The sequence below is a fragment of the Solibacillus sp. FSL K6-1554 genome (assembly GCF_038005185.1).
Classification (GTDB): Bacteria; Bacillota; Bacilli; order Bacillales_A; family Planococcaceae; genus Solibacillus; species Solibacillus silvestris.
In genome coordinates, this window is sequence record NZ_JBBOSS010000001.1 from 1,089,386 (window position 1) to 1,320,071 (window position 230,686).

A 230,686-nucleotide genomic window follows, 5' to 3' on the forward strand; every position below is an offset into this window, starting at 1 on the left:
GGTTTGCGAAAAGAGGACTGGCTCCCGAGATCAGCGCGTGAAAAAGCAAAAAAACTGGAATCGCAAATTGAGTCACTTGAGCAAAAGCTGATGCGCCATGCGACAGCAGAAGAAGTTGCAGCACATATGAATCTGCCTGTCGAAGAAGTGTACCAAACTTTCCAGGAACATTTTTTCTCTAATGTGCTGTCCATCAATGAGCAGCTGGACCAGGAAGAATCGGAAGGTAAGTCCTTTGTTATCCGGGATGACAATACGAAAACACCGGAGCAGCATAGCGTTCATGTAGAACTGTTAGGCGATTTGGCTGAAAATATTAAAAAGCTGAATGAAAAAGAACAGCTTGTCATTAGTTTATTTTACTCGGAAGAATTAACATTAACCGAAATCGGTGAAATACTGGACCTGTCCACATCTAGAATTTCGCAAATTCACTCAAAAGCATTGTTTAAATTACGTAAATTATTGTCTTCAGAAATGATTAATACGTAAGGAGGCGGCGTTATGAGTTTAAAGGGCCTGGAATTACAGATTGCGATTCCTAAAACATTTGAGGCGGGGAAGATGGCGGATCAGCGTCAACAAAATACAATTCTGCAGCAAATGCATGCAAATGAAGCATTGAACAAGGAACTGGAACGCAAACAATTATCCGTCAATGAAACAGAGCATCTGAACGCCCTCAATGATGAGGAACAGGATAAGCCTTCCCAAAACGGACAAGAGCAAACTCAAGAAAACAAGAAAAATAAGGAACAGCTAGAACAAAAAGTGCAGCACCCGTTCAAAGGGAACCTTTTTGATTTTAGTGGCTAGGAGCAGTCATCATGATCGCAGTTGTAATTACCTTATTTCTCATCCAGATGATTACGATTTTTGTAATTGTTCTTTTATATAGTAAGCTTTCTAAGTTTCAGAATATAGAAAAGCGCCAAAATGAACTGATTAATGAAATGGACAATGCGATTAGCGTATATTTAATGGAGATGAAAGAAGAAAATGACCGGTTAATCAGTGAACTGAAAAAACCGAATGTTGTCCAAAAGGCCGCATCAACCCGTAAAGAAGGAATGGCGCAGACTATTAAAGAACAACCGGTAAAAGAACAGGAAATGGAACCTCGTAAATTCGTACCGGTCAAGCAAGCTGCAAGTGCCTATCAAAAGCAAAAGACACAGCAGCAAGTTGAAGAAAAGGACAATGAGGCTTTAGAAAAAGCGGAAACACTTTCTGAAGACAATGAAATTCAAGAACAAAACCTGACATTTGAACAGCAAGTAATCAATCATTATCGCAATGGGAAATCGATTGAAGAAATTGCGAGAATGATGGGACGCGGAAAAACGGAAATTGAGCTCCTCGTAAAGTTTCATGCGTAAAGTAGTTGCACTTGAAAGTCCATTATGATATAGTTACAAGCGGTGTTAACAATACACACGTATTTTGATGTAGTAAGTGGTGCTCGTAAGTCTACGGGTAGCTTGTTGCAGATGAAAAATACGGAGGAAAAAAACCAAACATATTAGGAGGAAACACTCATGTCAGTAATTTCAATGAAACAATTACTAGAAGCTGGTGTACATTTCGGTCACCAAACTCGCCGTTGGAACCCAAAAATGAAGAAATATATCTTCGTAGAGCGTAACGGTATTTACATTATCGATTTACAAAAAACGGTTAAAAAATTAGAAGAAGCATACGATTTCATGCGTCAAGTTGGTCAAGACGGTGGTAAAGTTTTATTCGTAGGTACGAAAAAACAAGCACAAGAAGCGATCAAAGAAGAAGCTGAACGTTCAGGTAACTACTACATCAACCAACGTTGGTTAGGTGGTACTTTAACAAACTTCGGTACTATTCAAAAACGTGTAAAACGTATGAAAGATATCGAAAAAATGGAAGAAGACGGTACTTTTGCTGTACTTCCTAAAAAAGAAGTAATCCAACTTAAAAAAGAGCACGAGCGCTTAGTTAAATTCTTAGGCGGTATCCGTGATATGAAAGCTATTCCGGACGTAATGTTCGTTGTAGACCCTCGTAAAGAGCGTATCGCAGTTGCAGAAGCAATCAAATTAAACATCCCTCTAGTTGGTATCGTAGACACTAACTGTGATCCAGATGAAATTGATTACGTAATCCCTGCAAACGACGATGCTATCCGCGCGGTTAAATTATTAACTGCTAAAATGGCTGACGCTTTATTAGAAGCTAAACAAGGTGAAGAAGAAGCTCCTGCAGTAGAAGAAGCTACAGCTGAGTAATTCACTGTTAGAAAAGGTGATAAGTGGATGAACCCCTTATCACCTTTTTTTGAGAAATGAATTTGAAGATGTATGAATCGTTGAAAAATAGCGATTTATCGCTTAAAGTATGAAATAGTGTAAATAAATTTTTCATTATATTTAGGAGGAAACTCAACATGGCAAACATTACTGCACAATTAGTAAAAGAATTACGCGAAAAAACAGGCGCAGGTATGATGGACTGTAAAAAAGCTTTAGTATCTACAGAAGGTGACATCGATGCTGCAATCGATTTCCTACGTGAAAAAGGTTTAGCTGCTGCTGGCAAAAAAGCTGACCGTATCGCTGCTGAAGGTACAACTTACATTTTAGAAAACGGTAATGAAGCGATTCTTTTAGAAGTAAACGCTGAAACAGACTTCGTAGCGAAAAACGACAAGTTCCAAGTTTTAGTTGCTTCTTTAGCAGAGCAATTATTAGCTGCTAAACCAGAATCAGTAGAAGCTGCTTTAGAATTAGAAAAAGACGGCGTGAAAATCGTTGACCAAATTTCTACAGCTACAGCTACAATCGGTGAAAAAATTTCATTACGTCGTTTCGAAATCAAAACAAAAACTGATGCAGATGCATTCGGTTCTTACTTACACATGGGCGGACGCATTGGTGTATTAGTAGTTCTTGAAGGTTCTACTGACGCTGCTGCTGCAAAAGATATCGCTATGCATATCGCTGCAATCAACCCAACTTACATTTCTCGTGACGAAGTTTCTACTGACGAAGTTGAACGTGAGCGCAAAGTATTAACTGAGCAAGCGTTAAACGAAGGTAAACCAGAAAACATCGTAGCGAAAATGGTAGAAGGCCGTCTTGGTAAATATTTCGAAGACGTATGTTTATTAGACCAAGCTTTCGTTAAAAACTCAGATCAAAAAGTACGCGACTTCGTAAACTCATTAGGTGCTACTGTAACAAGCTTCACTCGTTATGGTGTTGGTGAAGGTATCGAAAAACGTGAAGATAACTTCGCTGAAGAAGTAATGAGCCAAGTTAAAGGTAACTAATTAAATTACAACTTAAATTAACATTAATTTAAGCAAACAGTAGGGAGCACCATTTGCGTGTTCCCTATTTTTAAAGAAATCTATTTTTGAATGAAGCGAAGTACGATACATAAAAAAATCGCGTCGTATTTCCTTTTAAATAAATGAGTAACGGAGGTCTACTATGGGTGTGTCAGAGTACAAACGAGTAGTTATTAAACTTAGCGGGGAAGCATTAGCTGGAGAATTAGGCTTCGGTTTCTCACCGGATGTTATTAAATCGATTGCTGGAGAAATTAAAGAAGTTATCGACTTAGGTGTAGAGGTCGCATTAGTTGTCGGCGGAGGCAACATTTGGCGCGGAAAAATCGGCGCTGAAATGGGAATGGAACGTGCCAATGCAGATTATATGGGTATGTTAGGAACAGTAATGAATGCACTGGCATTACAAGACTCGCTGGAAAATCTGGGTGTTCCTACACGTGTTCAATCATCGATCGTTATGACACAAGTGGCAGAGCCATATATTCGACGCAAAGCAGTTCGTCATTTGGAAAAAGCACGTGTCGTAATCTTTGCTGCGGGAACAGGTAACCCATACTTCTCGACAGATACGACAGCCGCTTTACGTGCCGCAGAAATTAATGCAGATGCAATTTTAATGGCGAAAAATAATGTGGATGGCGTTTATTCTGCAGATCCAAAATTAGATTCTGAAGCAGTTAAGTATGACACACTTACGTATTTAGACGTTATTCAACAAGGTTTGCAAGTAATGGATTCTACAGCTTCAACATTATGTATGGATAATGATATTAAGCTTGTCGTTTTCAACTTATCAGAACCAGGTAATATTAAACGTGCCGCATTAGGCGAAAAAATTGGAACAGTTGTTAGGAGAGATGCGTAATGACACAACAAGTATTAAATCAAGCACAAGAAAAAATGACAAAATCTATTAATGCTTTCTCACGTGAATTAGCTTCAATTCGTGCAGGTGTAGCAAATGCTTCACTATTGGATCGTATTACGGTGGACTACTATGGTTCTCCAACACCAATCAACCAAATGGCAGGTATCTCTGTACCGGAAGCACGCCTTTTAGTAATCCAGCCTTATGATAAATCAATTTTAGGCGAAATCGAAAAAGCGATTATGCGTTCAGACATCGGAATCACTCCGACAAATGACGGGAATGTTATTCGTTTAGCAGTACCGGCATTAACGGAAGAGCGCCGTAAAGAATTAGTTAAACAGGTGAAAAAAGAGTCGGAAGAAGCGAAAGTTGCTGTACGTAACGTGCGCCGCGATGCTAACGATGACCTGAAAAAATTAGAAAAGAACGGTGAAATCACAGAAGACGAACTACGCGGCTTCAACGATGACATCCAAAAGCTAACAGACAACTCAATTGTTAAAATCGAGGAGTTAGTGAAAGAAAAAGAAAAAGAAATTTTAACAGTTTAATTTTATGCATATTTTTAAAACAGGTTGATTGGAATAGAGGAGGCGACTTGATTTCGCCTTCTCATTCATCAAGTCGTTGCTTCTGCGGTGGCCGCAATGGATATCAACCTGAATGTGAATAAGATAATACTTAATTTTTAATAATATTGTTTCGCGCTGGTGGATTACATTAGCGCGAAATCTTTTTCTGGCGATGTATGAACTTTACATGGATTAAAACGTCCTGCTAATAAGGACGTTTTTTTTACAATAATAGATAAAATTTAAGATTGTTAGGGAAGTATAGCTGTAGCAAAAAAATGCGCATTAACCCATTTCCCCTAATTGAAAGTATAAATTGTAGAAAAAATACATATAGAAAGTTAATAGAAGAACAATTTATTCTTTATTCTTTTAGATACTAAAGAAGTTCATTATATAAAAAGGACAGGCTATCCCTTTTTTGATATGATAAAAAGGGAAACGGTCCGATCTGTGCAGTTGGGGGTATTAACTATGTTTAAAAAACTTTTTGGAAAAAATACAAATAAAGAACAGTCATTCAGTAGTGAAAATGTGGACTTAGTTAAGGGAGAGGAAATCCCTACCCATATTGCAATTATTATGGACGGAAATGGACGCTGGGCGAAAAAGCGTTCATTGCCAAGGGTCGCAGGTCATCATGAAGGAATGAAAACCATTCGAAAGATAACACGTTGCGCATGTGATTTAGGAGTTCAAGTATTGACGCTCTATGCATTTTCAACAGAAAACTGGAAGCGTCCTAAATCAGAAGTCGAATTTTTAATGCGTTTACCAGAGCAATTTTTAAATTCCTTTTTGCCGGAGCTAATGGAGCGAAATATTAAGGTGGAAATGATAGGCGTAATGGATTCATTGCCGGACTATACGCAATCCGCTTTAAAAAAGGCGATGGAAGCTACTGCAGGGAATACGGGACTGGTCTTAAATTTTGCGATGAATTACGGTGGGCGTGCTGAAATTGTAATGGCGATGCAACAGCTTCTGAAAGAGGTAGAAGCAGGAAGTCTTACAATTGACGAATTAAATGAACAACATATTTCCCAGTATGTAATGACGGCTCATTTACCTGAACCCGATTTATTAATTCGCACGAGTGGTGAAGTGCGCATAAGTAACTTTATGCTATGGCAGCTTGCCTATACGGAGTTTTGGTTCACTGATACGCATTGGCCTGATTTTGACGAAGCATGCTTAAAAGAGGCAATTTCCGTGTATCAAAACCGTAACCGCCGTTATGGAGGGCTGAAAGGAGAAGGAACAAGTTGAAACAACGCATCATTACCGGAGTAATTGCTGCAGCATTATTTATTCCATTCGTAATTTATGGAGGAACGCCATTTGCGATTTTAATGAGTATTATCGCAGTCATTGGTTTCTATGAATTGCTGAAAATGAAAGAAATTTCAATTGCATCTGTTCCAGGTATTATTGGTACACTTGCATTAATAGTATTGGTTGTACCAAATGAATGGTCACTGAATATCGTTGAATTTTTTCAATATGATTCAATTTTGATGATTGTGTATGGAATTACGGCACTGTTATTGATTTATATTGTACTTGTAAAAAATAAAATGACTTTTGATGAAATTGGTTTTATATTGTTAGGGGCATTTTATGTCGGCCTTGGATTCCATTATTTTATCGAAACACGTTTTATCGGTCTAGAATTTGTCGTCTTTGTATTGTTAGTCGTGTGGACAACAGATTCCGGCGCCTATTTTGTTGGGCGTAAATTAGGGAAAAATAAATTATGGCCGGAAATTTCGCCGAAGAAAACAGTGGAAGGTTTTGTTGGCGGGATTGTGATTGCCGTTATTTTCGCAATTGCTATGCAGCTCATCTATCCTTTTGCCTCAAGCTGGCTGCAATTAATCATTGTGACAATTATCGCATCAATTATAGGCCAAATGGGTGATTTGGTCGAATCGGCTATTAAACGTCATTATGATGTAAAAGATTCAGGCAATATTCTGCCAGGACACGGCGGCATATTGGACCGCTTTGACAGTTTACTGTTTGTCGTACCATTACTGCATTTTTTACATTTCTTTTCCTAGGACATAGAAGGGACGTATCATTGTGAAAAAAATTAGTTTATTAGGTGCAACAGGTTCCATCGGATGGCAAACCTTTGATATTTTACTTGCAAATCCGAATGAATTTAAGCTTGTTGCATTTTCAGCCGGACAAAATATCGAAAAGTCCCGCGAAATCATAAAAAAACTGCAACCAGAATTAGTTTCAATGCAAACAGAGGAAGCGGCAGGCACTTTACAAAAAGAGTTTCCGCATATTTCCTTTACATATGGTGAAAAAGGATTGGTCGAAGTAGCGACACATCCTGATTCGACAGTGCTTATTAATGCGGTATTAGGCAGCGTTGGACTGGAATCGACACTTGCTGCGATCCGCATGGGGAAAACAATTGCCATTGCAAACAAAGAAACACTTGTAACAGCAGGTCATCTTGTCATGGCTGAAGCAAAAAAATACAATGCTCCGATCTTACCAGTGGACAGTGAACATTCAGCTGTTTTCCAATCGATGAACGGTGAAAACAAAAAGCGTGTCGAGCGCATTATTTTAACGGCATCAGGTGGTTCATTCAGAGATCGAACAAGAGATGAGCTAGTAGGAGTAACGGTAAAAGATGCTCTGAATCATCCGAACTGGTCAATGGGAGCCAAAATTACGATTGACTCAGCAACGATGATGAATAAAGGGCTTGAAGTGATTGAGGCACATGTACTGTTTGATATGCCTTATGACAACATCGACGTATTGCTGCACCGTGAAAGCATCATTCACTCGATGGTTGAATATGAGGATACAAGTGTCATTGCACAGCTCGGAACACCGGACATGCGTGTACCGATTCAATATGCGCTTAGCTACCCGGATCGTCTGCCGCTTGCAAATGGCCAACGTTTAAATTTGGCCCAAATTGGACAGCTTCATTTTAAGGAAGTGGATTTTGACCGTTTCCGTGCTTTAAAGCTTGCTTATGATGCAGGGCGCATGGGCGGGACAATCTTAACGGCAATGAACGCGGCGAACGAAGCAGCCGTTGCATTGTTTTTACAAGAAAAAATTACTTTTTTAGAAATTGAAGAATGTATTGAGCGTATTATGAATAGTCATAACAATATCGCTTTGCCAGATTTAGCAACTATTTTACATGTAGACAGTGAAACGAGAAAAACAGTCGCAAGCATGGTAAAATAGGAAAGTGTGAAAAACGGATGTAAAGAACGAAAAGGTGGACAGCCACTTTTTGTACAAGCAATCCTTTTTTTAAAGAGCTTAATTGCTAGAAAAGATTGGGCGAAATAATATTCGGCTCAGTTCCAATGAAGGTGGGAGATTATGCAAACAGTTATAGCCTTTATTTTAATTTTTGGCTCACTCGTTTTTTTTCATGAGCTAGGTCACTTCTTATTTGCAAAACGCGCGGGTATTATGGTACGAGAATTTGCGATCGGGATGGGACCGAAGATTTTTGGGATGACGAAAGGTGAAACAGTCTATACGCTACGACTATTGCCAATTGGCGGTTATGTAAGAATGGCCGGCGAAGATACCGATACGGTAGAACTGCAGCCTGGTTACCGCGTAGCTTTAATAACGAACGAAGAAAATATTGTAGAAAAAATCATTCTCAACCAAAAAACACATTACCAAAACGTCATCTTTTTAGAAGTGGAGCGTGCAGATCTGGAACGCGAACTTTGGATTGAAGGTTATGATGAGGATGACCAGTTCATTCGCTACAATGTATCACGTACAGCAAGCATCGTTGAAAATGGTACGGAGCAGATGATTGCGCCGCTTGATCGCCAATTTAATTCAAAATCTGTTGGTGCTCGTGCAATGGCGATTTTCGCTGGTCCATTATTCAATTTTATTTTAGCGTTCTTCATCTTCCTGATTATCGGGCTTATTCAAGGGATTCCTTCTGAGGAACCGATTATTGCCGAAGTTATGGACAATTCTGTTGCGAGCAGTGCCGGATTGGTCGATGGCGATAAAGTAGTCAAGGTGAACGGACAGTCGATTTCAACTTGGGAAGAATTATCAGAACAAATTTTCGAAAACCCGAACAAAGCCGTAACATTCGAAGTCGAACGTGAAACGGGTAATGAAATAATTGAACTTACACCAAAAGCTGTAGAGCAGGAAGGTGGTCCAGATTACGGACAAATCGGTGTAATGCGTTCCATTGAAAAAAATCCGCTAAAAGCCGTCGTGTATGGTGTGGAAGAAACGTATAACATGATTATTACAATCGGAACACTTGTCGGCAAACTGATTACCGGCCAATTCTCGATTGACGCATTATCAGGCCCTGTAGGAATTTATAAAACAACAGAAACGGTTGTCACATTCGGTTTATATAATATTCTATACTTTGCGGCAATGCTGAGCGTCAACTTAGGGATTATGAACTTGTTACCACTACCAGCACTTGATGGTGGCCGTTTACTTTTCTTCGCTGTTGAAGCAGTAAGAGGAAAACCGATCGACCGTCAAAAAGAAGGTATGGTTCACTTCGTCGGTATCCTCCTCCTGATGATCTTGATGGTCGTCGTAACATGGAACGATATCCAGCGATTCTTCTTCTAAATTAATTGAGATGATTTTACTAAGTGGCAAGCTAGTTGATTGGAATGGAGGGGAGGCGAGTGTTCGTGCTGACGGTTTCACCTTTCGCACTGTTAAAACACTAGCTGACGGCTAACGCCTTTCGCTACAAACTGCGTTTCCTGCGGGAACAAGGAACAAAAGCTAAGATCGCCACGTCCTGTGGCAACGCTTTTGTGACCAACATCATGTTGGCCTCTGACCCGTAATGGAAATCAACCCCATGTTAGATGTAGAATCTCTTTTAAACAAAATACGTTTTAAAATGGCAGCTTTGAGCGTTTTGTATGAATAATACTAGCGTTCAAAGCTAAATTTGATTAGTATTATAGAAGTAGCAATTTAAATAAAAAAGGTGGCACTATTTATGAAACAGACCAAAACGTTTATCCCAACTTTAAGGGAAAATCCATCCGATGCCGATGTGAAATCGCATCGCATGCTATTGCGTGCCGGATTTATCCGTCAAAATGCGGCCGGAGTATACTCATACTTACCATTAGCGCGCAGAGTATTATCAAAAATCGAACAAATCATCCGTGAAGAAATGGAAGCAATCAATTCAATCGAGCTATTAATGCCTGCATTGCAACCAGCAGAGCTATGGCAGGAATCAGGTCGCTGGGAAGCATACGGTCCGGAGCTTATGCGTTTAAAAGACCGTCATGACCGTGACTTCGCTTTAGGTGCAACACATGAAGAAGTGATCACAACTTTAGTGCGTGATGAAATTAAATCATATAAAAAATTACCGTTAACACTTTATCAAATCCAAAGTAAATTCCGTGATGAAAAACGCCCACGCTTCGGCTTACTGCGCGGCCGCGAGTTCATTATGAAAGACGCATATTCTTTCCACTCTTCACGTGAATCACTTGATGCCACATATGATGATATGTACCGTGCCTATTCAAATATCTTCACGCGTCTTGGCTTAAACTTCCGTGCCGTAATCGCGGATGCAGGTACAATTGGCGGTAAAGGTACACACGAATTCATGGTGCTTTCTGAAATCGGGGAAGATACAATCGCTTATTCGGATACATCGGATTATGCGGCAAACATCGAAATGGCAGAGGTTGTTGTAGAATATACAGCACCGACAACACCGATGAAAGACATCGAAAAGATTGAAACACCAGATCAAAAAACAATCGAAGAAGTATCTGCATTTTTAAATGTAGAACCTTCAAATGTGATTAAATCACTAGTTTTTGATATTGATGGTGAATTGGTAGTTGTGTTAGCGCGCGGTGACCACGAAATAAATGATATTAAATTAAAAAATGCATTAGGTGCTACATCTGTTGAATTGGCAGAAGACGCAGCGATTAAAGAATTACTTGGCTGTACACCAGGTTCAATCGGTCCTGTGAAATTGCCGGTGAATGTAAAAGTAATTGCAGATAATGCAATCAAATCAATCCGTAACGGTGTTGCAGGTGCAAACGAAGATGGATTCCATTTATTAAATGTCAATCCGGAGCGCGACTTTGCGATCAGCTCTTATGAAGATATCCGTTTCATCCAACAAGGTGACCCATCTCCGGACGGTCAAGGTATCATTAAGTTTGCTGAAGGAATTGAAGTTGGACATATTTTTAAATTAGGTACAACATATTCAGAAAAACTAAATGCAACATTCCTTGATGAGCAAGGTAAAGCAAAACCTTATATTATGGGATGCTATGGTATCGGGGTTTCACGTATACTTGCTGCTGTTGCAGAACATTTCCAAGATGAAAACGGATTTGTATGGCCTGCACAATTAGCGCCATATGATTTGCAGTTAGTACCGGTCAATGCTAAAGACGAAGCACAAGTTCAATTAGCAGACGAGCTTTACGGTGTACTGAAATCATACCGCTATGAAGTGTTATATGATGACCGTGCAGAACGTGCCGGCGTTAAATTTGCGGATGCGGATTTAATCGGATTACCTGTTCGTATTACAGTAGGTAAAAAAGCTTCAGAAGGTCTTGTGGAAGTGAAATTCCGTTCAACAGGCGAATCTGCAGAATGGGCGAAAGAAGAAGTAGTCGATCGCTTAAACGAATATTTCCGCCAAAACTAGTAACGATTAAGATAGAGAGAACGGGAAAGTACAATTTTTTATGTACTTTCTTTTCTTTTTCATTGGATGTGAAGGGACCGGTGATTGGTGAGCGCTTAGTGTTTTCCATGCCTGTGCAACCCTTTGCCTCACAATGAAAGCAGCATGATGAAAGGGTGAAACAATTGTCAAAACAGGAAGGAAGACAAAAATTCCTACTATTGTTACAGCAGCTTGAATTGACTGATGATGTCTATATGTCCTTTTTTGAAAATGGAACACTCGAACGTGTAACAGTTCATAAAAAGAAGCGTGTTTGGGACTTTAAAATAAAAATAGAAAATATATTGCCTTACCAAGTGTATCAATTACTGCGGATGCGGATGGTCGAGAAATTTTCGCCCATTGCCAATGTGTTACTGACGATTGAATCATATAATCCAGTAGTCAATGAGCAGCATATTTTGGATTATTGGCAAGTAGTTATTGAGCAAATGGATGAAATGTCGCCAATGCTGCGTACCAATTTATCGAAGCAAACACCGAAATGGACAGGTCATAAGCTTGTCGTGACGTCGATGCTCGAAGTAGAGTACTTATCATTAAAATCAAAGTATACGGATAAAATTGCCGATTCATACAAGACATTCGGTTTCCCGCATATTCCGCTTGATTTCCAGCTGGTGGAAGAGTCAGATGAATTTATCGCACAGCAAGAAGCGTTTTACCAGCAGCGCAGGGAAGAGGAAGAACGGTTGTCTAAACAGGCGATGGCCGATTTTGCAACACGCGAAAAAGAGAAGGCGGCCAATCCTGGTGCTGTTACTGGAGATACACCGTTCCAGATTGGTGCACTGATCAAAAATCCGGATCCTGTTGAAATCCGCACAGTACTGGAAGAAGAACGTTCGATTGTACTGGAAGGGTTTATTTTTGCATGTGATATTAAGGAACTTCGAAGCGGTCGTTCATTGCTTGAGTTTAAAATTTCCGACTATACCGACTCACTAATGGTCAAAATGTTCTCAAACGGGGATGAGGACGTCGTGAAGATGAAGCAGATGAGTAAAGGGATGTGGGTTCGTGTACGCGGATCGATTCAGCTTGATACATTTGCACGCGATTTAGTCATGATGGTAAAAGACATCAATGAAATCAAGCATGAACCTAAAAAAGACCATGCTCCGGAAGGCGAAAAGCGTGTGGAGCTCCATCTGCATACACCGATGAGTCAAATGGACGCGATGACATCTGTCGATAAACTAGTAGCACAGGCAGCTAAATGGGGACATCCTGCGATTGCGGTTACTGACCATGCTGTCGTTCAGGCATTCCCTGAAGCTTATGCTGCTGGCAAGAAAAACGGCATTAAAGTCATTTACGGCGTTGAGGCAAACTTAGTTGATGACGGGAAACCAATTGTTTACGATCCGATAGATGTTGATCTTGAAGATGCGACGTATATCGTATTTGACGTAGAGACGACCGGCTTTTCAAACGTGTATGACACGATTATCGAACTGGCGGCCGTCAAAATAAAGAATGGACAAGTTATTGATACATTTGAACGATTCTCAAATCCGCACCGAAAATTAACAGCAAAAATTATCGAGCTGACACATATTACAGATGATATGCTCGTCAATGCACCAGAGCTGAGTGATGTCATTCGTGAATTCCATGACTTTATCGGTGATGGGGTCGTTGTTGCGCATAATGCGGCGTTTGACTTAGGCTTCTTATATGTTGCCTACAAAAATGCTGGCATAGAAGTTCGTCACCCGGGGATCGATACGGTCGAGCTTTCTCGTCTTGTAAACCCAGGGCAAAAATCGCATAACTTAAAAACTTTAACGAAAAAATACAATATTGAACTTACCCAGCATCACCGGGCAATTTATGATACCGAAGCAACAGGTGAACTATTCCTGCATTTGCTGAAACAGGCTGCCGATTTAGGCATTAAAAATCTGATTGAAATGAACGACCACGTCGGCGGTGAAGAAGGGTACAAGCAGTCACGTCCAAGTCACTGTACAGTTTTGGCTGTAGATGATGCCGGGCTGAAAAATCTGTTTAAGTTAATTTCGATTTCGCATACGGAAACATTTTACCGTGTACCACGTATTCGCCGCTCTGATTTGCAGAAACTACGACAAGGATTAATCGTCGGCTCAGGCTGCTCGAATGGTGAGCTCTTTGAAACGATGATGAATAAAACGCAGGAAGAAGCCGAGCGTATCGCAAAATTCTATGATTATTTGGAAGTTATGCCGAAACCGGTCTATTCTCCCTTAGTGGACGGCGGTACTGTCCATGATGAATGGGCATTGGAAGATATTATCCGCCGTATCGTAAAGCTTGGCAAAAAGCTGAACTTACCGGTCGTAGCAACGGGAAATGTCCACTACTTGCATGAAACCGATGCAAAGTTCCGTCAAATCTTAGTTGGATCAATGGGTGGCGCAAACCCGTTAAATCGTAATCCTTTACCGAAAGTCCATTTCCGTACAACGGATGAAATGCTGAAGGAATTCGACTTTTTAGGGCCGGATTTGGCAAAGGAAATTGTCGTGACAAATACGCAGCGAGTTGCCGATATGATCGGCCATGTAAAACCGATCAAGGATGATTTATATACGCCGAAAATTGAGGGCTCGGATGATGAAGTAACGAATTTAACTTATGAGATGGCACATAGCATTTACGGTGAAAATTTACCGGAAATTGTCCAGGCCCGTATTGATAAGGAACTGAAATCTATTTTAGGACACGGGTTCGGGGTAATTTATTTGATTTCCGCGAAGCTCGTAAAAAAATCGCTGGCTGACGGTTACTTAGTAGGTTCGCGTGGGTCGGTAGGGTCTTCCCTTGTTGCGACATTTATGGAAATTACCGAAGTAAACCCGCTGCCACCGCATTATGTTTGTCCAAACTGTAAGCATTCCGAGTTTATCGCGGACGGTTCGGTTGCATCAGGCTATGACTTACCGAACAAACAATGTCCGGAATGTGGTGCCCCGTTCAAAAAAGACGGCCAGGATATCCCGTTCGAAACGTTCCTAGGATTCAAGGGTGACAAGGTGCCCGATATCGATCTGAACTTCTCCGGCGAATATCAGCCACAAGCGCATAACTACACGAAAGTGCTATTCGGTGAGGATTATGTATTCCGTGCCGGAACGATTGGTACGGTTGCCGAAAAGACGGCATATGGTTATGTAAAAGGGTACGGAAGCGACAATGGCATCACTTACCGAAATGCGGAAGTGGACCGCCTTGTGCAAGGATGTACAGGAGTAAAACGTACAACTGGACAACACCCGGGGGGAATTATCGTAGTACCGGATTATATGGATATTTACGACTTCTCGCCAGTGCAGTTCCCGGCGGATGCTCAGGATTCGGAATGGAAAACAACCCATTTCGACTTCCACTCGATCCACGATAATATTTTAAAGCTTGATATACTTGGGCACGATGATCCGACCGTAATTCGTATGCTTCAGGATTTATCCGGAATCGATCCAAAAACAATCCCGACGGACGACCCGATTGTTATGAAGATTTTCAGTTCAACTGAATCGCTAGGTGTGACCGAAAAGCAAATTGGAACGAAAACAGGAACACTCGGAATTCCGGAGTTCGGGACAAAATTCGTACGCCAAATGCTTGAAGAAACAAAACCGTCGACATTCAGTGAACTTGTTCAGATTTCCGGACTTTCACATGGTACAGACGTATGGCTTGGAAATGCACAGGAACTAATTAAAGATGGTACTTGTGTATTAAAAGAAGTAATCGGCTGTCGTGACGATATTATGGTTTATTTAATTTATCAGGATCTGGAACCGTCGTTTGCCTTTAAAATTATGGAGTCCGTTCGTAAAGGTAAAGGGTTAACAGATGAAATGGAAGCAGAGATGCGTGCTAAAAAAGTACCGGAATGGTATATCGATTCTTGTAAAAAGATAAAATACATGTTCCCGAAAGCCCATGCCGCAGCGTATGTATTAATGGCCGTACGTATTGCGTGGTTCAAGGTGCATCATCCGATTCTTTATTATGCAGCGTACTTCACTGTGCGTGCATCAGACTTTGATTTAATTGCGATGACACAAGGTTCTGTCATGATCCGCAAAAAAATCGATGAAATCAACATGAAGGGGCTCGATGCAGCGCCGAAAGAGAAAAGTTTACTGACAGTTATGGAACTAGCACTGGAAATGTGTGAACGCGGGATGAGCTTCAAAAAGGTTGATTTATACCGTTCGCATGCGAGTGAATTCATCATCGAAGGAAACTCATTGATTCCACCTTTTGATGCCATTCCAGGTCTTGGTACTAACGTAGCGAAACAAATTGTTGAAGCACGTAAAAATGGAGAATTTTTATCAAAAGAAGATTTACAGCAGCGCGGCCGTGTATCGAAGACATTAATCGAGTATATGGATGAGCTTGGATGCTTGGAAGGAATGCCGGATGCCAACCAGCTGTCCTTATTCTAATGTACAGACAGGCTAAAAGAGAGGATTTTGTATTTTCGGATGCATATTCTCTCAGTAGTTGTTAATTCTATGTGTTAATAGGCAAAATTTGCATTAGGATGGCCTTTGTGCTATGCTAAATGTAATAATTTGTTGATAGTTCGCCAGCAAAAGAGTGGGTTTTCCCGCTCTTTTCTGTTGTTTACACAACTATTTAATTTCAACGAGCAAGTGTTCTGATCAATTGTGAGTGGAGTTAAACCTCTGGCGAATGTCGCAGATTTTATAATGAAAAAAAGAAGTCCGTCTAACGCGTCGCATCGTGCGGCAAAGACTGGCTGACCCACGTCCTGTGGGCCTCAAAAGAAATCTGGACGCCATTGCATTTAGTTGTAAATGTCCAATTTTTTCAATGAAAACTCGTCTTTTGTTTAACCAATACTATGAAGATCTAAAACAAACAAAGACGTTAGGGAGGATACGATGAGCAAAGTTACGTCGATCATTGAAGAGCTAGTGACACCGATTGTGGAAGAGCTTGATTTGGAATTAGTTGATATCGAGTTCGTAAAAGAAGGACGCGACTGGTTCCTGCGTATTTATGTTGACACACCAGAAGGCGGCATTGATATTTTACAATGTGCACAAGTGAGTGAGCGTTTAAGCGAGAAATTGGATGAAAATGATCCAATCGAGCAAAACTACTACTTAGAGGTTTCTTCACCAGGAGCAGAACGTCCGTTAAAGAAACAACAGGACTTTGAAAAAGCAATCGGCAAATATATTTATGTGAAAACTTATGAGCCAGTTAAGGATTTAAAAGAATTCTATGGTTATTTACGCGCATATACAGATGAATTTTTAGAAATGGAATTCCGTATTAAAACACGTAAAGTTACAGTACAAATTGAAAAAGAAAAAATTGCGCAAGCGCGTCTTGCTATCGATTTTTCAGATAAGCAAATTTAGGAGTGAAAACAAAAATGAGTAGTGAATTACTAGATGCCCTAACTGCCCTTGAAGAGCAGAAAGGTATTTCAAGAGATGTATTAATTGAGGCGATTGAGGCGGCTTTAGTAACGGCGTACAAACGTAACTTCAACCAAGCGCAAAACGTTCGCGTGGATCTTAACCTACAAACAGGTTCAATGGTTGTTTATTCTCGTAAAGACGTAGTAGAAGAAGTAGAAGACGATCGTCTGGAAATCGCTTTGGAAGACGCGAAGTTTATTAATGCAGCTTATGAAATTGGTGACGTCGTAGAAGAAGAAGTAACACCACGTAACTTCGGACGTATCGCGGCACAGACGGCTAAGCAAGTTGTGACGCAACGTGTTCGTGAAGCAGAGCGCGGTTTAATTTATGAAGAGTATGTAGACCGTGAAGATGACATCGTAACAGGCGTAATCGAGCGTCAAGATGCACGTAATATTTATGTGTCAATCGGTAAAGTGGAAGCGGCATTACCTGTTAACGAACAAATTCAAGGTGAAGTTTACAAGCCAACATCTCGCATCCGTGTTTACATTACAAAAGTTGAACGCACAACACGTGGTCCACAAGTAATTGTATCTCGTACTCATCCTGGATTATTGCGCCGCCTATTTGAAATGGAAGTTCCGGAAATTTATGATGGCACAGTTGAAATTAAATCAATCGCGCGTGAAGCGGGAGACCGTTCAAAAATCTCTGTATATGCACATAATGAAGAAGTAGATCCAGTAGGTTCATGTGTCGGAGCAAAAGGTGCCCGTGTGCAGACAATTGTAAACGAATTAAACGGTGAGAAAATTGATATCGTAGAATGGTCAGAAGATCCGGTTGTATTCGTTGCAAATGCACTAAGTCCTTCAAAAGTTCTGGACGTTCAAGTAAATGAAGAAGAAAAGTCAACAACAGTTGTCGTACCGGATTATCAATTATCACTAGCGATTGGTAAGCGCGGACAAAATGCTCGGTTAGCAGCAAAATTAACGGGCTGGAAAATCGACATCAAGAGTGAAACAGATGCACGCGAATTAGGAATCTATCCTTCTGAAACGAGCACATTCGTTCCGCGTGAAGATGCAGAAGAAGTAAAATTTGATTTATACGGTGATGACGAAGAATAAGCCGTCATTTGGAATGATTTTGCAAGGAGGGTAAGCAATATGGTCGTTAATAAAAAAATTCCTTTACGCAAATGTGTTGCAACAGGCGAGATGCTTCCGAAAAAATCAATGATTCGCGTCGTTCGTTCTAAAGAGGGCGAAGTGACTGTTGATATTACAGGAAAAAAATCCGGTCGTGGAGCATATGTTTCTAAAACGGAAGATGCTGTTGAAATGGCGCGTAAAAAGAATATTTTAGATCGCCAGCTTGATGCAAAAGTGCCGGATGAGGTGTATGAGGAGTTGCTAACGCTAATCCGCAGGGAGTCGATTTTATGACAAACCCTGCATTGCTACAGCTATTAGGTTTAGCAGCACGTGCACGAAAAACAATATCCGGAGAAGAGCTTGTCGTAAAGGAAATTCGCAGCGGCAAAGCTAAGCTTGTCTTTTTAGCTTCAGATGCTTCGGCAAATACGAGCAAAAAGATTCAGGATAAATGTACGTTTTATAATGTTGAGTATTATGTTTTCGGGGATCGATATGATCTTGGACATGCTACCGGGAAGGAAGCCCGTGTAGCGATTGCTATTACAGATAGCGGATTTGCTAAAAAAATGTCTAGTCTACTCAACGAAAATTAATCGGGGGTGAGCAGATGAGCAAAGTAAGAGTTCATGAATATGCGAAAAAGGTAAATAAAACAAGTAAGGAAGTTATTGAGGAGCTTGCAAAACATAATCTGCCGGTGAAAAATCACATGGCGGTAATTGATGAGCAGGCGGTCTCAAAACTAAATTCTGTCTTTAAGCAAGCAGTGGAACCAACGAAAGATTCTCCTGCAAAGACACCTGCCAAAGCTGTAAATGTAACACCGAGACGCGGTGAACAAGGGCAGAAAAAAGTGCAGCAAGGTCAAAAGCAGGATCGTCCACAATCTGCTTCGAATAACCAACAACCGAACAAAGCTTCAAACGCCCAAGGGCAAACAAAATCGCAACAAGGCGAAAAAATAAGAAATGAAAAAGGTAACCAAAATCGAAATATGACTCAAAATAACTCTAACAACCGCAAAGGCGGCACAACACAAAACACTAGTAATAATAAAGGCGGCGGTAACACGCCAAATAGAGGCGGTAACACGCCAAATAAAGGTGGTAACACACAAAATAAAGGCGGCTATCAACAACGTAGAAAACCAGGTATCAATGGTGGTAAACGTCGTACGCACCGTCCTGCACCACAACCAATGGTGCAAAAAGAATTACCTGAAAAAATTACTTTCTATGAAAGTTTATCAGTTGCAGAACTTGCAAAAAAATTACACCGTGAGCCATCGGAAATTATTAAAAAATTATTCATGCTTGGTGTAATGGCAACAATTAACCAAGAACTTGATAAGGATGCAATCGAGCTAATCTGTGCAGACTACGGGGTAGAAGTTGAAGAAGAAATCCGTATCGACAAAACAGATTTAGATACGTACTTCGATGATACAATCGTGGAAGTTGACGAAAACGCATTGGAAGAGCGTCCACCAGTTGTAACAATCATGGGACACGTTGACCATGGTAAAACTTCATTGCTTGACTCAATCCGTAAAACGAAAGTTACTGCGGGTGAAGCAGGCGGTATTACACAGCATATCGGTGCATACCAAGTAGAAGTTAACGGGAAGAAAATTTCATTCCTTGATACTCCTGGACACGCGGCATTCACAACAATGCGTGCGCGCGGTGCATCAATTACAGATATCGCAATTATCGTAGTAGCAGCGGATGACGGTGTAATGCCTCAAACAGTTGAAGCGATCAACCACGCAAAAGCTGCAGAAGTACCAATTATCGTAGCAATCAACAAAATGGATAAACCATCTGCCAATCCGGACCGTGTACAACAAGAATTAACAGAGCACGGATTAGTTCCTGAAGCATGGGGTGGAGATACAATCTTCGTACCAATTTCAGCACTAAAAGGTGAAGGTATTGACCAGCTTCTAGAAATGATTTTATTAGTTTCCGAAGTAGGCGAATTAAAAGCGAACCCAACCCGCTCAGCAATCGGTACAGTTATTGAAGCACAGCTTGATAAAGGTCGTGGAGCAGTTGCAACACTTTTAGTTCAGGATGGTACATTACGTGTTGGTGATCCAATCGTAGTCGGTCATGCATATGGTCGTGTACGTGCAATGGTCAATGATCTTGGCCGTCGTATTAAAACAGCTGGTCCTTCTATGCCGATTGAAATTACAGGCTTAAACGAAGTACCACAAGCGGGCGACCGTTTCGTAGTATTCCAAGATGAGAAAACAGCTCGTCAAGTTGGTGAATCTCGTTCAATGACAGCTATCCAAGCGTCACGTTCAGAAAAACAACGTGTAACTCTTGATAACTTATTTGAACAAATGAGCCAAGGCGAAATGAAAGAGTTAAACTTAATCGTAAAAGCAGACGTACAAGGTACAGTGGAAGCAATGGCTTCGTCATTAATGAAAATTGATGTTGAAGGTGTTAATGTTAAAATTATCCACACTGGTGCGGGTGCGATTACAGAATCGGATATTTCTCTTGCTGCTGCATCAAATGCAATCGTTATCGGATTCAACGTACGTCCGGACACAAATGCTAAACGTGCTGCTGATGAAGAAGGCGTAGATATTCGTCTGCACCGTATCATCTATAAAGTAATCGAAGAAATCGAACACGCGATGAAAGGGATGCTTGATCCTGAGTTCGAAGAGAAAATCGTTGGTCAAGCGGAAGTTCGTCAAACAATTAAAGTATCTAAAGTTGGTACGATCGCTGGTTCATACGTTATTGAAGGTAAAATCGTTCGCGATGCCGGAGTACGTGTTATCCGCGAAAACGTTGTTGTGTTCGAAGGTGAACTGGATTCACTAAAACGCTTCAAAGATGATGCAAAAGAAGTTGCAAAAGGGTATGAGTGTGGTATTACGATCAAAAACTACAACGACATTAAAGAAGGCGACATTATCGAAGCCTTCGTAATGGAAGAAATCGTTCGTAAATAATGATTGTATACGCAGAAGTTGAATTCATGATTCAGACTGCCCACTCATTAAAAGAAAAGCGCGCCGTCCTTCAGCGGATGGTGACGCGTACGAAACAAAAATTCAATGTTTCCGTTGCTGAAATTGATCATCAGGATGTATGGCAGCGTACGAAGCTTGCGCTTGTCGCAGTTGCTTCTTCCAAAGAAGCGGCTGAACGCGAGCTAATGCGGGCGATCCATTATCTGCAGTCAAATCCGCAATGGGAACAGCTGGATTTCTATCGTGAATATTTATAAAGCCCACGATTTGTGGCAAATGTACTATTAATTACGCAATTTAAATGAGGTGACATTTATGTCTCTACGTTCCAATCGAGTTGCTGAGCAAATGAAAAAAGAAATTACTGAAATCATTGCGCGCAAAATCAAAGATCCGCGTGTAGGCTTCGTTACGGTTACAGATGTAGCAGTAACAGGAGACTTACAGCAAGCAACTGTTTATATTACATCGTTAGGCAATGACCGCGAACGTGCGGAAACATTGCAAGCGTTGGAAAAAGCATCCGGTTTCATCCGTTCGGAAGTTGGTTCACGTATCCGCTTACGCCGTACGCCTGAACTGGCATTCGAATTCGATACAGCAATCGAATACGGTAACAAAATCGATGCATTACTACGTGGTTTACACGAAGAGAAATAAAACTAAGAAGTCTGCACTGCATAACTATGCGGGCAGACTTTTTTGCTTTTGAGCACTTTTTTTAACTGAAATTTTGTATACAGAAGTTTCGTTTAGGAAACATATTTTATATTAAAGTAGAGTGACGCGAAGCGAAGGGGGCGACTCCTAGGGGATTAGCGTGCGCGGAAAATCCACTTGATGTATGCCGCCGTAGAGGCATACATCAAGTTAGTTGAAGCCACGCCCCCAGGAAAGCGTCCCCCCCGTAGCGCAGCAGAACGGCCCATATGAAAAGTACCAACTTTTGAACTTAACTTATAATAATAAATTAATTAAATCTCGAAATCCTCATTTCGAATAAAGGAGCAAAACAATGAACGGTATTTTGCCATTATGGAAAGAGCGCGGCATGACTAGTCATGACTGTGTGTTTAAATTACGAAAAATATTAAAGACGAAAAAAGTAGGCCATACCGGGACACTTGATCCGGGTGTAGAAGGCGTACTGCCGATCTGTATCGGGCAGGCAACACGCATTGCCGAATATTTAACAGATGCCGGCAAAACGTATGAGGCAGTCGTATCGATTGGACGCACGACAACAACAGAAGATGCAGAAGGTGAAACGGTCGAGCAAAATACAGATTTCAAATCGTTTACACGTGAAGAAATTTTACACGCACTTCAAACATTGACAGGTGAAATCGAACAAACGCCACCGATGTTTTCCGCTGTAAAGGTGAACGGAAAACGACTGTATGAATATGCAAGAGCTGGTCAAACAGTCGAGCGCCCAACACGTAAAATTACGATTTATGAGCTGGAATTATTGGATGATGCACAAACGTTCGAAGGGGAAGAAGTGACGTTCTCTATTCGCATCAAATGTTCTAAAGGGACGTATATCCGTACATTAGCTGTTCAGATTGGTGAAGCACTAGGCTGTCCGGCACATATGCATGAATTAGTACGAACAGCATCAGGTACATTCACAAAAGACAATTGCTTCACATTGGCCGAAATCGCGGAAATGATGGAAGCCGGGGAGCAGGAGAAGTTTCTGTTGCCGGTTGAATATGCCTTATCCGACTATCCATACGTTGAAATTACGGAAGACATTGAAAAGCAAATTTTCAATGGGCAAGTTCTCCCGATGCATACTTTATTAACGGAACATGATAAAATTGTATATGGTGTAGAGGGACGAGCATTTGCGGTTTACATCGCCCATCCGACAAAGAGTGGGCAAATGAAGCCGGATAAGATGTTTCCCGAAATTAATTAGGAGGCACGAGATGAACGTTATTCATTTGAAATACCCCCATCAATTAGCACAGGAAATAGAAAAAGAGGCGTACTCATTAGCAATCGGATTTTTTGATGGGGTACATAAAGGACATCAGGCAGTTATTGAAGTGGCAAAGCAAAAAGCTGAGCAGCTAAATAGTAAAAGCGCCGTGATGACTTTTGATCCACATCCATCGATTGTATTAGGTAGACGTAATGAAAAAGTATTCTACATTACGCCACTTTCACAAAAAATAGATACTTTTAAAAAATTGAATATCGATACAGTATTTGTTGTAAACTTTACGTCAGATTTTGCGAAGCTTACACCTGAAGAATTCATTAAGTACTTTATCGTAGATTTAAATGTTCAGCATGTAACTGCAGGCTTTGATTTCTCGTTTGGCGCTTACGGCAAAGGCAATATGGAGCTGATGGACCAACTGTCAAACGGAAAGTATGGTGTGACGGTAATCGAAAAGCAGCAGGATGAAGTTGAAAAAATTAGTTCTACACGCATTCGCAAAGCATTGCAGGACGGAGATATGGAACAGGCTCGTAATCTATTAGGCCGCGCATTCGAAGTGCCGGGAATCGTCGTGCACGGAGATAAGCGCGGACGGACAATGGGCTTCCCGACAGCGAATGTCCAAGCGATGGAAGGCTGCTACATACCGGCAACAGGTGTGTATGCGGTGAAAATTTCAGTTCAAAATAAATGGTATGACGGTGTTTGTAATGTAGGCTATAAACCGACATTCAACAACCCGGATGAAAAGCAGCTGTCGATTGAAGTGCATATTTTGAATTTCAATAAAAATATTTACGGTGAAGAGGTCGTTGTAGGTTGGTATAAACGCATTCGCAGCGAACGGAAATTTAACGGCATCGAAGCGTTGATTGAGCAAATTGAATTGGACAAACAGCAAGCGATCGCCTATTTTGAGCAACTACGCTAAATAGTTGCGCATCTATAAACAATTATGGTACTATTCACTAGTACGAAATTCTCGTATGAACCTTAGCTCGGCTTTTCGCAACTCCAGCGACTGCTGTGCTATTGGGGATATCTTAATTATCAGGAGGTCATTTAAAATGGCAATTACACAAGAACGTAAAAACGAAATTATCGCTGAGTACCGTGTACACGAAACAGACACTGGTTCTCCAGAAGTACAAGTAGCTGTATTAACTGCAGAAATCAACGCATTAAACGCTCACTTAGCTACTCACAAGAAAGATTTCCACTCTCAACGTGGTCTTCTTAAAATGGTAGGTAAACGTCGTCATTTATTAAAATATTTACGTGAAAACGACGTAGCTCGTTACCGTGAATTAATTACTAAACTTGGATTACGTCGCTAATACGTCGTTAATCTGACAATAAAAAGCGGGATTTTTCCCGCTTTTTATTATGTTTGAAAATGAGTCAGCTTTCCGAATCAATGGTGCGATGTTTAACTTCTTTGAGCAGGTGTCAACACGCCTGTTGAAAGAAGTTAAACCATTGCTGGAAAGCCAAAAATATTTTATTAAATTTATCGATATTTAGATCAAAAAATTTAGCATAGAAAACGCTTTTTTGATACACTAACTATGGTACATAATATGATACGTAGAGTGTTTCAATAAGAAAGGGGTTCATTTAATGAACGAAAAAAAGGTCTTTTCGTATGAATGGGCAGGCCGTCCACTAACAGTAGAAGTAGGACAGCTGGCAAAACAAGCAAATGGTGCTGCAATGATCCGCTACGGCGAAACAGCAGTTCTAGCTACGGCAACAATGTCAAAACAACCAAAAGCATTAGATTTCTTCCCGTTAACAGTAAACTTTGAAGAACGTCTATATGCAGCAGGTAAAATCCCTGGTGGTTTCATTAAACGTGAAGGACGTCCATCAGAAGCGGCAGTATTAACTTCTCGCCTAATTGACCGTCCAATCCGTCCTATGTTCCCGGATGGTTTCCGTAACGAAGTACAATCAATTTTAATGGTTATGTCAAATGATTCAAACTGCCCTGCTGATGTAGCGGCAATGTTTGGTTCTTCATTATCATTAGCAATTTCTGATATCCCATTCGACGGACCGATTGCAGGTGTACATGTAGGATATATCGAGGGTGAATTCGTTGTGAACCCGACTGTAGAACAATCTGCCAAATCGACTGTTCACTTAACAGTAGCAGGTAACAAAGACGCGGTTAACATGGTAGAAGCAGGTGCTTTAGAAGTAACTGAAGATATTATGCTTGAAGCGATCATGTTCGGTCATGAAGAAATTAAAAAGTTAATTGCCTTCCAAGAGCAAATTGTTGCTGAAGTTGGTAAAGAAAAACTTGAAGTAACATTATATGAATTAGATGCAGACTTAACAGCAGCGATCAAAGCTGAATGTGAAGCTGATATGAATACAGCGATCCAAACAGTGGACAAGCAATTACGCCAAGAAAATATTACAGCAGTAAAAACACGTGTAATCGAAGCTTATGAAGCGCAGGAAGCTGACGAAGCTACGATGAAACAAGTGAATGCTATTTTAGATAAAATGGTAAAAGATGAAGTGCGTCGTTTAATTACAGAAGATAAAGTTCGTCCGGATGGTCGTAAGCAAGATGAAATCCGTCCACTTTCTTCTGAAGTAGATTTATTGCCACGTGCACACGGTTCAGCATTATTCACTCGTGGACAAACGCAAGCATTATCAATTTGTACTTTAGGTGCTTTAGGCGACGTTCAAATTATTGACGGCTTAGGTATTGAAGAGTCAAAACGCTGGATGCACCACTACAACTTCCCTCAATTCTCGGTTGGGGAAACAGGCCGTTACGGTAGCCCAGGCCGTCGTGAAATTGGTCACGGTGCATTAGGTGAGCGTGCGATTTTAGCGGTAATGCCAACAGAAGAGGAATTTCCGTATGCAATCCGTTGCGTATCGGAAGTATTGGAATCAAACGGTTCTACCTCTCAAGCATCAATTTGTGCATCAACAATGGCACTTATGGCTGCTGGTGTTCCAATTAAAGCACCGGTTGCAGGTATTGCAATGGGTCTTGTTAAAAAAGGCGAGCACTATACAGTATTATCAGATATCCAAGGTATGGAAGACCACCTTGGCGACATGGACTTTAAAGTGGCAGGTACAGCTAAAGGTGTAACAGCACTTCAAATGGACATTAAAATCGATGGTCTGTCTCGTGATATTTTAGAAGAAGCATTAACACAGGCGAAAATCGGCCGTATGCACATTTTAGAGCATATGATGTCAACGATTTCAGCGTCTCGCACTTCATTATCACAATACGCACCAAAAATCGTTTCAATCAAAATTAATCCTGACAAAATCCGCGATGTAATCGGACCGGGTGGTAAAGTCATCAATAAAATTATTGATGAAACAGGCGTTAAAATTGATACAGAACAAGATGGTACAATCTACATCGCTTCAGCTGATGAAGCAATGATTAACCGTGCTAAAGAAATGATCGAATCAATCGTACGCGAAGCTAAAGTAGGCGAGTACTACATGGCAACAGTAAAACGCATTGAAAAATTCGGTGCATTCTGTGAAATCTTCCCAGGTAAAGACGGCTTACTGCACATTTCGGAAATTCAGGAAGAACGTACGAAAGAAGTAGAAGACGTATTAAAACTAGGTGATGAATTACTTGTCAAATGTATCGAAATCGATAAACAAGGTCGCGTAAACTTATCACGTAAAGTAGTAATCAAAGAAGAAAAAGAGCGCGCAGAACAAGGAAAATAATTGAAACAAGCGTTTCAAACAAGATAAAAAGGGAGGTTGTACACTATTGTACAGCCTCTTTTTTAAATAACGTTAAGCTGAAGTTTGGAGATTTCCATTACTTGATGAAGTATGGTAAGAGGAGGTATGCGTAATGGAGCATACCCTTACTACAAAAATAAGCTTAAAATTGTAATATTACAGATTTTTAAATAATACTTATAGTTTATTAGCCGAAATAAAGGAGAAATTTATGGTACAAGTAATTACAGCAAAAAATGGCGTGCGCATTGTGACAGAGCAAATGCCACATGTCCGATCTTTATCGGTCGGCATTTGGGTCAACGCGGGCTCACGCTACGAAACAAAAGAAGAAAATGGCATTACCCATTTCATCGAGCATATGCTTTTCAAAGGAACGAAAAACCGTATAGCCCGTCAAATCGCGGAAGAATTCGACCGCATCGGCGGAGAGATTAATGCCTTCACATCGAAGGAACATACATGCTATTATGCGAAAGTGCTGGATCATCATGGGGAACTGGCAATCGACATTCTGGCCGATATGTTCTTTAACTCGCTGTTTGCGCAGGAAGATATCGAGAAAGAACGGCAAGTTGTTCTTGAAGAAATCTACATGAGCGAAGACGATCCGGCAGATGATGTCCATGAAAAATTATGGGGCGTCATGTTCCCAGATGATGCGCTAGGCCGTCCAATTTTAGGGACACCGGAAACATTGGCGACATTTGATGAAGAGATGATCCGTACGTATATGGCGAAACATTACGGCCCTCAAAATGTTGTTATCTCAATTGCCGGTAATATTGAAGAGAGTTTACTGGAAAAAGTGGAAGCATTATTCGGAAACTATGAAGCAAGTGCGAAATCGATTGTTTCCAAACCATCCTATCCGACATTTACACCAGGTGAAATTGAAAAATTGCGTGATACGGAACAGGCGCATATTGCGATTTCTTTCCCTGCAATTGCGGTAAAAGATCCGAAAATGTACAGCTTTATTGCGTTGAATAATATAATCGGTGGCAATATGAGCTCTCGCCTGTTCCAGGAAGTGCGAGAAGATCGCGGGTTGGCGTATTCTGTATTCAGCTACCAGTCGAGCTATGAGGATGTAGGAACATTTACGATTTACGCGTCGGCATCAAAACAAAACCTCGATTCATTAAAGCAGCAGATCGATCAGACGTTATTTGACCTCGTTGCAGGAGGGGTAACGGAAACAGAGCTTGAAAATGCGAAGGAGCAATTAAAAGGCGGCTTCGTTTTAGGGCTTGAAGGTACGGAAGACTTTATGAACCGTAACGGGGTCAATGAACTCATTCACCAAAATCACCGTTCAGTTGATGAAGTATTGGCAAAAATCGATGCCATTTCGATGGAAACGATCGATGAGTTAATTACACAAATTTTATTATCCGAACCGGCAATTGCGATTATCGGACCGGAAAATGAATAACGCAAAAGGACAGCGCGGGCTAGTAGTTAGCATGCGCTGTCCTTTTAAAATTCGGCAGCTTTAAATTTTGTGATGGCTGTTTTAAAGTAGCGGTAATAAACAATCAATCCTAAAACTGGAACAATCGGTGCCCCTATGAGCTCAATGTCCAGAATACTAAATATAAGCATGATCAGTAAATGAACAAAGGTAAAGATAAAAAAATAACCGATAATTGTCCCAATTGATATGCTTTTCGTCCCCTTTGTCGGATTGCTTAAATAGTTTTTCAGCATCGAGCCGATAGAAGCAATTCCAGCAGCAAAGACGATTGAAATTAATGAAAGTTCAATGCCTCCCATTTGATTATTTAAATATAAATAAGTTTGATAAATTCCGATTGGAACCGTGATGATCAGCATAAGCAGCAAACTGAAAATAAATAAACTTTTCACAAAAGTCTTTGGGTCAATCGGCATGACACGGAATCGGTTTATAAAATGGTTTTCAAGTAAATAGCTAACACCTAATGCGGGCGACAAAGCTAAAAAATAGAGTGTCAAAAAACCTAAATTAACTTCTTTAATGATCGCCCACTGAATTCCGATCATGATTAAAAAGAATAAAAAAACAGTGATGAATATCTTTCTTGATAAATAAAAATGCATTTTAAGCAGTGCAATCATGGGACGTCCCTCCAGTATTCACGAAAGTAAGTAATGCTTGCTGCGATGATGAGAAGTATCAGTAAACTCATAAATAAACTGAAACTCTGAAAAGTAGATAAGCTTCCTAAAAATACAAGTAGTTGAGATAATCCTAATGGAATAAGAAATATAGAGAAGTTTATCATTTGCCCAAACTTGCTGCGACGAAACAGCAGGAAAAAAGCGATAATAAAAAAGCTGATGGCGAAGCTTACTAATAGCTGTCTGACGGAAGGCAAAACAAGCTGCTTTTCCAGTAATGTTTGAATAGCGGTCGTTGCTACGATTGTATAAAGGATATAATATAGTGTGTAACGACCTAAAAAAGAGAGATCCACAATGAAAAATGTCTTTCTGGAAATCGGAAATAAACTTGTCATGACGAGCTGGTTCTCACGTTGATCCAAATAGACGGCACAAAGCGCTGTAATACTGATGGACAGTATTAAGTATGCAGCCATTTCGGCACCTTCAAATAATAAAGGAAGAGCAAAAAAAGATGCTACAAGTGGTGTAAACAAAAGCCAGGAAACCAACCCCTGTTCGTAATAATGAAGAAGCACTTTTTTCATTATTTTTGCCCCTTTACGAAAAACAACATTAAATCATCAATCGTCGGTTTTTGCAATTCAATCACTGGATTCACAAATTCACGCAAGACTAAGTACTCGATTCCAAATACATAATCCCGTTGGCCGATAATCGAATGGTTCGGTATCACTTTCGCTTCTTCATACGTTCCTTTCCAAATCCCGTAACCGTACAGCAGGTCATCTTTATTTTCACTGAACAAAATTTCGCCTTCATGGATAAATGTAATCGTATCCGCAATTTTTTCTAGATCCGTTGTTATATGCGAAGAAAAGAGAATGGCATGATCTTCCTGTTCCATAAAGTGTTGAAGCATACTTAGCACTTCATCGCGCACAATCGGGTCAAGCCCGCTCGTTGGTTCATCAAGCAGCAAAAGCTTAGGCCGGTGTCCCAGTGCCAGTGAAAGAGCGAGCTTCATTTTCGTTCCTTTTGACATCGTTTTAATCTTGTCATACTTCGGTACATCCAGCTGCTCCAGCAACCCGTCAAAATAAGGACGGTCCCAAGTAGGATACACATTCCCGTACAGGACATCGAGCTCCTTTGGTGTAAAGCTTTCCGGTACATGCAGTTCATCAAACACGACCCCGATTTGCGCCTTTAGCTCCACCTCATGTTCGATATGATCTTTTCCGAATAAAAGAATGTCGCCGTCAATCTTTTTCAGCAAATTTAACATCAGTTTGATCGTCGTTGATTTCCCGGCACCGTTTTGCCCGATAAAGCCTGCAATGGTCCCGCTTTCAACAGTGAACGAAATATTATTTAAACGAAATTTTTTGAATTGCTTCGTAACATTTTTTACTTCAATTGCATTCATCATCATTCCTCCAATAGTAAGTCGAGTAAGTCATGCAGTTCCTCTTTTGGCACATTTGCCGTTTTGGCAATGGATACCGCCTTTGTGAAATGAACTTCAATTTGTCGGATCAGCTCTTCACGCAGGAAATCCTGATTGCGCTCTGATACATAGCTCCCTTTCCCGGCAATCGTGACGATAAAGCCGTCCCGTTCCAAATCGGCATACGCCCGCTTCGTTGTCATCACACTGATTTTCAATTCTTTCGCCAACGCCCTAATAGAAGGTAGAGAATCACCGGTTAATAGTGTGCCTGTCAAAATGGCCTGTTTTAGCTGATCGGTAATTTGTTCATAAATAGGCTTTTCGCTATTATTGCTCAATTTGATTATCAATCGTTTCACCTCACGTGTTCAAACTGTGTATATACAGTATATACAGATATGGCATATTATGTCTACTGAAAAATTAAATAATTTCAGAGGGATTTTTAAATTAGGTTAATTACTACCATTATTTTTCCGACCGAGTGCTGTGTGACTCGTTTCCTGTGAGTAGGTCCTTCAAACTTAAATGATGAACCATTTCACTTCTGCCAAAGTTGATGCATATAGTAATGTAGGCTCTTACAAGAGGAGGGATGCAATGCTTTTATCGGAGCTCGCTGAAAAAGAACTGATCGAAATGGAAAACGGTGTTCGATATGGATTTTTAGCCGAGACGGAATGTATTTTTGATGCCAAAACAGGGAAGATTGTCGGATTTGAAATGCCGGCACAAATGGTGAAAATGCCCTTCCAAAAGAAAAAGGCAGGTATGGTAAAATACATTCCCTGGAGTGAAATTATTTTAATTGGGGAAGACCGGGTATTATTTCAAAAAACAACATCGACATTAAAGCATGCCTATGATGACTGAACGCTGGCTTGTGATCGGGACAGATGAGCGGATGAAGTTTTTGGCGAAGCAATTATCGACAAATGATCGCACGGTGTATTACAAAAACACGACTGTTTGGGATGAAGCGCTGAACAAAGTGGCGTTGGAGCTGCACCCGACAGAAATTGTGTTGCCGATCCACCCTTTAACGATTCAAGTGGAGGAGCTTCTAGGCATTCGACAGGCACAGTTTTTTGCGGGGAAATTGACAGATCAGTGGAAAGAAATACTTGAAAACAAGTGCTTGCATTATTATTTGGAAGATGAAACATTCATCTGGAAAAATGCCGCACTTACTGCAGAGGGCTTTTTAGCGCACCTGTATAAAGAAAAAGTAAATGTGCAGTATAAAACAATTATGATTACAGGGTTTGGACGTGTAGCAAAAATGCTTGCCCTGTTTTTAACACGTCTCAATGCAAAGGTCATCATCGCCGTTCGTTCGGAAACGCAAAAAGCCGAGGCCCTTGCATATGGCTATACTGGTATCGAATTAAATGAGAAAAATGATATGGAAGCGGATTTTCTGATTAATACGATTCCGACAAAATGGCTGACAAAGGATTTTGAATCATGGATGGTCCGTCCGATTTATGATGTCGCATCAAGCCCGGGATGTTTGAACGATATCAAATTATCTCAATATGAGCTGCTACCTGCATTACCTGGGAAATACTTTCCGCAAGCTGCAGCAAACTTGTTATACGAAACGATACTAGATTTACGAAAGGAGGAAGCAAATGCTTGAGGGAAAACGCATTGGTTTAGGAATTACCGCATCACATTGTACGTATGAAGATGTCATACCGAAAATTACCCAATTTCGTGAAGCCGGTGCAACCGTTGTACCGATTATAACGCCTTCTGTATTACACGCTGCTACACGATTTGGAACGGGTGAAGAATGGATTGCGAAAATCGAAGAATTCTCTGGGGAAAAGGTTGTCAGTTCCATTGCGGAAGCGGAGCCATTTGGGCCGAGTAATCCGTTAGACTGTATGGTAATTGCGCCGATGACAGGGAATTCCATCAGTAAATTTGCGAATGCCGCAACAGACAGTGCCGTACTGATGGCAGCAAAAGCAACACTCCGAAATGGTTCACCTGTAGTACTTGGTATTTCAACGAATGATGCGCTTGGGTTAAACGGGATGAATTTAATGAAATTAATGAATGCGAAAAACATTTTCTTCATTCCATTCGGTCAGGACGATCCAATTAAAAAACCGACGTCGCTTATAGCGGATTTCACAAAAATGCTCGATACTGTAGCATATACGCTCGCTCATAAAAAACAGATTCAACCGATATTTATACAATATTTTAAATAATCAAATTATCTCGCACAATTCTAATAATATATGATACAATATCCAACATTATATACATACCGATAATTTTAGGAGAGATGAGACATGACAAAGAAATTGAATGTTGCCGTAGTTGGGGCAACAGGAGCTGTTGGTTCAAAAATGATGGAGAAGCTGATTGAGCGCAAATTTCCAATTGCATCTATCAAGTTTTTAGCTTCTGCTCGTTCAGCGGGAAAACAAATTGAATTTAATGGTGAAAACTATACGATAGAAGAAGCGAAACCGGAAAGCTTTGAAGGGATCGATCTAGCATTATTTTCAGCAGGCGGGGCTGTATCAGAAGTATTGGCACCTGAAGCAGCAAAGCGTGGAGCGATTGTGATTGATAACACAAGCCATTTCCGTATGGATCCAGAGGTACCGCTTGTTGTACCGGAAGTAAATCGCCATGCATTAAAAACGATTCCAAAAGGGATTATCGCAAATCCAAACTGTTCGACAATTCAAATGGTTGCAGCATTACAGCCAATCCGTGAAAAGTTCGGTCTAACAAAAGTTGTCGTATCGACATATCAAGCGGTATCCGGTTCTGGTGTGGCAGCAATTGAAGAGCTGCGTGAGCAAAGTGCACAGTGGGATGCAGGTAAAAACGTTGAAGCGAAAGTTTTGCCGGTAAAATCAGATAAAAAACATTATCCAATCGCACGTAACGTCATTCCGCAAATCGATAAATTTACGGACAATGGCTTTACATATGAAGAAATGAAAATGATCAATGAAACGAAAAAAATTATGGAAGCACCTGAGCTGAAAGTCGCTGCAACATGTGTACGTGTTCCGGTTGTTTCCGGCCACTCAGAATCGGTTTATATCGAACTTGAGCAAGAAGCAACAGTACAGCAAATTTTTGACGCATTAACGGATGCGCCGGGTATAGTTCTGCAAGATGACATTCGCGAACAGCTTTACCCGATGCCAATTTTTGCGGAAAATGAAGAACCGACATATGTTGGACGTATTCGCCAAGATTTAGACAACAAAAAAGGATTCCACTTATGGATTGTGTCAGATAATTTATTAAAAGGGGCTGCACTCAACTCAATTCAAATTGCAGAAGCTATGCTAGAGGATCACTTACTATAAGGGGAGGATTATTAGTTATGGATTTCGGACGTATTGGTACAGCGATGATTACACCGTTTAAAAAAGACGGTACGATTAATTATCCTGAGTTAGAACGTATCATTGATCATTTAATTGAAAATGGTACAGATTCAATTATTGCTTGTGGAACAACTTCGGAAAACCCGACAATGTCAACTGAGGAAAAAATCGAGGTCGTGCGCTTTACAGTTGAAAAAGTGGCAGGACGCATCCCTGTTATCGCAGGTACAGGTGATAACGAAACAGCTTACTCGATTATGATGACTCATAAAGCAGAGGAAAATGGGGCAAACGGAATCATGCTCGTAACTCCATATTATAATAAGCCAAACCAGCGCGGCATGTATGCCCACTTTAAAACAATCGCAAAAGAAACGAAACTCCCTGTCATGCTATATAATGTCCCTGGTCGTACAGGTGCCAACATTTTAGCGGAAACAACGATTGCGATCAGCAAAGACGTACCGAATATTACATGCATTAAAGAAGCAAGCGGTAACCTGGATCAGATGGGCGACATCATTGAAAATGTCGATTCGGATTTCCATGTGTACTCAGGTGATGACGGGTTAACATTGCCACTTCTTGCAATCGGCGGTCGCGGTATTATTTCTGTCGCTTCACATGTTGTAGGAAAAGATATGCAGCAAATGGTTCGCGCATTTGAAGAAGGCCGTCATCAGGAGGCTGCAAAAATTCACCGTGCATTACTGCCGCTCGTTCGTGCGCTGTTTGCACAACCGAATCCATCACCAATTAAATATGCGATGACAAAACTAGGCTTTGATACGCTTGATGTACGGATGCCAATGATGGAAATGCTACCGGAAGAAAAGGCAGCATTTGATGAAATTTGGGATACGTATCAGGAAAAAGCAAAAGGTTTCCGCGCATTACAAGTAAACTAACACATACACAGTCACTCCTTCCGATGAGAAGCGGGTGACTGTTTTTTTTATTTTAGCGAAATGAGGATTATAGAGGATGAACTGAGAATTATTCATAACTAACTGAGGATAATGCGTCAATGCTTGAGGAATATCCGTCACCAGCTGAGGATTACACAGTTTAAACTGAGGATTAAAATTTCCGCGCCAAGTAAAACGGCTGCGATTTTAATTTGCCCGGCATAACGTAAAAAAAGAAAATCACTTTTTTATTTGTACTAACGTCATTCTCACCGTATAATGAACTTTAAGTGGTTGCTGTTCGGAACAATTTAGGAGGAAATAAAGTGACAAAATCAAAAAATGAACTAATCCGTGTCATTCCATTAGGTGGAGTTGGCGAAATCGGAAAATCAATGTATGTAATAGAAATCGATGAAGAGCTTTTCGTAGTAGACAGTGGGCTCATGTTCCCAGAAGACGAAATGCTTGGAATTGATATCGTCATTCCAGATATCACGTATTTAGAGGAAAATAAAGATCGCGTAAAAGGTATTTTCCTGACACATGGACATGAAGATGCAATTGGATCGATTGCGTATGTATTAAAGAAAATTAAAGCACCGGTATACGGTTCGAAGTTAACGATCGCATTGGCGAAGGAGCATTTAAAAGAATTGCCTGCACCTTACCAAGTGAAATTCTTTGAAGTATCGAGCAATAGTCGCATGAACTTCAATTCTACTTATGTGACATTCTTCCATACAACACATAGTATTCCAGATTCATTAGGTATCGTGTTCCATACTTCGGAAGGCGCTATCGTTCACACGGGTGAATTTAAATTTGACCAGTCGGCAACAGGCAAGTTCAAGCCGGATTTGGCAAAGATGGCGATGCTCGGTGAAGAAGGCGTATTCATGCTTTTATCAGAATCAATGGAAGCAGAACGTCCAGGATATACAACAAGTGAAGCAGTTATTGCAGAAGAATTGCAAAAAACGTTCCATTCGGCACCAGGTCGAATTATCGTAGCATTATATGCATCTAACTTTATTCGTATTCAGCAAGTGTTTAGACAAGCTGCCGCATCGCACCGTAAAGTCGCGGTAGTCGGAAAATCGTTAGAAAAAATGGTCGATATCGGTGTGAACCTAGGCTACTTGGAAATCGATGAATCAACACTTGTACCAGTAAACGAAATTCATAAATATCATGATGACGAAATTATTATTATGGCTACGGGCAACAAAGGTGAACCACTAGATGCATTAGATAAAATTGTGCGTAAACACCACCGTGACATTAAAATCAGAAATACAGATACAGTCCTGATTACATTTACACCATCACCAAGCATGGAAGTGCAAATGTATAACACGATGAACCAATTGGCAAAAGCGGGCGCACATGTCATGACTTCGAACAAGAAAGTCCACGTTTCAGGTCACGGCAGCGCGGAAGATTTAAAACTGATGCTGAACTTTATGAAGCCGAAATACTTTATCCCGGTTCAAGGGGAGTACCGCATGTTAATTGCGCACTCGAAACTTGCACAACAAGTAGGTCTGCAAAAATCACAAATCTTCATTGCAGATAAAGGCGATATTGTTGAATACAAAAACGGCAAAGTGCGTATGACAGGTCGTGTACAGGCAGGGAATGTACTGATCGACGGAATCGGTGTAGGCGATGTAGGGAATATTGTACTGCGCGACCGTAAACTGCTTTCTCAAGATGGTATCTTCATTGTCGTTGTGACATTGAACCGTGCACAGAAGAAAATTGCTTCAGGTCCCGAAATATTATCGCGCGGATTCGTTTACGTTCGTGAATCAGAACAGTTAATGGAAGAAGCATCTGAAATCGCACGCGAAGTGATCGAGAAATATGTCGGCAAAGAAACGTTCGAATGGACAAACATTAAGCAAGAAATTCGCGACACACTAAATCAATATTTATTCCAAAAAACAAAACGTCGTCCAATGATTATTCCAATCATTATGGAGTACTAATTTGAAGGGGAGACATATCATTGCTCCCTTATCTAATAATCAAAAAGGGTTTTCTTACATTAAGCGTGAGAAAGCCCTTTTTCTAACTAAATTTCCGGAGTCGAGATGTTCTTTATAGAGTTGAAATTAGCGAGAGCTGGATAAAGACAGTAAAACCTGAAGATTACGTGAAAAAAACTGATTTTTCGGTACATAGCGGTAAAACTATTTTAATTCAGCACAAACTAAGTTATCGCTTACGCTTAAATAACACATCAACATAATTCGGAAGCCTATATTGCAACTTTGGCGTCTAACAATATGGAACAATTTTTAAGTAGGTGAACAACGATTGGATAAAAAGAAAAGTAGTAAGTCAAAAGCAAAAGCAAAGCCGACGCTAAAGCCAAAAACAAAAGAAGAGATGCATCCGCTCGCATATGAAATTATCGGATTGCTGCTCATCGCATTAGCCATTATCGAATTTCTGGAGTTCGGACTTGTTGGACGAATGCTCCATTCAATTGCCATGTTTTTCTTCGGCAATTTACATTTTATCATTCCGTTATTATGCTTCTTAATCGCAGGGATGTTAATGGTTAAACGCCGGGGTGTCGCATTCAATACCCGTGTCGTATACGGTGTGCTGTTTGTCGGGGCAAGCTTGACAATTTTCAGTCATAGTTTGTTATTCGAACAAATGCATGCAACGAATACATTGTTGTCCAATTCCGTATTAAAGGAAACTTGGAGAATTCTCATCAGTACGGACGGAATCGTAAACCGCAGCAATGCGCTCGGCGGGGGGATGATCGGTGGATTATTATTCAGCCTGTTCCACGTTTTATTTGATGCTTCGGGAGCTAAAATTGCCGCATTTGTATTATTGGCAATCGGAATTATTTTAATTACCGGAAAAGCGCTCGTGCCAATATTAGTGGAGAAAGCCCCGAAACTTAAGGGAAAGTTCAAAAGGACGAAACGCAGCACAAGAAGTAAGCCGCAACCTGAAACGAAAGAGAAGCAGCGTCGTTCTAAAACCGAACCGATTATTGAAGAGGAAGCGGCTGATTTGGAAGACCTGATTATTACAACGCCAGCACCACATCATGAACCGATCATTTCAAATTTTGTGGAGCAGGTAAAACAGGAAAAGCAAAAGGGTAGCGAAATTGAGGTAGAAGAAAAAATAAGTGAGCCGATCATGGCTGTAACTTCCGAAACGGACCAAACTTACATTTTACCGTCCATGCAGCAACTGAATCCACCACCAGAACATGATCAAAGCGGTGAATATTCGGTCATTCAAATGAATGCAAAAAAACTGGAACAAACGTTTTTAAGCTTCGGTGTAAAAGCGAAAGTGACACAGGTTCATTTAGGTCCTGCAGTTACAAAATATGAAGTCATGCCGGACACAGGTGTAAAAGTGAGTAAAATTGTCAGCCTTCAAGATGATTTGGCACTTGCCCTAGCAGCAAAAGATATTCGTATTGAAGCTCCAATTCCAGGTAAGTCGGCTGTCGGGATTGAAGTACCGAACAGTGAAGTAGCTGTCGTAACATTACGTGAAGTGCTTGAAGCAAATGAGCAGGTGAAAGTCGGGGCCAAGTTGCTGGTAAGTTTGGGACGCGATGTAACAGGCCAGGCGATTGCGGCTGAGCTTAACAAAATGCCCCACTTATTGGTCGCTGGTTCAACCGGCAGCGGTAAAAGTGTATGTATCAATGGCATTATTGTGTCACTATTAATGCGCGCAAAACCAAGTGAAGTGAAAATGATGATGATCGATCCGAAAATGGTGGAGCTAAGTGTATATAATGGTATTCCGCATTTACTGGCACCGGTTGTAACAGATCCGCGTAAAGCGGCACAGGCTTTACAAAAAGTTGTGTCGGAAATGGAACGACGCTACGATCTATTTTCACATTCCGGTACAAGGAATATTGAAGGATATAACGAATATATCGATATAAGCAATGAAGAGGCAATGGAGAAACAACCGAAGCTTCCCTACATTGTCGTAATTGTCGACGAGTTGGCGGACTTAATGATGGTTGCGTCAAGTGAAGTGGAGGATGCGATTACACGGCTTGCCCAAATGGCGCGTGCAGCAGGGATTCACCTCATTATCGCGACACAAAGACCGTCTGTTGATGTTATTACCGGCATCATCAAAGCAAATATTCCTTCCCGTATTGCATTTGCCGTGTCATCTGCAGTCGATTCCCGCACCATTTTGGATATGGGTGGGGCAGAGCGACTACTTGGCCGCGGCGATATGCTGTATTTACCGGCAGGAGCATCCAAACCAGTCCGTGTGCAAGGTGCATTTGTAAGTGATCATGAAGTGGAACGAATTATTAACAGTGTCATTGAACAGCAAAAAGCACAATATGAGGAGGCGATGATTCCGACAGATGAACCGATTGTTGATGTGATGGATGAAACGGATGACTTGTATGACGATGCAGTTCAGCTCGTACTGGAAATGCAAACAGCTTCCGTATCTTTACTGCAGCGCCGATTTAGAATCGGGTATTCACGTGCAGCCCGAATTGTCGATCAAATGGAACAACGCGGTGTCGTCGGACCACCTGAAGGCAGTAAACCGCGTCAAGTTCTAGGGAATCGATTTAACTAGAAAACCTTGACATTATCGGACTTTTCGGAATATATTCTTTTCTATAAGTTTTGAAATAAATTCGCTAATTTTTCACATTAACGTAACACATTTAAAGAAATATGTTTTCTTTTTTCGTTTAAAGTGTTATATTATTCACGAATTAGTAGGAATGTTGTACATCAGATGTCTGATCTCTATGTTATGGTGGTGATACTAATTGACAATTAAAGCAGATCATCGTCATTTATACTTACAAGTTATTGATCGTTTGAAGTCAGATATAGATAAAGGGACCTATCGTGAGAACGAAAAATTACCCTCAGAATTCGAACTTTCAAAGACATTAGGTGTAAGTCGTGCAACGCTTCGTGAAGCACTGCGACTGTTGGAAGAAGAAAACATTATTGTCCGTCGTCATGGTGTTGGTACATTCGTCAATCCAAAGCCGGTCTTTACGTCAGGTATTGAACATTTATCGAGTGTATCATCTATGATTGAAAATGCTGGTATGAATCCAGGCACAATCTTCATCAGTGCGAAGGAAGAAAAAGCCACGGAAGATGATGTGGAACGTTTCCAAGCTGACATTGATGACAATGTTATCACGATTGAACGTGTAAGAACGGCAGACAATGAACCGGTCGTCTACTGTGTGGACAAAGTACCGGCAAATTTACTGCCAAAAGAATTTATAAGTAATCAAAACGTTTCTATTTTCTCGGCTTTAGAGCAAACCGGATCCATCCGTGTCGCATATGCAGTGACATATATCGATCCTGTAGGCTTCCACGATGAAGTATCACCGATATTGAAATGTGGGCCGGAAACAGCATTGCTTGTATTAAAGCAACTTCACTATGATGAAAATGATCGTGTTGTTCTTTATTCAAAAAATTATTTCAGAGCTGACAAATTCAGCTTCCATGTAGTACGTAAACGGGTGTAGAACAATAATTTCTATTATTTAATTCCTGCTAATATCAATTACCTTTGAGGGGGACTCATTAATGAAAAAGCGTAAATTTGGTTTATTAATTTCTTCTGTAGTAGCAACTGGTGCAATTTTGGCAGCATGCGGAACTGACGATGAGGGCACTGATTCAAAAGACACTTCTAAAAACGATTCTACTTCTGGTTCTGAAACAAGCACAGACGCTGGTTCTGGCGATTTCTCAATCGCAATGGTAACAGACGTTGGTGGTGTAGACGACAAATCATTCAACCAATCAGCTTGGGAAGGTGTTCAACAGTTCGGTGCTGACAACGGTCTTTCTAAAGGTGAAGGTGGTTTCGACTACTTACAATCTCAATCAGATGCTGACTACAACACAAACTTAAACAACTTATTACGTCGTGACTTCGATTTAGTATTCGGTGTTGGTTTCATGATGGGTGATGCAATTGAAGAAATCGCTAATGACAATCCAGATGCACAGTTGGCATTAATCGATGCTGAAGTTGAAGCTGACAACGTAGCAAACATCCTGTTCAAAGAACAAGAAGGTGCTTTCTTAGCTGGTGTTGTTGCTGCTTCAATGTCTGAATCAGGCAAAATCGGTTTCGTAGGCGGCGTTGATATTCCAGTAATTAACCGCTTCCACGCTGGTTTCATCGAAGGTGCAAAAGCTGTTAACCCGGATATCGAAATTCAAGTAAACTACACAGGTGTGTTCGATGATGCATCTAAAGGTAAAATTGCTGCGAACTCAATGTACTCTTCTGGCGTAGACATTATTTTCCATGCTGCTGGTGGTACTGGTAACGGTGTATTCTCAGAAGCAAAAGAGCGTAAAGCAAAAGACAAAGATGCTAACGTATGGGTAATCGGTGTTGACGCTGACCAATATGCAGAAGGTCAAGTGGATGACTCTACAAACATCACTTTAACTTCTATGTTAAAAGGTGTTAACAACGCAGTAGTGGATATCGCTACAAAAGCGAAAAACGGTGAGTTCCCAGGCGGTGAAACAACTGTTTACGGTTTAGCTGAAGACGGTGTTGGCTTAGCAGATTCTCGTGGTGCAATTCCTCAAGAAGTATTAGATAAAGTAGAAGAATATAAAGAGAAGATTGCTTCTGGCGAAATTAAAGTTTCAGAAGAAAAACCGAAAGATAAATAATAATTCTTAATGGTAATCATCATAGGGGAATTATTCCCTATGATGATTTTCTAATGTGAACGCGCGTTTTAAAAATTCAGTAAATTTAGTATTGATAGAAATGTAAGCGTTATATTTTCATAGAATGGTAAGAAAAAGACCTATTTAGTGTTGAATTCGTCTGAAAATTGATAGATGAAAGATTTTACCAAAAATCTTTCATGTGTTAATTTTATAAAAATAATTTTAAAAGATAAATAGCCTAAGGGAGTGAGTCTATTGGAATACGTGATTGAAATGCTAGGAATCCGTAAAGAGTTCGGTAATTTCGTAGCAAACAACAATATCACCCTCCAGTTAAAAAAAGGCGAAATTCATGCACTACTAGGAGAAAACGGTGCAGGTAAATCGACTTTAATGAATGTACTTTTCGGTCTATATCAACCAGAAGCCGGAGAAATTAAAGTACGCGGAGAATCAGTAAAAATTACAGATCCAAACAAAGCAAATGATTTAGGAATCGGAATGGTCCACCAGCACTTTATGCTTGTGGAGAACTTTACGGTTACGGAAAATATCATTTTAGGTAGCGAACCTACGAAACTAGGAGCTATCAACATTAAAGATGCCGCAAAAGACATCGCTGCATTATCGAAGAAATACAATCTGGATGTGGATCCATATGCGAAAATTGAAGATATTTCTGTCGGAATGCAACAACGTGTAGAAATTTTGAAAACGTTATACCGTGGTGCGGAAATCCTTATTTTTGACGAGCCCACTGCATCATTAACACCGCAAGAGATTACGGAATTAATGGCGATTTTAAAACTTCTGATCAAAGAAGGCAAATCGATCATTATCATTACGCATAAGCTAAAAGAAATTATGGAAGTATCTGACCGTGTAACGATTATCCGTAAAGGTGAAGGGGTTGGAACAGTCGTAACGAACGAAACAAACCCGGATCAGCTTGCGGAATTAATGGTAGGCCGACAAGTAGAATTCAAAACAGAAAAAGGGGAAGCAAACCCTACTGAAGAAATCTTCAAAATCGAAAATCTTGTTGTAACGGATTACCGGGATGTCGAAAAAGTAAAAGGATTGAATTTATCGATTCGTCGTGGTGAAATCGTTGGTATTGCAGGGATTGACGGAAATGGTCAATCAGAATTAATCGAAGCAATTACAGGGCTTCGTAAAATTAAGAGCGGTAATGTTACTTTAGGCGGCAAAGATATTACAGGTTTAAAACCGCGTGAAATTACGGAAACAGGGGTAGGACATATTCCTCAGGACCGTCACAAACACGGGCTTGTCCTGGATTTCCCTATTGGGCACAATATCGCACTACAAACTTACTATAAATCGCCAATTTCAAAAGGCACAATCATGGATTATAAGAAAATTAACGAAAAAGCACGTAAAATTATTGAAGAGTATGATGTTCGTACAGGTCAAGGCGAAATGACGCCTGCACGTGCACTTTCAGGCGGTAACCAGCAAAAAGCAATTATCGGCCGTGAAGTTGACCGTGATCCGGATCTGCTGATTGCAGCACTTCCTACTCGTGGATTGGACGTTGGGGCAATTGAATTTATCCACTCTCGTTTAATCGAGCAACGTGATAAAGGAAAAGCCGTATTATTAATTTCGTTTGAATTAGATGAAGTAATGAATGTTTCTGACCGCATTGCCGTTATTTATGACGGAACAATCGTCGATACGGTTTATCCGAAAGAAACATCTGAACAAGAGCTGGGCTTATTAATGGCCGGTGAAAAACGTAAAGCAAAGGCAGTTAAGGAGGGGAACGAATAATGTCAAATCGAGTTGTGAATCTGCTCGTTCCACTCATCTCGGTAGTTTTAGGATTACTCGTTGGCGGAATCATTATGGTTGTCAGCGGCTATGATGCAATCGATGGGTATACTGCCCTATGGAATGGTATTTTCGGAGATTCTTATTCTATCGGTAATACAATTCGCCAAATTACACCGTATATTTTAGCAGGTCTTGCGGTAGCATTCGCCTTCCGTACAGGATTATTCAACATCGGTGTTGAAGGTCAGCTATTAATGGGCTGGCTTGCAGCGGCATATGTCGGATATGCAATTGAAGGATTACCACGTATTATCCACTTGCCATTAGCATTACTAGCGGCTGCGGCAGCTGGTGCATTCTGGGCATTTATCGTCGGTTTCCTGAAAGCAAAACTTCAAGTACACGAAGTAATTGCGTCGATTATGTTAAACTACACAGCATTATATTTAACAAATGCTGCGATTAAATCATTATCAGACGGCGGTTTCAAAACGCCGACAGTATTAGAGTCCGCTACATTACGTAATCAGTGGTTACGTGACATTACAGATAATTCAAGTCTTCACTTAGGGATTATCGTTGCGCTGATCATGGTTGTTGTTATGTGGTTCATTTTAGAAAAAACAACGCGCGGTTATGAGTTAAAAGCAGTAGGGTTCAATAAAAACGCTGCAGAATATGCAGGTATGAACGTAAACCGCAACATCATTTTAGCGATGACAATTTCCGGTGTATTCGCCGGTCTTGGCGGTGCGATGGAAGCATTGGGAACATACCAGAACGCATCGATTAAAGCAGCAGCTTCAGGTATCGGATTCGACGGGATTGCCGTAGCATTACTTGGTGCAAACAATCCAATCGGTGTATTCTTCGGAGCTTCATTATTCGGTTCCCTGAAATACGGTTCTTTAAACATGCCGAATGAAGCTGGAATTCCGGAAGAAATCGTATCAATCATTATCGCAGTAATTATTTTATTCGTAGCATCAGGCTATATTTTACGTGTTGGTTTACAGAAATTAGGAAAGAAAAAGGAGGGCAAGTAACATGAGCTTTTTAGAAGTGTTATACTTTATCGTCCCTTCTGCCCTTTTATACGCAACACCGCTTATTTTAACAGGTATCGGGGCTCTATTCTCGGAGCGTGCAGGGGTAATCGGTCTTGGTGTTGAAGGGTTAATGATTGTCGGTGCATTTACAGGTATTTATATAAACCTTGAATACTATGCTGATTTTGGGAAAAACGTCATTTGGCTGGCTTTATTGGCAGCGTTGTTGGCAGGGGCAATTTTCTCGTTGATTATTGCCGTTGCAGCCGTAACATTCCGTGCAGACCAAACTGTTACAGGTGTTGCCCTGAACATGCTTGCTGCAGCGATTACAGTATTCTTGGTAAAATTAATTTACGGTAAAGGTCAAACAGACATGGTTTCAGCGCCATTACAACGTTTTGAAATACCGTATTTATCCGATATACCGTTTTTAGGACCGCTTTTGTTCCAAAATGTATACTCTACAACAATTATCGCATTGGTTGTTGCGGTAGGAGCATGGTTTGTTCTTTACAAAATGCCATTCGGTTTACGTATTCGATCAGTAGGAGAACATCCAATGGCAGCGGATACGATGGGGATTAACGTAGCAAAAATGCGTTATATCGGCGTTATGATTTCCGGTGCATTAGCAGGTGTTGGTGGTGCTTCATTGGCTATGACATCATCTGGTGATTTCTCTGGCTCTACAGTAGCAGGACAAGGTTTCATCGCTATTGCCGCAATGATCTTCGGTAAATGGCATCCACTTGGTACACTAGGTGCTGCACTATTCTTCGGATTAGCACAAACATTAAGTATCGGTGGCGGGAACATCCCGTACATTCAGCAGATCCCACCAGTAATCCTGCAAGTCCTGCCATACGTACTGACAATCCTGGCATTAGCAGGTTTCGTAGGAAAAGCAGTAGCACCAAAAGCATCAGGCGTTCCATACATTAAAGGAAAACGCTAATTATAAAACCGTCTGTACAAAGTGGATTTGTACAGGCGGTTTTTTTATGTTGAATAAGTGTGGGCACTGAATTTAATAGCCAAATTGCTGGAGAAAGTAGAACTGATTGAAGAGAAAGTGGAAAGTTTTGCGGCTGAAGTGGAAACTTTTCATGTAAAAGTAGAACGGATTTCTAAAAACTAGAAAAACCGAATTTTATTAGCCCAGTTGCTGTAGAAAGTAGAATGTTTTGAATAGAAAGTAGAAGGTTCTGCGATTAAAGTGGAAACTATTTCTGCAAAAGTAGGACAGTTCGCCTGAAAAGTAGAAAGCTGAAATTTATTAGCCAAGTCACGTGGGAAAGTAGAAGGTAATGAAGAAATAGTAGAAAGGCCTGCGACTAAAGTGGAAGCTATTTATAGAAAAGTAGAACTGCGCACTCGAAAAGAAGAAAGCCAGGGTTTTATTAGCTAAGTTGCATAAGAAAGTGGAACATCCTAAAAAGAAAGTAGAATTTTTTACAGCGAAAGTGAAAGCTATTCATATAAAGTGGAAATGCCCCTCTGGAAAATAGAAAACGCGAATTTAATTAGCCAAGTTGAATTGAACCGCGAACTTATTGAAGAGAAAGGCAATAAAATTCAACAAACCTTTACCCAAATTAAATAAGAAGCCCTGTTCACATACAAAACCATAGTTGTGCGGAGTGGAGGGTCCGACTCCTAGGGGATTAAGCGTGCGCGGAAAATCCACTTGATGTATGCCGCCGTAGAGGCATACATCAAGTTAGTTGGAGCCACGCCCCCAGGAAAGCGTGCCCTGCAACGCAGTACAACGGACTCCATTAAGAAACGCAGAAAGCGTCTAGAAATTGTATTAAAAAAAGAAATATTTTTAATTTTTAACCGTTGATATTTTTCATTCATAAATGTCACGAATTAGGGAACACTTAGTACGGATAATAACTTTGCACAAATCAAGGCAACACATGTATAGTAGAGAAGAAGCATTTATATTTATATTCACGAGGTAGTCAGGAGGAGTTTTTTTGTTTTTAACAACCGAAATTGCGAAAGGTGTTTCGCTTCATATACGACAAACCGCCCAATTCAAAACGGTGAACTTTTCGATCAAATGGAGAGCACCATTAAATGAAGAAACAGCGGCACAGCGTACAGTATTATCGAATGTCCTGCAGCACAGCAACGAAAAATTTCCAACATCGGCAAGTTACCGCAGCTATTTAGATGACCTTTTTGGCACAGTATTGTATTTTGACACAGCAAAGCGCGGTCAAGAGCATACTGTACTATTAAATGTCGAAACAGTAAACGACCAGTATTTATCGCATGGCAATGTATTAAATGAAGTAATCGATCTGATTCATGAAGCGATCTTCAAACCGAACTTCGAAAACGGTGTATTTAAAGAATCAATTGTCAACCGCGAAAAAGAGATGGTCATCCAACGTATCCAATCCATTTTCGATGACAAATCGCGCTATGCACAAAAACGTTTAACGGAAATTATCCGTCCAAACAGCGCAGCATCATTTTCTGCAAACGGAAACATCGAAGCCGTAAAAGAAATTACACCACAATCATTAACAAAAACATATGAAGATATGCTAGCAAATGATGTCATTGATATTTACGTTGTCGGCGATATTAATATCGAAGAAATGACGCAGCAGCTAAAAGCAGCATTCCCGTTTGCTGACCGCGATGCACATCAGACAACAAAAGAAGATACAACTCCTGCAAACATTGAACCGTACACAAAAGAAACGCAGGAAATGAAACAAGGGAAACTGCATATCGGCTACTCGACACCTGTACGATTTGGCGATAAAGATTTCCCAATCATGCAAATTTTCAACGGTATCTTTGGCGGATATGCTCATTCAAAATTATTTATGAATGTCCGTGAAAAAGAAAGTTTAGCTTATTATGCATCAAGTTCTTACGCTTCTCAATACGGATTATTGTTTGTCGTGTCAGGTATTGAGCCGGCAAATGAAGAAAAGGCACGCCAACTAATTGCAGATCAGTTAAAAGTGATGCAAAACGGAGAAATTACCGATTTAGAATTGGCGCAAACGAAGGCGATGCTTATTAACCAGTTAAAAGAAGCATTGGATTCACCTCGTGGCCAAATCGAAATTTTTGACCAATACAAAGCATTAGACGAACCGTTTAATTTGGATACGTGGACTGCACGCTGGCAATCTGTGTCAAAAGAAGACGTGCAAAAAGTGGCACAGGATATTAAATTAGAAGCAACGTATTTCTTATGCGGTAAGGGGGAGTAATCCATGGAAACAATTGAATTCCAGCAACTAGATGAAACATTATATTACAAGCAGCTAAACAATGGATTAGACGTATACATTTTGCCGAAAAAAGGCTTTTCAAAAACATTTGTGACATTCACAACAAAGTATGGTTCGATTGACCGTACATTCGTACCGATTGGAGAAACAGAACCGGTTACTGTTCCGGACGGGATTGCCCACTTTTTAGAGCATAAAATGTTCGAAAAAGAAGACGGGGATGTATTCCAAAAGTTCAGTGAAGTCGGTGCGCAGGCGAATGCGTTTACATCATTTACCCGCACAGCATATCTGTTCTCTGCAACAGACCATATTTATAAAAGTACAGAAACATTATTGAATTTCGTACAGGAGCCGTACTTCACAGAAGAAACGGTGAATAAAGAAAAAGGCATTATCGGACAGGAAATTACGATGTACGATGACCAGCCGGATTGGCGTTTATATTTTGGCGCGATCGAAAACATGTATCATAACCACCCGGTGAAAATTGATATTGCCGGCACGATCGAGTCAATTGACGGAATTACGGCCGAGCATTTATATACGTGCTACAACACGTTTTACCATCCATCAAATATGCTGTTGTTCGTAATCGGTGCTGTAGATCCTGTTAAAATGATGGCATTTATTGAAGACAACCAAAACAAAAAGACGTTCCAGAAGCCGACAGATTTAAAACGTTTGTTTGATGAAGAACCAACAAATGTGGCAGAAAAAGAGCGCGTGCTTCATATGGATGTCCAAAAACCTAAAGTGTATGTTGGTTTAAAGGCGAAGCAGGTTGATTTAAGCGGCGAAGAAATGCTGAAGCATGAGCTTGCTGTTCAGATCGGCGTTGAATGTTTATTCGGCCGCGCTTCATCGTTCTATACAGATGTATATGAAAACGGCTTAATTGACGAATCATACGGCTATGATTTCTCATTGGAAAATGGCTACGGTTTTGCACTGATCGGCTCTGATTCGGAGCAGCCGGAGCAGCTTGCCAAATTGATTAAAGAGAAGCTTGCACAATCAGAACAGGAGAACTTATTCACTTCTGAAGATGTAGAACGTATTAAACGTAAAAAAATCGGTTTCTTCCTGCGCGCATTGAATTCGATTGAATTTATCGCCAACCAGTTTACACGTTATAAATTTAACGACATGAACTTATTTGATGTGGTACCAGTGCTGGAGACGATTACAGTCGAAGATATCGTCAATGCATTTAAGACGATTCAAGGTGAAGAGCAACAAACGGTGTTTACTATCATGCCGGTTAGCGGGCGCGATCAAAAATGAAGAAGTTTGCATTAGTTTGCGGTGCTTCCGGTGCGATTGGGCAAGCGATTTGCCAGCAGTTAGCACAGGATGGCTGGTCACTCTATCTGCATTATCACACAGGGCATACTGTCATTGACAGTATGCTTCAAACGTTTACCGAAAACTTTCCGAATCAGGAGTTTATACCAGTAAAAGCAGATTTCAGCAGTGACACCGGGGCGGAGCAAATCGCCGCCCAAATTTATTCTTTACAGGCGATCGTTTATGCGAACGGCCATGCATATTATGATTTGCTGGAAAACACACCAGCCGCGGAAATGACCAAACTTTGGCACGTCCATGTACAAAATCCGATGCGAACAACCGCACTGCTCGCGGGCAAATTACGAGCGAACAAAGTCAGCTATGTGCTTGTCATCGGTTCAATCTGGGGTGATGTCGGAGCAGCGGGCGAAGTAGCCTACTCAGCTGTAAAAGGCGCTCAGCACAGTTTCGTAAAAGCATACTCGCAGGAAGCGGCGTTTAGCGGCATTCGTGTTAATGTGATTGCACCTGGAATTATTAATACGAAGATGAATGCAAAGTTTGATGCCGAGGAGCGCGAAATGATCGAAAGTCAAATTCCTTTACAATCTTTTGGTGAAGCGCTCGATATCGCGAATATGGCGGCTTTTTATTTAAGCGGACGTGCAGATTACGTGACAGGGCAAATAATTCGAGTTAATGGCGGTTGGTACATATAATTTCCTGATATCCGCACATACTAATTGTGCGAGAGGAGGGAAAGCAAATGGGACTTTTACAAAACTGGGAACAATGGACAAGCTTCTTAGGTAAACAAGTATCTGATGCAAAAGAAAGCGGCATGCCTAATAAAATGATTGAGAAGGCCGCAGTTCAGATTGGTGAATATCTTGCGAAAAACGTTGACCCACAAAACGAGCAAGAGCGTGTGTTATCAGACTTATGGTCTGTTGCCGAAAAGGACGAAAAGCAAGCAATTGCAAGCTGTATTATGAAGCTCGTTCAAAATAAGCCACAACACTAATCGGCTATACGAAAAAATGTCACTCACTGCATAAGTGAGCGGCATTTTTTTCGGTTTACATATTTGCATGATTTACTAATCGAACCAATCTCCAACTATAAATGCATGATTGTCCAACATTGTTACTTCCAGAACGTGTTTTTTTAAAAATTATTTGAAGAAAACTAACAAAAACGTGGCTTTCTAACTTTTCAATAGGTAGAAAATCCGCTATGATGGAACTTGTAAGAAATAAATACGTTTCTATTATGAGGGGACAGATACAAAATGGGCGAATGGTATTTTGAATATGAAATTCAAGTGAATCGACCAGGTTTATTAGGAGATATTGCATCGCTGTTAGGAATGCTTCGCGTTAATATTGTCTCGATTAACGGTGTGGATGAGGAGCATCGCGGAATGCTGTTATCTACAGAAAACGAAGAATCTATCCAGCGTTTTATTTCAATCGTCTCAACAATGGAAAATATTAATGTAACAAGATTTCGTGAGCCAAAGCTGCGTGATCGGTTGGCTGTTCGGCATGGGCATTATATACCGAAAGATGCGGATGAAAAAAATACATTCCGGTTCGTACGTGACGAATTAGGAATTTTAGTTGATTTTATGGCCGAATTATTTAAAAAGGAAGGGCATAAATTAATTGGGATCCGTGGAATGCCGCGTGTAGGAAAAACAGAGTCAATCGTTGCCGCAAGTGTGTGCGCGAATAAAAAATGGATTTTCATTTCTTCTACTATGATTAAACAAACCGTCCGGAATACGTTAATGGGCGATGAGTTTAATGGGAATAATATTTTTATAATGGACGGTGCCGTCACACGTCGCTCGACGGATGAACGCCACCAGCAGTTAGTTCGGGAAATCATGGGTATGCCGACGATTAAAGTCATTGAGCATCCAGATCTGTTCGTACAGCATTCATCATATAAAATAGAAGATTTTGACTATATTATCGAATTGCGCCATGAGCCGGATGAAGAAATAACATATGAAATTATTGAAAAGAATAATATGTTATCAAGTACAGACCATTTTGGCGGATTTGATTTTTAGTAAATATGAGGGTACATAGTATGTGCTCCCATTATTTGAATATATTAAAAGTAGGTGTTTTTTTTGACGGAACTAGGAGCTCGCTTGAAAGAAGCGAGATTAGCTAGAGGTTATAGTTTAGATGATTTACAAAACATCACAAAAATCCAAAAACGTTATTTAATAGGAATCGAAGAAGGCAACTATACTATTATGCCTGGTTCTTTCTATGTACGTGCCTTCATTAAGCAATATGCAGAGGCAGTTGGATTAGATGCGGATGAAGTATTGACTGAGTATCGAAAAGATATTCCGGAAATGCAAAAAGAAGAGGTCGCGCAATCATTCACACAAAGTCCGAGTCGCCGCAATATGAAAGCGACATCGAGCAATAAAATGAATGAAGCAATGCCGAAGTTGATCGTCGCATTGTTTGCGATTGTCATTATTGTCGTGATTACAACTCTATACATCCAAAAAACGGGCAGTACCCCGGATGGAGCAGAAGAGGATATTGAACCGATTGAATACGAACAAAATCCTAATTCAACACCAACAAAACCTGTTGAAGACAGCGAAGAAAACACAGATGCAGACACAGAAGAAAACAATGAGCCTGAAGAACCTGTCACAGAAGAGCCTGAAGCAGCTCAAACAATCAGTGAAGGTGTTGTACAAGGTGAAGATACAACGTTTGAAGTATCGGGAACAGACAGCCTGAATATCCGTGTTGAAGTAGCAGGTGATACATGGGTTGGTATTCGTAATGAAAACCGCCAAGAGCAAGTAAATGCACGTGTCTACAAAGCTGGAGAAGTAGTAGAACATGATTCAACGGCAAACGGTTATGCACGTATTCGCTTAGGAAACTCAAAAGTGGCAAAAGTTTACGTAAATGATGTAGAATTAGCTTACGCACAAGATATGGTTTCTCAAAACGTGATTTTAAAGTTAGTGAATGAAGGACAAGGAGAGTAGTCATCTTAAAAGATGGCTCTTTTCTTTAGACGAAAGGTGTTAGCAAATGAACATACCAAATAAGATTACAGTCTCGCGCATTTTATTGATCCCATTATTTATGATTGTAATGATGTTTGATTTCGGTTGGGGGAATATGACGCTGTTTGGCGCGGAAATGCAAGTGAACTATTTTGTCGGGGCACTTATTTTTATTTTCGCTTCAGCAACGGACTGGGTAGATGGCTACTATGCCCGCAAATATAATTTAGTGACGAACTTAGGGAAATTTTTGGATCCGCTTGCAGATAAGCTGCTCGTTTCCGCTGCCTTTATTTTATTGGTGGAAATCGACTTGGCACCTGCGTGGATTGTCATTATCATTATTTCGCGTGAGTTCGCGGTAACGGGACTTCGACTGATTTTAGCAGGACAAGGGGAAGTCGTAGCGGCAAACCAGCTTGGTAAAATTAAAACTTGGGCCCAAATCGTGGCGATTTCTGCATTAATTTTACACAATACGATTTTTACATTAGTTGGCATACCTTTTGATATGATTATGCTTTATGTAGCATTGTTCTTTACAGTATGGTCTGGATGGGATTATTTCTATATAAACCGTCGTGCATTATTGGATTCAAAATAAATAAAATTTCTAAAACTAGGTTAGAATTTCTTTTAGGATAGGTAATAGTAATAAGTATCCATAAAAGACATAACAGTTGCCCGTGCATTTTGGACGGCGCTGTTTTTCTAATCTAGTTTTCTTTATTTTTACAGCAGTTGACAAAACAACTGCTGTAAAAAAGCCTCTGGCAGATGTCACAGATTTTTTAAAGGAATGGAAGTCAGCCAAAAAACGTCGCGTCGTGCGACAATGGCTGACTGACCCACATCCTGTGTGCCTGCAATTACGCCAAGGCAAAATTGATCTATAGGGGGTTTTAGGAATGAATGCAGAAATTATAGCGGTAGGATCGGAATTATTATTAGGACAAATCGCCAACACGAATGCGAAATTTATTTCGAGCCAGCTTTCGGAACTTGGCATTAATGTTTATTATCATACAGTTGTAGGAGATAACGAGGCGCGGCTACTAGAGGCGATTAAAATTGCGGAACAGCGCGCGGATGTAATTATTTTCTCAGGCGGTTTAGGTCCGACAAAGGATGATCTGACGAAGGAAGCGATTGCGAAGCATTTGAATCGTACGTTAGTGTTTGATGAAACGGCGCTGTTTGCGATTGAGGAATTTTTTTCGAAGCAAAGACGACCGATGACGGAAAACAACCGGAAACAGGCGCTAGTACTGGATGGCTGCGATGTCTTGTTGAACCAGCATGGGATGGCACCGGGTATGTTTTTGGAGGAAAATGACCGTATTTATATTTTACTGCCGGGTCCGCCAAAAGAACTTGAGCCGATGTTCCAATATGAAACGAAGCCAAAACTTGCGGCACTTTTACATGACGGCGGGGTAATTTTATCGCATGTACTACGTTTTTACGGGATCGGTGAAGCAGATCTGGAAACCCGTATACAGGGTATTTTGGAGGAACAGACAAATCCTACAGTTGCCCCGCTTGCTTCAGATGGTGAAGTAACATTGCGCATTACGGCAAAAGCGCAAAACGAACAACAGGCATTCCGTCTGATCGAGTTAAAGAAACGTGAAATTCTCGATATCGTCGGAGAATACTATTATGGCGTAAATGATGAATCATTAGGATTTAAACTTGTGCAAATGCTTCTTGAAAATGAACTGACAGTTTCCGCTGCCGAAAGTTTAACGGCCGGTCTGTTCCAGTCGGAGCTGGCAGAAATTCCGGGTGTTGGATCTGCATTAATCGGCGGTGTTGTGACGTATACGAAAGAAGCGAAAATTAAGCACCTCGGTGTTTCTGGTGAATTGCTTGATGAATACGGCATCGTCAGCAGTGAATGTGCAGCGGCAATGGCAACACAAGTCCGTGAAAAGTTCGGTACAGATATCGGCGTTGGGCTGACGGGCGTAGCAGGACCGGGTGATCATGACGGACAGCCTGCAGGATCAATCTGGGTTGGCATTAAGATCGGTGACACAGAACCGCTCACGTACCGACTGCAATTAACTGGTTCAAGAAATACGAACCGAATCCGCGCAGTGAAGTTTACGTTCAGCTATTTAATGAGAGAATTAGCGAATCAAGGTTACAAAAAGCTGATTTAGTTGTCGTTTTCTTTTGATAAAGACGATTTGATCAGTGATTTAAAGCCATTTAGAAACATTCAAAGAAAAAGCGAAAATATGTTCGCTTTTTTCTTGAATGTTATCTCATTAGCAAGTATAATAGAGACATAAGTTAAATAAAGCTTTTTCTTAAGGAGGAAATAGTTTGAGCGATCGTAAAGCAGCATTAGATATGGCGTTAAAACAAATAGAAAAACAATTCGGTAAAGGTTCTGTCATGAAACTGGGTGAAAACTCAAACCGTCATATGGAGACAACTTCATCAGGCTCTATCGCAATTGATGCAGCATTAGGTATAGGCGGCTACCCGCGCGGACGTATTGTAGAAGTTTACGGACCGGAATCATCTGGTAAAACAACAGTTACATTACATGCCATCGCGGAAATTCAGGCAAACGGCGGTACAGCAGCATTTATCGATGCTGAACACGCACTTGACCCGGTATATGCACAAAAATTAGGCGTTAATATTGACGAATTATTATTATCACAGCCGGATACAGGTGAACAAGCACTTGAAATCGCGGAAGCATTAGTACGTTCTGGCGCGATTGATATTATCGTAATCGACTCTGTAGCAGCATTAGTGCCAAAAGCCGAGATCGAGGGCGAAATGGGTGACTCGCACATGGGTCTCCAAGCGCGTTTAATGTCACAGGCATTACGTAAATTATCAGGTGTTATTAACAAATCGAATACGCTTGCTATTTTCATCAACCAAGTTCGTGAAAAAATCGGTGTTATGTTCGGTAACCCGGAAACAACAACAGGTGGACGTGCCCTTAAATTCTACTCTTCTATCCGTTTAGAAGTACGTCGCGGTGAAGCGATTAAGCAAGGTACAGAAATTATCGGGAACAAAACGAAAATTAAAGTCGTAAAAAATAAAGTAGCACCACCATTCCGTACAGCGGAAGTGGATATTATGTACGGCGAAGGGATTTCAAAAGAAGGCGAAATCGTCGACATCGGTGCAGAACTGGACATCATCCAAAAGAGCGGTTCTTGGTATTCATACAACAGCGAACGAATCGGCCAAGGTCGTGAAAATGTAAAACAATTCTTCAAAGAAAACCCTGCAATCAAAGAAGAAGTGACAGAAAAAATCCGTCAACACTTCGGTATCGGCGAACTAGGCTACACAATCGGCGCCAACGATACAACTGCAGAAGAAGAACTGGACGAACTAGAACTATTCGAAGACGAAAAAGATAAAGAATAATGTTACAGACCCAAGCGAAGAAGTTTGCTTGGGTTTTTGTTTTGTGGGGGAAGGGCGGTTTTATAGCTAAGGTGGGGCGGTTTTGGTTGAAGTACCTGTTAGGTCAGTGGAGCGTTGGAGTTTATTAGAACAAATATAGGTTTTATTAGACGATCTTTGAGTGTTATTAGAAAATGGGACTGACGTAGCTGACTTTGATTGTTTTTTTCTAGGTAAAACCGGTGGGAAAAATAAAGCGGGGACTTTTATTAGAACAAATGTTTGCTATATTAGAAAATTTCCACCTCATATTAGAAGATTCGAAGAGGATATTTGAAAATCGGTTCGACATATTTGAAGAAGTGCAGAATATATTAGAAAATCCCAAGTTTATTAGAACAAATAAAAATATATTAGAACATTTAGAACTATATTAGAACTTCCCGTCGCCTGGCAGCCCGTAAATCGCGTTAATCGGATTCTTTATAGAAAAGATTGGTAACCTGCCATCCCAATCCGGACTAATTTCTGGAAGTCCCTTAATGGACCATAAAAATATAAAAAACCCCTTAAACCATGGCTATTCTTGACATACCTAATTTTGAACTATACAATTAAAATGTATAATTTCTAAATTTTGAAATGAATAGGCGGTATGTTTGAATAATTCAGATATATTATGCCGACTAAAAGAACATCAGACATATATAGGCATAGGAGGGAAACGATATGGAAATGATACTCCCTGCTTTGCTAGGATTCGCTGTCGGTGTCGCTGTTATCTATTTCTACATGAAAAACGTGAATGATTCAAAAGTGACTGGTGCAAAGCATGTTGCCGAGCAAATCGTGGAAGACGCGAAACGTGAAGCGGATGCACTGAAAAAAGAAGCACTGCTTGAAGCAAAGGATGAAACTCACAAATTTCGTACTGAAGCGGAAAATGACATTCGTGACCGTCGTGGAGAACTTCAGAAACAAGAGAACCGTTTATTGCAAAGAGAAGAAAACCTTGACCGCAAAGATGATACTCTGAACAAAAGAGAGATAAGCTTAGAGCGTAAGGAAGAAGCTCTGGCTAGCAGACAACAGCATATTGAACAGATGGAAAGCAAAGTAGAACAACTTGTTGCAAGTCAAAAAACTGAGCTTGAGCGCATTGCAGCTCTGACGCGCGAAGAAGCGAAAGAGGTTATCTTGAAGGAAGTTGAAAACGAACTTTCTACAGATATCGCTGTAATGACAAAGGAATCAGAATTGCGTGCAAAAGAAGAATCAGACAAAAAGGCTCGAGAAATTTTATCACTTGCATTACAACGCTTTGCAGCTGACCATGTTGCAGAAACAACAGTGTCCGTTGTAAATCTGCCGAATGATGAGATGAAAGGCCGCATTATCGGTCGTGAAGGCCGTAACATCCGTACATTAGAAACGCTTACAGGTATTGATCTGATTATTGATGATACACCTGAAGCAGTTATTTTATCCGGCTTTGATCCGATTCGCCGTGAAACAGCTCGTCTTGCATTAGAAAAACTAGTTCAAGATGGTCGTATTCACCCGGCACGTATCGAAGAAATGGTTGAAAAGTCTCGCCGTGAAGTGGACGAACAAATCCGCGAAACAGGTGAGCAAACAACATTTGAAGTAGGTATTCATAACCTGCATCCGGATTTAATGAAGATCCTAGGTCGTATGAAATACCGTACAAGCTATGGTCAAAATGTATTAAAACACTCAATCGAAGTAGCCCACTTAGCAGGATTACTTGCTGCTGAACTAGGCGAAGATGTGACATTAGCGCGTCGTGCAGGTTTACTGCATGATATCGGTAAAGCGATTGACCATGAAGTCGAAGGAAGCCACGTAGAAATCGGTGTGGAACTGGCAACGAAGTATAAAGAACATCCAGTTGTTATTAACTCGATTGCATCCCACCACGGTGACACAGAAGCAACTTCAGTTATAGCCGTACTTGTAGCAGCAGCCGATGCATTATCAGCAGCCCGCCCAGGTGCCCGCAGTGAAACATTGGAAAACTATATTCGCCGCCTTGAGAAGCTGGAAGAAATTTCAGAAAGCTATGACGGCGTTGAAAAATCATTCGCAATCCAAGCAGGTCGTGAAGTACGTATCATCGTACAGCCTGAAAAAATCGATGATCTGGCATCACATCGTTTAGCGCGAGATATCCGTAAACGTATTGAAGAAGAACTCGATTATCCAGGTCACATCAAAGTGACCGTTATTCGTGAAACACGCTCTGTGGAGTATGCGAAATAATTAAAGTTTTTTATCTTTTTTAAAAATCCCCGTTTCATAGAAACTAATCTATGAAACGGGGATTTTTATTATATAAAATTTTATATTTCTCATTCAGCCTTTAAGGAAATTTGAAATTAAAAATAATTATTTAGGGCATTATAAAAGAGTTTTAGAGTTTTAATAGCATTTTTTTGTTCATATATTATAATATTGAGTTTTGCGTATTTATAAGGCTTCGTAGGAATTCTTTTCAAAATTAAGGGAGAGAGAGGGAAAAGACAATGATTGATATCCATAGCCATATATTATTTGGAGTTGATGATGGGCCAAAAGAATTGCAGCATACACTTGAAATGTTGCAAAAAGCTGTGGATGAAGGAATAACAGCAATAATTGCAACATCACATAGTTTCCATCCTCTGTACCATATATCTCCCGAAACGGTGTATGAACAGATTGCTATTATACAGCAACAGGTAAATAAATATAATATTCCTTTAAAAATATATGCTGGACAAGAAGTACGCTTAGTCGGAGAGCTTTCTACACTATTAGAGGAAAGGAAAGTATTAACCCTTGCAAATTCCAAATATATACTTATTGAATTACCGTCCCATACTATCCCATTCTATACAAAGGAAATTATCATTAAGCTTAAATTAAAAGGAATTATCCCAATTATAGCGCATCCAGAGCGTAATAAAGTAATTGCAGAACGCCCTAGTAAGCTAGAGGAGTTAGTAAGGGAAGGGGCAATGACACAAATTACTGCTGGAAGTCTTACGGGGCAATTTGGAAAAAATGTTCAAAAATTTTCGTTGGATTTAGTGAAAGCCAACTTAGTCCATACTTATGGTTCTGATGTCCATAACCTTACTACAAGACCATTCCTCTTTAATGAAGGATTATCTTTTTTAGAGAAAAAGAAACAACTAGATGCAGTTGAGCTATTTTTAGAAAACAATGCTCGGATAATTGAAAATAAAGATTTTATATTATATGAACCAGAGGAAGTACAATTTAAAAAATCCTGGTTAATATTTTAAATTGAAAAACTTTACAGCTTTTGGTAAAAATAATGAAGTGAAAATTATTCAAGAGAAGGTGAAAATTTGATTGAAGTTCGAAAGCATTCTGAGAAATGGAGAATAGCAAAGTTACCACAATATTTACAGAAAGAGCTTGAAGAAATTATTAAAGACGAACGATTAGTAGAAGATCATTTCTAACAGAATGTAAAGTTCGGTACGGGTGGCATGCACAGTGTACTTGGTGTTGGCACGAATCGCAGGAACATCTATACAGTACGGCGTGCAGCTGCAGATCTTGCACAATATGTATGTGAAGGCGGCAAAGAAGCGAAGACAAGAGGTGTTGTCATTGCGTATGATACACGTCATTTTTCGAAAGAGTTCGCTGTTGAAACGGCTAAAGTTTTAGGGGCTTATGGTGTGCATAGTTATGTGTTCAGTGAATCCTGTCCGACTCCTGAGTTATCTTTTGCAGTAAGGTATTTATACGCCTACGCGGGTGTTGCCATTACGGCAAGCCATAATCCGAAACAGTATAACGGCTTTAAAGTATATGGTACAGACGGAGCACAGCTTGTACCTGCAGGAGCAAATAGGATCGTTTCTTATATGGATAAAATTGAATATATTTTTGCGATTGAAACAGTTGAATTTGAACAGTACGGTCATATATTTTAGAAAAAATTGACCAGGCTTATCAGCCCAGTCTGTTTAGTTAAAAGAACAGCCTGTGAAAAGCGAGTTTTATATAGATATGTAAAGGTATTTAGAATAAAAATATTCTAAATACCTTTTACATTTAATAGAAGAAAAACTTGAATAGTAGGTATATATTAGATGTTTCGAGACTATACTATTAGAAAGATATTTATAGAATCTATTTTAATGCACCAAAATAGTTGGATATCATCAAACCGTCATTCGGCCTATCTAATACAATTTTAACAATCATATTTCACCTTTAAAACACTACCATTGCCACTCTATTATTCACAGCTAAAACTTCACTAATTTACTTAATTACAACCAGTTAAAATGTGAAAAAATAATAGAAGGAGCTGTGATTCGTTTATGCAAATCCCATTACATGCAAAGCGCTATGCATTCACACAAGTCGTAAAGCTATCCCCAATTGCCGCAAGTAAGTTATTATATTGGAACAAATTCAAAACCCGTTTAAACCTGGAAAACCCAAAAACCTTCAATGAAAAATTAATGTGGCTCAAACTATTTGAGGATGTTGAATTTAAAAGAAGATTTACTGATAAGGTGAAGGCACGCGAATATATGATCACAGTCGGCTACAACTATTTACTGCCGCCGCTGATCGGTATTTTTGATGAAATAGAGGATATTATTTTCGAACAATTGCCGAGAAAATTTGTATTGAAATGTTCGCACGGCGAGGGCATGACAATTGTTTGCGAGAATAAACGAGAAATGGATTACCGAGAAACAAGGCAGCATTTAGCGGAAATGATGGCAATGGATTATTCGCTGAAATATGCGGAGCCTCACTATTCATCAATCATTCCTAGAATTATTATCGAACGTTTAATCGAATCATCGACTGGCGCTGATGTACAAGAGTACAACATTCATTGTTTCCATGGGGTACCGAAGATTATTGAATCCACTATCGACCGCTTTACACCGAAAGAGCAAACATTAATGTTAACACCGGATTGGTTCAATACGAATTATTTAAAGAAAAAGCATCCGTTTGACGTAGCAAAAGCAAGACCTGCACAGTTGGACGACCTGCTCGCTATTGCAAAAAAGCTGAGCAAGCCGTTTACGTATGTACGGATCGATTTAAAGGTAGTGGATGAGAAAGTTTACTTTAACAACTTTACGTTTACACCGGACGCTTGTTTAAATAACCAAATTCAAGAAGATGACAGTTTGAAACTTGGTCAATGGCTTGATTTGGATATTGAGAAGTCAAGGCATCCGGTTACTGTAGCCCGTTCCAAATATTAATCATCTTAACTAATTAGGAGGATTCCCATGATACCGATTGTGTCTATTATTGTGGCAACACACCATGTTGAATATTCGATAAGAGAATGTCTGAAAAGTCTGCAGCAGCAAACATTGCAAGCGATTGAAGTGCTAATTATGAATAATGGTTCTTCTAAAGGAACGGCTCTTATTTGTGAAGAATTTGTCAGTGAAGATGAGCGTTTCAGTTTATTTAACGCGCAAAACCTTAAGTTAAGTGAAGCGCGCAATTATGGAATGCAGGAAGCTGCCGGAAAATATATTGCCTTTGTGGATGGGCATGATTTTGTGGAAAGTACAATGTATGAAAAGCTTGTACAGCGTGCAGAGCAGAAGCATGCGGATCTCGTACTGTGCGGGTATACGAAATACTGGCCGGAAACGGAGCGCAAAAAACAGGTGAAAGTGAATGAAGCGTTATTAACAAAACCGAACCCTGTTAACTATTACCTTACAAAACACAATGAAGCGTATATTGTGCCTTGGAACAAACTGTTTTTACGTTCCATTATTATGGGGGAACAATTATATTTTGATAATCATCCATTTTTTGAAGATGTTGGGTTTATCGCACAGTACTTATCATTTGCGAAAAAGATTGCCATTGTAAACGAAGCGCAGTATAACTTTGTGCAATATGAGGACATGCTGATGAAAAATTATAGTCCGTCTATTGCCCATTCACATGCGCAAACGTATGCGCAATTGAAACAGTTTTTTGATAAAAGGCAATACCGCAATGTGATTGAAGGTTTAAATTTACGTTTATATATTCACCGTTATCATCATGTATTGTTAACGACGTCCAACTCACGACAGGTGAAATCGCTGGAACGTCAAATAATTCGGGAAAGCAAGAATTTCTCCCAGCTTCCATGGAATCTTCGCTTTATGAAACCGTTAGTGAAAATGAGGGTGTATCCGACATTTTTCCGGTTGGTTCATAGGGTAAAGGCTTAGAGAAAGTGGGAAAACTCGTTACATTACAAGTAAAATTCGAAGCCGATAAGGGGGAATATTTGTGATATTAGTCGTTGGTGGAGCAGGCTATGTTGGAAGCCATGTCGTAAATTTATTACTGGAAAAAGGGCCGGTCGTTGTGTATGATAATTTATCCACAGGACACCGCGGATCAGTTGATGAGCGGGCTATTTTTATTGAAGGCGATTTATCAGATCAGAAACGTCTAACACAAATATTCACGTTGTTTCCCGTTCAATCTGTCATCCATTTCGCAGCATCGGACTCAGTCAAGGAAGCAATGGGGAATCCTGAATATTACTATGAAAATAATGTCGGCGGCACATTGGCGTTATTGAAAGTTATGAGGGCATGCCGAGTGAAAAATATTGTGTTATCTTCAGCTGTTACAGAGGAAAATAAGCTACTAGAGCAAAAGTGCATGATTGAACAGATGCTGGAAGTTTATACAAAAGCTTATGATATGAATGGCATTGTTCTTCGTTATTGTAAGAGTACGAATGTACAAGCTTCGGGTAGTGGAAGTCCTGAAGATGCGGTTTCTGAAGGGACAGGCAACCGTGGTTTCAATAATGTGACTGATGTAGCGAATGCCCATGTTTTGGTGCTTGAAGCGTTGGAGCGGGGCGAGTTGGCTTATAAAATGTATGATTTATCTACTGTTAGCTCGGAAAATTTGCAGCAGGAATTGGACTGGCAGGCGGAACGGAATGTACATGAAATGATTGAAGATGCATGGAATTGGCATGAAAACTCAAAATGTTAGCGTATTACTCTGTTACAATTCTATTTGTAGCAGTTTTTTTGCGTCTAGTATAAAAACAGTGGTAAAATAATTAGATGTTGAAGAACAGAAAGAGTGGTTTTTAAAAATGAAAGTATTATTTATTGGCGATATCGTCGGTTCAATTGGTCGCGATGCGGTAGAACAGTATTTGCCTCGATTGAAGAAAAAATATAATTTAGATGTAGTGATTGCAAACGGTGAAAACGCTGCAGCAGGGCGCGGCATTACACGTGCGATCTACAATGATTTACTGCAAATGGGTGTCGATGTTATTACGATGGGGAACCATACGTGGGATAACAAAGACATTTTTGATTTTATCGATGACGCGGATTACTTAGTGCGTCCGGCAAACTTTTCAAAAGATGCACCAGGCCGCGGTATGACACAAGTATCGAAAAACGGTGTAACAATTTCAGTCATCAATCTGCACGGTCGCGTATTTTTACCGCCACATGAAGATCCGTTTGCGATGGCAGTCGAAATGGTTGAAGAAGCGAAAAAAACATCGCCAATCGTATTTGTTGATTTCCACGCTGAAGCAACAAGTGAAAAAATCGCATTAAGCTGGCATCTGGACGGCAAAGCATCTGTCGTTGTCGGAACGCATACACATGTCCAAACAGCGGACAACCGCATTTATCCGGGGGGCACAGCATACATTACAGATGTTGGTATGACAGGTCCATATGATGAAGTGTTAGGTATGGGAAAAGACAATGTCATTTATAAGTTTTTAACAAATATGCCGGCACGCTATGAAGTACCGAAAAAAGGCCGTGCTGTGTTAAGTGCATTTTTTGTAGAAATTGATGATAAAACAGGGAAAGCAATTCGCCAGGAACGTGTATTGATTAATGAGGATAATCCGTTTCAAGTGTAATTAAAAAGTAAACTAAGAACACCTATTACTGATGGGGGCAGCGGCCTTGTTTTCAGTGATAGGTGTTTTTTGTTGTAGCTTCTATGCATTAATTTTATGTTAAAAGAATAATTAATAATAAAGATGGAAATTATAATTGTGGAAAATATCATAAGTTTGAAAGGGATTTAATAACTATGAATCTAGAAAGTAATAGTTATGTTGCTTACTTACAGATTTATATCCAACAGAAAAATGATTTCAAAAGAAGTTAATATAATCTGAGGGAGAAATTAGTATGAAGAATGTATGGAAGTGGTTAATTAGTATTGTATTAGTTTTATGTGGTGGGAGTCTTATTTTACTTGTGAAAGTATATGGGGATATCAAAAGTACGGCAGACGAAATTTATACACCGATTGGTGAGCGGGTACCTGATATTCGTACGGAGCCAGTTGATATTACAGTAAAAAAAGAGCCGATTTCCGCTCTTATATTAGGTGTAGATGAACGGGACAGTGATGGGGGTCGCTCTGATACGATGATTGTTTTGACGGTTAATCCAAGTTTGGAAACGACAAAAATGATTAGTATACCGCGTGATACCTATACAGAGATAATCGGAAAAGGTTTCAAAGATAAGATAAATCATGCCTATTCTTTTGGTGGTATGGAAATGGCGGTTAAAACAGTGGAAAACTTATTAAATATTCCTATTGACTATGTAGTGAAAGTTAATATGGAAAGTTTTGTCGATATTATTGATATTATTGGTGGAATTACAGTCTTAAATACGTTTGCTTTTAATTATGATGGAGAAAATTTCCCCACAGGGGAATTGGAAATGGATGGAGATAAATCATTGAAATATGTTCGAATGCGTTATGATGATCCATCCGGTGATTTTGGAAGGCAAAATCGTCAAAAGCAAGTAATTCAAGGTGTTATACAAGAGAGCTTGTCGCTAAATACTGTATGGAACTATAAATCAATTTTCAAAGCAATTGAAAAAAATATTGAACTGAACGTTGTATTTGAAGATTTTCTTCGCATACGTAAAAATTACGGGGACAGCTTGAAACAAATCGAACAGCTTTATATAACTAACGGGTCATCCATGATGAAAAATCAAATTTATTATTATTTGCCGAATGAAAGTGAACTTCAGGATATTCAGCAAAATTTACAAGAACATATGGAGATTTAACAGACAAGGTGGAAATAAATAAATGCTAAAATCACTTACTTGGATCACAGTTTTTTTATGGATGATCCTTATTTTTTACTTTTCTCAGCAGCCAGTCAATATTTCGAATGGCTTAAGTACGACTATTACAGAACAACTTATTGAAACAGTACAAACGATTGTCCCGTTAGAAGAAGTACACGTCGATACTGTTAATCATATTGTAAGGAAAAATGCACACTTCATTATTTATTTCTTTCTTGGAATTTTTATCTTGGGGGCACTTAGAAAAAACGGAATAAATAGAATTCGTAGTATATGGTTAGCTCTCTTTGTTTGTATCATTTATGCAGTTTCCGATGAATTTCATCAGTTGTTTGTCCCAGGAAGGGGAGCACAGGTGAAGGATGTACTGATCGATTGTGCAGGTGCAGCTTTCGGGATAGGGACTGCAACTATAATAAGTTCAATTAGAAAAAGGGAAAAAGTCCCTTCAAAACCACTGGTTTAAAAATAGGAATAAATACACAGTAAATGTAAATATAATTGAAGCGGAGAGTAGAAACTTGTCGAATACGAGGTTCTATTCTCTTTTTTTAGGAATAAATGAATAGTTTCTATTTCTCATGAATATGCTAAATAGACTAAATGACTGGATAAGAGAAAAATGTATTTAATGTTTAATTTAATCTTAGTTTGCCCAGTCAAACTAATTAAGGGAGGAATGTCATGGAAATATTAGTTAGTGGTGGGGCGGGATATATTGGTTCGCATACTTGTATAGCACTAATTGAGGCTGGTTACTCAGTAGTTGTCGTGGATAATCTCACCAATAGTAAAAGAGATTCCATCGAAACTATCAAAACAATTACAAGTCATGATATCCCTTTTTACGAGATTGACGTAACAAATAAACAGGCAGTTGAGCATATTTTCATAAATCACAAAATCCAAGGGGTGATCCATTGTGCTGGATTAAAAGCGGTAGGTGAATCTGTTGAGAAACCACTAACCTATTACGAGAATAATATAGTTAGCACACTTGTCTTAGCAAATTGTTGTTTAAAATTTGGTGTTAATCAGTTTGTATTTAGTTCATCGGCTACGGTGTACGGAGAAAATGAAGTGCCTTTTGTTGAGACAATGGATGTATCGCCTACTACGAACCCTTATGGAGAAACAAAGGCAATTTGTGAAAGAATCCTAAATGATATTGTTAGAGCAAATTCATTGTTTTCGGTTTCTATATTGCGTTATTTCAATCCGGTAGGTGCTCATGAAAGTGGATTGATCGGTGAAGCTCCGAATGGAACACCAAATAATTTAATGCCATATATCACACAAGTGGCAAAAGGAAGAAATCAATTTTTAAGTATATTCGGGAATGATTATCCGACATGGGATGGTACAGGTGTCCGTGACTATATTCATGTGATGGATTTGGCTGAAGGGCACGTTGCTGCATTAAGCCGTATAAGAAAAGGCATTCAAATTTATAATTTAGGTACAGGTCAAGGAACAAGTGTTTTGGAGCTCGTAAAAGCATTTGAATTAGCGAATGGAGTTTCCATACCTTTTAAAATTGTAGACCGAAGACCGGGGGATATTGCTGCTTGTTATGCGGATGTACAAAAAGCGAATAGGGAACTCGAATGGATCGCAAGAAGAGACGTGAAAAAGATGTGTGAAGATGCCTGGAAATTTGAACAAAATTATAATCACCAAGTAGTTTAAAGATTTGAAAAATTTGTCTAGGACCATATTTCATTCACAACTTTATATGGTTAGTTGGGGGAGGATTGGATTAGTAGTGAATTATACTGCTAGATACACAATTTTTTCTATTCTAGATTCATTAATTGTAGTATCAGCCATTTTTATTAGTTATTTTTTACTGCATCCAACATTGAATATTTATTCGGATACAGTAATCGTTTTTAGTTCTATAACTTTGCTAATTAGCCATCATATAATGGCCTACTTTTTTCAACTTTATAATCGTCTTTGGAGTTTAGCATCCGTAAGGGAATTGTTAACAATTGGCTATGCAGTTACGACATCTGTTTGTACAGCAAGTGCCATGCAACTATTAATAAAGCAGGATATCTATTTTCGAGTAATGGTCGTTACATGGCTATTACTTATTCTTTTAATTGGCGGTTCGCGTTTTTTACTTAGAATTGCCCATGACTGGACTTCATTTAAACCAAATGATGATGTAAAGCGAGTATTAATTATCGGTGCAGGCGAAGCAGGTACAATGCTTCTGCGTAGCCTTAAAAGAAATCCATCACAATATCTAGTTGTTGCATTTGTAGACGACGATCGAAATAAGCAACATTTAAAAATTGTAGATGTAAATGTATGCGGCACTACAAAGGATATTCCGCAAATTGTAGAAGATAAAGGAATTGAAGAAATCATTTTAGCTATTCCCTCTTTAAGTAAAAAAGAGATGCAAAAAATTTATACACGCTGCGGAGAAACGAAAGCAACAATAAAAATCATGCCAAAAATTGAAGATGTGATGACGGGCAAAGTTTCAGTGAAAAATATGCAGGAAATCAAAATAGAAGACCTACTTGGACGTGAAGAAGTAAAACTAGATATGTTAGCTCTCTCAAAAACTTTAACGAATAAAACAATCCTCATAACAGGTGCTGGCGGATCGATTGGTTCCGAAATCTGCCGACAAACAGCACAATTCTACCCTAAACAAATTATTTTACTCGGTCATGGAGAAAACTCCATCTATAAAATCCATATGGAATTATCAGAGAAAAATGAATACACAAATATTGAATTTGTTCCTATTATTGCTGATGTGCAGGATAGAGAACGAATTTTTGAAGTAGTTCAACACTTTCAACCTGATGTTATTTATCACGCTGCTGCGCATAAACATGTTCCAATGATGGAAAGTAATCCTCGTGAAGCAGTGAAAAATAATATCTTCGGGACAAAAAATATAGCAGATGCGGCACATGCATCTGGTGTTTCCAACTTTGTCATGATTTCAACTGATAAAGCGGTTAATCCGCCTAATGTTATGGGGGCAACTAAGAGAATCGCTGAAATTATTATCCAAAATCTAGCCACCTATAGTGATACAAACTTTGCAGCCGTGCGTTTTGGGAATGTTCTTGGCTCGCGCGGAAGTGTTATTCCCCGGTTTAAATCACAAATTGCTGCAGGCGGACCTGTCACGGTCACGCATCCTGAAATGACTCGTTATTTTATGACAATTCCGGAAGCATCAAAACTCGTACTGCAAGCCGGTGCACTTGCTCAAGGAGGAGAAATATTTGTCCTTGACATGGGAGAGCCAATAAAAATTGTCGATCTCGCAAAAAATTTGATTCGCTTATCTGGATTTTTAGAAGATGAAATTGATATTGAATTCACTGGAATTCGACCCGGTGAAAAAATGTACGAAGAGTTATTAAATGATGAGGAAATCCAGGAGGAGAATATCTATCCGAAAATTCATGTGGGTAAAGCGATTTGCATAGAAGAGCAGTTATTAATGACTATTCTAATTGAATTAGAAGAATGCAATTTATTAGAACTAAAACATAAGCTGCTAGATGTCGCTAATGGGAAATGGGTTATTAGCAAGTTTTCACCTAAAACGATTGCTTGAATATTAAATGGGAGTTAGATGCAATGACTAGAAAAATATTTCTTTCATCGCCACATATGAGTGTTGAAGGATATGAAATGCAGTATGTAAAAGAAGCTTTTGATACGAATTGGATATCGCCGCTCGGAGAAAATATAAATTGCTTTGAAAAAGAGCTGGCAAAAAAAGTGGGGAGTAAATCTGCCGTTGCACTTTCTTCTGGAACAGCAGCTATTCATATGGCATTAAAAGCCGCTAAAGTCGAAGCTGGAGATATCGTTTTTTGTTCCACGCTTACGTTTGCAGCTACAGCGAATCCTATTATTTATCAAAATGCCGTGCCTGTTTTTATTGATAGTGACTATGAATCATGGAATATGTGTCCAAAAGCATTAGAGAAAGCTTTTGTTAAATACCCACATGTAAAAGCTGTTATTGTCGTTCACCTTTATGGATTATCGGCAAAAATGGATGAAATTGTTCAATTATGTAGCACATATAATGTAGCACTGATTGAAGATGCTGCAGAGTCCCTGGGAACTTATTATAAGGGTCAGCATTGCGGAACTATTGGGGATTATGGCGTTTATTCTTTTAATGGTAACAAAATCATTACGACTTCGGGTGGTGGAATGCTTGTTTCGAATAATGAAAATGATATCGAAAAGGTACGATTCTGGGCTACTCAGTCACGTGATCCCGTAAGACACTATCAACATAGTGAATTAGGCTTCAACTATCGAATGAGTAATGTTGTCGCTGGTATAGGAAGAGGGCAATTAAAAATTTTGCACGAACGGGTGGAAAAGAAGCGAGAGATTTTCAGCTATTATAAGCGAGAGCTAGAAGGACTTAATGGCATTGAGTTCATGCCAAGTAATGAATGGAATGAACCCAACTATTGGTTAAGTAGTATTATTTTGTGCGGAACGGTTAGACCACATCATATTATTGAAGCTCTTGAAAAAGAAAATATTGAATCAAGACCAATCTGGAAGCCAATGCATATGCAACCATTCTTTGAGAAATATGATTTTATTGGTACAGATGTGTCGGAAATCCTATTTGAAAATGGATTATGTTTACCTTCGGATACGAAGATGTCGATTGAAGATTTACAACGGGTTGTAAATATTATTAAAAAGGATGTTTTGATGGAATCCCATGCGAGATTATAACTATTATATTTATAAAAAATATATTAAAAGACCAATGGATTTTACGCTTGCGTTAGTAGCACTTATTTTATTAAGTCCAGTTTTTCTAATTGTTTCATTATTAGTACGTATTAACCTGGGAACTCCTGTGATATTTAAACAGAAGAGGCCTGGAAAAGACGAACAGATTTTTACTATCTATAAGTTTAGAACGATGACTGATGAAAGGAATAAAAACGGGAAACTGTTACCGAATAGTATTAGGCTAACGAAATTTGGGCGTTTCCTGCGATCTACGTCTCTTGATGAGCTTCCAGAATTAATAAATATACTAAAAGGCGATATGTCATTCATTGGACCGCGGCCTTTAGCTATAGAGTATTTACCTTTTTATACGGAACAGGAAAGAATGCGACATTCAGTAAGACCTGGATTATCAGGTTTGGCCCAGATTAATGGTAGAAATACGGTTTATTGGGAGGAACGTTTTCTTTACGATTTAGAATATGTGGAAAATATTACTTTTTTGAGGGATATTAAAATAATTTTAAAAACGATGATAAAGGTTATAAAGAGAGTGGATATTGGAGAAAGCGGCGTGGATACACCAATAGACTTTGATCAGTATAGAAGAGAGAAATTCGAAGTCAGAGATATTTAAATGTTTAAACGGTATAAATTACTTGGTTGGGGGTAGAACGGTGTTATCAATTGTCACATTCAATGATACTGAAAAATGGAATGAGATAGTGAAAAACTTTAAAGCATACGATGTTTATTATCTTTCCAATTATTTAAAGGCTTTTAAAGTGCATGGGGACGGTGAACCGATACTATTTTATTATGAGGATGAAAATATCCGTGCAATTAATGCAGTTATGAAAAGAGATGTAGCTGACGATAAAAGATTTCATGAGAAAATATCTCCAAATACCTTTTATGATTTATCTACACCTTATGGTTATGGCGGTTTTTTAATAGAAGGGAATAGTACGAAAGGTAGTATGAAAGCGTTGAACGAAGAATACATCGCTTTATGTAAGAAAGAGGGCATTATAAGTGAAATTGTTCGATTCCATCCGATCTTGAAGAACAGTAAAAATGTAAGTCGAATGTATGAGATAGATAATCTTGGAAAAACTATTACACTTTCTTTATCTTCCTTAGATGAAATTTGGGATAACCTCAATACGAATAAGAAGAGATGGATAAAGAAGGCTAAAAAATCTGGAGTAGAAATTTACTGGGGAAGAAGTCCTGAATTATTAAGTGATTTTAGGCGTATGTATAATCGAACAATGGAAAAGAATAACGCAAAAAATTACTATTTTTTCAATGAGGAATTTTATAAAAGTGTTCTAAATGATCTGCCATATAATTCATTGATTTTTTATGCGCTATTTGAAAACAGGATAATAGGAATGGTGCTAATTACATTTGCAAACGGACAAATTCACCATCATTTATCTGCTTCTGATTTAGATTTTCTACATCTCGGACCTACCAATATTTTAATGTATGAGATTGCATGTTGGGGAAATGAAAATGGCTTTAAAACTTTTCACTTAGGCGGGGGAGTGGGGAGTAAGGAAGATAGTCTTTATAAATTCAAACAAGGATTTAATAAGAATTCTGATTGTATTTTCTCAATCGGTAAGAAGATATTTGATCTTGAAAAATATAATAAATTAATGAAGATAAGAAAGAAAGCAGACTATTTTATTGAAACGGAAGTGTTTTTCCCGAGCTATAGGAGTTAGATAATTAAGCAAGTAATTCAATTATCATAAGTGGGGCTATATGAATGAAAATCTTATTTCTATCCATTAGTAGTTTAAATAATATAGAAGTAAAAGGTATTTATACTGACCTAATTAGGCAGTTTAGAGATAATGACCATCAAGTGTACGTTATCAGTCCGACAGAAAAACGTTTGAAAAAACCAACCCAATATAAAGTTGTAAGTGGTGTTCACTTACTTAAAGTAAAGATAGGAAATATAACACAAAATAACCTTATCGAAAAGGGTATTTCCACTTTACGGATTGAAGGACAATTCTTAAAAGCCATTAAGTTATATTTCAAAAATATTAAATTTGATTTAATTCTTTACTCAACCCCACCTATAACTTTTGAAAAAGTCATAAGTTATATAAAAAAAAGAGATCAAGCAAAATCTTATTTATTACTAAAAGATATTTTTCCGCAAAATGCTGTAGATTTAAATATGTTTAGTAATAAAAGTTTAATTTATAAGTATTTTAGGATGAAAGAAAAACGGTTGTATAAAATTTCAGATTTAATCGGATGCATGTCTCAGGCAAATCTCGAATTTTTATACAAACAAAATAAAGAAATTTCAGGAAAACATCTCGAAATTTGCCCCAATAGTATTAATCCTATATCAATTGAAATTGACGAAACTCAAATACAAAGTATACGAAAAAGGTATAACATTCCTTTTGATAAAACCGTTTTCATTTATGGAGGAAATCTTGGGAAACCTCAGGGAATAGACTTCCTCATAGAATGTTTGCATGCAAACAAAATGAATCAACATGTTTATTTTGTAATAGCCGGATCTGGTACCGAATTTAATAAGATTAAAGCCTATTTTGATAAAGAACCCCCTTCTAATGCACAGCTAATTAAAGAACTGCCGCAAGAGGATTATGACCAATTGGTACTGTCCTGTGATGTTGGACTAATTTTTCTAGATCATCGTTTTACAATCCCTAATTTCCCATCTAGATTACTTTCTTATATGCATGCATCTATGCCTGTTTTAGCAGCTACGGATACTAGTACTGATATAGGGCAAGTAATCGAACAAGGGAAATTTGGTTTGTGGAGCGAGAGTAATAATGTTGAACAATTTAACAAACAGATAAATCAGTTTGTTAATTCGAACTTAAGAGAAAAAATGGGTAAAAATTCCAGGTTGTATTTAGAACAAAATTACACTTCAAAACATACCTACGAAATTATTATGAACCATTTTAAATAAATAGAAAGAGGTTAATGGATGTTTAAAAATAAAATTTTGTTAATCACAGGTGGAACGGGCTCTTTCGGAAATGCAGTTATGAAAAGGTTGCTAAATACGGATATAAAAGAAATCCGCATATTTTCCCGTGATGAAAAGAAACAAAATGATATGAGGCTAAAATATAATAATGAAAAATTAAAATATTATCTTGGGGATGTTCGAAATACTGATAGCTTAAAAAATGCGATGCATAATGTCGATTATATTTTCCATGCGGCCGCATTAAAGCAAGTTCCATCTTGTGAATTTTTTCCACTGGAAGCTGTAAAAACCAATATTTTAGGTACGGAAAATGTATTAACTACAGCTATTGAATATGGTGTGAAAAAAGTCATTTGTCTATCGACGGACAAAGCAGCCTACCCTATCAATGCAATGGGAATTTCAAAAGCAATGATGGAGAAAGTTTTTATCGCAAAATCAAAAACAGTTCCTGAAAATGGCACAGTAATTTGTGGGACGAGATATGGAAATGTAATGGCTTCCCGAGGGTCGGTCATTCCATTATTTATAGAGCAAATTAAGCGTGGTCAACCTCTAACAATAACAGATTCAAATATGACGAGATTTCTAATGAGTTTAGAAGAAGCAGTGGAATTGGTGTTGTTTGCTTTTGAACATGGTCAAACAGGGGACATTATGGTTCAGAAATCACCTGCGAGTACGATTGGAAATCTTGCTCAAGCATTAAAAGAATTATTTGAAGTCAATAACGAAATAAAAATTATTGGAACTCGACACGGAGAAAAGCGTTATGAAACGCTGCTTACAAAAGAAGAATATGTAGTGGCACAGGACTTAGGGGGATTTTATAAAGTGCCTGCCGATCAAAGAGAACTTAACTATAATAAATATTTTGTAGAGGGACTTCCGGAGCTATCTAATGTTATGGAATATAATTCTGATAATACAAAACAATTATATGTAGAAGAAATAAAAGAAACTTTACTGCAATTAGAGTATATTCAAGCGGAATTAAAAAAGTGGAATAAAGATATTCATATCTTAAATTAAAGGTGGATTGGATAAATGAACATCCTAGTTACAGGAGCGAAAGGGTTTATAGGAAAAAATCTAATTGTAGAATTAAGAAACCAAGGATTCAATCAAATCTTTGAGTATACAAGAGAGAGCGATCCTGCGCTTCTAGAAAAATATACAAAAGAATGTGACTTTGTATTTCATTTAGCTGGAGTAAACAGACCTGAAAATGAAATTGATTTTATAGATGGAAATTATCGTTTTACATCTCAATTAGTAAATTTTCTAAAAAAAAATGACAAGAAAGTGCCGGTTATCGCAACATCCTCTATCCAAGCTGAATCAGAAAATCCTTACGGGAGAAGCAAAAGGCTAATGGAAGATGTATTGTTTCAATATCATCAGAAAATGGGAGCCCCAGTGTATATATATAGATTACCAAACATATTTGGTAAATGGAGTAAACCAAATTACAACAGTGTAGTAGCTACTTTTTGTTATAACATTGCAAGAGATTTAGCGATTCAAATACACAATCCAAATACAGCATTAACACTTTGTTATATCGATGATGTGTTAGAAGAATTATTACGAGCATTGAACGGTATGCCAACAATACAAGGAAAGTATTGTATTGTTCCTGTGACATATACTACTTCACTTGGTGAAATAGCAAATTTAATCGATAGTTTTAAAAGTAGCCGAGCGGATTTAAGTATTGCAAATATGGAAGATGCTCTTACGAAAAAGCTTTATAGTACTTATTTAAGTTTTTTACCTACAGATCAATTTTTATATGATTTAAAGATGAATCTAGATAACCGTGGCTCTTTTACTGAATTTATTCGAACATCTAATGGCGGTCAAGTCTCAGTTAATATATCTAAGCCAGGTATTACAAAAGGAAATCATTGGCATCATACAAAAAACGAGAAGTTTTTAGTTGTTAGCGGTAAAGGCTTAATACGTTTTAGAAAATTAGACTCTGATGACATTATTGAATACAAAGTAAATGGTGAAAAGCTGCAGGTTGTTGATATTCCTACTGGATATACACACTCTATTGTAAACGTAGGAGATACAGACCTTGTGACAGTGATGTGGGTAAATGAATGCTTTGATCCTATAAAGCCAGATACGTACTATTTGGAGGTATAAATCTTGAAGAAATTAAAAGTGATGACAGTAGTAGGAACTAGACCTGAAATCATTCGTTTGTCTGCTGTAATCAATAAGTTAGAGCAGTCTAATGTAATTGAACATACACTGGTTCATACTGGCCAAAATTATGATTATGAACTGAATGAAGTATTCTTTAAAGATTTTAATTTAAAAAAGCCGGATTATTTTCTTGGAGCTGCAAATGGAGCTGCAATCGAAACGATTGGCAATATTTTAATTCGAATAGACCCAGTCTTAGAGATGATTCAACCGGATGCCTTTTTAGTATTAGGGGATACGAATAGTTGCTTATGTGCGCTAGCTGCGAAAAAAAGACGTATCCCCATCTTTCATATGGAAGCGGGAAACCGATGTTTTGATCAACGAGTACCTGAAGAAACAAATCGAAAAATAGTGGATCATATTTCAGACGTTAACTTAACTTATAGCGCTATTGCAAGGGAGTATTTGTTGAGAGAAGGATTACCGGCAGACCGTATTATTAAAACAGGAAGCCCTATGTTCGAGGTCTTAGATTCTCGAAAGTTGGATATTGAAAGATCAGATATCTTAGAGAAGTTAGTTCTTGAGGAAGGTAAGTATTTTGTTGTGTCTGCACACCGTGAAGAAAATATTAACTCTGAGGAAAACTTCCTTAATCTAGTAGAAAGTTTGAATGCAGTTGCGGACAAATACAAGGTACCTGTAATCGTAAGTACACATCCAAGGACGCAGAAAATGATTGAGAATAAAGGGATAGAGTTTAATACATTGATTAAAGTAATGAAGCCTCTAGGATTTAATGATTATGTAAAAATGCAGATAAAATCGAAGGCCGTTCTTAGCGACAGTGGAACAATTAGTGAAGAGGCATCAATACTAGGATTTAAAGCACTCAATATTAGACAAGCGCACGAAAGGCCAGAAGCGATGGAAGAAGCGGCAGTAATGATGGTAGGGCTTAAAAAGGAAAAAATATTGCAAGGGCTGGCAGTATTGGAAACCCAAAAAATCGATACTTTAAGACTGGTGGATGATTATCAAATGCCTAATGTGTCAGAAAAAGTGTTAAGAATTATTTTATCATATACACATTATGTGAATCGTGTTGTCTGGGGAATTAATTGATGACAAAAATTGATGACAAGTTAAGGATTCTATTAATTTCCCCCCTACCACCTCCTGCTGGTGGAATTGCCACATGGACAAAGTTGTTTATTAATTCTAGTCAATCAAAGAGGCATGTTGTAGATGTCGTCAATACATCAATTATTGGAGAAAGAGGTAATGTTTTTTGGAAGAAAAATCTACTAAATGAGCTAAAAAGAAATATTTTAATCTTTTATGAAGCCAAAAGTAAAATCAAAAAAAAATACCATATAGCTCATATCAATTCTTCATGTTCAACGTTTGGTATGATAAGAGATTACCTATGTGTAAGGACTGCAAGAAAATCAAAACTAAAAGTAGTTGTCCATTTTCATTGTGATACTAACTACATGGTAAAAGGGAAATTTCCGGAGTTTATATTTAGTAAGATATGCAATGATGCTAACCAAATTTTTTGTTTAAATCAAACATCTGAGCACCATATTAAAAGTATATCTAATAAAATTGCTATAAAAGTTCCTAATTTTATTGATACAAATCATATAGACAGTACTACACATGAAATTTCACCTAAAATAAAAGACATTATTTTTGTTGGGCATGTAATTAAATCAAAAGGATGTATGGAGATTATTTCAGTTGCAAATAAACTGCCTCATATAAATTTTAAATTAATTGGTAAGGTAAGTGAAGAATTTAGAGCCATTAAGAAACCTGAAAATATACAATATTACGGTGAAGTTTCAAAAGAAGAAGTAATAAATCAAATGTTATTGTCGGACTTATTTTTATTTCCGACCTATACAGAGGGGTTTCCTAATGCAATTCTTGAAGCAATGGCTATTGGTTTACCTATTATTTCAACACCAGTAGGAGCTATACCAGAAATAATTGAAGATAAGGGAGGTAAGATTGTTGAAGTCGGAAATATTGAAGGATTGCTAAAAGCTATCGAGGAATTACAAGAACCGGTAGTTAGGGAGGGAATGTCAACCTGGAATAGAGAAAAAGTAAAAAAATATTACAAATTGGATTTAGTAATAGAGAAAATGTATAAAGAATATTCTATTATTTAGCAACATATTAAATAAGGGGTTGTTTCATTTTGAATATCCTCGTTATCACTTATTCTAGAATTCCTGAAGGAGATGCAGAAGCAGTTAGGTTACTAACTTTAGGAGAAGCACTAAGAGGAAGTGGAAATGATGTATTTTTTATTGGGATGGGGTTTAGTAAATATAAAAAAGAAATGAATTATAAAGGGTTTAAATACAATTCCTTGAGAAAAGAATCAAAACATATAACACAAAAAGTTTATTATTATTTGAACTACAATAAGAGACTAAAGCGTTTTTTAAAGGTGTATTTACTTCATAATAAAGTTGATGCAATTTTAATTGCTGACTTACCAATTGTCAGTGTTAGCTGGTTAAAGAGTTTTTGTATGAAAAATAATATTCAATTTTTAGCGGATAGTGTGGAGTGGTATTCCCCAGAACAGTTCAAATATGGAAATCTGTCTCTAGATATGCTGTTAAAAAATATGGAGAATAAATATTTTTTAGATAAAAATGTAAAAATTATATCGATTAGTAAATATTTAAATAACTATTTTCGAAGTAAGGGATGTAATACGATCAGAATTCCTGTAATTTTAGATGTGAAAAATATACCATATGAAAAAATTGTTAAAGATAATAAATTGGCAATTTTATATGCAGGCTCACCAGGTAAAAAAGATTACCTCAATGAAATGTTAAGAGGCTTATTGTTACTTGAAGATGAGGATTTAAAACGGCTTCGATTTACTGTTGCTGGGGTGAGTTATGAACAAATAAAAAATTGGTTTACTCATGAAGAATTTATAAGATTAAACAACTATGTAGAATTTTTAGGAAGAGTGGATAGAACGGTCGTATTAAATAAACTTGCAGAAATAGATTTTACAGTGTTATTGAGAGCAGCAGAATTAAGATACGCAAAAGCTGGGTTTCCAACGAAAGTTGTAGAAAGTTTAGCTACAGCAACTCCAGTGATTTTAAATTTATCATCTGATTTAGGAGACTATATTAATGATATGCAAGAGGGATTGATTGTAAAAGAATGTTCAGCAGAGGAATTTGCTAAAACACTTAAACGTGCATTACTTTTAAAACAGGATCAAAAAGAACTAATGAGGCACAAAGCTAGGCTTTGCGCGGAGGAAAATTTTGATTATAGGTTGTATCAAGAACATCTCTCTAAACTATTATTCTAGAAACCTTTATCAAACATCTTATTCTAAAAATTATAGGAATTAATGGAAGGGGATTAGAAATAATGAAGAAAAAATTGTTATTTGTATACCCCGAGCTTATGTTAGGAGGAAGTACGACTAGCCTGATTTCCTTATTAAAAAGTATAAATTATGACAAATATGAAGTGGATTTAATATTGTATAAAAATAGAGGAGAATATTTTAATGATTTACCGGAACAAGTAAATATTTTACATGAGGCATCTATTTTTATAGATTCAATTTCCTCAAAACTAAAAAAAATAAGTAAATTTTTTTTTAGTGGAACATTTTTAAAGGGGTTTTACTTTGAACTGGTTTACAAAAAGGAAATTGGAATAAATAGTCAAATTATGTCTCTCTTTCACTCAAATAATTCAAATAAAGTAGAAAAAAATTATGATGTTGCTATTGGTTATTTGGAACTTTGGGCAGATTATTATGTATTGCAAAAAGTTAATGCACAAAAAAAAATAATTTGGATTCATATAGACTATTTAAATACTAGATTCATTCCATTAATAGATTATAAAAGATTTAAAAATGCAGATATTATCGTATGCGTTTCTGAAAGTTGTTTACTAAATTTTAATAAGGTATTTCCTCAACTATCGGATAAATCAATTGTATTAGAAAATTTATTATTACCTCAATATGTAGAAAATATGGCAGAAAAGAGAGAAGATATTGATGTCAATTTAATGAAATATGATGGTTTGAAATTAATAACGGTGTGTAGATTATCAATACACACAAAAGGATTAGATCGATCGATAATAGCAGCCAAAAAGTTGAAAGTGGAAGGGTATAATTTTAGGTGGTTTATTATTGGCGACGGTGAAGATTTTGAGTTAATGAGAGATATGATAAGAAAAAGTAATTTAATTAACGAAATCATATTAATGGGTGAAATAAAAAACCCTTATCCTTATATAAAGCAATGTGATGTGTACGTCATGGCATCAAGACGTGAAGGAAAACCAATGGCTGTAACAGAAGCACAAATTTTAGGTTTACCAATTATTGTTACTAATTATTCCTCTGCAAAAGAACAAGTGATAAATGGTAAAGATGGGATTATTGTAGATAATGTTGACGATGCAATATATTCAGGAATTAAAGAGATTTTGGATAATCCTATATTAATTAAAAAGTTTAAAGAAAACTTATTAAAAAGAGAATTAAAAAATGAGGAATTGATAGAAAAATTTAATTCAATTTTAGAATAAACAGAGGTATATATGGAGAAATCAACGGTTTTAGACAAAAATGGTATAAAAGTGGTTAATGTTTTATTATGCATAATTTATTTAGCACCATTATTGTTATTGATCAATCCAACATTAACTAAGGTAAGTTCTATGATTATTATCACATTAAGCTTACTTATTTGGAATAATGAAAGATTTTATTATATTTTACCTATATTTATTTTTTTCAATTATGATTTGTTATTACCAGGAGATATTTTAACATATCGAGTGTACTCCCTATTACTATTTACTAAAATTTTATTTTCAAACCGAATGAAAATTGAAAAAGCAATATTTTTACCGTTTTCAATAATTGTCTTATATTGTATTTCGGTTATGGCTTACTATGATCTTTTACTTAGTGCGTTGGTTATTTTTGATTTATTTTTAATTATTTTATATATATCTATATTCCTCAGAAAAAACATACCCGCTTTTTTTACTTATTATACCTTCGGGGCTGTTATTTCCTGTGTATATGGATGGTTTATGCAAGGTCTTAATATTAAAACATTTATCAATATAAATAACCAATGGGTCGAAGTTACAAGGTTTATAGGAAGTTTTCCAGACCCTAATTATTTCGGGTTTTTTCTGAATATTGGGATTTTTTCTGTTGTAATATTAGGACTCATTAAAAACAAGATAATAAAAATAAGTGTACTAATATTTTTATATTTAAGTTTAATTTCAACTTTAAGTATTACTGGATATTTATGTAACATTTTAATGTTATCTCTTTATTTAATCTTAAGTAAAAAAATGAAAGTTAGATATATTGTAACAGTAATAACATTAGGATTCATTTTTTTTGTAAATATTAATTTTTTTGAAAATGCGGAATTTTCAGTAATTAGCGATATGGCAAAAAGAATTAACAGTCAGTTATCGATAGGCTCAAGTAATAATTTATCTTCTTTCACAACAGGCAGGTCAAGTATTTGGAGGGAGCATCTAGAATACTTTTCACAGCAACCGATTTTAAACATTCTATTTGGTGGAAACTTTGTAACAGATTTTGGAAGGGAATCAAAGTTTAATTATGTATCGCATCAAGCATACATTGATATGCTATTAAATTTTGGTATTGTTGGATTCTCATTTTTGATAATTTTTTTGATTTTTATAACCTTAAAGTATTTAAGAATTTATTTTGAAACAAATAATAATGACTATCTACTTCTAGTAGTAATTAAATTTATTTGGGTGTTTTATGCTTTTGGTTTGAGTATGTTCCCTTCTTGGACATTTAATTTATTTTTCTTTATCTAGCTATAAACAACGCAGTACATTTTCAAATTAAAAACTAAATATTTAGGGAAGATTAACATCAATATTTATAAAAAATTGAGTACTGAGATAAAGTAAGGGCGGTAAAGGGAGGAATAAACTTGCCCAAAAAAATTACTAGATTTAGCATAATTTATTCTTTAATCTGGAAACTGCTGGAGCGCGGAGGAACGCAAGGTATACAGCTAATTGTAATGATTGTATTAACTAGACTTTTGCTTCCTGAGGAATTCGGTTTAATAACAATAGTAGTCATTTTTATTAGTATTGCTGCCTTACTAATTGACAGTGGATTTAACGAAGCACTTATACAGAAGAAAAATGCAGATGAAAAGGACTTTTCTTCTGTTTTTTATTTGAATTTGATTGTTGCTTTTATTATTTATGGCATTCTTTTTTTTGTAGCTCCATTGATAGCAAACTTTTTTGATGCACCCCAACTAGCATTAATTCTAAGAATTCTTTCTTTAACATTAATTTTCGGTGCATTTAATTCAATGCAATATGCGATTATAGCTAGAACAATGCAATTTAAAAAGTTATTCGTAAGTAGTTTGTTGGCTGTGTTCATTTCGGGGATTATTGGACTAACACTAGCTTTTAATAATTACGGTGTATGGGCTTTGGTAGGACAACAATTAACAAGCCAATTTTTAGTCACCAGTGTTCTGTGGTTTACAGTGAAATGGCGTCCTCAGTTAATATTTTCTTTTCAAAGTATTACCCAGTTGTTTTCATATGGTTGGAAACTTGTTGTGTCAACTTTAATTTACAATTTCTATACTCAGTTACAAAGCTTGATCATTGCTAAAATGTTTAGTTCAGCAATGTTAGGATTTTATAGTAGGGGAATGCAGTTTCCCAACATTATAGTTACCAATATTAATGGTTCCATTCAATCAGTCATGTTTCCAGTACTAGCTTCCGAACAAGATAATAGAATTAGAATTAAAGAGATGGTGCGAAGATCGATTGTCACTAGCTCTTTTGTAATATTTCCAATGATGGTAGGGTTAGCTGTTATCGCAGAACCGTTAGTAGATATCCTGTTTACGGAAAAATGGTTACCAGCAGTACCTTTCTTACAAATATTTTGTGGTTATTATGCATTATGGACAATCGATGCTACCAATTTACATGTAATAAAAGCATTGGGACATAGTAAAATATTTCTTAAATTAGAAATTATTAAATTCTTAATGGGATTAATAATTTTAATTTGGAGTATCCAATTTGGTATACAAGCGGTAGCTTTTGGCGTATTAGTTAATAGAATTTTAAGTACGATTTTAGATGCCTATCCTAGTAAATATTTAATAAATTATAGTTTTATTGAGCAGCTTAAGGATACAATTCCTTCTCTATTATTATCAATAGTAATGGGGTTAATAACATATAGCGTTAAATTATTTGTGTTATCACATATGTTAACAATTATAATTCAAATAATTGTGGGAGTAATTTTATATGTAGGTTTAGCAATGATATTTAGAGTAGAATGTTTTACTTATTTAATTTCTAATATAAAAGAATTAATTCGAAGTAAAAAAAGAATTGTTATTGATTAAAGAGAGGTGTTTTAAAATGAAGAAAATTTTAATGCTTGGTGGTGCTTCTTTCCAAGTACCAGCAATAAAAAAAGCTAGAGAAATGGGTTATTATGTAATTGTTTGTGATTATGTAGAAGAAAGTCCTGGATATGAGTACGCACATGAGTACTATAACATTAGTACTACCGATAAGGAGAGGGTTTTATCTTTAGCAAAATCTTTAAAAATAGACGGAATTGTTTGTTATGCTGCAGAGTCAGGGCTACTAACAGTAGCTTATGTTGCAGAACAATTAAAGTTAACATCACATCCGTATAAATCTGTAGAAATTTTAACAAATAAAGATTTGTTTAGAACTTTTCAAAAGGAAAATAAATTTAATGTTCCAAGAGCTGAAGGTTTTAACTCGTTAGAGGAAGCTAAAGCTTATTTTAAACATTTTAATATGCCGGTCATGATAAAACCAGTTGACTCTTCAGGTAGTAAAGGGGTTTCCAAAATTGCATCAATTGACCAGCTTGAAGAAAAAGTAGAATTAGCTTTAAGCTTTTCAAATTCTAAAAGATTTATTATAGAAGAATATATAGAAAATTATGGTCCACATATTGGTGGAGATGGGTTTTCTGTAGATGGGAAACTTGTATTTCGCTGTTTCTCAAATGAATATTTCTCAACAAATTGTATAAACCCTTTTGTTCCAGTTTTGACAACTTGGCCTTATAGTAAGTCGAAACATATACAGGAAAAAATTCATAATGAGATTCAAAGGGTACTTGATTTATTAAATATGAAAACAGGGTCTTATAATTTTGATATTCGTATTGATAAAAATGAAGACGTCTACCTTATTGAAATTACGCCTAGAAATGGTGGCGATTGGAATCCTGAAGCGATACGTTATGCGACTGGTATTGATTTATTGGAATATACGATTAAAGCAGCTTTAGGAGAAGATTGCAGTGATTTAAAAATGGTTGAACCAACTGGTTATTGGGCAACTTATGTCTTAAATAGTGATAAAAGTGGAACATTTAAAGGTCTGAAAATACAAGAAGAATTTTTAGAAAAGAATGTAGTGGACTATGAATTATTAGTTAAATCAAATAATACGATATCAGCACTTTCAGGATCTCACGAGAAATTAGGATTAATGCTATTAACATTTAAAAAAAAGCAAGATATGATTAAAAAAATCGATAATATTAATAATTTAATTAAAATAAATGTCAATAAATTAATCATATCATTAAGTTTACCCTTTTTATTATTGCATGAAAAAATGGCTATTCTCATATAGATAATATGAAACTTGAGTAAAAAAATACAATTAGAATGAGGTTAATTCTATGAAAAAATTGTTAATACTTAGTGGAGAACCATATCATATACCATTTATAAAAAAAGCAGTAGAAATGGGATATTACACAATTACATGCGACTATTTCGAAAATAACCCCGGCCATAAATTTGCCCATGAATATCACAATGTGAGTTATATGGACAAGGAAAGGGTGCTAGAGTTAGCAAAAGAACTTAAAATAGATGGGATCACCTGTTTTTCAGCGGATGAAGCAATGACAACAGTTTCTTATGTTGCTGACCATTTAGGGTTACCATCTTATCCATCGAAGTCTATAGAAATTATTAATAATAAACATTTATTTAGGGAGTTTTTGAAGAATAATAATTTTCATGTCCCTAAAGCAAAAAGCTTTACATCTTATGAAGAAGCAAAATATGAAATAGACCATTTTAATTTACCGGTTATGATAAAACCAGTCGATTCATCAGGAAGCAGAGGAATATCAAAAATAAATAGGATTGAGGAACTTGAAGAAAAGATAGAATATGCATTAAATTTTTCGAAAACAAAGCGTTTTATAATAGAAGAGTATATCGATAAGAAGGGATATCAAGTTGGAGGCGATGGTTTCTCAGTGAATGGTGAACTAGTATTTCGTTCCTTCACAAATAATCATCTTGATGCTTCACATTTAAATCCTTTTATACCTTTAGGAGGAAGTTGGCCAAGCATATTACCGGCACATATTCAAAATAATATTCATATAGAAATTCAAAGGTTGATAAATTTACTTGGAATGGAAACAGGCCCATATAATTTCGATATTCGATTAGATAAAAATGATCATGTATATTTCATTGAAATGGGTGCAAGAACTGGTGGAAATTTAATCCCTCGAATTACAAAATATGCCACTGGAGTAGATTTAATTGAATATACTATTAAAGCAGCCTTAGGTGAAGATTGTCGTGATTTAAAAATGACTGAACCAAAAGGGTTTTGGTCTTGCTATATTATTAATAGTCAGAAGAGTGGGATATTTAAAAGTATTGAAATAGATAGTGATTTTGAGAAGAACAATATAGTTGAATATGCATTGCACTTTAAAAGCGGAGATCAGATTAGTGCCTTTACCGGAACAGATAAGAAATTAGGTGAAATGGTAATTAAGTATTCGTCCGAAGAAGAAATGCTAGAAAAAATGGACAATATAAATAAATACATTAAAGTTTGTTTAAATAATTCATTAGTTTATTGATAAATTTAGGTTTTCTAAAACAGGCAAAAATATATGGGATAATGTTTATTAGATTATCTAATCATATTACTTTAAATTAAAATAGCTATGTTTCAAGGAGGCAATAGATTTGGAAGAAACACTCAGTCTACAGGATATTGCAAAAATACTAAAGAAACGATTATGGCTAGTCATTTTTTTTACCTTTATCAGCATTGGCATCAGTGCAGGTATTAGCTTTTATGCATTAACCCCAATCTATCAGGCACAAACGCAAATATTAGTAAATCAAAACAATAGTTCTGAGAGCGTATACTCTTGGCAGACAACTGAAACCGATTTACGTTTAATCAATACGTATAATGTCATTATTACAAGCCCAGTCATTCTAACTCCAGTAATCGAAGCACTCAATCTAAATTTAACTCCAGCACAATTAACTCAGCAAATCTCCATCACTAACGAAAATGACTCAAAAGTTGTAACGATCAACGTTGAGAATTCCAACCCATCAAAAGCAGTCGAAATCTCAAATAAAGTGGCAGAAGTGTTTAAAGAAAAAATTCCGCAACTGATGAGTGTCGATAATATTTCCATTTTATCTGTAGCTAAACTAAATGATAACCCAAGTCCAGTAAAACCGAATAAGATGCTAAATATTACGATTGCGGGTATTATTGGTCTCATGTTGGGGGTAGGTTTAGCGTTCCTACTTGAACTTTTAGATACTTCGATAAAGAGTGAGCAAGATGTGGAAGATTATTTAGGTTTGCCGGTCATTGGAATAGTTGACTTAATTAAGGAAGAAAAGCAAAACAGATTTTCATTTAATCCCCGAAAAGCGAGGAGAAGTTAAATGATGAAGTGGCGTCTGAAAAAAAAGAAAAGTGTTTTGCAAAATTTACAAATTGGACGGAAGCTTGTGACGATTTCCGAGACGAAATCTCATATTATCGAACAGTTTCGCACTTTGCGCACAAATATTAAGTTTTCTATGCCAGATGAGCCGTTAAAGACCATTTTAGTTACCTCTTCTACACCAGGGGAAGGAAAATCAACGAACGCGGCGAATCTAGGTGTTGTGTTTGCACAGGAAGACAAAAGAGTGCTGATAATTGATGCGGATATGCGGAAGCCGACATTGCATCACACATTTAAAACGTTCAATAAGGTAGGGCTATCGAATATTCTTGCAAGGAGATCGGCGCTACATGAGGCGGTGCAGGAGACATTTATCGTTGGACTCGATGTCATTACCAGTGGTCCGATTCCGCCAAACCCTGCTGAATTACTTTCGTCCCAAGGGTTGGATGCATTACTTCAACATGTGAAGAATGACTATGACATCATCATAATAGATTCACCGCCATTATTATCAGTGACGGATGCGCAAATACTGGCGAATAAATGTGATGGTACGATTCTCATTTTAAATACGGGGGTTGTCGATAAACGGGCTGTTAAAAAAGCAAAAGCGTTACTGGCAGCTTCACACACAAAGATTTTGGGTGTTGTGTTGAATAATTATAAAACACCTAGCCATTTCAATTATTACGAGGAATATAGTTTCGTTGAGTAAATTCTTTAGAAAATTACGATTATTCGAATTCTAATTAATCATTGAAGCGCATACAATGACGTACAGGCAATAAAAATTGCCTAAAAAAAAGATAAAGCAGTACTAGATGAGGAGGAAATAGCTGTGGATTCATTAAAAGTATCATCTCGTTCTAATCCTAATTCTGTTGCAGGAGCACTCGTTGCGGTTATACGAGAGCAAGGGTTTGCTGAAATGCAGGCGGTAGGTGCAGGTGCGTTAAACCAGGCAATTAAAGCAGTAGCAATCGCTCGAGGGTTTGTAGCCCCAAGCGGCACAGATTTAATTTGTGCTCCGGCTTTCGCGGACATCATCATTGCAGGAGAAGATCGTACGGCATTAAAACTACTCGTTGAAAAAAGAAGTCGTTAATTCATGAAGAGCCATACACCCGCTTAGCATCCAATTTGCTAAGCGGGTGTTTTTTGGTTTGCAGGGTATATTTAAATAGAAGGGATTTAAATTGGCGGGAGTTTTAGTCGTCAATTTAGGCTAGTTATTCGTCACTTTTGACGTTTTATCGTCAACAGAAATTTTTTAATTCGCCCCTTTATAAGGATGGGAATTTTAATCGTCACTTTTATCACGATAATCGTCAAAACCAATTATTTAATCGTCAGTTTCTGTTGCTTATTCGTCAATTTGCAGTAGATAATCGTCAATCATGAGTGGATATTCGCCACTTCCATTTTTGATGAGAAATGAAACGCTCACTTCATAAAATTGAAATCCTAATCTCATTTTTTCCTGAACGCAACCCTTTTACATAATCAATCGTCCTCCAATAAAAGATTTCCCAGATAAATTTTAGGGAATAGAAATCTAAATTTACATCAAAACAATTTGTGTACAGAACTTTCCGTCAAAGGTCTGATTTTTTGACTCGATATGACATTTGCAATAGTAGAGACTAACACTTCATGTTAAACTAATGTAGGAAAAATAACTTCTTTCAGTAGAAGTCATTTTATATTTACAAGAGGCAGGATAAAAGCAAGTGTTTACTTTTTAAGTGAAATGCTAATTCACTGAAAGAAGTTAAGCACCGGCGGATATCACGAATTCGGAAAGGAGTTTTTTGTGCTAGCGTGCTAGCACAAAACCGAATTCGGATGCAATTACGCATTAGCGTAATTGATTTCTACAAGGCTGTGCAATCGGCAGCTGCTCGATAAAGCATCTTATACGCTTTATTTATAAATACAGAACTTAAGGAGATGTTGATATGTTACATCAGCTTTCATGGAAAGTCGGTGGGCAGCAAGGTGAAGGGATTGAGAGTACAGGTGAAATCTTCTCAATGGCAATGAATCGTCTAGGGTATTTCCTATACGGTTACCGTCATTTCTCTTCTCGTATTAAAGGTGGCCATACGAATAATAAAATTACGGTTCGTCCGACAGAAGTACGCGCAATTGCGGACGACTTAGATATACTAGTGGCGTTTGACCAGGAAACGATCGACGTGAACTATAAAGAATTAACACCATCAAGTATCATTTTAGCGGATGCGAAATTTGATCCGAAAAATCCGGAAGACTGTGTCACGCCATTATACGCGGTGCCATTTACGGAAATTGCGGCTGAGCTTGGTACGTCTCTTATGAAAAACATGGTTGCGATTGGTGCAACGGCAGCACTTTTAAACTTGGATGAATCAGTTTTCCAAAGTGTTGTTAATGAAATTTTCGGACGTAAAGGTGAAGAAGTCGTTGCGAAAAACATTGAAGCGATCGAACGCGGACGTCAGGCGATTTCAGAGCAAATCGGTAACAGTACAGGTACATGGGAAATTGCACCTGCTGACGGAAAACGCCGTATGTTCATGATCGGTAACGATGCAGCGGCATTAGGTGCATTGGCAGCAGGCTCTCGTTTCATGGCGGCTTACCCGATTACACCGGCATCTGAAATTATGGAATACATGATTAAGAAGCTTCCATTAGTAGGTGGAGCGGTTATTCAAACAGAAGATGAGATTGCTGCAGCAACAATGGCAATCGGTGCAAACTACGGTGGTGTGCGTGCATTCACGGCATCAGCTGGTCCTGGTCTTTCATTGATGATGGAAGCAATTGGTCTTTCAGGTATGACGGAACAGCCGCTTGTAATTTTTGATACACAGCGTGGTGGTCCATCAACAGGTTTACCGACAAAACAGGAGCAATCGGATTTAATGGCGATGCTTTACGGTACACATGGTGAAATCCCGAAAGTAGTCATTGCGCCTTCTACAATGGAAGAAGCGTTTTACGATACAATTCAGGCATTTAACATTGCCGAAGAATTGCAAATACCGGTAATCGTGATGACAGACTTGCAGCTAGCTTTAGGGAAGCAGTCGGTTGATCCATTTGATTACAGCAAAATTGAAATTCGCCGCGGTAAAATTGTCGAAGCGGTTGAAGATGAAGAAACGAAAGATTACTTCAAGCGTTATGAAAATACAGAAGACGGCGTTTCACCACGTGTACTGCCAGGTACAAAAGGCGGTATTCATCACGTAACGGGTGTTGAGCATGATGAAACAGGTAAGCCATCTGAAGCAACGGGCAACCGTCGCACGCAAATGGATAAGCGTATGCGTAAATTACAGCATGTCCGTTTTGAAAATCCGGTATATGTGAATGCGCCTCATGAAGATGCGGACGTATTACTTGTAGGTTTCAACTCAACGCGCGGTGCATTAGAAGAAGTACAGGAAAAGCTGAATTCTGAAGGCGTAAAAGTAAACCACGCACATATTAAGCTGATCCATCCGTTCCCTGCAGAAGAGATGAGTGCATTAATGGATAAAGCGAAAAAAGTGATTGTCGTGGAAAACAATGCGACAGGTCAGCTTGCAAATGTGATGAAAATGAATATCGGTGGTCACGCGAAGACAAAATCGATTTTAAAATACGATGGTACACCATTCTTACCACGTGAATTAACAAACTTAGTGAAGGAGGAAATTTAATCATGGCAACATTTAAAGATTTCCGAAATTCCGTAAAACCTAACTGGTGTCCAGGCTGTGGTGACTTCTCCGTACAAGCGGCGATTCAGCGTGCAGCAGCAAACGTAGGCTATGAACCAAGCGAATTAGCAGTTATTTCAGGAATCGGCTGTTCTGGTCGTATTTCAGGCTATATTAACTCATACGGCTTCCACGGCATTCACGGTCGTGCATTGCCGATCGCGCAAGGCCTTAAAATGGCGAACAAAGACCTGAAAGTTATCGCTTCTGGCGGTGACGGTGACGGTTTCGCAATCGGTATGGGTCATACAATCCATGCAATCCGTCGTAACATCGACATTACGTATGTAGTAATGGACAACCAAATTTACGGATTAACAAAAGGGCAAACATCTCCACGTTCTGCTGCTGGTTTCATTACGAAATCAACACCAGGCGGAGCAATCGAGCCATCATTAAAACCATTGGAAGTTGCGTTAACAGCAGGTGCGACATTTGTGGCACAAGGCTTCTCAACGGATATTAAAGAACTGACAGCAATGATCGAAGCTGGTCTGAACCATAAAGGCTTTTCATTCATTAACGTATTCTCACCATGTGTAACGTACAACAAAGTGAACACATACGACTGGTTCAAAGAGAATTTAACGAAACTTGCTGACATCGAAGGCTATGATTCCTCTAACCGCGAAATGGCCATGCAAACAGTAATGCGCCATGAAGGTCTAGTAACAGGCATTATTTATCAGGATACTGAAACAACTTCGTATCAGGAAAAAATCAAAGGTTACTCAGAGCTGCCGTTAACAGATATCGATATTAGCTTATCAGAAGAACAATTTGATCAGCTGACTAAGGAATTTATGTAAATAATTTGGAACTATACAGGCTGGAGATTTTCCAGCTTGTATAGTTTTTTTGTTTTGGGGGGAATTATAGATTTGGGCATTTTATTGGAACAATGGAGCGGTATATTAAAAAAGAGTAGCGATTGACGGTAGATGCACCAGTGAAGTGGCAGGCTTTGGCTTTTATTAGAACAATGGAGTGGTTTATTGGACAATAATAATAGTTTATTAGAAAAAGTTGGTGTCTTATTAGAAAATCGAACAACAAAATTTGAATAAAGCATCTTTAGAGCTATTTTTGAATTCAGATGCGATAGGGAATGAGTTGGCTTGGGTTTTTATTAGAACGTTGTAGTGGTTTATTAGAAAAAGTCACCGTGATATTAGCAAATCAGGAGATGATATTTGAACATTCCGAACACTTATTAGAACAACAGGGGACTATATTAGAAAATCCACATTTTATTAGAACAAATAAAAATATATTGGAAGATTTCTTAATATATTAGAACATCTCCAGCCGCCAGCCTTTCTTAATTAAAAAAAGAACTAGACTTTGCTCGACAAAATGAAATATAGCGGGGATACTAATTGGTTCAAATTTCGGCTCAATCGCTGACTTGTCCGTTATGACGGCAGCTATTATAATTCACATAACAGATTATCCGACTCTAAATACCATTTTTCCAATGAATTTCATTAATTCTTCTAAGGTAACAGAAATGAAAACCTTCATACTTTTACAACAATTTTACATTTTTACATATATCCGTTTACATAGTCCCTTTATACTAAATCAAAATACTTAGATAAATGAGGTAATGTAACGTGCGCTTTCGCAATGCGATTAAATTTAAAGACCGGCTTGCCGTATTAATGATCATTTGTATTTGCTCGAATATCATTTTAACAGTATTTAGTATGGATTACTTGCGGAAAATGGAAAGAGAAGCACAGGCTTTATATGAAGAAAAGCTCATGACCTTACATATGATGCAGGACATCGAACAACAGTATCTCCAAACGAATGAAATCCTGGCACAATCCACAGAGCAATTAACAGCAGCTGCTTTCGATTCCAAAATGGAATTTTATATGAAGCAGCTGGCAAGCGATCCATCAGCGGCACTATTTGAGGAAATAGATGCATACATAATCGAGCGGGCATCTGCGCAATTAACCAATCATGAAAACGATATAAAATTCGGCTACAGTCTCCTATTATCGATTTCCATCATATTAATGGCGCTTATCCTGTTTTTCGGCATACAGGCAATTCGCTCGATCAATAAGCCGACACGGGAGCTAAAGCAGCTATTCAAACTTGTGCAGCACGGGGATTTAACGAAATACGCGACATACTCGGCGCGTGATGAGCTTGGGGAAACAACAAAATATTATAACTTAATGATCGCGGACATGAAGGAACTCTTAAAAACAGTGCGGAAAAATACAGAATCGGCGACAGAAGCGAATAACGAACTTCAAACAAATGCAGAGCAAATTACGACAGGGGCAGTCCGGATTGCGGCAAGCTCTGATGACATGAGAGGTTCACTGCAATATGCCACAGCCCGCTTATCGGATAATGCGGCATCTGTACAGCAAGTGGCAGCCGGAATTGATGAAATAACTGAGCGTATGCACCATGTGGATCACTATATAAAAGAAACAATTGCACAAGCAGTGGACGGGGAAGCAATCGTCGGGCAAAATATAGTACAAATGCAGGATGTGGAACAGGCGATGCAAACAGCGAGTAATACAATTATCGAGCTGAATGAACAGACACAGCATGTTTCAAGAGCGGTCACGATGATCCACTCAATTGCCGATCAGACGAATTTGCTTGCACTGAATGCCTCGATCGAAGCGGCAAGAGCAGGGGAACATGGTCAAGGTTTCGCTGTAGTAGCTCAGGAAGTACGTAAATTGGCGGAACAATCGCAGGAGTTTACAAAATCCATTGCAACTATTGTTACTAAAATTCAGCAAGGAACGTTGGAAGCGACGACCAATATGGAAAATGCGATGCGCAGTGTTGATACGGGCGTCACTACAACGCAGCTCAGCGCGGCCAAGTTCAGAGAAATTACAATGCAAGTACAACAAATCAGTCCGCAAATGGAGCACGTTTCTACTATTATGAATGAAATTTCCGACCATACCCATGATGTGGCGCATAGTTCCATTGAATTAAGCAACCGCTCCGAGGAAAATCTTGTGTCAATGCACCTCATTCAGGAACAGATTGACATGCAGAAAAAATCAACGGCAGAAATTTATGAAGAGATCCAAAGCATCGCAAAAAATATGCGGTCCTTAACACATGCAGTAAAACGATTTCAAATTTAAACAAAATGCTTTTGACGAGTTTTGTCGAAAGCATTTTAATTTTTGTTATATTACTGTAATATTTATAAGTAATTTACAGAAAAAGATAAAAATACGATAAAATTTGTAATTATTTTCTGAAAACTGATGAAATTTATCATGAAAACTGGTATCTTTAATCAAGAAGTCATATTAATGAATGATATGTAAATTTATTCCATAATACAATACACCTATAGTCATTAATTAAATATTAAGAATATTTTTAAGAATGTAGCTTTTAATAAATTATTGACTGTAGTAGAATAGTGGTATAAAAATATGTGTTTTATTTATTAATACGAAATTATATAGAGAGAATAGTTAGTAGAAAATACTTGTTTGGCAGCATTTCATTTCAAAGCAGACTTCATTTTTCTGAATGTTTGTAAAAAAGGCAGTGTTTATGTTCAACGTGGCAAATATTTAATAATTGCTGTGATCAATTAGATTTGTCATTAGATAAATATATTAATTAAGGGGATGTATTTTTTATGAACAGTCAAATTCAACTAATTGCACCAAAGTGGTTTGTCCAGGATGAGCTACATATTATCGAAACGATCGTAAGCAAAACGTCAGCGGATACAGGTATTGTCATTGCAGGTGAAAACTTCGATGCAACAAAGCGATGCCATCCAACAGTTCGACTTTATATGATCCAACTATTTAATGACCAATATGAAATAACAAAAGAATTGGATGCCTTCCAATTTGACACTGCAGAAGAAGCGCAGCAATTTTGTGCAAAACTGCCTGAAATGACGGCTATTGATTTGGTTATGCTAATGAATAAGGAAGAGCCTGTATTTTCTATTTAATAGATTAATCCAGCTTTGTTGAATGAATCTTCATTTAACAAAGCTTTTTTTTGTTGTTCTTTTTCCGAGGGTCCGTATTTGTATTTTAGTGGAGAAAGGCTACAATAAAGGAGAACAACTAGAATAAGGAAGTGATTTAAATGGCTAGAGGTGTATATATTCACATTCCTTTTTGTCATCAAATTTGTAACTACTGCGATTTTAATAAAGTATTTTTTAAAAATCAGCCTGTAGATGAATATATTGAAGCGCTTGGACGGGAAATGGAAATGACGGTAGCGCAAATGCCGGAAGCGTTCACGAATATTGAAACGATTTTCCTTGGCGGCGGTACCCCAACGGCATTATCCGCACAGCAAATTGAAAAATTATTGGGACTGATTACGAAACATATTCCGATGTTATCCGTAAAAGAATTTAGTAGTGAAGCCAATCCGGATGAGCTGACAATCGATAAATTACAGGCACTTTATAATGGAGGTGTCAACCGATTAAGTATGGGTGTTCAATCATTCGACCAGTCACTGCTTGAGAAAATCGGACGTACCCATTCTAATGAACATGTATATGAAACAATCCAAAACGCAAAAAATGTTGGATTTGAAAATATAAGCATTGATTTAATGTATGGTCTGCCTGGACAGACGATGGAACAATGGCAGGAAACGCTTGAAAAGGCATTGGCACTGAAGCTGCCGCATTATTCGGCGTACTCGCTGATTGTAGAGCCTAAAACGATCTTTTATATCCAGTATGCTAAAGGAAAGCTGCACTTGCCGACAGAAGATCTGGAAACGGACATGTATAGTGTTTTGATGGATACGATGGAAGCGCACGGATTAAAGCAATATGAAATCAGTAATTTTGCGAATGAAGGCTATGCATCCACACATAATAAAATCTATTGGGATAATGACGAATACGCAGGATTTGGCGCTGGTGCTCACGGTTATTTGGAAGGAATACGTTATTCGAATGTTGCACCGATCAAAAAATATATTGAAATGGTGATGGCAGGGGAGCGCCCTTTATTGCATGAGCATGGAGTGACAGCTGATGAGAAGCTGGAAGAGCAGATGTTTTTAGGATTAAGAAAATCTGCTGGTGTGACACATGAAGAATTTGAAATGAAATTCGCTCAGCCAATGCTTTCTATATATAAGGAAATAATCGACCAATTAAAGGAAGAGCAACTGATTGAACTGGACTCTGAAGGGATTCGTTTAACTAGAAAAGGCCGTTTTATCGGCAATGAAGTATTTCAGCGGTTTTTAGTAGGGGAATAATCTTTTTACAGCCGATGCTTGAAAAAAGTTAAAAAAAACGGACGAATTCATTGACATCAATTTAGAGATTTGCTAATTTATAAATATATTAGCACTCCTCTTAATCGAGTGCTAACAGAGGTGAGAAAGATGTTAACAAATCGGCAGTTACAACTATTGCAAGTAATCATAGACGAATTTGTGATGTCAGCACAACCTGTTGGTTCGCGTCAACTATCCAAAAAAGAAGGAATTACGTATAGTGCTGCTACAATACGTAATGAAATGGCAGATTTGGAGGAGTTAGGGTTTTTAGAAAAAACGCATACTTCTTCAGGCAGGGTACCTTCTGAAAAAGGGTATCGCTTTTATGTCGACCATTTACTTCAGCCTCAAATCATTTCGAGTGGCGAAGTAGCGCAAATCCAGTCGCTCTTTAAAAAGCAGATTGTTGAAGCAGAACAAATTATAAAAGAATCCGCAAATATATTATCGGAGTTAACGACATACACGACGATTTTACTCGGTCCGGATGTGCAAAAACATCGTGTCAAGAAATTCCAGATTGTACCGTTAACAGAACAGACAGCGGTGGCTATTATCATCACAGATAACGGTCATGTAGAAAATCGCACATTAACGTTACCACCGGGTTTTAACCCGCATGATATTGAAAAGATGGTTAATATTTTGAATGACCGCCTAGTCGGTGTACCGCTATATGAGCTGCCGGTAAAGCTTCAGACTGAGGCGATATCGGTATTGAAGTCTCATATTCATGCATCCGATTCGATTGTCCGGTCCTTGTTATCCATTACTTCAAACCATCACGAAAATAAAGTTTATTACGGTGGTAAGTCCAACATGTTGAATCAGCCGGAGTTCCATGATTTAGAGAAAATGCGAATGCTGATGGATCTGATCGACAAGGAAAGCCAAGTTCAAACTTTATTCAATGAACAGAAACATGGTATTCAAATCCGAATAGGTTCAGAAAACAATCATTTAGCAATGGAAAACTGCAGTGTCATCACCGCTTCCTTCCTTGTCGGGGAAGAACAGCAGGGGGCGATCGCAATTATCGGTCCGACGCGCATGGATTACCGACGTGTTGTTACATTATTGGATGTTATGACAAACAGTCTGTCCAGAGCGTTTTTCGATAAAAAGCAGTAATGCTGTTGATTCAGCGGTCGTAGCGTAATATATTACCGCTGAATTTATAAATGATTGATACTCGAGGAGGAAAAGAAGTGTCAGAAACAAAAAACAATGAAGAATTGCAGCAAGAAGAAACTACGGAAGAAGTAGTGGAAACAGCTGAAACTACTGAAACAGAAGAAATCGCAGTAGATGAAAAAGATCAGAAAATCGCTGAACTGGAAGCAAAACTTGCTGAAGAGGATGCACGTTATCTGCGTTTGCGTGCAGACTACGATAACTTGGCGCGTCGCACGCGTTTAGATCGTGAAGCAGCGGAGAAATACCGTGCACAAAGCCTGCTGACAGAACTTTTACCAGTGTTGGACAATTTAGACCGTGCACTGCAAATAGAAGTGACGACAGAAGAAGCGGCATCATTGTACAAAGGTGTACAAATGGTATATGACCAGTTACTTGCTGCAACCGAAAAAGAAGGTCTTTCGATCATTCCGGCAGAGGGCGAAAGCTTTGATCCGAACTTCCACCAAGCTGTAATGCAGGAGCAGGACAGTGAAAAGGAAACAGGCATCATTTTACGCGAACTGCAAAAAGGGTATCAGTTAAAGGACCGTGTACTGCGTCCGTCAATGGTATCTGTAAACGAGTAATTTAGTGCTTTTCGGTGCTATTTATATATTTAACTTTGATGTTTTCATATCAAACACATTTTGTTTTTTACTATTAGGAGGAAATTAAATTATGAGTAAAATTATCGGTATTGACTTAGGAACAACAAACTCTTGTGTATCTGTATTAGAAGGCGGAGAACCAAAAGTAATTCCAAACCCAGAAGGTAACCGTACATCTCCATCTGTAGTAGCATTCAAAAATGGAGAAAAACAAGTTGGTGAAGTAGCAAAACGCCAAGCTGTAACAAACCCGAACACAATTATTTCAATCAAATCAAAAATGGGTACGAATGATAAAGTAAAAGTGGATGATACAGAGTACACACCACAAGAAGTATCTGCAATGATTTTACAATACTTAAAAGGCTATGCTGAAGACTACTTAGGCGAAAAAGTAACAAAAGCTGTTATTACAGTTCCTGCTTACTTCAACGATGCTCAACGTCAAGCAACAAAAGACGCTGGTAAAATCGCTGGTTTAGAAGTAGAACGTATCATAAACGAACCAACAGCAGCTGCTTTAGCTTACGGTTTAGATCAGCAAGATGTTGACCAAAAAATCTTAGTATTCGACTTAGGTGGCGGTACATTCGACGTATCGATCCTTGAATTAGCTGACGGCGTATTCGAAGTATTAGCAACAGCAGGTGACAACAAACTTGGTGGTGACGATTTCGACGACAAAATCATTGCTTATTTAGTAGAAGAGTTCAAAAAAGAAAACTCAGTCGACTTATCAAAAGACAAAATGGCAATGCAACGTTTAAAAGATGCAGCTGAAAAAGCGAAAAAAGACTTATCAGGTGTAACTTCTACTCAAATTTCATTACCATTCATCACAGCAGGTGCTGATGGCCCGCTTCACTTAGAAATGTCATTATCACGTGCGAAATTCGATGATTTAACAAAAGACTTGGTAGAACGTACAATCGTTCCTACACGTCAAGCATTATCAGATGCAGGTCTTTCTGCTTCTGAATTAGATAAAGTAATCTTAGTTGGTGGTTCTACTCGTATTCCAGCAGTAGTGGAAGCAATCAAAAAAGCTACTGGTCATGAGCCACACAAAGGCGTAAACCCAGATGAAGTAGTAGCAATGGGTGCTGCTGTACAAGGTGGCGTATTAGCTGGTGACGTACAAGGCGTATTATTATTAGACGTAACACCACTATCATTAGGTATCGAAACAATGGGCGGCGTTATGACGAAATTAATCGATCGTAACACAACAATCCCAACATCTAAATCTCAAGTGTTCTCAACAGCTGCAGACAACCAACCAGCAGTAGACATTCACGTATTACAAGGTGAGCGTTCAATGGCTGCAGACAACAAAACACTTGGTCGCTTCCAATTATCTGATATTCCACCAGCACCACGTGGAATTCCACAAATCGAAGTAACATTCGATATTGATGCGAACGGTATCGTATCAGTTAAAGCGAAAGACTTAGGTACACAAAAAGAACAAACAATCGTGATCCAATCTGATTCCGGTTTATCAGAAGAAGAAATCGAGCGTATGGTGAAAGATGCTGAAGCAAACGCTGAAGCTGATGCGAAACGTAAAGAAGAAGCAGATCTTCGCAACGAAGCAGACCAATTAGTATTCCAAGTGGATAAAACAATCACAGACTTAGGTGAGCAAATCACAGAAGACGAAAAGAAATCTGTTGAAGATGCACGCGACGAGTTAAAAGCAGCTTTAGAAAAAGGCGAGCTTGAAGGCATTAAAGCTTCTAAAGAAAAATTAGAAGGCGTACTACAACCATTAGTAATGAAAGTATACGAGCAAGCAGCGGCAGCAGCACAAGGCGGCGCTGAAGGCTTTGAAGGCGCAGCAGACGCTGGTCAAAAAGACGACGGTATCGTAGACGCTGACTTTGAAGAAGTTAAAGACGACAAAGACAATAAATAATTCTTTCTGATTTCCACATAAAAGCCAAAGACCGCTTGCGGCTTTGGCTTTTAAGTTTGTCATAAGCCCCATTTTTATACGGGAGAGTGGGCGAAGCAAGGTGAAGTGAAGCGACGATTTTAATCCGTTTTAGGAAGTATTGCCCGTGGTTCGCGGGAGTTCGAGTTTTATTAGAAGATTTAGGTGAGAAAGTAGAACTTATTGAAGCGAAAGTAGAAAGTTTAGGGGCTGAAGGGGAAGTTTTTCAATGAAAAGTAGAACAATTCACCTGGAATTTAGAAGTTTGAATTTTATTAGAAGATTCACTTGAGAAAGTAGAACTTATGGAAGCGAAAGTAGAAAGTTCAGGGGCTAAAGTAGAAGTTCTTCAATGAAAAGAGAACTTCGAATTTTATTTAGAAGATTCAGGTGAAAAAGTAGAACTTACTAAAGCGAAAATAGAAAGTTCAGCGACTAAAGTGGAAGCTATTCAGGGAAAAGTAGAAGTGCTCGCCTATTATGTAGAACTTATTGAAAAGTTGTTAATAAATTTTAACAACTCTTGACTCAAATTAAATAAGAATTCTACCCCATATCAAATCTTAGTTGTGCGAAGTGGAGGGGCCCACTCCTAGGGGATTAGCGTGCGCGGAAAATCCACTTGATGTATGCCGCCGTAGAGGCATGCATCAAGTTAGTTGGAGCCACGCCCCCAGGAAAGCGTGCCCCGCAACGCAGCACAACGTGCTATGTGATTACAACGGAATATTAATTGCATTCATTATGCAAAGCAAAAGCTATACATCATTTTTTCAACATGTTAAAATAGACGTTATGTAAAAAGAGCGGAGAGTGAACAATGAGTAAGCGCGATTACTATGAAGTACTTGGCCTGAGCAAAGGTGCAAGCAAAGATGAAATAAAAAAAGCGTATCGTAAATTATCAAAACAGTATCACCCGGATTTAAACAAAGAAGAGGGTGCAGACGAAAAGTTCAAAGAAGTCGCCGAAGCATATGAAGTGCTGTCAGACGACCAAAAACGCGCACGCTATGACCAGTTCGGCCATGAAGATCCAAATGCAGGCTTTGGTGGCGGCGGATTCGGAGGCGGCGCTGGCTTCGGCGGATTCGAAGACATTTTCAGCTCGTTCTTCGGAGGCGGCCGACGCCAAGATCCGAACGCCCCACGTAAAGGCGACGATCTTCAGTTCCGTATGAACATCTCTTTCGAAGAAGCAGTATTTGGAAAAGAAACAGAAATCGAAATTCCGAAAGAAGAAACATGTGATACATGTCACGGTTCCGGTGCAAAACCAGGTACGCAGCCACAAACATGTACACAATGTAATGGTGCGGGTCAAATTAACCAAGCGGTCGACACACCGTTTGGCCGTATGGTAAACAAACGTTCTTGTCCATCATGTCGTGGTCAAGGTAAAATCATTGTGGAAAAATGTACACCATGTCGCGGTACTGGTACGATTACGAAAAAGAAAAAAATCAAAATCACAATCCCTGCAGGTGTTGATGATGGTCAACAATTACGCGTAGCAGGTCAAGGTGAAGCAGGATTCAACAATGGTCCGGCCGGCGATTTATACATTATTTTCAATGTTCGCAAGCATGAGTATTTCGAACGTGACGGCGATGATATTTTATATGAATTAAAACTAACAATCCCGCAAGCTGCATTAGGTGATGAAATTGAAGTACCGACAATTCACGGTAAAGTGAAGCTGAAAATCCCTGCAGGTACACAATCCGGTGCACAATTCCGCCTGAAAGATAAAGGCGTAAAAAATGTACACGGCTATGGCATGGGGAACCAGTATGTTATCGTAAACGTTGTCACACCGACGAAATTAACGGAAAAACAAAAACAATTGTTACGTGAATTCGCAGAAATTAGTGGAGACATTCCGGAAGAACACGGAAGCTCGCTGTTCGACAAAATCAAGAAAAAAATTAAAGGCGACTAAGGAGTGTATTGCAAGTGAAATGGACAGAACTTTCGATTTTAACAACGCATGAAGCTGTTGATGCAGTGACGAACATTTTACACGAAGCTGGTGCAAGCGGTGTAGTAATTGAAGATTCAAAGGAATTAGACAAAGAGAGAATCGATAAATTTGGTGAAATTTACGCACTGAATCCAGAAGATTTTCCGAAAACAGGTGTCATTGTAAAAGCATACTTATCGGCTTCAAGTTTTTTAGCGGAAACAATCGAAGAAATTAAGCTTGCAATCGCAAACCTTGTAAACTTTGATATTAATATTGGTGAAAATGTATTAACTTTATGTGAAGTTGATGAAGAAGATTGGTCAACGGCGTGGAAACAATACTACCATCCGGTAAAAATTTCGGAACGCTTTACAATTGTGCCGACTTGGGAAGACTACAAACCGGTATCAACGGATGAGCTGATCATTGAGCTGGATCCGGGAATGGCGTTCGGAACAGGGACACACCCTACAACGGTCATGTGTTTACAGGCACTTGAAAAAGTTGTACAGCATGACCACACAGTAGTCGATGTTGGTACGGGATCTGGCGTACTGTCAATTGGTGCTGCCATGCTTGGCGCGAAAAGCGTTCATGCACTGGACTTAGATGAAGTGGCAGTTAATGCAGCACGTGAAAACGTTGAATTGAATAAAATGAGTGATATTGTAGAAGTATTCCACGGCAATTTATTGGACACAGTAAAAGAACCGGCTGATATTGTTGTAGCGAATATTTTAGCAGAAATCATTATGTCATTTACGGACGATGCATTTTCAATTGTAAAACCAGGCGGCATCTACGTGACATCGGGCATTATCGGAGCGAAGAAAGATGATGTCAAAGCAGCTCTTGAAAAAGCTGGATTTGTCATTGAAGAAGTATTAATGATGGAAGATTGGGTAGCGATTATTTCACGTCGTCCTTAATTAAATCGTTTAATCGAAAATCGAACATTTTGCTAACGTGCAAAATGTTCGATTTTTACGTTATCAACTAGGAGTGAAGACAATGCAAAGGTATTTTGTAGATACTGTGGAAAAAGATATGGACCACTTTATGATTTCCGGGGAAAACGCGCGCCATATTTCAAAAGTAATGCGTATGACGGCAGGAGAAGAAATCATTGTTGTACATGACAATGTAGCGTATGTTTGTGAAATTATCGAGCTGGACCAGGATGTACGTGTGAAAAAAACAGGTACGACAATCCCTTCGCCGGAAATGCCGGTACAAGTCGATATTGCTTGCGGCTTGCCTAAAGGCGATAAACTGGAACTGATTGCGCAAAAAGCGACAGAACTTGGTATGCACGCGTTAATTCCGTTTGCTGCGGAACGTTCGATTGTAAAATGGGATGATAAAAAAGCAAAGAAAAACCAGGAACGTCTTCAAAAAATTTCTCAGGAAGCAGCGGAACAATCGCATCGTACATATGTCCCGGATGTTGTACAGCCAATCAGTTTTAAGCAGCTTGTACAAACATTCTCAAACTATGATGCTGTCTATATTGCTGATGAAGAGGATGCGAAGTTGGCAAACCGTACGACATTTAAACAAAAACTGCAATCGTTAAATAAGGAAAATACGCCGCGCATTTTATGTATTTTCGGTCCTGAAGGCGGTATTTCCCGTCATGAATCGGCAGTATTCCTTGAAGCCGGTGCACAGACAATGTCACTGGGGCCTCGTATTTTACGAGCAGAGACGGCACCGTTGTATGCGTTATCTGCAATTTCGTATGAATTTGAATAGTGAATGAATTAAAATAACAGACCTAAACAAAGCAAAGAGCCTTAATTTCTCACACAAAGAGAAATTAAGGCTTTTTGTTTTGTCTACCGGACCCCCTTATTTATAAACTATCTCAAATTAAATGTATTTCTCCCTTGTATAACAAAAAACAAATATGTATAATGTTTGTATAACATGTAACAGTGTCTCTGGACAAATTTTTATTGTAAACAGCTACAATATGGAAATTTATTAATATTAATCGTGAAATGAATAAAGAATATTACTAAACATTATACAAATTATTCTGTACGAGGAAATCGTTGTACAATATCGAATCGAAACAGGGAGGAACTATAGATGAAAAAAATTGCAGTGGTAGGGGCAGGACCTGGTGGATTAGCGGTTGCCATGTTATTGGCGCATAAAGGTTATGAAGTGACGGTATATGAAAAGCAGGCTTATGTAGGTGGGCGAACAAGCGAGATTAAGCTTGGTGAGTATAAATTTGATATGGGACCAACATTTTTAAATATGTTGTACATTGCAGAGGAAATTTTTGAGTTAACAGGTCGCGATATTCACGACTATGTGGATTTGATCGATTTAAATCCGATGTATCAATTAATCTACCATAATAAAAAGATTAATATGACGCGTGATGCAGATGAGATGATTCGCCAAATCGATGAGCTGTTCCCTGGAAATGTGGGAAGTTATGAGCGTTATATGGAACAGACGCAAAAGAAACTTGAAGTGCTTGCTCCTGTATTGCAGGCACCGATGAACAAGCTGACAGACCTGTTCAATCCGAAAGTGATGAAAGCTTTCAAAGAATTGGAAGTAGGGAATTCTCTTGTTGATACGCTTTCAAAGTTTTATAACGAAGAGGAATTACAGCTCGCTTTTACATTCCAGGCAAAATATCTGGGGATGTCACCATGGGAAAGTCCCGGCGCATTTTCAATTCTTTCATATATTGAACACGCTTACGGCGTTTACCACATTAAAGGTGGTATCAATAAGCTGACAGAAGCGATGGCGAAAGTTGTCCTGGAATCAGGCGGGAAAATTTTATTAAATAACGGTGTGAAAAAGTTAAGAACAACAGGCAAAAAAGTAACGGGTCTACTGCTGGAAGATGGTCAGGAAATTGAAGCAGATGAAGTAATCATTAACGGAGATTTCGCACATGCGATGACGAATCTTGTGGAACCCGGTCTATTAAAAAAATATACTCAAGAAAAGCTCGAGAAAAAACAATACTCTTGTTCAACGTTCATGCTGTATTTAGGTGTCAATAAACGATTTGATTTACCGCACCATACAATCTGGTTTGCAAAAGATTACCGGAAAAATGTAGAGGAAATTACAAAAACGAAATTGATATCTGAGGATCCTTCGATTTACATTCAAAATGCCGTCGTTACGGATGAAACGGTTGCACCAAAAGGGAAATCGACATTATACATTTTAGTTCCGGTACCGAATAATATGAGCGGTATCGACTGGTCGGAAAAGGCAGGTCCTTTCCGGGATATGATTTTAAATATGGTAGCGGATAAACTGGGTGTTAAGGATATGTGGGAATATATCGAAGAGGAGCGCATGATTACACCAGCCGACTGGGAACGCGATATTCATGTATATAAAGGGGCAACGTTCAATTTAGGGCACCAATTATCGCAAATGCTTGTATTCCGCCCGCGCAATAAATTTGAAGAGCTCGATTATTGCTGGTTAGTCGGTGGTGGTACACATCCGGGCAGTGGCTTGCCAATTATTCTGGAATCGGCACGAATTACAGCAAACGGCATTTTACAGCAGGATAAACAGACGTTACTCCCGGTTAAACCACTGCCGAAAGTGGAACTGTATAGAAAGAAACAATCTCAATTAAAGCATCAGCCTGCAGCCATTCAAACAAATGTCTGATTAGGGATTTCAATGTAATGAAACCTTTAATTGAATGGAAACGTATAATAACTATTCAATTAAAGGAGGCAATACAATGTTCAAAAAATTAGCATCAGATGCATTAGGGTTATCAGATATCGGGGTAGTGATTTCAAGACAGGACTTTGACAAAACAGATGCAGATGATTTTATTTTTAATGAAGTGGATGAACAAATCTATTTTCTGATCAAAACAAAGGCAGATGAGTATTGCTTCACCAACTATGCATTAATCCATGTAGACGGGGCAAATGCCATCAGTAAAAAACGTATGCTACGCCGCTATGACTACGAACATTTTGCGATTGAAGAAGTACTGCTGGAAACTGCCGGAACAATTGATTTGGATGTGGAAATTAAATTTGTGATCGGAAATATGCCGTTAAGTATTGATATTCATAAAAAACACTTAACGGAAATTAAAGATCTATACAAAGCGCTTCATGCGATTTCCCTTGAACAGAAGGCGAATACATTCAGCATGGATGCGGCAAAACAAAGCTTGAATTTAGCTGCCTCTGCAATCGGCCGCGCCGGTAATGAGGGTGTTTCACCAGCTGATGCATTTAAGGAAATCACAGCATTTTCACATAGCTGGCTGCTGGAGCAAAAGAAAGCGTTTGTTAAAAAAGATTTCGGCGATGTTTTCGAGAAATATATAAATAACTAATAGATTGAAGATGACACTCATATCTGAAATAGGTTATGAGTGTTTTTCTTTTCAATTATTTTCCGTTTTTGGACCGTGTTTAAGGGGAAGAGAAACAATAAAGTAATTCTCTCCCTTTTTAATTATAAATGATGATAGGTGGCGCTGATGAAAAAAATATTACTCGTACTAGGATTGCTGCTGATGATTACAGTTCCGTTAGGGATTTATTTCATCAATGATAAATCCGTTTCGGAAAGTGATGATGCAAATGAGGATTCTTCAACATCGAAGCAAATAGTTACAACATCCGTTGAACCGGTCTATGAGCAGAATATTGCCTATAATGCCCGGGTGCTAAGCAATCGATATGAAGTGATGCAAAACGGTAAATGGCAGGAAATGACCATAAAAGGGGTAAATATCGGGATGGCTAAGCCCGGTCTTTTCCCGGGTGAAGCAGGAATTACAAAAAAAGATTATACAAGATGGCTCAAATCAATTGGTGATATGCACGCGAATGCAATCCGTGTTTATACAATCCATCCACCGGCATTTTATGAAGCGTTGCTGGAGTACAATGAGTCGCATGAACAGCCGATTTACTTGTTCCATGGGGTTTGGCTGGAAGAAGAGCCGGTAATTGAGCAATTGGATGTATATGGTGAACCGACAGAAAAGTTTCAAAAGGAAATAAAAGATATTATCGATATATTACACGGCAATGCAGAAATTGAACATCAGCCGGGACATGCTTTTGGGAATTATACTGCCAATGTCGCTCCATATGTTATTGGCTGGATGATGGGCATCGAGTGGTATCCGGATGCAGTTAATTCAGTTAATGAGAAAAATAAAGGCAAGGCACAATATGACGGCAAGTACTTTTCGACAAAAGATGCTGCTCCATTTGAAATCTGGCTAGCAGAGCAGATGGAATATGCCGCCCAGTACGAAATGGACGAATACAAATGGATGCGGCCGTTCAGCTTTACGAACTGGGTAACGACCGATTTATTGGACCACCCGTACGAACCGAGTGAAGAGGAAGATATGGCGACCGTCAATCCGAATGTCATTTATGAGAAAAACGAGCTGCAGCATGTTGGTCAATTTGCAAACTACCATGTCTATCCGTATTATCCGGATTTTTTGAATTTTACGCCTGAGTATTTACAATATAAGGACCATCGCGGTGAACCGAATAGCTATGCAGCATATTTGAATGATTTGAAAAAAGCGCACCGTCTGCCGATATTAATCTCCGAATTCGGAATACCGGCTTCCCGTGGATTGACTCATAAAAATCCGTTTGGCTGGAATCAGGGCTTTGTGACCGAGCGCCAGCAAGGGGAATATTTAGTCAGTCTCTATGAAGATATTCTGCAAGAAGGCATGCTTGGCGGTTTAGTGTTCTCCTGGCAGGATGAATGGTTTAAGCGGACATGGAATACGATGGATCTCGATAATCCGGATCAACGGCCATTTTGGTCTAATGCACAAACAAATGAACAGCAGTTCGGACTGCTCAGTTTTGATACATTGAAAATAAAAGTGGATGGGGATATATCGGACTGGTCAGGGAAAAAGCCGATGTATAAAACGAAACAGATGGCCATGTATATGGATTCCGATGAACGCTATTTGTATATACGGATGGATGTGGAAAATACGGAATTCTCAAATGCCGATTTTCCGTTAATTTATTTCCATACAGTGAAAGGGCAAGGGAATTCAACATATAAGGACTACCCGTTATTGAACAAAGCTGATTTTGTACTGACGATTAAAGATGAGGAAAATAGCAGAATTGAAGTCGATGCCTACTATGATGTGTTCCAGAAACTGTACGGCGACCGATTAAAGCTCGTCCCGTTTGAAGGGATGACCGAAAAAAACAGCGGGCAATTTAACCCTATTGAGTATGCAATAAATAAACAGCTCACGATTCCGATTCTCGAAAAAACCTATCCATTCGAAAAATACGAGACAGGGAAGCTGCGAAAAGGAAACGGTAACCCGGAAAGCCCGGATTATGATTCACTAGCCGATTATGAAATCAACAAAGCGGAGGGGATTGTCGAAATTCGTATTCCTTGGCTATTGCTGAATTTTACGGATCCGAGCCGTCTGGAAGTTTGGTCGGATTTATATGAAAATGAAGAAATGACAAAGGAAATAATAGAAGGAATTGAAGTCGGTGCATTGCTCGTCGAAAATAATACCGTGAAAAACCGTATACCGGATAAAAAATCCGACCTAAAAACCTATACTTGGGAAAGCTGGACAATACCCGAGTATAAGGAACGTTTAAAGCAATCGTATTATATTTTGCAGGAAAAATTTTCAGAGATCCGTTAAGCTAAAGCAAAGATCCACTGTTTTCCGAGCGATTGAAGTGGATTACAGTGGGTTGAGGCAGATGTATGAACAGGGGTGAAATAAAAATGAAAGAAACGGAGAATCAGTTTAGTAATAGCGTAGAGAATCTTCAAAATTTGAAGCATCTTTATGATTTGCAGTTAACTTATATCCGAAAAAAGGGGATTCATTTTACGTTTGTTTTCGTGAAATATTCAGATGAAATGTCTGTAAGCTATGAAGAATTCTATCAGTTGGTAAAAGAAAATTTACGTAAGTCGGATTTTGCTTTTTCGCATCAGTCAAAACAATACATCATTCTTGTTCTATCGATCAGTAAAGCAATGGAATCCAAATCATTTCTAGGTCGGCTTCAAACTGCTATGTCAACTTTCAAAATGCCGCTTGTTGCCGTTATTGCAGAAATTGCGAATTCTTTGCATCCGCTTGAAGAAATACTGGAAGTTGGCGAGGAAGAGGTGATGAGCCTTGATTTTTCAGATTCACAAATAGTGGTGATTCCGCAGTTTATGGAAAAAGAGCGAATCAAGATGAAAGTCAGCATCATCGAAAATGATCATATTACACAATCTATTTTTTCGAATCTGTTTCACAATCTGGAAACAGCTGAACAAGATTTGGAGGTCCGGGTGTTTAATGACGGACTTGAATTTATAGAATCCGACTGGTACCGAAGTGAGCATCATCATATTATCGTGCTGAATGATATTTTACCTAGAAAAAATGGCTTTGAGGTTTTGCATTATTTGCGCGGTTTGCCTAATGAACAAAAATATTTAATTTTATTTATTTCATCACGTAATTCCGAGGAGGCACAGCTTTATAGTTTTGAAAATGGTGCTGATGCTTACTTTGTCCGTCCCTTTAATTTGAAAATTTTTGAAATACGTATTAAAAATCATTTGAGAAGGTCGCGATAATATGATAGATCGTCAATTTTTAGTCGGGACGGTCATTGCCGGCACTATCATGCTGATCGTTATTTTATGTATATTTATATATTTAGTCTATAAAGGGACGAAAAGAAATCGAATCAATGAAAAGATGAATGCGTATTTCGAACAATATAAAACGCAATGGTATAACTATCTTGTATATAACGAACCGCTGGATCACCGGCCGGAAAATCAAATTACGATGAAGGCGGTTGATCATCTATTTGTTTCCTATTTGACAACGCTTAATAATGCTTCTATTCACAGCAAAGTTTCCGAATACGCTGCATCGAATATGCAGAATTATTATATCGAGCAAATAAAAAGTCGTGATCGATCGGTCCGTTTGAATGTATTGCAGCGTACATTACTGCTGGAGCTGGAATTTTTAGTGCCCCTCATTGAGCGGCGTTTAAAAAGAAAACAAGATTATGAGATGGAAGAGTATTTGTTAATGCTGCGGGTAGTCGCGAAATATAATCAGAATTTATTTTATGCCCATGTTTATAAGCCAAGATTACCTTTGGATGATTATGAATATAAACTTTTGTTATCGACAATTGATGAAGGCTATATCGACTATTTCACAAGCCATTTTGATTCTTTGCCAATCGGATTGAAACTTGCCCTTCTTGATTTTCTGAGTTTAAGCACAAATGTAAGTAATGATTTTCTTTCTTTCTATGAGCGTTTGTTAACATCGGAAGATCAGGAGTTAAGAATTCGAGTTCTAAAAGCGATTGCATCATTCGGGATGGTTTCTGATTTCCAACTGTATGAGCGCTTTGTCGATTCCGCCAGCTGGGAAGAGAGGCTGATGATGGCGAAAATTTTGCGGTTAGTAAAAGAAGAGGTATCTTATCAAAATCTTCAGCGGTTAATAGCTGATTCAAATTGGCAAGTACGAAAACAGGCGGCATTATCTTTACTGAATATGCCAAACGGACGAGTAATTTTACAGCAAATAATCGACAGTGAAAACGATTTGTATGCAGCAGATATGGCAAGGGAAGTCATGAAGTTAGGATGATGATAAATGAATCTAGATAACATACTTTATTGGTTTAACGAAGTGTTCAGTTCATTAATTTTTATATACATGTTATTTGTTATATTGGTTTATTCATTAATGCTGGTCTTTGCTTTCTTACAGTTGAGGAAAGACAGGAATCTGGATAAGAATTTGGAAGGAAAGGTAAATTTAAATGCGGTTTATTCGAAGCCTGTTTCAATTATTGTTCCGGCTTATAATGAGGAAATCGGTATTATCAGTACGGTTCAATCATTATTGACACTTGAATACCCGCAATATGAAATCGTGATTGTAAACGATGGTTCAAAAGATTCGACATTGCAGACAGTGATTGATGTCTTTCAGATGGAGCCTGTTTTCCGGACTGTACAGAATCAGCTGCCGTCAGCGGAAATTAGAGGCATTTACCAGTCGAAGCTCCATTACAATATTGTTTTAGTAGACAAGGAAAATGGAGGGAAGGCCGATGCGTTAAACGCAGGCATAAATGTATCAAGATTTCCTTATTTTTGCTCGATTGACGGTGATTCAATTTTATCCACTAAATCATTGCTGCAGGTGATGAAGCCGATTGTCTCTTCCAACGGGAAAGTCATTGCTGCAGGTGGAAGTGTGCGTATAGCAAACGGTTCGGAAATCGAGTACGGCAGTGTTTTGAAATCGGTTGTCCCGAATAATCCGATTGTCGTCATGCAGATTATTGAATATTTACGTGCTTTTTATATGGGAAGAATTGCGCTGAGCCGTTTTAATTTATTATTAATTATTTCCGGTGCGTTTAGTGTCTTTTCGAAAGAATATACAATAAAAGTCGGTGGCTACAATAAGAATACGATCGGCGAAGATATGGAACTGGTCGTCCGGCTGCACAACTATTTATTGAAGAATAAAATAAAAAAATCGATTGAATTTATTCCCGATCCGGTATGCTGGACAGAGGCCCCGGATAATCTAAAGGATTTAAAAACACAGCGGAGACGATGGCATCAGGGGCTGTTAAGCAGTCTTATGCTGAACCGTGGGATGCTGCTCAATCCGAAATACAAACAAATCGGTCTCATATCTGTTCCGTATTTTGTATTTATTGAATTAATCGGCCCGATTATTGAACTATTGGGATATATATATGTCATTTTATCATTTGTAATTGGGAACATCTATTTGGAATCGGCTCTTACTTTATTTGTCCTGTTTTTAATTTACAGTACCGTCATTTCGATGTTTTCTATTTTGCTGGAAGCATGGAGTATGGGCACTTATCCACGTATCCGGGATTCGGTAAAACTATTATTGTATTCATTATCGGAAGTGTTCTGGTTCCGTCCGCTAATGGTTGTTTTCCGTCTTCAAGGATTCTGGTACTTTATTCGGGGTAAAAACGATTGGGGAAGCTTAACACGTTCTGGATTGCAAAAGAAAACAAATGATACTTTATAATATAGACTAAGTTGATAGGCGGAACTACTCCGTCTATTTTGTCTGTCTTCTTCTTTATTTTCGAAAGAACCGGAATTTGTCCGTACATAAATTTTCCAAAACAAATTCATAAAGACTCCCCATTAATAACCAAAAATTGGGTCAAATTCCATATATAAATGAAGTATTGGAGACAGGAGAAAAAATTGGTTGTATAAAGATAACGGAAAAAGGTGATATATTAGTAAATAACATGGAAAACAGATTGAGAGGGTCACGATAATAATGGAGATTGAAGAAATTTTAAAAGGGATCTTAATTATCTGTAGTGCAATGCTTTTTATTTTATTATGTATTTATTTTTATGCAATTTATCGTAAGAACAGAAAGAAACACTCTTTTAATAAAATTAATAACTATATCCAGCAAAATGAAAGGGACTGGTATAATTATTTAGTTTTAAACAAGCCTCTTCGGAATCATTCTACTACAAAGAATGAGCTGGCGGCAATTGATGCTATTTTTGTTTCGTATGTTACAACGATGATTAAAGAAGAAATCCTGGAGAGAGCTTCAACATATGCTGCATTAAATATGAAAAACTATTATGTGAAGCAATTGAATAGCCGTGATGAAACTGTCCGTCTACATGTTTTACAGCGCACATTGATTTTGGAGCTGGAATTTTTAGTACCGTTAATCGAACGCCGGCTAAAAGATAATCGTATCGGCTCGGTCGAAGAATATTTATTAATGTTACAAGTTGCAGCGAAATATAATAGAAATTTATTTTTGGCGCATATGTATAAGCCTAGATTGACTTTTTATGATAGTGAGTACCATCTGTTGCTATCGAATATTGAGAATAGTTATTGTGACTACTTTAAAGATCATTTTGAAGAATTGCCAATTCAGCTGAAATTAGCGTTTCTGGAGTTTTCGTGCCTGAACATGAACATGAATCCTTCATACCTTGCATTATTTGAACAGTTATTGGCGTCCGAGTGTCCGGGAATCCGTCTTCGAGCACTAAGAGCCATCTCGTCGTATGGCAAAATTTCGCATGTGAAGCATTATGAAGTCTTTGTTCATTCAGCCCTTTGGGAGGAGCGTCTATTGCTTGCCGAAATTTTACGTTTTGTCAAAGAGGATGATTCATACACTTATCTGAAAATGTTAATGCTTGATTCAAATAGCCAGGTTCGAAAACAGGCGGCTTTATCACTGATGGATTTACCGGATGGACAGGTAATACTGCAGCAGGTTTCCGACAGTGAAGAACATATCTCTCCGGCTACATCTGTGGAAGAAAGCCGGTAGTTTAACAAGTAGTTAAAAAAATAGGCTTTGTATAGCGTTTTATGCTATTATAAAACACGTTGATATTTTTCTTCATTTAGAGAATGAAGAGCATGCTACCGGTCGACTAAAAAGAGGCAATTCGCCGGAGTAAAATAGATAAGTGCTAACCTTGAAAGGATGATATAAATTATGAGTTACGAACGTACGAAAACCGTATCTCTACATACATTAGGGTGTAAAGTAAACCACTATGAAACAGAAGCAATTTGGCAGCTATTTAAAGAGCAGGGATATGAGCGTACTGAGTTCGATCATCAGGCGGACGTTTATGTTATTAATACATGTACAGTAACAAACACTGGCGATAAAAAATCACGCCAAGTGATTCGCCGTGCTATCCGTCAAAATCCGGATGCGGTTATTTGTGTTACTGGCTGTTATGCACAAACTTCACCTGCTGAAATTATGGCAATTCCAGGGGTCGATATCGTTGTTGGTACTCAGGACCGCGAGAAAATGCTTGGATATATCGATCAATACCGTAACGAGCGCCAGCCGATCAATGCGGTACGTAATATTATGAAAAACCGTGTGTATGAGGAATTAGATGTACCGGCATTTACTGACCGTACTCGTGCCTCACTGAAAATTCAGGAAGGCTGCAATAACTTCTGTACGTTCTGTATCATTCCTTGGGCGCGCGGCTTAATGCGTTCACGTGATCCGGAAGAAGTTATTCGCCAGGCTCAACAGCTTGTGGATGCGGGTTATTTGGAAATTGTCCTAACAGGTATTCACACAGGCGGATACGGACAAGACTTCAAAGACTATAACTTAGCACAGCTGTTGCGTGACTTGGAAGCGCAAGTAAAAGGCTTGAAACGTTTACGTATTTCTTCAATTGAAGCATCTCAATTAACAGATGAAGTAATTGATGTACTGCAAAACTCTGAAATTGTTGTAAACCACTTACACATTCCGATTCAATCGGGTTCAGATACAGTTTTAAAACGTATGCGTCGTAAATATACGATGGAATTTTTCGCAGAGCGTCTGGAAAAGCTGAAAATTGCTTTACCTGACTTAGCGGTTACTTCTGACGTAATCGTAGGATTCCCGGGTGAAACAGAAGAAGAGTTCATGGAAACATTCAACTTTATCCGCGATCATAAATTCTCTGAGCTACATGTGTTCCCGTACTCTCAACGTACAGGTACACCTGCAGCAAGAATGGAAGATCAAGTTGATGAAGAAATCAAAAACGAACGCGTTCACCGTTTGATTGCACTGAATGACCAGCTTGCAAAAGAATATGCTTCTCGTTTTGAAGGGGAAGTGCTGGAAGTCATTCCGGAAGAGCGCTTTAAAGATAGCGACAATGAAAACCTATATGTCGGCTATACAACGAACTACTTAAAAGTAATTTTTGAAGGCACAGAAGAAATGGTCGGCCAGCTTGTAAAAGTTAAAGTCACTAAAGCAGGCTACCCGTACAACGAAGGACAATTCGTTCGCGTATTGGAAGGCCAGGCAATATAAATATTGTGCTTGCGTAGTTAAATTTATGAAAAAAGAGAAATTGCAATGTGCAATTTCTCTTTTTTGTTTTGTACGACTTTACTTGATATAAAAGGGTAATTAGTTGTTCGGAGTGAAGGCGGCGACTCCTGGGGACAAGCACGATGCCTGAGACTACAGGCTCAGGCCGTGCCCCTGGAAAGCGTCCGCCGTAACGTAGAACAACGTGTAAGAAGCAGATATAAAAATAGCCTATCTTTTTTACTTCAAATAAAATAGGGTAGAGAAAATAGTGTGCGCAAGTTTTTATGATCGGGCGAAACGTTATGTATTTTTTTACAGCATATTAATTTACAAATAGTTAGTCCTAAACTAATGGAAGTTTAAGTATATTATGTAGAGGACAAGCCAACACTATTATTTGGAACATTATGTTTACCCCGATTACAAGCAAAGAAGGTGAGCAATTTATATGAAGAAAATATGGATGGTTGCTGCAATTCTATTTATTTTATATGGTTGCACGGAGAAAAAAGAAGAACCAACAGTAGAAAGTGAATCGGCTATGGTAGAAGTCAATATCCCTACGGAAGTAGCCCAGCATTACGGCTCGTTTAATATCGAGTTCAAAGCATCGGACGTTTATAAAACTATTCAGCCAAATGGTGCCGTTTCTTTAGAGATAAATAAGCAACAGTTAACTGAAATTGCGCAACAAACGGAACAATTCCTGGAGCAGTACAAAGAAACGAGTGAGCAAAGTACAGAAGATGGAATTACACATATCGATGCTAATGAAGACTTTTCAAATTGGAAAATTGTATTATCGGATGATGCACTTTTAGACGAAGAAGCATTTGATTTGGCACAAGAGCATTTAATTAAAAATATTTTAACCTACCAGTTAGTCCACCGTAATATTCCTGAGTTAAATATTCAGTATGTCACAGATACCGGTGAACCTTTGGACAGAAAAATTATTCGTACAGAATTTGCCTATTCAGACGAATAATTTAAGTTGTCTGATAATTTGCGTCAATTAAAATACATGCTAAACTATAGATGTACGGACAACTAATGTTTAGTAAAAGGAGTAATGAGAAATGACTCAAAATTATGCAGTAATGATTGATCATACTTTATTAAAAGCTGAATCTACAAAAGATCAAGTAGAAAAAATTTGTGCAGAAGCAAAGCAATATGGATTTGCTTCAGTATGTGTAAATCCTACATGGGTTAAATTCAGTGCAGAGCAATTAGCTGGGTCAGACGTAAAAGTTTGTACAGTTATCGGCTTCCCGTTAGGTGCTACAACATCTGCAGTAAAAGCATTTGAAACAAAAGATGCGATTGCAAACGGTGCTGGCGAAATCGATATGGTTATTAATATTGGTGCTCTAAAAGACGGAAATTACGATTTAGTTCGTGATGACATCAAAGCAGTAGTAGACGCTGCAAATGGTACATTAGTGAAAGTAATTATAGAAACTTGCCTATTAACGGATGAAGAAAAAGTAAAAGCTTGCGAACTTTCTGTTGAAGCAGGTGCCGATTTCGTTAAAACATCTACTGGTTTTTCAACAGGTGGAGCGACAGCTGAAGATATCGCATTAATGCGTAAAACAGTCGGTCCGGATCTTGGTGTGAAAGCATCCGGCGGTGTTCGTAGCCTTGAAGATATGCAACGTATGATTGAGAATGGTGCTACTCGAATTGGCGCTTCTTCTGGTGTTGCTATTATGAATGGTCTAAAATCAGATTCTAATTACTAATTCGATAGTTTTTGTTGACTCTTTTTTAATCATACGCTATACTACTTTAGTACACATTAACTAACAGTTAATGCATGTATGACGTGTGTTCGGAGGGAGGGAAAGAGAGATGTCAAAAACTGTCGTTCGCAAAAACGAATCGCTTGAAGATGCTCTTCGTCGCTTCAAACGTACTGTATCAAAATCAGGTACAATTCAGGAAGTTAGAAAGCGCGAGTTCTACGAAAAACCTAGCGTTAAACGTAAAAAGAAATCAGAAGCTGCACGTAAACGTAAGTGGTAATTTTCCCTGTAAAAACCCTACGTTCATAACACGCAATTTTCAGATTTAACTGAGCAGACAAATGATATACCCCGCAGTTATTTATATAACTGCGGGGTATTTGCATTTGTTTTTATTCTTCAAATCAACCATAATAGAGAAGAGAAAGAAAGCGTTTTCGAGAAACTTTTAATAATTAGCGATCAGTACCGTATAATTGGTATATGTTAGCAAATAATATAGGAGGAAGTTTTTTTTAGGTATTTAAAAAAATTTGAAACTTTTCTTCATCTCATCCGTAGAATTAACTGTACATAACTTAGCTAAAGGGGTGATAAAATTGAGACGAACGAAAGGGATTAGTTGGATTTTTCTGATGGTCATGTCATTCGTATTAATGTTTCCTTCTTTAACAGCATTTGCAGATGGTAAAGTGTATGAAATATCCATCAATAATGAAATTGAAAAAGGTTTGGTGGAGCATTTAAAGCGTGGATTCGATGAAGCAAAAAGTAATAACGCAGAAGCAATTATTCTGAATATGCATACACCCGGCGGATTTGTTGCTGCGGCTTCGGAAATCGGCAGGCTGATGGATGCAATCGATATACCGATTATTGCATTCGTCAATTCGGATGCGCTGTCTGCTGGTGCGTATATTGCTTTACATGCTGATAAAATTTATATGACACCAAACGCAACAATGGGTGCAGCGGCGGTCATCGATTCTTCCGGTAACACAGCAGGAGAAAAGGCGGAAAGCGACTGGCTTGCCAAAATGACTTCGGCTGCCGAAAACTCCGGCAGGGATCCTATATATGCGCAGGCAATGGTCAGAAACGACTACGATTTGCCTGAACTAAGAGCCCCTAAAGGAAAGCTCCTCACTTTAACTGCAGAAGATGCGGAAAAAGTTAAGTACTCAGAAGGCACTGTTGCTTCGATAACGGAACTGCTTGAAATCACCAACCTTGATGGCAGCGAAGTAGTAAAAGTTGAGCTAACATTTGCTGAAAAACTGGCACGCTTTATTACAAATCCGATTATCGTTCCTATTTTACTGTCGATTGCAAGTATCGGATTAGTTGTTGAGCTGTATTCACCAGGCTTTGGTGTTGCAGGGACAATGGGGCTTGCTTCATTAGGTATGTTCTTCTTTGGACATACGATTGCAGGTTTTGCCGGATATGAAACAGTCATCATTTTTGTAATCGGACTTATTTTACTCATTGCCGAGCTATTTGTACCAGGTGGTATAGTTGGTATTATCGGTGGCGCATTAATGATAGGAAGTTTGCTTTTTGCAGGGGAAAGCTTTGTTCATATGGCTTATTCGATTTTAATCGCAATGATAATTGCAGGTATAGGAATGGTGATACTTATGAAATTCTTCGGGAAAAAGTTGCATATGTTCAACCGTCTCGTGCTGAGAGATGCAACGACGACGGAAGAAGGTTATGTTTCAAACAAAAACCGAATTGAATTAATAGGCAAAACAGGGCAGGCTATTACGCCGTTGCGACCATCAGGAACCGTTGTTGTTGACCAGGAACGTCTTGATGTTGTAACACAAGGCGGTTATATTGATGCTGGTAAAACAGTTGAAGTAGTGAAAGTAGAAGGCTCTCGTATTGTCGTAAGAGAATTTATTGGAAGAGGTGGAGAATAAGTATGAATATGTTGGCAGATGCAGGAACAATAACATTAATTGTCGGATTAGTCATTGCATTTATTATCCTGGCAGTATTTTTCACATTTGTTCCGGTTGCACTATGGATTAGTGCACTAGCAGCAGGTGTAAGAGTAAGTATTTTCACATTAGTCGGAATGCGTTTACGTCGAGTAATTCCGTCACGTATCGTGAATCCGTTAATTAAGGCTCATAAAGCCGGTTTAGAAGTAACAATTAACCAATTGGAATCACACTATTTAGCAGGTGGTAACGTAGACCGCGTTGTTAACGCATTAATCGCGGCACACCGAGCGAATATTGAATTAACATTTGAACGTGCAGCAGCAATCGATTTAGCTGGCCGTGACGTATTAGAAGCGGTACAAATGTCGGTTAACCCTAAAGTTATTGAAACACCATTTATTGCCGGTGTTGCGATGAACGGGATTGAAGTGAAAGCAAAAGCGCGTATTACAGTACGTGCAAACCTCGACCGCTTAGTCGGTGGTGCTGGTGAGGAGACAATCGTTGCCCGTGTTGGTGAAGGTATCGTATCGACACTAGGTTCTAGTGAATCACATTCAAAAGTACTGGAAAACCCGGATTTAATTTCTCAAACGGTTTTATCTAAAGGTTTAGACTCTGGTACAGCATTCGAAATTCTATCGATCGATATTGCGGACGTTGATATCGGTAAAAACATCGGTGCCGAGCTTCAAATCGAGCAAGCACAGGCAGATAAAAACATCGCTCAGGCTAAAGCCGAAGAGCGTCGTGCAATGGCCGTAGCAAGCGAGCAAGAGATGATTGCAAAAGTTCAGGAAATGAAAGCGAAAGTAGTAGAAGCAGAGGCGGAAGTTCCAATGGCTCTTGCAGAAGCGCTACGTTCTGGCAACTTCGGTATTATGGATTACATGAACTACAAAAATATTCAGGCGGACACATCAATGCGTGATTCGATCTCAAAAGTTTCGAATGACGACAACAAAGATCCGAAAAACAAATAATCGAGGAAAGGAGTGAGCACTAAATGGAAGGAATTATCATTATGGTGATTGTCTTTATTGTCAGTTCTTTATTGGGTAAAGGTAAAGAACAACAGCAAAAAAAAGAATCAAAACAGATGCCGCCATTTAGCAGTCAACCTGCTCCTCGAAAACAGGAAGTTCAACGTCGAACAGAGCAAAAACGTCCAAAATCATTGGAGGATTTTGCGAATGAAGTATTCGGCCAGCTGAATGAAAAAGCAAAACCAGTAAGTCAAAGAATAGAACGAGAGCTCCCTAAACAAGTAGAAAAACCTGTTGAAGTTGCTCGCTCAATCGTGGAACCAGTAACTGACAAGATCAATAATCCTCGTTCATTAAAGGAGCGTCCAATTGTTGCAATGGCCAAAAAAGAAGCAGAAGCCTTCCAAGTTGTGCCATCGAACAAACGTGATTTAATGCAGGCCATTATTATGACAGAAGTTCTGGGCCCACCTAAAGCAAGAAAAAAATAATACGAGACTACCTATTTCAACGTAATGTGGGAATAGGTAGTTTTTTTACATAGTATAGAAAACCAGTAACTAAATTTATGTGGAAACGGGTATATCTATTATGAGAGGGGGATACAGACATGAAAAAAAGATGGATGTTATTGTTAATTCTTATTTTAGTATTGGCCGCATGCGGTAAGGAAGAGAAAGAAACACTTTTGGAGACGGATGGAACGTCTACTGTATATGAGAGTGAGGAGTCATTGACACATAGTATGGAAGGTGTCACTTTAAAGCTCGACTATACGGTCAATAAGGTTTCCGCTGAGCCGGGAGAATTAATTCTTGAAATTAAAGGAACTATAGAAAATGAGTACAGTCAAATTGTCTACTATACGCCGGATTTTACAATTCAAACATTAGAGCAGGATGAAATAGAGCAGCTGTCGTCTTCTGTTGAGAACGAGCAAATTATGGTGAATCCTCAAATGGAAACGACTTTTAACGTGACTTATTTGATTCCTCAGCACATATACGATGAAAATAAATCACTGAATATGCGGGTTCCAGCTGCATTTAAAGAGCCGGAAAGCGAAAGTTCCGGTGATGCGTTAGGTGACTTTGCAAACTGGGAAATTCCGATTAAGTAAAACCAATCATGCTTTTATGGGTAGTTTTACTACCCGTTAATGCGGGATAAAATTATCTATACATGCCTTCTTTTTTCCAAGCATATAGTGACGTAAAAAGGAGGCTTTTATTGAAAAATTTATTTCCTAAAAACAATAAATTGCAAATCACCTCTTTTATGGATATCCGCTATGATGGTTCCTATACGATAGGTGATGTAACCCCGACTGAATATAACTGTACAACTAAAGATTTTACGATGTATGTTCATGCAGGGGAAGTGGAAGTCCAGCATTTATTCGAAGAAGGTTTTTTAATTCAATGTAAAAATCTGCAGAAGCTTACGATTGAGCGGAATGCAAAATGAGTAAATCCTATAAAAAGCTTATAACAATTAAACTAAAGCAATCTAAAGAAGCTAGTGCTTTTATTATGCTGATGAAAGAGCATAAAATCCGGATTTTCAACTTGAATTTTAAACAGAGCGAAATAACTTTCCAAGTAGCGCATAGTAACTTGTCTTTACTGCGCAGACTAAGAAAAAAAGCGAAAGTTAAAATTACAGTCCGTTACAGCGAGCCGGAGAGAATTCTGCAAAAAGATATGGTTACGGCGATTGGCATCATCATGTTAATCATCCTGCCGATCATACTGTCACGGTTTGTATGGCAAGTTGAAGTTGATGCCGCCACAATCGAGCTGGAAGATGAAGTGGCACACTATCTGCAAAAGGAAATGGGTGTGGAGTTTCCTGTACCGAAAAAAACGTTTTTATCCGATAATGAAATCAGACAGACGATGATGAAGGAGTTTCGGGAGTTTTCATGGGTACATATTATGAAAAATGGAAGTAAGATTACGATTAATCCGCAATTGGCGCCAAAGTTTGAGCCGGTACCAAAAGTAAATAAGAACCAGCATTTAGTGGCGAACAACAGTGGTGTCGTAACTCATTTCCAAATTGAGCGCGGAGTTCGTCAAGTGGAACAAAATATGACGGTATACAAGGGAGATATTCTCGTTTCAGGTGTTTTGCAGCATGGGGATAAAGAAATCATTGTTGGTGCAGAAGGCGAAGTGTTTGTTGATTACTGGCTTGAAACATCATTTTCTGTTCCTAAAACAATCGAAATTGAAGTATTGGATGATCATGGCTGGAAGTATGACGTGAACTGGGAGAAAATCGGGACAGCAATAGAACAGATGTCTATTGAACCGTTAAAGACTTTTGTAACGTATAAGCCTTATCGAATGTTTCATAAAAAGAAGGAAAAGATAAGTGAAAAGGATGTAGAAACGACTATCTTGCCATTATTGCACGAAAAGATGATTTCTTCATTACCACTTGAAACCGCCATAAAAGCAGAAAAACTTTTGCACGTCCACAGTGATGATGATACAGTTAAAGGGAAAGTCTTGTATTTAATTAATGAAAATATCGCACAACCACATCCAATTCACCAAGGAGAATGAGTATGTCAGAAAAATATGTTGAGCTTCAAATCGACAATCCAAATGAAGCTGTAATGCTTTTAGGAATGTCAGATGCAAATATAACATTGATTGAAGAAACTTATAGCGTACAAATTATTACGCGTGGGGAAGTCATACAAATTGCAGGCGATGATTTAGAAAAGAAAAATCAAGCATATGCAGTTTTAGAAGCGTTATTGAAAGTTATACGAAAAAATATTAATATCGATCAGCGTGATGTGTCAACAGCCATTGAAATGGCCAGCAAAGGCACAATTGAATATTATGCGGAGTTATATAATGAAGAAATTGCGCGTAATACAAAAGGCAAGCCAATCCGTGCAAAAACGATTGGGCAACGTGAATACATCCGGGCAATCCGTCATAAAGACCTGATTTTTGGAATTGGACCTGCCGGAACCGGTAAAACGTATTTAGCGGTTGTGATGGCTACACAGGCATTAAAAAATGGTCATGTAAAACGGATTATTTTAACACGTCCTGCCGTTGAAGCAGGAGAGTCATTAGGGTTTTTACCGGGGGACTTAAAGGAAAAGGTCGATCCGTATTTACGTCCGCTCTATGATGCACTTCATGATATTTATGGACAGGAGCAGACGCAGCGTCTAATAGAGCGCGGGACGATTGAAATCGCACCTTTAGCGTATATGCGTGGCCGTACATTGGATGATGCATTCGTCATTTTAGACGAAGCTCAAAATACAACGCATCAGCAAATGAAGATGTTCTTAACGCGTTTAGGTTTTGGCTCAAAAATGGTCATTACAGGCGATAAAACACAAATTGATTTACCTAAAAACACGGAGTCCGGTCTGATTATTGCAGAGCGTACATTACGTTATGTAAAAGATATTCATTTCCAAATACTTGAGCAAGGTGACGTAGTCCGTCACCCATTAGTAGCGAGAGTCATTCAGGCTTACACAGAGCAGGAATTATAAAAAATGGAACTTTCAACTTTTATTTAAAGGTTGAAAGTTTTTTATTGGGAAAAATAGCATGAAACTTATTGGAAAAAACTCCGTATATAAACTAAGAGGAGGAATTATTCCACCCATTAGTAGGTGGAAAGACATTTATTTGAAAAACATACGTACTTTTCGTAACACCCAACATATAAATTTGATAAAATGAACATAGAAACAAAGGGAGGTGCATGATCATAAAAAGATTTAACAAGCTCATCCAATTAATCAGCTTTCGCGCACTGTTATTCATCGTCCTTGCGGCTACTGCACTCCTGCAGTTTTTCCTGATGATTGATAATGTTCGGGGCGTTACATATGATATCCAACTAACTGAATTATCACCGGAAACCATTCGTTCATCTAAAACAGTGGAAGATACGGTAAAGACAGAAATAGAAAGGGAAAATGCGGAGAAAGCCGTAGACCCTGTATACATATATAAAGATGAAGTGCCAAGTCAGCGTGCAACTTTTGTGACAACCATTTTTGATATTGCATTGGAAGTGAAGAAGGATATTGCAGAGGCGGAGGAGGAAATATCCCAAGCCGAACAAATAAAAATGCTGCGTACCGGATTAAAAGATATATTTGATAACCATCAAAATCTGATTTTATCGGATGCACAGTTGCTGAATGTATTAAGTGCATCACAAGCAAATCTTGAATCTGCACGTGATGCATTGGCGACATTGGTTGAAGTGAACTTAAATTATCCGCTTCGTAAGGATAGCTTGCTGCCGTACCGTAATGAACTGGAAAGCAAGATCCGTCAGCAGCCTTCGATATCTGAAGGCTTAATGAGTGTTGCGATCGTTATTGGTCGTGCAGCTATTGTGGAAACAGAAGTACTGGATGAAGAAAAAACGGCCATTGCCAAACAGCAGGCAAAGGAAGCAGTTGAGCCAACACGTATTTTGCAAGGACAGATCATTGTCCAGGAAGGCGAAGTAATTACACGCGAAATTTATCGTCAGCTTGAACTATTAGGGATGCTGGACAGTGAAGAATCGATTAAACCGATTGCCGGATTAATTATTTTGATTTTACTGCAAATGTCTTTCCTGTTTGTTCTGTTTGATCGCACGGAAAAAGACATTGCTTCAAAGCGCAATGAACTGCTCGTGACGATTATTGTATATGTGATTGCGTTAATCATGATGAAACTGATCGCACTGATTTCAACGAATTTTGATCTGATGATTGCCTTTATATTCCCATCGGCATTAGTGACAATGCTAGTCCGCGTGTTAGCCAATGACCGCACCGCAAGTATTGTGACAATCATTACTGCTGCGTCTGCAGGCATCATCTTCCATGAAGGATTATCGGGTATTTTGCAGATGGATACAGCGCTTTACATTTTATTTGGCGGATTTGCGTCGATTATTTTTATGCGCAGCCTTGAAAAACGGACAGACATTTTGCAGGCGGTAGGTATCGTAACACTTGTTAACATCGTATTTATTGCATTTTATATACTGATGGGACAGTCAGGATACGGAATGAAGGAAGTTGCGTTTTATGTTGCTGCAGCGATTATTTCAGGATTGTTATCCGGTGCTTTAATGATGGGTCTCCTTCCGTATTTCGAATCGGCTTTCGGACTTTTATCGGTCGTACGTCTGATCGAATTATCGAATCCAAATCACCCGTTGTTAAAGAAAATTTTGACGGAAACACCCGGTACGTATCACCATAGTATAATGGTTGCCAATCTGGCTGAAGCAGCATGTGAAGCAATTGGGGCTGATGGCTTGCTAGCAAGAGTCGGTTGCTATTATCATGATGTTGGGAAAACGCGAAGACCTTTATTTTTCATTGAAAACCAAATGGGGACAAATCCTCATGATACGATGGCACCCGAGAGTAGTGCAGAAATTATTATTGCACATACTACAGATGGGGCAGAGCTGTTGCGCAAGCATAAAATGCCTCAGGAAATCATCGATATTTGTCTACAGCATCATGGGACAAGCACATTGAAATTCTTTTTGTTTAAGGCTAAGGAAGAAGGGAAAGAATTGGACGAAAGTGTATTCCGATATCCGGGTCCAAAGCCACAGACGAAAGAGGCCGCAATCATTAGTATTGCGGACAGTGTTGAAGCAGCAGTACGTTCAATGCAGCACCCAAATGCAGAGAAAATACAGAAGCTTGTGCAAACGATTATTCAGGATCGTGTACAGGATGACCAGTTTGATGAATGCGATATTTCATTAAAAGAATTGAAAAAGATAGAAGACGTATTATGTGAAACATTAAATGGAACGTTCCACTCGCGTATTGAATATCCAAAGGAATAGTAGGAGGGAACAACATGTTATTAATTGATTTTTTAGATGAAACAAATGAAGTACAAGAATCCCACTTGGAGTTAGTGGAAAAACTGCTTCAGCATGCAGCGGAACAGGAAGGAATCGAGGATGGCTCGGAAGTCTCGGTGACATTTGTGACGAATGAAGCGATCCATGAAATTAACCGTGAATACCGCGATAAAGACCAGCCTACTGATGTCATTTCTTTTGCATTGGAGGAAATGGGTGAAGGGGAACTGCAAATTATCGGTGAAGGGATTCCCCGTATTTTAGGTGATATTATTATCTCGACAGACCGTACTCGTGAACAGGCAGCTGAATATGGCCATACGTTTGAACGTGAGCTTGGCTTCTTGGCTGTCCATGGCTTTTTGCACCTGCTTGGCTATGATCATATGACACGGGAAGATGAAAAAGTTATGTTCGGGAAGCAAGATACGATTTTACAGTCATACGGCCTAGGTCGTGATACGAATGAACGTCCGTAAATTTTTTCGTTCTTTTCGTTATGCAATGGAAGGACTAGTTACGGCTGTACAGGAACAAAACTTCAGATTTCACTTAGTGAGTGCAGTAATTGTCCTGATGGCTGGTTTACTGACGGGGCTATCGATCGTTGAATGGTGTATCATCACTTTAGTCATAGCTTTTGTCATCGGAACTGAGTTGATCAATACGGCAATCGAGCGTGTAGTGGACTTGGCATCACCGGAAATTCATCCGCTCGCCAAGCAGGCAAAGGATGTTGCGGCAGGTGCTGTACTTGTTTTTGCGCTCGCAAGTGTTATAATCGGACTACTCATATTTTTACCAAAATGGTTTTAAAAATAATATTTTGGGGGAACCAAAGATGAACATGGAACAATTAATGGAACAATCTAAAATTGCACGTGAATTTGCTTATGTACCTTACTCGAAATTTAAAGTAGGTGCGGCATTATTAGCAGAAGACGGTACAGTGTACAATGGCTGCAATATCGAGAATGCAGGTTACAGCATGACAAACTGCGCGGAACGTACGGCGTTTTTCAAAGCAGTGTCAGAAGGCAATATGAAATTTAAAGCGCTGGCGATCGTAGCAGACACACCGGGTCCATGTTCCCCATGCGGAGCTTGTCGACAAGTAATGAGTGAATTTTGTGCTCCGGATATGCCTGTCTACTTAACAAATATGAATGGTGACGTTCAACAAACAACAGTAGGTGAGCTAATCCCGGGTGCATTTAATACGGAGGATATGAAAAATGCAGGAAAATAAAGGATACAAATCGGGCTTTGTCTCGATTGTAGGTCGTCCTAATGTGGGCAAATCAACATTTTTAAACAGAGTAATCGGCCAGAAAATTGCGATTATGTCTGACAAACCACAAACGACACGTAATAAAGTACAAGGTGTTTTAACCCAACAAAACTCTCAAACGATTTTCATCGATACACCGGGGATTCATAAGCCTAAACATAAATTAGGCGAATTTATGCTGAAAACTTCACGTAATGCTTTACGCGAAGTGGATGTGATCATGTTTATGGTTAATGCTGAACAAGCAATCGGAAAAGGTGACGAATTCATCATCGAGTTGTTACAAGGCAATAAAACACCGGTTTTTTTAATCATCAATAAAATTGATTTAGTACATCCGGATGAACTGGTAAAAATCATTGATTCGTATAAAGATAAGTTCGACTTTGCTGAAATTATTCCAATTTCAGCATTACAGGGCAACAACGTGGAAAACTTATTATCGACAATCGAAAAGTATTTACCTGAAGGCCCGCAATATTACCCGGCAGACCAAGTAACGGACCACCCGGAACGCTTCATTATTTCTGAGCTGATTCGTGAAAAGGTATTGCACTTAACACGCGAAGAAATTCCACATTCAATTGCGGTTGTCATTGAGCGCATTAAGCCACATGAAGAAAAGGAAAATATGATTCATGTACAGGCGACAATCATGGTAGAACGCGATTCACAAAAAGGAATTGTCATCGGCAAACGCGGTGCTCTTTTAAAAGAAGTCGGCTCACGTGCCCGCCAGGATATTGAAATGCTACTAGGCTCAAAAGTATACTTAGAGCTTTGGGTAAAAGTTCAAAAAGATTGGCGTAACAAGCAAACGCATTTACGCGATTTCGGATTTAGAGAAGACGAGTATTAATAGATAGCAGCAGAACACACCGATTTTCTTTAAGGGAAATTCGGTGTGTTTTTTTATCTTATCGCATGACACATATTACTTGTTTAAATGCATTGGCAATTGCAGGCAATAAAATTGTTACAGAAAATTTTTGGGAGAAATCGCAACAATCTGATTCTGTTAAAATTGCTCAATTACTTTTAAATCTTAAAGAAATTGATTGGTTATCAACGGGAGATTTGAAGTATTTACAAGGGGCAGCAGGTTCAAAAGTTTTAGCAAATGATATTTTAAATTGTTTGAAACTAAGTTAGTAGAAGAGGCTAAATATTAGCCACTTCTTTTGTCGTAATATATTTATGATAAGTTAACAGCTATAGGCTTTTTAAACAATAGCGCCCTTCTACGCAAAAAAGGGCTTTCCTTCTTCAAGGAAAGCGCCAGATTGTGGAATAAGGGGCTGCCATATTCGAGTGGCTTACGACCATACGTAAAAAAAGTTGTTCGCTAATACGATTTTGAAAACGAAGTTGGGCTATAATTAATGCTACCAAACTAACTTGCGTATAGACATGTTCTCTACTCAAAATATGATTCGTAATTGAAAAGGTGAAAAAATGAAATTTAATTATAAAATTACAGATGCTGGTTGGGCTAGATGCGAACTGGAATCGTCAAATCAACAATTTTCATTTGAGGCTAGTTGTATTTCTGATGCATTGAAAGAATTTTTAGAAGCTATCTTGCGGTTGAATCCAGATATTGATCCAGAGTTTTATGAAGATGAAACAGAATGTAGTTGGCATCAAGAGCCCGGTTTAATTGAGTGGGAATTCAATCTTTCCGATATAAAAAGCGCTGAAGAAAATCTATTTGTTACAGTGAAACAATATGAAGATGATAGTAGAAGACATCGACCATTCATTGATGTGAAATTTTCATGTAATTACGATAAATTCGTGTCATCGATAGTAACGAGTTTAGAATCTCTTATCACAGAGTTTGGTCTAGTCGGTTATTCGGAAATGTGGGATGGTGCCGATTTCCCAATAGCTTATTACTTAAAGTTAAAACAATACACTATAAATAAATCGGTTTTTCCAACCGTTACAGAAACGACTGACGATTGCTTAAAAACAACAACAAGCCTGGATTATGAATTAAATTTAATTGCGAAAAAGCTAAATATGTAACTATTATACAAAGCGGTAAATTTTGGGAGCTACAAAACTTTGGCTATTAATTAATAAAATCTTATACAGTTCTCATACAAAAAGCGTTCCCAAATCAAAGTTTTGGAATTTACCAAAAAGCGGGAAACGTTAATTTAATAACGTTTCTCGCTTTACTTTTGGAAGAATGTACTCTGCGACTAACTTAATTGCCAGATTTTAATAGTGTTCTTTCTTATTTAGTACATTATCACCTCCGAATTTTAGGACAATATCAGGCTCTGTATAATAATAATAGTCATTACTTCATTTTCAGCTTTAGAGGGAGGTTATTATGAGCTCAGAAGTTAAAAAAATTCAAAAAGACCTTACAAGGGAAGAAAAAAGTATGGTTCTTGCTGAAATAAAAAAAGTATTGAACAGTGGCTTCAGAATATTAGGCTTTGATGGTGGAATGGCGTTTCCACATTACCCATGTTATTTATATTTTAGTGATTCTGATAAAGAATTGAGACGGTATTCTATTGGTATATTTTCTATTTGGCTTGGCTATTGGAATACAGGATGCAGTTTCCGTTTTACTAAACAAAGTGAGTTATATAAGTATATTAAAGCTTTAGTTGAATACCAGGAAGAAATTGAAAAAGATTTCCCTGTATTATTTAATTATATTGTTTCCTTTCTAATAGAGCTTACCGAAAATTATGGTTATGCGGAGGAAACACGTATGAAACTATATATTATTAATATTGTTAAAGAAGATTTTCTCAGTAAAAAATCATATTATAGAGAAAAATATAGAAATAGAATAAATTTTATTGAATTCCTTAAAGAGCTTAAAGTTGAGGATTATGATAAACCATATGAATAAAAACTTAGGTATTTCTTATTAAATGTAAAAAAATAAATATACCTTGAAAATCCTTACTTTTAGAATAATAAGAAGCATCGCTTTTTATAAATTTTGCTTCTTAAAAATCAAGAAATACCTTAGGCACGAATGTTGTTAAAATCAACTTTTTATGCCTTTTCTTTTGAACATTGGTTATACAACATTTTATAAAGATGATACGTAAACTGCCGATGAAACGGTGTTTCTACTTGCTTGGCTTGTTCTTTGATTTGCATAAAAAATTGTATAGCCAATCTCTTATCTTTATATATCTGCATCTTTTCTAACACTCTTCAGAAAAATAGGTTAGTTCAACAATATGGCCCTTAACGGAAAAACGCGATCTTCTTATTGAAGAATCGCTCCCGATTGTGGAATAAGGGTTCGTCATATCCGTGTGTTTTCATACCTTACATACAAAGAAGTACCCAAATACGATTTTGGTTACGGGAATAGACTGTAATTATGTTACCAAACGTCGGTTTGGGAAGGTTATACTTCATTTAACGTAGCAGGTTTGTTGAAAATAGGTAATTGCCTTTACTTGAGAGGATTGGGGGGGAACTAGTGGAGTTTAGTATTTTGATATATATAATGGTCATTTTAAGTCATTTAATATTTGTCAGCTTAATATTGGCTGTTTTTACTTCTGTCTTTGTGAAAAGTAGAAAGAATGGATATGTATTTTTAATAATCTATATATTACTAAGTATGTATTCGCTAACCACTGTATTTAAGAATTCAATATTATTGGGAAGTTATATGTTAATTATATACATTTGCTTGGGTGTAGTAACTTACTTTGTTATTAAAAAGAAACTTTCGTATAGACGAACTTGCGGCGATATTGAAAATCGCTGCCGTTTCGTGTAAGGACGTACCGTGTTCAGTCATATAGTTAAGTACGTCTAGTTTAAACGTTTTTGTATAATTTGTATATTGTCTGACGAACGCTTCTACACCATTCTTTTGATATTGGTTCGTCAACGTGAGTAAATGGCGATGTGAAATACCAAAATCCGCAGCGACTGTTCTGGAGCTTTCCTTGCCATTTAGATAGCGTTCAACCGCGGCTAATTTATCTTCTGCGCTCATTTTTCCCATAGAAAAACCGCACCTCCTTGTTAGTATGTGTCTAACAAATGGGGTGCAGTTCAACACCGCTTTGGGAACTATACCTTACATTTCAATTCAGTTATTTGGAAAAAATATGAAACCTAATTAATTTCTTTTCGTAGATTTAATTACGGGGAGGAATAAAAATGATTAAAAAAGTATGGTGGACGCTTACAGTTTTTGGATTGTCGTATTTGGCGGTCTAGCTACATTTATTTATACTAGAGAAGTAGATGCTGCTGGTGTAGTTCAAACACCTGAATTAAAATGGTTTTCTCTAGCATTGTTAGGTGGTTTATTTATTTTCATTGTTATATGCCATCTTATATTTTTATTTATTATCAATAAAAGAGCATCTGTATAACCATACACATAAAGTAAAAATAATGTTCCCAAATAAAAGTTTTGGGACACATTAAAAAGCCACGAATGTTGTTAAATCAACGTTCGTGGCTTTTTATGAGAACTATTTTTTATACAGATTTTTATACAAAAGGTGCAAACGTTGATGCAGCAGCATTTATACTTGCTGGACTTGTTCTTTAATTTGCATAAAAATTTGTATACTATATTTCATATCGTTGTAAATCTGCATCTTTTCTGACGCTACCCCATGGAAAATGTTATTCAATAATATGGCCCGATTGCGGAATAAGAAAACTGCATTCCATACAGCTTTTTTAAGTGCTGCAAATAAAACAGGTCCTGGGGATACAACAATTCGTAATGGCATTCGGGGTGCAAAAGTAATTGACGGATGTTATTTCTATCTATACTATATTTGCACCAATCCATAAAAACGAAACAATTAGAATAACATTTAAACTAGTAAAAAGCAAACCCAATATTGGTAAAGTCTTTTTTTCATTTAAAGTACGGAAACAGAAAACAGCCAACACAATAGAACAAATTGTGCCAAGACCAATAAATGCTAGAATCACTGGCGTAAGTGTTTCAGAATTTGCTCTAGCTATTGGATCTAATAGAAACATAGCTGCTGTTACTAATACACTTGTTATTAAAAATAAATAACTTTTCCAAGAGTGTTTTTTAGCTGACATTGTGAATTGTAACCTCCAATCCCAATTAATTAACACTTTTTATTTTACCATTAATTTTACAAGAGTTCGATAACAAACTAATTTCGGAGACGCTTCAGACATTCGGAATCCAGCGATCACTAAGCATGAAGGGATGTCCGTACGATAACGCCGTGGCTGAAGATATTATGACGAATATGGAGTTTCCTTTTTAGATGCGTTGTTCCACATTATCGGTGAAAAGTTCTACATTTGGCCGGAAACTTTCTACTTTGCCCTCGAAACATTCTACATACTCTGATGAATTAGCGAATAAAATGAATAGGTTATACATTTCAGCAGTTTTGTTCCACATTTCATTAGAAGTTTTCTACATTCGGCCGGAAACATTCTACTTTCCTCTCAACATTTTCTACATTCACCCACAACTTGGCGAATAAATTCCCCACCCCAGGACGACAATGATTTTGTTCTTGATTATAGGCAATGTTCTGCTACCATTTAGTAAGGGAATATTTAACAGAAGTTAGAAGGTGAACGCATTGAATAATTTAAATAAATTTTTATTGGCGCTTTGGGGGATTTCACTCGCTTTATTATTTATTGTCGTTGCGACAGTCGATCAGGACAAAACGATTATTGTCGCAGAAGGACAAATGAATATCGAAGAGCCCATCCCGTCGCCAACAATAAATATAGAGTATGATATAAAAGACAAAAACGAGCCAATTAGTGAACGTGAGCAACAAGCACCAAAAGAATCGATTCGTCTTGCAATGGCGGGGGATATTTTACTGCACTTAAGACTTGCGAAATATAATGATTTTACTTCATCTTTTTCAGCAGTAACACAGATGATGCAAAGCTATGATTTTCTGATCGCCAATCAGGAATCGCCTCCTGTCGGAAATGAATATCCACTAAGCGGCTATCCATTATTTTCGAGTCCGCCCCATATTATTCGGGATATTCAACATGCGGGAGTCGATTTAGTCACAATCGCCAATAATCATATTATCGATCAAGGGGAAAATGGAATGCGTACCGTCTTTAACAATCTTGAAGACTACCATATGCCTTATGTAGGGGCTTATAAAAATGAAGATGACAGGTCTACCCAACGTATTATGGAAATCGGATCGATAAAAATTGGACTGCTTGCCTACACATATGGGACAAATGGACTTTATTTGCCACAGGAATCGCCATTTCTCATAAATTATATTGATGAAGCGAAAATAAAAGCGGATGTCGAGGAATTAAAACAATCGGTCGATGTTGTAGCAGTATCGATGCATTGGGGATCGGAATATGTGTATGAAGCAAATGACAATCAAAAACATTATGCAGATATATTAAATGAAGCGGGAGCCGATATCATTTTCGGGACCCATCCGCATGTCCTGCAACCGTATGACAAGCTCATCAATGAACAGGGACAGGAGACGCATATTTTTTATTCGCTCGGTAATTTCTTTTCAACAATTATAACGATCCCGAACACAATGATCGGCGGAATCGCGAGCCTTGAAATTACTAAGGAAGGCGACTGGATTACTATAGATGAACCTGAGCTTTATGCCACTTCTGTATTACTGGATGCAGATGGAATTTATCGGGTTTATCCATTAAAAGATGTGGAACAGCGCTCTGTCAAAAATTTGCAGTGGGTAAAGCAAATCATGGGCCAACATGTAACCGTTTATTAAACTTTTCTAGCAATTGTGCGGTATAATAGAGATACGAAAGAAATAAAAGGATGTGCAACAGATGCTACATAAATGGGAAGGCATCGTTTTAAAGGCGCGTGCTTATGGTGAATCCAATAAAATCGTGACTCTGATGACACGTGAAGCCGGTAAAGTTGCGTGTATGGCACGTGGAGCGAAAAAACCTACGAGTCGTTTGGCAGGTGTAACGCAAACATTTATGCATGGCTCGTTTTTAGTCCAGCGAACATCAGGCATGGGGACATTGCAGCAAGGGGAACATTTCAATTCGATGCGCCACATCCAAACAGATATTGTGGCAACAGCTTATGCAAGCTACATCGTGGAAATTGTCGATCGCCTCGTTGAAGAAGGCAGACCGGAACCTTATGCTTTTGATATATTAATTCAGGCATTGAATGCAATTGAAGAAGGGTATGATCCGGAAGCGATTACATTGTTTGTCGATTGGAAAATGCTCCCGTTTGCAGGGATTCAGCCGATTTTGCATGCATGTGCAGGGTGTGGAGCTGTTGATGGAGAATTTGCGTTTTCATTTACACAAGGCGGATTTATATGTCATCGGTGCTTCCATTTAGACCCGTATATTATCAGGTTGTCACCAACACAGCTCAAGTTGATTCGCATGTTTTATACGGTGCCGATTGAGCAAGTCGGCAAGCTGGAGTTAAAACCGCAGACAAAACAATTTATCAAAAAAATTGTCACGACAATCTATGAAGAACAAACGGGAATTCGTCTGAAATCACGTAACTTCATCGAACAACTGGAGCGTACACCATTATTGCAGCGTGAAAAGAAGGAAGAGGAATAAAATTATTGCTATTCCATATTAAGACGGCAAAGTCTAGATTAAAAGAGTTGATTGAAATGAAGGGGGGCGACTCCAGCGGAAACAGCCAGACGTCTGAGACTACAAGTTCAGACCGGGCCCGCGGAAAGCGTCCGACCCGAAATGGAAATCAACTCCTGTTTAAGCACCGGGAAAATTATTGCCTAGGAAATAAAGCGAGTCGAAAGCGTAGAATCGCGCAGACTTGCTTTCTTTTGTTAAGGAGGGAAACACAATGCGCCAATTTGAAAATGAGCAGTTAACCGTATTTCAAAGTGTGTTATATCAAACGACATCAGCGGTAATCAAAACAAAGCAGGCATTAATCGTAACCGATCCTAACTGGCTGCCGAACGAAATTGCAGAAATAAAAACCTATATCGAGTCGATTATTGAAGATCGGAAATTGTATCTTATTTATACACATAGTGATTATGATCATATTATTGCAGCAGGCGCATTTCCGCATGCGACAACAATTGCAAGTGAAGCTTTTGTCAAGCGGGCGAATAAAGAAGAGGTATTGGAACAAATCCGTCAGTTTGATGCTCAGTACTATGTTGATAGAGATTATTCTATTATCTATCCTCACATAGACATCGTGATTAAAGAAGATGGCCAAACACTTGAGCTGCCGGATATAACATGTAGCTTTTACTTTTCACCAGGGCATACGGCAGATGGGTTATTTACAGTTGTGGATTCGTTCGGTATTTTTTTGGCGGGGGATTATTTATCGGATGTCGAGTTTCCTTTTATAGAAGATTATGAAGCCTATTTAGCAACAATCCAAAAGGCGAAAAAAATTATATCGGATAAAAAAGTTGAAGTTATTGTGCCAGGACATGGGACAACGACAAATAACCGAAGTGAAATTCAAAAACGAATTGATGCATCGTTATTATATTTAAATAATTTATCAAGCGGTAATGTGGATGAATCGGAATTACAGAAACTTTATCCGTTTTATAAGGGATTAAAAGAAATGCACGAACTCAATAAAAAAATATTCAACAAAAATAGCCACAGGATTTAAGAGATAGAACTTAAATTCTTTGGCTATTTTTTTGTGCATCTAACGGTTATCCTGTTCATTCATCCGCTCCAGCACTCGTCGCTTGCGGTACAGCATCATGCCTGCCTCGGCAATATCTTCAATCATTGACTTATTGATAAAGGCACCGAAAATCATACCTGCTACAGGAATCATTTGAAAGAGCTTTTTCATACCAAAATTGTCCCGGTACGTAAAGAAGACTTCCTGCCAGCCTTGTAACTGAGAAACCATATTTTCTGCCGCGTTAGGTTTTTCATAATGCTGTGCCAGCTCATTTAATATCGCTTCTTTGCCGACAACATCAGAAGAAGCAAATTGCAGACACTTTACGATGAAAATACGCTCGGCTTTTTCATTTGGATCATAACCATGGATCATCGCAATTTCCTGTAATGTTTTTAACGCAATCCCTAGAATGACAGGAATATCGAGCGCCAATGTAAACACACCACCAAAGCCGGCGGATGCTCCTTGTACGGTTGCAATATTTGCACGGTTTTTTTGTAGCTTTTCACTCAGTTCCACCATATCTTCAATTGGCATTTGTCCAATATCCTCCAATGTGGAAACCGAATGGAGCGTATGTTTTTGAATATGACGCATCATCGATTTTTCGCTTACTAAATATTTTCCGCCGGTTTGAACATAACTCACCAGTTCGTCGATTAAAACGGATATTTTCTCTTGAATGAATTTCGGTGTTAATTTATCGAGTATTTTAAATGGGATGCGGCCAATCCTTTCCCAAAACCATAAACCGCTTTGATCTTTCTCCCATTGTTGGATTGTTAATAAGTGATTTTCCAGCTGCTGTTGTGTTTCCATGAGTCGCCCTCCTGATGGACATGTTACTTATTTTACGTTCCTAAATAAAAAAGGTTTCAGCGAGTCATTCGAATTGTGTCAGCAATGGGATGATATCTTCTTTTAACCGCTCATAAAACTCTAATTCAAGTTTTAAGTGTTCATGATGGTGCATTTGTTCAAAAAGAGTAAACATCGCTTCGATTTTTTCTTTAGAAAAGCGGAAGTGGTGATTAAAGTGGTTGCGTTTATTATGGTCGCTTAAATGCATATAGCTCCGGATTATTGTAAATAATTGATGGTATTTTTTGTTTGCCAGTTCATACGCTTCTCGACTTAACCGACCAAGTGCATTGCTCGGATCGTCAAATTTTCTGTAAAATGACTGTGCTTCACGATAAGTTTCAAGTTTCATATTCGCCGTGTAGAGGATGTGATGCTGTGCGCGGTGTTCCGGGCATTCAAAGTGGAGTATAGCTTTAACGAGATGTGAAATTTTATCGAATGTGTCTAAAGTTGTGGCGGTGCTGTCCTTTAACTGAAAAAACATGTAATCCCCTCCATCTATTCTTTATTAGATTATATCGTTTTTTTACATTAATTATCTAAATAATCAAAATATTAATAAGGTGAAATTCTTTATATATCACAAAATAGATTGATAAATGATAGGTTCTCGATAATGCGCATTTTTTCTGCAATAAGCAATGATATTGTACAAAAGTTTTGACAATTCGGAAAAAAGTATTTTATAATATCGTTATTAGAAAGTCATTACACAATATGCGTAATTGGAGGTAAAGTTATGAATCTACCGAATGTACAATTTACAGAAGAACAAAAGCAGTTTAGACAGGAAGTGCGAAGTTTTTTAAAGCAACATATTGAAAACGGGACATTTGAAACACGCTGTGACTCATGGCTTAGCGGCTCTGACCCTTCTTTTTCAAAACTAGTGGCAGAGCAGGGATGGATCGGAATGACCTGGCCGAAGCAATATGGTGGCAGTGAGCGCAGTACAATTGACCGCTATATTTTAACGGAAGAGTTTTTGGCATTTGGCGCGCCGGTAGCTGCACACTGGTTTGCAGATCGCCAGACAGGACCATTGCTGCTGCGCTTTGGTACAGACTACCAGAAGGAATTTTTCTTGCCGAAAATTGTGAAAGGTGAATGCTTTTTCGCGATCGGTTTAAGTGAACCGAACAGTGGATCAGATTTGGCATCCGTTGCAACACGCGCGGAAAAAGTGGAGGGCGGCTGGATTGTGAATGGTGCAAAAACTTGGTCCAGTAATGCCCATGATGCACATTACATGGTAACGCTCATACGTACAGAACCATTAGGTGAGAAAAAGCATGAAGGTCTTTCGCAATTTATAATCGATTTAAAAGGTGAAGGTGTGACGATTGCGCCAATTCGTTATTTAACAGGAGAACCGCATTTTAACGATATCTACTTGGATAATGTATTTGTTCCGGATGAGATGGTAGTAGGGACACTAGGTAACGGGTGGAAGCAAGGTTTGGCAGAGCTGGCATTTGAACGCAGTGGGCCTGAGCGAATTTTAAGTACATTCCCGCTTTTAAACGAGGTAATTGAACAACTGAAGATTAAGAGAGATCTAGTGGGTCTGGAAGAAGCGACGAAGCTTGTTGCTGAACTGTGGTCATTACGCAACTTATCAATTGGGGTTGCAAAAGTATTGGAAGAAGGCGGCGAAGTTGCAGTACCGGCAGCACTTGTAAAAAGTATCGGCACGAAGTTTGAACAGAAAATTCCTGAAATCATCCGCCTGATGCTTGATGTGTATCCAAACTTGCATAGCGACAATAGGGTCGAGCGATATTTGGCTGAATCTATTTTACATGCACCAGGCTTTACAATTCGTGGCGGAACATCAGAAGTTCTGTATGGAATTTTAGCGAAGGGAGTTATTGCACAATGAGCGAAATTAAAGAAATGGTCTTAGAAGTAGTTGAAAAGATTTTTAAAGATAAAGTCGAAAAAGAAACGGTTGATCTTTTGGAGGAGAATAAGTGGGCCGAAGATGTTTGGCAGCTGTTGCTAGATAATGAACTCCATCAGGTAGTGGTAAGTGAAGAAGATGGAGGAGCAGGTGGGGATATTGAAGATTTATTGGCACTGTATGAACTTTTAGGAAAATATGCTGTACCTGTTCCGTTTATTGAGCATACGTTAGCCCATTTTTTATTGCAGCAAGTGGACCTAAAAGGATTTGAGCAGTTAACTACCTACAGCATTACAATCCCGCTGCAGTTAAAGGACAATGCTTTATCCGGTACATTAAAGCATGTCGGGTGGGCCCAGTATGCTGAAAAAATTGTGGCGGTTGCACAGGAAGAGGCACAGCAGTTTATTATTGTTGCCGACTTACAAGATGCCCTTCTGAAAAACAGCACAAATTTGGCAGCCGAACCACGTTCAGAAGTCGTATTCGAAAATATGAAAGCGCTTCAAAAAGTGCCGATTTCAGCAAAGAAGTATGAGCAATTTAAAAAGTTAGTTACAGCGGCATCTGTCAGCAAAATGAGCGGAGCACTAACAACCGCATTCCAGCTGAGTGTTCAGTTTAGTAAAGAACGCGAACAATTCGGCCGTCCAATTCACCGGTTCCAGCTTGTGCAGCAGCATTTAGCGAATATGGCAGGAGAACAGACGCTTATGACAGTGGCAGTCAATAATATTCAAACATTATTGGCAGCTGGGCGAGAAGAAAGAGAAGTGGCGTATGCACGCTTGCGAATGGATGATGCGAGTCGTGTGGTGGCAACTTCTGCGCACCAAGTTCATGCAGCGATCGGTGTGACACATGAACATCGCCTCCACCAGTATACGCGCCGCTTATGGGCTTGGCGAGATGAAGAATTTACGGCACGCTACTGGAAAAAACAGTTGGCACAGCAACTGCTGAAAACAAAAATAGACTTGTGGGAAAGCATTACAGATGAAGTAGAAACGCATGTACATGCATAAGGAGGAAAACAATGTCGGATTTATTATTTGAAGTGAAGGACCATATTGCAACAATAACACTGAATCGCCCGGAAAGTTTAAATGCATTTAGCGAAGAAATGATCCTTTTGTGGATAAAAGCGCTGGAAGAAGTGCGTGACAATGATGACATTCGAGCTGTCATTTTGAAAGGAAACGGCAAAGCATTTTGCGCAGGCGGAGATATAAAAGCAATGGTGGCGGGCCAGGGCTTTTACCATAGTGAGGAAGATATTACTTCAACAGCGTTGGCCCGGAAAAATTCTTTATGGAAAAAGGTGCAGCGCGTACCTTTATTACTTGAGGAAATCGATAAACCGGTCATTGCGCAGATGCATGGCTTTGCAATGGGTGCAGGACTTGATATGGCATTGATGTGTGATATCCGTATTGCTGCACAGTCTGCGAAGTTCTCTGAAAGCTATATTAATGTAGGAATTGTTCCTGGTGATGGCGGTGCTTACTTTTTACCTCGCCTCGTCGGTATCGACAAAGCACTTGACATGTTATGGACAGCGCGTGTTTTAACGGCAGAGGAAGCAAAGGAAGCACGTCTCGTAACATTTGTTGTGAATGATGAGGACTTGGAAAGCTTTACACAAAGTTATGCGGAGAAACTGGCAAATGGTCCAATTGAAACGATCAAAATTATTAAGCGTGCTGTTTATCAAAGCCAATCAATGAGTCTTCGTTCTTCACTTGACTATATTTCGTCAAAAATGGGCTTAGTAACAGAATTACCAGCATACGAAGAAGGAGTCAAAGCAATAGTAGAAAAACGAAAAGCCGTTTTCAAATAATACAGTGCACATGGGGGGACGCGGATGAAGAAAAAATTTCTCGCAATAGTATCAATGGCTGCTATGTTGCTAGTAGGTTGCCAAAGTAATGCTGAGCGTTATGGGGAGCCGCTTATTTTTACAACAGGTACAACAACAGGTGTTTTCTATTCACTTGGAGCAGGTATCTCAACGATGTGGACAAATGAACTGGAAAAGCGTGTTGCTTCTCAAGCATCAAATGGGAGTATTGAAAACTTGAATTTAATGCGTAAAGGTGAGGCGAATATTTCATTTACGACGGTGAATATTGCCTATGAAGCATACAACGGTGTAGGAAGCTTTGAAGGAAAACAATATGAAGACGTTCGCATATTAGGGAACTTATATCCTAATATCAGTCATATTATTGTGAAAAACGATGAGAAATACAATTCAATTGAAGATTTAAAAGGAACAAGCTTCGTATTCGGAGCTGCGGGAAGTGCGACTGAGGTAGAATCCCGTCTCGTCCTTGAAGCACATGGTATTGGAGAAAAGGATATTAAAGCAAACTATGTTGGCTTTACAGAAGCGACAGATTTAATGCGAAATGGTCAGGTGGAAGGTGTCAATATATATACAGGTGTACCGGCAGCTGCTGCGACAGAGCTGATCTCAACAGTAGATTCAAAAGTTTTAAGCTTTTCTGACAGCGCCATTGACCATTTAGTAGAGGAATACCCTTGGAACTTTGCTTATACGATCGAGCCAAACACATATGATAAACAGCCGGAAGCGATACAAACTGTCGGTCAGTACAGCACGATCGTAATTGAAGAAAGTGTGAATGAAGAAACCGTTTATCAGTTGACGAAAGAGCTGTGGGAAAACTTGAACTCACTGCAAAAATCATTCAGCATTGCGAAGCAGTTCAGTCCGAAAAGCGCGGTTGCGGGAACGGCAGATATACCGCTACATCCGGGTGCAGAGCGCTATTATCGTGAAATTGGTGTAATCGATTAAAAGTAAAGGACAAGGAGGGGACGGTATGACAGAAAAAGTACTTGAAAAAGATGAAATTCAACAATTAATGGACCTTGAAGATAAAAATATCAATTCCCGTAATTATGTTGGTATATTTGGAAAAATCGTGATTGGTGTTGCAATCATCTGGTCCATCTTCCAAATATATATGAGCAGTATCGGTGTGATGGAAGCGACAAAATTTCGTGCGTGGCATTTAGGGTTTTTGCTTTTATTTAGTTTTATTTATTATCCTGCTACAAAGAAAAGTGTTGGGACGAGAAAGTTGCCTACATGGTTTGACAGCATCTGTATTACATTATCAATTTTCGTGACACTTTATTTCGTTATTATTTACGATATTTTAGTTCGAGACCGTGCAGGAGAAAATACGATTCTTGATTTATGGGTCGGCGGGATAGCGATCGTATTATTATTTGAGGCTGCACGTCGCGTTGTCGGTAATGCGCTGACATTAATTGCACTGTTTTTCCTTGCCTACAATTTCTTTGGAGCCTATATACCTGGAATTTTAGGGCATTACGGATTTAGCCTTGAGCGGATCATCAACATTATGTTCTGGGGCGGGCAAGGAATTTTCGGAACGGCTCTTGGTGTTTCGGCAACATATATTTTTATTTTCGTACTGTTTGGTGCTTTTTTAAAAAACAGCGGATTTTCGGATTTTATCAATGACTTGGCACTGACAATTGCGGGCCGTACAGCAGGCGGACCTGCTAAAGTTGCAGTGTTTGCAAGTGCGTTGATGGCCACAATCAGCGGGAGTGCAGTAAGTAATGTTGTAACAACTGGTACAGTGACAATCCCGATGATGAAAAAGGCCGGCTATTCGAAAAAATTTGCCGGGGCTGTTGAGGCGGTAGCTTCGACAGGTGGCTTAATTGCACCACCGGTAATGGGTGCCGCAGCCTTTATTATGGCGGAGTATTTAGGTGTTGCGTATTCGGTTGTTATGCTGGCGGCAGTTGTACCAGCAATACTTTACTATTTAACATTGTTTATGATTGTGCACTTTGAAGCGAAAAAAATGGGGTTATCGGGTATTTCAAAAGAGAATATTCCGGTAGCGATGCAAGTTCTTAAAAACGGGGGGCACTTATTAATCCCTTTATTTATTTTATTATTTATGCTGTTTGCAGGCTATTCGCCGTTATATGCGGCAATCTTCGCGCTATTTTCAATCGTGCCGACAGCAGCCATTCGCAAACATACACGTATGAATCTGAAAGCGGTTATCGATTCTGTTGTTGAAGGGGTCAAAGGAGCGATTAGTGTAGGAATTGCCTGTGCAATCGTAGGGATTGTTATTGCGACGATCACGCTAACAAGTATCGGTTTGATCATCGGAAACAACGTATTAAGTTTTGCTGGAGACAGTGTCATGCTGGCAGCTATTTTAACAGCGGTAATCAGTATTATTTTAGGAATGGGGATTCCGGCAACAGCTGCCTATATTATTGTTGCCACAATTTCTGTACCGATTTTAACACAATTAGGTGTACCGGCGATTGCAGCACATATGTTCGCCTTCTACTTTGCTGCTTTATCAAGTATTACTCCACCTGTAGCATTGGCACCATATGCCGCAGCAGGTATCGCTGGGGAATCGCCGAATAAAGTATCATTTGAATCGGTTCGTCTCGGGTTGATCGGATTTATTGTCCCGTTCTTCTTTATTTTTAACCCGGCGCTGCTGCTAACAGGCGGTACAATCGGAGAATACATTTTTGCGGCCATTACGGCTTGTATCGGTGGTGTATCGATTGCTGCCGGAATTAAAGGCTATTTATTCCGACACACGTATTTCATCGAGCGCCTCGTCTTTTTTGGCGCTGGGATTGCGTTAATGGATACTACGTTAATTTATAACTTAATCGCGTTAGCAGTCATTGCCGTTGCTGTTGCGACACAAATCATTTTGAAGCAGCCGGAACGGAAAATTGCACCATCGTTAATAAAAGAGTAGAAGAATTGAGGTGATGGGGATGCGCCCATTGGATAATGTTAAAATATTGGATTTATCGCGTGTGTATGCTGCTCCGGCAGGAACGATGATTTTAGCGGATTTAGGTGCTGAAGTCATTCGGGTCGAGCATCCGGCTGGTTCGGATAGTATGCGTGGTTGGGGACCATTTATAAATGGGGAAAGCACGTATTATATTTGTGCGAATCGCAATAAAAAATCAATCACATTAAATTTAAAAGACCAGTCCGATAAAGAAGTACTGCTTGATTTAGTAAAAGAAGCGGATGTCATTATCGATAATTTTAAAGCGGGCGATATGAAGAAGATGGGGCTCGATTATGAGCAGCTTAAGCAAATTAATCCGCGAATTATTCAATGCTCGGTGACCGGATTTGGTCAGACCGGGCCGCTCGCTGCAGAGCCGGGATTTGATCCGGTTATTCAGGCAATGAGCGGATTAATGGATGTAACGGGACATCCTGATGGAGAAGCGACAAAAGTAGGGGTGCCAATTGCAGATATTTTAACATCCCACTATGTTGTAATTGGGATACTGTCGGCATTAAGAATGCGTGACATGACGGGCAAAGGTCAATTTATTGATCTGGCACTGCTAGATGTACAAATGAGTTCACTCGCTAATGTTGCAAGCGCATATTTGAATACCGGTTTCAAGTCGAACCGTCTTGGCAACCAGCATAATAACGTAGCGCCATATCAGGTGTTTGAATGTTCGGATGGCCCGCTCATGTTTTGTGTCGGCACTGAAGATCAGTTCAAAAAGTTTTGCCAGATGATTAATCGCGAGGGCTGGGTGACAGATGAGCGATTTAAAACAAATTCATTGCGCAAACAAAATGAAGACGTACTAGCAGCATATATTTCCGATATTACCAAAACGAAAACCCGTGATGAATGGCTTGAGCTTTTGCAGCAGTATAAAATTCCTGGCGGACGTGTCAACACAATAGAGGAGGCGTTTCAGCAGCCGCAAGTTGTCGCCCGGAATCTAGTAGGCGAAATCGAACATCCGTCATACGGGACAGTGAAATTTGTGAAAAACCCTTTACAACATTCGGAGCTTAATATTTCCTATGAATACGGGGCACCGCAGTTAGGGGAACATACGGATGATTTGTTGAAAATTAATAAAAATTAGGAATTGTTGGGCCAAAATTGGTGATTCCTATTGATTGATATCTATTGTTGGTGAAAAAGTTAGGTGAAAAGTTTTATGACTTTTAACATAGCCCCTTCTTTTTTATATGAATGAGTTTTGCTACTATTAGGAAAAGGGGGGCTTTTGGGTGGAACAACAAAAATTTGAAAAAATGTATTTAATGCAAACAGTTCAAAAAACAATTGTAATATTGCGTGCCTTTACGAAAGAACAGCCAAAGCTTTCTTTAACTGAATTAAATAAAAAGACAGGAATCGGGCTATCTAGCTTGCAACGCTTTGTTGCCACACTAGTGTATGAAGGTTTTTTAATCCGGGATGATCGGACGAAGCAGTATCAGCTTGGCCTATCGTTAATCCACTTAGGGAAGCTAGTTGAGGAAGAATCAAGCATCATTACGATTGCACAGCCCATTCTTCAGCAGCTGAATAAAGCGACGAAAGAAAGTATTTCGATGAGCATTATTGACGGTAATGAGCGCCGCTGTATTATGAATATCGAGAGTTCATATGCTTTATCGGCACGTAATCATGTTGGGGATACTTCACCGCTCTATGCCGGAGCCTCTGCTAAATCATTGCTGGCCTTTTTACCGCAGGAAGAAATTGATCAGTATTTGGATGAGGTGGCGATGGAGCACGTAACGGAAAATACGGTTGTCGATCGCGAGCAGTTGTTGGAGCAGCTACAGGTAATTCGAAAACAGCAATATGTTTTTACACGTGCAGAACGTATTATCGGTGCCTGCTCATTCAGTACGGCGATAATTTCTAACGGGCGGCCGGTTGCATCGATTGCAATTATTATTCCGGAAGCGCGCTTTGATGAAGAGCAGTTTGATGAATTACGTGAACTCATTTTACATGCAAAATTCGATATTGAAAAACAGCTGAATAAATAAAACAATCCAACCGGGTGTAGAACGGTTGGATTGTTTTTTGTTAAATTAAAAAACACTTTCTGCTCAAAACGAACAGAAAGTGTTTTATAAAATTAGAATTGTAAATGTTTTTCGATATAAGCTTTTACTTCAGCGATCGGCATACGGATTTGTTCCATTGAATCGCGGTGACGAACTGTTACTTGACCGTCTTCTTTTGAATCGAAATCGTACGTAATACAGAATGGTGTACCGATTTCATCTTGGCGGCGGTAACGTTTACCGATCGATTGTGACTCATCGTAATCAACCGGGAATGCTTTACGCAAGTCAGCCCAAACGTCGCCAGCTTCTTCAGATAACTTTTTAGAAAGTGGCAATACTGCTGCTTTAAATGGAGCTAGAGCAGGGTGGAAGCGTAATACTGTACGCGTATCATCGCCCTCTAATTGCTCTTCTTCATATGCATCACATAAGAATGCCAATGTTACACGGTCTGCACCTAATGATGGCTCGATGCAGTATGGTACATAGCGCTCATTTGAAACAGGATCGATGTAAGTGAAATCTTCACCTGAATGTTCCATATGCTGCTTTAAGTCGTAATCTGTACGGTCTGCGATACCCCATAATTCGCCCCAACCGAATGGGAAGCGGAATTCGATATCTGTTGTCGCATTTGAATAGTGTGAAAGCTCATCATCTTCATGGTCACGTAAACGCATTGAATCTTCTTTCATACCTAATGCAAGAAGCCAGTTTTTACAGAACTCTTTCCAGTATGAGTGCCATTCAAGATCTTCACCCGGTTTACAGAAGAATTCAAGTTCCATTTGTTCGAATTCACGAGTACGGAATGTGAAGTTACCTGGTGTGATCTCATTTCGGAAAGATTTACCGATTTGTGCGATACCGAATGGTGTTTTTTTACGCATTGAACGCTGAACGTTTTTAAAGTTTACGAAAATACCTTGTGCTGTTTCAGGACGCAGGTAGATTTCGTTTGAAGAAGATTCAGTTACACCTTGGTGCGTTTTGAACATTAAGTTGAATTGGCGGATATCTGTGAAGTCGATTTTTCCGCAGTCAGGACAAGCTACTTCAAGCTCTTCCATTTTTTCTTTCATTTGATCGAAAGTCATACCGTCAACGATAATTTCTTTGCCTGTTTTTGTTAAAGAAGCATCTTCAATCAATTTATCTGCACGGTGACGCGCTTTACATGCTTTACAGTCGATCATCGGGTCGTTGAAGTTACCTACGTGACCAGATGCAACCCATGCTTTAGGATTCATCAAAATTGCAGCATCCAAGCCTACGTTATGTTCTGATTCCTGAACGAATTTTAGCCACCAAGCTTTTTTTACGTTGTTTTTAAGTTCTACACCAAGTGGACCGTAATCCCAAGTGTTTGCTAAACCACCATAAATATCAGATCCAGGAAATACGAATCCGCGGTGTTTTGCTAATGATACAATTGTCTCCATTGATTTTTCTGCCATGAAAAAAACCTCCTATAAATATTTAATCAATTATGCCTCGGCATAATTGCGTCCAGATTTTTAGACCCACAGGATGTGGGGCAGTAAGCCGTTGTCACAGAATGTGACGTATTTAGGCTGACTTTTTTTCATCTAAAAAATCTGTGACATCTGCCAGAGCTTATTTTTATTCAGCGGGTGTATAAACACCCGCTGAATAAAAATAAAAGCACCCGTCTCCGGGCACAAAAGCTCTGCCCGGGGACGAGTGCATCAAGACGATGTACCCGCGGTTCCACCCCGCTTGTTTTTAAATAAATAAAAACCTCTTTTATAAAAATAGCTCAGGGGTGCCGTTTCTCAATTCAATGTAGGCTTGCACTATCCCTACTCGCTTATGTTAGAATTGATACTTATAAATCCCTTCATCGCTTACATATTAATAATCATAAACAACAAGTGAGTTGTTCGGTAATATTGTAGCATGGGTTTGTTTTCTTCGCAATATAGAAGGAAATAGTATATAATAATTAATGAAAAAGTATAACATTATTTGAAGCGGGTGAGTCCAATCGAACTCAATAAACGTCAAGATGTAATCTTGCAAATTGTAAAAGAAAATGGCCCTATTACGGGCGAACATATCGCAGAGCGCCTTGGATTAACGCGCGCTACTTTGAGACCTGATCTAGCTATACTAACGATGGCTGGATTTTTAGATGCGCGTCCACGTGTGGGCTACTTCTATGCAGGAAAAAAAACAACGGCAGCCTTTACGGAATCAATGCTGAATTTAAAAGTGAAAGATTTCCAGTCAATCCCGGTAGTTGTTCCCGATGATATGACGGTGTATGATGCGATTATCCATATGTTTTCCGAGGATGTCGGAACACTATTCGTTATTGATAAAGATGAAATATTACAAGGTGTGCTGTCTCGAAAAGATTTACTGCGTTCCAGTATCGGAACACAGGATTTAAATAAAATGCCTGTGCATATAATAATGACGAGAATGCCGAACATCGCCTATTGTGTTAATTCGGATTCATTAATCGTGGCGGCTAAAAAGTTAATTGAACGAGAGATCGATTCCATGCCGGTTGTTGAAGAAACAGAGCGGGGATTAGTCATTACCGGGCGGTTAACGAAGACGAATATTACACGTGCGTTTATTTCGTTAGCAGAAACGCATGATTTATAGGTGATCTCATGAAAAAATTGACTATATTTGTTGTGTCAGATTCGGTCGGTGAAACTGGAGAAGCTGCTGTGAAAGCAGTAGTAAGCCAGTTTCGGCCAAATTTCGAAAAAGTAAGGATTCGAAAGTTTCCTCATATTGCGAATGTTGATGTACTGGAAAAAATTGTCCAAATTGCGATTGCAAATGAGGCAACCATTGTTTTTACGCTAGTTGAAAAGCAGATGAGACAGGCACTTCAGAAAATTGCAAGTGAATATAAAGTGCATGCAATCGACTTATTGGGGTCGATGCTTGATTTGATCGAAACTTCTTTTGATGAAATGCCATTGCAAAAGCCTGGACTTGTACATCAATTGGATGATGATTATTTTAAAAAGATCGAAGCGATTGAATTTGCTGTTAAATATGATGACGGCCAGGACCCGCGCGGCATTTTGCTGGCGGATATTGTGTTGGTCGGTGTATCAAGAACATCCAAAACTCCTTTATCGCAATATTTGGCGCATAAACGATATAAAGTGGCAAACGTGCCGCTTGTTCCGGAAGTGGAACCCCCTATAGAATTAATGCAAATCGATCCGAAAAAATGTTTTGGGTTAGTCATTACACCGGAAAAGCTCAATAATATCCGGAAAGAGCGCTTAATAACTTTAGGATTAACGGAAAATGCATTTTATGCGCAACATAGTAGAATTGAGCAGGAAATTAGCTATTTTTATAGTATTGTTGATAAAATAGGTTGTCGAACGATTGATGTGACGAATCGTGCTGTCGAAGAAACAGCGCACAAAATAATTGATATGCTAGAGCTTGATTGTTGATAGCAACTGAAGCCGCCTCTCCAAAAAGGAAGAGGAGGTTTTTTTGGTGGAATAATATTCGCGTTTTTTTAGAAACTAAGTGAACTATACTTTTGTTTCAGAAAACCTTTTGTATTTTGCTGAATTTCGACATTTATAGTTATATTCTGATTATTTTTTTGAAATTATATAGCAAGTATAGTCTTTTTGTTTTATAATAATAAAATTGTGGTAAAAATATTTATTATAGGGTAATTACAAATTTATTAAAGAATTTTGTCGTATTATAGAGGAAATTTGTAATTTATCTCGAATACTGTAGATGGTGATAATATGGCTGGAAAAATACCCGAACATGTGATTGAACAAATTCGTTCGCAGTCCGATATAGTCGATGTCATTAGCGATTATATGCAGTTAACGAAAAGAGGGCGCAACTATTTTGGATTATGTCCATTCCATGGTGAGCAAACACCCTCTTTTTCCGTATCCAGCGATAAACAGATATTTCACTGTTTTGGCTGTGGGGCAGGAGGAAACGCCATTACCTTTGTAATGGATATGGAACATCTGTCGTTTCCGGATGCACTCATTAAACTAAGTCAACGTGCGGGAATCCCGCTTGAAATGGAATTGTCGACCGATCAATCGATGTCGAATTCGCCCATTTCAAAAAAAGAGCAGCAAATGCGAGAGGCTCATACGTTTGCAGTGGAGTTTTATCATCATATTTTAATGAATACAGAAGATGGCGAACCTGCATTAAATTATTTGCTTGAAAGAGGATTTACACGTGAGCAAATCGAAACACATCAGATAGGATGGGCGTTACCGAACTGGGACACGCTGTCCATCTTACTGGAGCGCAAAGGATATGATCCGGAAGAAATGGCCGAAAGCGGTCTGATCATTCGTAAAGAAAGTGATGATAGCTACTTTGACCGTTTCCGGGGACGGATTATGTTTCCGATTCGAGATGAAAATGGAAAAACGATTGCATTTTCAGGCAGGATTTTGAATTCCGATGGCGAAGATGCTAAGTACTTAAATAGTCCTGAAACGCCGATCTTCCATAAAAGTCAAGTACTTTTTAATTTGGATAAGGCGCGGGCATCCATTCGTAAATCAAGACAAGTAATTTTAATGGAAGGCTTTATTGATGTTTTAGCAGCAAACCAGGCGGGCATATACAATGCTGTAGCAACGATGGGTACGTCTCTTACGCCCCAGCATATTACAAAGCTCAAACGCTTAGTTCAGCAAATTACGATTTGCTATGATGGTGATAATGCTGGTTTTGAGGCTGCCAAGCGCGCTGCACAAATGCTTCATCAAGAACAGATTAAAGTTGAGGTCGCTGTTTTACCAGATAAACTTGATCCGGACGAATATATTCGTACACACGGACAAGAGGCATTTAAAAATCAAATAATAGAAAAGCCGCACGCGTATATTGCATTTATGATGATGCATGCGAAACGCGGCAAAAATTTTCAATTTGAAAATGACACACTTCAATACATTCAAGAAGTTCTGGAAACATTAAAAAATAATACTTCTCCAACTGAACGTGATTTATACATTCGCCAATTGGCAAATGAAACGAATATTTCCCATGAGGCAATCAGCACCCAATTAAGAAAAATGGTCGCGGATAATGTAAAAGAGCAGAAACGCGATCAAAAAATGGTGGAAGAACCAACTGTCCTACTCCAAAGGGAGCGTAAAAAAGACGCAACAGACCGTGCCGAAAGTATACTTTTAGCACATATGTTGCATGATGTAAATATTGTGAATAAAGTTCTCAGAGAGGGAAATAACGAACCTTTCATCCATGAGGAATATTTATCCGTATTTGTACGTTTAATTGGTTTTTATGAAGAATATGAAATGGCTGATTTCCATCGATTCGTCGAAGTGTTGGATGATCATGATTTACGAAAAATCGTGATGGATGCTGCGTTACTTGAGCGTGACCCTGATAATGGTGAAGCGGAAATAATTGATTGTTTAAAGCAAATCGAAAAACGCCGATTAGAACTAAAGATTGAACAATTAAAGCACGATCAAAAAGAAGCAGAAAAAATGCATGAGCATAGACGAGCACTTGAGATTGCCCAACAAATAATTAACTTAAATAGAAAGATAAAAATGGGCGTTTAACGCGATTTGTTTTTAGAAGGAGGAAGGTTTATGGCGGACAAGTCAAAACATTCAAAAGATACGGTAGTGAACGGGGTTTCATTAGAGCAGGTAAAAAAGCAACTTTTAGCTAAAGCAAAACAGGTTGGCGAAATGTCAATGAAGGAAATCTCTGATACATTAGCATTTTTTGAACTGGAGAACGAAGAGATTTTCAACTTTGCCGATGAAATCGAAAAAAATGATGTAACAGTTGAAGGAAAAGAAGAATTTGAAGAAGAAGCACTTTCTAAGCAAGAATCAAGTGAAGAAGCTTTCGACTTAAATGATTTAAGTGTTCCTCCTGGCGTTAAAATTAATGACCCGGTACGTATGTATTTAAAAGAAATCGGACGTGTGGATTTACTTTCCGCAGATCAGGAAATTCGTTTAGCGGAACGTATTGAACAAGGTGACGAAGAAGCACGTAAACGTCTGGCAGAAGCTAATTTACGTCTTGTAGTTTCGATTGCTAAACGCTATGTAGGTCGTGGAATGTTGTTCTTGGATCTTATTCAAGAAGGAAATATGGGTCTGATTAAAGCAGTTGAAAAATTTGACCACCGTAAAGGGTTCAAGTTCTCGACTTATGCAACTTGGTGGATTCGTCAAGCGATTACACGTGCGATTGCAGACCAGGCCCGCACAATCCGTATTCCAGTACACATGGTAGAAACAATCAACAAACTAATCCGTGTACAACGTCAGCTTCTTCAGGATTTAGGCCGTGAACCATCTCCGGAGGAAATTGGAGAAGAGATGGATTTAACACCTGAAAAAGTTCGTGAAATTTTAAAAATTGCACAAGAGCCTGTATCATTGGAAACTCCAATTGGGGAAGAAGATGATTCACATTTAGGTGATTTCATCGAAGACTCAGAAGCACAATCTCCTTCTGATCATGCAGCATATGAGTTATTGAAGGAACAGTTGGAAGACGTGCTGGATACATTAACAGACCGTGAAGAAAACGTATTGCGTTTACGTTTTGGTTTAGATGACGGCCGTACGCGAACTTTGGAAGAAGTAGGTAAAGTGTTTGGTGTTACACGTGAACGTATTCGTCAAATCGAGGCGAAAGCATTACGTAAACTGCGTCATCCATCTCGCTCAAAACGCTTAAAAGATTTCTTAGAATAAGCTAAACAGGAAAAAGATGAAGGAGTATTTTACTCTTCATCTTTTTTTGTGTAAATATAGCAGGTAATTACTATTTTCCAAGAATAATGGTATTGCTTTTTACCGATGTTGTTTATTCGTGAATTATTTACAATATGATGTAGCATATAAATACAGATTTGGAGCGAAACGATGTCAAATCCAAAAAAACAAATTATTATGAATGAAATCACGTTCTGGAAACAAAATAAAATGTTACCAGAACATTATTGCGATTTTTTGATGTCCCTTTATTCGGAAGGAAATCATCAAGAAGAGATTGAAGGAAAGTCAAAAAATGCCGTCATAAATGTCGAAAAACGAAAAAACCGCAATCTATCGATGTTCTTTCCAATCAGTGCATTTGTTATGTTGTTGCTACTGTTTACAATGCAGTTCGAATGGGTTGTCATTGCTGTTGCCGCAGTTTTTGCAACAGGCTGTCTGATCGGGGCTATCTATTTTGCAAAAAGAAACCATCTGATGGCAGTGATGCTGCAGCTGGCGACCGCTTTAGCGATTTTAGGTGTAACATTGAAAGTGAGTACAACATATTTTGCCGGCAATAATGAAATGCTTTATATCATCCTTATTGTGAACTGTTTATTCTGGCTGTTAAGCGGTGTCATGCTGAAAATTATTTATTTTACGATCTCAGGCGTTCTTGGGTTAATTGCCATTATTAGTGCATGGATTTATTTCCTGTAGGAAGATCAAAATAATACATAAACTTATACTATTCTTTTAAGCTATGCAGAAGAAATGAAACTTTTCTGCATGGCTTTTTTGTATTGATTTACAAAATACTCTGCAAAATACATATATTTTCTGTAAAAATACATATTTTTAGATTACAATAGAATTGAAATGAAATAGGCTGAGAGGATGAATGGTATGCATTTTGATTTAACAACTGAGCAAGCGATGTTACAAAAGATGATACGTGAGTTTTCGGATGAAGTAGTGGCACCAGGAGCAATCGAGCGTGATAAAACGAAAGCCTTCCCAGTAGAAATTTTTAAAGAACTATCCAATATGGGCATTATGGGTCTGCCATTTCCAGAACAATATGGCGGGGCGGGTGCAGATACAATCAGCTTTGCGATTGTTACCGAAGAGTTGAGCCGTACATGTGCTTCGACAGGAATTACATATTCGGCACATATTTCATTAGGCGGTGCACCATTGCATTTATTCGGTACAGAAGCGCAGAAGGAAAAATACTTAACGCCGATCTGTACAGGTGAATCATTCGGCGCATTCGGTTTAACAGAGCCTAATGCCGGTTCTGATGCAGGTGGGACAGAAACTACCGCTGTGTTGGATAATGGAGAATTTGTCATTAACGGGTCGAAAGTTTTTATTACAAATGCAAGTTATGCCAAACATTTAGCGTTAACAGCTATTACAAATCGAGATGGAAACAAAAAAGAAATCAGCGCCATAATTGTACCGACTGATGCAAAAGGGTTTACGATTAAGTCGGAATACGAAAAAATGGGCTTAAATGCTTCGAATACAACGGAATTGATTTTAGAAAATGTCCGCGTTCCGGAAGAGAATTTACTAGGAGTCCGGGGGAATGGCTTTAAACAATTTTTAACGACGCTTGACGGAGGCCGGATCGGTATTGCGGCAATGGCAGTTGGAATTGCACAAGGCGCATTAAATAAAGCTGTTCAATATGCAAAAGAACGTAAGCAATTCGGAAAGGCACTGGCAGATTTTCAGGCAACGCAGTTTAAATTGGCTGATATGGAGGTAAAAATACAATTAGCGCGGACATTTGTGTATAAAGCGGCATGGTTGAAGGATCAGGGGCGTCCATTCGGCAAAGAGGCTGCTATCGCCAAATACTACGCTTCCGAGATGGCAATGGAAGTTTGCGATGAAGCCATTCAAATTCATGGCGGCTACGGCTATATGAAAGAATATGAAGTGGAACGCTTTTTACGGGATGCAAAACTGTTGGAAATTGGGGAAGGTACGTCTGAAGTACAGAAAATGGTAATTGCAAGACATATATTATGATAGAAATAGCAAATTGGTAAAATTGTTACAAAGCTAGTAAAACTTGTCCGTAAACTCTTTCGGTTTTCCATAGAATCAAGTACAATTAATATTGTTTACTAGGCTAATGTCTAGCATGAAATAGAATATTTAATGAGGGAGGGGAACGCAATGAGAAACAATCCACTTATTCCTTACGTACTTATCATGGCATTCGGTATCGGACTAATTTTCTTCATGTCATTTGAGGGTGCAGCTGATAAAAACAGTGCGGACGGCGAACATTCAGGGGAAACTGCTGAATTAAATGGTGAAGATATTGCTCAAAAGAACTGTATTTCGTGCCACGGTGGTGATTTAACTGGTGGTGGAGGTCCTTCAATCGTTGGATTAGATGCTGAGCATATTAAAGACTTCGCATTAAATGGTTCGGATAACGGCATGATGCCGCCAGTTCTTAAAAACGAAGCGGAAGCAGATGCGGTAGCTGAGTATATTTCAGGTTTATAATGAATAATCAAGTGCAGAAATGGAGTAATCCTGTTCTGCACTTTTTTGTATTCTGGAAAGAGACGTTTTTGTGAAAGTTCTATATAATAGGGGTAGTTTGTGATATAGAAAAGAGGATATATAAATATGAACGCACAAAAACTTTCAAAACGACTGGAAACGGTCGCTTCATTTGTACCGACAGGAGCAATTGTAGCGGATATCGGAAGTGACCATGCCTACCTGCCATGTTATTTAGTGCATAAAGGTATTGCTGCACGTGCAGTAGCGGGTGAGGTTGTAAAAGGACCTTATGAATCAGCTGTAAAACAGGTTCGCACTGAAGGCTTAACAGATAAAATTACAGTACGCATGGCAGATGGTCTGGCGGCTGTTGAAGAAGCGGATGAAATTACAGCCGTTACAATTGCAGGGATGGGCGGACCATTGATCGTGTCCATTTTAGAAAAGCATCCACAAGCTTTAAAATCGGTAACCCGTTTAATTTTACAGCCGAATATTCATGCAAAGGCCATCCGTGAATGGGCCATGGAAAATGGCTGGGCAATCCAGGATGAGGTCATTTTAGAAGAGGATGGGAAAATTTATGAGGTCCTTGTATTACAGCGCGGTGAAATGAAATTAAACGAAGCGCAAACTTTGCTTGGACCGAAGCTGATGGAAACAAAAGTACCTGTTTTCATTGAAAAGTGGTCACGTGAAATCGCGAATTGGCAACGTGTTCAACAAGCAATTTCAGAAGCGGAAAAAACACCTGATAATCAGGAAAAATATGAACAACTTACACATTACATTAAAATGGTACAGGAGGCGATTGCGTGAAATCCGTAAATGGCAACGAGATTATCCAAGTATTTGAATCATGGTCACCTAAAAAATATGCATGCATGCCGAATGATCCGATCGGCTTGGCCATTGGTACGTTAAATAAGCCTGTCACAAAAGTGCTTGTAACACTTGACGTGACAAATGAAGTCGTAGATGAAGCGATCTACAACGGCTGTGAGCTTATTATTGCCCATCATCCGCCGATCTTTATGAAGCTCTCAAACTTGCGTACAGATAATCCGAAAGGGGCACTGTATGAAAAGTGTCTGAAAAATGATATCGCAGTATATGCAGCGCACACGAATCTCGATGTAGCGCCGGGCGGGGTCAATGATTTACTGGCAGATGCTTTGCAACTGGAAAACCGCAAAATTCTGGAAGTGTCGTTCGAAGAAAAAATGATGAAGCTAGCCGTATTCGTTCCTGTGGATGATGCAGATGCTTTGCGTGATGTGCTGGCTAAAGCCGGAGCCGGTCGTTTAGGCCATTATGAGGCATGCAGCTATACACTGGAAGGTAAAGGCCGTTTTCGTGCAACAGAAGGAGCAGATCCGGCTGTAGGAGAGATCGGTGAGCTTCACATCGAGGAAGAGGAAAAAGTGGAAGTCGTGTTCCCGCAATCGATGAAAAATAAAATATTAAAGGCGATGCTAAACAATCACCCGTACGAAGAGCCTGCATATGATCTGTTTACGATGGATGTTGATACGAATGCACAAGGACTTGGTCGAATCGGTAAGTTAAAACAACCAATGACATTACGGGAATTTGCCCAATTCGTGAAGGTTCAGTTGGACGTGCCTTGTCTGCGTGCTGTTGGACCTTTGGACCGTGTTGTCCAGAAGGTTGCAGTTGTTGGAGGAGACGGCAATAAATATATTCGTGCTGCAAAATTTGCGGGGGCTGATGTATTTGTAACAGGAGATATTGGCTTCCATATGGCGCAGGATGCAGAAGTGGAAGGCTTAAGCATTATCGATCCAGGTCACCATGTCGAAAAGGTCATGATTAAAGGTGTGGCAGAAAAAATGGCTTCTTTATGTGCGGATCAAAAATTGCCTGTTGAATTTATCCAATCCAAAATCAATACAGAACCGTTTCAGTTTATTTAATCAGGAACAACAAAAAATCTCAATTTTCTCCGGTAGAAGAAAATTGAGATTTTTTAGGTTCGCTTATTTGGCGTTAGTAAGGCATAATTTTTTCAACTGGTTTTGGAGCTTTAATTTTCGGTAAAATTTTGTCCAAAGTTACGGAGCGTACAATTTCATGTGTTGCAGGATCATTTTTGTCGAACTTCTCCAAGAATGAAATGACTTCCTTAACGATTGGTGTCGGTGTTGAAGCGCCTGCTGTTACTGCTACTGTTTCAACGTTTTCCAGCCATTCAATTTGCAGCTCTGAAATATCCGAAATGCGGTAAGATGGTGTTCCGGCAATCTCTACTGATACTTGTGTTAAACGGTTCGAGTTGTTCGATTTTGGATCGCCTACAACGATTAATAAATCGGAAGCACCGGCCTGTTCAGCTACTGCTTCTTGACGGACTTGTGTCGCCAGGCAAATTTCTTTATGCACTTCGACATGAGGGAATTTTTCTTTTAAACTATCCATCAGAAAAGCGACATCCCATTGGCTCATTGTTGTTTGGTTTGTTACGAGAATTTTTTCATTTTCAAAAGCAAGATTATCGATATCGTTCATCGATTGAACTAGGTGAACATGGTCTGGTGCAACACCGATTGCGCCTTCCGGTTCAGGATGTCCCTTTTTACCGATATAAATAATATCGTAGCCTTCTGCTGTTTTTTCGCGGATTAAGTCATGTGTCACCGTAACGTCCGGGCAAGTCGCGTCAATTGATACGAGTCCTTTACGTTTCGCGATTTCACGGATTTCAGGTGATACACCGTGTGCCGTGAAAATAACTGTGCCTTGCTCTACCTGTTCAATTATTTCTTTACGGTTGTCGCCATCAAGCGTAATGATGCCATCTTGTTCAAATGCATCTGTAACATGTTTATTGTGTACAATCATACCTAAAATGTAGATTGGTCTTGGTAATGTAGGATCAAGTGCGGCATTGCGTGCAATGACCATAGCGTCTACTACCCCATAGCAGTATCCACGCGGATTAATTTTAACAACTTTCATTTATACGTAACTCCTTTCAAAGCCCTGTAATTTCATTATATAGGACGTGTATGCTTTATTCAAAGTTCGCTTACTGAAATCTCTAGTAAATTCGATGGAAATGTCGCGAGATCGCGAAGTATTCGCATAAGTACAGAATTTTGTGAACGTTTGCTATAATAGCAGAAATAAATAAAACGTAAAGTGGGGAAATGGGATGGCGTTTTCTTTTTTTAGGAGGAATAAATCAGTAACTTTAAAAAATCAGGTGGAGTTTTGCATGACGAATTTATCGCTCGGCGCAGCAGATGTATATGATGTGCTGCTGGAGCGGGAAGATATTGAATTAACGGAATCCGGCTGTACTTCAAACTGTGAAATTTGCGAATGTCATCTATTTGCGATTGTAAATGGTGAACTGATCAAAGCAGAAGATGCCGAAACACTCTTACAAAATGTGGTGAATGAGCTGAAAGAAAATTCAGTTTTGTTTTAAACTACATAGCCGGGGAAAAAATATTACATAAATAGTTTTATGTGAACGGAACAATCGAAAACTTTTCACTAAAACTTTATAACAATATTTCAATAGAGGAGTGTTTCTTTCATGACAAACGTTGAAAATAAACAAGTTGGCGGTACACCCGCACAAACTCAGCCATCACAACCTGGAATCGAAAGCAAAATGAACCCATTACCAACACAGCCTTATGAATATTCGGGAAGCGATAAGTTAAAAGGCAAAGTGGCAATTATTACGGGCGGTGATTCAGGAATTGGCCGAGCGGTTGCCATTGCCTACGCAAAAGAAGGTGCAAATCTTGTTATAAACTATTTGGAAAAAGAGCAATCCGATGCAGAAGAAACGAAACAACTGGTTGAAAAAGAAGGCGTTCAGGCGATTCTTGTTGAAGGGGATATCGGTGATTATGAAACAAGTAAAAAACTTGTAAAGACAGCACTTGACCATTTCCAGCAAATTAATATTGTCGTAAATAATGCAGCGGTACAATATCCTGTCGATTCATTTTTAGATATTACGGTCGAACAATGGGACAAAACATTCCGTACAAATTTGGATGGTATTTTTTATTTATGCAAAGAAGCTGTTCCGCATTTGGGGCAGGGAGATTCTATTATATGTACGACATCGGTCAATGCCTACCGAGGCCATTCGATTTTAATTGATTATACATCGACAAAAGGTGCGATTGTAGGCTTTGTCAGAAGTTTAGCACAAAATATAGCTGATCGAGGAATCCGCGTAAATATGGTCGCACCAGGACCGATTTGGACACCATTAATTCCTTCTACATTCGATGCGGATCAAGTAGCGGAATTCGGTACTGAAACACCATTAAAACGCCCAGGACAGCCGAGTGAGCTTGCTGGAGCATATGTGCTGCTGGCATCCCAAGACGGAACATATATTACCGGCCAATGTATCCATGTAAATGGCGGCGGCACTATGTGTTCATAAGCATGATCCAAGGAGTATATTGATTCAGTAAGTATACACGGTTAAAAATAGAAAGCTACTCCATTACGCATATGAGAGGACTCGTAATAGAAACGAATCTGCACTCATTTGCTTGGGGGTAGCTTTTATTTTGTTATTCAAATGGAGGCTGAAATATTTTCGGTAATGATGGTTTTGTCGTAATTTTCTCCTCAACTGGCTCCTGTTCTCGCCGGTTGCCTCGTGGATTTCCTCTTTCTCTCACTCTTTCTCTCTCTCTTGGCCGTTCCTGCGGCATTGAAACAGTAGAAGACTCCAGCGGGTCGGAAGTTTCTTTAAATCCTTTATATAAACGCCATAAAGCGGGCAGATTTTTAAACATTGGGGCTGCCTGCTGAATATATGGTGTGAACTTTTGGGCATTACTAAATAAAGAGTTTGCTCCTGATAAAAACCCTTCGAGCTTCGGTGCACCTGCTGCACCTTGCACAGCTGCCTGAGGTGAAATTGGCATTTGGTTCATAAATTGACCAGCTCCAGGAATAGCTCCTATTCCAGGAATCGGACCTCCTCCTGGACTCGGGCCTCGCATCATGTATGGTGCATACATTGGAAAACGTGGTGCAACCGGCATTTGATTCATCATTCCTTGAGGTGGAAAGTAATAAGGTGGGCGCATAATAAACTCCTTTCTAAAAATGGACATGATATTTCAATTTTCTTTCATAAATTCGTCCCAACAGTTTGACGTTGAAACTATTTACCGTTATGATATGCAGATGGTCACTTAAATGTACGAATTATGGTACAATAGGAAAGATGTAAGGAGGTACGTGAATGTCAAAATATACTGATTATCAATTCAAGCCATTTTTGCAGGACGCCATTGCAAAGCTTGGATTTACAGAGCCGACACCCATTCAAAAAGAAATGATTCCACTCGTATTAAAAGGTAAGAGTGCAATCGGACAAGCTCATACAGGAACAGGAAAAACACATAGTTTTTTATTGCCGATCGTAGAGCGTATTGTAGAAGAAAAACAAGAAGTACAGGCGGTTATCACGTCGCCGACACGAGAACTGGCACAACAAATTTTTGATGCGTTAAACCAGCTTGTTGAAGGAACGGAAATTTCAACAAAATTATTTATCGGCGGTACGGACAAACAACGTACAATCGACCGATTAAAAACACAGCCTCAAATCGTTGTAGGTACACCGGGTCGTATTAAAGATTTGGTGAAAGAAAATGCATTGCTTGTTCACACTGCGCCGATTTTAGTTGTCGATGAAGCAGATCTGGCATTTGACATGGGCTTCATTGAAGATATTGACGGCTTTGCGTCGCATATGCCTGAAAAGCTTGAAATGTTCGTGTTCTCAGCGACAATTCCAGAAAAATTAAAACCATTCTTAAAGAAATACATGGATTCACCGATCCATATTCATATGAATGATAAACGTCCGGTGGCGGAAGGCATTGACTTTGTATTAGTACCTGTACGTTCGAAGGCACGTAATACACGTTTACTTGAAGTAATTAAGGGAATCAATCCATTCCTTGCTGTTATTTTCTGTAACACACGTAAAAATGCAGAATCGGTAGCGAGCTTTTTAGCAGAACAAGGTATCCGTGCAGGACAAATCCACGGAGATTTAAGTCCGCGTGACCGTAAAAAAATGATGAAGCAAGTACGTGATCTTGAGTTCCAATATATCGTAGCAACAGATTTAGCTGCACGTGGTATTGATATTCAAGGGATTTCGCATGTTATCAACTATGAAATTCCGGAAGATCTTGAGTTCTTCATTCACCGTGTTGGTCGTACAGCACGTGCCGGCTCAAAAGGAACAGCGATTACGTTATTCCAGCCGGAAGATGAGGATGCAGTAGTACGCATCGAAAAAATGGGGATTCCATTTGTACAAAAAGATATTAAAAATGGCGAATGGTCTGACTTAAAAGACCGTCACCAGCGTGCAAGCCGTAAAGGTGAGCGTAAAGAAGATGAAATCGATGCAAAAGCCAAAGCCCTAGTACGTAAGCCGAAGAAAGTTAAACCAGGCTATAAACGTAATATGAAGTGGGAAATGGAAAAAGTGAAAAAACGCGAACGCCGTATTAAAGCGCGCCGCAACAATAACTAATTACACAAGGGGCTGCTTAGAATGATTTTTCTATGCAGCCTGTTTATTCGTTAAATGGAGGAAAGTAGAATGTTATTAGGTTCACATGTTTCGATGAGCGGAAAAAAAATGCTGCTAGGTGCCAGCGAAGAAGCATTAAGCTATGGTGCCAATACTTTTATGATCTATACAGGCGCACCTCAAAATACGCGCAGAAAGCCGATTGAAGAGCTGAATATTATGAAGGGCCTGCTCCATATGAAAGAGAACGGACTATCCAACATTGTTGTCCATGCACCGTATATTATCAATTTAGGGAATACGACAAAACCGGAAACTTTTGAGCTTGGCGTAAACTTTTTGCAGGAAGAAATTAAACGTACTGCTGCATTGGAGGCGACACAAATCGTACTGCATCCTGGTGCGCATGTCGGTGCAGGTGTTGATGCGGGTATTGAACGGATTGTAGAAGGTTTAAATGAAGTGCTGACACAGGACTACCCAGTACAGATCGCATTGGAAACGATGGCGGGCAAAGGCACTGAAATCGGTCGTACATTTGAAGAATTGGCACGTATTATCGATGGTGTGACAAACAATGAGCGCCTGTCGATTTGTATGGACACATGCCATATTCATGACGCCGGCTACGACGTTACAGGTGACTTTGACGGAGTGTTAAATGAATTTGATAAAGTCATCGGGTTGGATCGTTTAAAAGTACTGCACATTAATGATTCGAAAAATGTGCGCGGTGCTGGAAAAGACCGTCATGAAAATATCGGTTTTGGTGAAATCGGTTTTGAGGCAATGCACTATATTGTTCATCATCCACAGTTAATGCATTTACCGAAAATACTGGAAACACCATTTGTCGGTCCGGATGCAAAAAACAAAAAAGCGCCATATTTACATGAAATTGCGATGCTTCGCAATAGTGAATTCCAGCCAGCTCTAATTGATGCAATGCGCGAATAATAAGAATAAGAAAAACATACTTGGCACAAATTTGATGCAAAGTATGTTTTTTTGCGTTTTTTATGACATAATTTGTTATAATGAGTTAACTGTAAATTAGCAATATTCAAAAGGAGGTATCAGTTGATGAAAAAAATATTTCAGCTCGTCATTTTGTTAGCGTTATTCTTTTCATTGCCTATTCAAAGTTTCGCATCGATCAATGGTGCGGTTACAACACATTTAGGGAAAAGTAATGCAGCAGTGACGATTCGTGACGCAGAGAGCGGGAAAATCGTCTATTCCCAAAACGGGGACAAACTGATGCGACCGGCTTCCAATATGAAATTAGTTTCCGGTGCTGCAGCATTGTCGATTTTAGGCGAGGACTATCGTTTTAAAACAAATTTATATATCGATGGAATTATTGTCAACGATACATTAAATGGAAATGTTTACATAAAAGGCAGTGGCGATCCGACATTAAAAAAAGATGACTTTTTAGAGTTTGCAAAAGAATTGAAGCGCATTGGCATTCGTACAATCAATGGTCATTTAATCGGTGATGATACAGCATTTTCCGGCAGTACATTGCCACCGGGTGTTCTAAAGTCGGATGAGACGTATTACTTCGGTGCGCGTACTGCTGCGATTACGATGTCACAAAACAATGACTTTGATGCGAGTACGGTCATTATTACTGCAAAGCCTGGTAAAGTTGGAGCAAAACCGACCTATTCGATTGAACCGAATTTAAGCGGTATGGTCATTTCCAACCAAGCAAAAACAGTTAGTAAAGGAAGTCGTAATACAATAACAATCGAGCGTGCCTACAATACAAACCGTATTATCATTTCCGGAAACCTGCCACAAGGGAGCAGTAAGAAGGAATGGGTAACATTGCAGGACCCGTCGAAAAACACAATGCAGGCAATTAAGCAGACGCTGCAAGGGACAGGTTTAAAATTTGTGAAGAGTTCGAAAGTGGAATTAGGAAAAGTTCCGCAAAAGGCAACATTGCTTTACACGAATGAATCACGCACGTTGGCAGCCATTTTTCCGGCATTTATGAAGCTGAGCAACAACAGTATTGCCGATATTCTTGTAAAGGCAATGGGTAAGCAGCAGCTAGGTGAAGGCAGTACGAACAAAGGTGCCACGTTACTGAAAAAATACAGTGCTTCATTGGATATTCCTGTGAACAACTGGCGTTTTGCAGATGGTTCTGGATTGTCCAATTCAAACCGTGTAACGTCAAACGGACTTTCGCAGCTATTGTACAAAGTTCAAAAAGAATCTTATTTCGGTACATTTTTTGATTCGTTGCCAGTCGCCGGCAATAAAGATCGCATGGTCGGCGGTACATTAAAAAGCCGTTTAACAAACAGTGCTTTGCAAAATAGAATTTATGCAAAAACAGGCTATATCCCGAATGTATATACATTATCAGGTTATATGAAAGGCCAAAGCGGAAAACAATATATCTTCTCGATCCTACTGGAAAATAAATCAAGTGGAAATGTATATATTGACCGTACAATGGCAGCGCTTGTAAAAAACTTATAGAGGGGCAAGACAGATGGAGAAATTACTTTTAACAGGATTTGAACCGTTTTTATCAAATCCGATCAACCCTACAATGGAAGTGGTACAGGCACTGAACGGAAAATCAATCGGTCAGTATGAAATTGTTGGCCATGTATTGTCTGTCGATTTTGCAAAAGCACCGGAACAGTTTTTGGCACTGGTCGAAGAAGTGAAGCCGACGATTATTGTTTCATTAGGCTTAGCGGCGGGCATTACGAAAATTTCTCCGGAACGTGTTGCATTGAATGTAAAAGATGGGGAAAAGGACAATGCAGGGAATGCATTTGAGGATGCACCGATCAAAGGAGATGGGGATGTTGCGTATTTGTCGACATTGCCGATACGTAAAATTGTCAACCGTTTAAATTCTGCAGGTTATCCGACAGCAATATCCAATTCTGCCGGAACATATTTATGTAATAATATAATGTATGAAGGTTTGTACTACGCTGCAAAGAATGAAGCAATCCGAGCTGCAGGATTTATTCATATACCTGCATCATTCGAGCTGGCGATCGAGCACGGCCGGATTCCGGGCTGGTCAATGCGTGATTTAACAGCGGCCATTGAACTGGCACTCGATGTATGTGTAGGTAAGAATGCTGGATAAGGCATTTAAATTAATCGGAAAATAATAAGACAAAAAAATCAGCCGTGTTGCGGCTGATTTTTGTTTTTAAAAGATTGGAAAGTAATTTACGGAGCAGGTAGCATTACAAAAAAATGTGTTCTGAAAAACCGTCTAAATTACAAACCGACTAACTTCATTAATTTTTTATAACGTCTATCCCCAAGCAGCTTCTGAATTTTTTTTAAAACTTCTTTTGGAACGCCGGTAAGAGCCCAGCTGATATTGGCATGCTTCAGAATTTTTTGCAGCTTCTGAACTTCTTCTATGCTCAATTCAAGTCCCTGCTGTTTGGCGAAATCCTGCAGTTGCCTGTCATTCATTCCTTTTAAGTTATCAAGCCATTGTAGCATTTGAATTATCTTCATCCTTTCAAGTTTATCCCGCATTAACGGGTAATAATTTATCTGCCTCGAAAGCGTAGCGGCAGAGCCAAGACTCCCGCCTCTAAACCTAATCAGATCGAAAAGGATAGGTGGGAGGTCAACTACCCGTAAAAGCCCGATTGGTTAAACTAACTTTCAGTGGGGGATGAAAAAAATCCCCACTGATTGAAGTTCAACCTTAATCCCTTTACATAAACAAAAAACTGCATTATACTAACTTGATGTAAATCGTAATGATTTTGAATTAGAAAGAAGCGAACGAAATGAAAAAACCATTGATAGAATTGAAGGATGTTTCCTTTCAATATGAATACACACAAGCATTGAAAAATATTTCACTACGTGTCAATGAAGGCGATTTTTTAGCATTAATTGGGCAAAACGGCTCCGGTAAATCGACACTTTTGAAATTGATTTTAGGACTGTTAAAGCCTATGTCAGGGGAAATTAAATTATTTGGCGAACAAGCAAGCCATTTTAAACACCGCGAATGGATTGGCTATGTTTCTCAAAAATCCAATGCCTTTAACTCGGGGTTTCCTGCAACGGTCGAAGAAGTCGTGAAGAGTGGTTTATCGCAAAAGGTAGGGCTGTTTAAACGCTATCCAAAAGATGCGGATATTTTAGTGAAAAGTGCTTTAAAAGATGTCGGCATGGATAAATTTCTAAAACGGAATATTGGACAGCTTTCCGGCGGGCAGCAGCAGCGTGTGTTCATTGCACGTGCTTTAGTATCCGATCCGAAGCTTCTTATTTTGGATGAACCGACAGTCGGAATTGACCGAGAAAATGTGCAGGCATTCTATGATATGCTCGCACATTTAAATAAGCATCACAATATGACGATGATTTTAGTTACACATGATGTGGACACGGTTTCGGATCGTGTCAGTCATGTAGCGTGCTTAAATCAGTCGATTCATTTCCACGGGTACAAAAATGATTTTGATACGATTTCGGAAGAACAGATTGCTAGCTGGAACGGCCACTCTGTTCGAAAGATTCACTAAGAGGAGCAGGCCGTTATGATAGAAGCAATATTAAACTATGAATTTTTGCAAAATGCCTTTTTCTCAGGGCTTGTTATTGGAGTAATTGCACCATTGCTTGGTGTATTTATCGTAGTAAGACGTTTATCGCTAATTGCGGATGCACTGTCGCATGTAACACTGGCGGGGATTGCCGGGAGCCTGTACTTGAGCCAATCGTTTGCAGCGCTGGCTTTGCTGAACCCGATTTATTTAGGGATTATCGCATCTGTAAGTGGTTCGATCTTAATTGAACGATTACGCCGACTATATAAACATTATGAAGAACTTGCGATACCAATTATTATGTCGGGCGGAATCGGTGTGAGTGCCATTTTAATATCACTTGCAAGCGGATTTAATACCGATTTAATGAGCTATTTATTTGGCTCTGTATCGGCTGTATCACGTCAGGATCTATATGTTGTGCTGGCAATTGCAGTCGTAGTTGTATTATTTTTAGTTTTATTTTTTAAAGAGCTTTTCGTATTGTCATTCGATGAGGAATATGCGAAAGCGAGCGGTTTACCTGCGAAATGGATTCATTTATTGTTCATGATCGTTGTCGCACTCGTTATCGCAGCAAGTATGCGTATTGTCGGGATTTTGCTTGTTTCAAGCTTAATGACATTGCCGGTAGCTGCAGCGATGCGTTTAGCTCGCGGTTTTAAAGAGGCGATTATTTTAGCGATTGTATTTGGAGAGCTGGCAGTAGTAATCGGACTCATTTCTGCATTTTACCTGAACTTGGCACCGGGTGGAACAATTGTTGTCACATCTATTTTGATCTTGCTATTAGTAATTTTAATCAAAAAGCTTGTTTTGAAATTCACAATTAAATCGGAAGGGGAAGAGATACTGTGAATGCAGCGCGCGCGTGGGAAATATTAAAGGATAATGGCTATAAAAAGACGGATAAACGAGAGTTGATTTTGGGTATGTTTGCAGCTACAGACAAATATTTGACTGCCCGTGATTTGTTATCAGTATTGAAAAAAGATTTCCCTGGGATGAGTTTCGATACAATTTACCGTAACCTCGCTACTTTCGTGGAGCTTGATATTCTAGAAGAAACAGAATTAAACGGTGAGCGTAACTTCCGTATGCATTGTGAGTCGGATCATCATCACCACCATTTTATTTGCCGTGATTGCGGGAATGTAAAGGAACTGTCTGTTTGCCCGATGGAAATGCTCGGTGAAAAGCTGCCGGGTTATGCTGTAGAAGCACACAAATTTGAGATTTATGGCAAATGTCCGGATTGTTTGTAAATTTCCATTGCATATTTCTGTTAATATGCTAAAGTGATTAAGACAAATTGAATAAATTTGCAGGAAAAAGATGCATTATGCATAAATGGGAATTCGGTGTAAATCCGAAGCTATTTCCGTAACTGTAAGCGTTGATGAAAATAAGTGTGAGACCACTGCTAATATAGCGGGAAGGTACTTATGAGTAAAGTGAAACGCAGAGCCAGGAGACCAATCTTTTTCTTATCGTAACATCCCTCTTCGGAATTAAAGAGAATGTACGGCAGTCACTGATCGAATGAGCATCCTTTTGCAGCACTCTTTTTTGATTTTTGAAGCCATCCATTTTCTTGGGTGGCTTTTTTTCGTACACTCGTAATTTCGTGAGGCACTACTTGAAGTGAGGAGAATTTTATGAAAAAGGATATCCGTTTTTCCTGTTATCCGTTTATGAGGGAAAAATCATGCTGCGTCGACTATGAAATCCGCACCGATTCTTTAACAACGCGAATCGGTACAGTCTTTCCGACGTTAGTTGATGATGCTTCCGGTCAGCTCGTTTTGGAAGATTTGAGGAGAATCCAACCGTTAGCTTATCATGTCAATGGTTCGGTAAGAGGTAAATTAGCCATTACATTTGAGGATTTGCAATGGCTAAGCGATCGATACGATTTTTATGTAAGTGAAGTTGGAGAAGCGATTCAGCAGTTTGTACTGCCACAAGGAATCGAAAGTGCAGCAAGACTGCATATTTGCCGCAGTGAGGCGAAAAAGTCTTACAGGGCATTACATAAAGTGAGCGAGGAAAGAGAAGTGGATGAAATTTTGTTTGATTTTCTCGGGCTGCTTGCCAATGTGTTTTTTGTCATGGCGGTCTATATGAATCAGCAGCATCAACAAGAGGAAATTCCATTTATCTCAAAATCTTATCCGACGAAAAAGAAAAAAGGGGTTACAACAAATGAAATTTAAGAACAAATGGATCGTTGCTTTAGCGGCAACATTCTTATTAGCAGCATGCGGATCAAATGATGAAAAGTCTGAAAATGATGTGAAAAAAGAAGAGCAGGCCGGTTCGAAAAGTGAAGGTGTACCGTATACAGTTGTTGATGATCGTGGTGTTGAAGTAACATTCGATGAAGTACCGGAAACGATTATTTCCCTGCAGCCTAGCAATACAGAAATTTTGTTTGAGCTGGGTGTCGGTGAACAAATTATCGGGGCAACAGAATATGATACATATCCGGAAGCCGCACAAAAAATTGAACGTGTGTCGACTTCTACTGTCATCGATGCAGAGCGAATTCTGGAATTGGATCCGGATGTCGTAGTTGCCTATACAATTGGGGAGGAAGCACAAATTGCCCAATTGGAAGATGCAGGTTTGAAAGTATTTGTAATTGCTTCGGCTGCGACATTTGATGATGTTTATACGGATATTATCCAACTGTCCGAAGTAATGGATGTAAAAGAAAAAGGCGAAGAAATTGTAGCCGACATTAAAGCACAAATCAAAACAGTACAAGAAAAAACAGCGACAATTGATACGAAGAAAAAAGCATATTATGAAGTTTCGCCAGCTCCGGATCTTTGGACTACCGGCAGCAGTACGTTCCAGCAGGAAATAATGGATCACGCCAATGTTGAAAATATTTTTGCTGATCAGACGAGCTGGATTAGTGTGACGGAAGAAGATGTCATTACTCGTAATCCTGAAATTATTATTACACCGGCAACCTATATGGAAAATGCAGTTGACGAGATTCTAGGACGCACAGGTTGGGATAAAATACAGGCAGTTTCAGAAAAGGCAGTTTATCTGGTCGATGGAGATATTATGTCCCGTCCTGGACCGCGTATTGGTGAAGCCGTTGAAATTATGGCACAATCAGTATACCCGGAACTATTTAAATAAGTATAGAATAGAAGGACATGCCTAAGTTTAGGCATGTCTTTTTCAATTAACTTCATTCAGCGGATATCGCTGAATGAAATTAATTGGCTTCCGGCGGATGTCACGACTTCGGCGATGAATTCTTTGCGCTTCAGCGCAAAGCCGAATACGGACGCAATTACGCCTCGGCGTAATTGATAAATATAAGGGGGGATACGATTGATTTTTATAACCGGTGGTGTGCGCAGCGGCAAAAGTGCTTTTGCAGAAAAATTTGCTAGGCAGTTAGGTGAAGAAAAGACGCTCTACTATGTCGCGACAGGTGTATCCTTTGATGAGGAAATGGAAAAACGAATTATCCGCCATCAGCAAGACCGCGAAAATCAGAACGCCCATTGGAACACAGTGGAAATGCAAGCACAGATTCCTGTTACGATCGAGCAGCTTTCAAATAATGATGTTGTGCTTTTTGAATGTGTGACAACATGGCTTTCGAATGTACTGTATACATATGAACAAAAAAATGAAAATAGCGAGTACATCGATAATTGTATCGAATCACTGCAAAAGCAATTGCTAACATGGCGGAAGCAAGGTGCTACAATAATAGTTGTATCAAATGAAGTGCTGGATGAACTGCCATCACAGTATGATGAGGTAAATTTGTATCGCAAATTATTAGGTGAGCTTCATCAATGGATTGTCCAAAATAGTGATGAAGCATATGAAGTACAATTTCAGCTTGTACAGCGTTGGAAGTAAGGAGGAACCAAGTTGAAAAATAGTTTGAGCGGTTTTTTGTTAGCTTGGCAATTTTTTTCGGCAGTGCCGATAAAAAAACAGCTGGATATGAATGCCAAGTCTGTTACATGGATGTATGGATTTTTACCGATTGTCGGTTTACTTATCGGGTCCATCATTAGTAGTGGTGTATTTATACTATCTCGCTATAGTGAGGTTACAGAGTTGCTGTTGGCGATTTTGATTGTGATCGGATTAATCGTTCTGACAGGTGGACTGCATTTAGACGGCTGGATCGATATGAGCGATGCGTTCTTTTCCTATGGAGAAAAGGAGAAACGGCTGGAGATATTAGATGATCCGCGAACAGGCGCATTTGGGGTACTTAGTGTTTTTGGTTTACTTGTATTAAAAATCGGCGTTATTTATGAAATGTTGACGTATGGGCAATTGGCGATTGTGCCCTATTTAATCTTTATTCCTTTTATAGCGCGAATGGGGATGCTGCTCTATTTTGTAACGATGCAGCCGGCAAAAGAAAAGGGACTCGCTGCTTATTTTAAAGGGATTGTCATTCGAAATAAGCTTGTTTTTTTAATCGTTTTTCAAAGTATTCTAGCATTTGTAAGCTGGTTTTACATTGGTGCATTCAGCTTATTTATTTTAGTTGTCGTGATGCTGGTAGCCGTTGTTTTTTACCGGAATTGGTCAAGGAAACATTTCGGCGGTGTTACAGGCGATTTGCTCGGTGCGCTCGGTGAAGGATTGGAGGTTGTCCTATGGCTCACGATATTACTGTGCATTTAATCAGGCACGAAAAAACGAAAGCAAATACAGAACGGAAATATATTGGCTGGACAGATGAACCGATCCTGAAAAAAGTGGAAGCCAAGATCGATCTACAGCCAGGTATCGTTTATGGGAGCGATTTACGGAGATGCCGTGAAACTTCACAATGTTATTTTCCGAATGCCGAATTTATCGCTACCCGAAATTTGCGTGAGCTGCATTTTGGGGACTTTGAAATGTGTACATATGAACAATTGCAGCATAAAGGAATATACCGGGCTTGGATTGATGACCCGACTAATCATCCGATCCCAAACGGGGAAACCTTTTTCCAGTTCAAGCAGCGTGTATTGAAAGGCTTTCGTGAAATTGTAAATGAAAAGAAAGAATATACGCTGATCGTACACGGAGGAGTGATTCGTTTATTACTTGCCGTTTACGGGGGGAAAGCGCAATCCTTTCAGCAAACAGTGGCCAATCATCGAACGATTTACACACTTGGCTGGAATACGATAGAGGAACTCATAGGAGGTGCGAGATGTACGTTATACTCGGAGGCGCACATAACGGTAAACGAAAATATGCAGAAAAAGTGATCGCGCAGTTACCGGAAAAAGAACTGATTATTTATGAAGGATACTTACCACAACCGGAAGAAATAAAAGAAAACGAGCGTTACATAATAAGCAATTTTGAACAGATGATTTTACCGTATCTTCATGAATCCGAAGAAAAGGTGGCACAGCAAATTTTCGGACAGATTATGCAAATTGCTGAACAGGCAGAACTGATCTGTATTTGTACAGATACGAGCCGCGGTGTTGTCCCGCTTGAAAAAGAAGCACGGCAATTAAGAGACACTTGCGGTAGGCTATACCAGAAGCTTTGCAATGAAGCACAGACGGTCATTCGTGTATGGTACGGCATACCACAAATTTTAAAAGGAGATTCTCATGAACAAAACTAAATTACGTTTAATTATTTTAACAGCATTAATTGCGGCTATTTGTGTGATTGGCAGTTTTATTAAAGTGCCGGTAGGGGTCGTGGCAACAGCTGCACTCGATTCTGCTCCTGCTTTAATTAGTGCAATCTTTCTACCGCCAGTTTTTGCAGGCGCGGCAGGAGCACTCGGGCATGTCGCGACAGGATTCACATCCGGTTTCCCGCTAGGCATTTTACATCTTTTAATTGCGGCGGAAATGTTTGTGATTGTTGCGGTCTTTGCAGCTATGCATCAAAAAGGCCTTCAAATTTTAAAATGGATATTTGTCATTATCGCAAATGGTATTATTGCACCGATTCCATTTTATTTTCTTATTTCTCCGGCATTTTACATCGGCTCGATTGCCTCATTAACAATTGCGACAGCTGTAAACTGCCTGATCGCAATACTTGTCATGCCTGTATTGAAAACAGTCGTACAGCGGGTAGGGGTTAATGTATGAGAAACTCGATAGAAGTGAACGGGTTAGTCGTTTCGATTGATAATTCGGGTTGTATCGGCACAAAAGAGCATGATATTGTACAGGTACCCAATGAAGTGACCGCCTATTTTACAGCACGTACTGCTATTTTAGAGCAGCTTTGCGCGGGTGCCATCCCGGTTCAATTATTAATGGCCAATTTCTCGGGCGATGAAGTATGGTCAGAGTATGAACAAGGGTTTAAAAGAGCATTTTCGGAAATGGGGCTGGAAATGCCTCCTTTAATGGGCTCGAGTGAAACGAATTTCCAGTCGCTTCAGTCGGCGGTCTCTCTTACGATGCTTGGAAAAAAACAATTCGAACGGAATACGGATCGTTGTGAGTTTTATGTTATCGGCGAACCGCTTGTCGGAAATGATGTGATAGAAAATCCACATAAAATTGCACATTTAAATGAGGTGTATGAAGGACTGATCAATGGCTTCATCCAAGCAATATGGCCAACAGGTTCTAAGGGAGTCGGGGCAGAAATTACACGTTTTACCGGAGAGTGTTATACAGCCGATGTCAATTTAACCGATTCTGCAGGTCCGTCATGTGCGGTTATGGCTGCTGTGAAAAAGGAACATGAAGAAACGTTCTTACATAGTATAACAGCACCTGTTAGAAAACTTATAAAAGCAAAAGAGTGATTGGGTAGAAATTTGCTCGAAAACTAATAAAACTGCTAGAATAAAATATTTTTTGACGGAAATTAAAAAATACTAAATTTTCTAAAAATAACATGGTATGATATAGTGTATCAACTTAAAATTAGTTAAGGAGCATGAGATTATGACAACATACCAAATTACAACTGAGTTATCAACAAATAGAAAAGAAAAAACACCTGCAGAACAGCTTGGTTTTGGTAAGATTTTTACTGACCATATGTTTGTTATGGATTATGAAGATGGAAAAGGATGGCATAATGCGACAATTACACCATATGCTCCGATTACATTAAGTCCTGCTGCGATGGTATTCCACTATGGACAAGCGGTATTTGAAGGTTTAAAAGCATATATGACAGAAGATGGGGAAGTCCAGTTATTTCGCCCGGACCGAAACTTCCAACGTTTAAATACTTCTAATGCACGTCTTTGCATTCCACCGATTGACGAGGATTTTGCATTAGAAGCATTAAAAGAGTTAATTCGAGTAGACCGTGAGTGGGTTCCGACATCACCAGGTACTTCTCTTTATATTCGACCATTTATTATTGCAACAGAGAGCTATTTAGGTGTAAATCCTGCGAAAAGCTATAAATTTATGATTATTATGTCACCGGTTGGCTCTTATTATAAAGAAGGCATTAATCCAGTCAAAATTTTAGTCGAACAGCAATACGTGCGTGCCGTAGTTGGCGGTACAGGTGAAGCGAAAACTGCCGGCAACTATGCTTCGAGCTTAAAAGGGTCAGAAATTGCTGCACAACAAGGCTATTCTCAAACATTATGGCTGGACGGGAAAGAAAATAAATACGTAGAAGAAGTCGGCAGTATGAACATCTTCTTTAAAATTTCAGGAAAAGTAATTACGCCTGCATTAAACGGCAGTATTTTACCAGGGATTACACGCGATTCGATGATTGAAGTATTAAAATCAAAAAATATCCCGATTGAAGAGCGAGCAATTGCCTTTGAAGAAGTTGTGGAAGCTGCTAAAAACGGCACATTGGAAGAGGCGTTCGGTACAGGAACTGCCGCTGTAATTTCGCCGGTAGGGGAGCTGAAATGGCTGGATGATGTCATTTCTGTCAACAATGGCCAAATCGGTGAAGTAACACAAATGCTTTACGATACATTAACAGGCATCCAGTACGGTAAAGTTGCCGATACATTTGGCTGGACGGTTAAAATTTAATAAAAAGAAAATACAGCATTTTCCGTTATGGAAGAATGCTGTATTTTTTATTGAACAACTTATTTTTCAAGTACTTCTTCAACTCGTGAGAAGTCTTCGCGAGGAATTATTGCCGATTTTTCAAACGCATTTTTTCCGACATATGTTTCGATTAGTTCTTTTACATCAATACCGGAAGATGCTTTTAATGTTTCCTGTAAGCCAGCCATTAAATCCGTCGCATAGCCCGTTACTTTACCAGCACCGCCGTTCGTACCGCCCCCTGTATCAACAACTGTAATCTTGTCGATATTCGAAAGTGGACTAGCAACTTGTTTTGCGTATTCCGGTAACATTTTAACAATCATATCAAGGACAGCTGCCTGACCGTACTGTTCAAACGCTTCCGCAATTTTCTCTTTCGCTTCCGCTTCCGCAAGACCACGTAGACGGATAATTTCTGCTTCAGCCGTACCTTGTGCACGCTCTGCATCTGCTTTCGCAAGACCATCTAAACGAATGCGCTCTGCTTCAGCTTGTGCCTGTGCTTCAATACGGTATTTCTCCGCATCTGCCTGCGCAAGCTCTTTACGTTTTTGTGCTTCGGCATTTTGTTCGATCGCATAACGATCAGCATCTGCCTTTTTCTTCACTTCTGAATCGTATTGCTTTTCACGACGCAGAATTTCTTTTTCTTCTAATTCGATTTGCTTTTGACGCTCAATAATTCGTACTTGCATTTCCTGTTCCGTTACTTCCTGTTTAGCACGTGCAGATTCTAATTCGTACGCCTGATCGGCACGGGCTTTTGCAATGTCCTGCTCGCGGCGGTATTCTGCCACTTTTAACTGATTATTTTTCTCGGCTTCTGCAATCTCAGTAGCACGCTCTAATTCGGCCTGTTGCGCTTCCTGAGCTGCTTGAGCACGTTTAATACGTGTTTCTTTATCTGCTTCCGCTGTTGCGATATCAGCATCACGCTTCACTTGAGCGATTCGCGGTTTACCAAGTGAATCCAGGTAACCATTTTTATCGCGCACATCTTTAATCGTAAATGATACAATGATCAAGCCCATTTTCGCTAAATCCTGAGATGCGACACGTTGCACTTCCTGCGAGAATTTATCACGGTTTTTATAGATTTCTTCTACCGTCATCGAACCTAAGATCGAACGTAAGTGACCTTCCAGTACTTCGCGTGCTTCACTTTCGCGTTCCTGTTTATCTTTTCCTAAAAATTGCTCGGCCGCTGTTGCAATTTCCGAAATTGAGCCACCGATTTTAATGATTGCTGTTCCATCTGCCATTACAGGAACACCCTGCTCTGTATAAACTTCCGGAGTCGTTACTTCTAATTTACTTGAAAGTAGACTTAATGGTTTTGCCTGCTGGAAAACCGGGAATACAAATGTACCACCACCGCGAATAATTTTAATACGATTTCCTGAATCATCGGTATGTACATTTTTGCTGCCTAAATAACTACCTGTTACGATTAATGCTTCATCCGGACCAGCTGTGCGATATTTCATAATATAGACGGCTACAAGAGCGACAATTAGAAATACAACTACCCCAACTGCTATTAAAATTCCTGATATACCTGCCAAACCTGACATAAAAATTCCTCCCTGTTTCTAAAAATGAATTTCTTCTTTCTCATAAATCGCGACCATTGCTGTACCATCACGCATCTCAATAATTAAAACCTGTGTGTCATACGGTATCTCTACTTGATGATAACTTGCTGCACGCTTTGATATAATGCCGTTTGCCGTTTCAATCACCATTTCCCCAAAACCATCAAGAGGAACGGGCACAATCACTTTTCCTGTCTGACCTTCAAGCGATTCATCTGTATAGGCAAGGGACACTTCCGCTGAACGTAAAGGAACGAGCAGGAAAAAATAGAGAAGCGCTGTCAATAAACTTGCAATTAAAAGAGCAATGATGAATATGATGAAACTTGTTAATCCTGTAAACTGTTCCAACAAGTAACCCGCAGCCGAAGTGAATGTAATAAACGATAGGATTACAGCCGGGTCAAAAAATGGCGTTCCATCGATGGACACATCTGCAATATCTGCAAAAAATAAGTAAAGAATAGTGCAACACCCAATAACGATTAAGATGAATAAATAAATGGTTTCAATGGAATAACCAAACAAGTTGCCACCTCCTTCATGCTATTTATATAAATTTACGGATGAATTGGGAAAAAGTTTCAATTTTTTCGCAAAATAAAAAATGTATGCCAATTTAAGTGATTGACATACATAATGCGCAGATAATTTACTTCATTTGGAAATCATTTTTAATCTGAATCGTTAGCGGACTGGTTTGTTCTATGTAATTCATCATTAAATCAGGAATGAATTTATCCGCTTCTTGAATAGGCTGTTTTTGAAACATCGGCAACTGGTGCGCCCCTGTAGCACGGTAACTATTGACGGCAACTTCAAAAATCTCATTATCCTGAATGGGATTTCCTTCAAAAGTCAGCTTTGTGACGCGTTGACCAGTTTGTTGGCGTAAATCAATTTTGTAATCAATGCCGCCCCACAGATCGTAAATATACGGCTGAGGCTCCGGATAGTACACAGCCATACTAAAATCGATTTCCCCTTGGTCATTTAGCGCAAAGACAGCTGCACTTTGTTCAATCGCCCGGCGGATTTCAGCGCCTGTCATTTGGATGACGAGCAGTCGGTTTGCCCGGGGGAGATTATGTAAAACATCTTCACGGGTTATTCTCTGAGGAAAGCCCCCTTGTGAATGGTAGGGCAGTTCAATAACAGAAATTTGGGCACCGGTGTAATGAAGCTGCATATCATGTAGCATTTGTGTATATGCGGTCATTTTTGTGCGGGGCGTAAAAAAGTCTGCATAGGTCAGCGCTTTATCCGCTGTTCCGATCGGTTGCTTTTTCCAGTCATCAAATCCGGGGAAGGACTGCATTTTTAAGGTAGGATCAACTTGGACGATAGCTGGTTCAAAAGAAAACGTATCATCTTCCACAGTGACATCAATTTGTGCAAAGCAATGTGCATTTCCCCCAGGTTGCACAACAGCGACACCATTTTGCACTGTGGCAATTTCCAGATGCTGATGTCCGGTAATAAATAGATCAATGCCTTCTATTTCATGAAGCATACGATAGCCTTCGTTTTCACCTTGTTCCAGATCAATAAGGTGGCCGCTATGAAGATCGCGTTCAAAACCGCCATGATAGCTTAAAATGACAAGCTGTGCTTTTTCAACATCGCGAATATGCTTTACGGTGTTTTTCGCACTTTCAAATGCGTTTTCGAAATGCAGATGCTTTGTCGATCCACATTCATCCCATTTTTTTGTGAAATGAGTTGTGATCCCTATGACAGCAATACGTAGCCCGTTTATTTCCTTAATAACATACGGTTGGGCAAACCCCGGGATATTTGCGGCAATCCAAGGAAAACTGCATGCATCACGGATCGATTGTATTTTTTCGGGAGAATAGTTAAATTCATGATTCCCGAAAACTGCGACATCATAGCCAAGTTTGTTCGCAAGTTCGATTTGCGGGTGCTGTTTTTCGACAATATAATCATAATAATAGCTTAAATGACTGCCCTGCAAAAAATCGCCATTATCGATTAACAACGCGGGCTGTCTAGCAGCAATCATTTGCGCAAGCTGTGAAAAACGTTCTGTATGTCCATGAATATCGCTCGTCGCAATAATAGTAAATTTCATTGAGATAACTTCCTTAATATTTCATTTTCCTTATTATAGCGTGAATTATTGCGCAACAGTTCTGAAAGTGCTTAAATAAATATATAAGCAGTTAACGCTAAATTATAGGAGTTGGTAATCATGATTACAGTAACAAACCGTATCCAAGTAAAAAAAGGTTTTGCCGAAAAAATGGCCCCACAATTTGTACAACCAGGTCCATTACAGGAATTTGAAGGTTTCCAAAAAGTGGAAGTATTAGTTTCAACGCAATTTGAAGAATATGATGAAATGAGCGTTGTTATGTACTGGGATTCAAAAGAAAACTTTGCTGTATGGCGTGAAAGTGATGCATTCAAACAATCTCATAAACGTCCAACTGAAGGTGAAGGCGGCGGCCACCACCAAGGTGAGTCACCAATGCTAGGTTCACAAATCGTGATTGCCGAAGTAGCAGGCACAATCTCAAAATAGTTCAAAGGGGTGTCCTAATGTTTTCGTTAGGACACCTTTATACTATACATACTTTTGAATGAAATACATATTATCGATGCATTCACAAATAGTGAATGAAAAACAGAAGGGTGTTTTAAATGTCGAACATGGAGCAGTATTTTTATGACGGGCAGTTTTTGAAATGCTATGAAGAAGCGAAACGCCAATCACAAAGCGGCGAAAATGAACAGGCAACTCAATTTTTAAAAGTCTTCGAAAAATACGAGTATGAAAAATTTCCGAAACCGACCGTACAGATTTCGCAAAGTGTCGAACGTGCGAATGAAAGCTATCCTGAAAATGATGAGCTTGAGCAATTGCGGGCAATCAAGGATGAACAGCAGTTTTCAGCAAAAGTCAAACAGCTTGAAGATGATGCACGAACAGCCGAGGCGGAACGGAAAGCGCAGTCGTTTTATGTACAGGGGCATCTTTTTTTAATGGCGCACCATTATGATGAAAGTGTGCACTGCTTTATGGAAGCGGTGAAGCATCATCCGAACAAGGCGTTGTATTACGGGATAGCTGGACAGACGATGAACCGTTTTAACTGGTCGCCGTTTGATGTGATGGTCTATATTGAGCGGGCAATCGAACTGGACCCGGAAAATGCAAGATGGTACTGGAATAAGGCGCTCGTGTTAACACAGCTTTATAAAGATTTGAATGCCGAACCGTTTTTGGAAAATGCTTTGATTGCCATTGAAAAGGCAATTGAGACATGCCGCGAAGATCAAACATCGCTGCGTTCAGGCATCGACACAACATTGGAAAATTTGAAAGAATATCTTTTCAATTAAACAAGGACCGGCAGATGGAGGAAAAAGCATGAAGTTTTTATCTTGGAAAGGTATTTCGATCTACTTAACAATCATTCTATTTTTACTCATTTTTATTCAGATTCTGGACTGGAATAAAGGGAATGATAAAGAGGCCCAATATGCAGTAGAACTGGAAAAAGCGTATATAGATCTGGTCGATTTTCAGACGTATATTTTGAACGATGAAGTGCAGATCGATGACAAAAGGCATGTGTTGACGATGTATGAAAAAAACTTTCAATATCAGCTAAGCATGTTCATTGATATTTTCGGTAATAAAAAAGTGGATGATTTAAACCTATTTGATTCCTATAAACAAATCGATGAGGCATTATTATCATTTTATGAAGCGGAAAATGCGGAACAGCAGGGACAGGCACATGCACAGTTGATCGATGCGAAACATTCACTGTTTACTATATTGAATGATTTGAAATAATATGGTCTGGGGCTCACGAACGCTTTGCAAGGAAGCGGGGCGTGGGCTTTTTTAAAGCTGAAGTATTCATTAACACTACGGACGCTAATAAACCCTGCTCTTCACAAACAAAAGTCGAAAGTTCTAATATCCGTGTTGGAAGTTCTAATAAAACCAAAAAAGTTCTAATATATGGGGGATCTTCAAATATATGATGCGGTTTTTCTAATAAGTGTATCCGATTTTCTAATATCGCTGTCAGAAGTTCTAATATATCACTCTGATTATCTAATAAACCGAAAAAAGTTCTAATATAACAATGCCGGTGCATTCCATAGCTACCCTGAAAGCCTATAAAGACTGGTTCTTCGGTCAAAAACGCCCGATTTTCTAATATCGCTGTCAGAAGTTCTAATATATCACTCCGATTATCTAATAAACCGGAAAAAGTTCTAATATAACAATGCCGGTGCATTCCATAGCTCCCCTGAAAGCCTATAAATACCGGTTCTTCGGCCAAAAACACCTGATTTTCTAATAAAGCCATCAGAAGTTCTGTCACACCGATCATCTAATAAATCGAAAAAAGTTCTAATAAATCAACGAAAGGCGTACGCCATACCCCCTTAAAGCCTCTGCCCACCCATAAAAAAACCGCCCCAAAAGTTATCACCTAACCTTCAGGGCAGCTTCAGCCATTCGCTACTATTTCTTCTTTTTATCCTTCACAAACGCAAACACGATTAATCCTAACTGAATCACAACGATTGCGATAAAAATGTAAAAGTTTTTCGAAGAACTTGCTAAATTTAGTTCATCTGCCAAAATTCCTGCAATCGACTGCAATTGTGCACTTAATAAAATAATGAGCGCACCAATAAATAACATAATCTTAGGATTGATACTAAAGCCCAGCAGCACGATAATGAACAACGCTGAGAAAATCAGCAATAGGGTGAACAGGGGATCCAGTAATGTGAGTGTCCCGTCTTTTGCGAAGTTTTCGTACGTAAATGTCATGAATAATTCTCCTTACTTTACTAAGCCATTTTGAAATGCATAGACGACAGCCTGTGTGCGGTCCTGCACTTCGAGTTTACTTAAAATGTTGCTGACATGGGTTTTGACCGTTTTTAATGCGATAAACAGTTCTTCCGCGATTTCCTGATTGGCAAGGCCGCGAGCCATACATAATAGGACTTCCATTTCCCGGTCTGTTAAATGGTTATGCAGGGCAGGGGCGGTACCGCGCATACGTGCCATTACCCGAGTCGTTGCTTCCGGCTCAAGAACCGTTTCTCCGTCCATCGTTTTCCGGATTGCGTCGGCAATTTGTTTGGCGTTGCTCGTTTTCAGTATATAGCTGACAGCACCTGCTTCAAGGGCAGGGTATAATTTATCGTCATCGATAAAACTTGTGACAATCATTACTTTTGCTTGCGGCCATTGTGCCAGAATTTCTGCAGTCGCTTCAGCACCCGTTTTAATCGGCATCACATTATCCATCAGCACAATATCCGGTTTCAGTGCCAACACTTTATCAATCGCTTCCTCGCCGTTTGTCGCTTCACCGATGACTTCGATATCGGGTTGTGCCGATAAATAGGCAGCAACACCGATTCGAACCATTTCGTGATCATCTACTATGACAACTTTAATCATTCATTTGTTCCTCCTTTTTGAGCGGAACTTTCACTTCGACTATTGTTCCTTCATCCGGTACAGAGACAATCTTATACGTACAGCCAATTTCGACAGCGCGTTCGGCAATATTGCGCAGCCCGTACGAAGTCGTTTTATCTCCCTCCAAATTAAAGCCAAGGCCATTATCCTGAATGCGCAAAATCGCAAGCTGATCACGTGCGATTAATAACAGCTCGACTTCTGTTGCTTTTGCATGCCGTAAAGTATTTGATAAAGCTTCTTGGGCAATACGGAATAAATGATCTTCCTCCGCTTTTGATAATCCGATTTCTTCAATCTGGTAATCAATATTGAAATACACTTTTTCCTGTAATTCTACAATTAGATCTTCTAAACCTTCTGCCAAGCTTTTATTATGCAAAGCGACAGGTCGCAAGTGAAGGAGAAGGGCGCGCATTTCGAGCTGTGCCTGCTGGACGATTTTTTCCACCTGTTTGAGCTGCTTTTGTGCAAGATCATCTTGACGCTGTTCTGTAAGCGCGGAGAGAAGCATGGATGCCGCAAACAGCTGTTGGGAAACAGAATCATGCAGTTCCCGCGCAAGACGCTGGCGTTCTGCAAGGAGCCGCTCCTGGACGATGGCGTCATTTGTTTCCACTTTTTCATTGGAAAGTCGCTGTAAAGATGTCCGCTGTGTTTCAATTAATTCGTTCGTTTCGCGCAAGGCCTTTTTTAACGAACCATTTGCTTTCTTGAATTTTTGTGCAAAATCAGGCTCAGCTACTTTTTTCACGATGCGGGTCATCTGATTTTCTTTTATTTTTAAAGAAATCGATATCCATAAAGAAATAAAGAAGCTGGTCGTTGTTGCGGTAATGGCGATCACAGCGACAATCGGTATTGAATACTCACCGCTTTCCCATAAAAAACGCCAAGTCTCTTCCTGCGGCTGACCGAGCAGGAAAACAAAAATATTCAGAGCAAATGTCGCAAAAACCATCATCAATATAAAAAAACGTATTATAAATGCAATCATCCGCGCTGCACCTCCACATCACCAATCCACGATGTCACATAAAGGACAAGGACACGTTTTGCATCCATTTCTCCATCCTCAAAATGGAGCTGTTCATTAATACACTGCTTTGGGGCATAGTGCAGGCATGCTGCTTCACCATATAAAGTGGAATAATGAAGCTGAATCGTCACTTCATAAGGTACGATAATCCGTACTTTTCCAAGAGATTGATGGATCACTATAATTGATTTTCCGTTTGGTAAAATGGTTTCGGTCGTATCGATTGTAATATCGCCGATAAAGCGTTGAATATGAATATCCTTCCAATGATAGCTTTCTGTCGGGGCACCCGTTGTTCCGATCAATATATTTTGGTTGGATGTATTGACAAGCTGACTTTTGATTTCCATCACTTGCTCTTTTTTCGTTAAGTATTGGTATAAAATAAAGATAAGCACACCAATGATTAAAAGCCGCAATGTCCAAATATTAATTATGGCAAAGAATAATAGAACGAGTCCCGTCCATAATAAGTAACGTTTCTTCTTTTTAAAGCTGAAAAAGAGAAATAGTGCACCTAAAATCAGTATAAACACGGTGCCATTATTGAATAGAGTTAATTCGATTAATACGACAAGTGCCATACTCATCGCGATAATTGCAAGCTGATCAGACGTGATTTTCGGCATAGTGCCTCCCCCCTATAACGTACAAAATGGAGAAAGCACGATGCCTTCTCCTTTAACGCATTATATCATTATTTTTGCTGTTCTATGAGCTTTTGTTCTTTTTCAAGCTGTGCCAATCGAGCTTCAAAAGTAGTTATTTCATATTTACGCTCAATATTTTGTGATAATTCATCAATATAAGTTGATAGTTCATCGAAATTACCGGCATTGTCAGATGTAAGTACTTTATCCATCTGGTGGTTGGCACGCACAACATTTTCCTTGCCCATCAGCTCAAGTTGGCGCACTTTCATGTCTTTAATTTTATGTTTCATCGTTTCGAATTTGCGTTCCAGTGCAAAGTATTCAGTATTGGCCGCATCAATGCTTGCAAGAAGGGCATGCTTTCTGGCAGTGTAAGCTGTGACTTCTTCCTGTGCAAACGCAATCAGTTCAGCCTCTTCTGTCGAAAGTGCCAATTGAAGCTGTTTTTCACGCTTCTCAAGCATTTCGATTGTTTGGGAAAGCTGCAGTTCCAGTTCTTTTTTAAGCTGTGCCTGACGTGCAAGTAATTTACCTGTTTCTTCCGTTTGTTTTTCTGCTTCACGAATATAGTGGTTCAGCATTTTAATCGGGTTTTTGTCCACCTTTTTGTCAAACATATCATGTAAATCTGCCTGTATTGAATACTTAAATTTTGTAAATAAATTTTTCATTGTCCATCGCTCCTATTTATTTAAATTTGCCCATTCACGTTCAAAGTTTGTAAATGGATCTTCTTCCTCTTTTTTACCTGGTAAAAATTCAATCTTTTCGTTTTTACGTGCTTTATAAAGATAAAACAATACGCCGATCGCAGCTAAACCGATAAAGCCTGGAATGTTTGATAATGCACTTACTAAACCGGCTAAAGCGACAACGAGGCTCATTACTTTTCCGAAAGTTGATTTACTTTCTGTGTAATAGTGCAGACCCGCTGCTAAAAGTGCTCCTGAGATTAATAAGCCGGCTACCGGTGCGAGCAGGCAAAGTGCGATGATCGCTGTGATAAAAGCCGCTGAATATAAGAAAAACTTTTTCATTATGTGTTCCTCCTTGTAGTTGATATGTTCATGTTACCGTGGATTTAAAAATCCGATAACGACCTGTTACTGTATTTTCATCTAGGTCTCGAGGCTGAGATGGACTCAGACGGCTATTTGCATGACTTAACTTCTGTCAGGAGAAGTTAAAATATATAGAAACGTAATAACTTTTATTGTATAATGCTTGTTGGAGAGTTTTTCTCGGTACATAAGTAGTGGAGGAGGTTGGACAAAATGGCTTTATGGTTAGGTATTACACTTATCGTCGTAGCTTTAATCGGGGGCGTGGCAATTGGGTTCTACGCAGCTCGTCAATATATGATGAAGTATCTAAAAGAAAACCCGCCAATTAATGAACAAATGATTCGCGTGATGATGGCACAAATGGGACGTAAACCGTCTGAAAAACAAGTGCGTCAAATGATGGCACAAATGAACAAGTTCCAAGATAAATAATAAAAAGTTGGACTACCTTTCGCATTCTATTGAGTGATGAAGGTAGTTTTTATTTCTTCTAAAACAAAATTCAGAATATTTTGTTGAAAAGAAAAATAATCTAGTCTATCCTTATATAGATTGTAAGTATTGGAGGGACAAATAAATGGCAACAGAAAAAACGAATGTAGAGAGCTTTGATTTAGACCATACGATAGTGGTTGCACCGTATGTACGGTTAGCAGGCACAAAAGAAGGGGCAAAGGGCGATGTCGTGACAAAATATGATATCCGGTTCAAGCAGCCGAATAAAGAACATATGGAAATGCCGGCACTTCATTCACTGGAGCATTTAATGGCAGACCGTATCCGCAATCATAGTGACGCAGTTGTTGATATCTCGCCAATGGGCTGTCAAACAGGCTTTTATGTCTCCTTTATGAACTATGATGACTACGAAGGTGTGTTGTCGATTTTGGAAAAGACTGTTCAGGATGTGTTGGCGGCGACTGCTGTACCTGCCTGCAATGAAGTACAATGCGGTTGGGCGGCAAGCCATAGTTTAGAAGGTGCACAGCAGTTGGCCAAAGAATTTTTAGCAAAACGCGATGAATGGCATATCGTTTTTAATAATGAATAGGTAATGTGAAGTGCCCTCAGATAATTTTTATTAAAAGTCAAGTTTTAATTATTTATACGTGTTTTAACAACAATAGAATATAATGTTACACATTATGAATATTCAAGACGGAATCCAACAGGGTTTCGTCTTTTTATTTTATTAGCACTTAGTAAATGGTGAAATTTTGTAGTTAGATAGAGAGTTTATTTTATTGTGGTTTTATAAGAAGATTGTTCATTTTATAAATTTCGATTATCATGAATTCCTTCTTATTCGACAATCGGACCATTTAATGGAATAACACCTTAAAAGGAATTCAGATATTTATGTTAAGATTTATGAAAGATTGTAAAAAATGCACTTAAGCTAACGGGGAAGGTTATTAAAGCAGAAAGGGGAATAACGATGGAAATAGTTAATTTCTTCTATAATAAATCACTTTACGAAAAAGCAGAGGTAACTTTTTTTATACACAAAGCATTAATTGAAGAGCTACTACCTGAATCTGATGTGCAGCATGTTGGTAGTACAGCTATTCCAAATAGTATTACAAAAGGAGATTTAGATATTCAAGTAAGAGTTAAAGCCAACATTTTTCCTAAAGCCGTTAAAGAACTTGCAAAGTTATATGAATTAAATGAGGGTAGTGTGAAAACTGAAACCTTTAGAGCCTTTAAGGATGATTCGACTGTACCTCCAGTGGGTGTTCAATTAACAGTCATAAATTCGGAATTTGATTTCTTTTGGAAGTTTCGCGATGTCTTACTAATGAATGCAAATTACCGAAAGGAATATGATAATTTAAAAAGGAAATACAAGGGAATGGAAATGGAAGATTACAGAGAAGCCAAGAATAAGTTCTTCGAAAAAATGATGGCTACTCTAGAATATAAAAATATTTAAAAAGGGGTTTTATGCTTTCTTGAACTAAAAAGGGCTATCCTTTAATAAGGTTAAATAAAAATGATTTTCTGTTAAGTGAAAATAAAGTTATTCCATTAAAGGGCCAGATTGTGGAATAACTACTTTGAAGAGAATATGTTACTTAAAGCGTATAATAAGGTAAGTTGAATTAGAGAGAAATCTTTGTTCTAATACTAATTAGATTTTATGTAGGTGGAAATCTTGAAAAGAAATGAATTAAAACACTTTTTATTAGGTGGTTATACAATTGGTTTTATTGTGGGATGGTTGGTAGTTCTTATATCTGTTATTAATCCCACTTTTAATTTAAGCTTTTCCTTTAAAAGTATCTTCTGTATTCTAGTGGTTTTACCCATATTATATTGGACGTATCGTTACTCAGGGATGGTTTTCAATGATCAAACAATGAAAGTAAAGTTGATATATTCTTTTGTATTATTTTTAGGTTTTTGTTTTGGAATATTCTTTACAGAATTGCTTTTAAATTAATAATAAAACTCAAAATTCAGATTATTGTAAATCAGTTTAAGTAGACGTCAATTCCACAATTAGGTGCAGTCCTGTAAGAAGGTAGGAGAAAATTTTGTCTAAAATGAATAGAAAAGTGTTCAAATTCAATCAAGAAGATATTTTAGAAATATTAACTGAGCATATTGCTGAAGAAAATGGTTTTGATACCTGGCAGTCAAAGGCCATATTGTTAGGTTTGCCAGATAAAGATATAAGGCTAATTGCTATTATAGGTGAAGATGACGACGATGATATAAGTGACATTGATTTGCACGAAATAGACATGAATATGGATTACAATGGTTCACATTCAGAAATAGATGAGGGATTTTATTTTAATCCTAATGATAAAAAATAAATAATTGTCTTATTAAACAATCGGGCGCGTTTATGGAGTAACGAAATGATCAAACTTTATTTCAAAGCTACATTTTGATCGGTATAATGAAAAATATAAATAGAAAAGGGGCTGTCCAACTTAGACGCCCCTTTTCTATTTTTATTTTTCAATCTTCATATAAATTAACCATCATTACACTATGATTATAGCTTCTTGTAATTCATCAATATGACTGTAATAGTTCGGGGAATAAATAGTGTATGATATGCATAGTTAAACGTCGTGATTTACCTTTATATGGATAAATGTGCATATACATGGATGGGTTAAAGTTCGCTTCAATAATTCCATAAGCATTTTTATTAGCAGCAGGAATTTCGGTATTTTCAATAATCAAATCAATACCGCAAATTTTAACTCCAAGCGCAGCTACCGCATCCACTGCTACTTTTTTATAATCATCAGGAATTTGATCTGTCACATCAATCGAATCTCCTCCTGTACTAATATTCGAGTTTTCACGCAAATAGATAATTTCATCATTCTTTGGAATTGAATCCATTCGGTATCCTTGAGCTTTTAGCATAAGGTTCTCCAATTCACCTAATTGTATGGTTTCTAAAGGGGTTCTATGGTCTTTACCTCTTAATATGTCACGATTCTTTTGCATAACTAACTCTTCGATTGTATGTTTACCGTCACCTTTAATATTCGCAGGAACTCTTAATAAAACAGCCTGAACTTGATCATTTAATACAAAAAATCGATATTCTGTTCCATTCAGAAACTCTTCTACTAATATGGAAGAGTCTTCTTGGAATGCCAGTGTAATAGCCTTTTGATAATATTCGTAATTGGCACCTTCTTTGAAAATCGATATTCCTAATCCATAGTTTGTTGTTTTTGGCTTCACAACAAAAGGTTTAGTGGAAAAGAGATCATAGGCACGTAAAGCCTGTTCAATCGTATGAAACTCCTCACCTTTTGGCACACGGAATCCATGTTGTTGAAGAATTTTTTTTGTTACTGTTTTATTTTCCATAATTAAAGTGGATATATAAGTATCTTTACTTGTCATATTACCATTTTTCACATATTCAACATGATCTTTTAATTTCAGCTTCAAAAATTGATCTTGTCGATCCAAAATTTCCACTTGGATTCCTTGTTGAATTGCATCAAACATTAAAATCTGAGTAGACAATTCCATGTCAGTAAATCCTGTTAATTGATAGGGCTTATCCCATGATTTTTTGTAATTTTCTTTAGCAATCAACTTTGCCACTTGACCTTGACTATTTTTTTCACTTTCTTTATAAAGTCTTCCAGCTAAAGTCTTGCTTGGGTCCATTATCATTTCCCTCAGATGAGAAAATAGCGTTTTGTAAGTTTCCAAATTTAAAATTGCTGCTAAACTTTCCATTTCATCAATCATATTTTTAGCTTCTATTTCAAATTGTGTATGCTCTAATGGGTGCTCAAGAGCCACTATATCATTGTGAATATTCCCCATTTTTACCCATTCATCGCAATCTTTCTCTTCATCTTTCCATAGTAAATAAATTAAGAAAAGATGGAGAAATTCTGCTTGTTCATAGCTAATTCCATACGCTTCAAATGGATTTAAATCTATATTTCGCAATTCAATATAACTAATGCCGTGATTTTCTAGGTCGGAAACATGATGACCACCTCTTAAACGGACAGGTGAATAAAATTCTCTCTCTGTTGAAAGAAGTCCCTTTTCTACCATCAAGGAAAGATCTGATACATATCTCTGTATACTACTATATGAAACTTGAACATCGTCTGAATTTGTATAACCATATTTACTACTTCTAATACTTCTTACTACACCTTTCAACGAATCTTCTTTAAAAAAATTCTTTTCACTACTAGGAGAAGCTCCATAAAAGTAAGTGACTAACCATCGATAGTGTAAATAGTTTCTTGTAGCTTTTAGATAAATCTCTGTTTTAAAATGCTGATAATCTTTAATCTCTGATTGTGCGTTAAATAGGGAGTGGATTAACTCATCTCCAAATTCAAAGTTAAAATGTACACCGCAAAGCATTTGTTTACGACGACCATAAGAATTTGATAAATATTGACGATATCGAACCTTTTCTTCTCTTTTTAATTTCGCAATTACAATTTCTTCTTCTTTCTCTGGTAGCTGTGGTGGCATACTTAAAGGCCAAAGCATTTCATTCTCACCCATAGAACGATAAGCAACATCATGAATCGCTGCCAAGTAATCAAATAGTTCCTCTAGTGTTTCGGTAACAGGTGTGATTATTTCCAACTGTAATTCTGAAAAATCTCGCTGAATATACGGATGATCATCTCGCATTGAAATACTCTTAGGATGATCTGTCTTAGCTAAATTCCCTAACAAATCAACACGTTTACTTTCTTTTTCAATCCCATATCGAGCTTTTAATAAGTATGGTTTAACACGTTCATCGACTAACATTTTTTTATAATCCACTTTAACGATACCCCCATCATTTTTTAGTTAATAACTATAGAAATATAACAAGATGTAGCCATCGAAAAATATCCACATTTAATTATAATGTGGATATTTTTCAAAAAAGGTTATCTTAAATACTTCATATGAAAGGCGAAATGTTCCTCTAAGAAAGTAGTAATGAAGAAATAGCTATGATCATAGCCCTCCATTTTCTTGTAATTTACTATTTTATTATTTTCCTGAGCAATCTTTAGGAATAACGTTTCGTCTAATTGTTCTGAATAAAACTCATCTTGAGTTCCTTGCGTAATGAGAATAGGTGGCGTACCGATTTCTTTGATTAGTTCTGAAGCATCCCATGGTTTCCAAATAGCTTGATCTTCACCTAAATATGCTGAGAAGGCTTTAATTCCCCATGGGACTTGGCTTGGACTTAATATTGGTGAAAAAGCAGAAATCGCTTTGAATCTTTCTGTATTTTTTAACCCAATTACTAAAGCACCATGACCGCCCATAGAGTGTCCCATAATACTTTCTTCACCAGAAAAATGAGGAACTAAAGATATCGCTATTTGTGTTAATTCATCTACAATATATGAATACATCTTATAGTGCTTTGACCATGGTTCTTGTGTAGCATTAACATAGAAGCCGGCACCTTGACCGAGGTCATAGCCTGCATCATTTGCTATATGCTCTCCACGTGGTGAAGTATCTGGAATCATAACAGCAACTTGATATTTTTCAGCCAATCTTTGGAACCCACTTTTTTGACTAAAATTATCATCTGTACATGTTAAGCCAGATAACCACCAAATAAGAGGGATTTTTTTCTCTTCTTTATTGGATGGTAAGAATATACTAAATGTCATATCACATTGTAAGGTTTTTGAATAATGGCGGTACTTATATTGTTCTCCGCCGAAAGAGCGATGTTTTTCAATAAGTTTAAAACTCACTTTTCTCACTCTCCATATGTTAACATTGTACGGATAGACTCACCCTTATGAAGCAACTCAAATGCCTCATTGATGTCTGTAAAGTTTAAATGGTGTGTGATAAATGAATCGATATCGATTTTACCGTTCATATAATCTTCAACCATTCCTGGAAGTTGTGTTCTTCCTTTTACGCCACCAAAGGCAGAACCACGCCATACTCGACCTGTTACTAATTGGAATGGGCGAGTATGAATTTCTTTACCAGCGCCAGCTACACCGATAATAACACTTTCGCCCCAACCTTTATGACATGCTTCCAAAGCTGATTTCATTACTTCTACATTACCAATGCATTCGAAACTGTAATCTACGCCTCCATCCGTCATTTCAACAATGACTTCTTGAATTGGTTTATCAAATTTAGAAGGATTTACAAAATCAGTTGCGCCCATTTTTTTCGCTAATTCAAATTTATCCTCATTTAAGTCTACAGCAATAATTCGGCTTGCTTTTGCTTGAACCAATCCTTGAATAGCAGCTAAGCCAATGGCACCTAAACCAAAGACGGCTGTCACAGCTCCTTCTTCTACTTTTGCAGTGTTGTGTACGGCACCAATCCCTGTAGTCACGCCACAACCAAATAGTCCAACTTTATCAAGTGGCGCTTCTTTGTCAATTTTCGCCAAAGAGATTTCGGGAACGACTGTATATTCACTAAATGTACTTGTGCCCATGTAATGATAAATAGGCTCTCCATTATAAGAAAAGCGAGTTGTCCCATCAGGCATTAAACCTTTACCTTGCGTTTCTCGTACGGCACTACATAAGTTTGTTTTGCCAGAACGACAGAATTTACATTCTCCACATTCAGCCGTGTATAGTGGAATAACATGATCTCCCGGTTTTACTAAAGTCACTTCATCTCCTACAGCAACGACCACGCCAGCACCTTCATGACCTAGTACGGCAGGAAATACGCCCTCTGGATCATTACCTGATAAGGTAAAAGCATCTGTATGACAGACAGAAGTATACAGAATTTTTACTAATACCTCTTTCGCTTTTGGCTCTTCTACATCGATTTCTACAATTTGAAGTGGTTCTCCTGGATTAAATGCAACAGCAGCTCTACTTTTCAAATGAATCCCTTCTTTCTGTTTTTCTATTTCTTACATTCCTCATAATTACATACCACCACATACAATACAATACTGACTTTTTTGTCACTATAGACATAAATTTATATCGAACACCATTTAGAAAGATGGGGCAATTTATATCTATAAAATGGGGTGAAAAATACCTCATTCAGAAATATTCATTTTCTGAATGAGGTACTTCTAATATTTACTATGGTCTAATCTCTGTATGTCCCTTTTAATTTAGCTGTTTGGATTGAAAGCACATCCATTAACTCAGGTGACAAAGAATCATAGGTAGGTAAACCTATATTGTGTAAAGCATTTCTAACATCATTCATTTTTGAAGCTGGTGTTCCTGTCTCAATTACAGAAGAAACAAATGCTGCAAATTGAGGCACCGACCAGCCATTTTCATTAGATAATTCTGTGTGTACAAAATCTAATCCATAAAATGCATGGTCTTCATTTTCAATTCTTCCAAATAAATGGGTACCGCAATCTTTACAAGCATGGCGTTGAATTACTGCTGATTCATCAATCACTTTTAATTTATCCTCATTGCTTAGTACCTTAACATTATCTTTACCTACAACGGCAACAAGTGAGAAAATAGCTCCCTCTGGTTTCCAGCATTTAGAACAACCACATGCATGGTTATGCATTGTTTGGGCTGTCACCGCTACTTCTACAGGGTTATTTTCACATAAGCATTTTAATGTTCCACCAGAAAAATTTGAGTCTTCTTGATAGTGATATTCGTTATCTAATCTTGGATGAAGTGAAACTTTTGTCATAAAATAATATACCTTCTTTCTGTTTTTAATTGTTTACACCACTAAGATTACTCTCTATAATAAATATTACAATACTGACGTATTTGTCATTATAAACTTTTTTACAGAAGGGACCACAAATTTTATGGTTATTCATTATAAAGATAAGGAATTTTTCACTGGGAAAGATTTAGCTCTATCCGTAATAGGAGGTCGGTGGAAAATATCTATTATATGGTGTTTGTTGAATCAATCCCCATTGAGATTAAGTGAAATACAAAAAAAGCTTCCTGATGTGAATCAACGCATGTTAATTAGACAATTAAGAGAATTAGAAGACGATAAAATAATTACCAGATGTATTTATCCAGTAGTCCCTCCAAAGGTTGATTATAAACTTAGTGAAATTGGACATCGTTTAGAACACGTAGTAACTGCCATATGTGATTGGGGAGATAGTTTTAGTGAGTTTGTAGACAACACAACTGATAAGGAACCGGAGGAATGAAGCTAATGGTAATCTAAATCAGTTCTAATATGAGATATTTTGGACATATAAGAACAAGCATTTTAAATGCTAAATTTTGTACCTTTTGTTATCAATGTATCGAAACATATAAATGAGCGAAACCACAAAATGCTGTTATATAGCATTTTGTGGTTTTTGAATTAAAAAATATTCTCTAGTATATCGGTTCATTCTGAATGCATGTTAAAATGTGGTCTTTAAATAAAGATTGATAATTTATAATTAAGTTCGATCATTTATAAAAAAGTTTGATAAAAAACCTGTATGGAATGCAGTTTTCAACAATCGGGCCATATTATTGAATAACATTCATAATATGTAATATTCCGCGTTTCACAAGGTATAAACCGTCACAGCGGCAGTAGTGTACCGCCATCCATATAAGACATATAAGGAAGACCATTGTTGAGGCAACAGTTCTCCCTGTTTTCTCACTTGATATAAACAATATGTAATATATTTCCGAAAAATCGTTATTCAACTTAAATTGTTTTAAATCCTGCTATATCTTTGTTATTCATATCAATTTTAACTCCAGGGCTAGTAGATTCATGTTTTGGACAAAAAAGAGCATCCAAAGCTACAGTTAGCTTTTGACACTTCCTTATTATAACAATCTATTAAGATGAAGAAGGCCTAATCTATTATGAATTGCCTTTGTTCCTCTAAGGTCTTATGCTCCTCTACGTATTATGTATATTTTAAAATTAAATGGCTAATAATGTGTATAAATATGGAATATTTAAGTGCGACTAGAGATTAGAGGGGTAGGATGTACGTGTTTTGGAAAAAAAAACAAATTGAAAGTAAGCTTGTTGCTCAATCAATAACTGAATCAGAATTATCGATAGAAGCTCTGAAAAAAAGCCTCGTTCAAATGGATGATGCAGAATTTGTGGAATTTGACATTTCCGATATTCGAAAAATTCATCTTGTTTATATACGAACTCTCATTGATCAAGAAAAATTAAATGAAAGCATTATAAAACCTTTAACTAATTGTTCCAAACCGTCTATTCAAGATTGCATTGTGAATTCCTCAATTATTCACATTCCTATTTTTATAGAGGCAATAAAACAGTTGTTTTCAGGGTCCATTTTGTTATTTGATTCTTCGCAAAACCTTTGGTTAGCTGTGCCATTAAAAAATCCTCTTGGACGTGCCATTGAAACTTCCGAAACTGAAACCATCCTGTTCGGAGCAAAGGACAGCTTTAGTGAACAAGTGGAACAAAATATTACGCTTATTCGAAGACGACTCCCCATACATGAACTGAAAGCAGAGAAGTTTATTGTCGGTTCTATGAGTGAGACAAGTGTTGTTTTAATGTACATAGAGGGGCTGACTAATCCAGATTTTGTTTCAACAGTCAAAGAGAAGATTTCTGAAATTAATTTTGATCTCTTCTTTGACTCCTCTCAAGTTGCGGCATTCATGGAGGAACATCAAAACAGTATTTTTCCTCAGTTTCAGCAAACTGACCGGCCTGATGTAGTTGCTTATTCTCTGGGATTAGGAAAAATCACCCTTCTGGTAGATAATACACCATTTGCTCTTGTTGCACCCATTACTTTTTTCCATTTGTTCCAATCACCCGAGGACTATATTAATCGATGGGTAGTTGCCAGTTTTTTGCGCATCATCCGATATGTCAGTTTTGTTCTGTCAATCACATTGATTCCTTTCTATGTGGCATTGACAACTCATCACTATCAAATGATTCCTTTACAAACCCTTCTGGTCTTGGTCGACTCAAGGAGCAAGCTTCCTTTCACTCCTTTTTGGGAAGCATTTATCATGTTAATTTTTATTGAAATCATAAGAGAAGCAAGTTTAAGGATGCCTACAAAAACAGGTCAAACACTTGGGGTTATTGGTGGTATTGTAGTTGGTCAAGCGGCTGTTGAGGCTGGATTCGCTAGCAACGTATTAATTGTCATGGTTGGGATCTCGACGATAGCTTCCTTTCTTATTCCCAATTACCTTATGACAAAAGCAAATTCATTAATGCAATTGATGCTTCTTGTTTTTTCTTCTTTATTTGGGTTAATTGGGATTGCACTAGGAATTATTGCTATTTTAGCCCATCTTAATAGCTTGTCATCAATCAAGCAACCCTATTTTTCACCAGTTTCCCCTTTCTTTAGAAAGGATTGGATTGACTTATTCATTCGAGGACCATTAGTCAAAATGTTGGAACGTCCAGAGCATCTTAAACCTCTAAAACTGAAGAGATATAAAACTAGGAGATGACTTGATGGAAACCCACCAATTATTTGAAAAGAATGTAACCTATAATGGGCTCTATGCCATGTTGTTGGTAAATCGCCTCCAAATGCTATACTTTTTTCTTATTATGCCAAATATCTTGATCAATCCATATATGATTTGGGTGCTTATAGCTGTCGGGATATTATCCCAACTAAACCTTCTTCTTTTATCTAAGTGGCTTTCATCCCGATTATCTAGCAATGGATATAATGGATTTGTCCAATTGTTTGGAAAAAAACTGGTACGGTTTCTCTCTTTCATCGGATTGTTCTTTATTCTACTTAAACTTTCCGTCATAACCTTAGGATTCAGCGAAATTGTTCAAACATTTATGCTTCCATCAACAGATACAAATTTTCTTGTCTTTTTTATTTTGTTGTTCTGTTTTTATGTCGCAGCTAAGGGCATTGAACATACCATTCGTTTTGTGTTAATTTCTTTTTTCAGTACATTTTGGATGATTACATTTTTCGTTTTTTTCTTCTTTCCTCCAATAGCTCAACTCAGTGATTTGTATCCACTTATTCCAATGGAGTGGAAAGTAGAAAATTGGAAGGCTTTTTTTTTAATTTTGTCTTCCTATTCTGGTCCGGAATTTCTGGTATTTTTGGGACCATGGCTTAAAACAAACAATAAAACCTTTCGCTATTTGTCATACGGTAACGCTCTCACCGTTGTAGAGTATGTATTCCTATTTATAGCATCCCTACTTTATTTCGGTTCTAATTATTTAAGTAAAAGTCAATATCCAATTATTAATATGGCCCGTTATTTTCAAAACCCAGTGTTTGAACGAATTGATATGATCATGCTTTCCTTTGAATTATTTAACTTAGTTTTTGCGGTTTCTCTATTTCTACTATTGTTTTATGGAGCATCTAAAATAGCTTTTGGTAAAATGAGCAAGCCGTCCAGTGGAAAAGGTTTATTATTCAGTGTATTCCTTATTTTTATCGGCATGGTTCTTTTGAATGAATTATTTTGGAAACCCTGGGAGAAGCAGAACTTTTTACTTAATCTTCAAATTATAGCTGGAAGCCTAAGCTATTTTCTTGTTCCACTTGTTATTGTTTTAGTAATGAAAAAAAAGGGGGGTTAAAAAACATGTGTCTATATAAAAAGATATTTAAAAGATCGACACTCCTTTTTATGACAATTTGGTTAGCTGGCTGTGCCCCTTTTACCGAAAATAACCTTATTGAAGAGATTTCTCCCATTACTTTTTTGTCAATTAGTAAGGGGGATAATGGGAAATTAAAAGTTAGTACAATTTTGCCTTCTCTAAGTAAAAAAAATAAGAATGTTATGTCGCAAGAAGTCAGCTTATTAAAGGAGGGAGTACAGAAGTACAACTTAAACTTCTACCAGGAAGTTAAATCCGGACAAATGCGGATGCTGTTAATTAGTGATGAACTTGCAAAAGAGGGGATTATGTCCATTATAAATGTAATATTGACTGATCCGGATATTCCTTTGAGAATTTATTTAGTTATCGTAAAAGGAAATTTCGAAAAATACTTAGAAAGTCAATTGGACAAAGATGAAAACTTTGATTACTCGTTTTATCGAATGCTGAAGCATTATGAGGAAAAAAGTCAAGGAGAATTAACTGTCATTAATCTTCATCAATTTAAGCATTTGCTCTATTCTCCTTATTCAGATCCTTTCTTGCCTGTATTCAAAATACAAGAGGATGGGGTCAACTATGAAGGTACAGCCTTGTTTCAAGATGACAAGCTAGTTGAAACTATTTCATCTTTTGATGATCGTATCTTCCAGTTGATAAACAACAATCACTACTTAGACATTTTACCGATTTCAGAATTTGAAGTTGTACTGGGTCATGTTAGATCTAAAATAATAGTAGATATCGATAGCAGCTACTCTACAATGACCTATACCTTGAATATAGACACTAGGATTGAGGAATACCGGGGAGAGAAACAATTATTTGACCCAAAGGAGTTAGAAAATATGAAAGAAGATATCGAAACCCATCTTGAAAAACAAACACATGAACTATTTAAAAACATGCAAGAATTGAGAGTGGATCCATTACAGCTTGGCGTAAAAACAAAAAGACCATTCTCAAAACCAATGGAAGAAAAAAAATGGATTGAATTGTTTGAGGAGATGGACATTAAAGTAAAATACAATATAAATATTGATCCTTTGACGGATGCAAATTCATAAAGGTAAAACCTTTAATTTTTCCTATTGAATAACTTATAACGTAAACAAAATGCCCTAGAATCTAACGATTTTAGGGCATTTTATTTACAATCTATCACTTTTTGTAATTTGAATAAAGTTTTAATTTCTTGTTTTGAATACTTAAATAACTGGTCGTATGTGAAAAAGCTCGCATAATTTACCAAGTTATTAATAATGTATATCGGAAAGTCCTCGCTAAGCAGTTAAATTGATATTTGAGATGTTAGAAGACACTGTCATTATTCTCGATAAGTATAAACCGAGGAAAAATAATTTCCAATAACTAACTTGAGTAAGGACGATACAAAATTTGTGTATATCTTTTATTTAAGCAATCGGGCGCGATTCTTCCATAAGAAGATCGCGTTTTTCTGTTATAGGGCCAGATTATTGAATAACACTTGATCGATAAGAAATATGTTCTACAAGTTTTTATGCAAATTTATGAATAAGCTCTGCTAGGATGAATGCAGCTATTTCAACTGTTTATGCTACCTGTATAAAAATTTGTATAAATAAAGTTACTCTAAAAAGAGACTAACGCTGTTACATCAAAGTTAGTCTTTTTATTTGTACTCCAAAACTTTGATTTGGGAACGTTATTATATTGTAACTCCAAGCAACTCAAGATTTATTTAAATTATAATTCATTTTAATTTTTGAAAGCAATCGATGAAAGAAATAAAGTTCCCCAAACGTCGTTTGGTAGCATTAATTATTGCCCAACCCTAAGCTGATTTGTTTAGTTCCTTTAAAACCGTTTCCTAGGCCTGTCTAAAGCATAAAATTTGATTTTGGGTATAAAGGAAATTAATATATAGAAATATCGGAAAGTATCGATATTCTTTCGTTCGATTAATTTATACGCATTCCAAGCAAAATAGATACTAATAAAATCAGAAAGAGGCGGGCAGCGTTGAATCGTGAATCAAATCTGATAAATGACGAACAGGCAGTTGAAATATTCAAGGCTCTGTCAAATCAAATAAGAGTAAATATTCTGCTAATGTTGAAAGAACCTGATAATAATTTTTCTCCGCAGGCCCATGTCATCAAAGAAAAGGGCTTTGATGGCGGGGTTTGTGTTAGTGATATTCACAGCAAAGTAGGATTATCACAGTCCACTACCTCCCAGTATTTATCTATCCTATTGCAAAGCGGACTGGTGGAAATGAAACGAATCGGACAATGGACTTATTATCGACGGAATGAGGAAACGATTAAACAGTTTGAAAAGTATATAAGCTTAAAAATATAACCTTTAAGGAGGACCAAGAGTGAGTTTTCAACATCATCATGCCTATAATAGCATGTACCAGAAAGACAAAATGACACTCGGATTTGTCCTTCCGACTGCCAGGATGTCTAAAAATCCAATTATGGAAAATCAGCTGGAGCTGGCCAGTAAAATTGAGGAATATGGCTTTGCTTCATTATGGCTCCGTGATATTACAATACAGAATTTGAATGTTGATGATAACGGCCAAATGTACGATTTATGGATTTATTTAACGTATCTTGCAGCCTATACGAAGCACATTGCGTTAGTGACAGGAAGTGTAGTTCTCCCTTTGCGCCACCCCGTCAGGGTAGCCAAGGAAGCTGCATCAATCGATCGATTATTTCCAGGTCGATTGATTATGGGAGTGGCATCAGGGGACAGGGAAAAAGATTTTACAGCTTTAGGGATATCTAAGCAAGAAAGTGGTCAACTATTTAAGGGAAATTTCGAAATTCTCGAACGTCTGTTAAAGGAGGATCAACCGACAATCCACACCCCCGCTGGACTGATCGATGGCACAGATATGAGGTTATTCCCAAAGCCTGTATCTTCGATTCCGACCATGGTGACCGGATTTAGCAATCAATCTATAAATTGGATAGCCGGGAATGGTGATGGGTGGCTTCAATACCCAAGAAGCATTATTCAACAGGCACAGCTTATCCAGGATTATCGTGCTTTAACTGAAGTTCATGCTCCGGGAGAGTTTAAACCCTTCTCTCAAAGCTTGTTTATCAATTTATTGGAAAATCCCGATGAAATGCCAGTCTCCATACCCTTAGGCTATTCCGTGGGAAGAAACCGTTTAATTGATCTGCTTCATCAATTTCACGAGATTGGTGTCAACCATTTGGCGTTTGTTCTTTATTTTTCCAAGCGCCCTCCAGAGGAAGTAATCCAGGAACTTGGAGAATTTGTTTTACCCCACTTTCCAACCCATAAAGGTGCTGGCCAGCTTTAATTAAATTGTATAAAAGGAGGATGAATGATGACAAAGAAAATAGAACTTTCAGTACTAGATTCCTCCCCCTATTGTCGGGGGGATCAGCCGAACTTTCCCTTTAAAACACGCTTAATCTAGCAAAGAAAACAGAGCAGTGGGGATATAAACGGTTTTGGCTTGCTGAACATCATAATTGGGCAGGAATGGCGAGCTCAATTTTTGCTCAAGCTGCATTAAATTAAACAGTGTCTAGTCTAATAAAGGATGTATTTTCTGCAGATATTAAATCAGTTAAATCAATGTGATTTAGATTTAGGCAATAAAAGAAGACAAAGAATACAACCTGTAAATTCATTTATAGGATTGAAACGAAATTTTAAAGGAAGAAGATGAGCATATGCCTGAAAATGATACAAAACAAATTACGGAAATTCCATTCTCGGTCCTGGATCTGTCTCCAATTACAGATGGAAGTACGCCGGCAGACTCTTTTCGCAATACTTTGGAGCTAGCCCAGCTCGCTGAAAAGCTGGGGTATAACCGATATTGGCTCGCTGAGCATCATAATATGCCGTTTATTGCCAGCTCTGCAACATCGGTAGTCATTTCCCATGTTGCAGCAGGTACATCAAAAATCCGGGTAGGTTCAGGCGGTATTATGCTGCCGAATCATGCACCTCTTGTTATTGCTGAGCAATTTGGGACTCTGGAAACATTATTTCCAGGACGTATTGATCTTGGCTTGGGCCGTGCACCAGGCACTGATCAGCTTACTGCACGTGCATTAAGACGGGACTTGAGAAGTTCAGGAGAAGATTTCCCTGAGCAGCTGGCTGAGCTCCGGAATTACTTTGCCCCTTCCCTGGCACAAGGACATAATCATGTTAAAGCAATTCCGGGTGAGGGATTGAACATACCTATTTGGCTGTTAGGTTCGAGCGGATACAGTGCCCAGCTGGCGGGAGAGCTTGGACTGCCGTTTGCATTTGCGAGCCATTTCTCGCCGCATAACACACTGCCGGCTATCCAGCTGTACCGCCGTTCGTTTAAGCCTTCTAAAATTCTGGATAAGCCGCATGCAATGGTAGGACTAAACATCATTGCGGCCGATACAGATCAGGAAGCTGAGCGGCTCGCTACAACTTTGCAACAGCAGTTCTTGAATTTGATGCGCGGGAAGGAAGTCCCATTGCAGCCGCCAGTGGATAATATTAATAGTTTAGCGAGAGACTATGAAATAGCTGCCCTTGAGAATCAATTAGGAACTTCGATTGTCGGCAGTCCTTTAACCGTAAAAGAAAAGCTGGAAAAATTTCTGGATGAAAGTCAAGCCGATGAAATCATGGCAATCGCCCAGGTTTACGATCATAAGGCACGCCTCCATTCCTATGAAATATTGGCAGAAATTACTCAGCTAAAATAGGTCAAAACTGGCCGATCCTTATGGCAAGCTTTTAAGGTATTCTGTAATTTTTTTGTATAGAATATAAAAAAGTTCTTGTCAAAGAAATTTTGTAGTCTATGTAAACCATTTGCAAAACCCTTTAACAAACTTGATGTAAACAAAAGGAGAAAAAAAGATGAATCCAAAATGATCAAAGAGAACTGGCTATTTCTGATAAAATGTGGGAGTACTATACTGGCATCCCTGGCTGGCTTCCTATTATATATGGAGTTTACTTTTCTAATCCCATCTCTGCTTCCTTGAATTGTTCTACAAAAAATGGGAATCGTGATGATAATTGTCCTTGCTCAGCAAGTATAAAAATATAGTTTATACTAAAAAAGGCGGAACATTTTAAAGGGAAACCATCTTAGTGGTTTCCCTTCTTTATTGAGTATTAGAGTAAAATCTGATGCCACCCTTATGCAACAATTGGGCGCTTTTCTTGAATGAACTGCACCCCAAATGTTAGACACAAATCTATCATTTGGAGGTGCTTTTTATATGACAAGGATTACTTTTGAACAAAAACTGGATACGATTTATCGTGTTGAAAAAGGTGATGAAGGTATTACTTCAATTGCTAAATCACTTAATTTTACTAATACTGAATTGATACATTTCTGGATTGGAAAATATCATCTTCATGGACCAGAATCCTTAAAAAAGAGCTATACACGTTATTCTGTTGAAGATAAACTATATATACTCAATTATATGAACGAGAATAGGTTGTCTGATATAGAGACTGCAGTTCATTTTAATTTACCTACTCCAGGTACAATAAGAAAGTGGCGAATTAGTCTTCAAAACGTAAGTGTAGATACCCTAGTTCTTAAGGAAAAGGGGCATAAAAAGTTACTATACGGATACTGTTTTAACCGTATCATAGATTTGTATAATGATTTTAATGCTGATAAAAATCGACTGATTGTGTTAGGACTCTTGTTAGTTAAATTTACAAAACGAAAGGTGTCTTGTGTCTTTATCACGAATCTTACACTTCATTTCATGCATCAAATAATCTTCAACCACAACACGTATTTTCTCTTCTGAATCATTCCATTGCACTCTGTTTCCTTGATAGTTACTTTCTTTCTCCAACCATTTAAAAAACGGAAGGAAACAATTCAAATATGATATTGCAGAGCTTTTATCAATTCTCCCTAAACAATCATGATAATAATCCGTCAAAGGAATAAATGGCTGGTTATCTTTAAAGACAAGTAACTGATATTTACTCTCAATATGCTTCGGACAATACTCAAACCAATACAATTATTCTCCCCCCTTATATAAGAATGTATGTTCCTACATTAATATCTTTCTTAGTCATTGTAAAGTGTTTAACCTTTTAACAAATGTACATGAAAAAGTTAATAAAAATAAAAAGCACATTACTAAAATTGCTATAATAATGTGCATTTTTATTTAATGTGTAACATTTTAAAAGAAACACTACTGAATAAGATTTAATGTACCATTACTTGTACTTAATCTTACAGAGTATGGGGGCTTTTTTGTTTGGGCGGGGGATGAATAAGGGGAATTAGTTCCCGTCCCTCAACTAAGTGAGGTTGGGACAGAAGTAGAAATTTCATTAAATAAGGAGAAAATCCTTATTAAGAAACGGATACTTTATAAAATTGATTGGAATGGAGGGCGAGTGTTCGTGCTGACGGTTTCACCTTTCGCACTGTGAAAACATTAGCTGACGGCTACGCCTTTCGCTACAAGCAAGCTTCCTGCGGGAATAGCACGACGCCTGAGACTACAGGCTCAGGCCGTGCCCGCGGAAAGCGTCCCGGAATGGAAATCAATTTTTAAGCATAGCAAAAACTTGCCACTTTTCTATTGGAGAAAAGTGGCAAGTTTGAATTATGTCCCAAATTCTTATTACCTTTATAGTAAAGAATCCGTTATATTGCGGTATGCCGGTACATAGTCGTGCAAGAACTTGGCAACCGTTTGCTCATAATCACCTGGGTTATCATTGAATGATTTCGCATGCTCTCCTTTTTCAAACAGTTTCAGCATTTTAGGTTCAGGTTTTTGTTCGTACAGTTCTTCGGTCATAGAGGAAGGAATGAAATCATCCGGTGTACTGTGAATAAAGAGGACAGGTTTTTGAATGTGTTTCACTGCATCAATCGGCATCACTTCTTTAACAGAATAGCCATCGCGAATCCGCATGAAAAAGTCGGCAAAAGGGAGTGTATATTTCGAATCAATTGGTACAACACTTTCAAAAATCCGCTTTAATAGTTCTGGGAAGTTTGAAAAAGCACAGTCGGAAACATAGAAATCTGCATTATCGGCCAGCGTACCTGCATAGAGCAGGGTTGTAGCCGCACCCATTGATTCTCCGTGAATACCTAGCAGGGCGTCTTCACCGGTAATAGTTCGGATTGTCTCAACTGCTGCCTGTAAATCGTATTTTTCATAATGGCCGTAACTTGTTGTTTTCCCTTGTGATTCTCCGTGACGGCGATGATCGTACACAAATGCATTAAAACCAAGACGTTCAAACATACGGGCATAGCGCATCGAGTTGATTTTATTTTCTGTGACACCATGACAGATAATCACTGTATTTTTCGTTTCCAGAGGTTTTAAATAGATGCCGCTTATTGTATAGCCATTTGGGGAATCAATCGTTAAAATTTCTTTTGGACAGCCTTCAAACCATGCTTCGTCAAAGCGTTTTGCCGCTATTTCACGTTCACGGATGAAAGCATCGTCCTTTTTCTTTATATACATAATGTGATTTGTCATCACGACACCAGTGATCGTTGTAGCAGCTGCCAGCAGCGTTGTTACAATACTGCCAGATAAAAACAGTGTACGTTTTTTCATGAAAATCACTCCTTAATTAATTTAATATTTGATGAATTATTGTGATAAATCAACTAATATGTATCTATTTACTATTGGAAACTTTTGTGTGAAAAATACGAAATATTTGATAAAATCTTTGTAAGCTCATTTGCTCACAAAGGGACCATTCACAATAAAGGGGGATATATTCATGACAGAAGTTGTAATAGTAAGTGCAGTACGTACGCCAATTGGTGCTTTTCAGGGGGCATTAAAAGATATTTCAGCTCCGACTTTAGGGAGTATCGTAATAAAAGAAGCGTTAAATCGGGTTCAATTAGATCCGACGACAGTTGATGAGGTGATTATGGGGAATGTTCTCGCAGCAGGTTTAGGTCAAAACCCGGCAAGACAGGCAAGTATTCAGGCTGGTCTTCCATACACCGTTCCAGCGATGACAATTAATAAAGTATGTGGTTCAGGCTTAAAGGCCGTTCATTTAGCAGCACAAGCAATCATTGCCGGGGATGCAGATGTTGTTGTCGCTGGAGGCTTTGAAAATATGAGTCAAGCACCATATATTATGCGAAATGCAAGAGAAGGTTTCCGCATGGGCGATCAAAAAATTGTCGATACATTAATTCAGGATGGCTTATGGTGTGCATTTAATGATTATCATATGGGGATCACTGCTGAAAACCTGTGTGATCAATATAACATTTCGCGTCAGGAACAGGATGAATTTGCAGCACGATCACAGGCTCGTGCATCTGAGGCGATTTCTGCAAATAAATTTGCTGAAGAAATTGTACCGGTAGAAATTCCTCAACGTAAAGGGGATCCGATTCTATTTACACAAGATGAATATGTGAAACATGGAACAACAGCAGAAAAATTAAGCGGATTACGACCTGCTTTCAAGAAAGAAGGTTCGGTTACTGCAGGGAACGCTTCAGGTATTAACGACGGAGCTGCAGCGGTTGTTGTTATGTCAAAGCAGCGGGCTTTTGAATTAGGCCTTACACCACTGGCTACAATCGTCGCAAATGCGAGCGCTGGGGTTGATCCTTCTGTGATGGGGATCGGACCGGTAACAGCGGTCAAAAAAGTCTTGGCGAAAGCGAATGTAACATTGGATGAAATGGATTTAATTGAAGCGAATGAAGCGTTTGCAGCACAGGCGATTGCAGTTGATCGCGAATTGGCGTTCAATCATGATAAACTAAATGTAAATGGCGGGGCAATTGCTCTTGGTCACCCAATTGGGGCAAGCGGAACACGTATTTTAGTTACTTTGTTACATGAAATGCAAAAACAAGATGCAAAATTAGGTCTTGCAACTTTATGTATTGGTGGGGGACAGGGTGTTGCAACAATTGTACAACGCTAAAATTAATTGTAGGTGAAAATAATGGCAAAAAAGAAACAGCAAAGAACGACGAATGAATTCGAGCTTCCAAAGGATAAGGCGGTAACATTGGCCGATCAGCTAGGCGGCGATGTATTGGCCAAGCTAAAGGCAGCGAAGCAGGAAATGGTGGCAGACGAAAAGGCGAAAGAGGAAGAACGTCTGGCAAAAGCAGCATTCGAACGCAAACAACGCGAAAAAAATATGAGCTTTGAAGAACTGTTAAATCAATACGGTGATAAAGGTTCAAAATTTTAACGGTTATCCGAAACGGCCCGATAGAAGCTTAATATATTTGTAAGATGTTGAGAAAGAACAAAGATTTTATTAGATAAGGAGATAATCCTTATTAAGAAACGGATATTTTATAAAATTGATTGGAATGGAGGGCGAGTGTAGCTGACGGCTACGCCTTTCGCTACAAGCAAAGCTTCCTGCGGGAATAGCGTGACGCCTGAGACTAGGAACAAAAGCTAAGAACGCCACCTCCTGTGGCAACGCTTTTGTGACCAACATCCTGTTGGCCTCACGCCCGCGGAAAGCGTCCCGGAATGGAAATCAATTTTTAAGCACAGCAAAAAGCCATTTTTCTCCCGGAGAAAAATGGCTTTTGTTTATGTCCTACCTACTTTTTTAAATACAACAAGAATAAGTTTTGCCAACACTAACAATGTCAGTGCGCCACATGCATCGAGTACGACATCTTCAACGAGGCCGCTGCGACCCGGAATCGTACTTTGGCGGTATTCATCGAGACTTGCGATCAGTATGGTAGTAATAAAGGCAAGCAATACTGCAAAGCGCCATTTCAGTTTCCGATACAAAATATAGACTATAACCGCTAATAAACCGTAGCCGAAAAAATGCGTTGCTTTCCGAATAAGAAATTCAAGGAATTGAAAGTAGCCGCGAGTTTCGACTGATATAATTTTTCCCCAATAAGGAATTTCAAATTGACTTAACCATGCTTCAAATGGCTTGTCTTTTAAAAGGTCTTTTAACGCCGGAATAATCGTTTGCTGTTCATAGCTCATATTGGACATGACAATGACCACCATTACCCCGACAATGACGAGAGCGATCCATTTTTTCATCTATGCTCAGTGTAACGGTCGGTTTTCGTCCATTTGTCGATCTCCGAAATATTTTGCAGCAATTGCGCTTTTTCATAGGCATCCAGATTTTGTTTCAGTTGTGTAAGTGTACGCGCACCGATGACTGTTGAAGCAACCGTTGGATACTGTAAATTGAAAGCGAGGGCTGCTGCATGAACATCGCCGAATTGCTGTTCGATTTTCTGCAATACATCGTTTGCATCCGCTTCATCGTAACTCATAAAGGGCTTTAAGCGTGTGCGCCATTCATTTGTCAGCAAGCCTTTTGCAATTGATCCGCGTGTTACGACAGAAGCGCCAGTCTGTTGAATCGAATCGAAGAATTCACTTGCACGTTCATCAAAAATATTAAACTGCATCATATTGCTGATTGCATCACTGTTTTGCAGAAATGGCATGAACACATTCGGCCGGATGGAGGAAATGCCATATTCGCGAATAAGTCCTTCTTTTTTCAGGCTTTCAAATGTGTCGGTAATTTCTTCCCAGTTATCTTCAGTCGTTCCTCCATGTAGCTGGTAAAGGTCCAGGTAATCGGTCTGTAGACGCTGCAGACTGTCACGTAAAGCTTTATTAATATAATTTGCGGACGTATCCCAGCCCCATCCTTCCTTTCCTTCTTCCCAACGATTTCCGACTTTTGATGCCAGGTAAATATTGTGGCGGTGTTGTTTCAGTGCAGTGCCAACAACTTTTTCATTTTCTCCTTTATTATACAGGTCTGCGGTATCAAAATAATTAATGCCTGCATCAATTGCAGCATGAATGACCTCTTCTGCTTCTGCTGGATTTGGAGGTAATGACATACAGCCTAGACTAATTTCAGAAATATGAAGATTGCTTGTACCTAATTGTCGTTTTTTCATCTTAATTTCCTCCCTGGTTCAATATTTTAGAAAAGCTCTTACTAATGGTACAATGAATAGAAGCAAGAGAACAAGTGGAGGCATGGTCATGAAAAAATTTGAAGAAAAAACAATTCAATCCCAACCCATTTATTCCGGGAAGGTTATTTCATTAAAAGTAGACGATGTATCGCTTCCGAACGGTGAAACAGGGAAGCGCGAAATTATTAATCATCCAGGTGCAGTTGCAGTAATTGCCATCACAGAAAACAATAAAATTTTACTTGTGGAGCAATACCGTAAAGCTCTTGAACGTTCCATTATAGAGATTCCTGCCGGTAAGCTGGAAAAAGGGGAGGAGCCTATTGTAACGGCTCGCCGTGAGCTGGAGGAAGAAACGGGGTATACGTCTGATCATTTCGAATTTGTTCAGGCTTTCGCAACTTCACCGGGATTTGCGGATGAAATTATTCATATTTACGTAGCCGAAAAGTTAAAAAAATTAGACATTCCGGTTGATTTGGATGAAGATGAATTTGTAGAGTTAATGGAAGTATCGCTGGAAGAAGCTGAAGCGATGGTTGCGGACGGCCGTATTTACGATGCCAAAACGGCTTTTGCGATTTTATGGTTGAAGTTAAAAATGAATATTTAAATCAATAATTGTTTACGCATAAGGACAATTTATGTGCATAAGTTGTATGGACAAGGAGGCGTCCAAATGCGTAAATATCTATATATTCAATATACTTCGATGATTGTCGTATGTTTCATTTGTGGTGTGGTATGTTATCAGTTATTCGATATTGGACAAGTGCAGCAAATTATTAAATATAGTGATCGTAGACTGCTCCAAATGGAAAAACCTGAATTGCTTTGGAGTGTAGTTCCTTTCATAGTTGCCTTAAGTATTGTATTATTCTTTTCGACACATAAATATTTGCCGCGTATCGGCCTTATTTTTATTGCGATTAAAGTAACATTTTTAGGCTTTAGCTCGGTCTATTTACTCGTACAGCATGAATCTATTAAACTCTATGCATTTTGGTGGTTTCCGTTTCAGTTAATATATTGTGTATTGTTAATTATGCTTTACCAAATAACAACTAAAACTACGAATAGACGAGCATTGAAAACGGTGATGCCATGGAAAAAGGTAATTTTCCTTATAGTGGTGATGATAATTGTTTTTGCAGTCGAATATTTAGCAATTACTTATTTATTTAAATAATCATTATCTTGTAATGAGATTTACTCATTTGGTATAATGAAAAGAGTTTAGGAGGGCGTCACATATGGAGAGCCGTATTGATCGAATTAAAAAGCAACTGCATAGTGCGAGCTATAAGCTGACGCCACAGCGAGAAGCAACAGTAGCGGTTTTATTGGAGCATGAGGAAGATCATTTAAGTGCTGAGGATGTTTACTTATTAGTAAAAGAAAAGGCACCAGAGATTGGACTAGCTACTGTATACCGTACACTGGAGCTTTTAACAGAGCTGAAAATTGTCGATAAAATTAATTTTGGTGATGGTGTATCCCGTTATGATTTACGTCAAGAGGGCGCGAAGCATTTCCATCATCATTTAGTTTGTATCGAATGTGGCGCAGTAGATGAAATTCAAGAAGATTTACTAGAAGATGTAGAAGAAATTGTGGAGAAACGTTGGAACTTTATTATCAAAGATCACCGTCTGACATTCCATGGCATCTGCTGGCGTTGTCATGACAATAATGACAACTCTGGAGACAGCGATGCATAATCTATAATCAAAAAAAGAGCAGTGTATATAGCTGTTCTTTTTTTGTGTGTAAAAATAGAATTGAAGAATTCTATGTTCACTGGCTCGTTCGTGGAATAGACAAGAGAAATCCAATTAGTTCTCAGCAGACAGTAAAAAAACTCCATTTCCCTCATTTAAGGAAAATGGAGTTTTTAATATTTTTATTTATTTCCCAGGATGATGGGCAACAATCAGGACCTTACCGGCATCCAGATCATTCTTTGCTGATGCATGTTCACTTTCGCCTACACCAATATCAGCAAGCTGGTGGTGCAGATCTTCAGGAGTACTTTGGAAGAAGTTTTTGATCGATGCCAGGAATCCTTTGTCATCTTCCGTTGTTTCAGGCGTTTTGCTTGCATCCACATTGAAAAAGTCTGCAATGTCTTCTGCACGCTTGTTGCTGTTTGCGAAAACATGAATATGATCGCGATCATAGCCCTCGGTAATAAATGATTCGATTACTGATTTTGCTTGCACACCGTTTTCTACTGATTTGATAATTGCCATATATATACACTCTCCTTTTGTATGAATACTTATTGTATTCCCGAAGCTCTTACAATTAAAACGTTACGAGATTCATACTGTCGTATTAAACTTTCAGGAGAATGTGCATACAGATGAAAATTATCTTGGATACAGGTTACTGTTCAATAAGATCATGCACTTTTTTGATCTCTAAAAATTGTAGCTGATGGCCATCAATTTCATGGATCTTAAATGCATAGTTTTCAAATATAAATGTATCTTCAATATTCAGGTCAGGCATGTTTGTGAAGTACCAGCCGCCGATTGTATCAACATTCGCGTCTTCGATGTCCAGAAAGAGCAATTTAGAAATATCTTCAAGCAATACTTTCGAGTAGACTAAATAATGGTCTTCACCGATTTTCCGAATATCTGAAACTTCATCATCGTCAAACTCATCACGGATTTCACCAACAAGTTCTTCCAATATATCTTCAACGGTAATCATGCCGCTCGTACCACCGTATTCATCGAGCAAAATGGCAATGTGAATACGTTTTTTCTGCATAATCTGAAGTAAACTTTGAATAGGCGTTGTTTCAATTGTATGGATAACTGGATTGATGAAGTCTTCAAGCTTAAATGTTACCGGGTCAATCCTGTTATTCATACCAAGTGTTAAAAAATCTTTAATATTTAAAAAACCTAATATATTATCGCGGTCCCCATTGTAAACCGGGTAGCGGGTATAGCGTTCCTCTGAAACTTGTGTTAACACTTCCTCGAACGTTGCAGTTACATCGAAACCGATAATATCTGTTCGGGGAACCATAATTTCACGTGCGATTTTATCGTCGAATTCAAACACATTGTTTACATATTTTAATTCATTGACATTAATTTCGCCGGATTTGTAGCTCTCCGATAGAAGCAGGCGCAATTCCTCTTCAGTATGTGAGAGTTCATGTTCGCTCGCTGGTCGCATACCGAACAATTTTAATAATAAACGTGCAGAACCATTTAATAGCCAGATTAAAGGGAACATAAGCTTATAGAATAATTGAATAGGCTTTGCGAATGCCAGTGTAATAGCTTCTGCTCTTTGAATAGCAATCGTTTTAGGTGCAAGTTCACCTACTACTACGTGGAAGAATGTCGCTAAAAAGAATGCGCCACCTAATGTAAACCAATGAATATATTCTGTGCCAATTCCGATCGATTCGAACAGTGGGTGAAGTATAAACTCAAATGTGGATTCACCGACCATACCGATTCCTAGTGCTGTTACCGTAATACCTAATTGACAGGCCGATAAATATTCATCAAGGTGGGTTGTTACATTTTTAGCTGAAATGGAACCGGCTTTACCTTCAGCTACAAGTTGGTCAATACGGGATTGACGTACTTTTACGATCGCAAATTCCGTTGCAACGAAAAAGGCAGTAAAAGCGATTAAAACCGAGAAAATAATTAAGTTAATGATTGTGGTCAAACGAGCGTCCTACTCACGAAGTAGAACGTTCACCTCCTAGTTATTTAAAATTAATAATAGTGATTGCATGAGTGCAACACTTTCAGGCGACACTTTTTTTCGAAGCTTCTGCCGCTCTTTGTCATCTAAATGCTCCATTAATACCGTTACATCATGTTCAAGCTTACGCATTTGCAATCGAATATCCTGAATATCAATTTCTTCGGGTTCTTCTTTAGAAGGGCCAAGTAAGCTGTGAATCTCTTCAAGGCACTTGCCAAGCTTCTTCTGCTCTTCAATCCAGTGTATACGCTCAATCATCTCTTTATCATAATAGCGATAATTGGATGCCGAACGTTCAACTTTTAGAAGGCCCAAATTCGTATAATAATCAATAGTTCGTTTTGTTACACCTGTTGCTGCAGCAAGCTCTCCGATTTTTAGTTTGTCGATCCCAAATTATCACCTCTATCTGTCACGTTTTACTTTCAAGAATACCGCAAATAGTACATTTTGTAAATGGAAGCTATTACATATGAACAGTGTGTTTTATTGAAAAAATGGATCATCGAAGGATAAAACATCACTTCAATTGTACGAAAATGGTAATATAGATGTATAGAATGCAAGAGGGGCGATTTTTATGCAAGCTTTAAAAGATTCAATAGAAGATTATCTACATTTTATTAAAGTGGAACGGCAGCTTTCTGATAATACACTACAATCCTATAAGCGTGATTTAGTCGCATATGCCCGTCACATCCATTATGAACAGCAGATTATGGAATTTGATAACGTTATGCGCGAACATATTTTGCTTTATTTGGACAGCTTACGTTCTGTAGGGAAGTCATCGAAGACGATTTCAAGACAAATTTCATCGATTCGTTCCTTTCATCAGTTTTTATTGAGGGAAAAGGTGACAAATCAAGATCCTACCGTTCATTTGGAAATGCCTAAAAAAGAACTGTCCTTACCAAAAGTATTATCAATAGAAGAAATTGATGCACTTTTGACAGCACCGTCCGTTGAAAAACCACAGGGCACGCGGGATATAGCGATTTTGGAAATGATGTATGGTTCCGGTATGCGTATAAGCGAACTGATTGACCTGAACTTGGAGGATGTTCATTTGACGATGGGCTTTGTCCGTGTGTTTGGTAAAGGCGGTAAAGAGCGGATTATTCCACTCGGTCGAAGTGCGATTCAGGCATGTATCAATTATTTGGAACAGGCGCGGCCTCAGCTTTTAGGTGATGCATTAAAAAATGATGCGTTTTTCATTACACAGAGAGGGAAAAGATTTACAAGACAAGGCTGCTGGAAGATCATTAAAGAGCATGCAGCTACAGCAGGTATTTCCAAAGAGATTACACCGCATGTTCTGCGTCATTCCTTTGCGACACATCTGATAGAAAACGGGGCAGATCTACGTGCAGTACAGGAGCTTTTAGGACACGCAGATATATCGACGACCCAGATTTATACACATGTAAGCAAAACTCGTTTATCGGAAGTATATAAACAATTCCATCCGCGTGCTTAAAAACCGCATAAACGCGTAAGACTAATGGGAAGCTTACTTTTTTCTATTAAAAATAATTCTTTCTGAAATCGGATGTCTGACCTTTACTTTATTTAGACGTTTTATGTAAAATAGAATGAAAGAAGAGGAGTTGAAAGCATTATGCAACCGTTTAAAAAAATACATGTAATTGTAATGGACTCTGTTGGTATCGGTGAAGCACCGGATGCCGATAAATTTGGCGATGCTGGCTCAAATACATTAGGACATATCGCAGAAAAAATGAATGGCTTAAATATGCCGAATATGGAGAAATTGGGTTTATCGAATATTCGTGAACTTAAAGGGATTAATAAAACTGAAGAACCGGCTGCATTTTACGGCATGATGCAAGAAGCATCTGTTGGTAAAGATACAATGACGGGTCACTGGGAGATTATGGGGCTTAACATCGATACGCCGTTTAAAGTATATCCTGAAGGCTTTCCTGAAGAACTGATTTCTAAGTTGGAAGCTGCAACTGGCCGCAAAGTGCTTTGTAATTTACCGTACAGTGGAACCGCTGTCATTGACGATTACGGTCCGGAACATATGGAAACAGGTGCAATTATTGTGTATACATCGGCAGACCCGGTTATGCAAATTGCAGCACATGAAGAAATTATTCCAGTAGAAGAACTTTATAAAATTTGTGAAATTGCACGTGAACTAACGTTGGACGCTGAATTTTTAGTAGGTCGTGTCATTGCCCGTCCGTTCGTTGGCCAACCAGGCAATTTTACGCGTACATCAAACCGTCATGACTATGCATTAACGCCATTTGGACGCACAACAATGGCTGAAATGAAGGACTCGAATCTTGATGTCATTGCAATCGGTAAAATCTCGGACATCTTTAATGGTGACGGGGTAACAGAAGCGATCCGTACGAAAGACAACACGGACGGTATGGATAAGATGGCGGAAGTTGTTCGTCGTGATTTCCATGGCATTAGCTTCTTGAACCTAGTGGACTTCGATGCGAATTTTGGACACCGACGTGATCCAATTGGCTATGGTCAAGCATTGGAAGAATTTGACCGTCGTTTACCGGAAGTTCTGGATGCTTTGTCAGCAGATGATTTGCTGATTATTACGGCAGATCACGGGAACGACCCGACATTCCCTGGTACAGACCATACACGTGAATACGTACCATTAATTGTTTACTCACCGCGCTTTACAGCTGGGGCAGAATTAGAGTTACGTGAAACATTTGCGGATATTGCAGCAACAATTGCAGATAATTTTAATATTGCGGCACCGCAGTTCGGAAAAAGCTTTTTAGCAGAGCTGAAATAAGGAGGATTTTCCACATGAGAATGGTAGATATTATTGAAAAAAAACGTAACGGCGAAGAGTTGACAACTGCTGAAATTCGCTTCTTTGTAGAAGGATATACGGATGGCACGATTCCTGATTATCAGGCAAGTGCGTTATGTATGGCTATTTACTTTCAGGATATGACAGATCGCGAACGCGCGGATTTAACAATGGCAATGGTTGAGTCTGGTGATCAAATAGACCTTTCTTCAATTGCTGGTGTAAAAGTAGACAAGCATTCAACAGGCGGAGTTGGCGATACAACGACATTACCATTAACTGCAATGGTAGCAGCTGTCGGTGTTCCGGTAGCAAAAATGAGTGGTCGCGGTTTAGGTCATACAGGAGGTACGATCGATAAGCTTGAGGCGATTGAAGGTTTCCACGTTGAGTTATCAAGTGAAGAGTTTTCAAAACAGGTTAATGATATCGGAATGGCTGTTATTGGTCAATCAGGCAACTTAACACCAGCAGATAAAAAGCTTTATGCGCTACGTGACGTTACAGGAACAGTTTCAAGCATTCCGCTAATTGCCGGTTCAATCATGTCGAAGAAAATTGCTGCAGGTGCAGATGCGATTGTCCTCGATGTTAAAACTGGTGACGGCGCATTTATGAAAACAGTTGAAGATTCAATTAAATTGGCTGAAGCGATGGTGAAAATCGGAAACAGCGTTGGTCGTAAAACAATGGCGATTATTTCTGATATGAGTCAACCTTTAGGATATGCAATCGGAAATGCCCTTGAAGTTCAGGAAGCAATCGATACATTAAAAGGTAAAGGTCCAGCTGATTTAAATGAACTTTGCTATACATTAGGCTCTCAAATGGTTGTTGTTGGCGGAAAAGCAAAAACAATCGAAGAAGCTCGAAAAATGTTGGAAGAAGTTGTTGCAAGCGGAGCAGCATTGGAAGTACTGAAAAAATTCATCACTGCTCAAGGTGGGGATGCTTCAGTCGTTGATGACCCATCTCGTTTACCTCAGGCTAAATTCAAATTTGATGTGCCGGCGAAACAGGCGGGCTATATTTCAAAAATTGAAGCGGATGATATCGGAACAGCTGCAATGCTTCTTGGCGCAGGTCGAGCTACGAAAGAATCTGAAATTGACTTAGCGGTAGGACTTGTCCTACATAAAAAAGTAGGCGATGAAGTCAAAGAAGGCGAATCGCTTATGACAATTCATGCTAATACAGAAAATGTCGACGCAGTATTGGAAAAGATTTATGCACATATATTCATTTCTGCAGAAAAAGTCGAAGCTCCAAAATTAATCGAAGCAATTATTACACAATAACAAAAATTTTGAGTCTTTCACAGTCCGGGATGGATTGTGGAAGACTTTTTTGTCCTTTAAATATTCTACAAATATGTTAAACTAAGAGTTGTATTACTGCTTAAGGTAATAAAAATTCTGTTTTATGAATATTTATAAGAAGAAGGGATACTATGAGAGTTAAGTGGTATGGAAGGTTTGAAGGCTATTCATTTGCCCATTTCAAAAAGGATCTGTTATCTGGAACGATTGTCGGGATTATTGCTGTACCGTTAGCGATGAGTTTTGCTATAGCTTCTGGGGTCAAACCGGAATATGGAATTTACACAGCAATTATCGCAGGGATTTTAATTTCCTTACTAGGGGGTTCAAAATTTCAGATCGGCGGTCCGACAGGTGCGTTCGTTCCGATTTTGCTTGGGATTGTACTCGTTTACGGGTATGAAAACTTGCTCATCGCAGGTTTGATGGCAGGGATTATGCTGTTGCTGATGGGGATTTTTAAGTTGGGTTCACTGATTAAATTTATCCCGAGACCGGTTACTGTCGGTTTTACTGCCGGAATTGCCGTCATTATTTTTACTGGACAAATCGGAAATTTTTTAGGATTAACGAATATGGAGCAGCATGAGAAGTTCCATATGAACGTTTATGAAATCGCTTCCAATATTGATACCGTTAATTTTTATAGTTTACTTGTTGCAATGATAAGTTTCGCATTGATACTTATGGCACCGAAAGTTTTACCGAAAGTACCGGGTGCTCTTATAGGAATTATTGTGTCATCCGTTGTGACGGTTCTTTTTTTACAGGGGCATGTTGCAACAATTGGCTCCACGTATGGTGCAATACCGAATACACTGCCACAATTCCACATACCGGAAGTTACATTTGAACGTATTTACATGCTTATCGGACCAGCATTTGTTATTGCAATGCTCGGTGGGATTGAATCACTGTTATCAGCGGTTGTTGCAGATGGGATGACGAACAGCAAACATAACAGTAACCGGGAATTGATCGGGCAGGGGGTTGCCAATATTGTTACACCGTTTTTTGGAGGGATACCTGCTACCGGGGCGATTGCCCGAACAGCTACGAATATTAAATCCGGTGCCGTGTCGCCATTGTCAGGGGTAATCCATGGGATCTTCGTTTTAATCACACTATTGTTGCTCGCACCATTAGCGGTACATATTCCACTTGCGAGTTTAGCGCCTGTCCTCATGATGGTCGCCTGGAATATGAGCGAACGACACCATTTTGTACACATATTGAAATTAAAATCCGGTGATTCGCTTGTACTATGTATTACCTTTTTATTGACAGTATTTATGAGTTTAACGGTTGCCGTAATGGCCGGACTTATTTTGGCGGTGATTCTTTTTGCGAAAAGTATGAGCGATAGCCTTACTGTTTCCAAAGTGCTGCCGAACTTGAAGAACGACAATGGAAAGGTGCATCCTCACATCGTAGCGGATTTACATGAGTGTCCACAAATCAGTATATATACAATAGAAGGTCCTCTTTTCTTTGGCGCTGCCGAAAAGTTTGAACAGACGATGCTGAAGACGATACAGGAAAATCCGAAAGTATTTATCCTCCGTATGCGAAAAGTGCCGTATATCGATTCGACAGGGGAAGAATATTTCCGCAATATCCTTCAAAATATAAAGGCATCTGGCGGAATCGTTTTCTTAACAAATGTTCAGCCAGGATTAGAGCAAATGCTTAAACGAAGCGGATTGTATAATTTAATGGAAGAAGAACATTTTTATCATACGACAAATGAGGCGATTTCAGCAGCATTCCAGTATATCCAGCTAAATAAATGTATTGGATGCACTCATTATGAGTTAGAGGAATGCCGGTTGCTGTCTAATGGAGTGCCCCTGCCAGAGCAGGAATTGCTTGTACAGAAGAAATTGACCGAAGCAACAATATAGCGTGTATAAAATAATGAAAAAGCACAAATAATAAGAGACTGAATGGAAAGCTAAAAACTTTCTGTTCAGTCTCTTTTTTCATGTTTGAAATGATTAAAAATAGAACGCGCTACCTATACTGAATTTAGTTGTCGCAGGAGCACTACTTTTAACGAATGAGCACTAGTTTTGTCAGTTAGATAGGATAATTTCTGAACTTGCCGAATTTGCATGCAAGAAGGAGGCGATGTAGGTGAACTTTAATTTAACGATGTATCCAAATGATGTATTGATTGTCCAACTATTTGGCGAACTGGATCATCATGAAACAGAAAAAGTGAGAACACATATATCGAAAGCTATTTTACAAGGAAATGTAAAATTACTCGTTTGGAATTTAGAGCATTTGCATTTTATGGACAGTTCCGGAATTGGTTTAGTGCTTGGGAGAATGCGAGAACTCCGAGCTGTCGATGGACAAACAATTTTGTTAAATCCGTCAAAAACGATGCAGAAAATATTCCAGTATTCCGGTTTAGGAAATCTTATACAATTTGCATCTGAACAGCAAGTTATTTCACACAGCGAGGGGGATTGTCAATGGATAACGAAATGACGCTAACTTTTTTGGCGCGCAGTGAAAATGAAGGGTTGGCACGTATTGCCGTTACAAGCTTTATGGCACAACTCGATCCGACAATTGAAGAGCTATCGGAATGTAAAACAATCGTATCAGAAGCTGTATCGAATGCCATCATCCATGGTTATGCCGATAATCCGCATGGCATTATTACGGTTTATGCGGTTCGTTACGGTTCGGAAGTAAGTGTGACAATTAAAGATGAAGGTTGCGGAATTGAAGATATTGAACAGGCACGTGAGCCATTATTTACAACAAAGCCGGATCTAGAGCGTTCCGGAATGGGCTTTACAATTATGGAAAGTTTTTCGGATTTCCTACAAGTAGAATCCGTACTAGGAAAAGGTACAGTCGTAACATTCACAAAACAAATTTTGCCAATAGGGACACTCGTGACATAACGAAATAAGGGGATGGGGAACATCGAGCAGTCATCTGAAACGTTATTAACGCAAGCTTATATGCGTGAACTAATCGCAAAATCACAACAAGGCGATCAAGTTGCGAGAAAAACGATGATTGAAGGAAATACTAGACTTGTTTGGTCTATCGTTCAACGCTTTGCATCAAGGGGTGTTGAACTGGAAGATTTGTTTCAAATTGGCTGTATTGGCTTAATGAAATCGGTTGATAAATTCGACTTGTCCTATGAAGTGAAATTTTCCACATATGCAGTGCCAATGATTATTGGGGAGATTCAACGTTTTTTAAGAGATGACGGTATGGTAAAGGTTAGTCGTTCTATCCGAGAGTTGAATTATAAAATTCGCCATGCGACAGATGACTATTTAAAAACGAATGAAAAACCTCCATCTGTTGCACAATTGGCTGAAATATTGCAAGTGTCCCAAGAAGATATTTTATTGGCAACTGATGCGATGCGTGATCCGGCGAGTTTGCATGATCAGCTATTTGAAAATGATGGAGATTCCATAACGTTAATGGATCAGATGCGGGACGATAAGTCTGAGCTTGCATTTGATTATGTTCCATTGAAAGACATGTTGAAGAGACTTGGAAAACGGGAACAGTCAATCATTTATTTCCGCTATTACCTGGATTTAACGCAAACGGAAATTGCTGATCGTCTCGGTATTTCACAAGTACAAGTATCACGATTGGAAAAGAAAATACTAGCTCAGTTGAAATCATGGATGGATCAGTCTACATTAAGCAGATAAGTTAAGTGACCCGCAATTACTCCATGGTGTATTAGACTAAAAATGAATAAGCGGTGAAAAAATGACAAATCAGCTTTTTACATCAATGAAAATTGCAGAAGGATTTTTTAATTCACAATTTGAACCAGATAAAAATTTTGATTTATGTATTAAAGAAATTATGATCAAAAATTTGCCGACATTAACGGTATATGTGAGCGGGCTCGTAAATGGAGACAGTTTGACAGATATTCTTTCGGAATTACAGCGTGACAATGAGGAAGAAGAAATTCTGGATGAACAGGACTATTTTCACGCCCACTTCAATTATTATGGGGTAGATTTAGCGAAATCGATTGATGACTTTATGCTCGGCGTATTAAGTGGCCGGGTTGGCTTTGTAACGAAGAGCGGTTATTGTTATTTGGCGGAATTCCGGAATTATCCTGGTCGGAATCCGGAAGAGCCGGATAATGAAAAGGTTATTCGTGGTTCGCGCGATGGTTTTGCCGAAAATATTATTTTGAACACGGCATTAGTTCGTCGACGAATTCGAAGTGAAAAGCTGCGTTTTCAAATGCACCATGTAACGACCTATAGTCAAACAGATGTCGTTCTTTCCTATATGAGTGATTTAGTCAATGATAAGCATCTTAGCTGGCTTGTTGAACGACTTCAGCAAATTAGGCATGATGGGTTAACGATGAGTGACAAATCGCTGGAGGAATGGCTGTTTAAACAGAAATATCACCCGTTGCCTTTTGTGCGTTATACGGAGCGACCCGATATTGTAGCCGCGCATATTTTAGAAGGACATATTGCAATTATGGTCGATACATCACCTTCCGTCATGCTCGTCCCTGTAACAATGTTCCATTTGCTTCAGCATGCGGAAGAATATCGACAGGCACCGCTAGTCGGGACGATGATGCGGTTCCTTCGTTTTGGAGCGGTCATTTTAAGCTTTCTATTACTTCCTTTCTGGTATTTACTCGTTTTACATCCGGAACTACTCCCCGATAAGTTAGCGTTTATCGGGATAAATGAAAAAGGTGAAATTCCTATATTTCTGCAAATATTGATTGCCGATATAGGAATTGAATATTTGCGGATCGCTGCGATTCATACACCGACACCGTTATCGACTGCAATGGGTTTAATCGCCGGTATTATCATCGGACAAATTGCAATCGACGTTGGATTATTTTCGAGTGAAATTGTATTGTATACAGCAATCACCGCAATTTTTACGTTTGCTATTCCGAACTACGAATTGAGTATTTCGGTGAAGGTATTCCGTTTGATGTTATTAAGTGCGACGGCGTTATTTGGTATCAATGGATTCTTTATTGGCGGATTCCTGATTTTTACGTACTTATGCTCATTAAAGCCGATGAATGTTCCGTATTTATGGCCTCTTGTTCCGTTTTTCCCAAAGGCGTTCGCACGTGTCATTATTCGGACACCAATGTCGGAGGATGCGCCAAGACCATTTATAGTGAACGCAAAAAAGCGAAAACGTGTATAAACATGAATTGCATCACTTTGACACCTATGTTAAAGTTCTCATATAATATTTTGTGATTTTTGAGAATATTAGCGAGGATTAGCTAAAGTCAGGGGAGAATACGATGCATTTATATGGAACACAGCAAATTAATGAACTCGGTCATTTAACAATTGGCGGGGTAGATACAATTGAGTTAGCAAAACAATACGGAACACCGTTATTCGTTTATGATACAGCACTGATTCGTAAACGTTCACGCGGCTTCATCGATACATTTGAGCAATTAGGTGTAAAAGCACAAGTTGCCTATGCTTCAAAAGCATTCGCCTGTGTTGCTGCATATCAATTGGCCGCGCAGGAAAACCTGTCGCTGGATGTTGTATCGGGCGGAGAACTCTATACAGCGATTAAAGCTGGTTTCCCGGCAGATCGCATTCATTTCCATGGCAATAATAAATCGATTGCTGAACTTGAATTGGCGTTTGAAACGGGGATCGGTTGTATTGTAGTCGATAACTTTTACGAAATTTCGTTAATTAAAGAAATCGCACAGCAGAAAAATCAAAAAATGAAAATTTTATTACGTGTGACACCAGGTGTTGAAGCACATACACATGATTTTATTACTACAGGTCAAGCTGATTCTAAATTTGGCTTTGACTTAAATAATGGACAAGCTGATGAGGCATTTAAGCAAGTAGTAAACGATGAACATATCGAACTATTAGGTTTACATTGCCACATCGGCTCTCAAATTTTTGAAACAGAAGGCTTTAGTTTGGCAGCGGGCAAAGTAATGCAAAAAATGGGTGCATGGAAAGAACAGCATGGATTTGTTGCACAAGTACTGAATCTTGGCGGTGGCTTCGGAATCCGTTATACAGAAGAAGATAAGCCTTTAGAACCGCATGAATACGTGGCGGATATGATTCGCACAGTTCAGGATGAAAGTAAAAAGCTGAATTTAGCGATGCCGGAAATTTGGATTGAGCCAGGTCGTTCTTTAGTTGGAGATGCAGGTACATCACTGTACACAATCGGTTCTCAGAAAACGGTTCCAAATGTGCGTGACTATATTGCTGTCGATGGCGGAATGAGCGATAATATTCGACCAGCACTTTACGATGCGAAATATGAAGCGATTATTGCCAATAAAGCAAATGACCCAAAAACAAGTACATACACTGTTGCAGGTAAGCTATGTGAGTCAGGAGATAAGTTAATTATTGATGCGTCTTTACAAAATGCACATACCGGGGATATTTTAGCGATGTTCTGTACTGGAGCATACGGTTATTCCATGGCATCAAACTATAACCGTGTTCCAAGACCGGCAGTTGTATTCGTTGAAAACGGAGAGCACCAATTAGCAATTAAACGTGAAAGCTATGAAGACTTAGTGGTAAATGATTTGCCGTTAACATTAACAAAGGGTGAATAGTCGTTGAAATTATCCAAGCAAGCTAAATGGGGTTTCGGTCTATTAATTGGAATTGTGATTTGGTCGCTCTTGTTCATCTACATTATTAGTCCGCTAATTTACAAATTTTCAAACTGAACGTTGGAAAATTGTGTTATTGCATTTCAGTCAATCTTTTGATAGGATTTGCAATGGTAGAATTGAGGGAATGTAAAATGTTAGTTCGATATAAAAAAGCACTTGAAAAAATTGCAATGGGATTAATTTCGTTAATGCCACAAGAAAAAGATATTAAACGCTTAATGGAAACCATTCAACAATATGAACAAAACGAAAATTGGACACTCTTCTTATGGAAAGATGGCGAAGAATATGTAGGGGCTATAGGAATTGCAGAGGAAAATGATGCTGCAATCGTTCAACATATTACAGTCATCCCATCGTATCGCGGGGAAGGTGTTGCATTAAAAATGTTACACGAACTGCGGAATATGGGGTATGAGCATATTCAAGCGAATGAAGATACAAGTGCATTTGTCCAAAAGTGTATACCTATATTAAAAGAAGTCGACTAATTTACTGTCGACTTCTTTTTTTTAATTCTCTTGCTTCAAGTATTTCTGTACGGTCCCGAAGCATATGTTTATTGAAAATAAAGTGTGAATCCATCAGAGGAATCGTCATTATTCTTTGCTGTACCAATTCTTGCAGCTGCCGATCTGTAATAGGGAGTTTGAAACGTTTAAATGGTTCATTTTCCTGTATTTTTCGGTGCTGATTTTTCATTATCAGGAGCAGTTGTTTTAAATCAATAAACTCGAAAAATTCACTATTGCGATTGAGCTCAAAATTAAGAATGGCTTTCTCTATTATGCGTGCAGCGCCAGTTACGTTTGACCGTCGCCAATGGTACATACCTGTCGCAAGCTGGACATAGCCTACTAGCGGATGAAGCTTTTCTTTTGGTGCAATTTCCTTCCAATATTCTTCTAAAACTTCATGGCATTCAAAATAGTCATTATTGCCGTTGAAATAGGCGCAATAATCGATAAATAGTGGATGAAACAAAGGATGCATTGTTGTCCCCTTTCCTCTATACTAATTAAATAGGTTCTGCTATATTTTGTTGAATTTTGACGAATAAAGTAACTAGCAAAACGTAAAATTAATCATAGCGCGAATTAGATGCTAATGATAATTTCCGATTAACGATAGGTGGTATTTTATGTCTTACGAAGTGAAACTAGACGCCTTTAGTGGGCCACTAGATTTATTATTGCATTTAATTCATCGTTTGGAAATTGATATATATGATATTCCAATGGCGGAATTAACGGAACAGTATATTGATCACATCCATGCGATGCAAACATTGGAACTGAATGAAGCGAGCGAATATTTAGTAATGGCCGCAACATTATTGGCGATTAAAAGCCGTATGCTCATTCCGATTAATGAAAATGAAATCGATGCAGAGGAGCTCGAAATTGATGAGGTCGATCCACGGGAAGAGCTTGTTGCACGTTTAATCGAATATAAAAAATATAAAGAAGCAGCTGTCCAACTTCAGGAATTGGAAACAGAACGTGGGCAAGTGTTCACGAAAGCGCCAGCGGACTTGTCGGAATTTATGCCGGAAGAACAATTAGCGCTTTTTGATCAAAATGTAAATGTTTACGATATGTTAAGTGCGTTTCAAAAACTAATGCGTCGTAAACAATTGAAAAAACCGTTGTCAACGCGCATCGCAAGACAGGAAATATCAGTGAAGGAACAAATGCGTTCCGTTGTAAACATTTTAAAAAATGCAGGCGGAAGAGTGATGTTCTCGCAATTGTTTGAAGCAGAGGATAAGCCAATGCTTGTTTTGACTTTTTTAACATTACTGGAATTAATGAAGCGCCAAGTCATTTTTGTCGAACAACAAAATAACTTCGATGATTTATCCGTATTATTGACAAAGGAGGAGATCAATGATGAATACGAACAACTTACTGAGCCGAATTGAAGCACTGTTATTCGTAGCTGGTGATGAAGGTATGACCGTTAAACAACTGGCACAATATATAGAAGTAGAGCCAATGGATATTGAAGCAGGATTAAGCGAACTCCTGTCTCATTACAATGAGGAGGAAATGCGGGGGATTACATTAAAACAACTTGCCGGTACATATCAGTTAACAACAAAACCGGAAGTAACCGACACGTTAAAAAAATTAATTGAAAACCCGACAAATCAAGTATTAACCGCTGCTTCATTAGAGGTTCTGGCAATTATAGCGTATAAGCAGCCGATTACGCGCGCGGAAGTGGAAGATCTGCGCGGGGTGAAAAGCGAACGTCCGATTGCAACACTTGTTTCAAGGGCGCTTGTACAGGAAGTTGGCAGAGCGGAAGGAACAGGACGGGCAATCTTATATGGGACGACAAAAGAATTTCTGAATTATTTTGGGTTAAAAAACATTAAAGAATTGCCGCCGTTACCGGAAGAAGTCGATCAGGAAGATGATCAGCCGACAGATTTATTTTTAACGAAGTTCCAGGAAACATTTAACCAAAATTAAAGGAGTGGCCTGTTGAAAAAGTGGTTTGTTTCTATTGTTGTAATGTTCGTATTTTTGAGTGGTTCGTCACAAATTCAGGCGGCGTCTAATAGCTATGTTGTTATCGACGCGGAAAATGGGCGGACATTAATGGGCGTGAATGAACATGCACGCCTTCCGATCGCCAGCCTCACAAAAATCTGGACTGCCCTAGTTGTTTTGGAAAATAGTGAGCTTACCGATGAAGTGGTTATTTCGAAGGAAGCCTCACTTGTGGAAGGCTCATCGATTTATTTACTGGAAAACGAGACATATACGATTGATTACTTGCTTCATGGTTTAATGATGCAATCAGGGAATGATGCCGCTACTGCGCTGGCAGAGCATATTGGCGGATCTGTAGAAGGTTTTGTTCAGCTTATGAACGAAAAGGCCGAGCTTTATCAATTGCATGAAACAACTTTTACAAATCCTACAGGGCTGCACAATGAGGCCCATCTATCCTCTGCCTACGATACGGCAAAAATGCTGCAAATTGCGATGATGAATCCACAGTTCAGAAAAATTGCATCTACTCAAAATTTTTCGGATGGCAGGCAGTGGAAAAATAAACATCGACTTATGCATGAAAAGATAGGCGCCATTGCAGGAAAAACAGGCTACACAAAAGTGGCTGGACGAACATTGGCAACTTTCTTTGAACGGGAACAAAAATCATTTGTTGTCGTCACTATTAATGAAGGAAATGATTGGAATATCCACCGTAACTTGGCGGATTTTATCGACAATAATTTTGAGCAACAAACGATTGTGAAAAAAGGGAAGTATAATGCGAATGGATTGGCCATCGAGTTAGATGAACCGTTCCAAATGCTGCTTCATAAGAAAGAACGGCCGAATTTTGAGCATATTGTTAAAGTTTCACGGCTGAAAGGGTCAAATCGAGGGGTTTGGCTTTTATACGCAGATGAAATGCTCGTATCATCAAAACTTGTTACAGTAAAATAATCCGAAAAGTGAAATATCTTTAACTTCAAGATTGAAGTTAAGCCTCCGGCGGATGTCATGGATTCGAAAAGGAGTTTTAAAAAAGGAAGCAAGCTTAAAAGCGTCGCATCTTGCGACAACAGCTGACTGAATCACATCCTGTGAGCCTCAAAGCCCCGTCCGGACGCGATTACACCAAGGCATAATTGATTAAGTTCTGAAAGTATGACATAATTTTTATTCGTTAAGGATTTATTTTCGCTCGTAATTGTGGATTGCAGCAATGATATTTAAAATTTAACAGAGCAGTAAACGAAAAGTGCAAAGGCGAATGCTGAAGAAGTATGCGTCTTTGCAGTTTATCAATCAATGAGGTGAACTTATGGAAAGATTACAAAAAGTGATTGCCTATGCAGGCGTTGCATCACGACGTAAAGCAGAGCAATTAATCGTAGAAGGTAAAGTAAAAGTAAATGGAGTCGTAGTAAAAGAGCTTGGAACAAAAGTATCCAACTCGGACACGATTGAAGTAGAAGGCGTAAAACTTGAAAAAGAAGATAAAGTATATTTCTTACTATATAAACCACGTGCCTATATTTCGGCAGTTACTGATGATAAAGGGCGAAAAACGGTTACAGACATTTTTAAAAAGCATGTTCATCAGCGTATTTTCCCGGTAGGGCGTTTAGATTATGATACGACAGGGTTATTGCTTTTAACGAATGACGGCGAGTTTTCAAACTTAATGACGCATCCGAAATTCAAAATCGACAAAACGTATATTGCGCGTGTTAAAGGAATTCCTACAAAGCAAGGTTTAATGAAACTGCAAAGCGGGATTAAGCTGGAGGACGGTAAAACGGCTCCTGCAAAAGTAAGCATGACTAGCTTTGATGAGAAGGCCGGTAAAGCAATTTGTGAGATTACGATCCATGAAGGGCGAAATCGCCAAGTCCGCCGTATGTTTGAAGCAATCGGTACACCTGTCGTGAAATTAAAACGCGAGCGCTTTGCATTTTTGGATTTAACAGGTCTTAGTCCAGGAGAATATCGTCAGCTGACTAAACATGAAGTAAAACTACTTCGTGTATTAGCGGAGACAGGTAAAGTTGATTATAACAATTAATTGTTTATGATATTCATAAGCCCTTCTGAAAGAAAAGAATTTAAATTTTGTAATAATTTGCTATAATAGGCAACAGTACTTGCTGAAGTGGAAGGGGGTTTTTTATTTGGAAAAAAAGAAACAACGTTCTGTGACTCGCGGCATCATTTTAACCATTTTAGCAATCGCAATCGGATATACAGTTTACGCTGCCGTAACGAAAGATAAAATAAATATTGTACAAGCCGGGGCACAGGCGCCTGATTTTGAAGTAGTAGATTTACAAGGGGAAAAACATAGATTGAAAGACTACGAGGGAAAGGGTGTCGTACTGAATTTCTGGGGTACATGGTGTGAGCCATGTGAACGAGAATTCCCTGCAATGACGCGTCAATATGCGGAATTTAAGGGCCAGGATGTTCAAATTATTGCCGTTAACTTCGCACAGTCTGAATTTGAAGTGAAAAAATATGTGGCGAATATGGGGATGACGTTCCCGGTTGCGATCGATAAAACGAAAAGTGTTTTCACTGCCTATAATATTGGACCCCTGCCTACATCAATTTTCATTAAACCCGACGGTACAATAGACCGTATTATTACTGGAGAAATGACCGAGAAGGAAATTGTGCAATATATGGAGTCAATCAAGCCGGAATAGGAGTTTTTACGCAATGAATAAACTACTTTGTGAATGCGGGCATGAAAATCCTGAAGGTACAACGCTCTGCCAAAAATGCGGTTCTCCATTATCCGCAGAAGAAAAAAGCAAAAAAATTGCAGATATGCGGTACGAAGGGACAGCCATACGTTCAAAAACTTATAACAAGTCAATTATTGATAAGATTTGGAATTTTTTCTCAAGTGTGAAAGTCGGAATTACGCTCATTATTATCAATTTAATAGCAGCATCAATTGGTACAATCCTGCCTCAGGAGTTTTACATAAGCGTAGCGACTGACGCTGAGAAGGAAAAGTACTATTCGGATGTTTATGGATGGTTCGGTGAAATATACTACGCGTTAGGTTTATCGGATCTTTATTCATCCTTATGGTTCCAATTACTTGTATTAATGTTAGGCGTGTCCATTATTATTGCAAGTATAGATAGAGGTATTCCATTACATAAATCTTTAAAAAACCAACGAGTTAAACGACATTCAAACTTTATGAAGCGTCAGCGAATTATTGGTGAGGGGAAACCAACTGAAACGCCCGATCAAACGCTTCAGCTCGTTGAACAATCTTTAAAAAATTTGAAATACAATGTTCGACGTGAAGACGATTCCATTTTAGCAGAACGCGGGCGTTTTTCGCGCTATGGTGCATACGTAAACCATGTTGGATTAATTGTCTTTATAATTGGGGTCATGCTCCATTTAGTGCCTGGCATGTACGTTGATGAATCGATGTGGCTTCGTGAAGGGGAGACGCGTGCCGTACCGGGGATGGACGGGTATTTCCTGAAGAATGATAAATTTATTTTGGAGACTTACGATAATGTTCCGCAAGGCGAGCAGATCAAACAAGGGGTCAATGTAGTCGCAAAAAATTACCAGACAGACGTGACATTGTATAAACAGCAGGAAAATAGCGTACCAGGACAGGCGGAAAACCTGGAAAAAGTGAAGCAATACGGAATTCAGGTGAACCATCCGCTCAAGCATGAGGGCTATGCATTTTATCAGATGGATTTCCGATTAAATGAGATTAAAACAATGGTTTTTGATTTAATCAATAAGGAAACAGAACAATCGCTAGGCCAATTAAGCATTGATTTAACGAACCCGCAGGAAGTATATACGCTCGAAAATGGCGCACAGGTCGAATTAATGGGTTTTTATCCGGACTTTTCAGGTTTTGAAGATGGAGTACCGCAAACTGCTACCCAAACACCGAATAATCCGGCATTTATTTTTAAAATGACTACCCCTGAAACACCAGATGGGGAGACAAGCTTTGTTGCGATCCAGCAAACACTGGAGCCAGAAGGTGACAATATTTATAAAATGAAGTTTTCGAATGTGGAAACGCGACATATGTCGGGTTTAACGATCCGTTATGACCGGACAATCCCTATTTTAATTGTAGGGGGCATTATCTTTATGATTGGCGTTGTAATCGGTTCCTATTGGAATCATCGCCGTATATGGATTGAACAGTTGGCTGATGGAACAATACGCATGGCAGCACATACGAATAAAAACTGGTTTAGTATGAAAAAAGATTTAGATGCATTAACGAAGCATGCTCATTTACCACAATACGTAGATCAACAGGAAATAGAAAACAACGAACATGTTGAAACAGAAAAGGATGGTAAAACCTTATGAGTTTAATCGATTTAAGCGGTTATTTACTGTATGCGGCATTTATTAGTTATTTGGTAGGGACATTTTTATTTGCAGGCGCAATTAAAGTGAAAAATGACACAGCAGCAGCTCGGGCAGATAAATACGGTAAAATTGCCCTTGTTGTTACAATTATCGGTTTTGTTGCGCAGTTAGGTTATTTTATTACACGTTGGATTTATACAGGACATGCACCGGTTAGTAATATGTTTGAATTTACGACAGCATTCGGTATGTTCATCGTTCTATCGTTTATCGTTATTTACTTTACGTATAAAGTTGCAGCATTAGGGGTTATTGCTTTACCAATTGCATTATTGATTATTGCATATGCCTCTATGTTCCCGACAGAGGTAAGTCCATTAGTACCGTCACTGCAAAGTCATTGGCTGACGATCCATGTTACTACTGCAGCGTTAGGGCAATCGATTTTTGGGATTAGTGCGGTAGCAGGACTTATTTATTTGCTGAGAAATGTGAATATGGACGAGCGCTCAAAAGAAAGTTTTTGGCTGGAAGCAGTCATGTTCTGCTGTGTATTAGTTGTAGGATTCGTTGCGGCAACGGTTACATTTAATGCAATGGATTATGAAGCGAAGTATGAATACGTTGATACATTGGATCAGGTCAGTACTTCAACGTATTTGATGCCGGCTATTTTCGGTATGAATGAGTATGTGGAGCTGTCTGAAGACCGTATGACACCGATATTTGAGTTACCGGCATTGATCGATGCACGGAAACTCACAACTGTTTTTTGGTCTGCTCTATTCGGTACAATTATTTATATACTCATTCGACTAATCTTTAGAAGAAAGATAGCGAAAATGTTTCAGCCATTAGTTAAACGGGTGAACTCGACGCTGATGGACGAAATTGCCTACCGTTCGATCTTAATTGCTTTTCCGATTTTTACATTAGGCGCGCTTATTTTTGCGATGATCTGGGCACAGGAAGCATGGGGACGATTTTGGGGCTGGGATCCGAAAGAAGTATGGGCTCTTATTACATGGCTGTTCTATGCAGCATTTTTACACCTGCGTCTGTCAAAAGGCTGGGAAGGAAAAAAGAGTGCTTGGCTAACGGTAATTGGTTTTCTAATCATCTTATTCAATTTAGTCGTTGTAAATCTTGTTATTGCAGGATTACACTCTTATGCATAATGTGACAATAACTGCTTTTCAACCTATCGTTAAAGCAATTATAATAGTTTCCAATTCTATACAAAATAATTAATAAACAGTCATAAAGTTCGAAAAGTTCAATCACAATGATTGGGCTTTTCTTTTCAATCGTTCACTAAAAAGGTACAATAGAGAAGAGAAATAGAGTTTTGAAAGGGGCAACACCAGTGTCTGAAAATATTTCTGTGTTGATAGTGGATGACGAGGATCGAATTCGTCGTTTGTTAAAAATGTATTTAGAGCGTGAGGGCTATTTAGTAGAAGAAGCGGAAAATGGAGAACAAGCACTTTCGATGGCACTTGAAAAAGATTATCATTGTATTTTGTTGGATATTATGATGCCTGAAAAAGATGGTTTGGAAGTTTGTGCTGAACTGCGCGAAAAGAAAACAACGCCTATTATATTGTTGACGGCAAAAGGTGAAGAAGCAAACCGTGTACAAGGATTTGAGCTTGGTGCGGATGATTATATTGTGAAACCATTTAGTCCGCGAGAAGTCGTGTTGCGTGTAAAAGCAATATTACGACGTTCAGCAGTATTTTCACCTGTTTCAAATTCTTCATCATCTAAAGATCTAGTTGTGTTCCCGCATTTAACAATTGATCATGATGCACATCGAGTGACAGCAGATGGAACGGAAGTAAATTTAACACCGAAAGAATACGAATTATTATACTTTTTGGCGAAATCACCCGATAAAGTTTTCGACCGTGAGCAATTATTAAAAGAAGTTTGGCATTATGATTTCTTTGGTGATCTGCGCACAGTTGATACACATGTAAAGCGCCTGCGTGAAAAATTGAACCGTGTCTCTGAAAATGCAGCGAAAATGATTGTAACGGTTTGGGGAGTAGGCTATAAATTCGAGGTCGTAAATGATTAGAATAGCAACAAGTATTGTCGGGAAGCTATGGGGAACCATTTTGCTTCTCGTTTCATTTGTCCTGTTTATTTTCACCATTTTCATGTTGGAGTTTCTTGAAAACTATCATAACGAGCAGTCCGAGGCTTCATTAAGGCAAACAGCCGCAGCTATTGCGAGCATTATCGATGAGGAAGAAATCGATGATAAGCAGTTTGCGATTATTTCGGAATTATTAACGGAAACAACAAATGTACTTATCGCCAAAAATTCAGATGAAATATTGTATGCAAGACAAGAAGGAATCAATAAAGAAGAAATTCAGCAAAAAATCATAAGCAGTAAAGCATTTGAAGAAGTATATGCATCATCAGAGCCGATAGTAGAGGAACTGAAGCTGCCTTCAAATCGGGAAGAAGATGCGAGTGACACCAATTATATTGTATTAGGTTTCCCACTGAAAAGTGTTGAAGACTTACATGGGGCCGTTTTTATATACAAAAATCCCGATGCGTTACACCAGACAAGTAATGAAACAACGAAAATTGTTGTTATAGCTGCAGCCATCGCATTTATATTGACGACAATTTTTGCATTTTTCCTATCTTCTAAAATAACGCTTCCATTGCGTAAAATGAGAGAGCATGCATTCGAATTGGCAAAGGGACGTTTCGATTCTAAAATTGAAACGAAGCAAAATGATGAAATTGGTCAGCTTGCCGTTGCGTTTAACCAGATGGGTCGCCAATTGAAGCATCATTTGGAAGTGATCAACCAGGAAAAAGAACAATTATCGAGTATTTTAACATCGATGACCGATTCCGTTATTACATTTAATCGTGATAAAACGATTTTAGTGAGCAATCCTCCTGCAGAGCGGCTACTGCAAAAATGGTTCGTCGAAAAAGGATTGGACAGCTCCAAGCCGATACCTGATGAACTTTACCAAATGCTTGATCATGTTTTGAATTTTGAAGATCAGTTGGACGAAGAGTTTGAAATGGGCAAATCCTATTACAGTATAACGATTAGTCCGCTGTACAGCAGGGACTCCATTCGTGGGGCAGTCGCTGTTATACGAGATAAAACCGAGGAAACAAAACTGGAAAAGCTGAAATCAGATTTTATCGCCAATGTTTCACATGAACTTCGGACACCAATCGCGATGCTACAAGGCTATTCAGAGGCGATTATTGATGGGGTTGTGACAACAGAGGAAGAACGTATAGATATGATCCGTGTAATATATGATGAATCACAGCGTATGAGTCGTCTTGTAACAGATTTACTTGACTTGGCGCGGATGGAATCGGGACATATGACCCTGTATAAGGAAGAAGTACCATTAGTTACAGTTATTGAAAGAATGACACATAAGTTTGACCAAACAGCGAAAGAAAAGCATGTGCAACTGCAGATTGAAACAGACTTTTCGGACGAAACGCTTATTTCGATTGATGAGGACCGCATCGAGCAAGTGTTAACGAACTTAATTGATAATGCGATTCGCCATACACCAGCCGATGGATCCGTGACTGTTTCAATGATAAATGAGCAAAATTACGCAAAAATTCAAGTGAGCGATACAGGGCAAGGCATTCCTCAAGATGATTTGCCATATGTATTCGAACGGTTCTACAAAGCTGATAAAGCACGTACTCGCTCAAAAGGCGGAACGGGTTTAGGTCTGGCCATTACGAAAAATATTGTGGAAGCACATAACGGAAGAATTTCTGTTGATAGTGTCGAACAGCAAGGTACAACCTTTACATTTTACTTGCCATTACCTTAAAAAAATGGGGTAATGGAATAATGAGTATGAAAAAGTTTATCATTTTGAATCGCTCAAAGTGATAAACTTTTCTTTTTAATTGACTAGTTCGTTTATAAACGGATGATTATTGTAACTTTTTTGTTTCGAAAACGACAAATTACGTGAATGGAGGTGGGATGGGTGCAGCAATCCATTTTCCATCGATTATACGATACGTATCATCAGGATGTTTTTAATTTTTTGTTCTACTTAGTAAAAGACCGTACCACAGCTGAGGATCTTGCCCATGAAGTGTATGTTCGTGTATTAAAATCATACGACCGTTTCGAAGGGAAAAGCTCTGAAAAGACCTGGCTGTTTTCAATAGCAAAAAATGTAGCGATCGATCATTTTAGAAAAAAACAAGTACGTGATAAGCATGCATTTACAGCATTTGATTGGGAGACAGAGCAACTCGTAAGCCCAATCCCTTCACCTGAACAATTTACCGAATTAAATGATCAGCTCCATCAATTATTGGTTGCATTGGAAGAATGTTCAGGAGATCAGAAAATGGTTATTATTATGCGTTTTATTCAAGAACTGTCCATCCAGGAAACAGCTGAAATTTTAGGGTGGACGCCCGGCAAAGTTAAAACGACACAGCACCGTGCTTTAAAGAATCTGCGGCTGCTATTGGAAGAGCAAGAAGGAAGGGAGGCGAATCCATTATGAAAAAGGAGCATTGGGATGAAAAAGAGATTGAACTTTTTCTGAAAAAAGCACCGAAAGTAACCGATCATCGTTCAAAAGATGAGGTATTTAATCGATTAAAGGATGATGGAGCATTTAATGAAGATCCGCCTCATATACAGCAAAACAATCAAAAAGGCATCCGTTGGACACCGTTATTCGTTTCG

222 protein-coding genes, 1 pseudogene and 1 riboswitch (2 of these 224 cut by a window edge) are annotated in these 230,686 nt (G+C 38.7%); of the genes and pseudogenes, 189 read left to right on the forward strand and 34 right to left on the reverse strand.

The annotated features are described in order from the left end of the window. The 25 genes from MHB58_RS05220 to MHB58_RS05340 form a co-directional block, all read left to right on the forward strand. Nucleotides 1-492, forward strand: the 3' portion of a protein-coding gene (locus MHB58_RS05220) for a FliA/WhiG family RNA polymerase sigma factor (RefSeq protein WP_008403257.1). The gene continues 279 nt to the left of window position 1, outside the view; only the last 492 of its 771 coding nucleotides appear in the window; the start codon falls outside the window, past its left edge; the stop codon is at nucleotides 490-492. Between the two features lie 12 nt (nucleotides 493-504). Further along, on the forward strand, nucleotides 505-816 hold the full coding sequence (locus tag MHB58_RS05225; protein WP_014824470.1) for a hypothetical protein: 312 nt from the start codon (nucleotides 505-507) through the stop codon (nucleotides 814-816). 11 nt (nucleotides 817-827) lie between these two features. After that, nucleotides 828-1,379 (forward strand): hypothetical protein, encoded by a 552-nt coding sequence (locus MHB58_RS05230; RefSeq protein ID WP_014824469.1) that lies wholly within the window; start codon nucleotides 828-830, stop codon nucleotides 1,377-1,379. A 159-nt stretch (nucleotides 1,380-1,538) separates the two neighbouring features. Next, nucleotides 1,539-2,261, forward strand: coding sequence for a 30S ribosomal protein S2 (gene rpsB / locus MHB58_RS05235; RefSeq protein ID WP_008403254.1), 723 nt, complete (start codon nucleotides 1,539-1,541; stop codon nucleotides 2,259-2,261). 158 nt (nucleotides 2,262-2,419) lie between these two features. After that, a complete protein-coding gene (gene tsf / locus MHB58_RS05240; RefSeq protein WP_008403253.1) occupies nucleotides 2,420-3,304 on the forward strand; it encodes a translation elongation factor Ts in 885 nt (294 codons plus the stop codon). A 163-nt stretch (nucleotides 3,305-3,467) separates the two neighbouring features. Then, nucleotides 3,468-4,193, forward strand: a complete 726-nt coding sequence (pyrH, locus tag MHB58_RS05245; RefSeq protein WP_008403251.1) for a UMP kinase — start codon at nucleotides 3,468-3,470, stop codon at nucleotides 4,191-4,193. After that, nucleotides 4,193-4,750, forward strand: coding sequence for a ribosome recycling factor (frr, locus tag MHB58_RS05250; protein WP_008403249.1), 558 nt, complete (start codon nucleotides 4,193-4,195; stop codon nucleotides 4,748-4,750). Before pyrH ends, frr begins: the two co-directional genes overlap by 1 nt. A 495-nt stretch (nucleotides 4,751-5,245) precedes the next feature. Then, complete coding sequence (locus tag MHB58_RS05255; RefSeq protein ID WP_008403248.1) at nucleotides 5,246-6,040, forward strand: isoprenyl transferase; 795 nt, start codon at nucleotides 5,246-5,248, stop codon at nucleotides 6,038-6,040. Then, complete coding sequence (locus tag MHB58_RS05260) at nucleotides 6,037-6,834, forward strand: phosphatidate cytidylyltransferase (RefSeq protein WP_340734806.1); 798 nt, start codon at nucleotides 6,037-6,039, stop codon at nucleotides 6,832-6,834. The genes MHB58_RS05255 and MHB58_RS05260 overlap by 4 nt, the downstream gene beginning before the upstream one ends. 22 nt (nucleotides 6,835-6,856) lie before the next feature. After that, on the forward strand, nucleotides 6,857-8,002 hold the full coding sequence (dxr, locus tag MHB58_RS05265; protein ID WP_340734807.1) for a 1-deoxy-D-xylulose-5-phosphate reductoisomerase: 1,146 nt from the start codon (nucleotides 6,857-6,859) through the stop codon (nucleotides 8,000-8,002). Nucleotides 8,003-8,143: 141 nt separating this feature from the next. Next, the gene (gene rseP / locus MHB58_RS05270; protein WP_008403244.1) at nucleotides 8,144-9,400 is read left to right on the forward strand and encodes an RIP metalloprotease RseP; all 1,257 of its coding nucleotides are present in this window, start codon (nucleotides 8,144-8,146) and stop codon (nucleotides 9,398-9,400) included. 385 nt (nucleotides 9,401-9,785) lie between these two features. Further along, a complete protein-coding gene (locus MHB58_RS05275; protein WP_065216406.1) occupies nucleotides 9,786-11,492 on the forward strand; it encodes a proline--tRNA ligase in 1,707 nt (568 codons plus the stop codon). 164 nt (nucleotides 11,493-11,656) lie between these two features. Next, nucleotides 11,657-15,979, forward strand: coding sequence for a PolC-type DNA polymerase III (locus tag MHB58_RS05280; RefSeq protein ID WP_041865778.1), 4,323 nt, complete (start codon nucleotides 11,657-11,659; stop codon nucleotides 15,977-15,979). A gap of 462 nt (nucleotides 15,980-16,441) precedes the next feature. Continuing rightward, nucleotides 16,442-16,927: a ribosome maturation factor RimP gene (gene rimP, locus MHB58_RS05285; protein WP_008403239.1), complete on the forward strand. Its 486-nt coding sequence runs from the start codon at nucleotides 16,442-16,444 to the stop codon at nucleotides 16,925-16,927. 14 nt (nucleotides 16,928-16,941) lie between these two features. Next, nucleotides 16,942-18,069, forward strand: a complete 1,128-nt coding sequence (gene nusA, locus MHB58_RS05290) for a transcription termination factor NusA (RefSeq protein ID WP_008403238.1) — start codon at nucleotides 16,942-16,944, stop codon at nucleotides 18,067-18,069. A 39-nt stretch (nucleotides 18,070-18,108) separates the two neighbouring features. Further along, nucleotides 18,109-18,387, forward strand: coding sequence for an RNase P modulator RnpM (gene rnpM / locus MHB58_RS05295; protein WP_008403237.1), 279 nt, complete (start codon nucleotides 18,109-18,111; stop codon nucleotides 18,385-18,387). Continuing rightward, nucleotides 18,384-18,692, forward strand: a complete 309-nt coding sequence (locus MHB58_RS05300; RefSeq protein WP_014824466.1) for a YlxQ family RNA-binding protein — start codon at nucleotides 18,384-18,386, stop codon at nucleotides 18,690-18,692. Before rnpM ends, MHB58_RS05300 begins: the two co-directional genes overlap by 4 nt. Before the next feature lie 14 nt (nucleotides 18,693-18,706). After that, nucleotides 18,707-21,079 (forward strand): translation initiation factor IF-2, encoded by a 2,373-nt coding sequence (gene infB, locus MHB58_RS05305; RefSeq protein ID WP_008403235.1) that lies wholly within the window; start codon nucleotides 18,707-18,709, stop codon nucleotides 21,077-21,079. Beyond that, nucleotides 21,079-21,357 (forward strand): DUF503 domain-containing protein, encoded by a 279-nt coding sequence (locus MHB58_RS05310; RefSeq protein WP_008403234.1) that lies wholly within the window; start codon nucleotides 21,079-21,081, stop codon nucleotides 21,355-21,357. The genes infB and MHB58_RS05310 overlap by 1 nt, the downstream gene beginning before the upstream one ends. A 58-nt stretch (nucleotides 21,358-21,415) precedes the next feature. Next, on the forward strand, nucleotides 21,416-21,760 hold the full coding sequence (gene rbfA / locus MHB58_RS05315; RefSeq protein WP_008403233.1) for a 30S ribosome-binding factor RbfA: 345 nt from the start codon (nucleotides 21,416-21,418) through the stop codon (nucleotides 21,758-21,760). 355 nt (nucleotides 21,761-22,115) lie between these two features. After that, nucleotides 22,116-23,027 (forward strand): tRNA pseudouridine(55) synthase TruB, encoded by a 912-nt coding sequence (gene truB, locus MHB58_RS05320; RefSeq protein ID WP_014824465.1) that lies wholly within the window; start codon nucleotides 22,116-22,118, stop codon nucleotides 23,025-23,027. Between the two features lie 10 nt (nucleotides 23,028-23,037). Next, nucleotides 23,038-23,988 carry a riboflavin biosynthesis protein RibF gene (gene ribF / locus MHB58_RS05325; RefSeq protein ID WP_014824464.1) on the forward strand — a complete coding sequence of 317 codons (951 nt, stop codon included), beginning with the start codon at nucleotides 23,038-23,040 and terminating at the stop codon, nucleotides 23,986-23,988. 136 nt (nucleotides 23,989-24,124) lie between these two features. Beyond that, the gene (gene rpsO / locus MHB58_RS05330; protein ID WP_008403229.1) at nucleotides 24,125-24,394 is read left to right on the forward strand and encodes a 30S ribosomal protein S15; all 270 of its coding nucleotides are present in this window, start codon (nucleotides 24,125-24,127) and stop codon (nucleotides 24,392-24,394) included. 283 nt (nucleotides 24,395-24,677) lie between these two features. Further along, a complete protein-coding gene (gene pnp / locus MHB58_RS05335; protein WP_014824463.1) occupies nucleotides 24,678-26,792 on the forward strand; it encodes a polyribonucleotide nucleotidyltransferase in 2,115 nt (704 codons plus the stop codon). 232 nt (nucleotides 26,793-27,024) lie between these two features. Further along, nucleotides 27,025-28,251 (forward strand): M16 family metallopeptidase, encoded by a 1,227-nt coding sequence (locus MHB58_RS05340; protein ID WP_014824462.1) that lies wholly within the window; start codon nucleotides 27,025-27,027, stop codon nucleotides 28,249-28,251. A gap of 44 nt (nucleotides 28,252-28,295) precedes the next feature. On the opposite strand, the gene MHB58_RS05345 is transcribed toward MHB58_RS05340, so the two are convergent. The 4 genes from MHB58_RS05345 to MHB58_RS05360 are packed head-to-tail and all read right to left on the reverse strand — an operon-like array spanning nucleotide 28,296 to nucleotide 30,725. Then, complete coding sequence (locus tag MHB58_RS05345) at nucleotides 28,296-28,916, reverse strand: hypothetical protein (protein ID WP_014824461.1); 621 nt, start codon at nucleotides 28,914-28,916, stop codon at nucleotides 28,296-28,298. Then, entirely contained in the window at nucleotides 28,913-29,509 is a 597-nt protein-coding gene (locus MHB58_RS05350; RefSeq protein WP_014824460.1) for a hypothetical protein, read from the reverse strand. Before MHB58_RS05350 ends, MHB58_RS05345 begins: the two co-directional genes overlap by 4 nt. Further along, entirely contained in the window at nucleotides 29,509-30,351 is an 843-nt protein-coding gene (locus MHB58_RS05355) for an ABC transporter ATP-binding protein (protein ID WP_014824459.1), read from the reverse strand. The genes MHB58_RS05350 and MHB58_RS05355 overlap by 1 nt, the downstream gene beginning before the upstream one ends. A gap of 2 nt (nucleotides 30,352-30,353) precedes the next feature. Further along, the gene (locus MHB58_RS05360; protein ID WP_008403222.1) at nucleotides 30,354-30,725 is read right to left on the reverse strand and encodes a GntR family transcriptional regulator; all 372 of its coding nucleotides are present in this window, start codon (nucleotides 30,723-30,725) and stop codon (nucleotides 30,354-30,356) included. Between the two features lie 250 nt (nucleotides 30,726-30,975). Here MHB58_RS05360 and MHB58_RS05365 point away from each other — a divergent pair, with 250 nt between their 5' ends. The 86 genes and pseudogenes from MHB58_RS05365 (at nucleotide 30,976) to MHB58_RS05790 (ending at nucleotide 127,635) form a co-directional block, all read left to right on the forward strand. After that, complete coding sequence (locus MHB58_RS05365) at nucleotides 30,976-31,248, forward strand: YlmC/YmxH family sporulation protein (RefSeq protein ID WP_008403221.1); 273 nt, start codon at nucleotides 30,976-30,978, stop codon at nucleotides 31,246-31,248. Then, complete coding sequence (locus MHB58_RS05370; RefSeq protein WP_014824458.1) at nucleotides 31,241-32,017, forward strand: NAD(P)-dependent oxidoreductase; 777 nt, start codon at nucleotides 31,241-31,243, stop codon at nucleotides 32,015-32,017. Before MHB58_RS05365 ends, MHB58_RS05370 begins: the two co-directional genes overlap by 8 nt. Further along, nucleotides 32,010-32,600 carry a dipicolinate synthase subunit B gene (locus MHB58_RS05375; RefSeq protein WP_008403219.1) on the forward strand — a complete coding sequence of 197 codons (591 nt, stop codon included), beginning with the start codon at nucleotides 32,010-32,012 and terminating at the stop codon, nucleotides 32,598-32,600. Before MHB58_RS05370 ends, MHB58_RS05375 begins: the two co-directional genes overlap by 8 nt. A gap of 84 nt (nucleotides 32,601-32,684) precedes the next feature. After that, entirely contained in the window at nucleotides 32,685-33,725 is a 1,041-nt protein-coding gene (locus tag MHB58_RS05380) for an aspartate-semialdehyde dehydrogenase (protein WP_008403218.1), read from the forward strand. A gap of 17 nt (nucleotides 33,726-33,742) precedes the next feature. Beyond that, a complete protein-coding gene (dapA, locus tag MHB58_RS05385) occupies nucleotides 33,743-34,654 on the forward strand; it encodes a 4-hydroxy-tetrahydrodipicolinate synthase (protein WP_014824457.1) in 912 nt (303 codons plus the stop codon). A 326-nt stretch (nucleotides 34,655-34,980) separates the two neighbouring features. Then, nucleotides 34,981-36,648: a ribonuclease J gene (locus tag MHB58_RS05390; RefSeq protein WP_008403216.1), complete on the forward strand. Its 1,668-nt coding sequence runs from the start codon at nucleotides 34,981-34,983 to the stop codon at nucleotides 36,646-36,648. 331 nt (nucleotides 36,649-36,979) lie between these two features. Further along, complete coding sequence (locus tag MHB58_RS05395) at nucleotides 36,980-39,271, forward strand: FtsK/SpoIIIE family DNA translocase (protein ID WP_340734808.1); 2,292 nt, start codon at nucleotides 36,980-36,982, stop codon at nucleotides 39,269-39,271. 199 nt (nucleotides 39,272-39,470) lie between these two features. Further along, nucleotides 39,471-40,199, forward strand: coding sequence for a GntR family transcriptional regulator (locus tag MHB58_RS05400; RefSeq protein ID WP_014824455.1), 729 nt, complete (start codon nucleotides 39,471-39,473; stop codon nucleotides 40,197-40,199). A gap of 61 nt (nucleotides 40,200-40,260) precedes the next feature. Then, nucleotides 40,261-41,373 carry a BMP family lipoprotein gene (locus tag MHB58_RS05405; RefSeq protein WP_008403211.1) on the forward strand — a complete coding sequence of 371 codons (1,113 nt, stop codon included), beginning with the start codon at nucleotides 40,261-40,263 and terminating at the stop codon, nucleotides 41,371-41,373. 258 nt (nucleotides 41,374-41,631) lie between these two features. Further along, the gene (locus tag MHB58_RS05410; RefSeq protein ID WP_340734809.1) at nucleotides 41,632-43,173 is read left to right on the forward strand and encodes an ABC transporter ATP-binding protein; all 1,542 of its coding nucleotides are present in this window, start codon (nucleotides 41,632-41,634) and stop codon (nucleotides 43,171-43,173) included. Next, nucleotides 43,173-44,222, forward strand: a complete 1,050-nt coding sequence (locus MHB58_RS05415) for an ABC transporter permease (protein WP_340734810.1) — start codon at nucleotides 43,173-43,175, stop codon at nucleotides 44,220-44,222. The genes MHB58_RS05410 and MHB58_RS05415 overlap by 1 nt, the downstream gene beginning before the upstream one ends. 1 nt (nucleotide 44,223) lies before the next feature. Continuing rightward, nucleotides 44,224-45,183 carry an ABC transporter permease gene (locus MHB58_RS05420; RefSeq protein WP_340734811.1) on the forward strand — a complete coding sequence of 320 codons (960 nt, stop codon included), beginning with the start codon at nucleotides 44,224-44,226 and terminating at the stop codon, nucleotides 45,181-45,183. A gap of 1,027 nt (nucleotides 45,184-46,210) precedes the next feature. Further along, the gene (yfmF, locus tag MHB58_RS05425) at nucleotides 46,211-47,473 is read left to right on the forward strand and encodes an EF-P 5-aminopentanol modification-associated protein YfmF (RefSeq protein WP_340734812.1); all 1,263 of its coding nucleotides are present in this window, start codon (nucleotides 46,211-46,213) and stop codon (nucleotides 47,471-47,473) included. Between the two features lie 3 nt (nucleotides 47,474-47,476). Further along, nucleotides 47,477-48,781 carry an EF-P 5-aminopentanol modification-associated protein YfmH gene (gene yfmH / locus MHB58_RS05430; RefSeq protein WP_340734813.1) on the forward strand — a complete coding sequence of 435 codons (1,305 nt, stop codon included), beginning with the start codon at nucleotides 47,477-47,479 and terminating at the stop codon, nucleotides 48,779-48,781. Further along, nucleotides 48,778-49,506, forward strand: a complete 729-nt coding sequence (gene ymfI / locus MHB58_RS05435) for an elongation factor P 5-aminopentanone reductase (RefSeq protein ID WP_340734814.1) — start codon at nucleotides 48,778-48,780, stop codon at nucleotides 49,504-49,506. Before yfmH ends, ymfI begins: the two co-directional genes overlap by 4 nt. A gap of 47 nt (nucleotides 49,507-49,553) precedes the next feature. Next, a complete protein-coding gene (locus tag MHB58_RS05440; RefSeq protein ID WP_008403201.1) occupies nucleotides 49,554-49,811 on the forward strand; it encodes a DUF3243 domain-containing protein in 258 nt (85 codons plus the stop codon). Between the two features lie 267 nt (nucleotides 49,812-50,078). After that, complete coding sequence (locus MHB58_RS05445; RefSeq protein WP_008403200.1) at nucleotides 50,079-50,867, forward strand: DUF3388 domain-containing protein; 789 nt, start codon at nucleotides 50,079-50,081, stop codon at nucleotides 50,865-50,867. Nucleotides 50,868-50,921: 54 nt separating this feature from the next. After that, nucleotides 50,922-51,824 (forward strand): helix-turn-helix domain-containing protein, encoded by a 903-nt coding sequence (locus tag MHB58_RS05450; protein ID WP_340734815.1) that lies wholly within the window; start codon nucleotides 50,922-50,924, stop codon nucleotides 51,822-51,824. 46 nt (nucleotides 51,825-51,870) lie between these two features. Then, nucleotides 51,871-52,449: a CDP-diacylglycerol--glycerol-3-phosphate 3-phosphatidyltransferase gene (gene pgsA, locus MHB58_RS05455; RefSeq protein ID WP_340734816.1), complete on the forward strand. Its 579-nt coding sequence runs from the start codon at nucleotides 51,871-51,873 to the stop codon at nucleotides 52,447-52,449. Nucleotides 52,450-52,753: 304 nt separating this feature from the next. Continuing rightward, nucleotides 52,754-54,013, forward strand: coding sequence for a competence/damage-inducible protein A (locus tag MHB58_RS05460; protein ID WP_340734817.1), 1,260 nt, complete (start codon nucleotides 52,754-52,756; stop codon nucleotides 54,011-54,013). Between the two features lie 166 nt (nucleotides 54,014-54,179). After that, the gene (gene recA / locus MHB58_RS05465) at nucleotides 54,180-55,256 is read left to right on the forward strand and encodes a recombinase RecA (protein WP_065216392.1); all 1,077 of its coding nucleotides are present in this window, start codon (nucleotides 54,180-54,182) and stop codon (nucleotides 55,254-55,256) included. A 708-nt stretch (nucleotides 55,257-55,964) separates the two neighbouring features. Then, the gene (gene rny, locus MHB58_RS05470) at nucleotides 55,965-57,518 is read left to right on the forward strand and encodes a ribonuclease Y (protein WP_014824446.1); all 1,554 of its coding nucleotides are present in this window, start codon (nucleotides 55,965-55,967) and stop codon (nucleotides 57,516-57,518) included. Between the two features lie 263 nt (nucleotides 57,519-57,781). Then, complete coding sequence (locus MHB58_RS05475; RefSeq protein WP_340734818.1) at nucleotides 57,782-58,546, forward strand: tyrosine-protein phosphatase; 765 nt, start codon at nucleotides 57,782-57,784, stop codon at nucleotides 58,544-58,546. A gap of 201 nt (nucleotides 58,547-58,747) precedes the next feature. Next, nucleotides 58,748-59,209, forward strand: a pseudogene (locus MHB58_RS05480) (phospho-sugar mutase); the annotation flags it as partial. Between the two features lie 393 nt (nucleotides 59,210-59,602). Next, nucleotides 59,603-60,514 (forward strand): ATP-grasp fold amidoligase family protein, encoded by a 912-nt coding sequence (locus tag MHB58_RS05485; protein ID WP_340734819.1) that lies wholly within the window; start codon nucleotides 59,603-59,605, stop codon nucleotides 60,512-60,514. 27 nt (nucleotides 60,515-60,541) lie between these two features. Further along, the gene (locus MHB58_RS05490; protein WP_340734820.1) at nucleotides 60,542-61,495 is read left to right on the forward strand and encodes a glycosyltransferase family 2 protein; all 954 of its coding nucleotides are present in this window, start codon (nucleotides 60,542-60,544) and stop codon (nucleotides 61,493-61,495) included. A 61-nt stretch (nucleotides 61,496-61,556) separates the two neighbouring features. After that, nucleotides 61,557-62,282: an NAD-dependent epimerase/dehydratase family protein gene (locus tag MHB58_RS05495; protein ID WP_340734821.1), complete on the forward strand. Its 726-nt coding sequence runs from the start codon at nucleotides 61,557-61,559 to the stop codon at nucleotides 62,280-62,282. Nucleotides 62,283-62,388: 106 nt separating this feature from the next. Continuing rightward, complete coding sequence (locus MHB58_RS05500; protein ID WP_008403186.1) at nucleotides 62,389-63,186, forward strand: TIGR00282 family metallophosphoesterase; 798 nt, start codon at nucleotides 62,389-62,391, stop codon at nucleotides 63,184-63,186. A 277-nt stretch (nucleotides 63,187-63,463) separates the two neighbouring features. Then, nucleotides 63,464-64,372 (forward strand): LCP family glycopolymer transferase, encoded by a 909-nt coding sequence (locus MHB58_RS05505; RefSeq protein ID WP_340734822.1) that lies wholly within the window; start codon nucleotides 63,464-63,466, stop codon nucleotides 64,370-64,372. A gap of 22 nt (nucleotides 64,373-64,394) precedes the next feature. After that, nucleotides 64,395-64,862 (forward strand): VanZ family protein, encoded by a 468-nt coding sequence (locus MHB58_RS05510; RefSeq protein WP_340734823.1) that lies wholly within the window; start codon nucleotides 64,395-64,397, stop codon nucleotides 64,860-64,862. A 218-nt stretch (nucleotides 64,863-65,080) separates the two neighbouring features. Then, nucleotides 65,081-66,085 (forward strand): UDP-glucose 4-epimerase GalE, encoded by a 1,005-nt coding sequence (gene galE, locus MHB58_RS05515; protein WP_340734824.1) that lies wholly within the window; start codon nucleotides 65,081-65,083, stop codon nucleotides 66,083-66,085. Nucleotides 66,086-66,161: 76 nt separating this feature from the next. Beyond that, nucleotides 66,162-67,994 carry a polysaccharide biosynthesis protein gene (locus tag MHB58_RS05520; RefSeq protein ID WP_340735891.1) on the forward strand — a complete coding sequence of 611 codons (1,833 nt, stop codon included), beginning with the start codon at nucleotides 66,162-66,164 and terminating at the stop codon, nucleotides 67,992-67,994. Between the two features lie 23 nt (nucleotides 67,995-68,017). Then, entirely contained in the window at nucleotides 68,018-69,151 is a 1,134-nt protein-coding gene (locus MHB58_RS05525; protein WP_340734825.1) for a DegT/DnrJ/EryC1/StrS family aminotransferase, read from the forward strand. Then, nucleotides 69,138-69,791, forward strand: coding sequence for a sugar transferase (locus tag MHB58_RS05530; RefSeq protein WP_340734826.1), 654 nt, complete (start codon nucleotides 69,138-69,140; stop codon nucleotides 69,789-69,791). The genes MHB58_RS05525 and MHB58_RS05530 overlap by 14 nt, the downstream gene beginning before the upstream one ends. A gap of 40 nt (nucleotides 69,792-69,831) precedes the next feature. Next, a complete protein-coding gene (locus MHB58_RS05535) occupies nucleotides 69,832-70,890 on the forward strand; it encodes a GNAT family N-acetyltransferase (protein ID WP_340734827.1) in 1,059 nt (352 codons plus the stop codon). 44 nt (nucleotides 70,891-70,934) lie between these two features. After that, the gene (locus MHB58_RS05540; protein ID WP_340734828.1) at nucleotides 70,935-72,137 is read left to right on the forward strand and encodes a glycosyltransferase family 4 protein; all 1,203 of its coding nucleotides are present in this window, start codon (nucleotides 70,935-70,937) and stop codon (nucleotides 72,135-72,137) included. A gap of 18 nt (nucleotides 72,138-72,155) precedes the next feature. Further along, complete coding sequence (locus MHB58_RS05545) at nucleotides 72,156-73,193, forward strand: polysaccharide biosynthesis protein (RefSeq protein ID WP_340734829.1); 1,038 nt, start codon at nucleotides 72,156-72,158, stop codon at nucleotides 73,191-73,193. Nucleotides 73,194-73,208: 15 nt separating this feature from the next. Further along, complete coding sequence (locus MHB58_RS05550; protein WP_340734830.1) at nucleotides 73,209-74,318, forward strand: capsular polysaccharide biosynthesis protein CapF; 1,110 nt, start codon at nucleotides 73,209-73,211, stop codon at nucleotides 74,316-74,318. A 3-nt stretch (nucleotides 74,319-74,321) separates the two neighbouring features. Next, the gene (gene wecB / locus MHB58_RS05555) at nucleotides 74,322-75,449 is read left to right on the forward strand and encodes a non-hydrolyzing UDP-N-acetylglucosamine 2-epimerase (protein WP_340734831.1); all 1,128 of its coding nucleotides are present in this window, start codon (nucleotides 74,322-74,324) and stop codon (nucleotides 75,447-75,449) included. Next, nucleotides 75,449-76,507, forward strand: a complete 1,059-nt coding sequence (locus MHB58_RS05560) for a glycosyltransferase family 4 protein (protein ID WP_340734832.1) — start codon at nucleotides 75,449-75,451, stop codon at nucleotides 76,505-76,507. Before wecB ends, MHB58_RS05560 begins: the two co-directional genes overlap by 1 nt. A 29-nt stretch (nucleotides 76,508-76,536) precedes the next feature. Continuing rightward, nucleotides 76,537-77,688 (forward strand): glycosyltransferase, encoded by a 1,152-nt coding sequence (locus MHB58_RS05565; RefSeq protein WP_340734833.1) that lies wholly within the window; start codon nucleotides 76,537-76,539, stop codon nucleotides 77,686-77,688. A 62-nt stretch (nucleotides 77,689-77,750) separates the two neighbouring features. Continuing rightward, nucleotides 77,751-78,935 (forward strand): glycosyltransferase, encoded by a 1,185-nt coding sequence (locus tag MHB58_RS05570; protein WP_340734834.1) that lies wholly within the window; start codon nucleotides 77,751-77,753, stop codon nucleotides 78,933-78,935. Between the two features lie 12 nt (nucleotides 78,936-78,947). After that, nucleotides 78,948-80,231: an O-antigen ligase family protein gene (locus MHB58_RS05575; protein WP_340734835.1), complete on the forward strand. Its 1,284-nt coding sequence runs from the start codon at nucleotides 78,948-78,950 to the stop codon at nucleotides 80,229-80,231. A gap of 119 nt (nucleotides 80,232-80,350) precedes the next feature. Continuing rightward, nucleotides 80,351-81,817, forward strand: coding sequence for a lipopolysaccharide biosynthesis protein (locus MHB58_RS05580; protein ID WP_340734836.1), 1,467 nt, complete (start codon nucleotides 80,351-80,353; stop codon nucleotides 81,815-81,817). Nucleotides 81,818-81,833: 16 nt separating this feature from the next. After that, complete coding sequence (locus MHB58_RS05585) at nucleotides 81,834-83,096, forward strand: ATP-grasp domain-containing protein (protein ID WP_340734837.1); 1,263 nt, start codon at nucleotides 81,834-81,836, stop codon at nucleotides 83,094-83,096. 49 nt (nucleotides 83,097-83,145) lie between these two features. Next, nucleotides 83,146-84,360 carry an ATP-grasp domain-containing protein gene (locus MHB58_RS05590; protein WP_340734838.1) on the forward strand — a complete coding sequence of 405 codons (1,215 nt, stop codon included), beginning with the start codon at nucleotides 83,146-83,148 and terminating at the stop codon, nucleotides 84,358-84,360. Nucleotides 84,361-84,469: 109 nt separating this feature from the next. Further along, the gene (locus MHB58_RS05595) at nucleotides 84,470-85,195 is read left to right on the forward strand and encodes a YveK family protein (RefSeq protein ID WP_340734839.1); all 726 of its coding nucleotides are present in this window, start codon (nucleotides 84,470-84,472) and stop codon (nucleotides 85,193-85,195) included. Next, nucleotides 85,196-85,918, forward strand: coding sequence for a CpsD/CapB family tyrosine-protein kinase (locus MHB58_RS05600; RefSeq protein ID WP_445683145.1), 723 nt, complete (start codon nucleotides 85,196-85,198; stop codon nucleotides 85,916-85,918). It begins immediately after the preceding gene. Between the two features lie 123 nt (nucleotides 85,919-86,041). Continuing rightward, nucleotides 86,042-86,308: a stage V sporulation protein S gene (locus MHB58_RS05605; protein WP_008403166.1), complete on the forward strand. Its 267-nt coding sequence runs from the start codon at nucleotides 86,042-86,044 to the stop codon at nucleotides 86,306-86,308. 853 nt (nucleotides 86,309-87,161) lie between these two features. Then, nucleotides 87,162-88,895 carry a 2-oxoacid:acceptor oxidoreductase subunit alpha gene (locus tag MHB58_RS05610; protein ID WP_340734840.1) on the forward strand — a complete coding sequence of 578 codons (1,734 nt, stop codon included), beginning with the start codon at nucleotides 87,162-87,164 and terminating at the stop codon, nucleotides 88,893-88,895. A 2-nt stretch (nucleotides 88,896-88,897) separates the two neighbouring features. Continuing rightward, on the forward strand, nucleotides 88,898-89,764 hold the full coding sequence (locus MHB58_RS05615; RefSeq protein WP_008403164.1) for a 2-oxoacid:ferredoxin oxidoreductase subunit beta: 867 nt from the start codon (nucleotides 88,898-88,900) through the stop codon (nucleotides 89,762-89,764). An 807-nt stretch (nucleotides 89,765-90,571) separates the two neighbouring features. Beyond that, nucleotides 90,572-92,098 (forward strand): methyl-accepting chemotaxis protein, encoded by a 1,527-nt coding sequence (locus MHB58_RS05620; protein ID WP_340734841.1) that lies wholly within the window; start codon nucleotides 90,572-90,574, stop codon nucleotides 92,096-92,098. Nucleotides 92,099-92,610: 512 nt separating this feature from the next. Then, nucleotides 92,611-92,937, forward strand: a complete 327-nt coding sequence (locus MHB58_RS05625; protein WP_008403162.1) for a hypothetical protein — start codon at nucleotides 92,611-92,613, stop codon at nucleotides 92,935-92,937. A gap of 140 nt (nucleotides 92,938-93,077) precedes the next feature. Next, entirely contained in the window at nucleotides 93,078-94,223 is a 1,146-nt protein-coding gene (hemW, locus tag MHB58_RS05630) for a radical SAM family heme chaperone HemW (protein WP_340734842.1), read from the forward strand. 129 nt (nucleotides 94,224-94,352) lie between these two features. After that, entirely contained in the window at nucleotides 94,353-95,378 is a 1,026-nt protein-coding gene (hrcA, locus tag MHB58_RS05635; protein WP_008403160.1) for a heat-inducible transcriptional repressor HrcA, read from the forward strand. Nucleotides 95,379-95,455: 77 nt separating this feature from the next. Next, on the forward strand, nucleotides 95,456-96,013 hold the full coding sequence (gene grpE / locus MHB58_RS05640; RefSeq protein ID WP_014824436.1) for a nucleotide exchange factor GrpE: 558 nt from the start codon (nucleotides 95,456-95,458) through the stop codon (nucleotides 96,011-96,013). 91 nt (nucleotides 96,014-96,104) lie between these two features. Further along, the gene (gene dnaK, locus MHB58_RS05645) at nucleotides 96,105-97,952 is read left to right on the forward strand and encodes a molecular chaperone DnaK (protein ID WP_014824435.1); all 1,848 of its coding nucleotides are present in this window, start codon (nucleotides 96,105-96,107) and stop codon (nucleotides 97,950-97,952) included. Nucleotides 97,953-98,790: 838 nt separating this feature from the next. After that, on the forward strand, nucleotides 98,791-99,912 hold the full coding sequence (dnaJ, locus tag MHB58_RS05650; RefSeq protein WP_008403156.1) for a molecular chaperone DnaJ: 1,122 nt from the start codon (nucleotides 98,791-98,793) through the stop codon (nucleotides 99,910-99,912). Between the two features lie 14 nt (nucleotides 99,913-99,926). Beyond that, entirely contained in the window at nucleotides 99,927-100,865 is a 939-nt protein-coding gene (gene prmA / locus MHB58_RS05655; protein ID WP_008403155.1) for a 50S ribosomal protein L11 methyltransferase, read from the forward strand. An 82-nt stretch (nucleotides 100,866-100,947) separates the two neighbouring features. Then, complete coding sequence (locus tag MHB58_RS05660) at nucleotides 100,948-101,691, forward strand: 16S rRNA (uracil(1498)-N(3))-methyltransferase (protein ID WP_340734843.1); 744 nt, start codon at nucleotides 100,948-100,950, stop codon at nucleotides 101,689-101,691. 339 nt (nucleotides 101,692-102,030) lie between these two features. Beyond that, nucleotides 102,031-103,605 carry a phytoene desaturase family protein gene (locus tag MHB58_RS05665; protein WP_340734844.1) on the forward strand — a complete coding sequence of 525 codons (1,575 nt, stop codon included), beginning with the start codon at nucleotides 102,031-102,033 and terminating at the stop codon, nucleotides 103,603-103,605. 76 nt (nucleotides 103,606-103,681) lie between these two features. Further along, nucleotides 103,682-104,296: a PH domain-containing protein gene (locus tag MHB58_RS05670; RefSeq protein ID WP_014824432.1), complete on the forward strand. Its 615-nt coding sequence runs from the start codon at nucleotides 103,682-103,684 to the stop codon at nucleotides 104,294-104,296. Between the two features lie 147 nt (nucleotides 104,297-104,443). Next, nucleotides 104,444-106,636: a hypothetical protein gene (locus tag MHB58_RS05675; protein ID WP_340734845.1), complete on the forward strand. Its 2,193-nt coding sequence runs from the start codon at nucleotides 104,444-104,446 to the stop codon at nucleotides 106,634-106,636. Between the two features lie 86 nt (nucleotides 106,637-106,722). Beyond that, on the forward strand, nucleotides 106,723-107,577 hold the full coding sequence (locus tag MHB58_RS05680) for a response regulator transcription factor (RefSeq protein WP_014824430.1): 855 nt from the start codon (nucleotides 106,723-106,725) through the stop codon (nucleotides 107,575-107,577). Nucleotide 107,578: 1 nt separating this feature from the next. After that, a complete protein-coding gene (locus tag MHB58_RS05685) occupies nucleotides 107,579-108,622 on the forward strand; it encodes a HEAT repeat domain-containing protein (RefSeq protein ID WP_014824429.1) in 1,044 nt (347 codons plus the stop codon). 6 nt (nucleotides 108,623-108,628) lie between these two features. Further along, nucleotides 108,629-110,062, forward strand: a complete 1,434-nt coding sequence (locus tag MHB58_RS05690) for a glycosyltransferase family 2 protein (protein WP_340734846.1) — start codon at nucleotides 108,629-108,631, stop codon at nucleotides 110,060-110,062. Between the two features lie 264 nt (nucleotides 110,063-110,326). Continuing rightward, nucleotides 110,327-111,361, forward strand: coding sequence for a HEAT repeat domain-containing protein (locus tag MHB58_RS05695; RefSeq protein WP_340734847.1), 1,035 nt, complete (start codon nucleotides 110,327-110,329; stop codon nucleotides 111,359-111,361). 171 nt (nucleotides 111,362-111,532) lie between these two features. Next, entirely contained in the window at nucleotides 111,533-112,882 is a 1,350-nt protein-coding gene (gene mtaB, locus MHB58_RS05700; protein ID WP_065217034.1) for a tRNA (N(6)-L-threonylcarbamoyladenosine(37)-C(2))-methylthiotransferase MtaB, read from the forward strand. Nucleotides 112,883-113,333: 451 nt separating this feature from the next. Continuing rightward, nucleotides 113,334-113,873 carry an adenylate cyclase gene (locus MHB58_RS05705; protein WP_065217033.1) on the forward strand — a complete coding sequence of 180 codons (540 nt, stop codon included), beginning with the start codon at nucleotides 113,334-113,336 and terminating at the stop codon, nucleotides 113,871-113,873. A 91-nt stretch (nucleotides 113,874-113,964) separates the two neighbouring features. Next, on the forward strand, nucleotides 113,965-114,633 hold the full coding sequence (gene deoC, locus MHB58_RS05710) for a deoxyribose-phosphate aldolase (RefSeq protein ID WP_008403142.1): 669 nt from the start codon (nucleotides 113,965-113,967) through the stop codon (nucleotides 114,631-114,633). Nucleotides 114,634-114,742: 109 nt separating this feature from the next. Further along, complete coding sequence (gene rpsU / locus MHB58_RS05715) at nucleotides 114,743-114,916, forward strand: 30S ribosomal protein S21 (protein WP_004227078.1); 174 nt, start codon at nucleotides 114,743-114,745, stop codon at nucleotides 114,914-114,916. 319 nt (nucleotides 114,917-115,235) lie between these two features. Then, entirely contained in the window at nucleotides 115,236-116,564 is a 1,329-nt protein-coding gene (locus MHB58_RS05720) for an NfeD family protein (RefSeq protein ID WP_065217032.1), read from the forward strand. 2 nt (nucleotides 116,565-116,566) lie between these two features. Further along, entirely contained in the window at nucleotides 116,567-117,574 is a 1,008-nt protein-coding gene (floA, locus tag MHB58_RS05725) for a flotillin-like protein FloA (RefSeq protein ID WP_065217031.1), read from the forward strand. A 23-nt stretch (nucleotides 117,575-117,597) separates the two neighbouring features. Further along, on the forward strand, nucleotides 117,598-118,068 hold the full coding sequence (locus tag MHB58_RS05730; RefSeq protein WP_065217030.1) for a hypothetical protein: 471 nt from the start codon (nucleotides 117,598-117,600) through the stop codon (nucleotides 118,066-118,068). 119 nt (nucleotides 118,069-118,187) lie between these two features. Further along, complete coding sequence (locus tag MHB58_RS05735; RefSeq protein ID WP_065217029.1) at nucleotides 118,188-118,697, forward strand: hypothetical protein; 510 nt, start codon at nucleotides 118,188-118,190, stop codon at nucleotides 118,695-118,697. Between the two features lie 110 nt (nucleotides 118,698-118,807). Then, a complete protein-coding gene (locus tag MHB58_RS05740; protein WP_008403137.1) occupies nucleotides 118,808-119,044 on the forward strand; it encodes a hypothetical protein in 237 nt (78 codons plus the stop codon). Then, a complete protein-coding gene (locus tag MHB58_RS05745) occupies nucleotides 119,041-120,150 on the forward strand; it encodes a sporulation protein YqfD (protein WP_065217028.1) in 1,110 nt (369 codons plus the stop codon). The genes MHB58_RS05740 and MHB58_RS05745 overlap by 4 nt, the downstream gene beginning before the upstream one ends. Before the next feature lie 2 nt (nucleotides 120,151-120,152). Further along, a complete protein-coding gene (locus tag MHB58_RS05750) occupies nucleotides 120,153-121,112 on the forward strand; it encodes a PhoH family protein (protein ID WP_340734848.1) in 960 nt (319 codons plus the stop codon). A gap of 215 nt (nucleotides 121,113-121,327) precedes the next feature. Beyond that, the gene (locus MHB58_RS05755; RefSeq protein WP_014824419.1) at nucleotides 121,328-123,442 is read left to right on the forward strand and encodes an HD family phosphohydrolase; all 2,115 of its coding nucleotides are present in this window, start codon (nucleotides 121,328-121,330) and stop codon (nucleotides 123,440-123,442) included. A gap of 14 nt (nucleotides 123,443-123,456) precedes the next feature. Further along, a complete protein-coding gene (ybeY, locus tag MHB58_RS05760; protein ID WP_014824418.1) occupies nucleotides 123,457-123,942 on the forward strand; it encodes an rRNA maturation RNase YbeY in 486 nt (161 codons plus the stop codon). Then, on the forward strand, nucleotides 123,929-124,279 hold the full coding sequence (locus MHB58_RS05765) for a diacylglycerol kinase family protein (protein WP_008403131.1): 351 nt from the start codon (nucleotides 123,929-123,931) through the stop codon (nucleotides 124,277-124,279). The genes ybeY and MHB58_RS05765 overlap by 14 nt, the downstream gene beginning before the upstream one ends. 25 nt (nucleotides 124,280-124,304) lie before the next feature. Further along, nucleotides 124,305-124,712: a cytidine deaminase gene (locus MHB58_RS05770; RefSeq protein WP_008403130.1), complete on the forward strand. Its 408-nt coding sequence runs from the start codon at nucleotides 124,305-124,307 to the stop codon at nucleotides 124,710-124,712. Further along, nucleotides 124,699-125,613, forward strand: a complete 915-nt coding sequence (gene era / locus MHB58_RS05775; RefSeq protein ID WP_008403129.1) for a GTPase Era — start codon at nucleotides 124,699-124,701, stop codon at nucleotides 125,611-125,613. Before MHB58_RS05770 ends, era begins: the two co-directional genes overlap by 14 nt. Before the next feature lie 92 nt (nucleotides 125,614-125,705). Further along, nucleotides 125,706-125,906 (forward strand): hypothetical protein, encoded by a 201-nt coding sequence (locus tag MHB58_RS05780; protein ID WP_197494741.1) that lies wholly within the window; start codon nucleotides 125,706-125,708, stop codon nucleotides 125,904-125,906. A 303-nt stretch (nucleotides 125,907-126,209) separates the two neighbouring features. Next, complete coding sequence (locus MHB58_RS05785) at nucleotides 126,210-126,785, forward strand: hypothetical protein (protein ID WP_014824417.1); 576 nt, start codon at nucleotides 126,210-126,212, stop codon at nucleotides 126,783-126,785. 313 nt (nucleotides 126,786-127,098) lie between these two features. Further along, complete coding sequence (locus MHB58_RS05790) at nucleotides 127,099-127,635, forward strand: hypothetical protein (protein ID WP_014824416.1); 537 nt, start codon at nucleotides 127,099-127,101, stop codon at nucleotides 127,633-127,635. Nucleotides 127,636-128,421: 786 nt separating this feature from the next. Here the strand turns inward: MHB58_RS05790 and MHB58_RS05795 are convergent. Beyond that, on the reverse strand, nucleotides 128,422-128,760 hold the full coding sequence (locus MHB58_RS05795; RefSeq protein ID WP_014824415.1) for an IS3 family transposase: 339 nt from the start codon (nucleotides 128,758-128,760) through the stop codon (nucleotides 128,422-128,424). 172 nt (nucleotides 128,761-128,932) lie between these two features. On the opposite strand from MHB58_RS05795, the gene MHB58_RS05800 reads away from it, so the two are divergent. Next, nucleotides 128,933-129,136 (forward strand): DUF3923 family protein, encoded by a 204-nt coding sequence (locus MHB58_RS05800; protein WP_340734849.1) that lies wholly within the window; start codon nucleotides 128,933-128,935, stop codon nucleotides 129,134-129,136. A gap of 406 nt (nucleotides 129,137-129,542) precedes the next feature. Here MHB58_RS05800 and MHB58_RS05805 read toward each other — a convergent pair whose 3' ends face one another. After that, nucleotides 129,543-129,833: a hypothetical protein gene (locus MHB58_RS05805; RefSeq protein WP_014824413.1), complete on the reverse strand. Its 291-nt coding sequence runs from the start codon at nucleotides 129,831-129,833 to the stop codon at nucleotides 129,543-129,545. 512 nt (nucleotides 129,834-130,345) lie between these two features. Here MHB58_RS05805 and MHB58_RS05810 point away from each other — a divergent pair. The 3 genes from MHB58_RS05810 (at nucleotide 130,346) to MHB58_RS05820 (ending at nucleotide 133,410) form a co-directional block, all read left to right on the forward strand. Beyond that, entirely contained in the window at nucleotides 130,346-131,521 is a 1,176-nt protein-coding gene (locus tag MHB58_RS05810) for a CapA family protein (RefSeq protein ID WP_340734850.1), read from the forward strand. Nucleotides 131,522-131,582: 61 nt separating this feature from the next. Beyond that, the gene (recO, locus tag MHB58_RS05815; RefSeq protein ID WP_008403126.1) at nucleotides 131,583-132,356 is read left to right on the forward strand and encodes a DNA repair protein RecO; all 774 of its coding nucleotides are present in this window, start codon (nucleotides 131,583-131,585) and stop codon (nucleotides 132,354-132,356) included. Between the two features lie 253 nt (nucleotides 132,357-132,609). Continuing rightward, nucleotides 132,610-133,410, forward strand: a complete 801-nt coding sequence (locus tag MHB58_RS05820; protein ID WP_014824411.1) for an MBL fold metallo-hydrolase — start codon at nucleotides 132,610-132,612, stop codon at nucleotides 133,408-133,410. 39 nt (nucleotides 133,411-133,449) lie between these two features. Here the strand turns inward: MHB58_RS05820 and MHB58_RS05825 are convergent, their stop codons facing one another. Beyond that, nucleotides 133,450-134,256, reverse strand: a complete 807-nt coding sequence (locus MHB58_RS05825) for an EcsC family protein (RefSeq protein ID WP_014824410.1) — start codon at nucleotides 134,254-134,256, stop codon at nucleotides 133,450-133,452. A gap of 64 nt (nucleotides 134,257-134,320) precedes the next feature. Continuing rightward, the gene (locus MHB58_RS05830; protein WP_340734851.1) at nucleotides 134,321-134,785 is read right to left on the reverse strand and encodes a hypothetical protein; all 465 of its coding nucleotides are present in this window, start codon (nucleotides 134,783-134,785) and stop codon (nucleotides 134,321-134,323) included. Between the two features lie 255 nt (nucleotides 134,786-135,040). Between MHB58_RS05830 and MHB58_RS05835 the strand changes: the two genes are divergently transcribed. The 7 genes from MHB58_RS05835 to MHB58_RS05865 all read left to right on the forward strand — a co-directional run bounded on the left by MHB58_RS05835 (nucleotide 135,041) and on the right by MHB58_RS05865 (nucleotide 143,102). Beyond that, nucleotides 135,041-136,183 (forward strand): acyl-CoA dehydrogenase family protein, encoded by a 1,143-nt coding sequence (locus MHB58_RS05835; protein WP_014824408.1) that lies wholly within the window; start codon nucleotides 135,041-135,043, stop codon nucleotides 136,181-136,183. Continuing rightward, the gene (locus tag MHB58_RS05840; protein WP_340734852.1) at nucleotides 136,180-137,232 is read left to right on the forward strand and encodes an acyl-CoA dehydrogenase family protein; all 1,053 of its coding nucleotides are present in this window, start codon (nucleotides 136,180-136,182) and stop codon (nucleotides 137,230-137,232) included. The genes MHB58_RS05835 and MHB58_RS05840 overlap by 4 nt, the downstream gene beginning before the upstream one ends. Nucleotides 137,233-137,243: 11 nt before the next feature. Then, the gene (locus tag MHB58_RS05845) at nucleotides 137,244-138,050 is read left to right on the forward strand and encodes an enoyl-CoA hydratase/isomerase family protein (protein WP_340734853.1); all 807 of its coding nucleotides are present in this window, start codon (nucleotides 137,244-137,246) and stop codon (nucleotides 138,048-138,050) included. Nucleotides 138,051-138,074: 24 nt separating this feature from the next. Then, a complete protein-coding gene (locus MHB58_RS05850) occupies nucleotides 138,075-139,034 on the forward strand; it encodes a TAXI family TRAP transporter solute-binding subunit (RefSeq protein ID WP_340734854.1) in 960 nt (319 codons plus the stop codon). Nucleotides 139,035-139,059: 25 nt separating this feature from the next. Beyond that, nucleotides 139,060-141,021, forward strand: coding sequence for a TRAP transporter permease (locus MHB58_RS05855; protein WP_008403116.1), 1,962 nt, complete (start codon nucleotides 139,060-139,062; stop codon nucleotides 141,019-141,021). 19 nt (nucleotides 141,022-141,040) lie between these two features. Continuing rightward, nucleotides 141,041-142,180, forward strand: a complete 1,140-nt coding sequence (locus MHB58_RS05860) for a CaiB/BaiF CoA transferase family protein (protein ID WP_065217050.1) — start codon at nucleotides 141,041-141,043, stop codon at nucleotides 142,178-142,180. A 148-nt stretch (nucleotides 142,181-142,328) separates the two neighbouring features. Further along, nucleotides 142,329-143,102, forward strand: coding sequence for an IclR family transcriptional regulator (locus tag MHB58_RS05865; RefSeq protein ID WP_340734855.1), 774 nt, complete (start codon nucleotides 142,329-142,331; stop codon nucleotides 143,100-143,102). Between the two features lie 92 nt (nucleotides 143,103-143,194). Here MHB58_RS05865 and MHB58_RS05870 read toward each other — a convergent pair whose 3' ends face one another. Further along, entirely contained in the window at nucleotides 143,195-144,583 is a 1,389-nt protein-coding gene (locus MHB58_RS05870) for a glycine--tRNA ligase (RefSeq protein WP_008403113.1), read from the reverse strand. 541 nt (nucleotides 144,584-145,124) lie between these two features. Between MHB58_RS05870 and MHB58_RS05875 the strand changes: the two genes are divergently transcribed. The 9 genes from MHB58_RS05875 (at nucleotide 145,125) to MHB58_RS05915 (ending at nucleotide 154,362) form a co-directional block, all read left to right on the forward strand. After that, entirely contained in the window at nucleotides 145,125-145,763 is a 639-nt protein-coding gene (locus MHB58_RS05875; protein ID WP_008403112.1) for a helix-turn-helix transcriptional regulator, read from the forward strand. A gap of 8 nt (nucleotides 145,764-145,771) precedes the next feature. After that, nucleotides 145,772-146,584, forward strand: coding sequence for a pyruvate, water dikinase regulatory protein (locus MHB58_RS05880; protein WP_008403111.1), 813 nt, complete (start codon nucleotides 145,772-145,774; stop codon nucleotides 146,582-146,584). A 312-nt stretch (nucleotides 146,585-146,896) separates the two neighbouring features. Continuing rightward, a complete protein-coding gene (dnaG, locus tag MHB58_RS05885) occupies nucleotides 146,897-148,726 on the forward strand; it encodes a DNA primase (RefSeq protein ID WP_340734856.1) in 1,830 nt (609 codons plus the stop codon). Nucleotides 148,727-148,756: 30 nt separating this feature from the next. Then, the gene (gene rpoD / locus MHB58_RS05890) at nucleotides 148,757-149,884 is read left to right on the forward strand and encodes an RNA polymerase sigma factor RpoD (RefSeq protein ID WP_008403109.1); all 1,128 of its coding nucleotides are present in this window, start codon (nucleotides 148,757-148,759) and stop codon (nucleotides 149,882-149,884) included. Nucleotides 149,885-150,055: 171 nt separating this feature from the next. Beyond that, entirely contained in the window at nucleotides 150,056-150,610 is a 555-nt protein-coding gene (locus MHB58_RS05895) for a hypothetical protein (RefSeq protein WP_065217016.1), read from the forward strand. Nucleotides 150,611-150,796: 186 nt separating this feature from the next. Then, nucleotides 150,797-151,933, forward strand: a complete 1,137-nt coding sequence (locus tag MHB58_RS05900; RefSeq protein ID WP_008403107.1) for an acyl-CoA dehydrogenase family protein — start codon at nucleotides 150,797-150,799, stop codon at nucleotides 151,931-151,933. A 150-nt stretch (nucleotides 151,934-152,083) separates the two neighbouring features. Continuing rightward, nucleotides 152,084-152,422: a c-type cytochrome gene (locus MHB58_RS05905; RefSeq protein ID WP_008403106.1), complete on the forward strand. Its 339-nt coding sequence runs from the start codon at nucleotides 152,084-152,086 to the stop codon at nucleotides 152,420-152,422. Nucleotides 152,423-152,548: 126 nt separating this feature from the next. After that, nucleotides 152,549-153,244 (forward strand): tRNA (adenine(22)-N(1))-methyltransferase, encoded by a 696-nt coding sequence (locus MHB58_RS05910; RefSeq protein ID WP_008403104.1) that lies wholly within the window; start codon nucleotides 152,549-152,551, stop codon nucleotides 153,242-153,244. Further along, the gene (locus MHB58_RS05915) at nucleotides 153,241-154,362 is read left to right on the forward strand and encodes a Nif3-like dinuclear metal center hexameric protein (RefSeq protein ID WP_065217015.1); all 1,122 of its coding nucleotides are present in this window, start codon (nucleotides 153,241-153,243) and stop codon (nucleotides 154,360-154,362) included. Before MHB58_RS05910 ends, MHB58_RS05915 begins: the two co-directional genes overlap by 4 nt. 73 nt (nucleotides 154,363-154,435) lie before the next feature. Here the strand turns inward: MHB58_RS05915 and MHB58_RS05920 are convergent, their stop codons facing one another. After that, nucleotides 154,436-155,404 carry a 4-hydroxy-3-methylbut-2-enyl diphosphate reductase gene (locus tag MHB58_RS05920; RefSeq protein WP_014824396.1) on the reverse strand — a complete coding sequence of 323 codons (969 nt, stop codon included), beginning with the start codon at nucleotides 155,402-155,404 and terminating at the stop codon, nucleotides 154,436-154,438. A gap of 196 nt (nucleotides 155,405-155,600) precedes the next feature. On the opposite strand from MHB58_RS05920, the gene MHB58_RS05925 reads away from it, so the two are divergent. Together MHB58_RS05925 and MHB58_RS05930 are read left to right on the forward strand one after the other, a co-directional pair. Continuing rightward, a complete protein-coding gene (locus MHB58_RS05925; RefSeq protein WP_082990876.1) occupies nucleotides 155,601-155,879 on the forward strand; it encodes a DUF1450 domain-containing protein in 279 nt (92 codons plus the stop codon). Between the two features lie 111 nt (nucleotides 155,880-155,990). Further along, a complete protein-coding gene (locus tag MHB58_RS05930; RefSeq protein ID WP_014824394.1) occupies nucleotides 155,991-156,863 on the forward strand; it encodes an SDR family oxidoreductase in 873 nt (290 codons plus the stop codon). A 133-nt stretch (nucleotides 156,864-156,996) separates the two neighbouring features. Here the strand turns inward: MHB58_RS05930 and vrrA are convergent, their stop codons facing one another. Beyond that, nucleotides 156,997-157,521 carry a VrrA/YqfQ family protein gene (vrrA, locus tag MHB58_RS05935; protein WP_065217013.1) on the reverse strand — a complete coding sequence of 175 codons (525 nt, stop codon included), beginning with the start codon at nucleotides 157,519-157,521 and terminating at the stop codon, nucleotides 156,997-156,999. A gap of 158 nt (nucleotides 157,522-157,679) precedes the next feature. Between vrrA and MHB58_RS05940 the strand changes: the two genes are divergently transcribed. From MHB58_RS05940 to MHB58_RS05955, 4 genes are all read left to right on the forward strand, one after another. Next, the gene (locus MHB58_RS05940) at nucleotides 157,680-158,990 is read left to right on the forward strand and encodes a DEAD/DEAH box helicase (protein WP_008408017.1); all 1,311 of its coding nucleotides are present in this window, start codon (nucleotides 157,680-157,682) and stop codon (nucleotides 158,988-158,990) included. 69 nt (nucleotides 158,991-159,059) lie between these two features. Next, nucleotides 159,060-159,947 (forward strand): deoxyribonuclease IV, encoded by an 888-nt coding sequence (locus tag MHB58_RS05945; RefSeq protein ID WP_008408018.1) that lies wholly within the window; start codon nucleotides 159,060-159,062, stop codon nucleotides 159,945-159,947. A gap of 126 nt (nucleotides 159,948-160,073) precedes the next feature. Next, on the forward strand, nucleotides 160,074-161,492 hold the full coding sequence (dacB, locus tag MHB58_RS05950) for a D-alanyl-D-alanine carboxypeptidase/D-alanyl-D-alanine endopeptidase (protein ID WP_065217012.1): 1,419 nt from the start codon (nucleotides 160,074-160,076) through the stop codon (nucleotides 161,490-161,492). A gap of 13 nt (nucleotides 161,493-161,505) precedes the next feature. After that, nucleotides 161,506-162,123, forward strand: a complete 618-nt coding sequence (locus MHB58_RS05955; RefSeq protein WP_340734857.1) for a pyroglutamyl-peptidase I — start codon at nucleotides 161,506-161,508, stop codon at nucleotides 162,121-162,123. 137 nt (nucleotides 162,124-162,260) lie between these two features. Here MHB58_RS05955 and MHB58_RS05960 read toward each other — a convergent pair whose 3' ends face one another. Then, entirely contained in the window at nucleotides 162,261-162,494 is a 234-nt protein-coding gene (locus MHB58_RS05960) for a hypothetical protein (RefSeq protein ID WP_008408021.1), read from the reverse strand. A 296-nt stretch (nucleotides 162,495-162,790) separates the two neighbouring features. On the opposite strand from MHB58_RS05960, the gene MHB58_RS05965 reads away from it, so the two are divergent. The 12 genes from MHB58_RS05965 (at nucleotide 162,791) to MHB58_RS06020 (ending at nucleotide 171,561) form a co-directional block, all read left to right on the forward strand. Continuing rightward, complete coding sequence (locus tag MHB58_RS05965; protein WP_008408022.1) at nucleotides 162,791-163,537, forward strand: metal ABC transporter ATP-binding protein; 747 nt, start codon at nucleotides 162,791-162,793, stop codon at nucleotides 163,535-163,537. 15 nt (nucleotides 163,538-163,552) lie between these two features. Next, the gene (locus MHB58_RS05970; protein WP_008408024.1) at nucleotides 163,553-164,419 is read left to right on the forward strand and encodes a metal ABC transporter permease; all 867 of its coding nucleotides are present in this window, start codon (nucleotides 163,553-163,555) and stop codon (nucleotides 164,417-164,419) included. After that, nucleotides 164,416-164,826, forward strand: a complete 411-nt coding sequence (locus MHB58_RS05975; RefSeq protein ID WP_014824390.1) for a Fur family transcriptional regulator — start codon at nucleotides 164,416-164,418, stop codon at nucleotides 164,824-164,826. Before MHB58_RS05970 ends, MHB58_RS05975 begins: the two co-directional genes overlap by 4 nt. A gap of 51 nt (nucleotides 164,827-164,877) precedes the next feature. Then, nucleotides 164,878-165,059: riboswitch (cobalamin riboswitch) on the forward strand. Between the two features lie 160 nt (nucleotides 165,060-165,219). Next, nucleotides 165,220-165,777, forward strand: a complete 558-nt coding sequence (locus tag MHB58_RS05980) for a hypothetical protein (RefSeq protein ID WP_339264061.1) — start codon at nucleotides 165,220-165,222, stop codon at nucleotides 165,775-165,777. After that, the gene (locus MHB58_RS05985) at nucleotides 165,767-166,720 is read left to right on the forward strand and encodes an ABC transporter substrate-binding protein (protein ID WP_339264062.1); all 954 of its coding nucleotides are present in this window, start codon (nucleotides 165,767-165,769) and stop codon (nucleotides 166,718-166,720) included. Before MHB58_RS05980 ends, MHB58_RS05985 begins: the two co-directional genes overlap by 11 nt. A 198-nt stretch (nucleotides 166,721-166,918) precedes the next feature. Beyond that, the gene (locus MHB58_RS05990; protein ID WP_340734858.1) at nucleotides 166,919-167,461 is read left to right on the forward strand and encodes a bifunctional adenosylcobinamide kinase/adenosylcobinamide-phosphate guanylyltransferase; all 543 of its coding nucleotides are present in this window, start codon (nucleotides 166,919-166,921) and stop codon (nucleotides 167,459-167,461) included. A gap of 12 nt (nucleotides 167,462-167,473) precedes the next feature. Continuing rightward, on the forward strand, nucleotides 167,474-168,247 hold the full coding sequence (gene cobS / locus MHB58_RS05995) for an adenosylcobinamide-GDP ribazoletransferase (RefSeq protein WP_340734859.1): 774 nt from the start codon (nucleotides 167,474-167,476) through the stop codon (nucleotides 168,245-168,247). Next, nucleotides 168,220-168,825 (forward strand): histidine phosphatase family protein, encoded by a 606-nt coding sequence (locus MHB58_RS06000; RefSeq protein WP_340734860.1) that lies wholly within the window; start codon nucleotides 168,220-168,222, stop codon nucleotides 168,823-168,825. The genes cobS and MHB58_RS06000 overlap by 28 nt, the downstream gene beginning before the upstream one ends. Then, nucleotides 168,768-169,196 (forward strand): bifunctional adenosylcobinamide kinase/adenosylcobinamide-phosphate guanylyltransferase, encoded by a 429-nt coding sequence (locus MHB58_RS06005; RefSeq protein WP_008408033.1) that lies wholly within the window; start codon nucleotides 168,768-168,770, stop codon nucleotides 169,194-169,196. The genes MHB58_RS06000 and MHB58_RS06005 overlap by 58 nt, the downstream gene beginning before the upstream one ends. Next, nucleotides 169,183-169,677 (forward strand): ECF transporter S component, encoded by a 495-nt coding sequence (locus tag MHB58_RS06010; protein WP_014824383.1) that lies wholly within the window; start codon nucleotides 169,183-169,185, stop codon nucleotides 169,675-169,677. Before MHB58_RS06005 ends, MHB58_RS06010 begins: the two co-directional genes overlap by 14 nt. Further along, nucleotides 169,674-170,348, forward strand: a complete 675-nt coding sequence (locus MHB58_RS06015; RefSeq protein ID WP_340734861.1) for a hypothetical protein — start codon at nucleotides 169,674-169,676, stop codon at nucleotides 170,346-170,348. The genes MHB58_RS06010 and MHB58_RS06015 overlap by 4 nt, the downstream gene beginning before the upstream one ends. 142 nt (nucleotides 170,349-170,490) lie before the next feature. Next, a complete protein-coding gene (locus MHB58_RS06020; RefSeq protein ID WP_065217000.1) occupies nucleotides 170,491-171,561 on the forward strand; it encodes a branched-chain amino acid aminotransferase in 1,071 nt (356 codons plus the stop codon). 59 nt (nucleotides 171,562-171,620) lie between these two features. On the opposite strand, the gene MHB58_RS06025 is transcribed toward MHB58_RS06020, so the two are convergent. From MHB58_RS06025 to MHB58_RS06035, 3 genes are all read right to left on the reverse strand, one after another. Next, nucleotides 171,621-173,159: a flotillin family protein gene (locus MHB58_RS06025; protein ID WP_014824381.1), complete on the reverse strand. Its 1,539-nt coding sequence runs from the start codon at nucleotides 173,157-173,159 to the stop codon at nucleotides 171,621-171,623. 18 nt (nucleotides 173,160-173,177) lie between these two features. Next, complete coding sequence (locus MHB58_RS06030; RefSeq protein WP_008408041.1) at nucleotides 173,178-173,708, reverse strand: hypothetical protein; 531 nt, start codon at nucleotides 173,706-173,708, stop codon at nucleotides 173,178-173,180. 124 nt (nucleotides 173,709-173,832) lie between these two features. Continuing rightward, the gene (locus MHB58_RS06035) at nucleotides 173,833-175,275 is read right to left on the reverse strand and encodes a bifunctional metallophosphatase/5'-nucleotidase (protein WP_014824380.1); all 1,443 of its coding nucleotides are present in this window, start codon (nucleotides 175,273-175,275) and stop codon (nucleotides 173,833-173,835) included. Nucleotides 175,276-175,395: 120 nt separating this feature from the next. On the opposite strand from MHB58_RS06035, the gene MHB58_RS06040 reads away from it, so the two are divergent. The 3 genes from MHB58_RS06040 to MHB58_RS06050 all read left to right on the forward strand — a co-directional run bounded on the left by MHB58_RS06040 (nucleotide 175,396) and on the right by MHB58_RS06050 (nucleotide 177,009). Beyond that, nucleotides 175,396-175,728 (forward strand): heme oxygenase, encoded by a 333-nt coding sequence (locus tag MHB58_RS06040; RefSeq protein WP_340734862.1) that lies wholly within the window; start codon nucleotides 175,396-175,398, stop codon nucleotides 175,726-175,728. Nucleotides 175,729-175,847: 119 nt separating this feature from the next. After that, nucleotides 175,848-176,549 (forward strand): hypothetical protein, encoded by a 702-nt coding sequence (locus tag MHB58_RS06045; RefSeq protein WP_014824379.1) that lies wholly within the window; start codon nucleotides 175,848-175,850, stop codon nucleotides 176,547-176,549. Between the two features lie 28 nt (nucleotides 176,550-176,577). Further along, nucleotides 176,578-177,009 (forward strand): iron ABC transporter substrate-binding protein, encoded by a 432-nt coding sequence (locus MHB58_RS06050; RefSeq protein ID WP_340734863.1) that lies wholly within the window; start codon nucleotides 176,578-176,580, stop codon nucleotides 177,007-177,009. 13 nt (nucleotides 177,010-177,022) lie between these two features. Here MHB58_RS06050 and MHB58_RS06055 read toward each other — a convergent pair whose 3' ends face one another. The 7 genes from MHB58_RS06055 to MHB58_RS06085 form a co-directional block, all read right to left on the reverse strand. Beyond that, entirely contained in the window at nucleotides 177,023-177,550 is a 528-nt protein-coding gene (locus MHB58_RS06055; protein WP_340734864.1) for a hypothetical protein, read from the reverse strand. 143 nt (nucleotides 177,551-177,693) lie between these two features. Then, nucleotides 177,694-178,008: a hypothetical protein gene (locus MHB58_RS06060; RefSeq protein ID WP_008408046.1), complete on the reverse strand. Its 315-nt coding sequence runs from the start codon at nucleotides 178,006-178,008 to the stop codon at nucleotides 177,694-177,696. Between the two features lie 12 nt (nucleotides 178,009-178,020). Beyond that, a complete protein-coding gene (locus tag MHB58_RS06065; RefSeq protein WP_014824376.1) occupies nucleotides 178,021-178,650 on the reverse strand; it encodes a response regulator transcription factor in 630 nt (209 codons plus the stop codon). After that, nucleotides 178,643-179,668, reverse strand: a complete 1,026-nt coding sequence (locus MHB58_RS06070) for a sensor histidine kinase (protein ID WP_065216993.1) — start codon at nucleotides 179,666-179,668, stop codon at nucleotides 178,643-178,645. Before MHB58_RS06070 ends, MHB58_RS06065 begins: the two co-directional genes overlap by 8 nt. Next, nucleotides 179,665-180,339, reverse strand: a complete 675-nt coding sequence (gene liaF, locus MHB58_RS06075; protein WP_340734865.1) for a cell wall-active antibiotics response protein LiaF — start codon at nucleotides 180,337-180,339, stop codon at nucleotides 179,665-179,667. Before liaF ends, MHB58_RS06070 begins: the two co-directional genes overlap by 4 nt. A gap of 68 nt (nucleotides 180,340-180,407) precedes the next feature. Continuing rightward, complete coding sequence (locus MHB58_RS06080) at nucleotides 180,408-181,034, reverse strand: PspA/IM30 family protein (RefSeq protein WP_014824375.1); 627 nt, start codon at nucleotides 181,032-181,034, stop codon at nucleotides 180,408-180,410. A gap of 12 nt (nucleotides 181,035-181,046) precedes the next feature. Further along, nucleotides 181,047-181,400: a lmo0954 family membrane protein gene (locus tag MHB58_RS06085; protein ID WP_008408060.1), complete on the reverse strand. Its 354-nt coding sequence runs from the start codon at nucleotides 181,398-181,400 to the stop codon at nucleotides 181,047-181,049. A 237-nt stretch (nucleotides 181,401-181,637) separates the two neighbouring features. Between MHB58_RS06085 and MHB58_RS06090 the strand changes: the two genes are divergently transcribed. The 4 genes from MHB58_RS06090 (at nucleotide 181,638) to MHB58_RS06105 (ending at nucleotide 184,252) form a co-directional block, all read left to right on the forward strand. Beyond that, nucleotides 181,638-181,859, forward strand: coding sequence for a YneF family protein (locus MHB58_RS06090; protein WP_008408061.1), 222 nt, complete (start codon nucleotides 181,638-181,640; stop codon nucleotides 181,857-181,859). A 145-nt stretch (nucleotides 181,860-182,004) separates the two neighbouring features. Continuing rightward, entirely contained in the window at nucleotides 182,005-182,478 is a 474-nt protein-coding gene (locus MHB58_RS06095; protein WP_065216991.1) for an S-ribosylhomocysteine lyase, read from the forward strand. A gap of 387 nt (nucleotides 182,479-182,865) precedes the next feature. Continuing rightward, entirely contained in the window at nucleotides 182,866-183,363 is a 498-nt protein-coding gene (locus tag MHB58_RS06100) for a GrpB family protein (protein ID WP_014824373.1), read from the forward strand. 604 nt (nucleotides 183,364-183,967) lie between these two features. After that, on the forward strand, nucleotides 183,968-184,252 hold the full coding sequence (locus MHB58_RS06105; RefSeq protein ID WP_014824371.1) for a hypothetical protein: 285 nt from the start codon (nucleotides 183,968-183,970) through the stop codon (nucleotides 184,250-184,252). A 205-nt stretch (nucleotides 184,253-184,457) separates the two neighbouring features. Here the strand turns inward: MHB58_RS06105 and gshAB are convergent, their stop codons facing one another. The 4 genes from gshAB to gfa all read right to left on the reverse strand — a co-directional run bounded on the left by gshAB (nucleotide 184,458) and on the right by gfa (nucleotide 189,587). Further along, complete coding sequence (gshAB, locus tag MHB58_RS06110) at nucleotides 184,458-186,725, reverse strand: bifunctional glutamate--cysteine ligase GshA/glutathione synthetase GshB (protein WP_014824370.1); 2,268 nt, start codon at nucleotides 186,723-186,725, stop codon at nucleotides 184,458-184,460. Nucleotides 186,726-186,835: 110 nt separating this feature from the next. After that, the gene (gene fghA, locus MHB58_RS06115) at nucleotides 186,836-187,669 is read right to left on the reverse strand and encodes an S-formylglutathione hydrolase (RefSeq protein WP_065216990.1); all 834 of its coding nucleotides are present in this window, start codon (nucleotides 187,667-187,669) and stop codon (nucleotides 186,836-186,838) included. A 5-nt stretch (nucleotides 187,670-187,674) separates the two neighbouring features. After that, nucleotides 187,675-188,790: an S-(hydroxymethyl)glutathione dehydrogenase/class III alcohol dehydrogenase gene (locus MHB58_RS06120; RefSeq protein WP_014824368.1), complete on the reverse strand. Its 1,116-nt coding sequence runs from the start codon at nucleotides 188,788-188,790 to the stop codon at nucleotides 187,675-187,677. A 218-nt stretch (nucleotides 188,791-189,008) separates the two neighbouring features. Continuing rightward, nucleotides 189,009-189,587 (reverse strand): S-(hydroxymethyl)glutathione synthase, encoded by a 579-nt coding sequence (gfa, locus tag MHB58_RS06125; RefSeq protein ID WP_014824367.1) that lies wholly within the window; start codon nucleotides 189,585-189,587, stop codon nucleotides 189,009-189,011. Nucleotides 189,588-189,711: 124 nt separating this feature from the next. Here gfa and MHB58_RS06130 point away from each other — a divergent pair, with 124 nt between their 5' ends. The 7 genes from MHB58_RS06130 to MHB58_RS06160 all read left to right on the forward strand — a co-directional run bounded on the left by MHB58_RS06130 (nucleotide 189,712) and on the right by MHB58_RS06160 (nucleotide 198,229). Continuing rightward, a complete protein-coding gene (locus tag MHB58_RS06130) occupies nucleotides 189,712-190,074 on the forward strand; it encodes a winged helix-turn-helix transcriptional regulator (RefSeq protein WP_014824366.1) in 363 nt (120 codons plus the stop codon). 793 nt (nucleotides 190,075-190,867) lie between these two features. Beyond that, entirely contained in the window at nucleotides 190,868-192,349 is a 1,482-nt protein-coding gene (locus MHB58_RS06135) for a spore germination protein (RefSeq protein WP_014824365.1), read from the forward strand. Nucleotides 192,350-192,353: 4 nt separating this feature from the next. Next, nucleotides 192,354-193,466 carry a GerAB/ArcD/ProY family transporter gene (locus MHB58_RS06140; protein ID WP_065216989.1) on the forward strand — a complete coding sequence of 371 codons (1,113 nt, stop codon included), beginning with the start codon at nucleotides 192,354-192,356 and terminating at the stop codon, nucleotides 193,464-193,466. A gap of 5 nt (nucleotides 193,467-193,471) precedes the next feature. Continuing rightward, a complete protein-coding gene (locus MHB58_RS06145; RefSeq protein WP_014824363.1) occupies nucleotides 193,472-194,560 on the forward strand; it encodes a Ger(x)C family spore germination protein in 1,089 nt (362 codons plus the stop codon). Between the two features lie 955 nt (nucleotides 194,561-195,515). Further along, nucleotides 195,516-195,839: an ArsR/SmtB family transcription factor gene (locus tag MHB58_RS06150; RefSeq protein WP_041865902.1), complete on the forward strand. Its 324-nt coding sequence runs from the start codon at nucleotides 195,516-195,518 to the stop codon at nucleotides 195,837-195,839. Nucleotides 195,840-195,858: 19 nt separating this feature from the next. Then, a complete protein-coding gene (locus MHB58_RS06155; protein ID WP_340734866.1) occupies nucleotides 195,859-196,824 on the forward strand; it encodes a TIGR03571 family LLM class oxidoreductase in 966 nt (321 codons plus the stop codon). 379 nt (nucleotides 196,825-197,203) lie between these two features. Further along, nucleotides 197,204-198,229: an LLM class flavin-dependent oxidoreductase gene (locus MHB58_RS06160; RefSeq protein ID WP_014824360.1), complete on the forward strand. Its 1,026-nt coding sequence runs from the start codon at nucleotides 197,204-197,206 to the stop codon at nucleotides 198,227-198,229. A gap of 969 nt (nucleotides 198,230-199,198) precedes the next feature. On the opposite strand, the gene MHB58_RS06165 is transcribed toward MHB58_RS06160, so the two are convergent. Together MHB58_RS06165 and MHB58_RS06170 are read right to left on the reverse strand one after the other, a co-directional pair. Then, nucleotides 199,199-199,528, reverse strand: a complete 330-nt coding sequence (locus MHB58_RS06165) for a hypothetical protein (RefSeq protein ID WP_197494740.1) — start codon at nucleotides 199,526-199,528, stop codon at nucleotides 199,199-199,201. Nucleotides 199,529-200,152: 624 nt separating this feature from the next. Continuing rightward, entirely contained in the window at nucleotides 200,153-201,106 is a 954-nt protein-coding gene (locus MHB58_RS06170) for an alpha/beta hydrolase (RefSeq protein ID WP_014824359.1), read from the reverse strand. A gap of 172 nt (nucleotides 201,107-201,278) precedes the next feature. Here MHB58_RS06170 and MHB58_RS06175 point away from each other — a divergent pair, with 172 nt between their 5' ends. Both MHB58_RS06175 and MHB58_RS06180 read left to right on the forward strand, forming a co-directional pair. Continuing rightward, nucleotides 201,279-202,457, forward strand: a complete 1,179-nt coding sequence (locus MHB58_RS06175; protein ID WP_014824358.1) for an acetyl-CoA C-acetyltransferase — start codon at nucleotides 201,279-201,281, stop codon at nucleotides 202,455-202,457. A 21-nt stretch (nucleotides 202,458-202,478) separates the two neighbouring features. Further along, on the forward strand, nucleotides 202,479-202,733 hold the full coding sequence (locus MHB58_RS06180) for a YqkE family protein (RefSeq protein WP_014824357.1): 255 nt from the start codon (nucleotides 202,479-202,481) through the stop codon (nucleotides 202,731-202,733). A gap of 356 nt (nucleotides 202,734-203,089) precedes the next feature. Here MHB58_RS06180 and MHB58_RS06185 read toward each other — a convergent pair whose 3' ends face one another. Further along, complete coding sequence (locus MHB58_RS06185) at nucleotides 203,090-203,569, reverse strand: VanZ family protein (protein ID WP_041865772.1); 480 nt, start codon at nucleotides 203,567-203,569, stop codon at nucleotides 203,090-203,092. Further along, nucleotides 203,566-204,456 (reverse strand): aldo/keto reductase, encoded by an 891-nt coding sequence (locus MHB58_RS06190; RefSeq protein ID WP_014824355.1) that lies wholly within the window; start codon nucleotides 204,454-204,456, stop codon nucleotides 203,566-203,568. The genes MHB58_RS06185 and MHB58_RS06190 overlap by 4 nt, the downstream gene beginning before the upstream one ends. 88 nt (nucleotides 204,457-204,544) lie before the next feature. On the opposite strand from MHB58_RS06190, the gene MHB58_RS06195 reads away from it, so the two are divergent. The 3 genes from MHB58_RS06195 (at nucleotide 204,545) to fur (ending at nucleotide 206,198) form a co-directional block, all read left to right on the forward strand. Beyond that, a complete protein-coding gene (locus tag MHB58_RS06195) occupies nucleotides 204,545-205,090 on the forward strand; it encodes an NUDIX domain-containing protein (protein ID WP_014824354.1) in 546 nt (181 codons plus the stop codon). Nucleotides 205,091-205,156: 66 nt separating this feature from the next. After that, on the forward strand, nucleotides 205,157-205,666 hold the full coding sequence (locus MHB58_RS06200) for a hypothetical protein (RefSeq protein ID WP_008408069.1): 510 nt from the start codon (nucleotides 205,157-205,159) through the stop codon (nucleotides 205,664-205,666). A gap of 64 nt (nucleotides 205,667-205,730) precedes the next feature. After that, nucleotides 205,731-206,198 carry a ferric iron uptake transcriptional regulator gene (fur, locus tag MHB58_RS06205; RefSeq protein ID WP_008408071.1) on the forward strand — a complete coding sequence of 156 codons (468 nt, stop codon included), beginning with the start codon at nucleotides 205,731-205,733 and terminating at the stop codon, nucleotides 206,196-206,198. Between the two features lie 186 nt (nucleotides 206,199-206,384). On the opposite strand, the gene MHB58_RS06210 is transcribed toward fur, so the two are convergent. From MHB58_RS06210 to MHB58_RS06220, 3 genes are all read right to left on the reverse strand, one after another. Continuing rightward, the gene (locus MHB58_RS06210; RefSeq protein ID WP_008408074.1) at nucleotides 206,385-206,729 is read right to left on the reverse strand and encodes a general stress protein; all 345 of its coding nucleotides are present in this window, start codon (nucleotides 206,727-206,729) and stop codon (nucleotides 206,385-206,387) included. A gap of 136 nt (nucleotides 206,730-206,865) precedes the next feature. Then, nucleotides 206,866-208,182 carry a hemolysin family protein gene (locus MHB58_RS06215; protein WP_339264075.1) on the reverse strand — a complete coding sequence of 439 codons (1,317 nt, stop codon included), beginning with the start codon at nucleotides 208,180-208,182 and terminating at the stop codon, nucleotides 206,866-206,868. A 36-nt stretch (nucleotides 208,183-208,218) separates the two neighbouring features. After that, complete coding sequence (locus MHB58_RS06220; protein WP_306460343.1) at nucleotides 208,219-208,614, reverse strand: MerR family transcriptional regulator; 396 nt, start codon at nucleotides 208,612-208,614, stop codon at nucleotides 208,219-208,221. Between the two features lie 190 nt (nucleotides 208,615-208,804). Between MHB58_RS06220 and xerD the strand changes: the two genes are divergently transcribed. From xerD to MHB58_RS06270, 10 genes are all read left to right on the forward strand, one after another. Beyond that, complete coding sequence (gene xerD, locus MHB58_RS06225) at nucleotides 208,805-209,707, forward strand: site-specific tyrosine recombinase XerD (RefSeq protein ID WP_014824352.1); 903 nt, start codon at nucleotides 208,805-208,807, stop codon at nucleotides 209,705-209,707. Between the two features lie 141 nt (nucleotides 209,708-209,848). After that, nucleotides 209,849-211,027 (forward strand): phosphopentomutase, encoded by a 1,179-nt coding sequence (gene deoB / locus MHB58_RS06230; protein ID WP_014824351.1) that lies wholly within the window; start codon nucleotides 209,849-209,851, stop codon nucleotides 211,025-211,027. A gap of 14 nt (nucleotides 211,028-211,041) precedes the next feature. After that, on the forward strand, nucleotides 211,042-212,346 hold the full coding sequence (locus MHB58_RS06235; RefSeq protein ID WP_008408081.1) for a pyrimidine-nucleoside phosphorylase: 1,305 nt from the start codon (nucleotides 211,042-211,044) through the stop codon (nucleotides 212,344-212,346). A gap of 152 nt (nucleotides 212,347-212,498) precedes the next feature. Next, entirely contained in the window at nucleotides 212,499-214,271 is a 1,773-nt protein-coding gene (locus MHB58_RS06240; RefSeq protein ID WP_340734867.1) for a SulP family inorganic anion transporter, read from the forward strand. 232 nt (nucleotides 214,272-214,503) lie between these two features. Further along, a complete protein-coding gene (gene spoIIAA / locus MHB58_RS06245) occupies nucleotides 214,504-214,866 on the forward strand; it encodes an anti-sigma F factor antagonist (RefSeq protein ID WP_008408083.1) in 363 nt (120 codons plus the stop codon). Further along, nucleotides 214,851-215,291: an anti-sigma F factor gene (spoIIAB, locus tag MHB58_RS06250; RefSeq protein ID WP_008408084.1), complete on the forward strand. Its 441-nt coding sequence runs from the start codon at nucleotides 214,851-214,853 to the stop codon at nucleotides 215,289-215,291. The genes spoIIAA and spoIIAB overlap by 16 nt, the downstream gene beginning before the upstream one ends. A 12-nt stretch (nucleotides 215,292-215,303) precedes the next feature. Then, nucleotides 215,304-216,071 carry a SigF/SigG family RNA polymerase sporulation sigma factor gene (locus MHB58_RS06255; RefSeq protein WP_008408085.1) on the forward strand — a complete coding sequence of 256 codons (768 nt, stop codon included), beginning with the start codon at nucleotides 215,304-215,306 and terminating at the stop codon, nucleotides 216,069-216,071. A gap of 61 nt (nucleotides 216,072-216,132) precedes the next feature. After that, the gene (locus MHB58_RS06260; RefSeq protein ID WP_340734868.1) at nucleotides 216,133-217,578 is read left to right on the forward strand and encodes a spore germination protein; all 1,446 of its coding nucleotides are present in this window, start codon (nucleotides 216,133-216,135) and stop codon (nucleotides 217,576-217,578) included. Between the two features lie 103 nt (nucleotides 217,579-217,681). Next, complete coding sequence (gene lysA, locus MHB58_RS06265; protein WP_014824349.1) at nucleotides 217,682-219,001, forward strand: diaminopimelate decarboxylase; 1,320 nt, start codon at nucleotides 217,682-217,684, stop codon at nucleotides 218,999-219,001. 194 nt (nucleotides 219,002-219,195) lie between these two features. Beyond that, nucleotides 219,196-219,555 carry a GNAT family N-acetyltransferase gene (locus MHB58_RS06270; RefSeq protein WP_008408093.1) on the forward strand — a complete coding sequence of 120 codons (360 nt, stop codon included), beginning with the start codon at nucleotides 219,196-219,198 and terminating at the stop codon, nucleotides 219,553-219,555. Nucleotide 219,556: 1 nt separating this feature from the next. Here MHB58_RS06270 and MHB58_RS06275 read toward each other — a convergent pair whose 3' ends face one another. Then, nucleotides 219,557-220,057 carry a DUF309 domain-containing protein gene (locus tag MHB58_RS06275; RefSeq protein ID WP_340734869.1) on the reverse strand — a complete coding sequence of 167 codons (501 nt, stop codon included), beginning with the start codon at nucleotides 220,055-220,057 and terminating at the stop codon, nucleotides 219,557-219,559. 148 nt (nucleotides 220,058-220,205) lie between these two features. Between MHB58_RS06275 and MHB58_RS06280 the strand changes: the two genes are divergently transcribed. From MHB58_RS06280 to MHB58_RS06330, 11 genes are all read left to right on the forward strand, one after another. Beyond that, nucleotides 220,206-220,988 carry a segregation/condensation protein A gene (locus tag MHB58_RS06280; RefSeq protein WP_014824347.1) on the forward strand — a complete coding sequence of 261 codons (783 nt, stop codon included), beginning with the start codon at nucleotides 220,206-220,208 and terminating at the stop codon, nucleotides 220,986-220,988. Beyond that, nucleotides 220,954-221,544 (forward strand): SMC-Scp complex subunit ScpB, encoded by a 591-nt coding sequence (scpB, locus tag MHB58_RS06285; RefSeq protein ID WP_014824346.1) that lies wholly within the window; start codon nucleotides 220,954-220,956, stop codon nucleotides 221,542-221,544. Before MHB58_RS06280 ends, scpB begins: the two co-directional genes overlap by 35 nt. A 12-nt stretch (nucleotides 221,545-221,556) precedes the next feature. Further along, the gene (locus tag MHB58_RS06290; protein WP_008408099.1) at nucleotides 221,557-222,531 is read left to right on the forward strand and encodes a D-alanyl-D-alanine carboxypeptidase family protein; all 975 of its coding nucleotides are present in this window, start codon (nucleotides 221,557-221,559) and stop codon (nucleotides 222,529-222,531) included. A gap of 361 nt (nucleotides 222,532-222,892) precedes the next feature. Beyond that, on the forward strand, nucleotides 222,893-223,636 hold the full coding sequence (locus tag MHB58_RS06295) for a pseudouridine synthase (protein WP_014824344.1): 744 nt from the start codon (nucleotides 222,893-222,895) through the stop codon (nucleotides 223,634-223,636). A gap of 106 nt (nucleotides 223,637-223,742) precedes the next feature. Beyond that, on the forward strand, nucleotides 223,743-224,276 hold the full coding sequence (resA, locus tag MHB58_RS06300; RefSeq protein ID WP_008408103.1) for a thiol-disulfide oxidoreductase ResA: 534 nt from the start codon (nucleotides 223,743-223,745) through the stop codon (nucleotides 224,274-224,276). Between the two features lie 13 nt (nucleotides 224,277-224,289). Continuing rightward, entirely contained in the window at nucleotides 224,290-225,948 is a 1,659-nt protein-coding gene (locus MHB58_RS06305) for a cytochrome c biogenesis protein ResB (RefSeq protein WP_065216982.1), read from the forward strand. After that, entirely contained in the window at nucleotides 225,945-227,129 is a 1,185-nt protein-coding gene (gene ccsB, locus MHB58_RS06310) for a c-type cytochrome biogenesis protein CcsB (protein ID WP_008408105.1), read from the forward strand. Before MHB58_RS06305 ends, ccsB begins: the two co-directional genes overlap by 4 nt. Nucleotides 227,130-227,317: 188 nt before the next feature. Further along, nucleotides 227,318-228,034 carry a response regulator transcription factor gene (locus tag MHB58_RS06315; RefSeq protein ID WP_014824342.1) on the forward strand — a complete coding sequence of 239 codons (717 nt, stop codon included), beginning with the start codon at nucleotides 227,318-227,320 and terminating at the stop codon, nucleotides 228,032-228,034. Continuing rightward, on the forward strand, nucleotides 228,027-229,805 hold the full coding sequence (locus tag MHB58_RS06320; protein WP_014824341.1) for an ATP-binding protein: 1,779 nt from the start codon (nucleotides 228,027-228,029) through the stop codon (nucleotides 229,803-229,805). Before MHB58_RS06315 ends, MHB58_RS06320 begins: the two co-directional genes overlap by 8 nt. 162 nt (nucleotides 229,806-229,967) lie before the next feature. Further along, the gene (gene sigX / locus MHB58_RS06325) at nucleotides 229,968-230,501 is read left to right on the forward strand and encodes an RNA polymerase sigma factor SigX (RefSeq protein ID WP_014824340.1); all 534 of its coding nucleotides are present in this window, start codon (nucleotides 229,968-229,970) and stop codon (nucleotides 230,499-230,501) included. After that, nucleotides 230,498-230,686, forward strand: the 5' portion of a protein-coding gene (locus MHB58_RS06330) for a hypothetical protein (RefSeq protein WP_339264080.1). Its footprint extends 1,035 nt past the window's final position; the window shows 189 of its 1,224 coding nt (coding positions 1-189); it begins with the start codon at nucleotides 230,498-230,500; its stop codon lies off the right edge, out of view. The genes sigX and MHB58_RS06330 overlap by 4 nt, the downstream gene beginning before the upstream one ends.

What these genes read in the sequence shown, in the direction of transcription:
- MHB58_RS05945 (WP_008408018.1), top strand. Translation starts at nt 159,060, where the DNA reads ATGTTATTAGGTTCACATGTTTCGATGAGCGGAAAAAAAATGCTGCTA.
- tsf (WP_008403253.1), top strand. Translation starts at nt 2,420, where the DNA reads ATGGCAAACATTACTGCACAATTAGTAAAAGAATTACGCGAAAAAACA.
- galE (WP_340734824.1), top strand. Translation starts at nt 65,081, where the DNA reads ATGGAAATATTAGTTAGTGGTGGGGCGGGATATATTGGTTCGCATACT.
- MHB58_RS05420 (WP_340734811.1), top strand. Translation starts at nt 44,224, where the DNA reads ATGAGCTTTTTAGAAGTGTTATACTTTATCGTCCCTTCTGCCCTTTTA.
- MHB58_RS05550 (WP_340734830.1), top strand. Translation starts at nt 73,209, where the DNA reads ATGAACATCCTAGTTACAGGAGCGAAAGGGTTTATAGGAAAAAATCTA.
- MHB58_RS05345 (WP_014824461.1), bottom strand. Translation starts at nt 28,916, where the DNA reads ATGATTGCACTGCTTAAAATGCATTTTTATTTATCAAGAAAGATATTC.
- MHB58_RS05355 (WP_014824459.1), bottom strand. Translation starts at nt 30,351, where the DNA reads ATGAATGCAATTGAAGTAAAAAATGTTACGAAGCAATTCAAAAAATTT.
- MHB58_RS05460 (WP_340734817.1), top strand. Translation starts at nt 52,754, where the DNA reads ATGAATGCAGAAATTATAGCGGTAGGATCGGAATTATTATTAGGACAA.
- MHB58_RS06070 (WP_065216993.1), bottom strand. Translation starts at nt 179,668, where the DNA reads ATGATTGCATTTATAATACGTTTTTTTATATTGATGATGGTTTTTGCG.
- MHB58_RS05880 (WP_008403111.1), top strand. Translation starts at nt 145,772, where the DNA reads ATGAAAAAATTGACTATATTTGTTGTGTCAGATTCGGTCGGTGAAACT.
- liaF (WP_340734865.1), bottom strand. Translation starts at nt 180,339, where the DNA reads ATGCCGAAAATCACGTCTGATCAGCTTGCAATTATCGCGATGAGTATG.
- MHB58_RS06185 (WP_041865772.1), bottom strand. Translation starts at nt 203,569, where the DNA reads ATGAAAAAATGGATCGCTCTCGTCATTGTCGGGGTAATGGTGGTCATT.
- MHB58_RS05925 (WP_082990876.1), top strand. Translation starts at nt 155,601, where the DNA reads ATGGCGTTTTCTTTTTTTAGGAGGAATAAATCAGTAACTTTAAAAAAT.
- MHB58_RS05705 (WP_065217033.1), top strand. Translation starts at nt 113,334, where the DNA reads ATGAAGAAAATATGGATGGTTGCTGCAATTCTATTTATTTTATATGGT.
- MHB58_RS06160 (WP_014824360.1), top strand. Translation starts at nt 197,204, where the DNA reads ATGCCTGAAAATGATACAAAACAAATTACGGAAATTCCATTCTCGGTC.
- MHB58_RS06295 (WP_014824344.1), top strand. Translation starts at nt 222,893, where the DNA reads ATGGAAAGATTACAAAAAGTGATTGCCTATGCAGGCGTTGCATCACGA.
- MHB58_RS05690 (WP_340734846.1), top strand. Translation starts at nt 108,629, where the DNA reads ATGAATCTAGATAACATACTTTATTGGTTTAACGAAGTGTTCAGTTCA.
- MHB58_RS05985 (WP_339264062.1), top strand. Translation starts at nt 165,767, where the DNA reads ATGAAATTTAAGAACAAATGGATCGTTGCTTTAGCGGCAACATTCTTA.
- MHB58_RS05615 (WP_008403164.1), top strand. Translation starts at nt 88,898, where the DNA reads ATGGCAACATTTAAAGATTTCCGAAATTCCGTAAAACCTAACTGGTGT.
- MHB58_RS05665 (WP_340734844.1), top strand. Translation starts at nt 102,031, where the DNA reads ATGAAAAAAATTGCAGTGGTAGGGGCAGGACCTGGTGGATTAGCGGTT.
- rpoD (WP_008403109.1), top strand. Translation starts at nt 148,757, where the DNA reads ATGGCGGACAAGTCAAAACATTCAAAAGATACGGTAGTGAACGGGGTT.
- recO (WP_008403126.1), top strand. Translation starts at nt 131,583, where the DNA reads ATGCTACATAAATGGGAAGGCATCGTTTTAAAGGCGCGTGCTTATGGT.
- dnaG (WP_340734856.1), top strand. Translation starts at nt 146,897, where the DNA reads ATGGCTGGAAAAATACCCGAACATGTGATTGAACAAATTCGTTCGCAG.
- rpsB (WP_008403254.1), top strand. Translation starts at nt 1,539, where the DNA reads ATGTCAGTAATTTCAATGAAACAATTACTAGAAGCTGGTGTACATTTC.
- MHB58_RS05545 (WP_340734829.1), top strand. Translation starts at nt 72,156, where the DNA reads ATGTTTAAAAATAAAATTTTGTTAATCACAGGTGGAACGGGCTCTTTC.
- hrcA (WP_008403160.1), top strand. Translation starts at nt 94,353, where the DNA reads ATGTTAACAAATCGGCAGTTACAACTATTGCAAGTAATCATAGACGAA.
- MHB58_RS05870 (WP_008403113.1), bottom strand. Translation starts at nt 144,583, where the DNA reads ATGGCAGAAAAATCAATGGAGACAATTGTATCATTAGCAAAACACCGC.
- MHB58_RS05610 (WP_340734840.1), top strand. Translation starts at nt 87,162, where the DNA reads ATGTTACATCAGCTTTCATGGAAAGTCGGTGGGCAGCAAGGTGAAGGG.
- era (WP_008403129.1), top strand. Translation starts at nt 124,699, where the DNA reads ATGCAGGAAAATAAAGGATACAAATCGGGCTTTGTCTCGATTGTAGGT.
- MHB58_RS05540 (WP_340734828.1), top strand. Translation starts at nt 70,935, where the DNA reads ATGAAAATCTTATTTCTATCCATTAGTAGTTTAAATAATATAGAAGTA.
- pgsA (WP_340734816.1), top strand. Translation starts at nt 51,871, where the DNA reads ATGAACATACCAAATAAGATTACAGTCTCGCGCATTTTATTGATCCCA.
- MHB58_RS05585 (WP_340734837.1), top strand. Translation starts at nt 81,834, where the DNA reads ATGAAGAAAATTTTAATGCTTGGTGGTGCTTCTTTCCAAGTACCAGCA.
- MHB58_RS05415 (WP_340734810.1), top strand. Translation starts at nt 43,173, where the DNA reads ATGTCAAATCGAGTTGTGAATCTGCTCGTTCCACTCATCTCGGTAGTT.
- infB (WP_008403235.1), top strand. Translation starts at nt 18,707, where the DNA reads ATGAGCAAAGTAAGAGTTCATGAATATGCGAAAAAGGTAAATAAAACA.
- MHB58_RS05955 (WP_340734857.1), top strand. Translation starts at nt 161,506, where the DNA reads ATGGAGAAATTACTTTTAACAGGATTTGAACCGTTTTTATCAAATCCG.
- MHB58_RS05735 (WP_065217029.1), top strand. Translation starts at nt 118,188, where the DNA reads ATGAAAAAAAGATGGATGTTATTGTTAATTCTTATTTTAGTATTGGCC.
- MHB58_RS05755 (WP_014824419.1), top strand. Translation starts at nt 121,328, where the DNA reads ATGATCATAAAAAGATTTAACAAGCTCATCCAATTAATCAGCTTTCGC.
- MHB58_RS05530 (WP_340734826.1), top strand. Translation starts at nt 69,138, where the DNA reads ATGCGAGATTATAACTATTATATTTATAAAAAATATATTAAAAGACCA.
- MHB58_RS05770 (WP_008403130.1), top strand. Translation starts at nt 124,305, where the DNA reads ATGAACATGGAACAATTAATGGAACAATCTAAAATTGCACGTGAATTT.
- MHB58_RS06190 (WP_014824355.1), bottom strand. Translation starts at nt 204,456, where the DNA reads ATGAAAAAACGACAATTAGGTACAAGCAATCTTCATATTTCTGAAATT.
- MHB58_RS05895 (WP_065217016.1), top strand. Translation starts at nt 150,056, where the DNA reads ATGTCAAATCCAAAAAAACAAATTATTATGAATGAAATCACGTTCTGG.
- MHB58_RS06050 (WP_340734863.1), top strand. Translation starts at nt 176,578, where the DNA reads ATGAAGTTTTTATCTTGGAAAGGTATTTCGATCTACTTAACAATCATT.
- MHB58_RS06100 (WP_014824373.1), top strand. Translation starts at nt 182,866, where the DNA reads ATGGAAATAGTTAATTTCTTCTATAATAAATCACTTTACGAAAAAGCA.
- MHB58_RS05375 (WP_008403219.1), top strand. Translation starts at nt 32,010, where the DNA reads ATGCTTGAGGGAAAACGCATTGGTTTAGGAATTACCGCATCACATTGT.
- MHB58_RS05255 (WP_008403248.1), top strand. Translation starts at nt 5,246, where the DNA reads ATGTTTAAAAAACTTTTTGGAAAAAATACAAATAAAGAACAGTCATTC.
- MHB58_RS05575 (WP_340734835.1), top strand. Translation starts at nt 78,948, where the DNA reads ATGGAGAAATCAACGGTTTTAGACAAAAATGGTATAAAAGTGGTTAAT.
- MHB58_RS05980 (WP_339264061.1), top strand. Translation starts at nt 165,220, where the DNA reads ATGAAAAAGGATATCCGTTTTTCCTGTTATCCGTTTATGAGGGAAAAA.
- MHB58_RS05275 (WP_065216406.1), top strand. Translation starts at nt 9,786, where the DNA reads ATGAAACAGACCAAAACGTTTATCCCAACTTTAAGGGAAAATCCATCC.
- MHB58_RS05830 (WP_340734851.1), bottom strand. Translation starts at nt 134,785, where the DNA reads ATGTTTTTTCAGTTAAAGGACAGCACCGCCACAACTTTAGACACATTC.
- gfa (WP_014824367.1), bottom strand. Translation starts at nt 189,587, where the DNA reads ATGACAAAAGTTTCACTTCATCCAAGATTAGATAACGAATATCACTAT.
- MHB58_RS06320 (WP_014824341.1), top strand. Translation starts at nt 228,027, where the DNA reads ATGATTAGAATAGCAACAAGTATTGTCGGGAAGCTATGGGGAACCATT.
- ybeY (WP_014824418.1), top strand. Translation starts at nt 123,457, where the DNA reads ATGTTATTAATTGATTTTTTAGATGAAACAAATGAAGTACAAGAATCC.
- MHB58_RS06060 (WP_008408046.1), bottom strand. Translation starts at nt 178,008, where the DNA reads ATGACATTTACGTACGAAAACTTCGCAAAAGACGGGACACTCACATTA.
- vrrA (WP_065217013.1), bottom strand. Translation starts at nt 157,521, where the DNA reads ATGCGCCCACCTTATTACTTTCCACCTCAAGGAATGATGAATCAAATG.
- MHB58_RS05660 (WP_340734843.1), top strand. Translation starts at nt 100,948, where the DNA reads ATGCAAAGGTATTTTGTAGATACTGTGGAAAAAGATATGGACCACTTT.
- MHB58_RS06035 (WP_014824380.1), bottom strand. Translation starts at nt 175,275, where the DNA reads ATGAAATTTACTATTATTGCGACGAGCGATATTCATGGACATACAGAA.
- dapA (WP_014824457.1), top strand. Translation starts at nt 33,743, where the DNA reads ATGGATTTCGGACGTATTGGTACAGCGATGATTACACCGTTTAAAAAA.
- MHB58_RS06240 (WP_340734867.1), top strand. Translation starts at nt 212,499, where the DNA reads ATGAGAGTTAAGTGGTATGGAAGGTTTGAAGGCTATTCATTTGCCCAT.
- dnaK (WP_014824435.1), top strand. Translation starts at nt 96,105, where the DNA reads ATGAGTAAAATTATCGGTATTGACTTAGGAACAACAAACTCTTGTGTA.
- MHB58_RS05860 (WP_065217050.1), top strand. Translation starts at nt 141,041, where the DNA reads ATGCGCCCATTGGATAATGTTAAAATATTGGATTTATCGCGTGTGTAT.
- MHB58_RS05900 (WP_008403107.1), top strand. Translation starts at nt 150,797, where the DNA reads ATGCATTTTGATTTAACAACTGAGCAAGCGATGTTACAAAAGATGATA.
- MHB58_RS05365 (WP_008403221.1), top strand. Translation starts at nt 30,976, where the DNA reads ATGCTTTTATCGGAGCTCGCTGAAAAAGAACTGATCGAAATGGAAAAC.
- MHB58_RS05490 (WP_340734820.1), top strand. Translation starts at nt 60,542, where the DNA reads ATGATACCGATTGTGTCTATTATTGTGGCAACACACCATGTTGAATAT.
- MHB58_RS06175 (WP_014824358.1), top strand. Translation starts at nt 201,279, where the DNA reads ATGACAGAAGTTGTAATAGTAAGTGCAGTACGTACGCCAATTGGTGCT.
- ribF (WP_014824464.1), top strand. Translation starts at nt 23,038, where the DNA reads ATGAACGTTATTCATTTGAAATACCCCCATCAATTAGCACAGGAAATA.
- MHB58_RS05300 (WP_014824466.1), top strand. Translation starts at nt 18,384, where the DNA reads ATGACAAACCCTGCATTGCTACAGCTATTAGGTTTAGCAGCACGTGCA.
- MHB58_RS05905 (WP_008403106.1), top strand. Translation starts at nt 152,084, where the DNA reads ATGAGAAACAATCCACTTATTCCTTACGTACTTATCATGGCATTCGGT.
- spoIIAB (WP_008408084.1), top strand. Translation starts at nt 214,851, where the DNA reads ATGGATAACGAAATGACGCTAACTTTTTTGGCGCGCAGTGAAAATGAA.
- MHB58_RS05500 (WP_008403186.1), top strand. Translation starts at nt 62,389, where the DNA reads ATGAAAGTATTATTTATTGGCGATATCGTCGGTTCAATTGGTCGCGAT.
- MHB58_RS05350 (WP_014824460.1), bottom strand. Translation starts at nt 29,509, where the DNA reads ATGAAAAAAGTGCTTCTTCATTATTACGAACAGGGGTTGGTTTCCTGG.
- MHB58_RS05750 (WP_340734848.1), top strand. Translation starts at nt 120,153, where the DNA reads ATGTCAGAAAAATATGTTGAGCTTCAAATCGACAATCCAAATGAAGCT.
- MHB58_RS06090 (WP_008408061.1), top strand. Translation starts at nt 181,638, where the DNA reads ATGGCTTTATGGTTAGGTATTACACTTATCGTCGTAGCTTTAATCGGG.
- yfmH (WP_340734813.1), top strand. Translation starts at nt 47,477, where the DNA reads ATGGAAACAATTGAATTCCAGCAACTAGATGAAACATTATATTACAAG.
- MHB58_RS05970 (WP_008408024.1), top strand. Translation starts at nt 163,553, where the DNA reads ATGATAGAAGCAATATTAAACTATGAATTTTTGCAAAATGCCTTTTTC.
- MHB58_RS05590 (WP_340734838.1), top strand. Translation starts at nt 83,146, where the DNA reads ATGAAAAAATTGTTAATACTTAGTGGAGAACCATATCATATACCATTT.
- MHB58_RS05790 (WP_014824416.1), top strand. Translation starts at nt 127,099, where the DNA reads ATGAGCTCAGAAGTTAAAAAAATTCAAAAAGACCTTACAAGGGAAGAA.
- MHB58_RS06170 (WP_014824359.1), bottom strand. Translation starts at nt 201,106, where the DNA reads ATGAAAAAACGTACACTGTTTTTATCTGGCAGTATTGTAACAACGCTG.
- MHB58_RS05840 (WP_340734852.1), top strand. Translation starts at nt 136,180, where the DNA reads ATGAGCGAAATTAAAGAAATGGTCTTAGAAGTAGTTGAAAAGATTTTT.
- dacB (WP_065217012.1), top strand. Translation starts at nt 160,074, where the DNA reads ATGAAAAAAATATTTCAGCTCGTCATTTTGTTAGCGTTATTCTTTTCA.
- MHB58_RS05475 (WP_340734818.1), top strand. Translation starts at nt 57,782, where the DNA reads ATGATTGATATCCATAGCCATATATTATTTGGAGTTGATGATGGGCCA.
- MHB58_RS05675 (WP_340734845.1), top strand. Translation starts at nt 104,444, where the DNA reads ATGAAAAAAATATTACTCGTACTAGGATTGCTGCTGATGATTACAGTT.
- deoB (WP_014824351.1), top strand. Translation starts at nt 209,849, where the DNA reads ATGCAACCGTTTAAAAAAATACATGTAATTGTAATGGACTCTGTTGGT.
- pnp (WP_014824463.1), top strand. Translation starts at nt 24,678, where the DNA reads ATGAACGAAAAAAAGGTCTTTTCGTATGAATGGGCAGGCCGTCCACTA.
- MHB58_RS06130 (WP_014824366.1), top strand. Translation starts at nt 189,712, where the DNA reads ATGGTTATTCATTATAAAGATAAGGAATTTTTCACTGGGAAAGATTTA.
- MHB58_RS05845 (WP_340734853.1), top strand. Translation starts at nt 137,244, where the DNA reads ATGTCGGATTTATTATTTGAAGTGAAGGACCATATTGCAACAATAACA.
- deoC (WP_008403142.1), top strand. Translation starts at nt 113,965, where the DNA reads ATGACTCAAAATTATGCAGTAATGATTGATCATACTTTATTAAAAGCT.
- xerD (WP_014824352.1), top strand. Translation starts at nt 208,805, where the DNA reads ATGCAAGCTTTAAAAGATTCAATAGAAGATTATCTACATTTTATTAAA.
- MHB58_RS05825 (WP_014824410.1), bottom strand. Translation starts at nt 134,256, where the DNA reads ATGGAAACACAACAGCAGCTGGAAAATCACTTATTAACAATCCAACAA.
- MHB58_RS06280 (WP_014824347.1), top strand. Translation starts at nt 220,206, where the DNA reads ATGTCTTACGAAGTGAAACTAGACGCCTTTAGTGGGCCACTAGATTTA.
- MHB58_RS05445 (WP_008403200.1), top strand. Translation starts at nt 50,079, where the DNA reads ATGGGCGAATGGTATTTTGAATATGAAATTCAAGTGAATCGACCAGGT.
- truB (WP_014824465.1), top strand. Translation starts at nt 22,116, where the DNA reads ATGAACGGTATTTTGCCATTATGGAAAGAGCGCGGCATGACTAGTCAT.
- rimP (WP_008403239.1), top strand. Translation starts at nt 16,442, where the DNA reads ATGAGCAAAGTTACGTCGATCATTGAAGAGCTAGTGACACCGATTGTG.
- MHB58_RS05785 (WP_014824417.1), top strand. Translation starts at nt 126,210, where the DNA reads ATGAAATTTAATTATAAAATTACAGATGCTGGTTGGGCTAGATGCGAA.
- MHB58_RS05820 (WP_014824411.1), top strand. Translation starts at nt 132,610, where the DNA reads ATGCGCCAATTTGAAAATGAGCAGTTAACCGTATTTCAAAGTGTGTTA.
- MHB58_RS05965 (WP_008408022.1), top strand. Translation starts at nt 162,791, where the DNA reads ATGAAAAAACCATTGATAGAATTGAAGGATGTTTCCTTTCAATATGAA.
- MHB58_RS05855 (WP_008403116.1), top strand. Translation starts at nt 139,060, where the DNA reads ATGACAGAAAAAGTACTTGAAAAAGATGAAATTCAACAATTAATGGAC.
- MHB58_RS06195 (WP_014824354.1), top strand. Translation starts at nt 204,545, where the DNA reads ATGAAAAAATTTGAAGAAAAAACAATTCAATCCCAACCCATTTATTCC.
- MHB58_RS05765 (WP_008403131.1), top strand. Translation starts at nt 123,929, where the DNA reads ATGAACGTCCGTAAATTTTTTCGTTCTTTTCGTTATGCAATGGAAGGA.
- MHB58_RS05835 (WP_014824408.1), top strand. Translation starts at nt 135,041, where the DNA reads ATGAATCTACCGAATGTACAATTTACAGAAGAACAAAAGCAGTTTAGA.
- rseP (WP_008403244.1), top strand. Translation starts at nt 8,144, where the DNA reads ATGCAAACAGTTATAGCCTTTATTTTAATTTTTGGCTCACTCGTTTTT.
- rnpM (WP_008403237.1), top strand. Translation starts at nt 18,109, where the DNA reads ATGGTCGTTAATAAAAAAATTCCTTTACGCAAATGTGTTGCAACAGGC.
- MHB58_RS05930 (WP_014824394.1), top strand. Translation starts at nt 155,991, where the DNA reads ATGACAAACGTTGAAAATAAACAAGTTGGCGGTACACCCGCACAAACT.
- MHB58_RS06015 (WP_340734861.1), top strand. Translation starts at nt 169,674, where the DNA reads ATGAGAAACTCGATAGAAGTGAACGGGTTAGTCGTTTCGATTGATAAT.
- fur (WP_008408071.1), top strand. Translation starts at nt 205,731, where the DNA reads ATGGAGAGCCGTATTGATCGAATTAAAAAGCAACTGCATAGTGCGAGC.
- MHB58_RS05440 (WP_008403201.1), top strand. Translation starts at nt 49,554, where the DNA reads ATGGGACTTTTACAAAACTGGGAACAATGGACAAGCTTCTTAGGTAAA.
- MHB58_RS05310 (WP_008403234.1), top strand. Translation starts at nt 21,079, where the DNA reads ATGATTGTATACGCAGAAGTTGAATTCATGATTCAGACTGCCCACTCA.
- MHB58_RS06080 (WP_014824375.1), bottom strand. Translation starts at nt 181,034, where the DNA reads ATGAAAAATTTATTTACAAAATTTAAGTATTCAATACAGGCAGATTTA.
- MHB58_RS05570 (WP_340734834.1), top strand. Translation starts at nt 77,751, where the DNA reads ATGAAGAAAAAATTGTTATTTGTATACCCCGAGCTTATGTTAGGAGGA.
- MHB58_RS05225 (WP_014824470.1), top strand. Translation starts at nt 505, where the DNA reads ATGAGTTTAAAGGGCCTGGAATTACAGATTGCGATTCCTAAAACATTT.
- rbfA (WP_008403233.1), top strand. Translation starts at nt 21,416, where the DNA reads ATGTCTCTACGTTCCAATCGAGTTGCTGAGCAAATGAAAAAAGAAATT.
- MHB58_RS05920 (WP_014824396.1), bottom strand. Translation starts at nt 155,404, where the DNA reads ATGAAAGTTGTTAAAATTAATCCGCGTGGATACTGCTATGGGGTAGTA.
- scpB (WP_014824346.1), top strand. Translation starts at nt 220,954, where the DNA reads ATGATGAATACGAACAACTTACTGAGCCGAATTGAAGCACTGTTATTC.
- MHB58_RS06270 (WP_008408093.1), top strand. Translation starts at nt 219,196, where the DNA reads ATGTTAGTTCGATATAAAAAAGCACTTGAAAAAATTGCAATGGGATTA.
- MHB58_RS06040 (WP_340734862.1), top strand. Translation starts at nt 175,396, where the DNA reads ATGATTACAGTAACAAACCGTATCCAAGTAAAAAAAGGTTTTGCCGAA.
- rny (WP_014824446.1), top strand. Translation starts at nt 55,965, where the DNA reads ATGGAAATGATACTCCCTGCTTTGCTAGGATTCGCTGTCGGTGTCGCT.
- MHB58_RS05510 (WP_340734823.1), top strand. Translation starts at nt 64,395, where the DNA reads ATGCTAAAATCACTTACTTGGATCACAGTTTTTTTATGGATGATCCTT.
- MHB58_RS05805 (WP_014824413.1), bottom strand. Translation starts at nt 129,833, where the DNA reads ATGTCAGCTAAAAAACACTCTTGGAAAAGTTATTTATTTTTAATAACA.
- MHB58_RS05560 (WP_340734832.1), top strand. Translation starts at nt 75,449, where the DNA reads ATGACAAAAATTGATGACAAGTTAAGGATTCTATTAATTTCCCCCCTA.
- MHB58_RS05800 (WP_340734849.1), top strand. Translation starts at nt 128,933, where the DNA reads ATGGTGGACGCTTACAGTTTTTGGATTGTCGTATTTGGCGGTCTAGCT.
- MHB58_RS06065 (WP_014824376.1), bottom strand. Translation starts at nt 178,650, where the DNA reads ATGATTAAAGTTGTCATAGTAGATGATCACGAAATGGTTCGAATCGGT.
- MHB58_RS05850 (WP_340734854.1), top strand. Translation starts at nt 138,075, where the DNA reads ATGAAGAAAAAATTTCTCGCAATAGTATCAATGGCTGCTATGTTGCTA.
- MHB58_RS06135 (WP_014824365.1), top strand. Translation starts at nt 190,868, where the DNA reads ATGTACGTGTTTTGGAAAAAAAAACAAATTGAAAGTAAGCTTGTTGCT.
- rpsU (WP_004227078.1), top strand. Translation starts at nt 114,743, where the DNA reads ATGTCAAAAACTGTCGTTCGCAAAAACGAATCGCTTGAAGATGCTCTT.
- rpsO (WP_008403229.1), top strand. Translation starts at nt 24,125, where the DNA reads ATGGCAATTACACAAGAACGTAAAAACGAAATTATCGCTGAGTACCGT.
- MHB58_RS06000 (WP_340734860.1), top strand. Translation starts at nt 168,220, where the DNA reads ATGGCTCACGATATTACTGTGCATTTAATCAGGCACGAAAAAACGAAA.
- MHB58_RS06085 (WP_008408060.1), bottom strand. Translation starts at nt 181,400, where the DNA reads ATGAAAAAGTTTTTCTTATATTCAGCGGCTTTTATCACAGCGATCATC.
- MHB58_RS06020 (WP_065217000.1), top strand. Translation starts at nt 170,491, where the DNA reads ATGACAACATACCAAATTACAACTGAGTTATCAACAAATAGAAAAGAA.
- MHB58_RS06275 (WP_340734869.1), bottom strand. Translation starts at nt 220,057, where the DNA reads ATGCATCCTTTGTTTCATCCACTATTTATCGATTATTGCGCCTATTTC.
- MHB58_RS06255 (WP_008408085.1), top strand. Translation starts at nt 215,304, where the DNA reads ATGGGGAACATCGAGCAGTCATCTGAAACGTTATTAACGCAAGCTTAT.
- MHB58_RS06145 (WP_014824363.1), top strand. Translation starts at nt 193,472, where the DNA reads ATGTGTCTATATAAAAAGATATTTAAAAGATCGACACTCCTTTTTATG.
- MHB58_RS05600 (WP_445683145.1), top strand. Translation starts at nt 85,196, where the DNA reads ATGATGAAGTGGCGTCTGAAAAAAAAGAAAAGTGTTTTGCAAAATTTA.
- MHB58_RS05670 (WP_014824432.1), top strand. Translation starts at nt 103,682, where the DNA reads ATGTTCAAAAAATTAGCATCAGATGCATTAGGGTTATCAGATATCGGG.
- MHB58_RS05505 (WP_340734822.1), top strand. Translation starts at nt 63,464, where the DNA reads ATGAAGAATGTATGGAAGTGGTTAATTAGTATTGTATTAGTTTTATGT.
- MHB58_RS05525 (WP_340734825.1), top strand. Translation starts at nt 68,018, where the DNA reads ATGACTAGAAAAATATTTCTTTCATCGCCACATATGAGTGTTGAAGGA.
- ccsB (WP_008408105.1), top strand. Translation starts at nt 225,945, where the DNA reads ATGAGTTTAATCGATTTAAGCGGTTATTTACTGTATGCGGCATTTATT.
- MHB58_RS06025 (WP_014824381.1), bottom strand. Translation starts at nt 173,159, where the DNA reads ATGTCAGGTTTGGCAGGTATATCAGGAATTTTAATAGCAGTTGGGGTA.
- dnaJ (WP_008403156.1), top strand. Translation starts at nt 98,791, where the DNA reads ATGAGTAAGCGCGATTACTATGAAGTACTTGGCCTGAGCAAAGGTGCA.
- MHB58_RS05485 (WP_340734819.1), top strand. Translation starts at nt 59,603, where the DNA reads ATGCAAATCCCATTACATGCAAAGCGCTATGCATTCACACAAGTCGTA.
- MHB58_RS06180 (WP_014824357.1), top strand. Translation starts at nt 202,479, where the DNA reads ATGGCAAAAAAGAAACAGCAAAGAACGACGAATGAATTCGAGCTTCCA.
- MHB58_RS06260 (WP_340734868.1), top strand. Translation starts at nt 216,133, where the DNA reads ATGACAAATCAGCTTTTTACATCAATGAAAATTGCAGAAGGATTTTTT.
- MHB58_RS06005 (WP_008408033.1), top strand. Translation starts at nt 168,768, where the DNA reads ATGTACGTTATACTCGGAGGCGCACATAACGGTAAACGAAAATATGCA.
- nusA (WP_008403238.1), top strand. Translation starts at nt 16,942, where the DNA reads ATGAGTAGTGAATTACTAGATGCCCTAACTGCCCTTGAAGAGCAGAAA.
- MHB58_RS05625 (WP_008403162.1), top strand. Translation starts at nt 92,611, where the DNA reads ATGAACAGTCAAATTCAACTAATTGCACCAAAGTGGTTTGTCCAGGAT.
- ymfI (WP_340734814.1), top strand. Translation starts at nt 48,778, where the DNA reads ATGAAGAAGTTTGCATTAGTTTGCGGTGCTTCCGGTGCGATTGGGCAA.
- MHB58_RS05380 (WP_008403218.1), top strand. Translation starts at nt 32,685, where the DNA reads ATGACAAAGAAATTGAATGTTGCCGTAGTTGGGGCAACAGGAGCTGTT.
- MHB58_RS05340 (WP_014824462.1), top strand. Translation starts at nt 27,025, where the DNA reads ATGGTACAAGTAATTACAGCAAAAAATGGCGTGCGCATTGTGACAGAG.
- MHB58_RS06200 (WP_008408069.1), top strand. Translation starts at nt 205,157, where the DNA reads ATGCGTAAATATCTATATATTCAATATACTTCGATGATTGTCGTATGT.
- MHB58_RS05940 (WP_008408017.1), top strand. Translation starts at nt 157,680, where the DNA reads ATGTCAAAATATACTGATTATCAATTCAAGCCATTTTTGCAGGACGCC.
- MHB58_RS06210 (WP_008408074.1), bottom strand. Translation starts at nt 206,729, where the DNA reads ATGGCAATTATCAAATCAGTAGAAAACGGTGTGCAAGCAAAATCAGTA.
- MHB58_RS05685 (WP_014824429.1), top strand. Translation starts at nt 107,579, where the DNA reads ATGATAGATCGTCAATTTTTAGTCGGGACGGTCATTGCCGGCACTATC.
- MHB58_RS06095 (WP_065216991.1), top strand. Translation starts at nt 182,005, where the DNA reads ATGGCAACAGAAAAAACGAATGTAGAGAGCTTTGATTTAGACCATACG.
- MHB58_RS05680 (WP_014824430.1), top strand. Translation starts at nt 106,723, where the DNA reads ATGAAAGAAACGGAGAATCAGTTTAGTAATAGCGTAGAGAATCTTCAA.
- MHB58_RS05370 (WP_014824458.1), top strand. Translation starts at nt 31,241, where the DNA reads ATGACTGAACGCTGGCTTGTGATCGGGACAGATGAGCGGATGAAGTTT.
- hemW (WP_340734842.1), top strand. Translation starts at nt 93,078, where the DNA reads ATGGCTAGAGGTGTATATATTCACATTCCTTTTTGTCATCAAATTTGT.
- MHB58_RS05910 (WP_008403104.1), top strand. Translation starts at nt 152,549, where the DNA reads ATGAACGCACAAAAACTTTCAAAACGACTGGAAACGGTCGCTTCATTT.
- MHB58_RS06140 (WP_065216989.1), top strand. Translation starts at nt 192,354, where the DNA reads ATGGAAACCCACCAATTATTTGAAAAGAATGTAACCTATAATGGGCTC.
- mtaB (WP_065217034.1), top strand. Translation starts at nt 111,533, where the DNA reads ATGAGTTACGAACGTACGAAAACCGTATCTCTACATACATTAGGGTGT.
- frr (WP_008403249.1), top strand. Translation starts at nt 4,193, where the DNA reads ATGACACAACAAGTATTAAATCAAGCACAAGAAAAAATGACAAAATCT.
- floA (WP_065217031.1), top strand. Translation starts at nt 116,567, where the DNA reads ATGAATATGTTGGCAGATGCAGGAACAATAACATTAATTGTCGGATTA.
- pyrH (WP_008403251.1), top strand. Translation starts at nt 3,468, where the DNA reads ATGGGTGTGTCAGAGTACAAACGAGTAGTTATTAAACTTAGCGGGGAA.
- MHB58_RS05960 (WP_008408021.1), bottom strand. Translation starts at nt 162,494, where the DNA reads ATGCTACAATGGCTTGATAACTTAAAAGGAATGAATGACAGGCAACTG.
- MHB58_RS05730 (WP_065217030.1), top strand. Translation starts at nt 117,598, where the DNA reads ATGGAAGGAATTATCATTATGGTGATTGTCTTTATTGTCAGTTCTTTA.
- MHB58_RS05745 (WP_065217028.1), top strand. Translation starts at nt 119,041, where the DNA reads ATGAGTAAATCCTATAAAAAGCTTATAACAATTAAACTAAAGCAATCT.
- MHB58_RS06305 (WP_065216982.1), top strand. Translation starts at nt 224,290, where the DNA reads ATGAATAAACTACTTTGTGAATGCGGGCATGAAAATCCTGAAGGTACA.
- MHB58_RS06045 (WP_014824379.1), top strand. Translation starts at nt 175,848, where the DNA reads ATGTCGAACATGGAGCAGTATTTTTATGACGGGCAGTTTTTGAAATGC.
- MHB58_RS05230 (WP_014824469.1), top strand. Translation starts at nt 828, where the DNA reads ATGATCGCAGTTGTAATTACCTTATTTCTCATCCAGATGATTACGATT.
- MHB58_RS05695 (WP_340734847.1), top strand. Translation starts at nt 110,327, where the DNA reads ATGGAGATTGAAGAAATTTTAAAAGGGATCTTAATTATCTGTAGTGCA.
- MHB58_RS05405 (WP_008403211.1), top strand. Translation starts at nt 40,261, where the DNA reads ATGAAAAAGCGTAAATTTGGTTTATTAATTTCTTCTGTAGTAGCAACT.
- lysA (WP_014824349.1), top strand. Translation starts at nt 217,682, where the DNA reads ATGCATTTATATGGAACACAGCAAATTAATGAACTCGGTCATTTAACA.
- MHB58_RS05795 (WP_014824415.1), bottom strand. Translation starts at nt 128,760, where the DNA reads ATGGGAAAAATGAGCGCAGAAGATAAATTAGCCGCGGTTGAACGCTAT.
- MHB58_RS06010 (WP_014824383.1), top strand. Translation starts at nt 169,183, where the DNA reads ATGAACAAAACTAAATTACGTTTAATTATTTTAACAGCATTAATTGCG.
- MHB58_RS06235 (WP_008408081.1), top strand. Translation starts at nt 211,042, where the DNA reads ATGAGAATGGTAGATATTATTGAAAAAAAACGTAACGGCGAAGAGTTG.